This is a genomic window from Rhodoferax koreense (genome assembly GCF_001955695.1).
GTDB lineage: Bacteria > Pseudomonadota > Gammaproteobacteria > Burkholderiales > Burkholderiaceae_C > Rhodoferax_B > Rhodoferax_B koreensis.
The window spans coordinates 4516906-4747591 of the sequence record NZ_CP019236.1 but is presented as its reverse complement, the minus strand read 5'-3'; the positions used below and the strand labels follow the sequence as shown (position 1 = coordinate 4747591).

Annotated in this window: 200 protein-coding genes, 3 tRNA genes and 4 pseudogenes (2 of these 207 running past the window's edge); 119 read left to right on the top strand and 88 right to left on the bottom strand. The window is 63.6% G+C overall.

Annotated features, from left to right (window positions below; genetic code table 11):
• Positions 1-53, bottom strand: the start of a protein-coding gene (locus RD110_RS22015; RefSeq protein WP_239467094.1) for a Gfo/Idh/MocA family protein. The gene continues 982 nt to the left of window position 1, outside the view; the window shows 53 of its 1035 coding nt (coding positions 1-53); it begins with the start codon at positions 51-53; the stop codon falls past the left edge of the window.
• A gap of 357 nt (positions 54-410) precedes the next feature.
• Between RD110_RS22015 and RD110_RS22010 the strand changes: the two genes are divergently transcribed.
• On the top strand, positions 411-1631 hold the full coding sequence (locus tag RD110_RS22010) for an MFS transporter (RefSeq protein ID WP_076202017.1): 1221 nt from the start codon (positions 411-413) through the stop codon (positions 1629-1631).
• On the opposite strand, the gene RD110_RS22005 is transcribed toward RD110_RS22010, so the two are convergent.
• Positions 1589-2560, bottom strand: coding sequence for a LysR family transcriptional regulator (locus RD110_RS22005; RefSeq protein WP_076202015.1), 972 nt, complete (start codon positions 2558-2560; stop codon positions 1589-1591). The genes RD110_RS22010 and RD110_RS22005 overlap by 43 nt on opposite strands.
• 127 nt (positions 2561-2687) lie before the next feature.
• Positions 2688-3182 carry a hypothetical protein gene (locus RD110_RS22000; protein ID WP_157900290.1) on the bottom strand — a complete coding sequence of 165 codons (495 nt, stop codon included), beginning with the start codon at positions 3180-3182 and terminating at the stop codon, positions 2688-2690.
• Positions 3183-3830: 648 nt separating this feature from the next.
• Between RD110_RS22000 and RD110_RS21995 the strand changes: the two genes are divergently transcribed.
• From RD110_RS21995 to RD110_RS21980, 4 genes are all read left to right on the top strand, one after another.
• Entirely contained in the window at positions 3831-4940 is a 1110-nt protein-coding gene (locus RD110_RS21995) for an alkene reductase (protein WP_076202012.1), read from the top strand.
• 37 nt (positions 4941-4977) lie between these two features.
• On the top strand, positions 4978-5835 hold the full coding sequence (locus tag RD110_RS21990; RefSeq protein WP_076202011.1) for an aldo/keto reductase: 858 nt from the start codon (positions 4978-4980) through the stop codon (positions 5833-5835).
• A 63-nt stretch (positions 5836-5898) separates the two neighbouring features.
• Positions 5899-6393 carry a DUF3237 domain-containing protein gene (locus tag RD110_RS21985; RefSeq protein ID WP_076202009.1) on the top strand — a complete coding sequence of 165 codons (495 nt, stop codon included), beginning with the start codon at positions 5899-5901 and terminating at the stop codon, positions 6391-6393.
• The gene (locus tag RD110_RS21980; protein ID WP_239467093.1) at positions 6390-7637 is read left to right on the top strand and encodes an MFS transporter; all 1248 of its coding nucleotides are present in this window, start codon (positions 6390-6392) and stop codon (positions 7635-7637) included. Before RD110_RS21985 ends, RD110_RS21980 begins: the two co-directional genes overlap by 4 nt.
• A 64-nt stretch (positions 7638-7701) precedes the next feature.
• Here RD110_RS21980 and RD110_RS21975 read toward each other — a convergent pair.
• Both RD110_RS21975 and RD110_RS28155 read right to left on the bottom strand, forming a co-directional pair.
• Positions 7702-7962 (bottom strand): annotated as a pseudogene (locus tag RD110_RS21975) (transposase); the annotation flags it as partial.
• Between the two features lie 96 nt (positions 7963-8058).
• Entirely contained in the window at positions 8059-8199 is a 141-nt protein-coding gene (locus RD110_RS28155) for a hypothetical protein (protein ID WP_157900289.1), read from the bottom strand.
• 1142 nt (positions 8200-9341) lie between these two features.
• On the opposite strand from RD110_RS28155, the gene RD110_RS28150 reads away from it, so the two are divergent.
• Positions 9342-9539 (top strand): hypothetical protein, encoded by a 198-nt coding sequence (locus RD110_RS28150; protein WP_157900288.1) that lies wholly within the window; start codon positions 9342-9344, stop codon positions 9537-9539.
• Positions 9540-9568: 29 nt separating this feature from the next.
• On the opposite strand, the gene RD110_RS28145 is transcribed toward RD110_RS28150, so the two are convergent.
• On the bottom strand, positions 9569-10411 hold the full coding sequence (locus RD110_RS28145; RefSeq protein WP_157900287.1) for a hypothetical protein: 843 nt from the start codon (positions 10409-10411) through the stop codon (positions 9569-9571).
• 1674 nt (positions 10412-12085) lie between these two features.
• On the opposite strand from RD110_RS28145, the gene RD110_RS21960 reads away from it, so the two are divergent.
• The 3 genes from RD110_RS21960 (at position 12086) to RD110_RS21945 (ending at position 15061) form a co-directional block, all read left to right on the top strand.
• Positions 12086-12505, top strand: coding sequence for a hypothetical protein (locus tag RD110_RS21960; RefSeq protein WP_157900286.1), 420 nt, complete (start codon positions 12086-12088; stop codon positions 12503-12505).
• A complete protein-coding gene (locus RD110_RS28140; RefSeq protein WP_157900285.1) occupies positions 12502-13998 on the top strand; it encodes a relaxase/mobilization nuclease domain-containing protein in 1497 nt (498 codons plus the stop codon). The genes RD110_RS21960 and RD110_RS28140 overlap by 4 nt, the downstream gene beginning before the upstream one ends.
• A 130-nt stretch (positions 13999-14128) precedes the next feature.
• Positions 14129-15061 carry a hypothetical protein gene (locus RD110_RS21945; RefSeq protein ID WP_076201998.1) on the top strand — a complete coding sequence of 311 codons (933 nt, stop codon included), beginning with the start codon at positions 14129-14131 and terminating at the stop codon, positions 15059-15061.
• A 237-nt stretch (positions 15062-15298) separates the two neighbouring features.
• On the opposite strand, the gene RD110_RS21940 is transcribed toward RD110_RS21945, so the two are convergent.
• From RD110_RS21940 to RD110_RS21930, 3 genes and pseudogenes are all read right to left on the bottom strand, one after another.
• The gene (locus RD110_RS21940; RefSeq protein WP_076201996.1) at positions 15299-15679 is read right to left on the bottom strand and encodes an H-NS histone family protein; all 381 of its coding nucleotides are present in this window, start codon (positions 15677-15679) and stop codon (positions 15299-15301) included.
• 57 nt (positions 15680-15736) lie between these two features.
• A complete protein-coding gene (locus RD110_RS21935) occupies positions 15737-16069 on the bottom strand; it encodes a hypothetical protein (RefSeq protein ID WP_076201994.1) in 333 nt (110 codons plus the stop codon).
• Positions 16070-16111: 42 nt separating this feature from the next.
• A pseudogene (locus RD110_RS21930) lies at positions 16112-18291 on the bottom strand (ATP-dependent helicase).
• A 676-nt stretch (positions 18292-18967) separates the two neighbouring features.
• On the opposite strand from RD110_RS21930, the gene RD110_RS21925 reads away from it, so the two are divergent.
• Entirely contained in the window at positions 18968-23257 is a 4290-nt protein-coding gene (locus tag RD110_RS21925) for an NACHT domain-containing protein (protein WP_076201993.1), read from the top strand.
• A 27-nt stretch (positions 23258-23284) separates the two neighbouring features.
• On the opposite strand, the gene RD110_RS28130 is transcribed toward RD110_RS21925, so the two are convergent.
• The 5 genes from RD110_RS28130 to RD110_RS21905 form a co-directional block, all read right to left on the bottom strand.
• A complete protein-coding gene (locus tag RD110_RS28130) occupies positions 23285-23428 on the bottom strand; it encodes a hypothetical protein (RefSeq protein ID WP_157900283.1) in 144 nt (47 codons plus the stop codon).
• Positions 23429-23512: 84 nt separating this feature from the next.
• Complete coding sequence (locus RD110_RS21920; protein WP_076201991.1) at positions 23513-24904, bottom strand: SNIPE associated domain-containing protein; 1392 nt, start codon at positions 24902-24904, stop codon at positions 23513-23515.
• 587 nt (positions 24905-25491) lie between these two features.
• Positions 25492-27660: an ATP-binding protein gene (locus RD110_RS21915; protein ID WP_076201989.1), complete on the bottom strand. Its 2169-nt coding sequence runs from the start codon at positions 27658-27660 to the stop codon at positions 25492-25494.
• 21 nt (positions 27661-27681) lie between these two features.
• On the bottom strand, positions 27682-27891 hold the full coding sequence (locus RD110_RS21910) for a hypothetical protein (RefSeq protein WP_076201988.1): 210 nt from the start codon (positions 27889-27891) through the stop codon (positions 27682-27684).
• A gap of 132 nt (positions 27892-28023) precedes the next feature.
• Complete coding sequence (locus RD110_RS21905; RefSeq protein WP_083686439.1) at positions 28024-28287, bottom strand: helix-turn-helix domain-containing protein; 264 nt, start codon at positions 28285-28287, stop codon at positions 28024-28026.
• A 99-nt stretch (positions 28288-28386) separates the two neighbouring features.
• On the opposite strand from RD110_RS21905, the gene RD110_RS21900 reads away from it, so the two are divergent.
• From RD110_RS21900 to RD110_RS21890, 3 genes are read left to right on the top strand one after another with little or no spacing between them, the layout of a single operon-like run.
• Complete coding sequence (locus RD110_RS21900; protein WP_157900282.1) at positions 28387-28854, top strand: hypothetical protein; 468 nt, start codon at positions 28387-28389, stop codon at positions 28852-28854.
• Complete coding sequence (locus RD110_RS21895; RefSeq protein WP_076201985.1) at positions 28851-29984, top strand: AAA family ATPase; 1134 nt, start codon at positions 28851-28853, stop codon at positions 29982-29984. The genes RD110_RS21900 and RD110_RS21895 overlap by 4 nt, the downstream gene beginning before the upstream one ends.
• Positions 29965-30774, top strand: coding sequence for a hypothetical protein (locus RD110_RS21890; RefSeq protein WP_204249994.1), 810 nt, complete (start codon positions 29965-29967; stop codon positions 30772-30774). The genes RD110_RS21895 and RD110_RS21890 overlap by 20 nt, the downstream gene beginning before the upstream one ends.
• A gap of 133 nt (positions 30775-30907) precedes the next feature.
• Here RD110_RS21890 and RD110_RS21885 read toward each other — a convergent pair whose 3' ends face one another.
• The 4 genes from RD110_RS21885 to RD110_RS21870 form a co-directional block, all read right to left on the bottom strand.
• Entirely contained in the window at positions 30908-31114 is a 207-nt protein-coding gene (locus RD110_RS21885) for an antitoxin VbhA family protein (protein WP_076201981.1), read from the bottom strand.
• A gap of 114 nt (positions 31115-31228) precedes the next feature.
• The gene (locus RD110_RS21880; protein WP_076201978.1) at positions 31229-31597 is read right to left on the bottom strand and encodes a hypothetical protein; all 369 of its coding nucleotides are present in this window, start codon (positions 31595-31597) and stop codon (positions 31229-31231) included.
• A gap of 302 nt (positions 31598-31899) precedes the next feature.
• Entirely contained in the window at positions 31900-32676 is a 777-nt protein-coding gene (locus tag RD110_RS21875; protein WP_076201977.1) for a hypothetical protein, read from the bottom strand.
• A 101-nt stretch (positions 32677-32777) separates the two neighbouring features.
• A complete protein-coding gene (locus RD110_RS21870) occupies positions 32778-33695 on the bottom strand; it encodes a hypothetical protein (RefSeq protein WP_157900280.1) in 918 nt (305 codons plus the stop codon).
• Positions 33696-34140: 445 nt separating this feature from the next.
• On the opposite strand from RD110_RS21870, the gene RD110_RS28670 reads away from it, so the two are divergent.
• Both RD110_RS28670 and RD110_RS28125 read left to right on the top strand, forming a co-directional pair.
• Positions 34141-34620: a helix-turn-helix domain-containing protein gene (locus RD110_RS28670; protein WP_239467092.1), complete on the top strand. Its 480-nt coding sequence runs from the start codon at positions 34141-34143 to the stop codon at positions 34618-34620.
• A 144-nt stretch (positions 34621-34764) separates the two neighbouring features.
• A pseudogene (locus tag RD110_RS28125) lies at positions 34765-34881 on the top strand (transposase); the annotation flags it as partial.
• A 442-nt stretch (positions 34882-35323) separates the two neighbouring features.
• Here RD110_RS28125 and RD110_RS21855 read toward each other — a convergent pair.
• A complete protein-coding gene (locus RD110_RS21855; RefSeq protein ID WP_083686438.1) occupies positions 35324-36214 on the bottom strand; it encodes a LysR family transcriptional regulator in 891 nt (296 codons plus the stop codon).
• 60 nt (positions 36215-36274) lie between these two features.
• On the opposite strand from RD110_RS21855, the gene RD110_RS21850 reads away from it, so the two are divergent.
• From RD110_RS21850 to RD110_RS21830, 5 genes are read left to right on the top strand one after another with little or no spacing between them, the layout of a single operon-like run.
• Positions 36275-37384, top strand: a complete 1110-nt coding sequence (locus tag RD110_RS21850; protein ID WP_076201970.1) for a mandelate racemase/muconate lactonizing enzyme family protein — start codon at positions 36275-36277, stop codon at positions 37382-37384.
• 19 nt (positions 37385-37403) lie between these two features.
• A complete protein-coding gene (locus RD110_RS21845; protein WP_076201968.1) occupies positions 37404-38387 on the top strand; it encodes a Bug family tripartite tricarboxylate transporter substrate binding protein in 984 nt (327 codons plus the stop codon).
• Positions 38388-38405: 18 nt separating this feature from the next.
• Positions 38406-38942, top strand: a complete 537-nt coding sequence (locus RD110_RS21840; RefSeq protein ID WP_083686437.1) for a carboxymuconolactone decarboxylase family protein — start codon at positions 38406-38408, stop codon at positions 38940-38942.
• A gap of 32 nt (positions 38943-38974) precedes the next feature.
• The gene (locus RD110_RS21835; RefSeq protein ID WP_076201965.1) at positions 38975-39955 is read left to right on the top strand and encodes a Bug family tripartite tricarboxylate transporter substrate binding protein; all 981 of its coding nucleotides are present in this window, start codon (positions 38975-38977) and stop codon (positions 39953-39955) included.
• Between the two features lie 6 nt (positions 39956-39961).
• Positions 39962-40906: an amidohydrolase family protein gene (locus tag RD110_RS21830; RefSeq protein ID WP_083686435.1), complete on the top strand. Its 945-nt coding sequence runs from the start codon at positions 39962-39964 to the stop codon at positions 40904-40906.
• Between the two features lie 199 nt (positions 40907-41105).
• Here RD110_RS21830 and RD110_RS21825 read toward each other — a convergent pair whose 3' ends face one another.
• The 6 genes from RD110_RS21825 to RD110_RS21800 form a co-directional block, all read right to left on the bottom strand.
• Positions 41106-43055, bottom strand: coding sequence for a site-specific integrase (locus tag RD110_RS21825; RefSeq protein WP_083686433.1), 1950 nt, complete (start codon positions 43053-43055; stop codon positions 41106-41108).
• Positions 43056-43132: 77 nt separating this feature from the next.
• Positions 43133-43209 (bottom strand) — tRNA-Met (locus tag RD110_RS21820).
• Between the two features lie 59 nt (positions 43210-43268).
• Entirely contained in the window at positions 43269-44060 is a 792-nt protein-coding gene (locus tag RD110_RS21815; protein WP_076201961.1) for an enoyl-CoA hydratase, read from the bottom strand.
• 29 nt (positions 44061-44089) lie between these two features.
• Positions 44090-45943, bottom strand: a complete 1854-nt coding sequence (locus RD110_RS21810) for a M61 family metallopeptidase (RefSeq protein WP_076201960.1) — start codon at positions 45941-45943, stop codon at positions 44090-44092.
• 81 nt (positions 45944-46024) lie between these two features.
• On the bottom strand, positions 46025-46750 hold the full coding sequence (locus tag RD110_RS21805; RefSeq protein ID WP_083686432.1) for a DsbC family protein: 726 nt from the start codon (positions 46748-46750) through the stop codon (positions 46025-46027).
• 32 nt (positions 46751-46782) lie between these two features.
• Complete coding sequence (locus RD110_RS21800) at positions 46783-47907, bottom strand: FAD-dependent monooxygenase (protein ID WP_076201958.1); 1125 nt, start codon at positions 47905-47907, stop codon at positions 46783-46785.
• Between the two features lie 153 nt (positions 47908-48060).
• Here RD110_RS21800 and RD110_RS21795 point away from each other — a divergent pair, with 153 nt between their 5' ends.
• From RD110_RS21795 to RD110_RS28895, 7 genes are all read left to right on the top strand, one after another.
• The gene (locus tag RD110_RS21795) at positions 48061-48945 is read left to right on the top strand and encodes an MOSC domain-containing protein (RefSeq protein ID WP_076201957.1); all 885 of its coding nucleotides are present in this window, start codon (positions 48061-48063) and stop codon (positions 48943-48945) included.
• A gap of 169 nt (positions 48946-49114) precedes the next feature.
• A complete protein-coding gene (gene ychF, locus RD110_RS21790) occupies positions 49115-50200 on the top strand; it encodes a redox-regulated ATPase YchF (protein ID WP_076201955.1) in 1086 nt (361 codons plus the stop codon).
• Between the two features lie 362 nt (positions 50201-50562).
• Positions 50563-50826, top strand: coding sequence for a hypothetical protein (locus tag RD110_RS21785; protein WP_076201953.1), 264 nt, complete (start codon positions 50563-50565; stop codon positions 50824-50826).
• A 58-nt stretch (positions 50827-50884) separates the two neighbouring features.
• Positions 50885-51151, top strand: coding sequence for a translation initiation factor IF-1 (infA, locus tag RD110_RS21780; protein ID WP_076201952.1), 267 nt, complete (start codon positions 50885-50887; stop codon positions 51149-51151).
• Positions 51152-51262: 111 nt separating this feature from the next.
• A complete protein-coding gene (locus RD110_RS21775; protein WP_076201950.1) occupies positions 51263-51481 on the top strand; it encodes a hypothetical protein in 219 nt (72 codons plus the stop codon).
• 93 nt (positions 51482-51574) lie between these two features.
• A complete protein-coding gene (locus tag RD110_RS28900) occupies positions 51575-52051 on the top strand; it encodes a S4 domain-containing protein (RefSeq protein WP_338053060.1) in 477 nt (158 codons plus the stop codon).
• Positions 51964-52311: a pseudouridine synthase family protein gene (locus tag RD110_RS28895; RefSeq protein WP_338053059.1), complete on the top strand. Its 348-nt coding sequence runs from the start codon at positions 51964-51966 to the stop codon at positions 52309-52311. Before RD110_RS28900 ends, RD110_RS28895 begins: the two co-directional genes overlap by 88 nt.
• A gap of 9 nt (positions 52312-52320) precedes the next feature.
• On the opposite strand, the gene RD110_RS21765 is transcribed toward RD110_RS28895, so the two are convergent.
• Entirely contained in the window at positions 52321-52809 is a 489-nt protein-coding gene (locus tag RD110_RS21765) for a YqaA family protein (protein ID WP_076201949.1), read from the bottom strand.
• 148 nt (positions 52810-52957) lie between these two features.
• Here RD110_RS21765 and dusB point away from each other — a divergent pair, with 148 nt between their 5' ends.
• The 3 genes and pseudogenes from dusB (at position 52958) to purH (ending at position 55987) form a co-directional block, all read left to right on the top strand.
• Positions 52958-54022, top strand: a complete 1065-nt coding sequence (gene dusB / locus RD110_RS21760) for a tRNA dihydrouridine synthase DusB (protein WP_076205424.1) — start codon at positions 52958-52960, stop codon at positions 54020-54022.
• Complete coding sequence (locus tag RD110_RS21755; RefSeq protein ID WP_076201947.1) at positions 54019-54252, top strand: helix-turn-helix domain-containing protein; 234 nt, start codon at positions 54019-54021, stop codon at positions 54250-54252. The genes dusB and RD110_RS21755 overlap by 4 nt, the downstream gene beginning before the upstream one ends.
• Before the next feature lie 128 nt (positions 54253-54380).
• Positions 54381-55987 (top strand): annotated as a pseudogene (gene purH, locus RD110_RS21750) (bifunctional phosphoribosylaminoimidazolecarboxamide formyltransferase/IMP cyclohydrolase).
• Positions 55988-56098: 111 nt separating this feature from the next.
• Here the strand turns inward: purH and RD110_RS21745 are convergent.
• On the bottom strand, positions 56099-56650 hold the full coding sequence (locus tag RD110_RS21745) for a ComEA family DNA-binding protein (RefSeq protein WP_076201945.1): 552 nt from the start codon (positions 56648-56650) through the stop codon (positions 56099-56101).
• A gap of 139 nt (positions 56651-56789) precedes the next feature.
• Between RD110_RS21745 and RD110_RS21740 the strand changes: the two genes are divergently transcribed.
• From RD110_RS21740 to RD110_RS21715, 6 genes are all read left to right on the top strand, one after another.
• Positions 56790-58142: a S1C family serine protease gene (locus tag RD110_RS21740; RefSeq protein ID WP_239467091.1), complete on the top strand. Its 1353-nt coding sequence runs from the start codon at positions 56790-56792 to the stop codon at positions 58140-58142.
• Complete coding sequence (locus tag RD110_RS21735; protein ID WP_076201943.1) at positions 58139-58744, top strand: FHA domain-containing protein; 606 nt, start codon at positions 58139-58141, stop codon at positions 58742-58744. The genes RD110_RS21740 and RD110_RS21735 overlap by 4 nt, the downstream gene beginning before the upstream one ends.
• Positions 58696-59217, top strand: coding sequence for a hypothetical protein (locus RD110_RS21730; RefSeq protein ID WP_157900278.1), 522 nt, complete (start codon positions 58696-58698; stop codon positions 59215-59217). Before RD110_RS21735 ends, RD110_RS21730 begins: the two co-directional genes overlap by 49 nt.
• A 17-nt stretch (positions 59218-59234) precedes the next feature.
• Positions 59235-59780, top strand: coding sequence for a DinB family protein (locus RD110_RS21725; protein WP_076201940.1), 546 nt, complete (start codon positions 59235-59237; stop codon positions 59778-59780).
• A gap of 211 nt (positions 59781-59991) precedes the next feature.
• The gene (garD, locus tag RD110_RS21720) at positions 59992-61584 is read left to right on the top strand and encodes a galactarate dehydratase (RefSeq protein WP_076201938.1); all 1593 of its coding nucleotides are present in this window, start codon (positions 59992-59994) and stop codon (positions 61582-61584) included.
• Between the two features lie 61 nt (positions 61585-61645).
• Positions 61646-62878, top strand: coding sequence for an MFS transporter (locus tag RD110_RS21715; RefSeq protein WP_076201937.1), 1233 nt, complete (start codon positions 61646-61648; stop codon positions 62876-62878).
• 108 nt (positions 62879-62986) lie between these two features.
• Here the strand turns inward: RD110_RS21715 and RD110_RS21710 are convergent, their stop codons facing one another.
• Genes RD110_RS21710 through RD110_RS21685 form a run of 6 tightly spaced genes read right to left on the bottom strand, consistent with a single transcriptional unit; the run spans position 62987 to position 69080 of the window.
• Positions 62987-63334, bottom strand: a complete 348-nt coding sequence (locus RD110_RS21710; protein ID WP_076201935.1) for a Na+/H+ antiporter subunit G — start codon at positions 63332-63334, stop codon at positions 62987-62989.
• Positions 63331-63609, bottom strand: a complete 279-nt coding sequence (locus RD110_RS21705; protein WP_076201933.1) for a K+/H+ antiporter subunit F — start codon at positions 63607-63609, stop codon at positions 63331-63333. Before RD110_RS21705 ends, RD110_RS21710 begins: the two co-directional genes overlap by 4 nt.
• A complete protein-coding gene (locus tag RD110_RS21700) occupies positions 63606-64094 on the bottom strand; it encodes a Na+/H+ antiporter subunit E (RefSeq protein ID WP_076205419.1) in 489 nt (162 codons plus the stop codon). Before RD110_RS21700 ends, RD110_RS21705 begins: the two co-directional genes overlap by 4 nt.
• Complete coding sequence (locus RD110_RS21695; protein WP_076201932.1) at positions 64094-65815, bottom strand: monovalent cation/H+ antiporter subunit D; 1722 nt, start codon at positions 65813-65815, stop codon at positions 64094-64096. Before RD110_RS21695 ends, RD110_RS21700 begins: the two co-directional genes overlap by 1 nt.
• Entirely contained in the window at positions 65812-66156 is a 345-nt protein-coding gene (locus RD110_RS21690) for a Na+/H+ antiporter subunit C (RefSeq protein WP_076201930.1), read from the bottom strand. Before RD110_RS21690 ends, RD110_RS21695 begins: the two co-directional genes overlap by 4 nt.
• A complete protein-coding gene (locus RD110_RS21685; RefSeq protein ID WP_076201929.1) occupies positions 66156-69080 on the bottom strand; it encodes a monovalent cation/H+ antiporter subunit A in 2925 nt (974 codons plus the stop codon). The genes RD110_RS21690 and RD110_RS21685 overlap by 1 nt, the downstream gene beginning before the upstream one ends.
• A gap of 139 nt (positions 69081-69219) precedes the next feature.
• On the opposite strand from RD110_RS21685, the gene RD110_RS21680 reads away from it, so the two are divergent.
• On the top strand, positions 69220-70227 hold the full coding sequence (locus tag RD110_RS21680) for an NAD-dependent epimerase (RefSeq protein ID WP_076201927.1): 1008 nt from the start codon (positions 69220-69222) through the stop codon (positions 70225-70227).
• A gap of 40 nt (positions 70228-70267) precedes the next feature.
• Here the strand turns inward: RD110_RS21680 and RD110_RS21675 are convergent, their stop codons facing one another.
• From RD110_RS21675 to RD110_RS21665, 3 genes are all read right to left on the bottom strand, one after another.
• On the bottom strand, positions 70268-70915 hold the full coding sequence (locus RD110_RS21675) for a low molecular weight protein-tyrosine-phosphatase (RefSeq protein WP_239467090.1): 648 nt from the start codon (positions 70913-70915) through the stop codon (positions 70268-70270).
• 14 nt (positions 70916-70929) lie between these two features.
• Positions 70930-71772, bottom strand: coding sequence for a PEP-CTERM sorting domain-containing protein (locus RD110_RS21670; RefSeq protein WP_083686429.1), 843 nt, complete (start codon positions 71770-71772; stop codon positions 70930-70932).
• A gap of 292 nt (positions 71773-72064) precedes the next feature.
• Positions 72065-73663 (bottom strand): FAD-binding oxidoreductase, encoded by a 1599-nt coding sequence (locus tag RD110_RS21665; protein WP_076201923.1) that lies wholly within the window; start codon positions 73661-73663, stop codon positions 72065-72067.
• Between the two features lie 277 nt (positions 73664-73940).
• Here RD110_RS21665 and RD110_RS21660 point away from each other — a divergent pair, with 277 nt between their 5' ends.
• From RD110_RS21660 to RD110_RS21590, 15 genes are all read left to right on the top strand, one after another.
• On the top strand, positions 73941-74573 hold the full coding sequence (locus RD110_RS21660; protein WP_076201921.1) for an XrtA/PEP-CTERM system exopolysaccharide export protein: 633 nt from the start codon (positions 73941-73943) through the stop codon (positions 74571-74573).
• A gap of 63 nt (positions 74574-74636) precedes the next feature.
• Positions 74637-76220 carry an XrtA system polysaccharide chain length determinant gene (locus tag RD110_RS21655; RefSeq protein WP_076201919.1) on the top strand — a complete coding sequence of 528 codons (1584 nt, stop codon included), beginning with the start codon at positions 74637-74639 and terminating at the stop codon, positions 76218-76220.
• 1 nt (position 76221) lies between these two features.
• The gene (locus tag RD110_RS21650) at positions 76222-77157 is read left to right on the top strand and encodes an XrtA-associated tyrosine autokinase (protein ID WP_076201918.1); all 936 of its coding nucleotides are present in this window, start codon (positions 76222-76224) and stop codon (positions 77155-77157) included.
• Positions 77129-78751, top strand: coding sequence for a TIGR03016 family PEP-CTERM system-associated outer membrane protein (locus RD110_RS21645; RefSeq protein ID WP_076201916.1), 1623 nt, complete (start codon positions 77129-77131; stop codon positions 78749-78751). The genes RD110_RS21650 and RD110_RS21645 overlap by 29 nt, the downstream gene beginning before the upstream one ends.
• 3 nt (positions 78752-78754) lie before the next feature.
• The gene (locus RD110_RS21640; protein ID WP_076201915.1) at positions 78755-79858 is read left to right on the top strand and encodes an XrtA/PEP-CTERM system-associated ATPase; all 1104 of its coding nucleotides are present in this window, start codon (positions 78755-78757) and stop codon (positions 79856-79858) included.
• Positions 79855-81033, top strand: a complete 1179-nt coding sequence (gene wecB, locus RD110_RS21635; protein WP_076201913.1) for a non-hydrolyzing UDP-N-acetylglucosamine 2-epimerase — start codon at positions 79855-79857, stop codon at positions 81031-81033. Before RD110_RS21640 ends, wecB begins: the two co-directional genes overlap by 4 nt.
• 16 nt (positions 81034-81049) lie before the next feature.
• Positions 81050-81916 (top strand): XrtA system polysaccharide deacetylase, encoded by an 867-nt coding sequence (locus RD110_RS21630; RefSeq protein ID WP_076201912.1) that lies wholly within the window; start codon positions 81050-81052, stop codon positions 81914-81916.
• A gap of 7 nt (positions 81917-81923) precedes the next feature.
• Complete coding sequence (locus RD110_RS21625; RefSeq protein ID WP_076205416.1) at positions 81924-82961, top strand: FemAB family XrtA/PEP-CTERM system-associated protein; 1038 nt, start codon at positions 81924-81926, stop codon at positions 82959-82961.
• A gap of 4 nt (positions 82962-82965) precedes the next feature.
• A complete protein-coding gene (locus tag RD110_RS21620) occupies positions 82966-84183 on the top strand; it encodes a TIGR03087 family PEP-CTERM/XrtA system glycosyltransferase (RefSeq protein WP_076205413.1) in 1218 nt (405 codons plus the stop codon).
• Positions 84180-85742, top strand: coding sequence for an exosortase A (gene xrtA, locus RD110_RS21615; RefSeq protein ID WP_157900277.1), 1563 nt, complete (start codon positions 84180-84182; stop codon positions 85740-85742). Before RD110_RS21620 ends, xrtA begins: the two co-directional genes overlap by 4 nt.
• A 42-nt stretch (positions 85743-85784) precedes the next feature.
• On the top strand, positions 85785-87065 hold the full coding sequence (locus RD110_RS21610; RefSeq protein WP_076201910.1) for a nucleotide sugar dehydrogenase: 1281 nt from the start codon (positions 85785-85787) through the stop codon (positions 87063-87065).
• 6 nt (positions 87066-87071) lie between these two features.
• Positions 87072-88274 carry a TIGR03088 family PEP-CTERM/XrtA system glycosyltransferase gene (locus tag RD110_RS21605; RefSeq protein WP_076201908.1) on the top strand — a complete coding sequence of 401 codons (1203 nt, stop codon included), beginning with the start codon at positions 87072-87074 and terminating at the stop codon, positions 88272-88274.
• 5 nt (positions 88275-88279) lie between these two features.
• On the top strand, positions 88280-90214 hold the full coding sequence (locus RD110_RS21600) for an XrtA/PEP-CTERM system amidotransferase (RefSeq protein ID WP_076201907.1): 1935 nt from the start codon (positions 88280-88282) through the stop codon (positions 90212-90214).
• Complete coding sequence (locus RD110_RS21595) at positions 90211-91443, top strand: TIGR04063 family PEP-CTERM/XrtA system glycosyltransferase (protein ID WP_076201905.1); 1233 nt, start codon at positions 90211-90213, stop codon at positions 91441-91443. Before RD110_RS21600 ends, RD110_RS21595 begins: the two co-directional genes overlap by 4 nt.
• A gap of 89 nt (positions 91444-91532) precedes the next feature.
• On the top strand, positions 91533-92849 hold the full coding sequence (locus RD110_RS21590; RefSeq protein ID WP_076201903.1) for a putative O-glycosylation ligase, exosortase A system-associated: 1317 nt from the start codon (positions 91533-91535) through the stop codon (positions 92847-92849).
• Between the two features lie 38 nt (positions 92850-92887).
• On the opposite strand, the gene RD110_RS21585 is transcribed toward RD110_RS21590, so the two are convergent.
• Positions 92888-94051, bottom strand: coding sequence for a right-handed parallel beta-helix repeat-containing protein (locus RD110_RS21585; RefSeq protein WP_157900276.1), 1164 nt, complete (start codon positions 94049-94051; stop codon positions 92888-92890).
• Between the two features lie 14 nt (positions 94052-94065).
• Positions 94066-95733, bottom strand: coding sequence for an asparagine synthetase B family protein (locus tag RD110_RS21580; protein ID WP_239467089.1), 1668 nt, complete (start codon positions 95731-95733; stop codon positions 94066-94068).
• A gap of 340 nt (positions 95734-96073) precedes the next feature.
• On the opposite strand from RD110_RS21580, the gene RD110_RS21575 reads away from it, so the two are divergent.
• Positions 96074-97321, top strand: coding sequence for a glycosyltransferase (locus tag RD110_RS21575; protein WP_239467088.1), 1248 nt, complete (start codon positions 96074-96076; stop codon positions 97319-97321).
• Between the two features lie 33 nt (positions 97322-97354).
• Here RD110_RS21575 and RD110_RS21570 read toward each other — a convergent pair whose 3' ends face one another.
• Genes RD110_RS21570 through RD110_RS21535 form a run of 8 tightly spaced genes read right to left on the bottom strand, consistent with a single transcriptional unit; the run spans position 97355 to position 104955 of the window.
• On the bottom strand, positions 97355-98803 hold the full coding sequence (locus RD110_RS21570; protein WP_076201896.1) for a lipopolysaccharide biosynthesis protein: 1449 nt from the start codon (positions 98801-98803) through the stop codon (positions 97355-97357).
• Positions 98804-98843: 40 nt separating this feature from the next.
• Positions 98844-99806: a glycosyltransferase family 2 protein gene (locus RD110_RS21565; RefSeq protein ID WP_076201895.1), complete on the bottom strand. Its 963-nt coding sequence runs from the start codon at positions 99804-99806 to the stop codon at positions 98844-98846.
• 22 nt (positions 99807-99828) lie between these two features.
• Positions 99829-100899: a GNAT family N-acetyltransferase gene (locus tag RD110_RS21560; protein WP_076201893.1), complete on the bottom strand. Its 1071-nt coding sequence runs from the start codon at positions 100897-100899 to the stop codon at positions 99829-99831.
• 21 nt (positions 100900-100920) lie between these two features.
• Complete coding sequence (locus RD110_RS21555) at positions 100921-102132, bottom strand: DegT/DnrJ/EryC1/StrS family aminotransferase (protein WP_083686425.1); 1212 nt, start codon at positions 102130-102132, stop codon at positions 100921-100923.
• A gap of 42 nt (positions 102133-102174) precedes the next feature.
• Entirely contained in the window at positions 102175-102924 is a 750-nt protein-coding gene (locus RD110_RS21550) for a hypothetical protein (protein ID WP_157900275.1), read from the bottom strand.
• Between the two features lie 16 nt (positions 102925-102940).
• A complete protein-coding gene (locus RD110_RS21545) occupies positions 102941-103831 on the bottom strand; it encodes a hydrolase 1, exosortase A system-associated (protein WP_076201889.1) in 891 nt (296 codons plus the stop codon).
• Positions 103828-104685 (bottom strand): hydrolase 2, exosortase A system-associated, encoded by an 858-nt coding sequence (locus RD110_RS21540; protein ID WP_076201887.1) that lies wholly within the window; start codon positions 104683-104685, stop codon positions 103828-103830. The genes RD110_RS21545 and RD110_RS21540 overlap by 4 nt, the downstream gene beginning before the upstream one ends.
• Positions 104686-104703: 18 nt before the next feature.
• Positions 104704-104955, bottom strand: coding sequence for an acyl carrier protein (locus tag RD110_RS21535; protein ID WP_076201885.1), 252 nt, complete (start codon positions 104953-104955; stop codon positions 104704-104706).
• A 114-nt stretch (positions 104956-105069) separates the two neighbouring features.
• On the opposite strand from RD110_RS21535, the gene RD110_RS21530 reads away from it, so the two are divergent.
• The 6 genes from RD110_RS21530 to greB all read left to right on the top strand — a co-directional run bounded on the left by RD110_RS21530 (position 105070) and on the right by greB (position 111631).
• Complete coding sequence (locus RD110_RS21530; protein ID WP_076201883.1) at positions 105070-106671, top strand: acyl-CoA ligase (AMP-forming), exosortase A system-associated; 1602 nt, start codon at positions 105070-105072, stop codon at positions 106669-106671.
• Between the two features lie 22 nt (positions 106672-106693).
• Entirely contained in the window at positions 106694-107932 is a 1239-nt protein-coding gene (locus tag RD110_RS21525) for a pyridoxal-dependent decarboxylase, exosortase A system-associated (protein WP_076201882.1), read from the top strand.
• A gap of 7 nt (positions 107933-107939) precedes the next feature.
• Positions 107940-109949, top strand: coding sequence for a hypothetical protein (locus tag RD110_RS21520; protein WP_157900274.1), 2010 nt, complete (start codon positions 107940-107942; stop codon positions 109947-109949).
• Between the two features lie 121 nt (positions 109950-110070).
• The gene (locus tag RD110_RS21515; RefSeq protein WP_076201878.1) at positions 110071-110847 is read left to right on the top strand and encodes a ferredoxin--NADP reductase; all 777 of its coding nucleotides are present in this window, start codon (positions 110071-110073) and stop codon (positions 110845-110847) included.
• Positions 110848-110894: 47 nt separating this feature from the next.
• A tRNA-Arg gene (locus RD110_RS21510) sits at positions 110895-110971 on the top strand.
• A 93-nt stretch (positions 110972-111064) separates the two neighbouring features.
• Complete coding sequence (gene greB, locus RD110_RS21505) at positions 111065-111631, top strand: transcription elongation factor GreB (RefSeq protein WP_076201877.1); 567 nt, start codon at positions 111065-111067, stop codon at positions 111629-111631.
• 3 nt (positions 111632-111634) lie between these two features.
• On the opposite strand, the gene RD110_RS21500 is transcribed toward greB, so the two are convergent.
• From RD110_RS21500 to RD110_RS21485, 4 genes are all read right to left on the bottom strand, one after another.
• Positions 111635-113875 (bottom strand): RelA/SpoT family protein, encoded by a 2241-nt coding sequence (locus tag RD110_RS21500; RefSeq protein ID WP_076201876.1) that lies wholly within the window; start codon positions 113873-113875, stop codon positions 111635-111637.
• Positions 113876-114005: 130 nt separating this feature from the next.
• On the bottom strand, positions 114006-114209 hold the full coding sequence (rpoZ, locus tag RD110_RS21495; RefSeq protein ID WP_076201875.1) for a DNA-directed RNA polymerase subunit omega: 204 nt from the start codon (positions 114207-114209) through the stop codon (positions 114006-114008).
• 45 nt (positions 114210-114254) lie between these two features.
• Positions 114255-114875: a guanylate kinase gene (gene gmk / locus RD110_RS21490; protein ID WP_076201874.1), complete on the bottom strand. Its 621-nt coding sequence runs from the start codon at positions 114873-114875 to the stop codon at positions 114255-114257.
• A 36-nt stretch (positions 114876-114911) separates the two neighbouring features.
• A complete protein-coding gene (locus tag RD110_RS21485) occupies positions 114912-115829 on the bottom strand; it encodes a YicC/YloC family endoribonuclease (protein WP_076201873.1) in 918 nt (305 codons plus the stop codon).
• A gap of 104 nt (positions 115830-115933) precedes the next feature.
• On the opposite strand from RD110_RS21485, the gene RD110_RS21480 reads away from it, so the two are divergent.
• The 5 genes from RD110_RS21480 to hemW all read left to right on the top strand — a co-directional run bounded on the left by RD110_RS21480 (position 115934) and on the right by hemW (position 120551).
• Positions 115934-116947 (top strand): serine/threonine protein kinase, encoded by a 1014-nt coding sequence (locus RD110_RS21480; protein ID WP_076201872.1) that lies wholly within the window; start codon positions 115934-115936, stop codon positions 116945-116947.
• Positions 116944-117849 carry a PP2C family protein-serine/threonine phosphatase gene (locus RD110_RS21475; protein ID WP_076201870.1) on the top strand — a complete coding sequence of 302 codons (906 nt, stop codon included), beginning with the start codon at positions 116944-116946 and terminating at the stop codon, positions 117847-117849. Before RD110_RS21480 ends, RD110_RS21475 begins: the two co-directional genes overlap by 4 nt.
• A gap of 61 nt (positions 117850-117910) precedes the next feature.
• Entirely contained in the window at positions 117911-118639 is a 729-nt protein-coding gene (rph, locus tag RD110_RS21470) for a ribonuclease PH (RefSeq protein ID WP_076205405.1), read from the top strand.
• 45 nt (positions 118640-118684) lie between these two features.
• The gene (gene rdgB, locus RD110_RS21465) at positions 118685-119284 is read left to right on the top strand and encodes an RdgB/HAM1 family non-canonical purine NTP pyrophosphatase (protein WP_076201868.1); all 600 of its coding nucleotides are present in this window, start codon (positions 118685-118687) and stop codon (positions 119282-119284) included.
• 10 nt (positions 119285-119294) lie between these two features.
• A complete protein-coding gene (gene hemW / locus RD110_RS21460) occupies positions 119295-120551 on the top strand; it encodes a radical SAM family heme chaperone HemW (protein WP_076201867.1) in 1257 nt (418 codons plus the stop codon).
• Here hemW and RD110_RS21455 read toward each other — a convergent pair whose 3' ends face one another.
• Entirely contained in the window at positions 120552-121403 is an 852-nt protein-coding gene (locus tag RD110_RS21455) for a SirB1 family protein (protein WP_076201865.1), read from the bottom strand.
• A 58-nt stretch (positions 121404-121461) separates the two neighbouring features.
• A complete protein-coding gene (gene murJ / locus RD110_RS21450) occupies positions 121462-123027 on the bottom strand; it encodes a murein biosynthesis integral membrane protein MurJ (protein ID WP_076205402.1) in 1566 nt (521 codons plus the stop codon).
• 118 nt (positions 123028-123145) lie between these two features.
• Between murJ and rpsT the strand changes: the two genes are divergently transcribed.
• Positions 123146-123448, top strand: a complete 303-nt coding sequence (gene rpsT, locus RD110_RS21445; RefSeq protein ID WP_076201863.1) for a 30S ribosomal protein S20 — start codon at positions 123146-123148, stop codon at positions 123446-123448.
• 164 nt (positions 123449-123612) lie between these two features.
• Here rpsT and RD110_RS21440 read toward each other — a convergent pair whose 3' ends face one another.
• Complete coding sequence (locus RD110_RS21440; protein WP_076201862.1) at positions 123613-123948, bottom strand: DUF3579 domain-containing protein; 336 nt, start codon at positions 123946-123948, stop codon at positions 123613-123615.
• Positions 123949-124229: 281 nt separating this feature from the next.
• On the opposite strand from RD110_RS21440, the gene RD110_RS21435 reads away from it, so the two are divergent.
• The 3 genes from RD110_RS21435 to kynA all read left to right on the top strand — a co-directional run bounded on the left by RD110_RS21435 (position 124230) and on the right by kynA (position 127400).
• A complete protein-coding gene (locus RD110_RS21435; protein WP_076201860.1) occupies positions 124230-125468 on the top strand; it encodes an aspartate aminotransferase family protein in 1239 nt (412 codons plus the stop codon).
• On the top strand, positions 125465-126403 hold the full coding sequence (gene argF, locus RD110_RS21430) for an ornithine carbamoyltransferase (protein ID WP_076201859.1): 939 nt from the start codon (positions 125465-125467) through the stop codon (positions 126401-126403). The genes RD110_RS21435 and argF overlap by 4 nt, the downstream gene beginning before the upstream one ends.
• A gap of 118 nt (positions 126404-126521) precedes the next feature.
• Positions 126522-127400: a tryptophan 2,3-dioxygenase gene (kynA, locus tag RD110_RS21425; protein ID WP_076201857.1), complete on the top strand. Its 879-nt coding sequence runs from the start codon at positions 126522-126524 to the stop codon at positions 127398-127400.
• A 57-nt stretch (positions 127401-127457) separates the two neighbouring features.
• On the opposite strand, the gene RD110_RS21420 is transcribed toward kynA, so the two are convergent.
• Positions 127458-128690: an FAD-dependent monooxygenase gene (locus RD110_RS21420; RefSeq protein ID WP_076201856.1), complete on the bottom strand. Its 1233-nt coding sequence runs from the start codon at positions 128688-128690 to the stop codon at positions 127458-127460.
• 94 nt (positions 128691-128784) lie between these two features.
• Entirely contained in the window at positions 128785-131715 is a 2931-nt protein-coding gene (locus RD110_RS21415; RefSeq protein WP_076201854.1) for an aconitate hydratase, read from the bottom strand.
• A 485-nt stretch (positions 131716-132200) separates the two neighbouring features.
• On the opposite strand from RD110_RS21415, the gene RD110_RS21410 reads away from it, so the two are divergent.
• The 5 genes from RD110_RS21410 to RD110_RS21390 are packed head-to-tail and all read left to right on the top strand — an operon-like array spanning position 132201 to position 140710.
• A complete protein-coding gene (locus RD110_RS21410; protein WP_076201852.1) occupies positions 132201-133580 on the top strand; it encodes a TIGR03013 family XrtA/PEP-CTERM system glycosyltransferase in 1380 nt (459 codons plus the stop codon).
• A gap of 51 nt (positions 133581-133631) precedes the next feature.
• Positions 133632-135746: an XrtA/PEP-CTERM system histidine kinase PrsK gene (gene prsK, locus RD110_RS21405; protein ID WP_076201851.1), complete on the top strand. Its 2115-nt coding sequence runs from the start codon at positions 133632-133634 to the stop codon at positions 135744-135746.
• On the top strand, positions 135743-137104 hold the full coding sequence (gene prsR, locus RD110_RS21400; protein WP_076201849.1) for a PEP-CTERM-box response regulator transcription factor: 1362 nt from the start codon (positions 135743-135745) through the stop codon (positions 137102-137104). The genes prsK and prsR overlap by 4 nt, the downstream gene beginning before the upstream one ends.
• Positions 137105-137144: 40 nt before the next feature.
• Complete coding sequence (prsT, locus tag RD110_RS21395; RefSeq protein WP_076201848.1) at positions 137145-139907, top strand: XrtA/PEP-CTERM system TPR-repeat protein PrsT; 2763 nt, start codon at positions 137145-137147, stop codon at positions 139905-139907.
• 17 nt (positions 139908-139924) lie between these two features.
• Positions 139925-140710 (top strand): S1C family serine protease, encoded by a 786-nt coding sequence (locus tag RD110_RS21390; RefSeq protein WP_076201846.1) that lies wholly within the window; start codon positions 139925-139927, stop codon positions 140708-140710.
• On the opposite strand, the gene paeA is transcribed toward RD110_RS21390, so the two are convergent.
• From paeA to prmC, 4 genes are all read right to left on the bottom strand, one after another.
• Positions 140703-142034: a polyamine export protein PaeA gene (gene paeA / locus RD110_RS21385; RefSeq protein ID WP_076201844.1), complete on the bottom strand. Its 1332-nt coding sequence runs from the start codon at positions 142032-142034 to the stop codon at positions 140703-140705. The genes RD110_RS21390 and paeA overlap by 8 nt on opposite strands.
• Positions 142035-142100: 66 nt before the next feature.
• Entirely contained in the window at positions 142101-143096 is a 996-nt protein-coding gene (locus RD110_RS21380) for an AAA family ATPase (RefSeq protein ID WP_076201843.1), read from the bottom strand.
• Between the two features lie 203 nt (positions 143097-143299).
• Positions 143300-143626, bottom strand: coding sequence for a Grx4 family monothiol glutaredoxin (grxD, locus tag RD110_RS21375; RefSeq protein ID WP_076201841.1), 327 nt, complete (start codon positions 143624-143626; stop codon positions 143300-143302).
• Positions 143627-143756: 130 nt separating this feature from the next.
• Complete coding sequence (prmC, locus tag RD110_RS21370; protein WP_239467087.1) at positions 143757-144779, bottom strand: peptide chain release factor N(5)-glutamine methyltransferase; 1023 nt, start codon at positions 144777-144779, stop codon at positions 143757-143759.
• A 156-nt stretch (positions 144780-144935) separates the two neighbouring features.
• Here prmC and RD110_RS21365 point away from each other — a divergent pair, with 156 nt between their 5' ends.
• The gene (locus tag RD110_RS21365; RefSeq protein ID WP_239467086.1) at positions 144936-145163 is read left to right on the top strand and encodes a hypothetical protein; all 228 of its coding nucleotides are present in this window, start codon (positions 144936-144938) and stop codon (positions 145161-145163) included.
• A 9-nt stretch (positions 145164-145172) separates the two neighbouring features.
• On the opposite strand, the gene prfA is transcribed toward RD110_RS21365, so the two are convergent.
• Together prfA and hemA are read right to left on the bottom strand one after the other, a co-directional pair.
• Positions 145173-146267 carry a peptide chain release factor 1 gene (gene prfA / locus RD110_RS21360; RefSeq protein WP_076201838.1) on the bottom strand — a complete coding sequence of 365 codons (1095 nt, stop codon included), beginning with the start codon at positions 146265-146267 and terminating at the stop codon, positions 145173-145175.
• Between the two features lie 119 nt (positions 146268-146386).
• Positions 146387-147670 (bottom strand): glutamyl-tRNA reductase, encoded by a 1284-nt coding sequence (hemA, locus tag RD110_RS21355; RefSeq protein ID WP_076201836.1) that lies wholly within the window; start codon positions 147668-147670, stop codon positions 146387-146389.
• A 16-nt stretch (positions 147671-147686) separates the two neighbouring features.
• Between hemA and RD110_RS21350 the strand changes: the two genes are divergently transcribed.
• Entirely contained in the window at positions 147687-148025 is a 339-nt protein-coding gene (locus RD110_RS21350) for a hypothetical protein (protein WP_338053057.1), read from the top strand.
• Positions 148026-148032: 7 nt separating this feature from the next.
• On the opposite strand, the gene RD110_RS21345 is transcribed toward RD110_RS21350, so the two are convergent.
• The 6 genes from RD110_RS21345 to ugpB form a co-directional block, all read right to left on the bottom strand.
• Entirely contained in the window at positions 148033-148866 is an 834-nt protein-coding gene (locus RD110_RS21345; protein ID WP_076201833.1) for a GGDEF domain-containing protein, read from the bottom strand.
• 131 nt (positions 148867-148997) lie between these two features.
• Entirely contained in the window at positions 148998-149759 is a 762-nt protein-coding gene (gene ugpQ, locus RD110_RS21340; protein WP_076201831.1) for a glycerophosphodiester phosphodiesterase, read from the bottom strand.
• Between the two features lie 12 nt (positions 149760-149771).
• Positions 149772-150797 (bottom strand): sn-glycerol-3-phosphate import ATP-binding protein UgpC, encoded by a 1026-nt coding sequence (locus RD110_RS21335; protein WP_076201830.1) that lies wholly within the window; start codon positions 150795-150797, stop codon positions 149772-149774.
• 166 nt (positions 150798-150963) lie between these two features.
• Entirely contained in the window at positions 150964-151821 is an 858-nt protein-coding gene (gene ugpE, locus RD110_RS21330; protein ID WP_076201828.1) for a sn-glycerol-3-phosphate ABC transporter permease UgpE, read from the bottom strand.
• A 167-nt stretch (positions 151822-151988) separates the two neighbouring features.
• Positions 151989-152870 carry a sn-glycerol-3-phosphate ABC transporter permease UgpA gene (gene ugpA, locus RD110_RS21325; protein ID WP_076201827.1) on the bottom strand — a complete coding sequence of 294 codons (882 nt, stop codon included), beginning with the start codon at positions 152868-152870 and terminating at the stop codon, positions 151989-151991.
• Between the two features lie 112 nt (positions 152871-152982).
• Entirely contained in the window at positions 152983-154299 is a 1317-nt protein-coding gene (gene ugpB, locus RD110_RS21320; RefSeq protein WP_076201825.1) for a sn-glycerol-3-phosphate ABC transporter substrate-binding protein UgpB, read from the bottom strand.
• A gap of 311 nt (positions 154300-154610) precedes the next feature.
• Between ugpB and serA the strand changes: the two genes are divergently transcribed.
• The 11 genes from serA (at position 154611) to aspS (ending at position 167879) form a co-directional block, all read left to right on the top strand.
• Complete coding sequence (serA, locus tag RD110_RS21315) at positions 154611-155843, top strand: phosphoglycerate dehydrogenase (protein ID WP_076201824.1); 1233 nt, start codon at positions 154611-154613, stop codon at positions 155841-155843.
• 99 nt (positions 155844-155942) lie between these two features.
• Complete coding sequence (locus RD110_RS21310; RefSeq protein WP_204249993.1) at positions 155943-156242, top strand: hypothetical protein; 300 nt, start codon at positions 155943-155945, stop codon at positions 156240-156242.
• 119 nt (positions 156243-156361) lie between these two features.
• On the top strand, positions 156362-160264 hold the full coding sequence (locus RD110_RS21305) for a DUF3683 domain-containing protein (RefSeq protein ID WP_076201821.1): 3903 nt from the start codon (positions 156362-156364) through the stop codon (positions 160262-160264).
• A 13-nt stretch (positions 160265-160277) separates the two neighbouring features.
• Complete coding sequence (locus RD110_RS21300; protein WP_076205397.1) at positions 160278-160691, top strand: gamma-butyrobetaine hydroxylase family protein; 414 nt, start codon at positions 160278-160280, stop codon at positions 160689-160691.
• A 148-nt stretch (positions 160692-160839) separates the two neighbouring features.
• The gene (gene ubiE, locus RD110_RS21295; RefSeq protein ID WP_076201819.1) at positions 160840-161571 is read left to right on the top strand and encodes a bifunctional demethylmenaquinone methyltransferase/2-methoxy-6-polyprenyl-1,4-benzoquinol methylase UbiE; all 732 of its coding nucleotides are present in this window, start codon (positions 160840-160842) and stop codon (positions 161569-161571) included.
• 79 nt (positions 161572-161650) lie between these two features.
• Positions 161651-162634, top strand: a complete 984-nt coding sequence (locus tag RD110_RS21290) for a Tim44 domain-containing protein (RefSeq protein ID WP_076201818.1) — start codon at positions 161651-161653, stop codon at positions 162632-162634.
• 35 nt (positions 162635-162669) lie between these two features.
• The gene (locus tag RD110_RS21285; protein ID WP_076201816.1) at positions 162670-163233 is read left to right on the top strand and encodes a ubiquinone biosynthesis accessory factor UbiJ; all 564 of its coding nucleotides are present in this window, start codon (positions 162670-162672) and stop codon (positions 163231-163233) included.
• Positions 163230-164813 (top strand): ubiquinone biosynthesis regulatory protein kinase UbiB, encoded by a 1584-nt coding sequence (gene ubiB / locus RD110_RS21280; protein ID WP_076201814.1) that lies wholly within the window; start codon positions 163230-163232, stop codon positions 164811-164813. The genes RD110_RS21285 and ubiB overlap by 4 nt, the downstream gene beginning before the upstream one ends.
• Before the next feature lie 176 nt (positions 164814-164989).
• Positions 164990-165346 (top strand): FmdB family zinc ribbon protein, encoded by a 357-nt coding sequence (locus RD110_RS21275; protein WP_076201813.1) that lies wholly within the window; start codon positions 164990-164992, stop codon positions 165344-165346.
• Positions 165347-165355: 9 nt separating this feature from the next.
• Positions 165356-165985 carry a DUF502 domain-containing protein gene (locus RD110_RS21270; RefSeq protein ID WP_076201811.1) on the top strand — a complete coding sequence of 210 codons (630 nt, stop codon included), beginning with the start codon at positions 165356-165358 and terminating at the stop codon, positions 165983-165985.
• A gap of 85 nt (positions 165986-166070) precedes the next feature.
• Positions 166071-167879, top strand: a complete 1809-nt coding sequence (gene aspS / locus RD110_RS21265; protein WP_239467085.1) for an aspartate--tRNA ligase — start codon at positions 166071-166073, stop codon at positions 167877-167879.
• A 78-nt stretch (positions 167880-167957) separates the two neighbouring features.
• On the opposite strand, the gene bfr is transcribed toward aspS, so the two are convergent.
• The 3 genes from bfr to ahpC all read right to left on the bottom strand — a co-directional run bounded on the left by bfr (position 167958) and on the right by ahpC (position 170898).
• Positions 167958-168434 (bottom strand): bacterioferritin, encoded by a 477-nt coding sequence (gene bfr / locus RD110_RS21260; RefSeq protein ID WP_076201808.1) that lies wholly within the window; start codon positions 168432-168434, stop codon positions 167958-167960.
• Positions 168435-168652: 218 nt separating this feature from the next.
• The gene (ahpF, locus tag RD110_RS21255) at positions 168653-170254 is read right to left on the bottom strand and encodes an alkyl hydroperoxide reductase subunit F (RefSeq protein WP_076201807.1); all 1602 of its coding nucleotides are present in this window, start codon (positions 170252-170254) and stop codon (positions 168653-168655) included.
• 80 nt (positions 170255-170334) lie between these two features.
• Positions 170335-170898, bottom strand: coding sequence for an alkyl hydroperoxide reductase subunit C (gene ahpC, locus RD110_RS21250; RefSeq protein ID WP_076201805.1), 564 nt, complete (start codon positions 170896-170898; stop codon positions 170335-170337).
• 267 nt (positions 170899-171165) lie between these two features.
• Here ahpC and RD110_RS21245 point away from each other — a divergent pair, with 267 nt between their 5' ends.
• From RD110_RS21245 to RD110_RS21210, 8 genes are all read left to right on the top strand, one after another.
• Positions 171166-173418 carry a TonB-dependent hemoglobin/transferrin/lactoferrin family receptor gene (locus tag RD110_RS21245; protein ID WP_157900272.1) on the top strand — a complete coding sequence of 751 codons (2253 nt, stop codon included), beginning with the start codon at positions 171166-171168 and terminating at the stop codon, positions 173416-173418.
• A 19-nt stretch (positions 173419-173437) separates the two neighbouring features.
• A complete protein-coding gene (locus tag RD110_RS21240) occupies positions 173438-174526 on the top strand; it encodes a hemin-degrading factor (protein WP_076201804.1) in 1089 nt (362 codons plus the stop codon).
• A gap of 5 nt (positions 174527-174531) precedes the next feature.
• Complete coding sequence (locus RD110_RS21235) at positions 174532-175407, top strand: heme/hemin ABC transporter substrate-binding protein (RefSeq protein ID WP_076201802.1); 876 nt, start codon at positions 174532-174534, stop codon at positions 175405-175407.
• A complete protein-coding gene (locus RD110_RS21230) occupies positions 175407-176483 on the top strand; it encodes a FecCD family ABC transporter permease (RefSeq protein WP_076201801.1) in 1077 nt (358 codons plus the stop codon). Before RD110_RS21235 ends, RD110_RS21230 begins: the two co-directional genes overlap by 1 nt.
• Positions 176480-177271, top strand: coding sequence for a heme ABC transporter ATP-binding protein (locus RD110_RS21225; RefSeq protein WP_083686421.1), 792 nt, complete (start codon positions 176480-176482; stop codon positions 177269-177271). Before RD110_RS21230 ends, RD110_RS21225 begins: the two co-directional genes overlap by 4 nt.
• A gap of 355 nt (positions 177272-177626) precedes the next feature.
• A complete protein-coding gene (gene nirB, locus RD110_RS21220; protein ID WP_076201799.1) occupies positions 177627-180152 on the top strand; it encodes a nitrite reductase large subunit NirB in 2526 nt (841 codons plus the stop codon).
• Entirely contained in the window at positions 180149-180499 is a 351-nt protein-coding gene (nirD, locus tag RD110_RS21215; protein ID WP_076201798.1) for a nitrite reductase small subunit NirD, read from the top strand. Before nirB ends, nirD begins: the two co-directional genes overlap by 4 nt.
• Before the next feature lie 32 nt (positions 180500-180531).
• Positions 180532-181851, top strand: a complete 1320-nt coding sequence (locus tag RD110_RS21210; protein ID WP_076201796.1) for a nitrate- and nitrite sensing domain-containing protein — start codon at positions 180532-180534, stop codon at positions 181849-181851.
• 25 nt (positions 181852-181876) lie between these two features.
• Here the strand turns inward: RD110_RS21210 and RD110_RS21205 are convergent, their stop codons facing one another.
• Both RD110_RS21205 and RD110_RS21200 read right to left on the bottom strand, forming a co-directional pair.
• On the bottom strand, positions 181877-183481 hold the full coding sequence (locus RD110_RS21205; RefSeq protein ID WP_076201795.1) for a gamma-glutamyltransferase family protein: 1605 nt from the start codon (positions 183479-183481) through the stop codon (positions 181877-181879).
• A gap of 54 nt (positions 183482-183535) precedes the next feature.
• Positions 183536-185260 (bottom strand): diguanylate cyclase domain-containing protein, encoded by a 1725-nt coding sequence (locus RD110_RS21200; protein ID WP_076201793.1) that lies wholly within the window; start codon positions 185258-185260, stop codon positions 183536-183538.
• A 221-nt stretch (positions 185261-185481) separates the two neighbouring features.
• Here RD110_RS21200 and RD110_RS27610 point away from each other — a divergent pair, with 221 nt between their 5' ends.
• From RD110_RS27610 to RD110_RS21130, 12 genes are all read left to right on the top strand, one after another.
• Positions 185482-187071 carry an alpha/beta hydrolase fold domain-containing protein gene (locus tag RD110_RS27610; protein ID WP_162277371.1) on the top strand — a complete coding sequence of 530 codons (1590 nt, stop codon included), beginning with the start codon at positions 185482-185484 and terminating at the stop codon, positions 187069-187071.
• 35 nt (positions 187072-187106) lie between these two features.
• On the top strand, positions 187107-188342 hold the full coding sequence (locus RD110_RS21180) for an ABC transporter substrate-binding protein (protein WP_083686418.1): 1236 nt from the start codon (positions 187107-187109) through the stop codon (positions 188340-188342).
• A 19-nt stretch (positions 188343-188361) separates the two neighbouring features.
• A complete protein-coding gene (locus RD110_RS21175) occupies positions 188362-189240 on the top strand; it encodes a carbohydrate ABC transporter permease (protein WP_076201792.1) in 879 nt (292 codons plus the stop codon).
• Positions 189237-190076, top strand: a complete 840-nt coding sequence (locus RD110_RS21170) for a carbohydrate ABC transporter permease (protein ID WP_076201790.1) — start codon at positions 189237-189239, stop codon at positions 190074-190076. The genes RD110_RS21175 and RD110_RS21170 overlap by 4 nt, the downstream gene beginning before the upstream one ends.
• Positions 190077-190103: 27 nt before the next feature.
• Positions 190104-190985, top strand: coding sequence for a sugar phosphate isomerase/epimerase family protein (locus RD110_RS21165; protein WP_076201788.1), 882 nt, complete (start codon positions 190104-190106; stop codon positions 190983-190985).
• A complete protein-coding gene (locus tag RD110_RS21160) occupies positions 190982-192004 on the top strand; it encodes a Gfo/Idh/MocA family oxidoreductase (protein ID WP_076201787.1) in 1023 nt (340 codons plus the stop codon). Before RD110_RS21165 ends, RD110_RS21160 begins: the two co-directional genes overlap by 4 nt.
• 7 nt (positions 192005-192011) lie before the next feature.
• Complete coding sequence (locus tag RD110_RS21155; RefSeq protein ID WP_076201785.1) at positions 192012-193103, top strand: ABC transporter ATP-binding protein; 1092 nt, start codon at positions 192012-192014, stop codon at positions 193101-193103.
• Between the two features lie 2 nt (positions 193104-193105).
• A complete protein-coding gene (locus RD110_RS21150) occupies positions 193106-194602 on the top strand; it encodes a mannitol dehydrogenase family protein (RefSeq protein WP_076201784.1) in 1497 nt (498 codons plus the stop codon).
• Between the two features lie 139 nt (positions 194603-194741).
• Entirely contained in the window at positions 194742-195926 is a 1185-nt protein-coding gene (locus RD110_RS21145) for an ABC transporter substrate-binding protein (protein ID WP_076201782.1), read from the top strand.
• 14 nt (positions 195927-195940) lie between these two features.
• The gene (locus tag RD110_RS21140; RefSeq protein WP_076201781.1) at positions 195941-196831 is read left to right on the top strand and encodes a sugar phosphate isomerase/epimerase family protein; all 891 of its coding nucleotides are present in this window, start codon (positions 195941-195943) and stop codon (positions 196829-196831) included.
• Positions 196832-196935: 104 nt separating this feature from the next.
• Positions 196936-197844, top strand: coding sequence for a phosphatidate cytidylyltransferase (locus RD110_RS21135; protein ID WP_076201779.1), 909 nt, complete (start codon positions 196936-196938; stop codon positions 197842-197844).
• A gap of 12 nt (positions 197845-197856) precedes the next feature.
• A complete protein-coding gene (locus RD110_RS21130) occupies positions 197857-199704 on the top strand; it encodes a bifunctional alpha/beta hydrolase/class I SAM-dependent methyltransferase (protein ID WP_076201778.1) in 1848 nt (615 codons plus the stop codon).
• Here the strand turns inward: RD110_RS21130 and RD110_RS21125 are convergent.
• Together RD110_RS21125 and RD110_RS21120 are read right to left on the bottom strand one after the other, a co-directional pair.
• On the bottom strand, positions 199607-200224 hold the full coding sequence (locus RD110_RS21125; RefSeq protein WP_076201776.1) for a CDP-alcohol phosphatidyltransferase family protein: 618 nt from the start codon (positions 200222-200224) through the stop codon (positions 199607-199609). The two genes, RD110_RS21130 and RD110_RS21125, sit on opposite strands and share 98 nt — an antisense overlap.
• Positions 200221-201405, bottom strand: a complete 1185-nt coding sequence (locus RD110_RS21120) for a phosphatase PAP2 family protein (protein WP_076201774.1) — start codon at positions 201403-201405, stop codon at positions 200221-200223. Before RD110_RS21120 ends, RD110_RS21125 begins: the two co-directional genes overlap by 4 nt.
• Before the next feature lie 51 nt (positions 201406-201456).
• Here RD110_RS21120 and RD110_RS21115 point away from each other — a divergent pair, with 51 nt between their 5' ends.
• Positions 201457-202554 (top strand): patatin-like phospholipase family protein, encoded by a 1098-nt coding sequence (locus RD110_RS21115; RefSeq protein WP_157900270.1) that lies wholly within the window; start codon positions 201457-201459, stop codon positions 202552-202554.
• Entirely contained in the window at positions 202542-203258 is a 717-nt protein-coding gene (locus RD110_RS21110; protein WP_076201772.1) for an SDR family NAD(P)-dependent oxidoreductase, read from the top strand. Before RD110_RS21115 ends, RD110_RS21110 begins: the two co-directional genes overlap by 13 nt.
• Positions 203259-203264: 6 nt before the next feature.
• Here RD110_RS21110 and ppsR read toward each other — a convergent pair whose 3' ends face one another.
• On the bottom strand, positions 203265-204101 hold the full coding sequence (gene ppsR, locus RD110_RS21105) for a posphoenolpyruvate synthetase regulatory kinase/phosphorylase PpsR (protein ID WP_076201770.1): 837 nt from the start codon (positions 204099-204101) through the stop codon (positions 203265-203267).
• 271 nt (positions 204102-204372) lie between these two features.
• On the opposite strand from ppsR, the gene ppsA reads away from it, so the two are divergent.
• Positions 204373-206766: a phosphoenolpyruvate synthase gene (gene ppsA, locus RD110_RS21100; protein ID WP_076201768.1), complete on the top strand. Its 2394-nt coding sequence runs from the start codon at positions 204373-204375 to the stop codon at positions 206764-206766.
• Between the two features lie 17 nt (positions 206767-206783).
• Here ppsA and RD110_RS21095 read toward each other — a convergent pair whose 3' ends face one another.
• A complete protein-coding gene (locus tag RD110_RS21095) occupies positions 206784-207236 on the bottom strand; it encodes a hypothetical protein (protein WP_076201766.1) in 453 nt (150 codons plus the stop codon).
• 176 nt (positions 207237-207412) lie between these two features.
• Between RD110_RS21095 and RD110_RS21085 the strand changes: the two genes are divergently transcribed.
• From RD110_RS21085 to RD110_RS21045, 9 genes are all read left to right on the top strand, one after another.
• Entirely contained in the window at positions 207413-209704 is a 2292-nt protein-coding gene (locus tag RD110_RS21085) for a VC_2705 family sodium/solute symporter (RefSeq protein ID WP_083686416.1), read from the top strand.
• A gap of 126 nt (positions 209705-209830) precedes the next feature.
• The gene (gene rpsF, locus RD110_RS21080) at positions 209831-210199 is read left to right on the top strand and encodes a 30S ribosomal protein S6 (RefSeq protein WP_076201764.1); all 369 of its coding nucleotides are present in this window, start codon (positions 209831-209833) and stop codon (positions 210197-210199) included.
• A 53-nt stretch (positions 210200-210252) separates the two neighbouring features.
• Positions 210253-210540, top strand: a complete 288-nt coding sequence (priB, locus tag RD110_RS21075; protein WP_076201762.1) for a primosomal replication protein N — start codon at positions 210253-210255, stop codon at positions 210538-210540.
• Between the two features lie 13 nt (positions 210541-210553).
• A complete protein-coding gene (gene rpsR, locus RD110_RS21070) occupies positions 210554-210838 on the top strand; it encodes a 30S ribosomal protein S18 (RefSeq protein WP_076201760.1) in 285 nt (94 codons plus the stop codon).
• A 12-nt stretch (positions 210839-210850) separates the two neighbouring features.
• Positions 210851-211303 carry a 50S ribosomal protein L9 gene (gene rplI / locus RD110_RS21065; protein ID WP_076201758.1) on the top strand — a complete coding sequence of 151 codons (453 nt, stop codon included), beginning with the start codon at positions 210851-210853 and terminating at the stop codon, positions 211301-211303.
• Positions 211304-211486: 183 nt separating this feature from the next.
• On the top strand, positions 211487-212899 hold the full coding sequence (dnaB, locus tag RD110_RS21060) for a replicative DNA helicase (RefSeq protein WP_076201756.1): 1413 nt from the start codon (positions 211487-211489) through the stop codon (positions 212897-212899).
• 73 nt (positions 212900-212972) lie between these two features.
• Complete coding sequence (locus RD110_RS21055) at positions 212973-213911, top strand: threonine/serine dehydratase (RefSeq protein ID WP_076201754.1); 939 nt, start codon at positions 212973-212975, stop codon at positions 213909-213911.
• Positions 213912-213951: 40 nt separating this feature from the next.
• Positions 213952-215271 (top strand): serine--tRNA ligase, encoded by a 1320-nt coding sequence (gene serS / locus RD110_RS21050; protein ID WP_076201752.1) that lies wholly within the window; start codon positions 213952-213954, stop codon positions 215269-215271.
• Between the two features lie 108 nt (positions 215272-215379).
• Positions 215380-215470 (top strand) — tRNA-Ser (locus tag RD110_RS21045).
• A gap of 284 nt (positions 215471-215754) precedes the next feature.
• Here the strand turns inward: RD110_RS21045 and RD110_RS21040 are convergent.
• Positions 215755-218436: an endo-1,4-beta-xylanase gene (locus RD110_RS21040; protein WP_076201750.1), complete on the bottom strand. Its 2682-nt coding sequence runs from the start codon at positions 218434-218436 to the stop codon at positions 215755-215757.
• 201 nt (positions 218437-218637) lie between these two features.
• Positions 218638-219210 carry a PEP-CTERM sorting domain-containing protein gene (locus RD110_RS21035; protein ID WP_157900269.1) on the bottom strand — a complete coding sequence of 191 codons (573 nt, stop codon included), beginning with the start codon at positions 219208-219210 and terminating at the stop codon, positions 218638-218640.
• Between the two features lie 377 nt (positions 219211-219587).
• Here RD110_RS21035 and RD110_RS21030 point away from each other — a divergent pair, with 377 nt between their 5' ends.
• Positions 219588-220583, top strand: coding sequence for a LysR family transcriptional regulator (locus tag RD110_RS21030; RefSeq protein ID WP_394329423.1), 996 nt, complete (start codon positions 219588-219590; stop codon positions 220581-220583).
• Between the two features lie 77 nt (positions 220584-220660).
• On the opposite strand, the gene RD110_RS21025 is transcribed toward RD110_RS21030, so the two are convergent.
• From RD110_RS21025 to RD110_RS20980, 10 genes are all read right to left on the bottom strand, one after another.
• Complete coding sequence (locus tag RD110_RS21025) at positions 220661-221845, bottom strand: acyl-CoA dehydrogenase family protein (protein ID WP_083686413.1); 1185 nt, start codon at positions 221843-221845, stop codon at positions 220661-220663.
• The gene (locus tag RD110_RS21020) at positions 221845-223035 is read right to left on the bottom strand and encodes a CaiB/BaiF CoA transferase family protein (RefSeq protein WP_076201742.1); all 1191 of its coding nucleotides are present in this window, start codon (positions 223033-223035) and stop codon (positions 221845-221847) included. The genes RD110_RS21025 and RD110_RS21020 overlap by 1 nt, the downstream gene beginning before the upstream one ends.
• Positions 223032-224048: a tripartite tricarboxylate transporter substrate binding protein gene (locus RD110_RS21015; protein ID WP_157900268.1), complete on the bottom strand. Its 1017-nt coding sequence runs from the start codon at positions 224046-224048 to the stop codon at positions 223032-223034. The genes RD110_RS21020 and RD110_RS21015 overlap by 4 nt, the downstream gene beginning before the upstream one ends.
• 23 nt (positions 224049-224071) lie before the next feature.
• Positions 224072-225172, bottom strand: a complete 1101-nt coding sequence (locus tag RD110_RS21010) for a mandelate racemase/muconate lactonizing enzyme family protein (protein ID WP_162277370.1) — start codon at positions 225170-225172, stop codon at positions 224072-224074.
• Complete coding sequence (locus RD110_RS21005) at positions 225156-226148, bottom strand: Bug family tripartite tricarboxylate transporter substrate binding protein (RefSeq protein WP_076201736.1); 993 nt, start codon at positions 226146-226148, stop codon at positions 225156-225158. Before RD110_RS21005 ends, RD110_RS21010 begins: the two co-directional genes overlap by 17 nt.
• 10 nt (positions 226149-226158) lie before the next feature.
• Positions 226159-227166 carry a Bug family tripartite tricarboxylate transporter substrate binding protein gene (locus RD110_RS21000; protein ID WP_076201734.1) on the bottom strand — a complete coding sequence of 336 codons (1008 nt, stop codon included), beginning with the start codon at positions 227164-227166 and terminating at the stop codon, positions 226159-226161.
• A 79-nt stretch (positions 227167-227245) separates the two neighbouring features.
• On the bottom strand, positions 227246-228802 hold the full coding sequence (locus tag RD110_RS20995) for a long-chain-fatty-acid--CoA ligase (protein WP_076201733.1): 1557 nt from the start codon (positions 228800-228802) through the stop codon (positions 227246-227248).
• A complete protein-coding gene (locus RD110_RS20990; RefSeq protein ID WP_076201731.1) occupies positions 228799-229251 on the bottom strand; it encodes a MaoC/PaaZ C-terminal domain-containing protein in 453 nt (150 codons plus the stop codon). The genes RD110_RS20995 and RD110_RS20990 overlap by 4 nt, the downstream gene beginning before the upstream one ends.
• The gene (locus tag RD110_RS20985) at positions 229248-229949 is read right to left on the bottom strand and encodes a dienelactone hydrolase family protein (RefSeq protein ID WP_076201730.1); all 702 of its coding nucleotides are present in this window, start codon (positions 229947-229949) and stop codon (positions 229248-229250) included. The genes RD110_RS20990 and RD110_RS20985 overlap by 4 nt, the downstream gene beginning before the upstream one ends.
• Positions 229950-229975: 26 nt before the next feature.
• Positions 229976-230686, bottom strand: the 3' portion of a protein-coding gene (locus RD110_RS20980; protein ID WP_076201728.1) for an acyl-CoA dehydrogenase family protein. The gene runs 447 nt beyond the window's last position; 711 of the gene's 1158 nt are visible here — the last part of the coding sequence; its start codon lies off the right edge, out of view; its stop codon occupies positions 229976-229978.

Below are 230686 nucleotides of genomic sequence, written 5' to 3'. Positions count from 1 at the left end.
GCGCGACGGGCATGGATGGCGGTGATCTGATACTCAGGCAAGAGGCTGAGCACGCGGACATGGCCGTGCAGGCCCCAGTTGCCGATACCGACAAGACCGACGCGGATGGGTCTCGCTGTGTGTGACGTGGATGGGGGGGCGATTGAAGAGGTATTTGATGTATTCATGCCAGAAGTATGGGAGCGCGGCTTGCTTCTGAAAAGGATCTGGCGTTCGGGACAGTCCGGACTCGAATGGCTCGAATGCTGGCTGGCCGCCGATTCCGGACTTCGAGTTCTTCAGTGTTCGGAATGCAGAACTCTTTCGCAACTGCTCTCGTGGCCTGACCATCTGTGAAGGCCCAGAGCGGTCCTTCTAGTCCCGCTGCAAAGCTGTTTCCCCTTCTTCATCTCATCTTCATCGGATCAACCATGTCCCACGATACACAGGCCAGTACCCTGGCTCCGCCGCCTTCCGCGTCGACAGTGAGCAACGCCAACCCATGGTTGGCAGTGTTGTCTGTCGCGCTGAGCGCGATTGTTTTCTGCACCACCGAGTTCCTGCCCATCGGCTTGTTGCGCTACATCAGCGCGGGTATGCGCGTCAGCGAGGGCACCGCAGGCCTGATGGTTACCGCGCCCGGTTTGCTGGCCGCATTCGCGGCGCCGTTGGTCGCGATCGGTGTCGGCCGGATGGACCGCCGCTCGGTGCTGTTGGGACTGTCCGCGTTGCTGATCTTCTCCAATCTGCTGTCGATGCTTGCCAACAGCTTTCCGCTGTTGATTGCGGCACGGATCTTGTTCGGCATCGGGCTCGGAGGGTTCTGGGCCGTGGGGGCGGGCATTGGCTCGCGCCTGGTGGCCGCGGCATCCGCTGGCCGAGCGACTTCGATCATTTTTGCCGGCGTATCGATCGGAATGCTCGTCGGCGGCTCTGGAGGTGCGCTCATAGGTGAGCTTGCAGGTGCTGGCGCCGCCTTTGGGGGGGCGCTTGCACTCTCCATACTTTCCTTTGTTGCACAGGCGATTTGGTTGCCGAAGCTGCCAGTTGAACGTGCTATGCCGGCTCGGGAACTCCTTGGCATCGTCGCCACCTCGGCAGGGCGCAGCGGGCTTTTGGCGATGCTGCTCGTGCTGTGCGGTCAGTTCGCCGCCTACACCTATGTGACGCCCTTTCTGGCCCAACACACAGGATTCGACGCACGCGCCATCTCGGGCATCCTGTTCGGTTACACCTTGATCGGGCTCGTGGGCAATTTTCTCGTCGGCGGCTTGGGAGGGCGCAACGAGAAGACTGCATTGGCCGCGACGATTGCCCTGTTTGTTGTGTCCGTGTCGTTGTTGCCGGTACTGGGTGACACACCTGTCTGGACATTGGCGTTGATGGCTGCTTGGGGCTTGGCGTACGGAGCCATGCCGCTGGCGTTACAGATGTGGGTGACCCGGGCGGCGCCTCATGTGCCTGAGGGAGGCATGGCGCTGTACGTCGGCAATTTCCAAGCTTCCATTGCGCTTGGCTCTTTCGTGGGAGGGCTTGTGGTGGACGGATTCGGTGTCTCGCAGGCGGTGATTGCCGGCGGCTTGCTCGGGCTGATTGCCCTGGTGGTGCTTTATGCGTTTGCGGGCAAAGTCTTGGAACCAGGCACGAGGTGAGCACCTTTCGAGCGCCCGTTGGCGGCGACGTCGCCGGGTGGAAGCAGGTGCACCGACAGGAACTCAACAAATGCACGAAGTTTGGGAGACGCGTAAGGGCTGGCGGGCCAGACGGCGCGGAACGTTCCCGTGTGTGTTACGAACGTATCCAACACCTGGACCAACGTGCCCGAGGCGGCTTGCGGTCGCCACGCGAAGTCGGGAACGCACGCAATCCCCAGCCCGGCCTCTGCCAGCGCCACAAGCGGCTCGATAGAGCTGGCGGCGGCTGTGACCGGCACGGACACGTCATTGCCCGTTGTCGATGGCGTCAACGGCCAGCGCTCGAGCTTGCCGTTGGTGGGGAAACGATGGTGCAGGCACGCATGCTGCAGCAGGTCTTCCGGTGTGCGCGGTATCCCCGCGCGTCGGAAATAACTGGGCGCACCGACCAGCTGAAGGCGAAATTCGCCGAGGCTTCGGGCAATGAGCCGCGAGTCGGTTGCCTCGCCGGTGCGGACGACCACGTCGAATCCATCGTTGACCACGTCAACAAGATGATCGGAGAAGTGCAAATCTAGTGCGATCTCGGGGTATGCGGTCATGAAAGCTGCCAACGTCGGCATCATGAGCGTTCCAACCAAGGGCAGGCTAACGTGCAAGCGACCGCGTGGGGTGGTTCTCGTTGCCCCAAAGCCTGACTCCATGGCATCGAGTTCTGCGAAGATCCGCCGGCAGCTTTCGAGCAACTGCTTGCCTTCGTCGGTCAGTTGAATGCTACGTGTGCTTCGGTGGAAAACCCGAACGCCCAGACGTTTTTCCAATCTTGCCACGGCCTTGCCGACGGCAGAGGCTGACAGGCCGAGCTGGTTTCCTGTTTCCGTGAAGCTACGCGTTTCCGCGGCTCGAGCGAAAACTTTCAGTGCGCTTAGATTGTCTAGATTGTTCATCTGAGGCGGGACGTTATCGCCAAACCCGAAAAGTCATGTAAGAAGCCAGCGTTTGCCTCAGGGCAAACGCTGCACCAAACGATGCAGCATCGCGGGTCGGACCCTCGCGCCACTTCCGTTCGCGGCTTCAATGCTTCATTGGCGCTTCAGGTCTTGCTGAGGCCTTTACCAACGGCGCCTTTCCGCCTCTTTTTTCTGCACGCTTGGCATTTCGTGCTTCCAACTCGGCGTCTCTCGTCTCTGGTTTCTTCGCGTTGACACCTTCGCCGGTGGGAAAGGCGCCTTCACCGTGAGCAACCGGCGTGGCCGCGACCTTTTTGGTCGGATCACGGCGTGCGTCGCGCTGAGCCTTGCTCTTTGCTTCCTGCGCGTCGCTCATGTTCGGCGCGGGCATGGCCGACTCACCGTTCAAAGCGACAACCTGCTTGTAGTTTGCCATGGACGAGTGGTCACTCGAGGCGGCCTGGACGGACGCACCGACCAATGCCGTAGCCAAGGTGGCAGCCAGAATAATTGCTGATTTCATGTTGATCCTTTCGATCCTATCGGTGGTAGAGACATCTTGATGAATCAAGATAACCTGCTTGTTCATAAGCTTGGACATCATCCAGTTGATGTACAAGCTGTGCATCTTCCAATGGGCGGAGTCGAGCCTAGCACTTTCGATAGGGAGAGGGGGTTGGAATTTTTCTGGCTGGCCCAGAGGTTGACAGCTTTTCAATCCTGTCTTCGTAGAAATGTATCAATGACCTCCCGGTGGTCCGGGTATTTCGCCGTACCCCTTGTTGGCCTTGGATCATCAAAAATTGGCAACTGCCACCCGTGCTGCCACGCCACAGCAGATCGTTGGCCGCCCTGCAAACGACATCGTCGTGCAGGTGCGCTCAAACACAAAGTATCTCCGCGCACTCCGCCGTCAACCGTCCTATGACCGATTTGATGCTGTTCGCTGTTTCAGCATCGCTCAGGATCTGAACCCCCTGGTAGCAGCAGGTGACGGCATGGCCATTGGGGCGCCGCGCGGATAGAAGGTTCTGGTCATTTCTATCTCCGCATCGCGAAACGACTCCATCGAGTCATCCAAAGTGTTTCCCAGTGTACTGACCCAAACAAGGGCCGGACACTAAGCTTCCGCCATGCATTGGCCGCAGCCCTGGATGGTGGACACACAAGTCCGCACTGTGCGGCCACGGCCACCCATTTCAAAAGCGCAAGCTGTACAGATCTACTGAAGACCAGCCCTTAACCCTTACTCAGAATCGAGGAAACCATGTCAAAACTGCTTTCACCTGTCCAGCTCGGCCCCTTTCAGCTTTCACATCGCGTCGTGCTTGCGCCGTTGACCCGCATGCGCGCCGATCCTGGAGCGCTCCCGAGCGCGCTGATGGCGACGTATTACGGTCAACGCGCCTCCAAGGGAGGCTTCATGATTGGTGAAGCGACCTTCCCGGCTGAGAACGGCAATGGTTATCTCGGCGCTCCCGGCCTCTACGACGACAGCCAGATCGCGGGTTGGAAACGCGTGACCGACGCGGTGCATGCCAAAGGCGCCAAGATTTTTTTGCAGCTCTACCACGCAGGCCGTCAATCGAACAAGGACGTGCAGCCGGCGGGCAGTATTCCTGTCGGCCCGTCTGAAGTACTGCACGGTGGAGTTGCCTACACCACCGAGGGTTGGGTGCCCAATACCCCGAACCGCGCTCTGACCATTGCCGAGATCGAAGCGCTGGTCGAGAGCTTCCGTCTGGGAGCCGGCCGCGGTAAGGAAGCCGGCTTCGACGGAGTCGAGATCCACGCTGCAAATGGCTACTTGTTTGACCAGTTCCTGCAGGATGGCAGCAACAAGCGTACGGACATGTACGGGGGCTCATTCGAGAATCGTGCTCGCTTCCTCCTTGATACCACCAAAGCCGTTATCTCGGTGTGGGGCAGTGACAGAGTTGCTGTGCGTATCGGACCAAGCGGCAATTGGGGCGACATGGCGGACTCCGACCCTGAAGGCCTTTTCACCTACGTAGCACAGCAGCTGGCACCGCTCAACCTGGCCTACCTGCACCTGATCGAACCCCGTATTGCCGGCAACATCGAGGATGAAACCAAGAACCAGGATCCGCTGGCGGCACAGCTGATCCGCAAGCACTACAAGGGCAGCATCATTGCCGCCGGTGGCTTCAACAAGGCGTCGGCTGAGGCCATCTTGCAGGCTGGCGATGCCGACCTGGTTGCCTTCGGCCGACACTTCATCGCAAACCCGGATCTTCCGGAGCGATTCCGCAACGACTGGCCACTGAACGCTTACGACCGCCCGAGCTTTTTTGGCGGGACCGATGTTGGCTACACCGACTACCCATTTCACGCGGAGGCTGCGGTCGCAGCCTGACCAGAACACAGACCTGCGCAGACTCCAAGGATCAACAATGACACAGTCGAAAGATGCTTCTGCCGCAACCTTCAGGGTCGGCGGGGAAATCGATGTCCACCGTCTCGGCTTTGGCGCGATGCGCATCACGGGCCGCGGGATTTGGGGCGAGCCAAAGGATCGCGCAGAAGTGCTTCGAACGCTACGACGGCTGCCAGCCGTCGGCATCGATTTCATCGATACGGCGGATTCTTATGGGCCCGATGTTTCTGAGCAACTGATCCGTGATGCGCTTCATCCCTACGAAGGGCTGCTTGTTGCGACCAAGGCGGGCCTGACCCGCGCCGGACCCGATCAGTGGTCTCCCTGTGGAAGACCGGAGTACCTCATGGCCCAGGCGCACGCGAGCCTCAAGCGACTCGGCGTATCCCAGATCGCCTTGTGGCAACTACACCGGATAGACCCGGCCGTTCCACGAGATGAACAGTTTGGGGCGGTGCGTCAACTTCTGGACGACGGCGTGATCCGTTTCGCTGGACTGAGCGAGGTCACGGTCGACGAGATCAAGGCGGCGTCGAAAGTGTTGAAGGTGTCGACTGTTCAAAATCGCTTCAATCTTGTGGATCGCGGCAGCGAGGATGTGCTCGAATACTGCGAGGCGCACGGGATCGGGTTCATTCCGTGGTTCCCATTGGCTGCAGGCGATCTCGCGAAGCCTGGCTCTGTGCTGAGCAATATTGCACGGGACTTGAACGCCTCAGCCAGCCAGATTGCACTGGCTTGGCTTCTCAGGCGAAGCCCAGTCATCCTTCCCATTCCTGGAACCTCGACGGTGGCGCATCTCGAAGAGAACGCGGCGGCCGCGCGCATCGCACTCTCGGATGAAGCGTTCACGGCTCTGAGCAACTTGGCGTGACTTGGCTGATACACCCAACCCGGTCGGTCCCGTCACGGACCGCCTTCCATCCTGGACTTCTTCATGTCTGAACTCGATCTCTCCAAGTTGCCCGTAGCACTTCAAACTGTCAGCACGCGCCCGCTGTTCGTGATGCGACTTGATGTCCGCCCTATCATTCCCATCGGTATCACACCCGGCGTGAACCGACGCATTGGCACGGTGCCTGGCGGGGAATTCTTCGGTGACCGTCTATCGGGTACGGTGCTGGATGGGGGCGCCGATTGGCAGGCCGTGCGCTCCGACGGCAGTACCTCTTTGGATGTGCGTCTGGTGCTCCGCACCGATGACGAGGCGCTGATCACGATGAACTACCGTGGCTTGCGCCACGGCCCGGTAGATGTGATCAGGCGGATGGAGGCCGGGGAGGCTGTGGACGCAGCTGACTACTACTTTCGCATCGGCCCGATGTTTGAAACGGCTGATCCACGATACGACTATCTCAATCGCATCCTCGCTGTTGGCATAGGACACCGCAGGGCGGGAGGCCCCGTCTACAGCATCTTCGAGATGTTATGAAGAGCGGTGCGGACATGACGGGCGTCGCACGGTCGCCCGGCCTCGCGCGTAGCCGCTGGTCAACCCGTGTCCAATGGTTGCTCGGAACCGCCTGCGGACTCCTGATCGCCAATGTGTACTACGCGCAGCCGCTGACCGCTTTGATCACGAGCGCTCTGGGGATGCCAAAGGAGAGTGCCGGGCTGCTGGTGACCCTGCCACTTGCAGGCTACGGCCTTGGTTTGCTCATGGTGGTGCCCCTGGCGGATTTGGTCGAGAACAAGCGACTGGCGATGAGTCTTGTTGGCCTCGAGGCGCTTTGCCTGACCGCGCTGTCCATGCTCGATCATCCGGGACCGTACCTGTTCGGTGCCTTCTTCGTCGGCGTGAGCGCCACCGCCGTACAAGTGCTTGTTCCGTATGTGACGTTTCTCGCACCCGAAAAAGAGCGAGGAAGGGCTGTAGGGAAGGTCGTGAGCGGCGTGATGCTGGGCATCATGCTGGCCCGCCCGGTATCCAGCGCTGTCGCACAATGGTTCTCCTGGCGGGCCGTCTTCGCGGCGTCAGCGGTACTCATGGCCGCGCTACTGATGGCGTTGAGATCAATATTGCCAGAACGCGTGCCAGAGCCAGGTCTGACCTATGGCGCAATGCTGCGATCGATGGGTGAGATTTTCACCTCTACCCCCGTGCTCCGGCGACGCGCGTTCTACCATGCCTTTCTCTTCGGCACATTCAGCGTGTTCTGGACCGCAGTGCCGCTATGGCTGAGCGGGCCTCAGTTCCACCTGACCCAGAGCGACATTGCCTGGGTGGCGTTGGCCGGCGTGGCGGGTGCCGTGGCCCCGCCATTAGCGGGGCGATTGGCCGACCAAGGGTTCAGTAGGCTCGGCACTGGGTTGGCGCTGTTGCTAGCGGCGCTTGCCTTCTCTTCGACTGCTCTGATTCATGGCGGCAGTCTACGATCTGTCGGATTGCTCGTCGTCGCAGCCATCGCTCTCGATTTTGCCGTCTCTGCAAATCTCGTCTTCGGTCAGCGCGCGATCTATGCCTTGAAGGCGGAGATCCGTGGGCGATTGAACGGCCTGTTTATGGCCACCTTCTTCGCGGGCGGTGCGATAGGCTCTGCGCTCGGCGGGTGGACCTATTACGGGTTCGGCTGGAGAGGAGTCGCTCTGCTCGGTACAGCGTTGCCAGCCATGGGATTCGCCTATTTCTTGACCGAAGAAAAGCCGGATTCGGTGTTAATTTCCACGCAACCCTGAGCCGGCGAGGGTGCGGCAAAAACCAGTCCAAGTTTTTATCCGCACCCCCCCTAACACCTCAAAGCCTTTTTGCCACCACCGCCTGCAGCATGGCCTTGTCCAGGCTCAGATCGGCCACGATCTGCTTGAGCTTGCGGTTCTCCTCCTCAAGCTGGCGCAGCCGACGCAGTTCGGATGGCCCCACGCCCGCGTATTTCTTGCGCCAGACGTAGAAGGTCGCGTCGCTGATGCCCATCTTGCGACATACCTCTTCAACGCTGGTGCCCAGCTCCGCCTGCTTCAACGCAAAGGCGAGCTGATCTTCAGTGAACTTGCTCTCCTTCATGACATCCTCCTAGCCCGACTAGGGCCTTCATCATGCCGGTCGTTCTGTTACCAAACGGTACGGAAACCTGGGACAGGGTCAGTCTTCATATGCGTTTCAAAGGTCGATTGAACGTTTCGGCATTGATTTCCAGCAGGCAGACTGCGCAAAAGAATGGTGGAATTCCGAATCGTCCGAATTTGCCAGAACGGCCACTTCGCTGGCGATGATGTTTTCGATGTCGATCTTCTTTCCCATCGGTTCAAATTTTCGATCACGTAGAACGTTTTCGCATTCGGCGACAAGGCCGCAGCTTGCCCGCGTGCCATGCATCACCGCGATCGGAATTTCGTTCTCGTAAACATTCGGCCTTCGGCTTTTTCGTGGACGGAGAGAAATTTCCGCAGTCGAAGTGCCATGTTCAGCTTCGTTTGTTGTTCGAAGTCGTGGTTGTACCGAGTCCGGAATTCGTTTTCGACCACGTAAATCCCCGCAGGCCCAGCCCCAAAATTCGTTGGCGTAGCAAGTGCATGCGTCCGTATACGCTGAGTGCGTTCACGTCGGTTTTTCAGGAGCGCATTTTTCCAGCCTGCAGAACTGCAGTGGTCTTGTCCACCTCCGGCCTGCCGGTAACCCTGAGAAGTCGCCTGGTTCAGTGACGTGCGAACGGGGGACAAAAGGGCTCGGAAGTTGTGAGCGTAATCTTTTTGCGGTGTCTCGTGGCGATGCCATGGTGGCCGCCCACTTCGAGTCAGCTGTACGCAGGGTTCGGCCAGGATGCGAAACGTTCCTGACCTAGCGAACGATCTTGTCCCGCCTAGTCGCCCGGAAAATAGCGCGGACGGGCATGGGAACTATAGGTCGTGGGGCAAACGGTTTCAAGACGACGTCCTGTATGGATGCAGAATGAATTGCATCCCACGCAACAAGATTTGCAGACGATACAGAATTGATGGTGTCGGAAGCAAAGAGATTTGCATGGGATACGGAATGTCTGGCTTGTTTGGATCTGTCCTTGACCCGGGTAAGTAGCGATCCAACGCCTGCTCCAGCGACGTCTGCGCCCCGAACTCCGGGAAAGGAATATTCCGCCGCGAGTTCCAGCTCCAACGTGGCGATGTGCAACTTGGTGCGGAACAGCATCGCCCATGCGTTCAGCGGAAAGCCGGCCTAGCGGTGCTTCAGCATGCGGTCGGCTACCCAGCGGGCTTCGCAGGTCTCGTCCGACACCGTCACGATCTGCGGCAGTGTCGTCGAAGTGCGGTCGGTCGACAGCGTCTTGGCGTGGCGTTCCCGGGCGTGGGCGATGACTGCGTTCGACGCTTCCAGAATAAGCTGCGACGAGCAATAGTTGGGGCCTTGGCGAGGGCTATGCGCGGTGGAACAAAAAACACCAAACGATGGCACTGGTCCAGGGCTTTGCGCAAGAGGCATGGCAAAGGCGGATGCTTCGGCGGAACGACGACGACGACCTGCGCGCCATGGCAGGCCAAGCCGCTTCAGCCAAGGTTGGCTCAATCAACCGCAAACTGGCGGCAGCACCTTACGTCGACACCAACAAGTCCGGATGTCCAGAGCTTCCGCGGGTGAAGGACTGAACAACAACGTCGCCCGCCCTGAACCATGGTCAAGGCATGATGGAAACGTTGGGCCGAAACGTTGTATGCCGGTTCACTCCGACTTCGCTGGCCGCCGAACGCACGATGCTGAAATGCGCGCCAAAAGCACAGGTAACTCTAGTCCACGACCGAAGAAATTTATAGAACGAGGTCTTCGACTTTCTGGGGTAACCAGGCGATTCCAGCAATCGAACATTCTCTAGAAGGTACCGTACAAAGGATTTTCCACCGGCGTCTCCCAAAAGTCCGACCTCCTGTTGTTCAGTCATGAAACTGTCCAACGTCATGAACGGCAAAGGAAGCACGGACTCCAGAATCTCAAAAGTTTTACCGAGGGCAATGGCGGCATTCAACCGATAGAGAAGAGCAATGTCCGCAGATTCTGAGAGGACCATGCCGTCCATGTGCGCTTCAAAATGCGACTTAGTCGATTTGACGAATTTCTTGCCCTCTGCCCAGAAGAACGCATCGTTGCATTTTGCCCTCGAGTTCGCCGACCAGTAGCAATGAATGCCGTGCTTGTCACGATTGAGCCGAAAATCGACATCGATGGGAGAACCTCCGCCGCCCGTCACGCACCCGAATGCGCTTGCAATGTTGGCCATGGCCTGGACTTCTTTAAGCGATGCATCTGCTGGACATGTGGCATCGAGTTTGCCTTCGAGGTATCGGACAGGAACATGCAGAGCCGAGTCGTCCCAAAAATAGAGCGCTTCGGTAGGTTCTTCGTCGACCTGTTCCTTGGTTGTAAGTCCTCGGCTGCCATCTTCTCTACTGAAGAATCTGATGTCTTCGATTTTCTCGGCCCCAGCAGTGGGGTTTGACAGCAGTGTCAAGATCGCTTTGCTCATAGATTTGTTCCGAGTCAGTTGAAATTTTTCGACTCGTTGCGGGAAGAACCCATGGCAAAGTGCTCTGCTGGCGGAGTCGGAAAATCGCAGGTTAGTCCCTAAAGGACTTTTCCGCAGAACATCGGTTAGTCATTTGTCGTTGACTTACAACAGGCGAACTCGATGATCACCGCGGCAAGTCGAGAGAAGTAGGTGTAAAGCCTCGCTTTTGAATCGAAGCCTTCCTCGGCCCATGAAGATCAACAGACTGCCAAGAAGAAAGTCGGGAGTGTTTTGAATACACACTCCTGTGCGAGCTCGAGAATCTGGGCTACGGATCACGCGATTTCCTTTTGTTTTCGGGAACAGGGCATTCGGTTTGCCGAGGACGCGAATGCACGCGTTCGATAAGCCGTTTTCGGGAACAGCTCGTCCCTTGATCTCTGAGGTGGCGCAACGAGCTTCCCCGCGGCCGAATTGACTCGTGCGAATTCGATTCCCTCGCGAAGTGGCGCGTTACTCGGCCTGGAAATAGCTTCGACACCGCGACGCCCCGACTTGGTATCCCACCAATTCTGCGCGACTTGGTTGTGTCGGTGCCGCGTTCTTCTTTTTGGATGGACACCTCGAAACGGGCCCTGAAGAAGAGGAGGACGCGGGGTTGCCCGCAAGTGCCTGCAGGCTTTGATGGCTCGCCAGATTTGATCGATTGGTTTCTTTCGAGGCGCGCTAATACGCCCATTTATTTCGTCCCAGAAGCGCCCAAGCAGCCGAAATCGCGAGATTTACGAGTCTAGAATTGCAGGCATGACACTATCCAGCGCAGCCACACAAGCTCTCTGGTGTACAACGCGTCCGGGTTTCCCGAGACGTGCGCTGACCAGGAGCGCTAGCCTGGGGCTCTGTCTGTCCATCAACCGCCCGGTACGAGTCGCTGTGCACTTTTTCCCCTGCCAGGGGAGAGGCGCACATGAACGTCCATCAGCCGAATACCGTCCATAGGGTCCTGACCACAGGTCGGCAGAGCCCTCTTTGTTGTTGCGGGGCGCGTCACTGGCTTCAGGCTGAAACCTTTGTTCTACAGTCGGGTGGGAATAGGCCCGCACCCTCGGTCGACAACTGTACTTCTCACGCGCCGCTAGGTGCAAATGAACGGCTGAGCGTCGAGAGGGCGCCGATCAAGGTTCGTAGGGTGGCCGGCATCCGGGTGTTTTTGGTCAGCGGCTGCCGAAGATGGACTGCCCGTGAGAGAACGGGATTCGACCGACTGGTAGCGGAACATGCGGCCGGACAGGTCGCAAACCCAATCGCGGTCCTGCGAAAGTGGCTGGTTTTTCTCCGCCATTTCGCTCGAAAAAGTCGCTCGGCTACACCGTCAAAGTTTCACGAACACCTTGTCTCCGGTCAGGTTAGAACTTCGGTTGAGCGTCACGCTCTCTGCGAATTGCCGTATCGGCTTCGTGATTTCGAAGACTTTTTTGTCGTCGACATTCTCGTTCGCGTGAGGTTTTACGCCCCTCTCAAACCGCTTTTTTCGGCGTCGGTTTGGGCCCGATTTCGATGGTCTCCCTGGGCCGTGATTGCTTTTCGGCCACACACATTTGCGCCTGCCCAGTCTCGATTTCCGTATTCGCAGCAAGTGCATGCGTGCGTATACGCCGGCGGCATTCGCCTTGAGTCGTCGGGAGCGCAACCATGAAGCCTTCTAAAACACCCATGGTTCCGCTGAATTCAAGGGTTCCGAAGGTCGTGAAAATTCGCCTGGAAACGTTGGCTGGCCAAAGCGGCAAAACGCTCTCGGATTTCGCACGGGAAGTCCTCACGCGGGTAGCGGGCCCAAGGCGGCCGGCGACCATGGCGGACCTCACTACAAGCGCCACGCCCAAGTGGCCCCCGGGCGCAATCCACCGTGCGCATCTGAGCGTCCTTTTCCGCGTCGAGATGCAGCAAGAACAGATCATTGATTTGCTGACTCAAGGATTGCCGCAAGACGCGGCGTCTGAACTTTCCAGGCCTCTGCTGGAGGTCGTGGCGCAGTTGGACGCCATTGCCACCACGCTGACACAGCTCCGCGATGACATGCGGTGTGGCGGATCGAAGGGACGGGCATCTTGAAGGCTCTGACATCCCCTCGCCACGGCACGCCTCTGCAGGCGATGGCCTATCTCTTGGGCGACCAAGACGCCAAAGGCGAGCTGCGCTCTGAGGTCACTCTCGTTCGGGGTTCCCCTGAAAGCTTCATTGCCTTTGCCGGGCTTTTTCGTTTCAAGGAAATCTACGATTCCTTTGTCGTTAGTTTTAACCCGGGCGAGGAGTTGTCGGCAGAACAGTTTGCACGGTTTTTGCTGGAAGTCGAGTCGGCCATGCTGCCAGGGATGGAGGGCAGGGTGCCCGCTGTGGTGATTCGGCACGGCAACGGCGAAAGCCAGCACCTGCACATCCTGACGCTGCGAATTGATTTGTTGACGAACAAGCAGTGCAGTGCCGCCGCGTTCGGACTCCGACCTTTGAAGCAGGTCTGTCAACTGTGGAACTTTAGGCACCAATGGGCTGATGCGGAAGACCCCTTCCGCGCCCGATTGGCTTCTTGGGCACGCCCATTGCTGGTTCTGAAGTCAGCGCCAGGAGGCTTGCTGGCGCCAGGCATGGACGTGCACCAGTTCTGTCGCCAGCACGCCATCCAAGCCGTCTTGGCTAATCAGGTGCGCAGCCAAACGGACATGGTCCATACCCTCAACTCGGTAGGGCGTGTCGTATCGTGCACCCGCCGATGGATCGCGCTCGACATCCCGCAGATCGCGGCGCGCGGCAAGCGCAAGTCGACCGTCGTCCGTCTGGTTGGACTTCTGTACGGCCGTGACTTTGACCGGGCTCGCGTCCTCCAGATGCTTGCGCCTACCCCTTTGTTGCCGATGTTTTGGCGCCGCAACACCCCCGCCGAAGACGCGCGGAGGGCTGCAATTCTGGAAGAGGAGCTCGCGGTCGACACCCGCAGGCGTGCAGCCGAGCTCAAGAGGCGTTTCGCGCTCGACGGGAACCGCCGGGTGCCCAGCCTGATAGCTCAGCTGTTCCTGGAGGCCAGGCTCGGTGGGGATGCAATCTTGTCGATGGAACAAAAACCCGGCGCAGACGAGCGTCGTCTCAATCTCTCAAACCAACCACTCCCGTCACACCATGTCCACACCGAAAAAGAGTCCCAAGTCCATGCCGTCACCCCTGCAGCGATTGTCCGCGGAAGCGATCGATCGCTTCGTGCGCGAGCAGGTGCCCTTGCTGACCCAGAAGTACTTAGAAGAACACTTTCCCGCGCGGCCGGCGCAATTACCCGAATGGTTCGTGACATCGTTCAGCGAAGTGTTGGAGCAGCACTGCAGGCAGTACATGCGTCGGCACCTCCAGACTTTGGTCAAAACCGAGGTGGAAAAGGCGTTCGCGCCGTTCGAAGAGAACATTTACCAACAGTTGACGAAACAATTGCCGCCCCTGATTCGAGCGGCCATGACGCAGGGCAAGACGACGTCGAACCCGACAAGTTCGTAGGTTTCGACGAAGGCGAGGTGGGTGTCGAGGCTCCCGACCGACCTAGTGGACATCGTCCTCGTCCCTAGGCGTCCATGCCAGCCCTGCACATTCATACCGGTATGACCATTCCGTTGAAGGAACCAGCATTCCGGAACGAGCATTCCGAGTTCTGCACCTACTTTTTGTCAGTCTCTATCTGCGCCACCAGGAGATCCCATGTCCCGCACCACAAAAGTCACCCCTGAAGCCATTGCCGCGGCCGTTGTCGAAATCGAACGCGGAGGCAACAAGCCGACGGTGCAGGCCGTGCAGACCATTTGTCATGGGTCCACCGATGTCGTGACCAAGGGCCTCAAATCGTTTCTCGAGCTCCGCGAATCAGCGCGTGCTAGCCTGCGGGACTCGGGCGTTTTCGAGGCGTTCGACGTCCTCTGCAGCGAGTTTCATCGGCATGTGCAGACTGTGACGGTGGAGGGCGATCGGAGAATCGAAGACGGGCTGCAGAAAATCGGTCCCACGTTGGCCGAACGGGATCTGGCCGTAGCGGCGCAACGCGAGGCGGAGGCGGCGTCACTGACGCTGCGGACGGAGGTCATGCACCTGCGCAGCGAACTGCAACATCGCGACAGCTTGGTGGCTCAATCTCGGACCGCGCAGATTCTTTCGTCGGAGCAGGCCCGCTTGGCCGGCGTGGAGCTGACGAAATGCCAAGTCGTTCTGCAACAGACTCAACTGCAGCTGAAGGAGAAGAAGCGCGAGATCAAGGACACTCTTCGACGCACGGAGGAAGCAGTATTTCAGCAACGCTTGGCGTGCGAGGGACAGCTACTGCTCAAAAGGGAACTGGCCGCCAAAGAAGTTGAACTCAGAAATTCGCGGAACGGTTGGCTGGAAATGACCGGGGCTTTCGAATCAAAAGGCCTGCAGGCTGTGCAGAGTGGTGCGCCAGAGACGGCGGACAATGAAACGCCTTCCCTCAGCGTGCAATCGAGCGAGGTGACCTCATTGCGGGCGCAAGTTGACCGGCTCACTGAAAAGAACAAAGCATTGGCGGACGAACTGCAAATGGCGCTGGATCTGATGGGCGAGCAGACTCAGAAGATTCGAGGAAGGGACGGGCAGACCATCGACATTGATGTTTCTGCGTAGTCACAAGCTAGACCACCCCCAGATCACGATCAAGGACGCGCCGATTCCCAAGATGTGAAGTACACCCCAACGCCAGGAGGAGAGGCATCCAGTAACGGAAGCAAGACATCTGAATTCATTCAGCGACCAGGTCTCACATGGTCACCCAGCAACTTCATCGACCGCTTCGCCATCCGATGCCCCTGTCGGTGTCAGTCGATTCAGCGCCGCCACCTCGGTCCTCCGACAACGGGCTATTTAACTGGACTTGATGGCCAAGTCCTCGGTGGTTTTGCCTGATTCGACGGCATCCTTAAACCATTGCGGCCGCTTTCCGTGGCCAGTCCAAAAGTTCGTGCCATCCGTGAATTTGGCGGGTGATGGCGGCTTCTTCACGCTCGCGGCCTTCTTGCGTTCAGCCTTGGCAGTCACGGCCGCATCTAATGCGTTCTTGGGTTTTGGGCCGCGTTTCTTGGCGGGAGGCGCGGCGCCGAACAGGTCTTCTTTCGTCAAGCCATAAGCATCGATGGCCGCTTTGATCCGTTCGATCACACCAACGGCTTCTTTCCTTTTGAGAGCATCTGCCTGCTCTTGCAGTTTTCGAATTTGTTCCTGGATCGCGGCGAGAGTTTTTGCCATGGTGTTCCTATTGCACTGAAAGATGCAGAGTATGCCGAAGGGCACCGCGCAATGGAATCAAAGCGTCTTTTCGACCAACGCGTACCAGTCCGCGTAGAGGGTGGTTCGCACCATGTGCTTGTTGAGGTCGGGCTCCCCATCGGTCCACCAGACCGGCCCCCGCTCGCCGAGCCCACGTTTGGCCTCGTCCACGCGCTGGCGCGCTTCCTTCAAATCTCCTGCATGATTTGTCTTCAAGGCAGCAGCAACAGCCCGACGCGCTTTCATCAGTTGATCGACCAAGTGCTGGCGAATCTGCGGGTCTAGCGACGGATTCGTTGCGCGCCATAGACGTCCTCGGACGACGATGTAGCGACCATCCGGCGTGCGTAGAGCTTCCACAGGATTCATTTCAACTGCTCAAGAGCGGATGGCCAGTCACCATGATGATCTTCAACGCCAAGCATCCTTCGCCCGGTCACGCACCTGCATCACCGGGAAAGCCACCCCCGCAATTAACCTTGAGCCATCCGCTGCGATCGGCCAGGTCACGTTGTCGAATTTCTTCAACAGGCCATCGGGAATGAACCGCGTGCGCAGCGCATACATGTAACGGTCGCCGCCGGCGCGTTGCTGCGTCACGTAGAACCGGTGCGGCTGCATCACATGCAGGAAGTTCTTCGCGCGCGTCATCGCGACGTACAGCAGCCGCCGCTCTTCCTCGATGTCGGCGGCCGTGCCGGTGGCCATGTCTGAAGGGATGCAGCCATCGACGGCGCGCAGCACATAAACAGCTTGCCACTCTTGGCCCTTGGCCGAATGGATGGTCGACAGGATCGCGTAGTCCTCGTCGAGACCTGGGATGCCGGCCTGGTCGCTGGTCGCCTCGGGCGGGTCCAGCGTGAGTTCGGTCAGGAAGCGTTCCCGGCTGGCGTAGCCACTGGCCATGCGCTCGAGGTTGTCCACGTCGGCCTTGCGCGCCTCGGCGTCGTCGTGCAGGCGCTCCAGGTGTGGCAGGTACCAGCGCTTGGCCAGGCCGATGTCGGCCGGCCAGGTGGCGGTGCTGCCACGCAGCGCGCGATACAGTGCGGCGAAGGTCCTCCATTCGGCTGCCGCTGCCGCGGGCGGCTCGAAGTTCTCGACCACGTCCTGCGGCTCGGCGGCTTCGCTCATCGCATCGAGGAGTCGTGTGGCGGTAGCAGGCCCGATGCCGGGAATCAATTGGACCACCCGGAACCCCGCCAGCCGGCCCCGTGGGTTCTGTGCGAACCGCAGTATCGCCAGCAGGTCCTTGACGTGCGCGGCTTCCAAAAACTTCAGCCCACCGAACTTCACGAAGGGAATGTTGCGCCGCGTCAGTTCCAGCTCCAGCATGGCGCTGTGCGACGAGGCGCGGAACAGCACCGCTTGCGACGTTAGCGGCAGCCCGGCCTCGCGGTGCGCCAGCATGCGGTCGGCCACCCAGCGCGCCTCGTCGGCCTCGTCCGGCACCAGCACGATCTGCGGCAGTGTCGTCGAGGTGCGGTCGGTCCACAGCGTCTTGGCGTGTCGCTCTCTGGCCTGGGCGATGATGGCATTGGAAACGTCCAGGATCGGCTGCGTCGAGCGGTAGTTGCGCTCCAGCGCGATGGTGTGAGCGGGTTGCGTGAACTGCTGCGGAAAATCGAGGATGTTGCGCACCGTGGCGCCGCGGAACGCGTAGATCGACTGCGCGTCGTCGCCGACCACCGTCACCCCGCGGCCGTCCGGCTTCATCCCGAGCAGGATGGCCGCCTGCAGCCGGTTCGTGTCCTGGTACTCGTCGACCAGCACATGGTCGAAACGCGCACCCAGTTCGGCACCGAGCGCCGGCTCGCCGGCCATCTCCGACCAGAACAACAACAGGTCGTCGTAGTCGAGCACGTTCTGCGCCTGCTTGGCTTCGACGTAGCCGCGAAACAATTTTTTGAGCTCGGCTTCCCACTGGGCGCACCAGGGGAAGGTGGCCTTCAGCACCTCGGCCAGGCTGTCCTGGGTGTTCACCACCCGCGAGTAGATCGCCAGGCAGGTGCCCTTCTGCGGAAAGCGGTTCTTGGTGGCCGACAGGCCGAGGTCGTGGCGCACCAGGCCCAGTAAATCAGTAAATCCTCGGCGTCGCCGCGGTCATGGATCGTGAAGGCATCGTCCAGGCCGATACGCGGCGCGTAGTTGCGCAGCAGCCGGGCACCGATGGCGTGGAATGTGCCGGACCAGGGCAGGGCCGGGATCGCCGCGTTCGTGCCAGCTTTTTGTGACTGACCGGCGGCCAGCACCCGGCGCAGAACGCTGCCCACGCGCCGCTCCATCTCGGCCGCGGCACGGCGGGAGAAAGTCAGCAGCAGGATGCGCTGCGGGTCGGCGCCGTGCAGGATCAGATTGGCGACCCGGTGCGCCAGCGTGTTGGTCTTGCCCGAACCGGCACCGGCGATCACCAGCAGCGGCCGGGAATCGGCCGCCTCGGCACCGATGCCGTGCATCGCCGCTTCACGCTGGGCCTCGTTCAGTTCGGCGAACGGATCGCCCCGGCCCACCAGCGGCGCAACCGGCGCAACGGACGTGGTGGTATCCGCTGAAGGCGAGGAAGATGGCGGGTCGGAAAGGTCGGAAGCGTCCATACGCAGGAAGCAGAGATTCTCTATACTGTATATCAATCCAGTTAACCGCCGTTGAGGAGCCCACGCACCATGACCATCCTGGTCGGCACCGCCTCCTGGACCGACAAGATCTTGATCGCCTTGGTTGCTTCTAACGAACTGCTGACACGTTTGAGTACGTTTCGTGGTTGTTAACAAACTGCTGACACCAAGGGATGAGGCTGTCGCATGGATGCGCCATTTATAAAAATGGCTGCCTGGGGTAGCTCAAAGCTACCAGGTCACCAGCGACAGCACTCGCTTCAAGGTGGCCCACGTCGGCGGCGATGGTGTTGTGCTCGACCACGGGCGCTCGCTGACCATCTATCCGGTACCAGCTGGATCGGCGCTGCAGGTGGGTGACCAGGTCGTGATCGGCCGCAGCCTGGAGCTGCAGTTGGGGCACTTTGTTATGTGGCAGACTGAATTGGGGCCTGATTGACGCGGATGGCGTGTTTTACAAATTGCCAATTCCGGGCATTGAGCGGTTCACATTCAACAAAATGCGCAGACGTGCTTTGAATCGGATAAGCGGGGCCAGGCAGTTTTAAGAGAGTTTTGCGGCACCCATCGCGCTAGGGGCACCCGTTGAGGAGCAGCGGCGATGGCAACTCAATCACAGAATAGACTCAACCTTCTGGGCGCTTATGCTCAGCCTATGTACATTGACCTCAACCGAAGGTTTCGTGAATTGATCGAAGATCCTGCGGCAAGCGGATCTGACCAAGTGCCCCTGACGCCGTCACTCAACGGCTGCGACTGGGACCGTTTGTTGACGCACTACAGGGTAGTTGTGCTCTCTGAGGCTGGTGCTGGCAAGACAGCAGAAATCCGTCAAGTCACAAAAACACTCCGCGCCCGAGGCAAATTCGCATTTTTCCTACGGCTGGAAAATCTTCACCAGTCTTTCGACACGTCGTTTGAGGAAGGCTCTATTGAAGAGTTCGATCAATGGCTTAGAACATCCGATGAAGGCTGGCTGCTTTTAGATTCCATCGACGAGGCACGGCTGCGATCGTCTCGAGATTTCGAGCTCGCGCTTGGCACGCTCGGCGTACGATTGAAATCGGCCATGCAACGCACGCATGTGGTGCTCACGGGCCGTACGGCCGCCTGGCGGCCATTCAGCGACTTAGCACTTTGCTCCAGAAAACTACCATTCAAGGAGCAGCGAAATGTTGCGACCGGTACCAGTGGGGGCGGAGCATCAGAATCGAGTCGCCCTCTGCTCACTAAGGGACGGCCTGACGGCGCCGAGGGCTACAAGCTCTATGCACTGGAGGATTTGACCCCGCTTCAGGTCCGACTGTACGCGGAGGCACGGAAAGTCGAAGACATCAACCAGCTCATTGACGAGTTGGATCGGTCCGATGGCTGGGCGTTCACAACGAGACCGCTGGATCTGGATGAACTGTTGGACTTCTGGCAAACCCATCGAAGAATTGGCTCACGGCTCGAGTTCTTGCGTGCCAGCATTGATCGACGCTTGAAGGAGAGCACGGAGGACCGGGCGGAACTGACGCCGCTCACACCGCATCGTGCTCGTGAAGGGGTACGCAGGATCGCTGCGGCCTGCACGCTTATGCGCCAACAGTCCATAGCCGTACCAGACGGATCCCAAACCCATCGCGGCCTTCAAGTCGATGTTGTCCTCGCCGACTGGCCGGCAAAGGAACGCTCAGTCTTGCTACAGCGCGCCATCTTTGATGAAGAGATCTACGGAACAGTCAGATTTCATCATCGCGTCGTTCGCGAGTACCTTACAGCCGAATGGATGGCTGAACAGCTTAAGGACAACGTTGCGCGCCCATCGATCGAGGCGCTCCTCTTCAGAGTTCAATACAACTTGCTGGTCGTAAATCCTACAACCAAGCCAATTCTTTCATGGCTCGCGCATCTTGATCCCAGGATTCAAGAAGAAATACTGCGCATCGCACCGGCAATACTTCTCAATGACGGGGATCCCAGCCACTTGCCTCTTCATATCCGCACGGGCGTTCTTGCCACTATGTGTGCAGACTTGGCCGCCGGTGCTCCACGTGACTACGCGGACTATGCAGCCATTCAGCGTTTCGCGGCAGATGACTTGACCGGTGAGATTCTGGCACTGCTGGAGCGATACAACGAGGAGGAGGCGCAGAATTTTCTGCTGCGAATGGTCTGGCAGGGTAAGCTGACGGCCGCCTTAGGCGCGATACTGGCGATCGCGCTTTCCACCAAAACGCCACACCATCCGCGGATCTTCGCCATTCGAGCCTTGGACGCAATCGGTTCTCCTGCCGACCTGGCACAGGTGCGCAGCAGCATCGCGGAGGAAACAGGTGAACTCAACCGAGACCTAGTGGCGGAGCTTCTGAACAGGGCGCCCACGACCGCGGAAACGTTGGAGTGGTTGAGGAGCTGCTTCGAAAGAATGCTACCGCCGGGTCAATTCGCCCACGACAGCCTCAGCTCTGCCATGAGACTTTTCATGGCGGGCCTAAACCCCGAGTCAAGCGCGCTGGCCATTGCTCACTTCTGCGATCTGCTCAATCAGGAGCCATTTGTAAAGACGGAGCGATGTGACATCGCGGAGCGCTATGTATGGCTTTTGAGCCCATCGACATTAGCACTGGAGACGCTTATCCGTGCGCGACATCCTTCATCCATGGAGAAGCCAGCGATTAGCCTGCTGGCGAGATTGCCGGTCGCGCAAGCCTACAACGTTTACAACGTTGCTTCAAATGCTCCTGATTTACAGTTCCTAATTCAAAGCTGGCCTGAATTGCAATTCGCTCTTTTCTGGCATTTGGTAGAGCGCGCACGCGCCGCACGGCGGCGGAACGATCGCGCGATCACGGACTTCTGGCAGGCGATGATCTTTCACTCCTATGTGAAGTTCCAGCCAGAGCACTTCGACCGGGCAGTCGCCGACATCGTTTCGCACCCCCTTCCGGACGACAAGCTAGTGGCCCTGTCTGTAGCCCTGCAGACGTTCAATTTAGGCGGGCGCCTGCCCGCACAGGAAGCCGACCTACGCATTGCATGCCGAGGACAGCCGCCTCAGGTCGGACAGAGGCTCGAAGAAGCCTTCAATCCCCCCGCAATGACCGCCGCTACGCGCCGCATGCAAAGGACGAACGCCGTTGCAGAACAGCGCGCGAAAAAGAAAGCTGCGAAAGCAGCTGAAAACCTGGAAGCCGCGCGAAAGTGGTTGCGGGACAACTTGGAGCGTGTCCGCAGCGGCAATAGCGAAGATCGCGATCCCGTCCACGAACTGAGCTACCTGTATGAACAAATCCATTCGGCCGAATCGAATTCTTCCACCTGGGGAGCGTCGAACTGGCAGCCCCTAATTTCCACCTTCGGCATGGAAATCGCGGAGGCCTACCGAGAAGGCCTGCGCCGCTACTGGCGGCGGCACCGTCCGCAGTTGGTATCAGAGGGCGCCGCCATGAATTCAACACCACGCACTGACATTCTTGGACTCGGCGGTCTTTATATCGAATGCAGCGAGATGGAGGGCTGCGTGTCATCCTTCGATTCGGATGAAATCGATCTAGCGTTTAGATACGCAATACGCGAACTGAACGGCTTTCCAGCATGGTTCAAAACTTTAAATCAAGCCGCTCCGGAGCAAGTTAGAGATCTCTTGCTTAGAGAGATTGATTTCGAATTGACGCTTTCTACTGCCCAAAGCAGACCACACTATGTGATCGACGACATCGCGTGGTCCGCTCCCTGGAGTTGGGATTCACTCGGTCCAGCACTGCTCGATCGACTTCAAATGGATCGGGAGCTGCATGACACCACGCTCCAGCATCTACTGGACATCGTGCAAGGATCCTGCGCCAGCGACGAAGAGCTTTGTCGCGTCGCGAGTGCTAAGTGCGCCTCACCCTTGCCGTCGCCTACCTTGGCCCGATGGTTTGCTGTCTGGACGGGCGTCGATCCAGAGCGGGCCATTGCCGCCTTGCAAGTCCGCTGTGACGGCTGGAGCACGGACGGCGAGCGAACCAAGTTTTTCATGCAATTCCTGGTCGCTTTGATCGGCGGGCGCCATGGGCACTCGGCCAGCGGGCGCCGAGCGTACGCCAACGCCCCACACCTCAAAACTCTTTACCTGTTGGCTCACCTGCACGTCCGCATGGCAGAAGACATTGACCGCTCAGGTAAGGGCGTGTACTCCCCAGGCCTACGGGACGACGCACAGGATGCTCGGGAGAACCTGCTTTCCACGTTGCGTGCGCAGACTGGCAAGGAAACATTCATGGCGCTAACCGACATTGCGCTTAACCATCCGAATGTCACGCAGCGGCCATACTTTGAAAGCTTTGCCAGACAAGTGGCGGAGGCAGATTCTGTCGGAACGCCTTGGTCTGAGGCCCAAGTGCGGGATTTTCAACTTACGCTTGAATGCACGCCAAAGAATCATAGAGAGTTGTTCGATCTAAGCGTTCGAAGCCTGAATGCGCTACGGTCCGACCTAGAGCAAGGCGACAGCAGCAACGCGTTGATTCTGACAGGTGTGAAAAAGGAGACGTTAGTTCGGAACTATATTGGAGGCTGGTTGCGGAGCCAAGCACGCGGTCGATACGCTGTGCCCCAAGAGGAAGAGCTTGCTGATGCAAAACGCCCAGATATCCGCTTCCTTGGCCAAAATTTCGACGGGCCAGTACCGGTCGAATTGAAGCTTGCAGACAACTGGTCAGGTCCACCGCTTTTCGAGCGACTAGAAAATCAACTTTGCGGGGACTACCTGCGCGATGTTCGCTCGCGTTGCGGGATATTTCTACTCGTCTATCGAGGGGAAAAGTCGGGATGGAATTTGCCCGGAAATGGGACGACCGTCGATTTTGACGGACTTGTGGATGCGTTAAAAAATCAGGCAAAAAGCCTTTTACTCGGCCTCGCTAACATCGATGACATACGTGTGATAGGCATTGATCTTACCAAGCGTAATTCTTGAAACCCGAAGCGTTGCCGCTTTGGCAATTCAATCATCGGGCACTCTGGAGCCTTGCTCGTACAGGTGTTGCGTCAGCCGCCGAACACCGCCGAGTGCGCCGAAATCGTCCTGGTTCATGGTCAACCGGTCGCGCTCGCTACGAAAACGCCGGCCAAAAGAGGAATCTTCCATGAGGTGCTTGATCTATGCAATTGATGAAACGACCTGCTCGGGATGAATGCCCAGTATCACCGACTCTGCTGGTAACCCGAACGATCAACTGCGGGCGTCTGCGGCCACGGCCAGTTCCGCCGCTTGGATGGACTCCGCCGGCATGACCATCCGAACGCTCTCGCGGTACTGCTCTGCCGCCGCCGCATGCACCACTTCGACCACTGCATCGTAGTTCGCCCGGATCACCGCTTCGATCTCTTTGAGGTCGGCGCGGAAGAACTCTTTGCGCCCGTTGACTTTGTTCATGCGCCCTACTGCAAAGTGCGCGTGCAACTTGGCCTCGAGCGCCGGTGCGTTGTCGGAGAACACCAGGGCGTGCACGTCGAACCGAAATGGCACCGAGGCATCGCCTAGTTCGTCGACCCGATCCATCGGCTCCAGACGTCGTGTCATCCCAATCTTGTAGACCCCTTCGCCGAACGCGCCGATGTTCGAGATCACGTATACGTAGCCGGCTCGAGCGTTCTGCTCGCGGTAATCCAGGAGTCGCTCTTCTTCGTCAAGCGCCCCGTTTTGCTGCACCACTTCGGTGAGGCGTGCCTGTAGGTCTTCACGCTCTTGCTCGTTCTGGGCGCTTGCCAATCGAAGTTGTAACTTCTGAATTGCACTGGCAAAGTGCCGACGCTCCTTGTCGATCTTGGCACGCACCTCGCGGATTTCGCGCTCCAGCTTTTCCTGCTCACGCTGGTCCTCGCGAGCCTGGCGCGCCATCTCTTTCTCCTCGGCACGCTTCACTTGAAATTCGTGAGCCAGGTGCAACTCTGCCAACTTGCGCTGAAGGACCACGTCCTTCCACCAGCACGCCGTCCGCTTCAGCAGTTTGTTGCTGGCGTCGAAGGACCGGCGGATGCGGTCTTCCATGCGGTCGAAGTTGTTGAACTTGACGTTATCGATGCAGTTCTCGCACTCACTGTTGAAGGCGCGCAGCGAGAGCTTTAGTACGTCCTTGCGCAACTGTTTCCACTCCGTCTTCGTCAGCGTAACCCCCGCATGGTCCCAGCTTTCGACTTCCTTGCTCAATTGCCGGGCCGACTCTTTCTGCTCCTCACGGATTGCGTCCAGCCGGCCCTTGTAGTCGACGCTGTTGGTGAATTGATACTTAGGCACATACAGCGCGAACGATTCGAGCTCCACCGTGTCCTCTGCAACCAGGATAGCCTTCTGGATGTCCTTCAAATTTCGAAAGGCGGCGTCCACTTCGGCCTGAGCCGCTGCCACATGCACCTTGATCTGAGCGAGCCGGTCTTCCTCCATCTTGACTAGGTCTTTGATTTCGTCCAGGCCCAGGAGGCCACTTTGCTGCAGTTGGCCCTCCAGCACCTCACAGCGCTTTCGAAGTTCGTCGGCAGACGACTGCGAAGCCTTCAGCTCTTGCTCTAGTCGTTCGGCTCGCGCCCGGTGCTTCGTCCCGTTCCAGAAGTCACTGAGTGCCATCGGTCCTCCACTTTTTGTTCCGTTTGCGATGACTATATCCGGGGTGAAAGTTTCAGCCATTGCCACTTAATTGGCAGCGACCTAAAGCAATTGCCTTCGGTAAGAAGCCGAGGGTGTCGACTGCCCGCTTTAGGCATCCCTTCTGGTATCGAAGATCGGTTGTGCGATGACAGGATTAGTTGGATAGCTGCCGGTCGTTTGGTCTGAGTCGACAGGCGGCTCCCAGCCTGAAGCAATCGGCTTCGGGGACGGCTCTGCAGCGATTGCCGTCTTCCGCAGCTTGGAGCCAGTCTTACGCGTCAGCACCGGAAGCCGTCATTGGCTCACCGGTCGACTTGCCCTCACCGATGTCGGGGGCCACGTAGCAGGCTCAACAACGGCTGGGCGGCGAAGCTCGAGCAGCGTTTTCCGGATCTGGCGCCGAGGCTTCTGAAGGAAGCCGCTGTTGCGCAGGGGATCAAAGCGTACGGACGGACCACGACTGCGAAGGGAAGCGCGACATCCGGGGGGCGACTCGCGGTCGATCTGAGCGCGGGCGCTCTGGCCGAATCGCACTTGAGTGCATGACCGAAGCTCGCGTGCCGCCGCTAAACCAAGGCGACGACTTCCGCGTGAAGGCGGCGGAGGTGCTGGTCGGACATGTCCAAGATCGGCTCGTACATAAACGAGTTCAGATGAATGTTCTCCGGCGTCATGAGCAGGACGCGCTGGATGACGCCAACATTGGCGAGCTCCGTAGGGAAGTCGGTGCAGTAGCGCCTGAGGAGTACGGGCGTCTGATTGGCGGTGATGCTAGCCAACCAGACCGCGTCGTTGATCTTGGCGGCCATGAACCGCTCAGCCTGCAGACGGGTACCCATTGCCAACACAACCTTGTTCTCGAAGTTGATGCCGTCCGGTGCCTGCAGACAGGCGGCGACCTCTGCGACCAGAAGATCAACGACGCGGGCCGCGGCGTTGCCCGACTGTCCGGCAGCACCAAACAGCCTGGTGTAGATGCCATCAAGATCCGCCACAGTGATCTGGTCCGTGCCGGCTTTCCAATGGAGCAACGAAGTGAGAAGTAGGTAATCGGGGGCGTCCTCGCCTTTCGTGTACTCGATGAGGTTGCGCATGAAGGGCACGCAGCAAATCTTCTTGCGGTCGTCGGTAAAGAACGCCGGTTTCCAAACATTGATGAAGACATTGCGTACGCCTTGGGCCGCCTCTAGGGTTACGCCGGCGGTCGTCTTTGACACCATGAAGCAGTTCTTCCGCTGAACGAGACGGCGGCTCTCGATAGTCCGGTAGAAATCGAAGTTGTGGGTCAGGATGAGCAGCTTGAAGTGCTGATGCTCGGCCAGGTCGGAGAGGTACTGAACGATGGCGTACTTGTTCTTGTAGTCGAAGGAGTCGGCGATGTCGTCGACGACTAAAAGTGTCTGCTGGCCAGCCGCGCGACGTACCTCAATGTCGAACAGCATGTTCAGGACGTGGAACGCCTTCCTCTCGCCTGTGCTGAGCGTCTGCAGCAGGGCGTCCCGCTCGACTGGCGCATGGTCGTTGCCGTCCTTGAAAACGAAACCCAGGCGTGGTGCCGTTTCCTTGCCCAAGACCACCTGGATCTTGTTGGCCACTTCAAGATGGAAAGGGACGATGAAGCGATTGTTGAACATGTTAATGACGTCTTGCCATTGCGTGTGTTCCTGTCCGGCCTGCGCCTCGATCTCGGCTGATCGCACGGCAGCCTGCTCGACCTTGTTGATGAGGTCCACATACAGAGCGTGGTTCGCCTTGAGGTACGACATCCAGAGCTTCTTGTTGAAGGCGGCCGGGTCGGCCAACTCTGGCAGCAGCTCTTCGTGCGCTTGCAGGTAAGACTCGAATTCGCGGAGCTGCACGTTCTTCTGGATCTGCTTCTCTAGCTCTTCATACTTCTGGCGCAGCGCAGCGTCTTCAGAGATCTTGGCGCGCTCCGCATCAACAATGGCTTGGAGCTCGGCCTCGGAGTTGATCTCCTTCCTTTCTTCGCTGTTGAGGCTCACCGAATGCTTGGCCTTGAAAAAGCCGCTGACCTTCAGCTCCTTGGCCACGTTGGTGGCCGCGTAGTAGTTGAAGCCGCCTTTCTTGAAGTACTTCGATGCCGCAAGCAGTTCGTTGTACTTCTTCGTGTAGTCACTGATAGCCGTGCGGAAATCCCCTTGAGCCAAGAACGCGACGACCCGCTCGTCGTTCAAAACGTCGTACGACACGTCCTTGAAGGTGGGCTCCCAATCCTTGGACAGTTCCTCTTTCAAGCTGGCGAGCGTGGCATCGAAATCCCCGCCAGCAGGTGCGAACGCCGACAAGACCTCGCGCTCAACCGCTCGTTTGGTTTTTGCAGTGGCCTTGACTGCTGTGATCAGAGCTGCCCGCGCGGCAGTGACACCCGCGTGCAACGCTTCGTATTCCTGCCGGAGAGCGGCATTCACCAGGAGGGTGGCAGTGGCGTTTCCCTTGCTGGAAAAATCCTCATAGGGCCTGAGCACGAGCACATTGGCAGCGCCAATGTTGGTGCTGTTCTCATCCCGGACCACACGTACGGTAGCGCGGTTCGGGAAAATCCGGTCCCGAGATGCCTTGCCGTCGGCGATGTCTTGGAAGGTGCTGGCCAGCGAACTCTTCATCGATCCGTTGGGCGCGTAGATGGCGATAGCGGCATTACCAGCGAAGTCCAGCACAACGTCCAGTTTGCGGATTCCATAGCAGTACTCCAGCTGGAGCTTCAGCTTGTCCATGCTCTCTCCCTCGTCGTGGTTCTAGAGTACCACGCTCGCGAACTCCAACGCACTTCTCAACGCGCGGCGCACGTCCTCGAGCTGCTCATCTTCAGATTCCAGCAGAAAGCCAAGGAAGTTGGTGTGAAACAGCTCCTCGGCGCTAAGGGACATGGCGAAAGAGGGCGACCGGGCAAGGGTGGCCCGGGTCACATAGGTCATGCCAGCGCGCATGAATTCAATCCAGTCCATCGCTGGCTTTCACACGAGGTAGGGTGACTAGGCTTCGTGACGGTGCGTCGTCACTTGCGCCTCTTGGAAATGTCCTTTGGTATTGCCCTTTGGCGGGCGATGCGACAGTGCTGCCGCCAAGGTCTTTTCCGCTTACTTGGCGGCGTCATCCTTGGGCTCAGGGATGTACTCGACCAAATCTCCCATCCCGCAGCCGAAAAATTCGCACAGCTTCGCCAAGTTATTGGTGGTCGTGTTCATCGGCCTTGGCGCAAGCATGAGCGATAGCGTCGGCCGAACAATGCCCGTTGCAGCGCTGAGCTCCACCAGCGTGAGGTGACGCTTGTGCTTCAGCTCGAACTCTTCGATGCGACGACGTAAATGAAACCTGACCACAAACACCTCCGGGGTGGCCATTGTGCAACAGCGGTGTTTTCGTAGCTCATAACTACCGAAAGTTCTTGGCTACTGTGAAATAAAGTATATGATGACTACATCAGTACTTAAGGACTACCAATGTTGTTATCAAATACACTCACAGCTTCTCAGTTGGGCTGGGCCGCCGGGTTTCTTGATGGGGAGGGCTGCATTCGCGTTTGCAAACGCGATCCCGGCGGTGACGCGAACTTCATCTACAGCCTGGAAGTCACGATCACCCAAAATTGTCTGGAGACCTTGGAGCACTTCAAGAACTGTCTGGGTATTCAAAGCAGCATCTATGTGTACCCTTGCCGGGGAAATCTCCGCAGTACCGTGTACGGCCTGACCTACCGCTGCAGCAAAGCCTGCGCGGTTCTGGAATTGTTGGAGCCGCATCTGGTACGGAAGCGACGGGAAGCCAAGGTCGGAATTGAATTTGCGAAGCGCGCATCCTTCGCACGCATCGGCAAACGCCGCCATCCGCCGGAAGAGATTGCTCTCCGCGAGGATTACTACCAACTTCTTCGGGCTCTCAAGGTTCGCGGCCCAGGAGTCGTGATTTGAAAACCGGCCACTATTTCAAGGACGCTGGTCCGGACCGGCGAGCCCTGGCGCAATGCGTCGCCGACATCGCGCGAGACGCTGCGGAGCAGATGCGACTGCGGAATTTGGAAGCTGCACAGGCCGTGGTGATCCCCCAGGAAGCAAGCGCATCGGAACAGCTTGAGTTTCAGTGGGTTGACCATTTTGCGATGCGCCTGTGCGACTTCCGGGCGTTGGAGCAGGCAGTCAAGGCTTCCAGCGAGAAAGGCGCAGACAACCAGACGGTCGCGTCCTTTTTCAGCGATCTCATGGAGCACCCCGTTGAACGTGCCTTGTCGCGGCCCCCGACGAAGGACGCCTTGGCTGGGCTTGCCGTGCGTTTCCCGAACTTCAAGGTGGTGGTGGACTTTCTGTTGCAACGCGCGGCGCTGGCCTGGTTGACGCCGCAAAGCCCACTGCTGTTGCCGCCCATGGTGCTGAACGGCCCCCCTGGGATCGGTAAGACCGCCTTCGCGACGGCGCTTGCGGAGGTCCTGGCGGTGCCGCTGTTGACGCTCCAGCTGGCCCACGCCACGGCGTCCTTTGACATGTCCGGCCTCGACGCCAAGTATGCGGGAGGCGGCCCAGGCCTGCTCGTGCGCACCGTGGCGCTGGGGCCTGTGGTGGATCCGCTGGTTCTGCTGGACGAACTGGACAAAGTTACGCCGAACCGTTCCAGCGATCCATTGGGCCCCCTGTATTCACTGCTGGAGCCAAGCAGCGCCGCCGTCTTCCGGGACGATGGGATCAAGTTGCCGCTCAATCTTCAGCATGTGCGCTGGATTTGCACGACCAACGAAATCGAACTCTTGAACGCCGCCATTCGCAGTCGCTGTCAGGTGTTTGAAATTCGCCGCCCCTCGTTTGAGGAAAGCTGCGCCATTGCACGCCAGATGTACGCGCGCCTGGTCCAAGCCCACCCCTGGGGTCGCCACTTTCCTTCGGACCTTCCCGATTCGGTGACGACTTTGCTGGCGACCAACACCCCACGCGAGCTGTCTCGCGCGTTGCAAAACGCGCTTGGTACAGCCGTTCTGGCTGGGCGTCGGCATCTGGTGCCGGCCGACTTTCCAACCCCCGAAGCCCTACACCGTGGACCCGGATTCTTTTGAACGCGTAACCCAACCAAGGATCATGATGCAAGCAGGCCCGTCACACGTTGCCCATTCGGATTGCCAGTACGCCCAAAGCGTTGGCGGTTCCGTCGAAATGCTTCAGCTGGCGCAGGGCACAGCCCTGGACGAGCGCTTACATAAGCCGCCTTCCTGGGTGGATGCCGCCGACCCGATCCAGGCGTTCATGGGCCGTTATTCAGCAGTGATCGCGCCTGGGTGGAGACCGTTGGCCGAGCGCACCCTTCGAACGCTCGTTCTCGCATCCGCGAACTGCCCCGAGCGCCGCCGTGCGCTGAGCCAGCTGTGCGTGTTTGGGATGTCGGCATCCCTTAGTTTTGTGGTCTGCACCCATGCGGATCAAACGGTCGAAGGCATCTTGCGAAAGGCAAGGGTGAAGTCGCAGGGCATTTGTGAAGAGTGCGGCCGGCTTGCGCGGCTGCGCCAATTGGGCGAAGAGGAAACGGCCACGCTGTGCCCACGTTGCGCAGCACCGGCGCTGTTGCACCACGACATCTGGGTTCTGCTGCAATCGCTGCGTTTCCTGAGCGCAGTGAATGCGCCGGTCGTACTGAGCCAAATTCCTCCGCTGTTGCGGCCCAGTTTTGTCGAAGCGGCATTGCTGCAAGCCGATGGGTGGGACGACACTGAATCGGCCCGCATGACACCAACTCATTTTCTGGTGTGGGCCGAGGGATGGCGCCAAATGGCAGAGCACATCTCCGTTCCGATCAGGTATTTGCAGCGGTCGGCTGACAAGCGGAAGTCGGGCAATTCGGGCCTTATCTAGCCGCTGCAAAAGCCATTTTGACGGACGTTCACGCCTTGGGGAATTGAATTGCAGGCCGGACTACGAAAGACAGTCGTTCTAGCCAAGACCTCAAGGACCTCGTCCAAGGCGCCACCTTTCCTGATCTTGAAAATCACGGTTTGGGTGCGATCGATTTTCGAGTACGTGCCCCAACGAATTCTTGGAGATCCATATCTCCGTTGACGAATCTTTCAGCACGTGCTTCGTGCTCGGGCGTGATCTTGAACCCTTCAAGGCCAATCGACCCACGCGCAAAATCGATCCACTTTTGCCGCTTCGCGCGTTCTTCGGCGGCGATTGACGGTGTTGAAGTTCCCATAAAGTGCCGACGCTACGGTCGTCCATCAAGTTTGACGACAGTAAGTGGCGGCAGGCATCCAGCTGCGGCTGTCGATGAAAAATGCGTTTCCGACCTCTCCCGCTATCGGAACGGTCATGAGTCTGCCTTGCGCCTGGGGTACGAATCGCTGGAGGTCGGCTCGAGGTGAAGCGCTGCGAGCAGTCCAAACAACAATTGCGTGGCTTCGGCGGCGCGGGATGGCTGGTTGTCTCTCAGCGAACCGATCAATCGGTCCAATTCCACTCCAAACCGAGAAAGTAGCCCGAGTCTCGCCTGGCCATCGGTCATCGATGGCTCGGCACAGTTCATGCCCTCGGCTTCCAACTGCAGAGCGGTCGTCGTGTGGCACAGCCGAATGCTGAGTTCGTGCGCCGCCATGCGCGCCGATACATTACTCCCTTGAGTCAGTGCGCGTTCGATGTCTTCCAATTTGTTCCTCAAACTCCAGGAAGCACTTTCCATGTCAATGTTCTTCTGTGGTGCGGAGTAATCGACAACGGTCTTTTGTGGCGGATCGATGCCCGTCCCATGTGCGACGGTTGCCGTGCTTGCAGGTCACCGATGATGACAACCGCTCCAGGCCACAGGGGTTCGACGGCGGCGCACAGGACTCGAAGTCGCCATGCGGAGGTTCGAAGAAGAGAGTGCTCGGTCGCCTGTGCATGTTGGGCGTCAGAAAATAGGCAAGCCGTCGCACCAGTCCCCATGGCCAGAACAGCATAGGGCCGGGGAGTATCCCAGCGCCTATCGATGCGTGCGAGCCCTTACAACCCTGGCTTGTTCGCGCGGGCCGCATTTTGCATATTGCTTGCGGCCTCAGCCGCGACTGCCTTTTGCTTTGCCTGGAGAGCCATCGCGTCTCGCTCAGCCGCTTGGTGATCCATCAGCCAGGTCTGAAAAGTCGCGTAGGTGTCGGGGGCCATCTGGTCGGAGAACTGCGCCTCAATGGACATGCCGCAACCTCGGCTTTGGCCGCCCGGCGCGCTCTCCCATTCAAAGCCACGGTGACCACACTGAGCATTCGGCTGCCCTTTCGCGTCCAGCATGCGCCGGTACAGACGGTACATCCCCTTGAACGGATCCGGGGTCCCGTACTTGGCCGTCAACTGTGCTTCCATCTCGTTGGCCGAAATACCGACTTGCTTGTTGACCACCTGCCGGTAGACCGCATAAGCACGCCCTTCGGTCGCGGTGAAGTAAACCATCACGGCCTCCGGTCTCGAATAGCCGCGCGAGGTGTTAATCCGATCCGTAGGCCCCGAAGGCAGGGCCGCACCGAGTTTCCCCACGGCATTACTGGGCTTCCCGTCGGCGCCCCGCCAAAATACCTTGACGAACTTGTAGCTCGGGTTGCGCGCCTTCAAGACGGCTTCGACCTCATCCGGCGTCATGCCGAGGACAATACCGACGACATCCCGACCGCCCGGTTGCGCGGACGCAGGGGGCGAGAAGATAAACCCGCTGAGAGTGGCCACGAGCAGAAGGAAGAGGCACTGCCGCAGCAGTCTCCGTTGGAAAAACATGGATGAGCTACTGATCATGGTTTGTCTCTGGCTTGAAGTGAAGGATTAGAAGAAAGCATTGCTCGGAGTCGCTCGTCGATTGACGGACCCGGGCCGAGCAGGAAAAGGAACCTCGTTGACTACCAATTCATGAGCTGCCGGTAGCCCTCATAGCCTTGTCGTGGCTGGCCTGTTCTTAGTGGGCCTGGTGCAACGAACTTTGCCACCGCAACCGCATGTTTCGCATACACCCTGCCAGGGCTCTCTCCCGTGATCACCCACAGCGTCGGCAGTACCAGCACCACGTAGAGAATTGCCAGCACGACCCCCAGGGCTATGAGCTGAATGAACAGCGCCGGCATCCGCATGCCCGCCACGCACCAGCTGACGGCAGCGGTCAGTAGACACAGACGCTCGGACCACCCTACGTACCGAAGATTGATGAACGTTTCTGGTACGACCAATCCGCCGAGGACGAACCCAAGCGCTCCGAGCGCCAAGGCGAAAAGCGCCACAACCGCCGCCGGCGTCAGCGCATTCGCGCCGACGGCGATGCCGCCCGACAGACCATCGACGTGAGCATTGCCACAAGCGATGGGCGTTGCCAGCCATGGCGTGGCCTGTTCATGCATCGAAAGAGCATTCCAGGCTAAGCGAGGCAGCGTTCCATGCAACATGAAGGCCATGAGCATCGATGCAGCGGTGTAGCCCAGCAGCCGCGCGAACTGGTGCCCTTCAGACCGTTCCTTTGCCGCTGCGACATCGCGCTCGACTTCCCGATTCCAGACTTGCTGGCCCCATTGACCGCCCTCGGCAGGGAACAGCCGGTGCACCTTCGTCACGCGCAGCGGAGTTGAGGATGCGAGGTATTGCATCGTGTACGACAGCGTGCAGAGGTAACCCGCCGCTTCCTCGACCGGTATGCAGCCTTCCTTGTGGATGTCTCGGATCCCCGCGGTCAACCCAACTGGGAACTCGATGTTGCGCGTCTTGAATCCATTGAAAGCCTGCTCGACATTCGCCTGAGTGGGAGCTGGGTCGAGGTACTTCACCAACATGAGGGCCCCCGCTACCAGGAGTGCGATGAAGGGTGTCAGGCGTGACCAGAACAACAGCCTAGGGAGGACGCGAAAGCAAGTGTGGGACATGGCTAATCCATATAAATCAGGGCGTGCGAGATGACGTGCCTTCAACCGAGTCGAATAAGCCTGATGGCGGGCGGCAGCCTGCCTTGGGGCGCGCGTAACCACGCTTACCCCGAAGTAGCTTTGACAACAAAGATGACGGTCTGACCGTCGATCACGGTGAAGCGGGTGACTTAGGTCCCTCTGGCGCTGTGGACATGCCCGGTTTGGCCAAGCATGCTGTGCGGATTTGCGAGAGTGCGGCTTCGACTGACCCGCCGAAAGTGGACACCGCAGCAGCCAGTGCGGCGCCGTACTCCCGGTCGGCCCCATCAGCTACGCGATCTGGTCCGCCGATGTAGACCGAGCATTGGTTCGGATGTTGGATAAAAGTTTCCACAGCGTCCAACGTTGGCTGAGCAACCGCGTTGAATGCTACGAAGGGGATCGCGGGAAGAAGCAGGGCCCAGTGCCGTTTGAGTTTCATGGGGTATCTCTCGTTACTCAGGTACCGATTTCCACTAAGGAAATCCGCAAACTAGTTTGTACCATATATGGTGGTGCATTTGTGGTTCAAGGCATCGAAAGTTGCGGGGTGCGCACGTCTACCCAAAATCTTCCGCTGATGAGAGCCTTCGCGGCCGAACTCCGAGCGCGGCGCAATGCGTTGGGGGTATCGCAAGAAGAATTGGCGCATCGATGTGGCGTCAATAGGACGTTCGTGGCCAAGATGGAGGTCGGCCAAAACCAACCGTCGCTGACGGTGTTGTTGAAGATCTCGGAGGGCTTACAGGTGCCTCTTCCGGCTCTGCTGGGGGCGACTGTTGATCGGTATTCGATCGAGTCCGCCCAGCAATAATGAGTCGCTCAGTCGTTGCGCCAGCGCAGACTGAGGGCGAGCAGATCGCTGGCGCTGACCTGCCGCAGGGGGCACAGGTAAAGTGACTGCCCCCTCTCAGCCGTACCGACCTAAAGTTCGCAAAGGCCGTCAACCGCCCGGAGAATGACGGATAGGAAGAAGAGCAGATTCAGCGAGGAACAGATCATTGGGTTCCTGCGGCAAGCCGAGGCAGGCATGCCCATCAAGGAGCTTTGCCGCAACGGCGCCTTCAGTGACGCCATGGCCGTGACCGCGCGCTGCACGGTCGACGTCGACGAAGCCCGTCCCTGGGTAACCCGCGCCGGACTCGCCTGGATGCCGCCAGCGAAACCTTTTGAATGGCCGTTTCAGGTCGGTGATCTGCTCTGGCTGTTCCGTGAGCACCGGCAACAGCCTGCGCCAGACGGAGGACATCAGTGCGGTGGTCAACAGCAGTGGCCCGGTCTGGACCGAGAACCTTCCTGTATTGACCGCTTCGAAGCTGGACGCGTCCGATGGTGCGATGCATCGGCTATGACTTCGGCGAACTGAGCGACCAACGGGCCGATCGAAGAAGCGCTCACTTATTGGGCGCATGAAGGTGCCAGCACTTCAAACGTGTGCCGCGCTTGTTCGCAAACAGGTATGCCATACGTGGGTGTGCCGCTCCAAACACCGCCACCGAAGGTACCCACGTCCCCCTTCACCCGAACGCCGCCGTGAGTCCGTCGGCGAAATCACTGGCATGCGCGCCCAGGCTGCTGTCTGGCGACCAAAGCAGGGCAACGCCGAGACTGATCTCGCCTTCCACCGGCACCGTCGCCAGGCCGAAGTTCGCTGCATATTTCGCGCTCAGGCTGTCCAGAATGCCGACGCCCCATCCGGCGCTGACGAAAGCACAGGCGGTGGAGAACTGCATGACCTCGACCGCGGGCGCAAAGCCGTGGCCGGCGCTCTCGAAGAGGTTGGCGGTGGCCGCGCCGATCTTGAACTGCCGCGCCAGCGCAACGTACTTGTGCGTGGCGAGATCCTCCACCGTCACAGTCTTCAGAGCGCTGAAGGCATGCGTCGGCGCGACCAGGCAGCACAGATGCAACGGTGCGACCTGCAGACGGCCCGGGCCGTCCGGCCCCGCCTCGTCGACCACCACCCCGAAATCGACACGCTGCTCCGCCACCATGTTGGCAATTTCCATCGACATGGCTGTGCGCACCGAAACCGCGGCGCCAGGCAGCGAGCGACAAAGCCGCTCGACGCCCGAAGGGAGAATCGTCGCCGCGACCGATGCCACACTGCCGATCACCACCCTCGGCGTGGCATCGGTCCTCAGCGTGCTCGCCAGCCGGTTCAAGCTGTCCTGCGCGGCCAGGATGTTGGCGATTTCCGGCAGGAGGGCGCGGCCCTTCGCGGTGAACGTCAGACGCCTTTTCTCCCGAACGAAAAGGGGAAACCCCAGCCGCTCTTCGAGGGTCCGGATGAGCGCGCTCGCGGCTGGCTGGGACATCGCCACCCGGTCCGCCGCCTTGGTCACGGAGCCGGTGCGCCCCAGTTCCCACAGCAGTTGCATCTCCCGATTTTTCATATTGATTTTCATATGAAACCAGTATATCTATGCATTTGACCGCATGGATTTATGCGGTGAAGATGCCGGCCAATGACATCGTCCAACACCGCCATCGCAGCCATCCAATGCTTCAAGGTGCGCCTGCCCTTCAACCACGGCGCGCCGGCGCCCTTGTTCGCTGGCAAATCGCGGACCACGCTGGACAGCATCTGGATGCGCGTCGAACTTGGAAACGGTATGGTCGGCTGGGGCGAAGCCTACGCCGCCGACTTGGACGCCGTCTGCGCCCTGGTCCGTCACCGCGTCGAGCCGCTGGCGCTTGGCAAGGACGCGACCGACCGCCAGTTGACTTCCTCGCTCGAACGCATGCTGCACAACTTGGGCCGCTCAGGGCCCGTGCTGCACGCGCTCAGCGGTCTGGACATTGCCCTGTGGGACCTGCGCGGCAAGCTGGAGGGGGTGCCGCTGTACGAGCTTCTGGGAGGCGCGAAAAGGACCCGGATTGCGGCCTACGCATCGCTGCTGCAGTACTACGGCAACCGCGAGCACCTGGAAACCAACGTCGGCAAGGCCATCGACGCGGGCTTCACACAGGTCAAGCTGCATGAACGCACGGCCGAGGCCGTCGCCATCGCCCGTGCGGCCATGCCGCGCGGGATGCCCCTGATGGTGGACACGAACTGCGCCTGGACGACCGCCAACGCGCTCGCGGAAGTCCGCGCGATGGCGACCTCCGACCCATTCTGGATCGAGGAGCCGATCTGGCCCCCGGAGGACCTGGACGGCATGAAGCAGCTGCGCAAGGACAGCCAGATTCCGGTGGCGGCAGGCGAGAACGCCTCGAACCTGCTGGAGCTCACCCGGATGGTGACGGAGCAGGCGGTGGACTGGGTGCAGCCCAGCGCCATCAAGTGTGGTGGCGTGACAGCGCTCCAGAGGGTCGCGGAGGCCTGCGCAAACCACCCCGGCGTCCGCTTCTCTCCGCAGACCGCGTTCTTCGGCCCGGGCTTTCTCGCCACGCTGCACGTGCTGGCCGCGGCGGAGCAGGACACCATCATCGAGCGGCTGTTCTGCGACCTGGCCTTTACCCCGTACCGCGACACGATCCCACTGGTGAATGGCACATTCACCTTGGCTTCGGCCGCCGGTCTGGGGGCAGAGCCCGATGTCGAGATTCTGGCCGCAAGCGAGCAGGCCTAGAAAAGCCAAGGAGACAACCATGAAGAACCTCACGCGCCGCCTCTTCGTCGCCGGCACAAGCGCCGCCATGACTGGCATCTCCTGGAATGCATGCGCCCAGGCCTATCCGTCGGGTCCCGTGCGCATCGTGGTCCCGTATCCGCCAGGGGCGGCGACCGATGCCCTGGCCCGCATGCTTGGCCAGGCGCTCGAGCCGCAGTTCGGGAGCAACTTCATCGTCGAGAACAAGGGCGGCGCGGCGACCCAGATCGGGACCAAGGCGATCGCCTCGGCCAAGCCGGACGGCCAGACGCTGGGCTTCGTCGATACGGCGTTTGTCATCAATCCGGGACTTTTCGGCAAGGCCTTGCCCTACGACACGCTGCGCGACTTCACGCCGATTTCCCTCATGGCCACCGCGCCGCTGGTGCTGATTGCCCACACCGCCGTGCCGGCGAAAGACATCAAGGAATTTCTGGCGCTCGCGAAGGCCCAGCCGGGCAGCCTCACCTATGGGTCCGCCGGCATCGGCAGTGCGCCTCACCTGGCTGGCGAGCAGCTCCGGCAGGCCGCGTCCATCGACATCCGGCACATCCCGTACCGCGGCGGTTCGACCGTGCTGACGGACCTGATTGCAGGGCATGTGCAGTTCGGATTCACCACCGTGCCCACGATGCTCGAGCACATCCGGGCCGGGACTGTGCGGGCCCTGGTGGTTACCAGTCCGGAACGCGTGCCTCAGCTGCCCAACGTGCCGACCACCGCGGAAGCGGGCCTTCCGAAGGTGGACACCACCCCGTTGTTCGGCCTGATCGGCCAGGCAGGTCTTCCCGAAGCGACGGTCGCCCGGCTGGGCGCGGCGGCTTCGCAACTGGTCAAGACAGGACCGCTGCGTGCCCGGCTCATCGAAGCCGGCTTTGTGCCCGTGGGCAGTACGCCGCAGGAGTTCTCCGCACGCGTCCAAGGCGAGATCGCCAAATGGGCCGAAGTGGTGAAGGCTGGCGACATCAAGCCGAACGCCTGACGCCGATCGAGCACCGCCATGCAACGATATCCGGTTTCGTCGCCCGACGCCCTGCCCTTGGCGCAACGCGACGCCTATGAACGCATCGTGTCGGGAAGGGGCAAGCTTCCCCGTCCTTACGCGACGCTGCTGGCCAGCCCGGATGTCGCGGAGATGGTGGAGAAACTCTCGACAAAACTGTGGCATGGCGCATTACCGCGACAGGTGCTCGAGGCCGTGTTCCTGAGCGTGGCCAGCGAGCAGCAATGCCGGTACCAATGGGACAACCATGCCGCAAAGGCCCTGGAGACCGGCATTTCCCAGGAATGCCTGGATGGCATCAGGAAGGGGCTGGTTCCGGACCAACCGCCAGCGTTGTCGGCGGCGCTGGCCTTCGCGAGTGAAATGCAGAGAACGAAGCGCGTGCAGGACAGTACCTTTGCCTCGGTCGTTTCGCACTTTGGCGAGCAAGGAACGGCGGAACTCTGCGCTTTTCTGGCGCTGGCCACCACCATTTCCTTCCTGCTCAACGTCCAGCGAACCGATGGCGACGTGGCGTCCGCGGTCCGCCCGTGAGCGCCGCCAGAAATTAGAAGGAGACAAACACAATGACTGTTCATCGTCGTCGAAACATGGCGGCCCTGGCCGCTTTCTCCGTGCTTTCAGTGCTGGGTGGCACCGCGGGTGCCCAGCCCGATTTCCCATCGAAGCCCATTCGACTCATTGTGGGCTCACCGCCTGGCGGCGCTCCGGATACGGTCGCGCGCATCGTGGCGCAGAGCATGAACATCGGGCAGCCGGTCATCGTCGAAAACCGCAATGGCGCGGCGTCGATGATTGCGGCGGAAGCAGTTGCCCGCGCGGCACCCGACGGCTACACCCTGTTGATTGGCAGCCAGACCGTGATGGCGGTGGCGCCCATCATCAACAAGGTCAAGAGCTTTGACCCGCAGAAGGATTTCACCGGCGTTGCACTGATCGGCAGCGCGCCATTGGTGCTTGTTGCGGGTTCGGCCCTGAAGGCGAACACCGTCCCTGAAATCATCGAACTGGCGAAATCGAAGCCGGGCGTCCTGGACTATGGCAACGGCGGCGTCGGGACTTCGCCCTACATGGCGGGGGCGCTGTTCAGCGTGATGACCGGCACCAAAATCACCAGCATTCCCTACCCTGGCGAACAGGCGGCGATGACGGAAATCATCGGTGGCAGGCTGCCGATGATGTTCGCCAACGCTTCGGCCGCCATGCCGCACGTCAAGTCGGGACGCCTGCGCGGCATCGCCGTGACCAGTCCCGCACGCGTCGACGTTGCCGCTGGACTGCCGACCGTCGCGGAGTCGGGCATTCCTGGCTTCGAAATCGGAACCTGGCTGGGCATCATGGCGCCCACGGGCACGCCCACCGCGGTGGTGGACAAGATCAATGCGGAAATACGGCGCGTGATCGCGGACCCGGCAGTCAAGGAAAAGCTGACCACGCAGGGATTTGTGCTGGTCGACGAAACGCCCGATCAGTTCAACCGCTACCTCAAGACCGAGTATGCCAAGTGGAGCAAGCTCATCAAAGATGCGGACATCAAGGCCGAGTGACCAGCCATGAAACGTTATGTCTTCGAGCCGTATGCAGGCCTGCCGGGCGAGCGGCCCATTCTGGACGCCCACCACTCCAGGCCTGGCTTCCCGCTACCGCCACACGCATGCGACTGCCATGTGCACATCTTCGGGCCGCGAGAGCGTTACCCGCTCGCAGAGGACCGCACGTTCGCGCCAGCCATCGCGAGCCTCGGTGATGTGCTGGCCATGCACGACCGCATTGGCATCCAGCGGATGGTCATCGTGCAAGCCAGCCCGCAAGGCAACGACAACGCATGTGTCATCGATTCCCTTCGGGCGCTGCGGGCCATGGGCCGCGAAGCCAGGGCCGTTGCCGTCGTCCCCGAGGGCACAGAACCCGGGCTCCTTCATGAGCTGCACGCCGTGGGTGTCCGCGGGCTCCGGGTCAATTTGCAGTCATATGGGCAAACGGACCCGGTACTTGCGGCCGCTCGCATACGCGCTGCTGCCGCGATGGCCGCAGAGATGGACTGGCATCTTCAAACCTACACGACGCTGAATGTCATTGCGGGTCTGAGCGATGTCATGAAGGCATTGCCGGTGCCTCTGGTCGTCGACCACTTCGGCCTCGCCGACCCGACCGCCGGACTGCGACAGACGGGGCTTGGCGAACTGCTGGCGCTCGTCCGAAGCGGCAAGGTGTATATCAAGCTTTCGGCGCCTTACCGGGTCATCGAGCAGCCCGACGGACGAGATCTGGAACCCATTGCCCGCGCGCTCATCGATGCGAACCCGGAGCGCATGCTGTGGGGCACGGATTGGCCGCATACCGGTCCGTGGCCCGGCGTGCCGCGCGATCGCGACGGCGCAGAGCCTTTCCACCCGATTGACGACGGGGCCCAACTCAATATCTTCGGTTCCTGGACTTCCGCGCAAGAACGCGAACAAATTCTTGTCACCAATCCTGCGAGGCTGTACGGGTTCTAGCTGTGGATTGCTGCTTGCGACTGACCCGCTTTTCCCTTTACATTGATCCAAGTCCATCGGCCGTTAAGCCACTGCCCTTGAGTTTTGACAAGGATTTGCGGGGTGAGCGTTCGATGGAAAAGTGGATCGCTCTAATGTGGAACTGCATAACAATGTCCCCTGACGGGGTACCCGCCCACGTCGGCACAGTACCAGCACTTCAAATAGAGCGTCGGACTCCTTCAGTTAAAGCGGTGCCCATCTGTCGGGAGTACTGCTTATCCTGAGGCGCCCATCCAGACTCGAATCCTTCATGTGTCTTGCGAACGTGCTGCAAAACAATCGCGGCGGCCCTTTTCAGCAGCGGGTATTCAAGCGGAGGCCGTACTGCTTTTTCCAGCGCATCTTTAAGCACCTTGAACGGATCCTCCACCGTCATGCTGGGTATGTCGGTATGTGTGTAAGCCGAAAAGGTGACGCTGCGAGCTTGCTCCTGTGTCAGCTCGCCGGTCTTGATCGCATGGTCCTGGGCCATGTGACCCACGATTTGTTGGCTGACGTGAAGCGGCACACCTCCGTATTGCAATGCCGTCACGACGGTGTGCCGAAAACTATGAAACACCAGATCCTTGTCCGTCACGCCACAGACATCCAAAAATCTTGCAAATTTCTCGCTCGTGTTTTTGGACGGCTGGCGGATGGCCGAAGGTGTGCTCATGTCTCGATGCGGAAACAGACTGGATGCCCCTAGCTTTTTCAGTTTCTTCACGTAGTCGAGAAACCCTAGGTCGATCAACGGCTGGGTGATGGGAAGTCGACGGACCGAGTTGGCATTTTTTGCCGCCTCTGGACGGACGTCTGCATACCAGATGCCACTGATGGCATGCTGCTGGATGGCATCGAGCTGAAGCGTGACAATCTCACCCAATCTCACGCCGAGATGTACGCCAAGCAGGGGCGCCCAGAAATGATCGGCATCCCGGCATTCCAGCAGAAAGCGTGTGGGCTCGAACACTGTTTTGAGTTGGTCGGCCGTGAACGGCTTGTACGATTCCTGACTGTCGTTTTTCCTCTCGCGCAAGACCGCCTTCCGCCGCCCTAGTCCGGCAGCAGGATTTGCGTCAGTAGCTTGGACCTCTTCCATCGCCCATCGGAAGAAGAGCTCCAAACTCGAAATTCGTTTGAGCAAAGTGCCTGCCGCGATGGTTGGGATGGCGGAAGATGCGGCATTCCCACCGGAAGGCTTCTTTGAAGCGCTTCTCGCGGGGCGTGATGCAGACATGTCCATGAACGCAGCAACGTGGTGCTTTTTGATCTCGTGGACAAGAAAATTCTGGGTCAGCCCGTATTCCTCCACGGCAAAGTCATGCAGCTGAGAGAGCAAGGTTTGTCGCTCAGCGTTGGTTTTGTCGTTGACCGCTTCATCAGCCCGCAACGAACGGCCGTACCGCTCCAGCGCCACTTTCCAGGCGAGCGGGTTCTCGACAGGGACCGTCTGCGGCGTTTCAATGCCCGCTTCTGCCACGACTGCAGGCGGTCGAAATGGTTGAATTTGAGTCTGGCCGGATGTCGGGAACGGAAGTCCGTTAACGTCGTCGCCCAAATCCCTTGCTGCCACATCCTCCGTGCGCTGCACCGGAATCACTGGACGTCCACGCAGGCGACTTAAGAGGGCGTCTTTCAAGTCCGCGAGTTCTGGTCTGGCCAGCTCTTTCATCAGTTGGATGGCCGCTACCCGGTCGTCCTCGCCCCTCACGGTAAACGGAGGTGCAGCGCTGTAGACGCCCCTCTTGGCCACGCGTTCGATGAAAACACCCTTGAATTCCTCGAGCCCTTGCTGGTTCAAGTCTTCAAAGAAACCAATGAAGTTGCTCAGGTCGGCAGGATCTTCAATTCGCAGCGGCTCGGACTCGTGCCCGATGAAACGGTCGAGGATTTGACGGTGAACGTCGTCATAGAAAGCGGCGCGGTGTGACATTGGAACCTGTGCAAGGACAGCGTTGATCGTTCCAATGATTCTGCCCGCCAAAATCGGGCATTTCGTCCGAAGTGAGCGTCGAAGCTCGGTTTTTCCGGCCGATTTTCCGGTCGGAACCGGTCCAAGCAGGACCCTCGCGAAGTAAACGCCTGAACCAGGTTTACGGTAGAGACGAGGCGCAGAAATCGCCATAGGTGGCACCCCCAAGTGGCACCCCTGCAAATAAAAAAAGCCTTTTAAGTCGTTGACTTAAAAGGCTTTTGAGGTCTTGGTGGCGCTTCACGGATTCGAACCGCGGACCTGTGGATTATGATTCCATCGCTCTAACCGACTGAGCTAAAGCGCCTAAGCCCTAAATTATAGCCTGGATTTTTGCCGGTTTTGGATGCCGGCAATTTTCACGCGTCACTGGTGCTGGAACACGGCCTTGCGTTTGGTCAGGAACGCGTCCATGCCTTCCTTCTGGTCGGCGGTGGCGAACAGGCTGTGGAACAGGCGGCGCTCGAACATCACGCCGTCGCTCAAACCGCTCTCGAAGGCGCGGTTCACGGATTCCTTGGCGGCCATCACGGCGATGCGGGAGAAGTCGCTGATGATCAGCGCCGCACCGAGCGCTTCGTCCATCAGCTTGTCGAATGGCACCACGCGGCTCACCAGACCGGCACGTTCGGCCTCGGCGGCGTCCATCATGCGGCCGGTAAGGGCCATGTCCATGGCCTTGGATTTGCCCACGGCCCGTGGCAGTCGCTGCGTGCCGCCGGCGCCGGGGATCACGCCGAGCTTGATTTCGGGCTGGCCGAACCTGGCGTTGTCGGCGGCGATGATGAAGTCGCACATCATGGCCAGTTCGCAGCCTCCGCCCAGCGCAAAGCCGCTCACGGCGGCGATCACCGGCTTGCGGATGCCGCGGATGCTCTCCCAGTTCCGGGTGATGTAGTCGCCCTTGTAGACGTCGGCGAAGCTGTACTTGGCCATGGCGGCGATGTCGGCGCCGGCGGCGAAGGCCTTCTCGCTGCCGGTGAGCACGATGCAGCCGATGGCGGGGTCGGCGTCGAAGGCCTGCAGCGCCTGGCCGAGTTCGTCCATGAGCTGGTCGTTCAGCGCGTTGAGTTGCTTGGGGCGGTTCAGCGTGACGATGCCGACCTTGTCGGCTTCGGTGTGCACGGTGATCGTCTCGAAGTGGGTGCCATCGCTCATGGGAATCTCCTGGTTCTGGTTGGAAAGTATCAGCGTACCGTGGCGGCTTCTGGTTCGAGCCAGGCGCTCACGGCGCGCGGGTTTTCGATGGACAGGCGCCAGGTGATGCTGCTGGCCGGCGCTGGCAGTGTCAATGGCAGCTTGATGAGGCGTTTGTCGCGCGCCACCAGTGCCGTCAAGCTGCGGCTGGTGCCGGCGTAGAGCGGCAGGTCGTCGAGCTTGCCCAGGCGCCAGCCACCACTGGGGGTTTCGACGCCGATCCATTCGTCACCCGCGGCGAAGCCGGCCTGTTCGGCGGCGCCGCCGCGCAGCACCATCTTGACCGTCACACCCTGGCTCTCGTTCACGCGCAGGCCCAGGCGCTGCGCGAGTTGCGCGGCGTCCTCATGCACCGCAACGCCGTGGCCGGCCAGCAGATCCTTCAGCGGCAACTCGCCCTTGGCATGCACCCAGGCTTCGATTTCGGCATCGAAGCTGCGGCCGGACAATTCGGCAAGCACGGCCGCGAAGTCGGCTTCGGACATCGGCCCGGCCTGGCAGCGCACCCACAGGGCACGCATCACCTCGTCGAGCGTGGTGCGGCCCTCGCCGCGCAGCGTGAGGTCGAAGCACAGCGCGACGAGGGCGCCCTTGGTGTAGTAGCTCACGGTCGCATTGGGCGTGTTCTCGTCCTGCCGGTAGTACTTCACCCAGGCATCCATGCTCGACTGCGCCACCGACTGCACGAGCCGGCCAGGCGTCTGCATCACCTGGTTGATGGTCTTGTTCAAGAGCTTCAGGTAGGCCGCGTTGTCCAGCAGGCCGGCGCGGCGCAGCAGCAGGTCGTCGTAGTAGCTGGTGAAGCCTTCGAAGAACCACAGGAGTTGCGTGTACTGTTCGGCGTCGTAGTGGTAGCGCGTGAATTCGGCGGGCCGCAGCCGCTTGACGTTCCAGGTGTGGAAGTATTCATGGCTGATCAGGCCGAGCAAGGTGGTGTATCCCTCGCTCTGGCGCGCGGCCTGGCCATTCGCGGCGGTGGAGTCGGCCAGGCGTGGCAGGTCGCGGCGGTTGCAGATCAGCGCGGTCGAGTTGAGGTGTTCCAGGCCGCCGTAGCCGTCGTCCACGGCGTTGAGCATGAACACGTAGCGCGCGTGCGGCGGCTTGCGCGCGAGCTTGCCGGTGGCTGCCTGCTGCTGGTGCCAGAAACGCATCTCCGCTTCGCAGATGGCCTGGGTGTCGGCCAGCAGGCGCGCGCCGTCGAAGGAGGGCGGGGCGCCGGCCACGACGAAGCGGTGCGGCACACCGCCGGCCTTGAAGTCGCCGCTCCAGAACGTGCCCATCTCCACCGGGCAGTCGACCAGTTCGTCATAGCTCGCCGCCTCGTACTGGCCGAAGCCTTGTTCGTCGACCTGGGCGGCCTGCAAGCCGGTGGCGACCGACCAATGTTCGATGCCTTTGCCGGGCACGATCTCGAGCCCGTGCGTCACCGCCTCCTGGCCATGCACGCGCAGGCACAGGCTGGTGCCGTTGAAGAAGCCGCGGCCGGCGTCGAGCCAGGCCGTGCGCACCGAGTTGTCCAGCGCATACACCTCGTAGCTCAGCACCAGCGCCTTGCCGGTGTGGGCTTCCACGTCCCAGGTGTTCTTGTCGATCTGCTGCAGGTTGGCAACGCGGCGCCGGCTCTGCTGGGCCTGCAGGTTCTGCAGGTTCTTGGAGAATTCGCGCACCAGGTAGCTGCCCGGAATCCACACCGGCAAAGACACCCGCTGCAGCGCGGCCGGCTGGGCGATGGTCAGGCTGACGCGAAACAGGTGGGCATGGAGGTCGGCCACCTCGACCCGGTAGCTGATGGCCGGCGACAGGCCGGAGGCGAGGGCGGAGGAGGGCTGGGAAGAGTGCGGCATAGAGCGCTCAAGAATACAGGAGGCCGGCCTCGCCCGTGCGCCGGCGGCCCGTCAACCCGGCCCAAGCCGGATCGGCGTGCGTCAGTTCCTGGCGTCGGCCAGGTATTTCTCGACCTGCGGCGCGCTGATGGCGCCGGGCACGCGCGAGCCGTCGGCAAAGATCAGCGTGGGCGTGCCGGTGATGCGGTACTTCTTGCCGAATTCCACGTTGCGCGTGGTGGCCGCGTCGTCGCAGTCGGCCGTCGCGGGGACCAGTTCCCGGGCCATCCAGTCGGTCCAGGCCTTGGCCTTGTCCTTGGCACACCAGATGTTCTTCGACTTGACGTGCGAATCCGGCGTGAGGATGGGGTAGAGGAACAGGTGGATGGTGACGTTGGTCACCTTGGCCATCTCGGCTTCGAAACGCTTGCAATAGCCGCAGTTCGGGTCTTCGAACACCGCCATCTTGCGTTTGCCGTTGCCGCGAACGATCTTGAACGAATCCTTCAGCGGCAGCGCATCGAAGGCCACGGCGCTGAGTTTGTCGATGCGCTCCTCGGTGAGGTTCTTGCGCAGCTTGGTGTCGATCAGGTTGCCCTGGATCAGGTAATTGCCCTCGGCATCGGTGTACATGATGTCGGCGCCGTTCATGCGCAGCTCGTACAGGCCCGGAATCGGGCTCTTGCTGATCTCTTCGATCTCGGGCATCTGCGGGATGCGTTCCTTCAGGTTCTTGCGGATGGTGGCTTCCTGCGCAGTGGCGGCGAGGCAGGTCAGCGCCAGGGTGGTCAGCAAGCCGCGCTGGAAGAAGGTGTTGGTCGCTCTCATTTCGCTTGTCCTTTGATCTCGAATCGATGTCTTCAACGCCCGGCGCCCATGGCTTGCCGTGCGACCCAGGCCTTGACCCAGCCGCTGTGCTCGAAGCCCTTCATGCCCCAGTTGCGCAGGCCCTGGAGCGCGGGCTCCTGCCGCGCAAACAATTGCTGCAAGCCGTCGGTGGCGCCGCCGACCGCCAGCAGCGCGGCCTTGCGCGCCCGTTCGTAGCGGCGCAGCAGTTTCTCGTCGCCCACGCTGCGCCAGTACTCCCGCGCATGCAGCACCTGCGCCAGCTCGGCCGCGTCCCCCAGGCCCAGATTCAGCCCCTGGCCCGCCAGCGGATGCACGGTGTGCGCCGCGTCACCCGCCAGCGCCCAGCTCATCGGCGTGCGGCCCACCCAGCGCCTGGCCTGGGCGCGCTGCAGCGGCCAAGCCGCGCGTATGCCGGCCAATTTCAAGTCGCCCAGCGCACCGTGGCTTGCGGCCATCAACTGCTGCGCAAAATCTTCATCGGAAAGCGCCAGCAGGTCGGCCGCACGTGTTGCATGGACAGACCAGACCACGGCCACGGAGTTCCCCTCGGCGCCGCCCAGCGGCAAAAAAGCCAGGATTTCGCCGTTCGAAAACCACTGCCGAGCCACCTGGCCGTGCGGCAGGCGGCAGCTGAGCCGCGTGGCGATGGCCTGCTGGGCATAAGGGGTCGCTTCGAAGTCCACGCCGAATTCGGCCCGGGTGGCGCTGGCCCGGCCTTCGCAGACCACGGTGAGCGCAGCCTTCTGCGGCGGCGTGGTCACTTCCTCGATCATCGGCTGGTAGCGCACGGCGTCGCGCAGCCGGGCCTCCAGCGCGGGCACGTCGACGATCCAGGCCAGCGCGTCGGTCTTCTGGGCACGCGCCTGGAAGTTGACCTCGCCGCCGTCGTCGCCGAACACCTGCATCGCCGTCACCGCGGTGGCGTGCGCTGGGTCCGGCCAGCAGCGCAGGGCCTCGAGCAGGCCGCGCGACGCGGCGTTCAGCGCATAGGCACGCACGTCGGCGTGGCCGGCTTCTTCCGCCGGCCCGGCTTGGGCCACCAGGGCCACGCGCAGCCGGTCGCGCGCCAGCAGCAGGGCCAGCGTGCGGCCGACGATGCCGGCGCCGCGAATGCAAATGTCGAAGGATTGGGCCATGTCAGTGGCGCCCGGCCGCCCGAAGGCACTGACGCGCCTCGTCGAGGCGAAGCAATGAGCGTTGGGGTTTCATCCCATGGATTGTAGGAGGGAGGGCACAATCGGCCTCTCGATGAAGGAATCGCCTTGAACACTCCTGCCGCCTTGCCCGAGATGGACGTCTCGGCCCGGATCGCCCGCCTGTTCGTCTACCCCATCAAGTCCTGCGCAGGCGTCGAGGTCGACGCCGTGCTGCTCACCGAGACCGGGCTTGAATTCGACCGCGCCTGGATGGTGGTCGATGCGTCCGGGCGCTTCGTGAGCCAGCGCGAACTGCCGCGCATGGCGCTGATCCGGCCGCAACTGCGCCAGCACGACCTGGTGTTGCGCGCGCCGGGCATGCTGGCGCTGCACCTCGCGCTCGACGCCGTCGAAGGCGCGGTGACGGCAACGGTGTGGGATGACACCGTCAAGGCCTACGACATGGGCGACGTGGCCGCGCAGTGGTTCAGCGATTTCCTCAACACCGACGCGGATGGCCGCCGTGTGGCCGCGCCGCAGAAGCTGCGCCTCGTGCGTTTCGACCCCGAGCACCGGCGCCTGTCCAGTCTGAAATGGACCGGTGGCATCGAGGCGCCGAACCAGTTCAGCGACGGCTTCCCGGTGTTGGTGACGAGTGAGGCCTCGCTCGACGGGCTGAACGAGCGCCTGCGGGAAGCGGGCCATACTGCCGTCGGCGTCGAACGTTTCAGGCCCAACATCGTGCTCGCCGGACTGGACGCACACGACGAAGACCGGCTCGACGAACTGCTGATCGCCACCGCCCAGGGCCATGCCCGACTGAAGATGGTCAAGCCCTGCCCCCGCTGCCCCATCCCCAACATCGACCCCGCCACTGCCATCAGCGGCCCCGCAGTCGGCGACACCCTGCAGGCCTATCGCCAGGTGGCCGTGGTCGGCGGCGCCATCGCCTTCGGCATGAACGCCATCGTGGTCGACGGCGTGGATTTCGAGCTGCGCACCGGGCAGCAAGCCGCCGCCGACTACAGGTTCGACTGACCAGTTTCCACGGAACGGCTGCGCCAGCCGGCGCGGCCCGCGAGGGCGGTCATTACAATGGCGGCCTCGCACCGCCCCGCGTCCGCGCGGCGGTCATGTCTCCCTTTTTTCTCTGCTGCCCGGTGCGCCGACTCGGGCCGAGAAGTGTTTGGCTCCTGAAGGATTCCCCATGAAATGTGGCATTGTGGGCTTGCCCAATGTCGGTAAATCGACCCTGTTCAACGCGTTGACCAAAGCCGGCATCGCGGCGGAAAACTACCCCTTTTGCACCATCGAGCCCAACGTGGGCGTGGTCGAAGTGCCCGATCCGCGGCTGCAGCAACTCTCGGCCATCGTCGAGCCCGAGCGCATCGTGCCGGCCATCGTCGAGTTCGTCGACATCGCGGGGCTGGTTGCGGGCGCCAGCACGGGCGAAGGCCTGGGCAACAAGTTCCTGGCGCACATCCGCGAAACCGACGCCACCATCAACGTGGTGCGCTGCTTCGAAGACGACAACGTGATCCACGTGGCCGGCAAGGTCGACCCGATCGCCGACATCGAGGTCATTCAGACCGAGCTCTGCCTGGCCGATCTGGCCGCCGTCGAGAAGGCGCTGCACCGCGTGACCAAGACCGCGCGTTCGGGCGACAAGGAGTCGATCAAGCTGGTGGCCATCCTCGAGAAATGCCAGGCCGCACTCAACGAGGCCAAGCCGGTGCGTACGCTCGACTTCAGCAAGGAGGAACTGCCGCTGCTCAAGCAGTTCTTCCTGATCACCGCCAAGCCCGCGATGTTCGTGGCCAACGTGTCGGAAGACGGTTTCGAGAACAACCCGCTGCTCGACCGGCTGACGGCCTTCGCCACCGCGCAGAACGCGCCGGTGGTGGCCATTTGCGCCAAGATCGAGGCCGAACTGTCGGAGATGGACGATGCCGACCGCCTCGAATTCCTGCAGGCGCTGGGCCAGGACGAGCCCGGCCTGAACCGGCTGATCCGCGCGGCCTACAAGCTGCTCGGCCTGCAGACCTATTTCACGGCCGGCGTAAAGGAAGTGCGCGCCTGGACGATCCATGTCGGCGACACCGGCCCGCAGGCTGCCGGCGTGATCCACACCGACTTCGAAAAGGGCTACATCCGCGCGCAGACCATCGCCTTCGACGACTTCATCGCGAACAAGGGCGAGCAGGGCGCGAAGGACGCGGGCAAGATGCGCGCCGAAGGCAAGGATTACGTCGTCAAGGACGGCGACGTGATGAACTTTTTGTTCAGCAGCTGACCCTGGCGGCTGGTCGGGAAATCCGACAGGGAAAATCGACCGGCCAGCCGAGGGTGATAGAATCCGTCAATCGCGTTTGCGACTTTCCTGATCTTCACCCTCTCAACGTGAAGTCGGTTCTCGGCAGCAGAACCACTAGTCAAGCCCTGTAATCGCGTGGACCATTTTTTCGCCAGTCGCCCAGTTTTGCTGGGGGCGGGCGCCCAGCGGTCCCGACCTTCCCTCTGTCGCCTCGCCCTGCTGCTGTAGTGCCAGGCGACCGCCGCCCCGGCCTCTGGCCGCGCCGGCAATCTGGGAACCCTGGCATTGGGCATGCCTTGTTTTCTTCCCGAGCCGTGGCAAGTACCGCGGCTGTGCATCCATTGACATCGAACGCTAACAACCATTCCATCGCCATCGGCAAATATCTCGTCTCTCCGTTCTCCAGGCAACTTGCCGACGGCCAATACGCAGCCAGCGTCTCCATCCGCAGCGGACGGGGCAGCGCGTCCACCGACCGCGTCATGCGTTTCAAGGGCAGCTTCTTTTCCGAGAACGCCGCCCACCTGTACGCCCGTGAGCAAGGCCTGGTCTGGGTTTCCGAATCCCGCCAGCCCGCAGCCTCCCGCATGAGCCTGGCCTGTTGAGCCAGCGGCGCGGCGTGTTCCACCTTCCAGCAGACACAACAACTTCAGAAAGAAATTCATGGCCAAAGAAGACCTGATCGAGATGAGCGGCGTGGTCGCCGAAGTGTTGCCCGACGCGCGTTTTCGCGTGACGCTGGACAACGGCCATTCCCTGGTCGCCTATACCGCCGGGCGCATGCGCAAGCACAGGATCCGCATCCTGGCCGGCGACAAGGTGTCGCTCGAACTCTCCCCATACGACCTGAGCAAGGGCCGCATCAAGTTCCGCCATATCGAGAACCGCGGTGCACCACCGCCGTCGCAGCCGGCGTACCGGCCACGCTGAGTTTGCATGCGTTCGGCACCGTGGCATCGGCGTGCCGGGCGCCGGCGGTTCGGATCTGTCCGACCCTCCCCCGAATGACGCATACTCCTGCTTTCGGGGCGAGAAGGCAGCATGGACACCAGAACTTTCCAACATCAAGATTACGAACTGCTCTGCAGCGCCAAGGCGCTGAAGGACGGCGGGTTTACCCCGACGCTGGTCATCGTCAAACAGGTCTGGCCTACCCGGGCGCGTGAGATCGCCGTCGAACGCGGCACCTTCGCCACCGTGGAGGACGCTATCGGCGCGGCCCACGCGCAGGGGCTCGAATGGGTGTCCCATTACGGCTAGGGCCGGAGCAACCTGGGCCTTTGGCCATCGCACGAAACAATGGGCAGGGCGGCCGGTGACGGTTGCCCCCAGCTCCTTTTGCTTTTCCCCAACATGACAGAACCGGTCCGACTCGCCAAACGCCTGGCCCAGCAGCTCAACTGTTCGCGCCGCGAGGCCGAGCAATACATCGAAGGTGGCTGGGTGTCGGTCGATGGCCAGGTGGTCGAGGAACCCATGGCGCGGGTCACCGAAGCCCAGCGCATCGACGTCGATGCCGAGGCCAGCCTGCTGGCGTTGAACCCGGTCACGCTGCTTTTGCACAAGCCGGTCGGCATCAGCCTGGGCACGCCGCAGGCGCAGGCCTTGCTTATGGCCGCCAACCGGTCGCCGGCCGACCGCTCGGACATCCGGTGCCTGAAGAAGCATTTCACCCAGCTCACGCTGTGCACCCCATCGATCCCCGCGCCAGCGGCCTCGTGGTGTGGACGCAGGACTGGCGCGTGGCGCGAAAGCTCAAGGAAGACGCGGCCGTCATCGAGCACGAACTCATGGTCGAGGTCGAGGGCGAGGTCACGCCGCAGGTGCTGAACAAGCTCGGCCGGCCTGTGTCCGAGCGTGGGCAGTTGCTGCCGGCGGCCAAGGTCAGCGTCGGCAGCCAGGCCGAGGACGGCGTGCGCACATCGCTGCGGTTCGCGCTAAAGGGGGAGCGGCCGGGCCAGGTCGACCACCTCTGCGAGACCGCGGGGCTGGTGATCAAGGCCGTGAAGCGCATCCGCATCGGCCGGGTGCCGATGCAGCAACTCGCCCCCGGCCAGTGGCGCTACCTGGCCGAACACGAGCGTTTCTGAACGGCGGGTTCACCCGCCCAGGTGAACGAGCCCCGGGAACGCCCAGGCCAGTGAGCCGGTCAGCAGGAAATAACGCAGGAACTTGCCGATCGCCATGTAGGCGAGACAGGGCCAGAACGGCAGCTTGAGCCAGCCGGCCACGGCGCACAGCGGGTCGCCCACCAGCGGCATCCAGGCCAGCAGGCAGGCCTTGGGGCCGAGCCTTTCCAGCCAGGCCAGCACCCGGGTGTGGTGCGAGGAATGCTTGTATTTGTCGGCCACCTTGTGGGCGCCGTAGCCCATCCACCAATCGAGCGCGCCGCCGAGCGTGTTGCCGGCCGTGGCCACCAGGATGGCGGGCCAGAACATGTCCGGGTTGAGCTTGACCAGACCGAACACCGCAGGCTCCGAGCCGAGCGGCAGCAGCGTGGCCGAGATGAAGGAAATGATGAAGACGGTGCTCAGGCCGAACTTCGGCAGCGCCAGCAGGGGGAGTAGTTGATCGATCCAGGCTTCCATGGGTGACCCAGTATAGACAGCAGGCTCATTTCCCCGTTTTGCCGCCTGGTCCCGCAGATTTCAATTGCTGAAATTTTGGGCAGCTAGAATGCCGTCCTTCCCCCCGTTTCCTTTGTTCGGTTCCACCGTTCTCCCCAACCCGCTGCCCATGTCCACCGGCCCAGTCATCGGCCCTCATGCCCTGCCGAACCGCCTGTTCGTCGCCCCCATGGCGGGTGTGACCGACCGGCCGTTCCGTCGCCTGTGCAAGGCGCTGGGCGCCGGTTATGCGGTGAGCGAGATGGTGACCTCGCGGCGCGACCTGTGGAACACGCTCAAGACCTCCCGCCGCGCCAACCACGACGGCGAAGTGGCGCCCATCGCCGTTCAGATCGCTGGCACCGAGCCGCAGATGATGGCCGAGGCCGCGCGCTACAACATCGAACGCGGCGCGCAGATCATCGACATCAACATGGGTTGCCCGGCCAAGAAGGTGTGCAACAAATGGGCCGGCTCCGCGCTGATGCAGGACGAGCCGCTGGCGCTGTCCATCGTCGAAGCCGTGGTGGCCGCCGCCTTGCCGCACGGCGTGCCCGTGACGCTCAAGATGCGCACCGGCTGGTGCCAGGCCCGAAAGAATGCGGTGGCGCTGGCGCGCCTGTTCGAGCAGGCCGGCGTACAGATGCTGACCGTGCATGGCCGCACCCGCGAGCAGGGCTACAAGGGCCAGGCCGAATACGACACCATCGCTGCCGTGAAGGCCGCGGTGCGGGTGCCGGTGGTGGCCAATGGCGACCTGACGACGCCAGAGAAGGTGCGCGACGTGCTGGCCTACACCGGCGCCGATGCCGTGATGATCGGCCGCGCCGCCCAGGGGCGGCCGTGGATCTTCCGCGAAGTGGCGCATTTCCTGGCCACCGGCACCCACCTCGCGCCGCCCCTGGTGGCCGAGGTGCAGCGGCTGCTGCTCGACCACCTGGATGATCACTACAGCCTGTACGGCGACTTCACCGGTGTGCGCAGCGCACGCAAGCACATCGGCTGGTACGTGAAGACCTTGCCCGGCGGCGAGGACTTCCGTGCGCGCATGAACCTGCTGGAGACCCCGGCCGAGCAGCTCGCCGCCGTGGGCGAATTTTTTGAGATGCTGGCCGGCCGCATGGACCGCATGCCCGCGCCGCTGGACGGACCTTTCGCCACCAGCGATGAAGAACCCGTGGAGACCGCTCTGTGAGCAAAAAACACATCGAAGAATGCATCCGTGAAAATCTCGAGGAATATTTCAAGGACCTGCATGGCACCGAGCCGCATGGCATGTACGACATGATGACCCGGGTGATGGAGCGGCCATTGCTCGAGGTGGTGATGCGCCATGCCGACGGCAACCAGTCGCGCGCGGCCGAATGGCTGGGCATGAACCGCAATACGCTGCGAAAAAAACTGCTCGAAAACCGGCTTCTTTGAACACCCCCAGGTTGCGCACTTCGTGTCGCACCCACCCCCTTGCAGGGGCGACACCGGCGGCCTGGCGGAGCCAGTTCCACGGTGTCCCTGGAAGGAATACCGCCCCTTAACTTTTATAACGATCCACCATGGCACTGACTGCACTGATCTCCGTCTCCGATAAAACCGGTATTCTTGAATTCGCGCAGTCGCTGCATGGCCGGGGCGTCAAGCTGCTGTCGACGGGGGGGACGGCGAAGCTGCTCGCGGATGCGGGACTGCCGGTGACCGAGGTGGCCGACCACACCGGCTTTCCCGAGATGCTCGACGGCCGCGTGAAGACCCTGCATCCCAAGATCCACGGCGGGCTGCTCGCGCGGCGCGACTTGCCGGCGCACATGGCGGCGATCGCCGAACACGGCATCGACACCATCGACTTGCTGATCGTCAACCTCTATCCGTTCGAAGCCACCGTGGCCAAGGCCGGCTGCACGCTGGAGGACGCGATCGAGAACATCGACATCGGCGGGCCGGCCATGGTGCGCAGCGCGGCCAAGAACTGGAAGGATGTCGGTGTGTTGACCGACGCTTCGCAATACCCCATCGCGCTGGCCGAACTGCGCGACGGCGGCAAGCTCAGCGACAAGACCAAGTTCGCGTTTTCGGTGGCCGCATTCAACCGCATCAGCCAGTACGACGGTGCGATCAGCGACTACCTGTCGGCCATCGACTTCGACGCCAGCATCGGCCAGGCCGCACCGAAGCGTGCGCTGTTCCCGGCGCAGAGCAACGGCCGCTTCGTGAAGATCCAGGACCTGCGCTACGGCGAGAACCCGCACCAGCAGGCCGCGTTCTACCGCGACCTGTATCCGGCACCGGGCTCGCTGGTCTCGGCCAAGCAGTTGCAGGGCAAGGAACTCAGCTACAACAACATCGCCGACGCCGACGCCGCCTGGGAATGCGTGAAGAGCTTCGACGTGCCGGCCTGTGTGATCGTGAAACACGCCAATCCGTGTGGCGTGGCCATCGGCAAGGACGCGGCCGAGGCTTATGCCAAGGCGTTCAAGACCGACCCGACCTCGGCCTTCGGCGGCATCATCGCCTTCAACCGCCCGGTCGATGCCGACACCGCGCAAGCCATCGCCAAGCAGTTCGTCGAAGTGCTGATGGCGCCGGGCTATACGCCCGAGGCGCTGGAGGTGTTCCAGGCCACCAAGGCCAAGCTCAACGTGCGGGTGCTGGAAATCGCCTTGCCGAAGGGGGGACGACCGACTGGGACAACGGCCGCAACGCCATGGACGTGAAACGCATCGGTTCCGGCCTGTTGATCCAGACCGCCGACAACCACGAACTGGCGCTCGGTGATCTGAAGGTCGTCAGCAAGAAGCAGCCGACGCCCGAGCAGTTGCAGGACCTGCTGTTCGCCTGGAAGGTCGCCAAGTACGTGAAGAGCAACGCCATCGTGTTCTGCGCCGGTGGCATGACCATGGGGGTGGGCGCGGGCCAGATGAGCCGGCTCGACTCGGCCCGCATTGCCAGCATCAAGGCCGAACACGCCGGCCTGTCGCTCAAGGGCACGGCCGTGGCGAGCGACGCCTTCTTCCCCTTCCGAGACGGCCTGGATGTGGTGGTGGACGCGGGCGCGAGTTGTGTGATCCAGCCCGGCGGCTCGATGCGCGACCAGGAGGTGATCGACGCGGCCGACGAGCGCGGTGTGGTGATGGTGCTGTCGGGCGTGCGCCACTTCCGCCATTGAGACGTGCTTGGCCGGCGGTCCCTCAAGCCATGAGCGCCGCGCCGCCCGGGCCGACAGGGAAAAACGACAAAGCCCGCCGAAGCGGGCTTTGTTGCGCTGGGGCCGGGCGAACTACTTCGCGGCGCTGGCGGCAGCCACCGGCTTCGCCGCAGCGGCTTCTTTCTTTGCCTTGGCCTCTTCGGCCTTGGCTTTCTTGGCATCGGCCTTGGCCTGCTTTTCCGCAGCCTTCTTGGCCTTGGCTTCGTCGGCCGTCGGCTTGGCATCGGCCTTGGCCACGGGGGCCGGGGCTGCTGCGGCGGCCGGAGCCGCGGTGGTCGTCACGGCCGCTGGCTTGGCATCCGCTTTCGCCGCCTTGGCTTCTTTCTTGGTTTCGGCCTTGGCGGGCAATGCGTTGGCGCCCTTGTAGGCTTCGCCGTTCACCGTCATGCCTTCGGCGGAGAACTTCGCCGCATTGCCTTCACCCACGCCCTTGATGCGCTCGATGAAATCGGTCCAGTCCTTGAAGTTGCCCTTCTTGCGTTCGTCGAGGATGCGCGTGGAAATCGATGGGCCGATGCCCTTGAGCCCGTCCAGGTCGGCGGCCGTGGCCTTGTTCACGTCCACGGCGGCGAAGGTGGCGGCCGCATACAGCATGGCCGCGATGGCCAGGATCTTCTTCAACATGGGAACTCCTTGGGGCTTTGAAATCCGGCCTGACGAGATGTCGGCCGGTACAGCTTTAACGGGGTGCAGGTTGCGCCGGTTGACGGTGTTTGTCGATCCCCCCATCCGGGCGGTGCAGGCCGGCTCCTAGAATCGAAACATGATGCGTTCGAACATGAGATGGTGGTGGCTGGTGCTGTGTCTGGCCGCGCTGGCGCCGTTGTCGGCCGTGGCGCAAGCATCTGCAGCCGCACCTGCACAGGTCGGGGTGGAGCCCGTGTCGCGCGACGCACAGCGTGCCTATGCGAGCGCGCGCGAGAAGCTGGTGCAGATTCGCACGCTGGTGCGCAATACCGATGCCCAATCCAGCGTGGGCTCGGGGTTCTTCGTTTCATCGGATGGACTGATCCTCACCAACTTCCATGTGGCGAGCCAGCTCGCGCTCGAGCCCGAGCGCTACCGCGGCGTGTACGTGCCGGTGGACGGCAAGCAGGCCGAGCTCGAACTGCTGGCCTTCGACGTGTTGCACGACCTGGCCGTGCTGCGGGTGAAGCGCGCCGAGCCGTCGCCGCACGCGGCGCCCTGGCCGGCCCTGGTGTTCCGCAGCCCCGCGCGTGCGCTCGCGCGCGGCGAGCGCCTCTACTCGCTGGGCAATCCGCTGGACATCGGCTTCGCCGTGACCGAAGGCACCTACAACGGGCTGGTGCAGCGCAGCTTCTATCCGCGCATCTTCTTCGGCGGGGCGATCAACCCCGGCATGAGCGGCGGCCCGGTGCTCGACGACAACGGCGAGGTGATCGGCGTCAACGTGTCGAAGCGGCTCGACGGGGAGTTGCTGAGTTTCCTGGTGCCGGCCGAATTCGCCCAGGCGCTGCTGGCGCAGGCGAAGGGGCAGGCCCAACCCATCACCACCGGTGCCCAGGCCGAGGTCACGCGCCAGTTGCTGGCGCACCAGGAGGCCCTGACCCGGCGCTTCACGTCCACGCCTTTCAAGGTGCAGCGCTACCACGGCTACAGCCTGCCCGTGCCCGACGACGCCATGGCGCGCTGCTGGGGCCGTTCGCGTGATGCCGACCTCAAGTCGTATGAGATGGACAGCACCAATTGCCAGCTCGATGCACAGCTTTTCGCCGGGGAGCTCACCACCGGCTTCATCCGGTTGCGGCACACGGCCTACGACGCGCCGCGCCTGGGCGCCATGCGTTTCGCCAAGCTATACAGCCAGCATTTCCGCAGTGAACGCGTCAACGCGCGCGGCAATGCGCAGGGCACGGCGTCCGAATGCACCGAGCGCTACGTCGAGACCGGCGGCGTGCCGATGCGCGCCGTGGTCTGCCTGCTGGCCTACCGCAAGCTGCGCGGCCTGTACGACATGTCGGTGGTGGTGACCTCGCTGAACCGGCCCACGCAGGGCGTGCGCGGCCGGCTGGATGCCTACGGCGTCGGCTTCGACAACGGGCTGAAACTCGCGGCCTATTACGTCGATGCGTTCAAGTGGGACGGCGCGCAATGAACGCCCCGCACGACATGAACGGCGAGCAAGCCGCCGACGGCGCTGCAGCCGACCCGGCCACGCCCGCGGGTCCGGGCATGCTCGCCCTCATCGAGGTGCTGGACCGCAGCGGCGCCATCGTGCAGCAACTGCCGGTGTGGCGCTGGCCGGTCACCGTGGGCCGCGCGCTCACCAACGACCTGGTGCTGGCCGACCCGCATGTGGCGGCCGAGCATCTGCGCGTTGAAGCAACGTCCTCGCCCGCCGGTGCCAGACTGGCCGTCGAGGTGCTCGACACCGTCAACGGCGTACGCCATGGCCATCGGCGGCAGGCGCGTGGCAGCCGTTTCGACTGGACCGACGGCGACGACATCTCGCTGGGCCGGCTGCGGCTGCGTGTGCGGCTGGCCAGCGCCGCACTCGCGCCCGAACAGGTGCTGACGCGCTTGCGCTGGCGGCCGGTCGCGGCCACGCTGGGCCTGGTGCTGGCCTTCGCGGCGCTGACCACGTGGCAGTCCTGGCTGGGCCAGACGGAGCCCAACCAGTTCGCCGCGGGGCTGCGCGTGCGCTCGGCGTGTTGTTCGGGGCCGCGCTGCTGTGGACCGGGCTGGCCGCCTTGCTGACCAAGCTGTTCACCACGCATGCGCAGTTCTGGCGGCACCTGCGCATCGTGCTGGCCGTGGGTGTGGTCTCGGTGATGCTGGAGGGCCTGGTTTCGGCGACGGCGTTCGCCTTCGGCTGGGTGCCGCTGGCGCGTTTCGGTGCGCAGCTCGATTGGTGGGCCCTGGCAGCCGGTTTGCTGCTGCAGTGGTGGGTGATCGCCCCGCCACGGCGCATGCGACTGCAGGCGACGGTGGTTGGCGCCCTGGCGCTGCTGGCCCTGGGTGCGATGGCCTGGACCGCAAGCCGCGACAACCAGGCCGGCCCGCGACTGGCCAACCTGTATCCGCCGGGCTGGCGGCTCGCCGCGCCGGTGCCCGTGTCGCAGTGGATGCAGGAATCACAGGGCTTGCGCGAGCGGCTGGACAAACGCCTGCAGCAGGACGACGCGGACCAGGCGACCGATGCCGGCGATGACGACAGCGACGGCGATTGAATTCACCAGGAACCGACATGCACAGCCCCTTCACCGACAACTACCGCCTGCTGGCCCGCTACAACCAGTGGTTCAACACCCGGCTTTTCGACGCGTGCGAGACCCTCGACGAGGCCGCGCGCCAGCAGGACCGCGGCGCCTTCTTCGGCTCCATCCACCACACGCTGAACCACCTGGTGGTGGCCGACCAGATCTGGCTGCGGCGGCTGCGCCAATGCGCCGCCGAGCACGGCCAGGACGTCTCGATGCTGGGTGACGACGTGCTCGACCTGCCGGCCGGCGCCGTCCTGTCCACGGTGCTGTTCGACGACTGGGGCGCCCTGCGCGCCAAGCGCACGCAGCTCGATGCGGCCATCGTCGCCTGGCTCGCGCAGTTGCCCGAAGCCTTCGCGCACCAGACCATGCGCTACGCGAACAGCAAGGGCGTGCAGCGCGAGCACCCGGCCTGGCAGGCGTTGACGCACTTCTTCAACCACCAGACCCACCACCGCGGCCAGGTGACGGCATTGATGATGCAGGCTGGCGTGGATGTCGGCGTGACCGATATGGTGGCCTTGCTGTAGATTGCTACTCTTTGTGTAGCGTACTGCGCAGTATCCGTGGGCGCAGGGCCCTTTTTTCTTTCATAGGAGCGCTGTCTTGACGAGAGAGGACGTTTGAGGCATCATCCCTGGCTAGTCATCGGACAACTGATGACCAAGAGGCGGAGACACAGGATGGCTGCTTGAGCTCGCCGAATCATAAAAAATACCCACGGGTCAAAGGATCGCCACCATGTCCGCCGCAGCAATCGCCAGAACACCCCTGCACATCCGCATGCATCCCGACGACAACGTCGCCATCGTCGCCAACGATGGCGGCCTGCCCGCGGGCACGGTGTTTCCCTCCGGTTTGACTCTGCGCGACCATGTGCCGCAAGGGCACAAGGTGGCGCTGGTGGACCTGCCCGCCGACGGCGCCGTGCGTCGCTACAACGTGCCGATCGGCTACGCCATGAAAGACATCCCGGCCGGCAGCTGGGTGCACGAGCGCCTGCTGAAGATGCCCGATGCGCGCGAACTCGACAACCTGCCGATCGCCACCGTCCGGCCCGAGCCGCAGCCCGCGCTCGAGGGCTACACGTTCGAAGGTTTCCGCAACCCGGACGGCTCGGTCGGCACGCGCAACATCCTGGCGATCACCCAGACCGTGCAGTGCGTGGCCGGCGTGACCGACTTCGCCGTGCAGCGCATCAAGTCCGAGCTGCTGCCCCGGTTCCCCAACGTGGACGATGTGGTGGCGCTGGAGCACACCTACGGCTGCGGCGTGGCCATCGACGCGCCCGACGCCATCATCCCGATCCGCACGCTGCGCAACATCAGCCTGAACCCGAATTTCGGCGGCGAGGTGATGGTGGTCAGCCTGGGCTGCGAGAAGCTGCAGCCCGAGCGGCTGTTGCCGCCGGGCAGCATCCCGCTGATCGACGAACGCAACGTGGCGGACGTGGGCACGTCGGAAGAAGCCAAGCTCGACGTGGTCTGCCTGCAGGACGACGGCCATGTGGGTTTCATGTCCATGGTCGACTCCATCATGCGCCAGGCCGAGGAACACCTGGAGCGCCTGAACGCACGCACCCGCGAAACCGTGCCGGCCAGCGAACTGGTGGTGGGCGTGCAGTGCGGCGGCAGCGACGCGTTCAGCGGCGTCACCGCCAACCCAGCGGTGGGTTTCTGCACCGACCTGCTGGTGCGCGCCGGCGCCAGCGTGATGTTTTCCGAGACCACCGAGGTGCGCGACGGCATCGACCAGCTCACCTCGCGCGCCAGCACGCCGGAGGTGGCGGCGGCGATGATCAAGGAGATGGCCTGGTACGACGCGTACCTCAAGCGCGGCGCGGTGGACCGCAGCGCCAACACCACGCCGGGCAACAAGAAGGGCGGCCTGTCGAACATCGTCGAGAAGGCGATGGGCTCGATCGTCAAGTCGGGCTCCTCGCCGATCACGGGCGTGCTGTCGCCCGGCGAGAAGCTCAAGCAGAAAGGCCTGACCTATGCCGCCACGCCGGCCAGCGATTTCATCTGCGGCACGCTGCAGCTGGCCGCAGGCATGAACCTGCACGTGTTCACCACCGGCCGCGGCACGCCTTACGGCCTGGCCCAGGTGCCGGTGATCAAGGTGGCCACGCGCAGCGACCTCGCGCGCCGCTGGCACGACCTGATGGACGTCAACGCCGGCACCATCGCCACGGGCGAGAAAACCATCGAAGAGGTGGGCTGGGAACTCTTTCAACTGATGCTCGACGTGGCCAGCGGCCGCAAGAAGACCTGGGCCGAGCAGTGGAAGCTGCACAACGCATTGGTGCTGTTCAACCCGGCGCCGGTGACCTGAAGACGTGCCGATGATTGTCCGGCCCGGCGCAATGTGATCAGGCAGCACCGACAATCGGCCCATGACTTCACCTGACGAATCCGCGGCGCACGAAACGCCGCTGTTGCGCACAGCCGTGCTGGCCCTGTCCCTCGCGGCCTTTTTCAGTGCGATTTCGCTGCGCATCACCGACGCACTGCTGCCGAGCTTCTCGCAGCAGTTCGGCATCACGCTGGGGCATGCGGCCAGTGTGATCACGGTGTTCTCGGTGGCCTACGGGCTGTCGCAACTGCTGTTCGGGCCGCTCGGCGACCGGTTCGGCAAATACTACGTCGTGGCCTGGGCCTGCGTGGCCTGTGCGATCACCGCGGCCCTGTGCGGCCTGGCGCCCGACTTCCCGCTGCTGATCGTTGCGCGCCTGCTGGCCGGTGCCACGGCGGCGGCGGTGATCCCGCTCTCCATGGCCTTCATCGGCGATGTGGTGCCGTACGAAGGCCGCCAGCCCATCCTCGCGCGTTTCCTGATCGGGCAGATCCTGGGGCTTTCCACCGGCGTCTGGCTGGGCGGCTTCGCGGCCGACCATCTGAGCTGGCGTGTGCCCTTCCTGCTGATCGGCGGCGGCTTCGCGTTGATCAGCATGGCGCTGTTCACCCTGAACCGGCGGCTGCCGGCCATGGCCCGCGTGACGCGCAGGGCCGAGGGCAATGCCGCCGCGCGCATGGTTCAGGAGTTCGGCCAGGTGCTCGCCAAGCCCTGGGCGCGCGTGGTGCTGGCCACCGTGTTCCTGGAGGGCGCGTTCCTCTACGGCGTGTTCGCCTTCATCGCCACCCATCTGCATGCGGTGTTCGGCGTGTCGCTGTCCACGGCGGGCTCGATGGTCATGCTGTACGGTTTTGGCGGCCTGTTGTTCGCCATCTTTTCGGCCACGCTGGTGCGCCGGCTCGGCGAGGTCGGTCTTACCGGGGTCGGCGGCATCCTGATCGCGGGCTCGCTGCTGACCATCGGCATGGCGCCGGTGTGGTGGTGGGCGATGCCGGCCTGTTTCGTCGCCGGCCTGGGTTTCTACATGCTGCACAACACCTTGCAGATCAATGCCACGCAGATGGCGCCCGAGCGCCGGGGTGCGGCGGTGTCGGCTTTTGCCTCGTGTTTCTTCCTCGGCCAGGCCACGGGTGTGGGCGTCGCTGGCATGCTCGTCGGTTATTGGGGAACCAGCCCGGTGATCGCACTCGGCGCCTGCGGCGTGCTGCTGGTGGCGCTGAACTTCAGCCGACTGCGGCTGCGTTCACTCGCGCCGGTCGCCGCCGTCACCTGACCATCGAGAGCCCGTTCGCGCTGGGCTTGTCGAAGAGGCCGGTCGACATGCTCAGGACGTTCGAATGTGCTTCGACAGGCTCAGCACGAACGGATCTGGGCCCGAGATTCACGACCGCGTGATGTTCGGCGGCACGTCCGGGTTGCCGGCGCGCCGCTGGCGGAACAGGGCCGCGCGCAGCAGGAACACCGTGGTCACCGGCGCGGTGAGGGCGATGAAGATGCCGATGAGCACGGCGTGCACCGAGAGGCTGCCGTCCTTCACGGAGAAGTAGACGATGGTGGCCAGCACCAGGCACCAGCAGCCCAGCGTGGAGCCCAGCGTGGGGGCGTGCACACGCTGGAAGAAGGTCGGCAGGCGCAGTAGCCCGACCGCACCGATCAGCGCGAGCAGGCTGCCCGCAAGCACCAGCACGGAGGTCGCGATCTCGGCCCAGAGCGGGATGTCCGTCGTCATTCGATCACCTCGCCGCGCAGCAGGAACTTGGCCATCGCGGTCGAGCCGACGAAGCCGAACAGCGCGATCAGCAGCGCGGCCTCGAAGTACATGCTGCTGCCGTAGGTCAGCGCCAGCACCAGCATGGCCATCATGCCGCTCACGTAGATGCAGTCCAGGGCCAGCACGCGGTCCTGTGCGGAGGGGCCCTTGAGCAGGCGCACCAGTGCGACGGCGATGGCCAGCACCAGCAGGAACAGCGCGGCCTTCAGCGACCAGGCGAGGAACAGGCTCATTCGAAAATCTCCATCAGGGGCCGTTCGTAACGTTGCTTGAATTCGGTGATGAGCGCGGCTTCGTCATCGACCTGGAGCACGTGCAGCAGCAGCACCTTCCGATCGAGCGACAGTTCGGCCCAGGCCGTGCCCGAGGTCAGGCAGGTGATCACGGCCAGCACGGCCAGGCCGTTCGGGTCACTGAGTTCGAGCGGTACCCGCACGAAGGCCGAAGGCAGGCTGCGCGCGCGGCGCGTGAGCAGCGCCCAGCCGGTGGACAGGCCGGCCCGCAACACGTCGGCCGCCACGGTGGCGACCAGCCGCAGCACCACGGCCGGCCGCCGGATGCGTACCGGCGTCGGCCGCAGGCTGGCGGTAAGGGACGGAATGACCACGGCCAGGATAGCCCCAAGCAGCAGCGTGCCGGGGCTGGCCGACTGGTTGAGCAGCAGCCACAACAGGAACAGCGCGGCGGACAGGACCGGGGACGGCAGCAGGCGCTTGATCATGGCGTGGCTTTCGGGGCCGCCGCGGCGGCCGGTGATAGGCGGGGCTGCGCGCCCATCACGGCCTCGATGTAGCTCGCGGGCGTGTGCAGCGAGTCGGCGGTGGCCTGCACGTAGCGCATCACGCTGCCCGCCTGCACGGTGAGCAGCATGCAGGCCAAGAGCAGGCCGGCCACGGGCAGGCCTTCGGCCAGGCGCAACTGCGGCACGCCCCGGTCGTGCGCCGCCCAGAAATGGCGGATGCCGGCGCGGCTCATGGCGATCAGGCCGAGCAGCCCCGAGGTGATGAGCATGACCAGCAGCGTCCAGCCGGCGAGGCCTGGGGCGCTGCCGCCCGCCACGCCCAGGCCGAGCGGGTTCAGCAGCGCACTGAGGATGGCGAACTTGCCGACGAAGCCCGACAGCGGCGGCAGCCCCGTCAGCAGCAGCGTGCAGCACATGAAGCCCAGGCCGAGGAAAGCGGTGGCCGCGGGGATGGCCTTGCCGATCAGGATTTCCTCCTCGTCGTCCAGGTTCATGCCGGCCTCGTATTCGAGGGTGGCGCTGAGGAACGGGGCGTCGTCCGAGAGCTCGTGTGGCGCGATGCTGGCGCCGGCGTTGCGCCAGCGCTCCACCAGGTCGACCAGCATGAACAGCGCACTGGCGGCCAATGTCGAACTCAGCAGGTAGTACAGCGCGCCGGCGGTCAGGCCCGTCTGGCCGAAGCCGATGGCCGCCAGCAGCGTGCCGGATGACACGATCACCGCGAAGCCGGCCAGGTTGCCCAGCTTCTGCGAGCCGAGCATGCCGATCGCGCCGAAGGCCAGCGTCGCCAGGCCGCCGGCCACGAGCCAGTGGCCGCCGAAGGCCGCGGAGGCACCGGCTTCGGCCGAGAACAGCAGCGTCCACAGGCGCAGAATGGTGTAGATGCCGACCTTGCTCATGATGGCGAACAAGGCTCCCACGGGCGCCGTGGCTGTGCTGTAGGCGGGCACCAGCCAGAAGTTCAGCGGCCAGATGGCGGCCTTGGCGAGGAAGGCCACAGCGAGGATGGCGGCCGAGGCGTGCAGCAGGCCGCGGTCGGCATCGGCCACCAGCGGGATCTTCTGGGCCAGGTCCGCCATGTTGAGCGTGCCGGTCACGCCGTACAGCATCGACACGCCGATCAGGAACAGCGAGGACGCGCCGAGGTTGATGGCGATGTAGTGCAGCCCGGCCTTCACGCGCAGCCGGCCCGAGCCATGCAGCAGCAGGCCGTAGGAGGCGGCCAGCAGGATCTCGAAGAACACGAAGAGGTTGAACAGGTCGGCCGTGAGGAAGGCGCCGCACAGGCCCATGAGCTGGAACTGGAACAGCGGGTGGTAATGCACCCCGGCGCGGTGCCACCGCGCCGCCGCGAACACCACCGAGCCGAGCGCCACGGTGGAGGCCAGCACCAGCATCATGGCCGACAACCGGTCCACGGCCAGCACGATGCCGTAGGGGGCTTGCCAGTTGCCGGGCAGGTAGATGCCGATCGAGCCGACCGTGCCCTGGTCGTCGACCCACAGCAGCAATGCGACGGACAACAGCAGGCCCAGGAAGGTGGAGCCGATGTTGATGGCGGCCTTGATCCGGCGGCGCTCCTCGCGCATCAGCAGCATCATGGCGCCGGTGAACAGCGGCAGCAGGATCGGTGCGACGACCCAATGCGCGGACAGCGGGTGCAGCGGCCGCGAAAGCATGGACAGGAAATCGCTCATTCGCCGGACTCCGCGCCGTCGACATGGTCGGTGCCCGAGAGGCCGCGCGAGGCCATCATCACCACCAGGAACAGCGCCGTCATGGCGAAGCCGATGACGATGGCGGTGAGCACCAATGCCTGCGGGATCGGGTCGTCGTAATGCAGCAGGTTGAGCGGCACGCCGGCGACCAGCACCGGTTCGCGGTCGATGGACAGCCGGCCCATGCTGAACATGAACAGGTTCACCGCGTACGACAGCAGCGACAAACCCATGATGACCTGGAAGGTGCGCGGGCGCAGCAGCAGCCAGATGCCCGAGCCGGTGAGCACGCCGATGGCCAGCGATAACATCAATTCCATCAGCGGGCTCCTTCCGGGGCGGCGGTGTTCTGGGCTTCGGCCTCGGCCTTGCCGGGCAGGCGGTGGCTGCGTACGGACTGGTGGGCCAGCGCGGTGAGGATCAGGATGGTGGCGCCGACCACCAGGGTGAACACGCCGATGTCGAAGAACAGCGCGCTGGCGATGTGGATGTCGCCGAGCACCGGCAGGTGCAGGTGCGCCGTGTGCGTGGTCATGAAAGGGTAGCCCAGCAACAGCGAGCCGAGGCCGGTGGCCAGCGCGCACAGCATGCCCACCGCGATCCAGTAACGCGGCCGCAGGTAGAGATGGGCTTCCACCCATTGCGTACCCGAGACGATGTACTGCAACAACAGCGCCACCGACATCACCAGCCCGGCGACGAAGCCGCCGCCCGGCTCGTTGTGGCCGCGCATGAACAGGTAGACCGACACCATGGCCGCCAGCGGCAGCAACAGCCGCACCAGCACGGCGGGAACCATCAAGTAGCCCACGGCGGTGTCGCGCGCGTGGCGCGGGTTGAGCAGGTCGGAAGGGCGCTCGGGCGGCAGCGAACGCTGCTGCAGCGGGATCTGCATGGTTTCGGCCGCCGGGCGGAAGCGGCGCAGCAGCGCGTACACCGACAGGGCGACGATGCCGAGCACGACGATTTCACCGAAGGTGTCGAAGCCGCGGAAGTCGACCAGCATGACGTTGACCACGTTGGCGCCGCCGCCTTCCGGCAGCGCGCGCTCCAGGAAGAAAGTGGAAATGCCCTCGGGGAAGGGGCGGCTCATCATGGCGTAGGCCAGCACTGCCATGCTGCCGCCGGCCAGCACGGCCACGGTCATGTCGCGGGTGCGGCGCGCGGCGGTGCTGGACGAGGGCTTGGTGGCGCCCGCCGAGATCATGCGCATCGGCAGCCAGCGCAGGCCGAGCAGGATCAGCACCGTGGTCACCACTTCCACCGTGAGCTGCGTCAACGCCAGGTCGGGGGCCGAAAACCAGACGAAGGTGATGCAGGTGGCCAGGCCGGCCGTGCCCATCAGCGTGAGCGCGGCCAGGCGGTGGTACTTGGCTTGCCAGGCGGCGGTGACGGCGCAGGCCATGCCCACGGTCCACAGCAGCGCGAAGGCCGGCGACAGCGGCAGCAGCACCCGCGTGCCCGCCTGCAGCCCGCTGCCCCACAGCGCGGCCAGGCCGGCGACCAACGCGGCGCCCACCAGGCACATCAGCTGGTTCTGCAGCCGCTGCGTGCCGAAGAAGCGTCGGCCGCGCCGGCCCAGGCGGCTGAGCAGGGCCAGGGTCTGCTCGAAGATGCTCTTGCCGCTGATGGCGCGCATCAGCGGCGGGTGTTCGAATGCGTCCTGGACCGGCCGCAGCAGGAAGTACAGCAACGTGCCGCCGGCCATCGCCACCAGGCTCATGATGAACGGCAGGTTGAAGCCATGCCAGACGTGCAGGCTGAATGCGGGCAGTTCCCCGCCGACGACGGGCAGTGCCGCGGCGTCGAGGAAACGGCCGACGGACAGGTTCGGTGCCACGCCCACGACCAGGCAGGCCAGCACCAGCAACTCGACCGGCACGCGCATCCAGTGCGGCGGCTCGTGCGGCTGGTGTGGCAGGTCGGTTGCGGCCGGGCCGAAGAACACGTCGCAGGTGAAGCGCAGCGAATAGGCCACGCTGAAGATGCCGGCGAGCGTGGCGGCGATCGGCAGGCCCCATTCCACGACCGGCGTGGCGCTGATGTAGACGGTCTCGGCGAAGAACATCTCCTTCGACAGGAAGCCGTTGAGCAGCGGCACGCCGGCCATGGCCGCGCTGGCGATGATGGCCAGCAGGCCGGTGATCGGCATGAGCCGCATCAGGCCGCTCAGGCGGCGGATGTCGCGCGTGCCGCTTTCGTGGTCGATGATGCCGGCGGCCATGAACAGCGAGGCCTTGAAAGTCGCATGGTTCATGATGTGGAAGACGGCGGCCACGGCCGCCAGCGGGCTGTTCAGGCCGAGCAGCAGCGTGATCAGCCCCAGGTGCGAAATCGTGGAATAGGCGAGCAGGCCCTTCAGGTCGTTCTGGAACATCGCCGCGTAGGCGCCGATCAGCAGGGTGCAAACGCCAGCGCCGCCGACGATCCAAAACCATTCCTGGGTGCCCGACAGCACGGGCCAGAAGCGCGCCAGCAGGAACACCCCGGCCTTCACCATCGTGGCCGAATGCAGGTAGGCTGAAACGGGTGTGGGTGCGGCCATGGCGTGCGGCAGCCAGAAGTGGAAAGGGAATTGCGCGCTTTTCGTGAGTGCGCCGAGCAGCACCAGCACCAGCACGGTGAGGTACAGCGGGTGTGCGCGTACCTGATCGCCCGCTGCCAGCACCGTGGCGAGGTCATAGCTGCCGACGATGTGGCCGAGCACCAGCACACCTGCCAGCAGGCACAGGCCCCCGGTGCCGGTCACCGTCAATGCCATGCGGGCGCCGCGGCGCGCGTCCTTGCGGTGGTGCCAGTAGCCGATCAGCAGGAACGAGAACAGGCTGGTCAGTTCCCAGAAGAGCGCGAGCTGGATCAGGTTGCCCGACAGGACCACACCCGTCATCGCGCCCATGAAGGCCAGGAAGAACGAGAAAAAGCGCGGAACGGGGTCGGAGGCCGACATGTAGTACCGCGCATACAACACCACCAGGGTGCCGATGCCCAGCACCAGCATGCAGAACATCCAGGCGAAGCCGTCCATGCGGACCACAAGATTGAGGCCTAGTGACGGAATCCACGCCAATTCTTGCTGGACCACGCCGCCGTTGGCGATGTCGGGAAAATACAATGCAGCCTGGACCGCACAGAAAAGGCCGATGACACCGGCCAATGCGGATTCGCTGGTGCGAGCATTGGCCGGCAGCCAGGCGGCGATGAGGCTGCCGGCGAAGGGGAGAAGGATGAGGGTGAACAAGGGCATGCGCGGTTCATTCTATCGATCGGGCCTGTTTGGCTGATCCTGAATCCCCCTGGATTTGTCCGTTTGCTGGCGTGGTGCCGGGCGCTTGTCTGCGCTAGGGCGATCGGGTTGGATGTGAGAAAAAACTGAAGGGTTGGTCATGAAGATTTTGGTGACGGGTGCTGCCGGTTTTATCGGCATGACGGCAACGCTGAAGCTGCTCGCGCGCGGTGACGAAGTGGTGGGGCTGGACAACCTGAACGATTACTACGAGGTGGCGTTGAAGCAAAGCCGCCTGGATCGACTCACGCCCCATGCCGGGTTTCGCTTCGTGAAGCTGGACGTGGCCGACCGCGCCGGCATGGCCGATCTGTTCGCCGCCGAGAAATTCGACCGGGTGATCCACCTGGCCGCCCAGGCCGGCGTTCGTTATTCCTTGCAGAATCCGCATGCCTACGTGGAAAGCAACCTGGTCGGCTTCACCAACATCCTCGAAGGCTGCCGCCACAGCAAGGTGCAGCATCTGGTCTACGCGTCGAGTTCCAGCGTCTATGGCGGCAACACCAAGATGCCGTTTTCCGAGCACGACAGCGTCGATCATCCTGTGAGCCTGTACGCGGCCACCAAGAAGGCCAACGAGTTGATGGCCCATACCTACAGCCATCTCTACGACCTGCCGACCACGGGCCTGCGCTTTTTCACGGTGTATGGCCCCTGGGGCCGGCCCGACATGGCCTTGTTCCTGTTCACCAAGGCCATTCTCGAAGGGCGGCCGATCGACGTGTTCAACCACGGCAACATGAAGCGCGACTTCACCTACGTGGACGACATCGTCGAAGGCGTGATCCGCGTGCTCGACCGCACGGCGACCGCCGAACCCGCGTACGATGCCGCGCTGGCCGACCCCGCCACCAGCAACGCGCCTTACCGGGTTTTCAACATCGGCAACAACAACCCTGTGCCCTTGCTCGATTTCATCGGCTGCATCGAGAATGCGCTGGGCATGAAGGCCGAGAAAAGGCTGCTGCCGCTGCAGGACGGCGATGTGCCCGCCACTTATGCCAACACCGACGCCTTGCAGGACTGGGTCGGCTTCGTGCCGGGGACGAGTGTGCAGGCCGGCATCGCCAATTTCGTGGCCTGGTACCGGGGCTACTACAAGGTTTGAGTTCCCAGGTGTGCAGCCGCCCGAGTTGGCGCTGCAACCTTCAACCCAGGCGTGACAACAATGCGTCCACGCCAGCTTCGCACAGGTCCAGAACCCGTTCGAAGCCCTGCGCGCTGCCGTAGTAGGGGTCCGGCACCTCGTTGGCGTGCACGTCGGGCTGCGCCGATGCGAGGAACAACTCGAGTTTGTGGTGGTATTGCGCCGGGCAAAGCGCATGCAGGGTGCTCAGGTTCGTTTGATCCATGGCCAGAATGAGGTCGAAACGTTCGAAGTCTTTGGTTTCGACCTTGCGAGACCTCCCCTTTTTGACCTTGTAGCCACGTTTTTCCAGCGCTAGCTTCGCGCGGCTATCGGGCTGGGGTGCGCCCTTGGTGGCATGCGTGCCGGCGGAATCGATGCGTAGGCCGCGATCCAGACCTCTTCTTTGCGCTACCTGCGTTGCGACGATCTGTGCCATTGGCGATCTGCAGATGTTGGCCGTGCAGACCATCAGGATATTTCTCATGCATGCGGATTTCAGGTGAGAGCAAGTAGAAAGAACGGCATGCCATGGCGGACCCTTGGCGAGCAGGAACGATTTTCTACTTTGCAGCAGCCTTTGGACATGGCGCGAGGCCGAGAATGTGCGCGTATCAAGAACGACAAAAAAAAGCGCCATCATGATGGCGCTTTTTAGCAGGTACCGCATGCGCGGTGGCAGTTTTACTTCTTAGCGTTGCGACGGCGGCGGCTCAGTGCGCCCATGACGCCGAAACCCAGGCCAGCGAGAGCCAGGGAGCTTGGCTCAGGAACAGCCTGCAGCTTGCCGCGCAGGTTCGACGAACCTTGGTAGCACCAGGCGCCAACGGCAGCGGTACCATTTTCGCAACCAGTTGCGAGGCCATTGGCCACATCAAATTCGTTGAGTACGAAGTTGTTGAACGACGAAGTCAGTGCGACGTCTGCAAAGCCGCCTGCAGCGTCCGCGATGGTGTTGGTGTCGAACGAAGCGATCACACTCGCAAGGCCAGGGCTGCCAACGTCAAACAGGCCAGCACCGCCACCGTTGAGCGTTGCGCCGGAGAGCGAACCAGTGCCGGTCACGACCGCATTGGTGCTAGCGCCGCCGCCCAGATTGTTGTGACCCGTCAGCGTCAGCCATGTCGTCATGCCTTGGATCGACGCAAGGTTTGCAACGGAGTCCTGGTTGAACAGATTTACAGTGCTGTTGGAGTAGTACACGGTAATCGTCGCAGACGAGAACTCCACATAGCTGGAGCTGAAATTCTGCGAACCGCTGAACGTCGCGATGAAGTACAGGCTGCAGCTGCCGCCACCGGCGCAATAGGTGCTGTCTCCGTTCACCGTGGAGATGGAACCATAAGCCGTAGCCGACTGGCCGTTGCCATTGATGAAGGTCTGCGCGAGCGTCGTGGTTTCCAGGTGGTTCAGACTGAGGGAGTTACCAAAGTCGATGCCGCCGACGGTGTAAGCGTTCGCGGACATTGCGCCCACGAGGCCGACAACGGCACCTGCGGACTTTAAAGCTTGCTTGAAGGTCAACATGTATTTACTCCTGAATTGATTGACGGTGACTGGTGACGACTTAGTTAAGCAGACATCGTGCCAGGTAGACTGAATTTGTTTAACTCATTGAAAAATAAAGAAATTTTTCCCTTTGTGGCGATTCCTTCGGTGGGGACCGTAAAATATTTCGACACGATGTCGTCGGTACGAATCCGGTGAGATCAACAGCACCGTGAGTCCGTGTTTCTTCTCTCGCTCGTTCGTGAACGCCGTATCGACAGGAGTCGACTGGGCCATCGTCGAGGATCGCCTCTGGAGCACGGACGTCAGATCATGATTCATAGCGACCTGGTGCGACGAGCGACTCAGGATCCAAGCCGGCCTTGAGGCGTTTGTGAAAGGCCGATGACAAGGGTTGCATCTTGGCGAGGGAGTCCATCGTGCCAACACCGACACGGTAGGGGAACCAGCCTTGCTCCCGGCCAGAGTGCAACAGTTCCGAGTAACAGGCCTGGGCCGAGGCCACCGCGGTGGGCTGGTCGCGTTCGAAGATGATTGGGACCGTGCTGTCGAACAATCGGTCGTTGAGTGTGGTGAAGGTGATCAGCGGCTCGATGGCATGTTTGGGCGCAACCCTCTTCACCATGTCCACATAAGCACGTATTCCGGCGGGCCGCATTGGGACCAGCGGCGCGTACCAGATCAAGCCGCATCCGTCGGACGCCGGGTTCTTCAAGGCTTGTTTTTGTGGCGACTTGTTGCGCCAATACGCCAGAGGCAGAGCGGTTTCGTTAGGTTGGCCGGCGACCAACTCCAGCGATTTCTCCAGGGTGGCCGTCATGCCCGCCAGCCCCTTGCCCCGTTTTCCCGGGATCATCCTCGCCAGCTTGGACAAGGTGCGAGCGCGCCCAGGTGTCAGGAACATCATTCTGGTAGAAATACTGCCGAGCGTGGCCTTGATTTCCTTCTGCGCCGCAGCGACGACACTTTTCGTGCCGTACAAGGTACCGAACCCCGTCCAGGGAAAGATCTGGTACTGGCGACCCATCTCCGTGATGACCTCCTGCGGAATCAAGCCGTCCGGCCCGATGCGGTCCCGTGGAAATGGGGCTGCCATGCTCAGTACGCGATGCTGGTTCATCAAATTGATGGCGCCGACGATTCCCGGAAGCCTGCCCAGGATTGTCCGAATGCGTTCAACGGCGGGCTCCAAAAGCGCATCGTCCTTCAGGCTGAAAAGGCAGACCTTGATGCACTCTGGTTTGCGGGCCAGGATGATGGTCATGCGTGTGACGATTCCGAATCCACCCTGGGTGAAGAGTCCCGCGGAATAGGCCCCGATGCCCCATTTGAAGAGACGGGCCACATCATCCCCGCCAGCTTCACGGAGTGCGGTCTTGTAGAGCGTCCCGTCGGCGAGCACGGCTTCGAGGTCGGTGACAGCTGCGAAATGATCGACATGAGGTGTGACACCATAGCCACGCTCCAGTGCGTTGCCTACCAAGCTGCACGTTGGTCCGGCGCCGGTGACGGGGACGAGATACGGATGATTGCCCTGGCGCAAGAAGTCGGCCAGCATGGCCTGGGTGACGCCCGGCTCCAGAGTGATGGCGCCGAACTCTGCGTCGAAGTCCAGGATCTTTTGCAATGGTGACAGGTCCAGCAGCACGCAGCCGTCACGAACTGGCAGGGCGCTGCCGTAGCCCCAGTTTCGACCCGTGCTGATCGGATATACAGGAACTTTATGGAGGTGTGCGATCTTCATGACCTCAGGTAGCGACGCGCTGTCCGAAATGCGCAAGGCCACCGGCACCTTCCGCGCCTGCCCGGTTGTGTCGCTGCCGTAGCGTTGTGAAACGTCGTCACCAATCAACACTTGCGGATTGCCAAGAAGCTTTCTCCATGCAACGATGGCGTGTTCTATCGTCATCAGTGACTCCTCATGTGCGGTGGTCCGAGTCTAGTCCGGGAATGCAGCGCGTGACTTGTTGCGCCATTTGTAACATTTCGCTAAAAATCCAGGCATCGTCAATCTTTGGACGGGGTATTGCTTTGCATACAATGTTCTGCTGCAAAAGTCTGTGCAACTCATCCGCGCGGGATTGAACTGCATTCCGTGATTTTTTTGGAATGCGTTCACGGGATGTAAGGTATATTTCTAAGAGAACCTGGGTGGCTACCCGCAACATATAAAGGTGGATATTTCGATGTTTTCATTATTCAACTCGGCCTCAAAAATACGTTGGATTGCGGCTTGCGTTGTGGGCATTTGTCTGTCGGGTTGTTCTGCATTCTCCACCAGCTACCCTGCGGCTCCCGCTGCGGCGGATACCAGTGACTACAACTACATCATCGGGGCAGGGGACAATCTTAATATCATCGTTTGGCGCAATCCGGAACTGTCTATGTCTGTGCCGGTCAGGCCAGATGGCAAGCTATCGACCCCGTTGGTGGATGAATTGGTCGTGCAAGGCAAGACCTCCATCGAGGTTGCGCGTGAGATCGAAAAAACGCTTGGCAAGTTCGTACGGGATCCCGTCGTTACGGTGATCGTGACTGGTTTTGTCGGGCCGTACAGCGAACAGATACGGGTTGTAGGCGAGGCTGCAAAACCGCAACTTTTGCCGTACAAGCAGAAGATGACCGTCCTGGATGTGATGATCGCCGTTGGCGGGCTGACCGACTTTGCTGATGGAAACGCCGCTTCGATATTCCGGACTTCTGAAGGCGGTAAACGCTATTCGGTCCGCCTTCGTGATCTGATCAAGCGCGGAGATATTTCAGGCAATGTGGAAATGAAGCCAGGCGATATTCTTATTATCCCGCAAGGTTGGTTCTGAGGCGATGGTGAATTTATTTATTAATATCTGGTTTGATTTTAGATTAACCGTCGAGTGTGATTCATGGATGAGTTGATTAATCAAATCTTGACTTTCGCCAAGGGTGCGTGGAAGCACCGTTGGCTGGGATTGCTCGTTGCTTGGGTAGTTGGCGTGGTTGGTGCCGGGGTTGTGTTGCGTGTCCCTGATAAATATGAGGGCTCTGCACGAATCTATGTGGATACCCAATCCATCTTGAAACCGTTGATGTCTGGACTCGCGGTGCAACCGAACGTGGATCAACAAGTTGGCATGTTGAGTCGGACGCTGATAACGCGTCCGAACGTGGAAAAATTGATTCGCATGGCTGATTTGGATTTGGGGTCCCAGACCAAGGATTCTCAGGAGGTTCTGATTGAGAGGTTGATGGGTACCTTGCAAATTAAAACGACGGGTCGGGATAATTTGTATACGTTGTCGTTTCAGGATCCAAATCCTGAGAAGGCGAAAAAGGTTGTTCAATCTCTAGTGTCGATTTTTGTGGAATCCAGTTTGGGAGATAGCCGCAAAGATACGGACGCCGCTAAGAAGTTCATCAGTGAGCAAATTAAAACTTATGAAAGTAAGCTTGAAAGCGCCGAGGCTCGTCTTAAAGAGTTCAAATTGAAAAATATCGATGCGCAGACCTCCAATGGCACCGATATGGCGGGACGCCTTGGGGAAGTTAGTGCTCAATACAACCAAGCCAAGCTCGAACTACGCGAGGCCGAAAATGCGCGGGATGCTGCAAAGCTTCAGCTAGATAATGAGAAGTCCCAGGCTGCCAGTCTGACGACGAAAAGTCTCTTGCAAGAATCTGCACAGTCTCTTGCAACCCCGGAGATCGATGCAAGGTTGGAGACGCAAAAGCGTAATCTGGATGGTTTGTTGCAACGCTTTACAGAGCAACATCCTGACGTTGTGAATGCCCGTCGACTGATTAAAGAGCTGGAAGATCAAAAGCAGAAAGAAATTTCAGAGCTTAGGAAGACCGCGATGGCTAATCCGGTTGGAATGGGGCCATCTAGTTCGCTGGCGGCGCAAGAGTTGAGTCGGATGTTAGCTGCCTCAGAGGTTCAGGTTGCTGCTCTGCGTGCCCGAGTTGCTGAATATAGTGGCAGGTATGAACGTGCGTTGAGCGCTATGAAAACCGCTCCTCAGGTCGAGGCGGAATATGCCCAGTTGAATCGCGATTACGCTATTAACAAAAAAAATTATGAAGATCTGGTAAGCCGCCGCGAATCAGCATCACTTTCTGGTGATTTGGAATCGGCTGCCGGCGTTGCCGATTTTCGCTTGATCGATCCGCCACGGGTCTCTCCTAAACCAGTCGCGCCCAATCGGATGCTTTTATTGTTGCTCGCTTTGGCTGTTGCTATTGGTGCTGGAGTATTTACATCATTCGCCGCAAGTCAGCTACGCCCGGTATTTTACGATGCTCGTTCCCTTCGTAATGTCATTGACCTCCCATTGTTAGGCGTCGTTACGCTGGTAGTTAGTGACGCTGTCCGCCGCAAAGAGCGATCTGATCTTCGTCGATTCGTCATCGCGTCGGGAGGATTGGTTGGTGGATTTATTATTGGAATCATCGTGCTGGCCCTCTTCTCTGGCCAAGTGGGACTAGCGTAATATGACCAGTTTAATTGAGCAAGCAACCAAGCGTCTCGAACAATTGAGGCGGGCCGGTGTCTCGTTAGAGGAAAGAACGGAATCTCCCCAGAGGCAGGCTAAGACCCCCGAGGCGCGTGAAGTAGCTGGTTTGCAGAAAATGCCCGGCGCTGCAGCATCTCCGTCTAAGGCTGCACCAACTACGTTGTCGCGGCGGGTAGAGCTTGATCTGGATGCATTGGTCGCTTCGGGGATTGTCAGTCCCAATGCGCCCCGATCGCAAATCGCAGATCAGTACCGTGTAATCAAGCGCCCATTGATCAGCAATGCAATGGGGAAAGGTGCCGTTCCTGTCGAAAATGGTAACCTAATCATGGTGACCAGCGCGTTAGCAGGAGAAGGTAAAAGCTTTACCGCGATCAATTTGGCGATGAGTATTGCAACGGAACTTGACAATACGGTCATGCTGGTGGATGCGGACGTCGCGCGGCCATCCGTCCTGCGCATGCTTGGTCTGCCTGCAAGCCCAGGTTTGTTAGATATGCTCGTTGGTGATGTCGGAGATTTGTCGAGTGTTTTATTGAAAACAAATATCGATAAATTAACTTTATTGCCGAGCGGTACGCCGCATCTGCGTGCTACAGAGCTTTTGGCAAGTGATGCCATGACGCAGTTGATCGCAAACATCGCGCACCGATATTCGGATCGAATCATTATATTTGATTCACCCCCCTTGTTATTGACTACGGAATCACGGGTTCTTGCGTCTCATATGGGGCAAATTGTAATGGTTGTGCACGCCCAGAAAACATTGCAAACGGATGTGCAGCATGCCCTCGCTTCCATCGAATCGTGCCCAGTCAAGATGATGGTATTGAATCAAGCGCGAAGCGCTTCCCAGGGAGGTTATGGCGGTTACGGATACGGTTATGGCTATGAGCAACAGCAAGCAGCCTGATTGCGCCCTCAATCACTTGCCGATGCTCCACAAATCCATCTGTACTTTCTTCGAAATCTACTGCCTCCCGCAATATGCGTCGCGGTCGTTCGTTTCGCTTATATGCGTAGCAGCGGCGCTGTCCAGCGTTTGCGCGGATGCGCAGCAGATTGAGACGGGTGGAGGGGGGCGAGGTTTGACCGTCACGCCGCGCCTCACTCTATCGGAGACATATTCCAGCAACATCAACCTGAGTAGTACAAACAAGCAGTCCGAGTTTACAACGGAGATCAGCCCTGGGATACGGATATCAAGCGATGCGGGTCGATTGAGGGGTTATTTTGATTATTCTCTCTCGCAACTGCTTTATGCCCGAAATTCCGATCGAAATGAATTGCAAAATTCACTTAGTGCGGCGGGGACTTATGAGGCTATTGATCAGTGGGCATTCCTTGATTTTAGTGGAACGATATCTCAGCAATCAATATCTGCTTTTGGGACGCAATCCTTAGACAACACTAGTTTAAATTCAAATCGGACGGAAGTCGCAACCTATCGCATATCACCCTATGTTCGGGGGCATCTTTCAAACTTTGCGGATTACGAGGCTAGATACAAATATGAGACAACGCGTAGCAAGTCTAATTTGGCCTCGGATGTGGATACTCGGGAGAGCTCGATTAAGCTGAATGGCGATAGTTCATTCAGTCGCCTCAAATGGGCTGCTAATCTAAGTAGTCAAAATGTGGACTATAGCTTGGGACGCAATACGTCGTCGGATCAGTTAAATATAAATTTGATCTACTCGATAAATTCACAGGTCGAGGCAATCCTCATTGGAGGGAAAGAGTCAAATAACTACGTTTCTGTAGACAAGCAAAGTCATAGTTCGAACGGTTTTGGTCTTAATTGGCGTCCATCCGACACAACTCGATTTTCTGGTCAGGTGGAGCGAAGGTATTTTGGTAGCACCCACGCTATTAGTCTTGAGCATCGCACGCCGCGTACGGCATGGTCGTATGTCGATAATAAAAGTGTTTCGAATTCATCTTCTAACGGGCAAGTTGGGCTTGGTGGGCTCTACGATCTCCTATATAGCCAATTTGCATCGGTTGAACCTGATCCTGTTAAAAGAGCTCAGCTCGTAAGGTCTTTCTTGCAGGTGAATGGCCTCGATCCGAATACAACCGTCGTCGGTGCGTATTCAACTGCGGCGCTTTCCCTGCAGCGGAGTCAAACATTGACATTTGCATTGATTGGCATTCGGGACACGATCACTTTGTCAGCCAATCGAAGCATGAGCCAAAGTTTAAGCAATCTGGTGCCTGCAGCGGATGACTTTGCAAACACGAGTTTTATTCGTCAAAATGGAGTGACGTTAAGTTATTCGCATAGACTTACTCCGGATTCGTCTCTAAATGTGCTTGTTTCGCAGCAAAAATCAGCGGGAGATTCCAGTCTGCTAAAAACAAAGTTGCGCGCATTTGGGGTCAATCTATCTACTCGATTAAATGACAAGATGTATGGAAACATCGGTGCTCGCCATGTGATTTCGGATAGCAGCACTTCTTATAAAGAAACAACGTTGACTGGTAGCGTTAATATACAATTTTAATACATGTATGAAGCTTATTACGGGTTAAGTACCAAGCCATTTCAGCTTAACCCCGACCCCAGTTTTTATTTTGCGAGCAAGCAGCATCGTCGTGCAAAGGCGTATCTCGAGTACGGCGTGCTCCGCAATGAGGGGTTTATTGTCATCACCGGCGAGATCGGTGCCGGTAAAACAACCATTGTGCGCGGGTTGCTGGAGAGTCTGGACGCCGACAAGGTGGTCGCCGGCAACCTCGTAAGTACCCAACTTGATGCGGAAGACACGTTGCGAATGGTGGGGGCTGCTTTTGGTGTTCGTACCAAGGACGTCTCGAAAGCGGATTTGCTGATGTCGCTCGAAGCTTTTCTGGTCAGTCAAACCAGCCAGGGAAAGCGTTGTCTGTTGGTCGTAGATGAAGCTCAGAATCTGACGCCTCGTGCAGTAGAAGAGCTGCGCATGCTGTCGAACTTTCAGTTTGGGAAGCAGGCGCTGTTGCAGAGTTTTCTGGTTGGGCAACCGGAATTCAGGGAAATTCTCCAGAATCCGCAGATGCAGCAACTTCGGCAACGCGTCATCGCGGCGTGCCATATTGGGCCGATGGATGTGGAGGAAACCCAGGGCTACATCGAGCATCGCCTGAAGTGTGCCGGAGCCGTGGCGGACAAGCCACATTTCGAGGATGCCGCGTTCGAGGCAATCTTCGATGCAAGCGGTGGTATCCCACGGCGGATCAATTCGATCTGCGACCGTCTCTTGCTGCTTGGTTTTCTGGAAAACAAGGAAACTTTGGCAGCGGCCGATGTTCGCGAGGTTGCCCTTGAGATTCACCAGGAAGCCGGTCGGTCGTTGAATGTTGTTGTGGCTAAGGGAGAAGCGCCCAAGGAGTCCGCAGACGGTCCGTCGTTCGCTGATTTTGATCTCGATGAAGACAAACTCGGCTTAGATCCGCAACTGCTCGATTCCGCGTTGGAAAAGATTTCGACCCTGGAAGGTGAGCATCAGGGCGGTCGCCTGCAACGCATGGAGCAGGGGATGTTGCGCCTTGAACGGTCCAATCTGGAATTGTTATCCATGCTCAAGAAATTGGTGGCTGCTTTGCACCGATCTACCGAAGAAAAACAGACATGAGTACTACCAACTCGCACCAGAGCCCTTCGCCAATGAAACCGGTGATCTGTGTTGTCGGAGCCCGGCCGAATTTCATGAAGATGGCGCCTATCTTGCGAGCGCTGAAAGCCCACGAGCCGCCATGGCCTATGTTGTTGGTCCATACCGGCCAGCACTACGACAAGGACATGAGTGACCGCCTGTTCGAGGATCTTCAGTTGCCGCGACCCGATATCAATCTCGAGGTTGGATCCGCCTCCCACGCGGTCCAGACGGCCGAAGTGATGCGCCGCTTCGAACCGATTCTGGACGCACACGTACCCGCATGTGTGGTGGTGGTCGGTGACGTGAACTCCACGCTGGCCTGTTCTTTGGTTGCGGTGAAAAAAGGCATTCCGGTGGCTCACGTGGAGGCCGGACTGCGTAGCTACGACCGTGCCATGCCCGAGGAGATTAATCGTATTCTTACGGATCAGATGGCCGATCGGCTCTACACGACCGAGCGAACGGCACAAGAGAACCTGCGCCTTGAGGGCATCGCAGCCGATCGCGTTTGTTTCGTCGGCAATGTCATGATCGATTCGTTGCTGCACAGTCGTCAACATGCGCGTTCGCCAGCCGACACGGTCAGCGCGGGCGGCGGAGATGCGTCACTGGTGGCCGCGCCCGAGGGCTATGGCCTGGTGACGCTCCATCGACCATCCAATGTGGATGAACCCGAGACGCTGCGTTTCTTGCTGGAGGTTCTGGCGCAAGTTGCGCAGAAGTTGCCTTTGATTTTTGCCTTGCATCCCCGCACGCGCGCCAACATCGAGCGTTTTGGCCTCGGTCATCTGCTAGATGCAACTCGGGTTGCGCTGTTGCCCCCACAGGGCTATCTCGAGATGTTAGGTTTGATGGGCAATGCTCGCATGGTGTTGACCGACTCTGGTGGGATACAGGAGGAGACGACCGCCCTCGGGGTGCCGTGTCTGACTTTGCGTGAAAACACGGAGCGGCCAATAACCATCGAACAAGGCACTAATACCTTGGTTGGGCGTGACGCACAAGCGATCATGCGTGGCGTGGACGATATCCTAGGGGGGCATGGCAAACAGGGCCGGGTGCCGGAGTTCTGGGATGGTCGTTCGGCAGAACGCATCGTTGCCGATTTGTGGCAATGGGTTCAGCGGCGTCAAATTCCCGCCGACAACTAGGAATCAGAAAGCCACTGTGTTAGCTCCAACCACCATCACCAACGCATTGACCATCGACGTGGAAGACTACTTCCAGGTTTCGGCATTCGCCCCGTATATTTCGCGTCTGGAATGGAACACCCGCGAATGTCGCGTCGAGCACAATGTCAATCGCATTCTGGCGATGCTCGACAAGCACAGTACCAAGGCGACTTTTTTTACCTTGGGATGGATCGCCGAACGATATCCGCAACTGGTGCGGCTGATCGTGGCAGAAGGTCATGAACTGGCCAGCCACGGATACGGTCACGAGCGCGCCAGCGACCAGACCCAGGAGTCATTCTTTACCGATATTGATTTGGCCAAGATCCTGCTCGAGGATTTGTCAGGCGTTGAGATCAAAGGCTATCGAGCTCCGAGCTTCTCCATCGGGAAGAAAAATTTGTGGGCGTTCGACTGCCTGCAAAAGGCGGGTTATCGCTATAGCTCGAGCATCTATCCGATCCGCCATGATCACTATGGCATGCCCGACTCACCTCGCTTTGCTTATGAGGTACGGGACGGGCTGCTGGAGATCCCCGTCACCACGGTGAGGCTGTTCAACCGTAATCTGCCTTCCAGTGGGGGCGGCTATTTCCGGCTGCTGCCGTACGCCGTTTCGCGGTGGATGCTGGGTCAAGTCAATGCAAACGACAAGGAATCTGCGATTTTTTACTTCCATCCCTGGGAAATCGATGAAGACCAACCGCGGGTGGCGGGTATCAATGCCAAGACGCGGTTCAGGCACTACGTGAACATTGATCGCATGGAAGGGCGCCTCGAACAATTGTTGCGCGACTTCAAATGGGGCCGCATGGACCAAGTATTCCTCGGAGAGTCTAACGCGAAGGCTGTACGTGTCTGAGGTAGCGGTGCCGGTTGTCAAACGATTGCAACCCACGGACCGGCGGGCCGCAGCTGCCTGGGATGCGTTTGTGCAGGAGTGTCCTTCGGCCACGTTTTTCCACCGTGCGGGCTGGCAGAGATTGGTGCGTGAGGTGTTCGGACATGACACCTATTTTCTGTACGCCGAGGCGGATGGCCGCGTGCAGGGCGTGCTGCCGCTGGCGCACGTGAACAGCCGCCTGTTTGGCAACTCACTGGCGAGTTTGCCGTTTGTGGTCTATGGCGGTGTCGCTGCAGTGCATCCCGGAGCAGCCTCCGCTTTGGAAGCCGAAGCGCAGCAGTTGGCGGTTCGTCTTGGTGTGGCTCATCTGGAATTCAGAAACGTCGAACCTCGTCACCCGGAGTGGCCCACGCAGGATCTGTATGTGACGTTTCGCAAGGAAATCTTGCCCACGGAGGAAGCCAACATGTTGGCAATTCCGCGGAAGCAGCGTGCGATGGTACGCAAAGGCATGAAGAATGGTCTGGTCGGCAAAGTGGACATGGGGGTTGATCGCTTCTTTGCGCTCTACGCCGATAACGTGCACAGGCACGGTACCCCGGCGATGCCGAAACGTTATTTCCGAGAATTGATGAAAGAATTCGGCCGGGATTGTGAGGTCCTCACTGTGGAGGCACCCGACGGAACGCCCCTCAGCAGCGTGATGAGTTTTTACTTTCGCAATGAGGTCTTGCCTTACTACGCGGGCGACGCAGAGGCGGCGCGTGATTTGGCTGCCAATGACTTTAAATATTGGGAACTGCTCCGCTTGGCCTGTGCACGGGGACTCAAGGTATTTGATTACGGACGCAGTAAACAGGGTACGGGCTCGTTTGCCTTCAAAAAAAATTGGGGCTTTGAACCCACGCCGTTGCATTACGAATACTGCTTATACAAGGCTGATGGTATTCCGCAGAATAATCCATCCAACGCCAAATATAAATTCATGATTGCAGCCTGGCGGCGCCTACCCATCGGCATTGCGAATTGGCTTGGCCCATGGATTGTCCGTAGCCTCGGTTGAGCAGATGGGTAATGTGCTTTATTTGGCCCATCGGCTGCCATTCCCGCCGAACAAGGGGGACAAAGTACGCTCCTACCATTTGCTCAAACACCTCGCAGCGAAACATCGTGTCTTTCTCGGTACTTTCGTCGATGACCCAGAAGACGAGGTGCACGTCGAGACGGTACGTGGATTCTGCGCAGAAGTGTATGTCGCTCGTCTCAGCCCGCGCCTCGCCAAAATCCGCAGCTTGGCTGGCTTGCTGCGGCGCGAAGCGCTGAGTCTTGGGTACTATCGTGACGCTGGTCTTTCGGCGTGGTGCAGGCGATTGGCCACCGATGAGCAAATCGACGCAGCGGTGGTGTTCTCGTCGCCCATGGCCCAGTACGCGGACTTGGTTCCCGATGCCGCCCAACTCGTCGACTTCGTGGACGTGGATTCCGCGAAGTGGACTCAATATGCGTCGGCACATTCCTGGCCCATGTCCTGGTTGTATCGTAGAGAAGGTGAGCGTCTGCTTGCCTACGAAGCCGCAGTCGCAGCAAAGGCAGAGCGGTCGTTTTTTGTGACCGAGAACGAGGCTACGCTATTCCGCGGCTTGGCTTCTGCAGTCGCAGGGAAGGTCGAGGCTCTGAGCAACGGGGTCGATGCCGCCTTTTTTGCACCGGATTCCGCGAGAGTTTCACCTTTCCCATCTTCTGCCAAGCCAGTACTTGTTTTTACGGGGGCGATGGACTATTGGCCAAATATAGACGGTGTGACCTGGTTCGTGGCCGAAGTTCTGCCGGAGTTGCTTCGGCGTTGGCCGGAACTGCGCTTCTATATCGTGGGGCGCAGTCCAACGCCCGCGGTCGAAGGCCTTGCCTCATCCGATGTCGTAGTCACCGGCACGGTGCCGGACGTTCGCCCCTACCTGCAACATGCGACGGTGGTGGTCGCACCTCTGCGTGTTGCGCGTGGTATCCAGAACAAGATACTAGAAGCCATGGCGATGGCCCGGCCTGTCGTGGCATCGAGCGTGTGCGTCAAGCCTATCGGTGCGAGTGAAGGCGCGGAACTTCTCGCGGCGCGCGATGCCGAAGACTTCATCGCACAAATCGACTCCCTGCTGCATGCGCCGGGACGTGCAGATGCGATTGGGCGTGCAGGTCAAACAATGGTGCAGCTGCGTTACAGCTGGGACGCGCACCTCGCGGGCATCGATCGTCATCTCGACAGGTTCATGCCAGAAAACGAACAATGATGGATAAGCCAGTTTTTCCCGACTTGAAAAAGCAATGGCAGATTGCCTCTTCGGCCTTAGTTGTGCTGGTCGCTGCCATCTTGTTTCTGTATCGCGAGACAGGTATGGCGATGGTGACCATCTGGGCACGGTCCGAAACTTTTACCCATGCTTTTCTGGTGCCGCCGATCGCGCTCTGGCTGGTATGGCGGAAGCGAACTGAGTTGCTCGCACAAACGCCGAGCCCCTACCCGTTGGCGCTGGTGCCTCTGGCGTGTTGCGCATTGCTTTGGCTGTTGGGTGACCTAGCCGCTGTCAACGCAGTCACGCAACTGGCCATGACCGCCTTGTTGGTCCTCGCGGTGGTCGCAGTGATTGGCTGGCGCGCCGCCCGCGTGATCGCCTTCCCTTTGGGCTTTTTGTTCTTTGCGGTTCCGATTGGCGAGTTTTTGCTGCCTCAACTGATGGAGTGGACAGCAACCTTCACCATTCTCGCGCTGCGGCTGAGTGGCATTCCTGTCTATCGTGACGGGTTGCAGTTCGTCATCCCCTCAGGGCACTGGTCGGTGGTGGAGGCCTGCAGTGGCGTGCGCTACCTGATTGCTTCGTTGACTGTGGGGACGTTGTTTGCCTACCTGAATTTTCAGTCGAATCGGCGTCGGTGGATCTTCGTCGGCGTCTCGATCCTCGTTCCGATCTTGGCCAACTGGATGAGGGCCTATCTCATCGTTCTGTTGGGACATGTTTCCGGCAACACGGTGGCGGTCGGCGTCGATCATCTGATCTACGGGTGGTTGTTTTTCGGCGTGGTTGTCATGCTGATGTTCATGATCGGTGCTCGCTGGGCCGAGTCGCCTGCGCGCGAGGCGGCCCCCTTGGCTACCCGGTCGCCGCCGACCGTCCTGCGGACTAGTTTTTTGAGTATGACGGTTGCTGCTGCAGCGCTTGTGATTGCGCTACCGCCGGCCATCGAGTGGACGACTCAAGGTCGCGAGAGCGCCGACTTCACGGCGTTGGCGGGACCGACGGAACTCGGCCCCGGCTGGCGCAGGGTCCCCAATGGGGAAAACACGCTGCGGCCTGCGTTCCACAACGCCACCGGCGAGTTGTTGGCGACCTATCAGCGGCGAGATGACTCTGTGGTGATCTACCTTGGGTATTACCGCAACCAGAATTACGAACGGAAACTCGTGAGTTCGGACAACGTGCTGGTCACCAGCAAGAACCCGGATTGGGCACAGTCGGCGACTGGCGAGCGTGACACAAGTTTCGCTGACCGGCCAGTACAGGTGCGCACGGCCGAGCTGCGCAGTGTTGAGGGACTTGGTCAAACCGAAAGCGCCCGTCTTGCGGTCTGGCAGTTCTACTGGCTGAACGGCAAGCTCACCAGCAGCGATTATCTGGCCAAGGCCTACAGCGCCGTCCATCGCTTGCTTGGGCAGGGTGATGACGCGGCCGTGATCGTTCTCTCCACGCCTCTCGGGGGCGATGGAAAGGCGGACGCGAAGCTGGAATCTTTCATGCGGGAGAACTTTTCTGCGATTGATGCACTACTCCACAAAATGCGGAACGGGTCCTGATTGAGTCAACCTACAATTGCCGGACAGCAAGAAGGAATCTAAATGAGCGTCGTGGCAGTCATCGGTCTGGGTTATGTCGGCCTTCCTCTGGTGGTCGAGTTTTCCAAGCACATTCGTACCATCGGGTTCGACATTTCGCAGCATAAAGTCGATGCGTGCCAACGTGGCACGGACCCATCTCGCGAGTTGTCGGACGAGGACATGCGAGCGGCAACGCATGCGGTCTACACTTCCGATGCCTCGGCGCTGGCGGAAGCCGACATGATCGTGGTGGCGGTCCCGACGCCTGTGGACGAAGCGCATATTCCGGATTTCCGTCCCCTCATCGGTGCAAGCACGAGTGTTGGTCGTCACATGAAACCGGGCGTCACTGTGGTCTATGAGTCGACGGTATATCCGGGTGCGACGGAAGAGGTCTGTATCCCGGTTCTGGAGCGGGAATCGGGCCTGAAGTGGAAAAAGGATTTCTTCGTCGGTTATTCGCCTGAACGCATCAACCCAGGTGACAAAGAGCACACGCTCACCAAGATCCTCAAGGTGGTTTCGGGTGACACGCCGGAAACACTGGAAAAGGTCGCCGCGCTGTATGAACGTATCGTGATTCCGGGGGTGCACCGCGCCTCATCGATCAAGGCAGCGGAAGCTGCCAAGGTGATCGAGAACACGCAGCGCGATCTGAACATTGCGCTAATGAACGAACTGGCCATCATTTTCGATAAGCTCGGCATCGATACGACCGAGGTGCTCGAAGCTGCAGGCACCAAATGGAATTTCCTTCGCTTCAAGCCGGGCCTTGTCGGCGGCCATTGCATTGGTGTGGATCCGTATTACCTTACGCACAAGGCCGACATGCTCGGCTATCACCCGCAAGTCATTCTTGCGGGCCGGCGCATCAACGACAGCATGGGTAAGTTCATCGCCGAGCAGACCATCAAGCACATGATTGCTGCCGGTAGCTATATCAAGGGCGCCAAGGTGAATGTCCTGGGCCTGACCTTCAAGGAAAACTGCGGGGATTTGCGCAATTCGAAGGTCATCGACATCATCAATGAACTCAAGTCCTATGGCGTCGAGGTCTCAGTCACCGACCCTCAGGCGGAGGCCGATGAGGCGATGCACGAATATGGTGTGACTCTTGTGCCGTGGGATGAGCTTCCACGAGCCGATGCAATCGTGGCGGCCGTGGCCCACACTGAATATGCGTCATTATCGGTCGAGGATTTCAGTAAGAAGCTAGTGAAGGGTGGTGCTTTCATTGATGTGAAATGCGCGTTCGATCGCGAGAAAATACTGGCCGCAGGGTTCAAGCTCTGGCGCCTTTGAACGGGCATGGCTGAACTGCTGCCAGCCAAGCGCCGAGGCATCCCAGCGGACAAGCGCCCCCTTGCGGTGCATGTGCTGTACAGATTCGACACGGGCGGGCTGGAAAACGGCGTCGTGAACCTGATCAACCACATGCCGACCGATGGCTACCGTCATGCAATTGTGGCGCTGACTACCATCACGAGCTTTCGGGAGCGTGTGAAACGCAGCGATGTTGAGTATGTGGCGCTTGAGAAAGCTCCAGGCCATGGTTTCTGGCTTTACCCCCGCCTGTACCGTCTGTTTCGTCGGATGAAGCCAGCCATCGTACACAGCCGCAACCTGGGGGCGCTCGAGGTTCAGGTTGCCGCATGGATGGCTGGGGTGCCAGTGCGCATCCACGGTGAACACGGCCGTGACGTGGGTGATCTGGATGGCTCGAACCGTACTTACCAACGGGTACGCCGCCTCTATCGCCCATTCATCTCACATTACGTTGCCCTTTCGCGCGATCTTGCGGGATATCTGACCAGCAAGATCGGTGTCCCAGAATCCAACATCGCGCAGATCTACAACGGCGTGGATCTCACCCGGTTCATTCACCACGTCGGCGGCGTCGTGGCCATCGACGGCTGCCCTTTCTCTCCGGGCGATCATTGGATGGTTGGGACGGTCGGGCGCATGCAGACGGTGAAGGACCAAACGTCACTAGCCCGTGCATTCATTCGCGCACTTGAAATTAGGCCTTCGCTGCGAAACAATTTGCGCTTGGTGATGGTCGGGGAAGGACCGCTGCGTGCGCAAGCTCTGGCCCTGCTCGAAGCCGCCGGGGTTGCAGATCTGGCGTGGTTGCCGGGCGAGCGTTCGGACGTTCCGGCCGTCATGCGTGGACTGCACTGTTTCGTGCTTCCTTCCTTGGCGGAGGGGATCTCCAACACAATTCTGGAAGCGATGGCCAGTCGGTTGCCGGTCATCGCCACGGCGGTGGGTGGAAATCCTGAATTGGTGGTGCACGGGAGGACGGGGGAAATTGTGCCTGCGAATGACTCCGAGGCCCTGGCGCAAAGCATGGTAAGGCTTGCAAGCGACCCCGCCCGGGCGGCAAGAATGGGCCAGGAAGGACGCGCAGAATGCGAAGCGAGATTCAGCCTTCCGGCCATGGTCGCGGCGTACCAGGGCTTGTACGACAGGCAATTGGGATTGGCGAAATCTAACCAAGGATTAGGGTAACAACCATGTGTGGCATCACCGGTATTTTCGACACCCGCGGCAAGCGTGATTTTGACCCCGCAGTCCTGCAGCGCATGAATCTGGCCCAATTGCATCGGGGTCCAGACGAGGTGGGTGTGCACATCGAACCAGGTGTGGCCTTCGGGCACCGCAGGCTGTCCATCATCGACCTGTCCACCGGCCAACAGCCACTTTTCAATGCCGACGGCTCGGTCGTCATCGTGTTTAACGGCGAAATCTACAACTATCTGGAATTGATCCCTGAGTTGCAGGCGCTGGGCTACGTCTTCCGTACCCGCAGCGACACGGAAGTCATTGTCCATGCCTGGGAGGCCTGGGGCGAAAGCTGTGTGAAGCGGCTGCGCGGCATGTTCGCCTTTGCACTGTGGGACCGGAATACCGAAACTTTCTTCATGGCGCGGGACCGTTTAGCGGTCAAGCCCATGTATTACGCTCTACTCGACGACGGCACGTTGCTGTTCGGCTCCGAGCTGAAGGCCTTGTTGGCGCATGGTGGCCTGCGGCGGGAAATGGACCCTTTGGCCGTTGAAGAGTATTTCGCGTTGGGCTATGTCGCTGAACCACGCACGATCTTTCGCCAAGCCAAGAAGCTGGCGCCGGCGCACACGCTGACCCTGCGCAGAGGCCATCCGGTGGGTGAGCCCAAGGCTTATTGGGATGTGAGATTCACACTGGACAATCCGATCACGGCCGAAGAGGCCTGCCTCGAACTCGACGAGAAACTCAAGGAATCGGTGCGCTTGCGCATGATCGCTGAAGTTCCGCTGGGTGCGTTTCTTTCGGGTGGTGTGGACTCCAGCGCCGTGGTTGCAACGATGGCGGGCTTGTCCAAGGAGCCGGTGAACACCTGCTCGATCGCCTTCGACGATCCGCAGTTCAATGAAGCCGAATTTGCGCAAACCGTGGCCGATCGCTATGGGACGAACCACCGTGTAGAAACGGTGAAAAGCGACGACTTCGATCTCATCGACGAGTTGGCTCGGCTCTATGACGAGCCGTATGCCGACAGCTCAGCCATTCCGACCTACCGCGTCTGCCAACTTGCGCGCAAGCATGTCACCGTCGCGCTTTCCGGTGATGGCGGCGACGAGACTTTCGGCGGCTATCGGCGCTACCGCATGCATCTGATGGAAGAAAAGATGCGATCCTCAATTCCCGCTTCCGTGCGTGAGCCGCTGTTCAAGACACTTGGCAAGATCTATCCGAAAGCCGATTGGGCTCCGCGCATGTTCCGCGCCAAGACGACGTTTGAGGGCATGGCTCGCAATTCGGTCGAAGCCTATTTCCATTCGGTGTCGATTTTGCGTGATCCCATGCGGGATCAGCTCTTCAGTCAACGTTTCAAGACTGAGTTGGCGGGCTACAACGCCCAAGAGGTTTTCAACTACCACGCGGCCCAGGCCGACACCGACGATCCATTGGCGTTGATCCAATACATCGATTTGAAAACGTATCTGGTGGGCGACATCAACACCAAGGTCGATCGCGCCAGCATGGCACATTCGCTGGAAGTGCGCGAACCGCTGATGGACCATGAACTCGTCGAATGGGCGGCTACCTTGCCGTCTTCGCTGAAGATCAACGGGCAGGAATCCAAGTACCTGCTGAAGAAGGCGATGGAGCCCCACCTCTCCGATGACATCCTCTACCGGCCCAAGATGGGTTTCGCCGTGCCGCTGGCGCGCTGGTTCCGTGGGCCGCTGAAGCAACGCGTGCGTGATGCCGTGCTAGGGCCGCGTCTGGCCGAAACCGGCTGGTTCAACCGCGAATACCTCGAGCATCTGGTCAGCGCCCATGACTCCGGCGCGCGTGATTACAGCGCGCCGCTGTGGACACTGCTGATGTTCGAGGCCTTTCTGCGCAATGTCATGCAGTCGGAAAGCGCGGCTGTCCTTTCGAAGGAAGGCCTGCCGGCATGACGCGTATCCTGCACGTGCTCGATCACTCCATACCGTTGCACAGCGGTTATACGTTTCGCACGCTTTCCATTCTGCGCGAGCAACGCAAGCTGGGTTGGGAAACCTTCCATCTCACGACGCCAAAGCATACGGCGCCGAGCGAGGCGGAGGAAACCGTGGATGGTTGGCATTTCTACCGGACCCTGGTTTCGCCGGTGGAGCGCAAGTCCTTGCCCGGTCTGGGTGAACTGCGAATGATGAAACAGATCGAAGCGAGGCTGCAGGACGTCGCGGAGCGGGTGAAACCCGATCTGCTGCATGCCCATTCCCCGGTTCTCAACGCCATCCCGGCCTTGCGCGTCGGCAAGCGCCTCGGCATTCCGGTGGTCTACGAAGTGCGCGCCTTTTGGGAGGATGCCGCCGTGGACCATGGCTCGACAGCGGAAGGCAGCGCACGCTACCGGCTCACGCGTTGGCTCGAAACGCGTGCACTGCGGGGCGCTGACCACGTCTTCACCATCTGCGAGGGCCTGAGGACCGACATCGTGGCGCGAGGTATTCCGTCTGCGCGGGTGACCGTGATCCCCAATGCGGTCGACATCGAATCATTCGACACCGGTGGCGTCGCCGATCTGTCGCTGAAGGCGGAATTGGGCCTGACGAACAAAACCGTGATCGGATTCATCGGTTCGTTCTACGCCTACGAGGGACTGGATTTGCTGCTGGATGCCTTGCCCCGCATGCTTACCCTTCTGCCCGACGTTCGGGTGCTGCTCGTTGGCGGCGGCCCGCAGGACGATGCACTCAAAGCCCAGGCGCGGGCACTGGGCGTGAGCGATAAGGTTATTTTCACTGGTCGAGTGCCGCATGCGCAGGTGCAGCGGTATTACGACCTCATCGATGTGCTGGCCTATCCGCGTCATTCCATGCGCCTGACCGAGTTGGTGACGCCGTTGAAGCCGCTGGAGGCGATGGCCCAGGGGCGTTTGCTGGTGGCCTCCGATGTCGGCGGGCACAAGGAGTTGATTCGCCATCGCGAGACCGGCCTGTTGTTCAAGGCGGGCAGTGCGGAATCGCTGGCGCAGACCATCGTCGACTTGGTGCAGTCCAAAGACGAATGGCCGAGGCTGCGTGCCGCGGGTCGTCGTTTTGTGGAAGCTGAGCGCAACTGGACGGCCAGCATCGCCAACTACCGCCAGCCCTACCAGTCCGTGCTTGACGCGCAGACCGAAGCCACACGCGCCGCATGAGCGGCTCCAAAAAGGCGAACGATGTGCCCCAGTGAACTCATGCCGGCCATGTGCTGCGGCCTTCGAATCAACCCAGGACGCGCTCGGCCATGAGAGACCTTTTGTTGGGCGGCGTCATCTTCAGCCTGATCTGTTGTGCCTTCGCTCGTCCGTGGATCGGCGCATTGACGTGGACCTGGATCAGCATCATGAACCCGCACAGCTACAGCTGGGTCTTGAGCAGCATGCCTGTTGCGGCGGCCGTGGCGCTGTCGACTCTGGTGGGTATCCTGGTATCCAAGGATAGAAAAGTTTACTTCGTCTCCAGGGAGACGGCGATGCTGATGCTTTTCATGCTTTGGGTGACGATCACCTTGCCGATGGGCTTCATGGTGGAGTACAGCATCACGCCCTGGAAAACCGTTGTCAAGATCGACTTCATGATCTTGGTGGCCCTGGTCGTTTTGCACAGCCGCCAGCACATCATGGGGCTGGCCTGGGTGCTCGCCGGGTCCATTGGTTTTTATGGCTTCAAGGGGGGGCTCTTCACGATTGCGACAGGTGGCAGTTACCGGGTCTGGGGCCCGGACGGTACCTTCATCGAAGGCAACAACGAGATCGCCCTGGCTCTGGTGATCGTCATTCCGCTGATTCGGTTCCTGCAGATGCAAGTGGAGAGCCGCTGGGTCAAACATGCTTTGACGGCGGTGATGATCCTGTGTGCGGTGGCGTCGCTAGGATCGCAGTCCCGCGGTGCTCTTCTGGCCTTGGGAGCGATGGGGTTTGTGATGTGGTGGCGTAGCGAAAGCAAGGCGGCGGTGGGCGTCTTGATGGTTGTGATCGGCCTGGTGCTGATTGGCTTCATGCCTGACAGCTGGATGAACCGCATGGAGACCATCGGCGAATACCAAGAGGATGGTTCGGCCATGGGCCGGATCAACGCTTGGCAAATGGCATGGAACCTGGCAAGTCACAACTTCTTCGGTGGCAGCTTTGGCATCTATAACCTTGAAACTTTCGGCCGATACGCGCCCGATCCGACCGACGTGCATGCGGCGCACAGCATTTATTTCCAGGTTCTGGGTGAACATGGATTCCTCGGGCTGTTCATCTTTCTGGTGATGTGGAGTTTTGTCTGGGGAACGGCCGGTCGAATGCGCAAGCAAGGGCTGAAGCAACCAGAAACGCGTTGGGTATCGGACTTGGGTTCCATGTGCCAGGTGAGTATGGCGGGCTATGCGGTGGGCGGCGCGTTCCTCAGCCTCGCATATTTCGACCTGCCTTACAACATACTGATCCTGGTTGTGGCCGGTTCACGGTGGATGGACCAGAAAGCCTGGATCAGAGAGGCTGCAGAGCAAGCTGTGCAGGCTGCTGGCTCGAAGAAAAAACGGCGGTTCTGGATCTTCGGCAAGCCGGCCAGGTGAGGCCGCTTGGGCCAGGCAGGCAGGGAAGGTGATGCGCTTCAATTCTGGGGCGCGCCCGGGTTGATCGGGTTCTTCCGCAATGCGATGCTGCCTCTGGGCATGGCGTACTCGCGCTGCGGAGATAACTGAACGGTCGAATCCGCAGCCATCTGCACAGCCTTTCCAATGAGCCGTGAACCCTTTTTCAGGTGATAGTCGCCTCGCTGCCTATCGACCAGATCCTCGAAGGCGGCTCGAAAATTGCGCGCAGGTTCTCCAATGGTGTCCTTCGCGTTGCCGACCAGTAGGTTGTTTTCGGTCCTGACCAAGTCAGCGCCCGGACTCACCCGGAGGAAAACACCGCCCTCGGGACGATCGTCGAGCAAAGTGTTGTGTACGAGGTACAGCTCGTTGCGAGGCCACTTGTAGCCCTCGGCACCATAGGAAATCAGGTGGGGATTGCTGGTGCTCGCGCTTTGCTGAATGATGTTGCCAATGACGTAAGCCACCCCGCCGTTGGGGAATTCCAGTTCATAACTCGCCTCGCCACCGGTCTCGTCTGTGAGCCGGTTGTAGCGGATATCGTTCAGGGCGGCCCGGGTCTTCAGCAGGTGGCCCACCTTCGCATGGTGGAAGTGGCTGCCCGTGACCGAGAGGCGGGCAATCTCCCCTGCATAGAGGTTGTGGCTTTGCCCGTCACCAAAGCCGTTGTGTGCGAATTCGCTGTCCTCGATGTCAAGTTGGCTGTCGCGGTTGTTGCTCGTGAGAATTCCGTTCTCATTGCCGATGAAGCTGCAGTCGCGCACCACGAGCCAACCCTTTTCGAACCTGATCCCGGCTCCATTTCGGCTGGGAACCGCAGCACCGCTGAAATCGAAGCCCTCGACCTGCATCTTTTCGCTGCGAACCACCCAGATTGCCTTGCCCTCGGCCGAGGCTTCGTTGGCGATCAACCGAACGCGCCCTCCGGCGGCCCGTACCGTCAGATTGCGCTTGTCCCAAACCGCGACGTCGGCAAGGTAATCGCCAGCGTCGACCTCGACGATGCCGTCGTCGCGGACCAGCCGGGCCGCGGCCGCAATGGTTTTGATGTCGCGCGTGGCACCAACATGGATGATTTGCCCCGCCGTGCCGCCGGCTGTCGTTTGTGCCGCCGTACTTCGGTAAGCGAACACGGTGCAGAGCATCACCAGGCAGGCAGTTGAAGCGAATCGGCCAACCATGGTTGCGCCGTCACTCAGCCTAACCGGTAGTTCGGAGCATGACGACGCAGCCACTGCTCGAGCATCATCAGAATCCAGACCATCTCGCCGAAATAGCCTGGATGTTCGGCCAGGCGAACGGCGAGCAGGGACTGTATGAATTCGGGGCGGACAATGCCACGGCGCGACAGGCTATGCAGCGAGTCGGTTGCGAGAGCGTTCAAGGCGCTGTCGCGCAACGCCCATACGCCAAAGGGCAATCCGAACCCCTGTTTCTTCTTGGTGATGATGTCGTCGGGCAAAAAGCCGCGCAGCGCCTCCTTGAAAAACCAGCGTAGTTTCATGCCCTTGAGCTTGTAGTCGCTGGGCAGACCCATCGAGAAATCCAGCAACTTGCGGTCCAGAAAGGGGAAGCCCACGGCAACCTGTGCGGCGCTGGTAGCACCAAGCACCTTCGGCAGGTCGGTTTCGGCCAGCGTGTAGCGCCAGTCGAAGGCCAACTGCGCGTTGACGTCGCTACAAGGTGGTGTCGCTCTCCACACTTCTTGCTGGTGTTTCAGCGGCGCGCCGATATCGACTTGCGACAGAAAGCCCGGTGTCAAGATGTCTTGCACGCCCAGCCGCATGATCAGGTTGTACATCTGGAGCCGGTCGGGCATCGGCACGGAAGCCTGCTCCACATAGCTTGCCGCCTTGCTCAGAAGAGGCAACTTGCGCGCGGCCGAAGTTCCGAGCAGCGGTTCCATCACTCCGCGACGCAGGGGTCCGGGCAGGTGTTGGTACCAACCGAACACGCGTTGTTTGGCGTAGCGGGTGTTGCCGCCGAACAGCTCGTCGCCCCCATCGCCAGCCAGGAGTTTGCTCACGCCGTCTTCCTTGGCCATCTTGGCGCAGTAATAGGAGGGAAGGACCGAAGAGTTGCCAAACGGCTGATCGAAGTGCGCCGCCACGCTGGGTATGCTGCGCACCAGGTCGGCGGGGGTCACGTAATACTCATGGTGCCGGGTCTTGAACTGCTTGGCGGCGATCCTGGCGAATTCCATTTCGTCATAACCTTCGGCCTCGAAGCCGATGGAGTAACTGGACGCTGGTGCACCGCAGGCTTGGCCGATCATGCCGGCAATGGTCGAACTGTCAGTGCCCCCGCTCAGGAAGCATGCTGGCTTGCTGCCGTCCAGTTGCTTGCCCACGGACTCGACGAGCAGGTTTCTGAATTCGGCCTTCAGTGTTTCGAAAGAGGGGTCTCTCTTCTCGGCGAAAGTGGGTTGCCAATAGGGCGCGACGTCGAGCTTGCCCTTCGTCCAGACCGCGTAGTGCCCCGGCGGCAGGCGGAAGATGCCCTTGAAGATGGTCCGAGGGGAGGGAATAGCGTGGAAATACAGGTAATCGAAGATCGCCTGAGGGTCGATCTCCGTGCTGGCGTCGGCCAGCTCATCAGCCCGCGACGCAAATCGAAGTTCACCATCCACCTCGCGGTAACACAGCGTTCTGATGGCGAATCGATCCACGGCCAGCACCACACTTCCAGTCGCGGTGTGAAAGCCGGTGGCGAAGTCACCGTCCACTTCGGCGATGGCCTGGGCCGGATGGGGTGTATCAATCGCTTTTTGCCACGCAGCCAGTGCGCCTTGGCTGCGTGCCAGTTCGGTCAATTTGCTGTCGTTGAAGCGGGGTGTGCCGCTCGCCAACGGAGGACTTTGCATGGACATATACGGAAATGGGAAAGGCACGCAAAACCGTGCCCGATTGAAACGATGGTCTGAAGTCCGCGCTGCCCGTCAGTACCGAGCCATAGCGGCAGAACAAACACCTGCCCCGCATGATAGTGGCCTTGAGGCCTGCCGGCGCCCGAATCTTCGACGTGCTCATGCGATGGGTGATTTGTTCACGTCCTGCCGTGGAATCGACGCGTCGCGTCGCTGCACGATGCGCAGAGTCGAAGTTTCGGCCGCTGGGTGCCAATAGGGCATTTATCATGCGGGGTCCCGCTCCATACCGCATGTTCATGCGCCGGAGAACAACCGATCAAGTCCTGGTGCTCGCGTGAAAAAAATATTGATGATTGCATATCACTTCCCGCCGCTGGCCGGAAGCAGCGGCATTCAACGCACGCTTCGATTTGTGCAGCATCTTCCCGCGCTGGGTTGGCAGCCCGTGGTGCTGACCGCCGATCCTCGGGCCTATGAACAAACCAGTGAAGACTTGATGCGCGATGTGCCGGCTTCGACGCCGGTGTGCCGCGCTTTCGCCCTCGATACGGCGCGCCATCTCAACATCAAGGGGCGCTATCCCGGCTGGATGGCCAGGCCAGATCGCTGGATCAGCTGGCGCTTCGATGCGGTTCGCCAAGGCATGCGGCTGATTAGAGAACACCGGCCAGATGTGATCTGGTCGACCTATCCGATCGCCACGGCGCACGTCATCGCGCAGACGCTCCATCGGAACACCGGGATTCCCTGGGTGGCGGATTTCCGCGACCCGATGGCCCAGGAGGGCTACCCGTCCGACCCGCAGACCTGGCGGAGCTACCAGCGCATCGAGGAAACCGCGTTGCTGCAAGCCCGACACTCCGTCTTCACCACCCCAGGGGCTGCCGCCATCTATCGCGAACGGTATCCTGATGCTGCGGAACGGGTGGAGGTGCTGGAAAACGGCTATGACGAGGAGAGTTTTTCTGGTTCTGGCTTGTCACTCTTGCCGGAAAAGAACCCGAACGGGCAGCGTCCGCTGATTCTCTTGCACAGCGGCATCGTCTACCCGTCGGAGCGAGATCCGACGCAATTGTTCATGGCCCTGCAGCGGCTTTCGGCCAGCGGACGGCTCAAACCCACTGATGTGCGGATTCGCTTTCGTGCCTCCGTCCACGATAGCTTGCTGAGCTCATTGGCAACGAGGTTTGGTGTGGCCGAATTCATCGAGATGTGTCCTCCGGTGCCGTATCGCGAGGCGTTGGCCGAAATGCTGTCGGTCGATGCCTTGCTGGTCATGCAGGCGAGCAATTGCAATGCCCAGATACCGGCCAAGATCTACGAATACCTGCGCGCCGGCAAACCCATCATCGGGCTGACTGACCCGGCCGGCGACACAGCAGGGGTGTTGCGTGGCGCCGGATTGGATGCGATAGCCCGCCTCGACGTGACCGAGGAAATCGAAGCCTTGCTTCCGGCTTTCCTGGACGGTATTCGTGAACGGCGGGCCGTCTTGCCAGCGCGCGATGCTGTGCTGCGGGCGTCGAGGCGTGGCAGGTCAGAAGCGTTGGCTCAGTTGTTAGGCCGAATCGTTCCGTCCTGATTCGACAGCGCAGGTTGGTCGATGGCGTCTCGCTCAGGCGCCTTGCCCTACCGACGCGAGTTTGGGCCAGACCCGCTGCAATTCACGCAGCAACGGGTGTCTGCAGACGATGACCGCGGCCACGAAGATTGCAATGCTGCCTGGCACCGCAATGGCCAGCGGCAGGATGCGGTCATCAGGCGTAGCGCCCAGCCAAAAGAACACCAGCGCTGGTGCCATGGCCGCAGCGACCGCGGCCATGGCACTGTGAAGTAGCGTGCGGCCCAACTGACGCCTGTCGAAACCGATCTCCTTCTGTGTGACCGTCAGCCAGATGGATGCGCTGACGAGGTTCGCCAGGATGAACGCGTAGCCCACGAAATGCAGGCCCAGGACGGCTCCGACGGCGATGAAGCCGACGTATTGCACGGCAACCATGATGGTCGCCTTCAGGCTGGCCGTCACGCGGCCCGAGGCCAACAAGGCAGTGGGGCACAGGGCCGCGGGGATGCCGGCCGCCATGCCGAGGGCAATGAGGCGAGTGAGCTCCACCGCGCCGTCCCACTGCGAGCCGTACAGCAGCCGAATCGCGGGAGAGGCCAGGAAAAAAACACCCAGGAAAAAGGACCAGCCGATGGCGGTCACGTAGCTGGTGGCGAGAATGAAGGACTGTCGGGCGTTTCCGCTTTCACGTGTTTCCTTGGCAAACAGAGGCAGCGCGACCGAAAGTGTTGCGTCCATCACGAGCCGATGGAACATCGAGGCCAGCCCATTGGCTCGCGAATAAAGGCCGGTGGCGGCCATGCCTTGCAGCTTGCCGAGCAGGACCTCGGGAGCACTGTTGCTGAAGGTGTTGATCACGGTGTTTGCCGTCATGCGGCCGCCGAAGGACAAGACCCGGCGAATTTCCCGAAAACCCGGAATCCAGGGGAACGAAGGCGGGCGGAAAAACGCGGCCATGCCAGCATTGACCAGCGCGGTGACCAGATTGCCGTAGGCCAGGCTGATCGGTCCGAAGCCGTGCCAGGCCAGCAACACCGAGGTGATGGCACCTGACAGCACGGACGCAAATCTCATCATCGCCAGTGATTCAAAACGCATCTCGCGCATCAGCCACGCGTAGGTCAGGGAACCGAAAGGCCCGATCGCGAAATTGGCTGCCAGCACCATCATGATGTCGTGCATCCGCGGTTCGGCATAAAAATTGGCTGCAGGCGTCGCTGCCATCAGCACGACAACGGAAAACAGCAAGCCCAGACCCAGCTGCACAGTCCAGGTGGCCCGGATTCGGTCCTGAGTCAGCTCTTTTTCCTGTAGCAGGTACTGACCTGCGCCGAGATCGCGCAAGTTGCCGATGTATGAAAGCAGCACCATGGTGACCGAAAAGATGCCGATCTCAGCCGGGGTGAGCAGCCGGGCCAGGATCGCCGAGGAAGCAACCGCAATCACCAGGGCCGAGTAGCGGTCCAGAAACGAAAAGGCCAGCGCTTTACGTGTTGTCATTTGTTTTCATTCTTGCAAGCACCGACGCTCGTTGCAGCGATCAAGACTTGCCCAGCACCAGTTTCAGGACGATCAAAGGAAAGAGCAGAACCCCCTGCGGATCGAGGGCCGCATGGGAGGCGAGCAGTTTCATCGGCAGGTGCTTGCGGTGTGCCAGGCGGTGCAGCACATCGCGGGCGAAAGCGGCCCGGAGCAAGCCGATACTGTGTCGCACCAGTTTCTTCTGTTCCGTCGTCAGACTGAACAGCGTCAATGTGGTCTTGCGGTATTTCAGTTCGTTGTGCACGCGCAAAAGGTGTTCATCGCTGCCCCAACCGGCGCCCGCATAAACATTGACACCGCGTCCGTACCGCGCCTCGGACTCGCTCGAAAATGCGAACTTTGCACCGCTTTGCGCGAGTTCCATCCAGAAGAGATAGTCCTCGCCCGCATTGGTGAACTCCACCTTGAAGCGGTTGCTGCGGTAACGCATGGCGTTATAGACCACGGTTGAAGTGCCGATCACATTGCCGCGGATGATTTGGTCCAGCATGTCACCCTGGTACGCGTGCAGCCCCGCAGGGGTGCCGGGTATGGCGGGATGTTGCGTTGGTTGAATCCGCTTCGCGCGCACAAAGGCGCTGGTGGTCTGTCCGAGTTGGTAGTGGTCGGCAAAATAGAAGTCGTATCCGGCCTCCAATGCGCAAACCGCGCGCGCCAGATGGTCGGGGGTCCACTCGTCGTCGGAGTCCAGGAACGCGATGTATTTGGTCTCTTTCGGCGCGTGGTCCAAGCCTGTATTGCGGGCCGCGCCCGGGCCAGCGTTGGCCTGCGCAATGATCTGCACCGGGCACGGCATGTCGCCCGCACCGGCCAGCTCTCCGGCTGCAGGGACTGGAGAGGCATCGTCGACCACGATCACCTGGATCGGCATGCGACAGCCACGCTGCTGCGCAATGCTGACCAGGGCCTTGCGCAGAACCCCGGCGCTCCGTTGGAAATAGGGGATGACAACGGTGATCATGCCCGACCTGCTCCAGCCAACGTCATGCGGCCTCCGCGACCGGGACTTCCGCCTTGGGTCGGCGCGCGAGCGCCATCTGTTTGACCAGCGGCCAGCGGTACGAAGTCAGGTGATAGAGCGTGCGCTTGTTTTCCGTCCATTTTGTGTGCCACTCCATCAGACGACCGTAGTATTCCAGCCGCCTGGTGTCTCCGGCCGCGAACACCTTCTGCGCGATTTCCTCGTTCAGCATGAATGCTGGCGAGTACGCCTTGATCGACTCATCGTAGGTGGTTTTCAGGACCACCAGATTGCCGGCTCGACGCACGCACAGATTGACAGCCACCGTTCGCGCATCGAAAAGGTATTCGTACACCACGGCTTCGTTGCGCTGCGCGGCGGTCTCCAGCAAGTCCCGGTAGAAGCGACCCTGATCGTTGTCGAGGTGAATGGCCGTGCCTTTGGCCGCTTTCCAGCCCAGGCTTTCGAGTTGGCCGTAGCGCTCGAGCGCGGGCGCCATGTCTTCAACCGATGTCCACACGCGCATCATCGGATTGCCCCCCTCCGCTGCGAGCTTGTTGCGCTGCTTGCGCATGTTCTGCCGAAGGTTCTTGCCGCGCGCATTCCAGTAGTCTTCGAAGCTGCCGCTGATGTCGATCCAACCGGTGTCGATGTAATCGCTGCTGTGCGTCGTCGAGGTGTCGTCTTCTCGGGGTGTGATCCAGGGATCGATCTGCGTGATCGACAGAACCAAGCACATGCCTAACGGGCCGCGCTGAAGGCTGGTGACCAGTTGCTGCAGGGAAAGCCCAGCCTCCGCGACCCAGGTGCCCAATGGAAGTTGCGAAGGTTGGAAGGTGCTCCAGCGAAATTTGGCCTGCGGCTGCAGCACGAACATGGCCACAATCCGCCCGTTGCTTCGTCCCATCAGGAGTCTTTCCCCGCCAGAGCCGAAGGTCTTGAGTGCTGCGCTGACAGCGTCTGCCGTCAGGAAGGGGAGGTCGCCTCGGTCAGCGTTCAGCCGGTTCCACGCATCCGCAAGCTGCGCGTCCTTTGGCAACGTCGATGCAGGCAGGTTTTTCCAATCGAGACTGACGGGGCTGGGAATGGGCATAAATGAGGCGTCGGTAGAGCGTTACAGAGGCCGATGCAATGACGGCGGTGGCAATGCGGCCTGATCAGGCTCGATGAGCAGATCAAGCGTGGCGTTCGCGATGCGTACCGTGTCGGCCTCGCTCAGATCCTGATGGCAGAGAAGCTGAAGAACGTGGCGACTCCACAAAGGGCCGGCATCGGCGGGGTGCGATGGGGTGCCGGGCCAGATTCTGTCCCAGCGAAAAACGGGCAAGGACTGCGCTTTGAGGGCGTGGTACACGCGGTCGGCATCGTCCACCCAGAGGGGGAACACATAAGGTGCAACCGACGCGGATGGCATCGAAAAAAGCGGGCGTGCGCCTTTTGCATGGGCCAGGAGCCGCGCATAGACGCCATAGTTCTTCTGGCGTTGCAGGATGACTCGGCCTCGGGGCAAGATCGATTTGAGCGTCATCGCGGCCCAAAGGGGCCTTTGCTGGATGCGACCCATGTCGCAGTCCCGCATCATGTCATCTTCGTCCGGCCCCGAAGGCTTGTTCGACGCAGTCACGGATGGCATTGGAGTTCGGGCGTTTTTAAGGCCAAACAGCAAAGCCAATCCGCGATTGAGCCCGGCCAGCCGTTTGTAGGTCGTTGCGTATTCGAGCACGTCGATCCAGCCCTTCACCTGCGCTTTCAACGCGGGGCTGGTGAGTGCTGGCCTTTCGATCGATCGATGGGCGGACGCCACCAGGCCGGCTTCGGGAACGGGGAAAAACTTCGACAGGCTGGCTGTGGCGTAGTCGCCCCAAGCGCCAACGGGCCTTTCACCCGCGTCGCCGAAATAGCAGTGCGCGCAATCTTCGATCAGTGCGATCCCGTGCTGGTCGCACCATTGGCGCAGCTTGGCAAATGAACGAGGTAGACCGAAGTAATGGGCCGCGATGATGGCGCTGGATCTGGCGATGGTTGTCGCATCGATGCTATCGAGCAATGGCAGGCCGTCGGCGTCGATCGCGAAGTAGGCGGGCTTGAGATTGGCCAGGAGCACCGGCGCGACCATGGTGGGACAATGATAGGTCGGCACAAGCACGGTGCTGCCGGCCGGTCGGTTCAACAACAACAAGGCCTGGTAGATCGCGGCACGTCCACTCGTCGTAAACAGGGTGTTCGACAGGTTTTCGATGCTGTGAATGCCCGGCGCACTCGCACGCGCGAAGCTCGACCAGTCCAAAACCGGCCCACGCGGCAAGGGTGTGGAGGCTGAAGTCATTGTGGTGCGGCTGCGGGGCGCGTGCAATTCGAGTCTTTGTTGTTACTGGGGCAATGGGGCGCTGGCCGCTGGTGCGGCCGCACTCGCCGGCGCTTCTGCTCTGGCGGCGGAGCGAGGTGGTGCGTCTTTCCATTTTCCGGCTGCCTTCAACTGATCGCGCAATCCGGTTTGGGTGAAGCCCAGATCGTCGGCAATGTGGGCCTGCGCCAGAGCCTTGTCGTATTGCTTCAGGTCGAAATACACCAGGCCAATGTTGTAGTGCGTGAAAGGATTGTCCTTGGCCAGTGCGTTGGTGCGCTCCAGCTGTTGCAAAGCTTCGGCTTCCCGGGAATTCTTGCCCAGGTAGGAGGCGTAGAGCAACCGTGCGGTCGTGTCATCGGGCCTGAATTGCAAGGCACGGGTGAAATAGCATTCGACGGAGTACCGCAAGTCGTTGGGTTTGGGTGATTTCGTCTTTTCGCCGTACCGCATGACCGCCAACAAAGCCCTGTGGTGGTTCGGGAATGCGCGCAAGGTGTAGTCCAAATCTCCGCCAAGATAGCCTGCGTTTCCTTTGATCAAGGCCTCGACGACCGGCGTGAAATGCGCGCTCTCCACCAGATGCAGGCTGTTGCCCTTTTCGGTGCGGTAGTCGAATGGCCCATAAGCGTTTGCCAACGGACCGCAAGCCGAATCCTGCGCGAAGGCAAGTTGCGGAGACACAGTCAACAGCAGAACGGAAAGGAACAACGCCCAGCTTTGCGGACTCGAGCGTGGCTTTGTTTTCATGAACATCGAATTTGCAGAAACCATTTTTTCTCCGCGTGATTCACGACGATTGCACCAGGGGCGCCTGACGGGGCGCGTTATCGATGGGGGCTTGCGTCTGCAGCCAGTCGCTGGTCAGTTGTTCCACCATTCGCCTGGCTTGGCCATCCGAGAAGGTGTGGTCCGCCTCCGGCAGATCATGGCGCGACAGTTTGGGGTGGCGCCACGCGGCCTGCCAGGCCGGGTCGCTTTGAGCGTACCCGAGAAATTCCTTGGCGGTATAGTCCTTGCCGCTGAGCAGCAAAAGAATGCCACCGGGGAAGCAACTCCAGGCCCGCGCCATGCGTTGCTGGAAGGACGCGGCCACCTGCGACGGGCTCGAGCGACCCGCCGACATCTGAAGATTGCGCAACAACCCGCTTAGGGCCTTCATCGCCACCTTGCCGCTGAACAATTTGTACCAGAAGTCGCGCTGCAACAGACGTTGGGTGTAATAGTGCTTGACCTGGGTTCGTGCGAGGCTGGCGTCGGATCGCACCCAGGGATTCAGCAGGCAAAGACCGGCGACTCGTTCATCCGAAGTTTCATCACAGTACAGCAGGGCAGCGGAGGCGCCGTCGCACAGGCCCCATAGCACGACGTTCCTGACGTTCGGCATGTGTGTCTGCATGGCATCGATCGCTGCGGCGACGTCTGCGTTCGCACCAAGAAAGTCACGCGCATCCCCGCTGCTGTCGCCCATTCCGCGGTAGTCGAAACGCAGCACGGCGTAGCCTGCTGAGGCCAGCGCGCGGGAGAGGAGTACAAATTGCCGGTGACTGCCTGCCCGATACTGCGGTCCACCGACAATGACGACCACGCCGGTGTCCTCCGCCCGTTCGGGAACGCTGAGAATGCCGAGCAGGGTGTCTTCAGCGCAGTGAAACACCAGTGCTTTCTCTCGGTAGTTCATGTGACCATGTCCAGGGAGGTGGCTTGGTCTCGTACGGCATCTACAGGTGTTGACATGGACGCCACGGTGGCGGCGATCAATGCCGGCGCTTCTTCGATCTCCGTGGTTTGCCAGAAAGCCGGGCCGTTCACGATCTGCGGCTGCAAAGTCACCCCCGCCTCACGCCAACCGGCAATGGTGCTGACCGCTACCGGCGTCAAGCTGGCGTCGGGGCGGGTCGAAAGCTCGAGCCACACCACGCGCCGCACATGTGCCAAGGGAATGAGCGCAGCCTGTTCGAGGCCCTGCGCCATTCCTCGAGAGAGCGCGTAACCCGCGATTTCCACCGCATGGCCTGCGGCCAGCTGTTGCCGCAGTCCTTCCATGATGACTTTGGCTTGGCCACCGACCATGTCGCCGGCCGCCTTGAGCCTCAGGAATTGCTGCAGCAACGGCTTGCCGGAGGGAGTCGGCGCCCAGAACAGCAGGTCGCACGGCCCCAAGGACTTGGCGGCCTCTACCGCAAGAAGGCATCCCGCACGCAAACCCCAAAGCCAAAGCGGCGCCGAGCTCTTTGCCTTCAGCCATTGGCCGGCGAAGACCGTATCGTCGACCCAGCCTTGCCACGTGGCATCACCGAAATCCCCACTGCTGTCGCCGCAACCGTGCAGGTCGAACTGCAGCACCGTGTAGCCAGCGGCGCAAAGCGCCCGTGCCTGCAAGGCCGCCATGCGCCGCGACTTGTTCATTTCCTCGGTGAACGGATGAACATATAGAACCATCCCGCGCGGGATGCTGCCCTGCGCCGAGTAGAGCTGGCAGAACCGCGGGCCTCCCGGCGTGTCGAGGAAAAAAGCGTTCGGCTGCACGGACATCGGTTCAGCGGGCCGGAATCAGGCCGCCAGTTTGCTGCTGACAAAGTCGCTCAGAGAGCCGACCGATTCGAAGGTGCTGCCATCGATGTCGTCATCGTCCACAACCAAGCCAAACTGGTCTTCCAGGCCCGTGATCAAGGTGACCACGGCCATCGAATCGAGCTCCGGAATCGCGCCCAGCAAGTGGGTTTCGCGGGTAAACGAAGCGGAGCGTCCATTCAGGCTCAGAACCTCGTCCAAAAGCCGAATGACTTCTTTCTCTACATCCATGACCCGACTCCCGTTTTTAGGTATACAAAGCGGACATTTTACGGGTCTTGCCCGTGGGTGCTATGCGATACTTTTGGCAGATTAGTCGTTTTGTTAAGTCATCGTCCAACCGTCATGCCTGAATCCACCCTCTTGCCCGAATTGATCGCCGTGGCCGCCGAACGGATGCCGGAGGCATGCGCGCTCACCGACGGTGCCAAATCGATGTCTTACGCAGAACTGGCCTCGGCCGTGAATCGGTTGGCGTCCGGGTTGATCGGGCTCGGAATACAGCGTGGCGAACGCGTGGCGATCTATCTGGACAAACGGGTCGAAACGGTCGTTGCCAGCTTTGGCGCCCCCGCCGCGGGCGCTGTCTTCGTACCTCTGAATCCACTCCTCAAGGCAGAGCAGGTGGGCTTCATTCTGCGCGACTGCAATGTGCGCGTGTTGGTGACTTCGCCGGAGCGACTGGCTTTGCTTGCCGACACTCTGGCCGATTGTCCCGATCTACGTCATGTGGTGGTGACGGGCCACCCCGGTCAAATCGCAAACCTGCCTGCCAAGCTGGGCTTTACGGCCTGGGCCGACCTGCTCGACAGTCCCTCGCGAGCGGTGCAGCGTGTGATCGACGTTGACATGGCGGCCATCCTCTACACGTCCGGCAGCACCGGCAAACCGAAGGGCGTGGTGCTGTCGCACCGCAACATGGTCGCGGGCGCCAAGAGTGTGGCCTCCTACCTGCAGAACAACGCGGAAGACACCTTGCTTGCCGCGCTGCCGTTGTCTTTCGACGCCGGCTTCAGCCAGCTCACCACCGCCTTTCACACCGGTGCGCGCGTGGTACTGCTCAACTACCTGATGCCGCGGGATGTGCTCAAGGCGATGGAGCGGGAGAAGGTCACCGGTCTGACCGCCGTGCCGCCGCTCTACATCCAGCTCGCACAGCTCGAATGGCCGTCGGCCATCGGTGACAAGTTGCGTTATTTCGCCAATACCGGCGGGCGCATGCCCGGTGAGACCCTGGCCTTGCTGCGCCAGCGTGTGCCCAAGGCCAAACCTTTCCTGATGTATGGCCTGACGGAGGCGTTCCGCTCCACCTACCTGCCGCCCGAAGAGGTGGATCGCCGTCCCGATTCGATCGGCAAGGCCATTCCCAATGCGGAAATCCTGGTGCTGCGCGAAGACGGCTCGCCGTGCGCCCCGGATGAGCCCGGCGAACTCGTTCATCGTGGCGCACTCGTCGGGATGGGTTACTGGAACGACGCCGAGAAGACGGCCGAGCGCTATAAACTCCTCGCCACCGGCGCACCGGGTCGTCAACCCGGCCTGCAACTCCCCGAGTACGCCGTGTTCTCCGGCGACACCGTGCGACAGGATGCGGACGGTTTCCTGTATTTCATCGGCCGGCGCGACGAGATGATCAAGTCGTCGGGCTACCGCATCAGCCCAACCGAGGTCGAGGAGGTGCTCTACGCGACCCGGCTCGTCGGCGAATGTGTGGCCTTCGGTGTCGAACATGCCTCATGGGGCCAGGCGATCCAGGTGATCGCCACGGCGCCCGAAGGTGCAGATCTGGACACCGCGGCGCTGCTGGCGGCCTGCAAAGCGCGCATGCCGGCCTACATGGTGCCCGCCGGTGTGGAGGTCGCGTCCGGCCCCTTGCCGCGCAACCCGAACGGCAAGATCGACCGCAAGCTGCTCTCCACCGACTGGCTGGCGCGCCAGGCGCAGTAAGAATTCCGAAACTCTCCACAACATGACAGAACGCACTCCACCCGTCCATGCCTCGCTGCCCCAGTTCCCGATCAGCGGGGGCGAGTTGGTCGTTGGCGGCGAACGCCTGTCGTTGCTTGCGGCGCGCGTCGGGCAGACACCTTTCTACGCCTACGACCGCGGTCACCTGCGCCAACGCGTGGCCGAATTGCGTGCAGCCTTGCCTCGCAGCGTCAAGTTGCACTATGCGATGAAGGCCAACCCGATGCCGGCCGTTGTCGGCCTGATGGCCGGACTGGTGGACGGAATCGACGTGGCCTCGGCGGGCGAACTCAAGGTGGCGCTGGACGCCGGGGCCGACCCGCGCGAGGTCAGCTTCGCCGGCCCCGGTAAACGCGAGATCGAATTACAACAGGCTGTGGCTTCGCGGGTGCTGATCAACGTGGAGTCCATGCGCGAGGTGACGTTGCTCGACGGCATTTCGCAGCGGCTCGGGCTGCCCGCGCGGGTCGCGGTGCGCGTCAATCCCGATTTCGAGCTCAAGGGATCGGGCATGAAGATGGGTGGCGGCCCCAAGCAGTTTGGCGTGGACGTGGAGGCCATGCCCGAACTGCTCGCCGCTGTGGGCCGCGCCGGGCTCTCGTTCGAGGGGTTTCACCTGTTTGCCGGCTCGCAGAATCTGCGTGCCGAGTCGATTTGCGAGGCTCAGCAAAAGTCTTACGCGCTGGCGGTAAGGCTTGCGCAGGACGCGCCGGCGCCCGTGCGTTTCCTCAATCTCGGCGGTGGCTTCGGCATCCCCTATTTTCCGGGCGAGCAGCGGCTCGATCTGCAGCCCATCGGTGACAACCTGGCCGCACTCGCTGCCCAGGCCTCCGCCGAATTGCCCGAAGCCGCCTTTGTCATCGAACTCGGCCGTTACCTCGTCGGCGAGGCTGGGATCTACGTGGCACGCGTCATCGACCGCAAGGTGTCGCGAGGCCAGGTGTTCCTCGTGACGGACGGCGGCTTGCACCACCATCTCTCGGCCTCCGGCAATTTCGGCCAGGTGGTGCGCAAAAACTATCCGGTGACCATCGGCAACAAGGCCGACGCCGCGTTGCGCGAGCCGGCTTCGGTGGTCGGTCCGCTGTGCACGCCGCTCGATCTGCTGGCCGACCGCATGGACCTGCCGGCGGCCGTGGAAGGCGACCTGGTGGTCGTGTTCCAGTCGGGCGCCTACGGCGCGAGCGCCAGCCCGCACGGCTTCCTCGGCCATCCGCCGTGCGTCGAGGTGCTGGTTTAATTTCCGCGTGAAAGCACAAGCGGCAGGCGGCGGCATCAGCTCGGCCAGGGTCGCTTCCGCGCTGGTTTCGCTGCTTTGTTTTGCCGCTGGCGGATGGGTCGCGGCACAGCATCCCCTGTCCCCGATGCTGGCGCTCGCCGGCTTCTACACGCTCACGGTGGCCGCTGCCTGGTGGCCTGGCTTGTGGTTGTTTGCGGTGCCTGCGGGCCTGCCGTTCCTGAACTTTTCACCGTGGACCGGCTGGCTGATCGTCGATGAATGCGACCTGCTGCTGATGGGCTGCCTTGCCGGCGGCTACGCGCGCCTGGCGCTGGCGCCGCGGCACGGTGAGCGGCGCACGATGCACTGGCGCGATCCGGGCAACTGGCTGCCGGTGGCGCTGGGTCTGGCCGGCCTGCTGGCCTTGTGGCGCGGCTGGGTGGCCGCCGACGTGCAGGAGCCGAGCTTTTTTCAGGCCTACACCGAGCCGATGAACAGCCTGCGCCTGGCGAAGGCTCTGCTGTGGGCCGTTCTCGCCATCCCGTTGCTGCGCGATGCGCTGCGACACGCACCCCAGGCTACCGGGCGGCGCATCGCGGGCGGCATGGCTGCTGGCCTGGCCGGCGTCACCCTGGTCGTGGTGTGGGAACGGCTGGCCTTTCCCGGCTTGTTCGATTTCACCAGCCGGTACCGGATTACCGCGATGTTCTGGGAAATGCACGTCGGCGGTGCCGCCATCGATGCCTATCTTGCGCTGGCATCGCCTTTCGTGGTCTGGGCATTGCGTTCGGCACGCGGCCCCTGGGGCTGGACGGCTGCAGCGCTGCTGGCGGTGCTGGCCACCTATGCAAGCCTGACGACGTTTTCGCGGGGGGTGTACCTGGCAGTCGTCGCGCCGCTGTTGCTGCTCGGCGGCATGCTGTGGCTGCAGGCGCGTGGGCTCGACCCCCTGGCCGTGTCGCAGCGCTTCTGGCATTGGCTGCGGCCGTCCAACTGGCGTTCGCGCGCCGGCTGGCTGCTGGCGGCGGCCCTGGTCCTGGAGGTGTTCGGGGTGCTCAATGGCGGCAGCTACATGGCCGACCGCGTGGCCGCGACCGACCGTGATCTGGACAGCCGCATGCTGCATTGGCAGCGCGGCCTGAGCCTGTTGAAAACCCCCTCCGACTGGCTACTGGGCAAGGGTCTGGGCCGCCTGCCGGCCTTGTACGCCAGCGGCTTTTCCGAAGGAGGGCTGTCCGGCAGCCTGAAGTTGCAGACAGAAGCCGGTGCGGATGGCACCACGCACCACTTCGTCACCCTTTCAGGGCCGCAGACAGACGACGATCTGGGCGGGCTATTCGCGCTCACCCAGCGGGTCACCGTGGCCCCGAGCGAGCGTTTCCAGGCATACCTGCACCTGCGTGTGACGGCCCCGGCCAACGTACCCGTGAACATCGTCGCGCAGGTCTGCGAACGCCATCTGCTGTACAACGGCCGCTGCCAATACGCTTATGCGCGGTTGGCGCCGGCGGGCGGGGCCTGGCAGGACGTCAGGCTGTTCCTGCGCGGGCGCCTGCTTGGCGGCGATCCCTGGTATGCGCAGCGGCCGGTGCTGTTCGGGCTGTCGGTGCTCGACCTGGGCGCATCGGTCGATATCGACCGCATCGGCCTGTCGGCGCAGGACCAGCGGCAGCGCCTCCTCAATGCCGACTTCCAGCAGGGACTGGCGCGGTGGTTTCCGGCCGCGCAGACCTATTTCCTGCCCTGGCACATCGACAACCTCTATCTGGAACTGTGGATCGAGCGTGGCCTGCTCGGACTGTTGCTCGTACTGGCACTGGTGGCTTGTGCGCTGTGGCGCGTGCTGCTGGGCCGGGCGCGCCACCACGTGCTGGCGCCCTATCTGGCCGCGTCGCTGAGCGGCGTGATGCTGGTCGGCCTGGTCAGCAGCGTGATGGACGTGCCGCGGGTCGCCTTTCTGCTCTTCTGGCTCGGTTTCCTGGCGCTGCAGTTGCCTGCTCGCAAGGCTGGCGCCCGGGTGGTGTCACCGGGCGGCTGACGCGGTCGTTGCCATGCCGTGGACAGGGATGCCGCCCAGAAGCGGCGGGTGCGCGGAAGCGATGTGAAACAATATGCGGGATTTCACCCTGTCACCTTCCACCCATTCCGTCTAACTGATCATGAGCGCATTCAACGAAGAACGTGTACTGAGCGTGCACCACTGGACCGATCGGCTGTTCACCTTCACCACCACCCGCGATCCTTCGTTGCGCTTCAGCAATGGCCACTTCACCATGATCGGCCTGAAAGGGGAGAACGGCAAGCCGCTGCTGCGCGCCTACAGCATCGCCAGCGCCAACTACGAGGAACACCTGGAGTTCCTGAGCATCAAGGTGCCCGACGGCCCGCTCACCTCCCGGCTGCAGCACATCAAGGTCGGCGATCCGATCATCGTCGGCCGCAAGCCCACCGGCACGCTGGTCACCGACTACCTGCTGCCCGGCAAACACCTCTACCTGCTGTCCACCGGCACCGGCCTGGCCCCTTTCCTGAGCATCGTGCGCGATCCGGAGACCTACGAGCGGTTCGACCAGGTGATCGTGGTGCATGGCGTGCGCCAGGTCGACGAGCTGGCCTACCACGACATGCTGACCGAGCACCTGCCCGCGCACGAGTTCCTCGGCGAAATGGTCACCAGCAAGCTGCGTTATTACCCCACCGTGACGCGTGAGCCCTACCGCAACATGGGCCGCATCACGGAGTTGCTGCACAACGGCAAGCTGTTCCAGGACCTGCAACTGCCCGAGTTCGATCCGGCGCACGACCGCGTGATGCTGTGCGGCAGCCCCGGCATGCTGGTCGACCTGAAGCACATGCTCGAGGAACGTGGCTTCAAGGAGGGCAACACGTCAACTCCCGGTGACTTCGTGGTCGAGCGTGCCTTTGCCGAAAAATAACGGCTGACTGGACAAAACGTCAAAATTCGGTATAGAATGGTGGCTTCGCGGCTGTAGCTCAGTTGGATAGAGTACTTGGCTACGAACCAAGGGGTCGTGGGTTCAATTCCTGCCAGCCGCACCAAACAGTGAAAACCTGCAATCGCAAGATTGCAGGTTTTTTGCTTTCCGGCGCCCATCCGTCTTCTGCCTTCAGATGTCCTGTGAGCAAAGCCCCATGAACAAAGCCTTCACCCGCGAAACCGATTCGGACCACGACGACGAGGAAGGGCTGGCCCTGCCACCGTTGCCGCCCGGCGGCAAGAACTACATCACCCCGGCCGGCTACAAGCGGCTGCGCGACGAGTTGCTCGAGCTCATCGACAACGAGCGGCCGAAGATCGTGGAAATCGTGCATTGGGCCGCGAGCAACGGCGATCGTTCCGAAAACGGCGACTACCACTACGGCAAGAAGCGCCTGCGCGAGATCGACCGGCGCATCCGTTTCCTCACCAAGCGCCTTGAGATCGCCGAGGTGGTCGACCCGAGTCTGCACCATGGCAACGACCAGATCTTCTTCGGCGCCACCGTCACCTACGCCGAGGAATCGGGGGTGGAGCGCACCGTCACGATCTACGGCATCGACGAGGCCGACAACGGCCAGGGGCAGGTAAGCTGGATCTCGCCGATCGCCCGCACGCTCATCAAGGCGCGCACGGGCGATGTGTTGCGATTGGCTTCCCCCGCGGGTGCCGTGGAAATCGAGGTGTTGCGCGTGGAATATCCGGCGCCTGCCGAGAAATAAGCCTCAGGCGGCCGGCTTGGCGCGCACCGCTCGCAGGACGAGAGGCGTGCGCTTGAGTTGGCGCAATGCCAGTTCGAGCTGTGCCGTGTCGCGCACGGCGATCACGAAACGCAGGTCGCTCGCATTCTGTCCCTCGTCCTGGCCCATGTCGACATGGGTGATGTCGACTTCGGCCGAAGCGAGCGCCGCCGCCACGCGGGCGAGCACCCCTTTCCCATTGGTCACGGTGATGACCACGCCGGTCTCGAAGCTGCGTACCGGCTCGTCCGCCCAGTCCACCGAGATGAAGCGTTCGCTGTCCTTGTACTGCAGCCGCTTGGCCACGGCGCAGTCGTCGCAGTGCACCACCAGGCCCTCGCCACGGCCGAGGTAGCCGACGATGGCGTCGCCGGGAATCGGCCGGCAACAACGCGCGAACTGCACCGAGGTGTTCTCGCTGCCGTCCAGCACCACCGCGCCCTGCGACACGGTTTCGTGGGCCGTATAGCGTTCGCGGCTCAGCAGCAGCGCGTCGGGCTTCTCGCCGGTTTCGGTGAGCAGCACCATCAGCCGCTTGGCCACGATGCTGGCCACGCGCTTGCCCATGCTGATGTCGGTCAGCAGTTCCGCGCGGTTGCGGTTGCCGGTGAAGCGCAGCAGCTTGTCCCACATCGGCTGGTGCTCGCTGTCGACGTCGGGCAGTCGCTCCATGCCCTCGGCGCGCAAGGCCTGCGTCAGCAGTTTCTCGCCCAGGCTTTCCGAATCGGTGAGCGCCATGCTTTTCAGGTGATGGCGGATCTTGGAACGCGCGCGGCCGGTTCGCACGAAGCCGAGCCAGGCGGGGTTCGGCGCGGAAATGCTGGCGGTGATGACCTCGATCACATCGCCGTTCTTCAGCTCCGTGCGCAGCGGCACCTGTTCGCCGTTGATCTTGGCGGCCACGGTGCGGTCGCCCACGTTGCTGTGGATGGCATAGGCAAAATCGACCACGGTGGCGCCGCGCGGCATGGCCATGATCTGGCTCTTTGGCGTGAAGACGTAGACCGCGTCGGGGAACAGGTCGACCTTGACGTGGTCCCAGAATTCGGCCGCGTCGCGGGTTTCGTGCTGGATGTCGAGCAGCGACTGCAGCCACTTCGTGCCGAGCCGGTCGGCCATGGCCGATTCGCCCTCGTTGGCCTTGTACAGCCAGTGCGCGGCCACGCCGGATTCGGCCACCACGTGCATGGCTTCGGTGCGCATCTGGAATTCCACGTTCACCCCCGACGGCCCGACCAGCGTGGTGTGCAGCGACTGGTAGCCGTTGAGCTTGGCAATGGCGATGTGGTCCTTGAAGCGGCCTGGCACGGGCTTGTACATCTGGTGCAGCAGGCCGAGTGCGGTGTAGCAATCGACGACGCTGGGCACGATCACGCGAAAGCCGTAGATGTCGGTCACCTGGGCGAAGCTCAGGTGTTTGTCTTCCATCTTCTGGTAGATGGAATAAAGCGTCTTTTCGCGACCGGCAATGCGCACCTTCATGCCCGCATTCGCAAACACCGTCTCGACTTCCTGCTGCACTTTTTGCACCAGGTCGCGGCGGCGGCTGCGCGCCTTGGCCACGGCCTTGGCGAGGATGTTGTAGCGCCAGGGCCGCAGGTAGCGAAACGCCAGGTCCTGCAGTTCGCGGTAGGTCTGGTTCAGGCCGAGGCGGTGCGCGATCGGCGCGTAGATGTCCAGCGTCTCCGACGAGATGCGCGCCCACTTGTCGCGCGGCATGTCGCCCATGGTGCGCATGTTGTGCGTGCGGTCGGCGAGCTTGACGAGGATCACGCGCACGTCGCGCGCCATCGCCAGCAGCATCTTGCGGAAGGAATCCGCCTGGTTTTCCTCGCGCGTCGTGAAGTGCAGCTTGTCGAGCTTGGTCAGGCCGTCGACCATTTCCGCCACCGGCGCGCCGAAGCGCTCGATCAGCTCCGGCTTGGTCACGCCGCAGTCCTCGATCGTGTCGTGCAGCAGGGCCGCCATCAGCGCCTGGGCGTCGAGCTTCCAGGCGGCGCACTGCGCGGCCACCGCGATTGGGTGCGTGATGTAAGGCTGGCCGCTCTTGCGCAGCTGGCCGAGATGGGCCTCGTCGGCGAAGCGGTAGGCCTGGCGCACCTGCTCGATGCTGGCCGCATCGAGGTACTGCAGGCTTTCCACCAGCGCCGCGAAACTGGCCGCTGCCGCATTGGCCGCGGCGGGGCTGGGGAGTTGGCGTGTCTTCTTGCCACGCGCCGCAGGCATGGCGATATCGGAAGTTGTGGACGCGTCACTCATGGCTTGAATATAGCTTGGCTGCGCCGAAACCATTTTCGCCAACAAAAAAGCACCGACTCGCGGTGCTTCTTTTGAACGCTGGATGCGGGGACGGCGGTCAGCTCGGCACCTTCTTCAGCATTTCCAGGCCGACCTTGCCGGCGGCGATTTCGCGCAGCGCGGTGACCACGGGCTTGTTCTTGCTTTCGATCTTGGACGCATGGCCCTGGCTCAGCATGCGAGCGCGGTACGTGGCCGCCAGCACCAGCTGGAAGCGGTTGGGGATCTGTACGAGACAATCTTCGACGGTGATGCGGGCCATGAATTTCTCCGGAAAGCTAAAGGGTGCCAGGGCGGCCAGTGGAAACTAGCCGATGTTCAAGGATTTGAAGGTATCGCTTCGGGCGCGGCGCTGCGCCGAAAATTTGAGCCGTTGGGCGTGGACGATGGCTTTCAAGTCAAAAACCGCCCTGTCAAATAACTCGTTGATTATAACGAAGTCGAATTTCGAGGCCTGGGCCATCTCGACGGCGGCATTCTTCAGGCGCAGCTCGATGACTTCGGGTGAGTCCTCGCCGCGACGCTCCAGGCGCGAGCGCAATTCCTCCCAGCTCGGCGGCAGGATGAAGATCAGCACCGCGTTGGCAAAGATCTGCTTGATCTGGATGGCGCCCTGGAAGTCGATTTCCAGCACCACGTCGGCCCCCTGGGCGATGCGGTCCTCGATGGCTTTCTTCGAGGTACCGTAACGGTTGCCGTGCACTTCGGCCCACTCCAGAAAGGCACCGGCCTTCACCATGGCATCGAACTCTTCCTGCGAGGTGAAGAAGTATTCGCGGCCATGGTTTTCCTGTCCACGTGGCGCGCGGGTCGTGTGCGACACCGAGGGCTGCACTTTCGAGTCGAGCTCGAGCAAGGCCTTGACCAAGCTCGACTTGCCAGCGCCGCTCGGCGCGGCCACAACGATGAGATTTCCGGGGTAGTCCATGATGAAACAGCGCGTCACGCTATCAATAAAGTAGCGTCATTCTATATTTTGAACCTGCTCGCGCAGTTGCTCGATCAAGACTTTCATGTCCACCGAGATGCGTGTGAGCTCCAGCGCTGCCGATTTGGAGCCCATGGTGTTGGCCTCGCGGTGCAGTTCCTGGATCAGGAAGTCCAGCCGCTTGCCGATTTCACCACCCTTGGTGATGAGGCGCTGGATCTCGTCGAGGTGCGAGTTCAACCGGGTCAGTTCCTCAGCTACGTCGATGCGGATGGCGAACGCCGTGGCCTCGCTCAGGGCGCGCTCCTGCGCGGCCTCGGGCAGGGCCGTGCCCTCGGACAGCGCCATGGCTTCCTTCCAGCGCTCGACGAAACGCAGCCGCTGCTGTTCCACGAGTTGGGGCACCAGCGGCAGCGCCTGCTGCACGAGCGCGCGCAGCTGCGTCACATGGCCGCTGAGCATGGTGGCCAGGCGGCCGCCCTCACGTTGGCGCGCCTGCATCAATTCCTTGAGGGCCTTTTCGGCCAATGGCAGCACGGCGTCGGCCCAGTCCTGCGCGGGCGTCTGTTCACTGGCGGAGAGGCGGATCACGTCGGCCACGCTCAGCGGCACGGCGCTGGGCAGCCAGGCGCGCACGGAATCCTGGACCGAATTCAGACGCTGCAGCAGTTTGACCGAAGGCTCGGGCAGGGCGCCGGAGCCGGTTTGTTCGACCGCGGCACGGACCTCGACCTTGCCGCGCTTGAGCTTGGTCTGCAGCAGGTCGCGCAGGGCTGGCTCGAAACTGCGCATTTCGTCGGGCAGGCGGAAGGAAAGGTCCAGGAACCGGCTGTTGACCGACCGGATCTCCAGGCCCAGACGCCGCGCCGGGGCTTGCCTGGCGTCGGTTTCCGGGCTGTTGGGGGCTGTGCTGTGCTGCGCACTGGCATAGCCAGTCATGCTGTAAACTGGCATTCTTAAGACCTGATGGTTACGGTTGCCCGGAGAATAACCGGAATAATTGAAATAATTGGAATCATCGGGTGACGGCCGCGGCGCGATTCTCCCCATCCAAAATTATGTCAAAGATCAAACCGGCCACATTGCCGCCTGGCACAGTCATTGGCGGTTATCGCGTCGTCCGCAGGCTGTCCTCGGGTGGCTTCGGCGTGGTCTATCTGGCGCTCGATGTTGAGGGTGTGCAGGTCGCCGTCAAGGAATACCTGCCAACGTCGCTGGCCACACGCGCCGCCGGTGAGCTCCTGCCCCAGGTGCCGCCCGAAAAGCTCTCCCTGTACCGTCTCGGGCTCAAGAGTTTCTTCGAGGAAGGCCGTTCGCTCGCGCAGATTTCCCATCCCTCGGTGGTGAGCGTGCTCAACTTCTTCCGCGAGAACGAGACCGTCTACATGGTGATGAACTACCTGGAGGGCGCGACCCTGCAGGATTTCATCATCACCTCGCGCGACCTGCGCAAGCAGAAGGTGTTCCGCGAGTCCACCATCCGCTCGCTGTTCGACGAGATCCTGCGCGGGCTGCGCATCGTGCACCAGCACAAGATGCTGCACCTGGACATCAAGCCGGCCAACATCTTCATCACCGACGACAACAAGGCCGTGCTGATCGACTTCGGCGCCGCGCGCGAGGTGTTGAACAAGGAAGGCAACTTCATCCGCCCGATGTACACGCCCGGCTTCGCCGCGCCCGAGATGTACCGGCGCGACGCGACCATGGGCCCCTGGACCGACATCTACGCCATCGGCGCCTGCATCTACGCCTGCATGCAGGGTTATCCGCCAAACGAGGCGCCGCAGCGGCTCGAGAAGGACCGCCTGTCGCTGGCGTTGTCGCGGCTGCGCGGCGTGTATTCGGACAACCTCATCGAGGTCGTCGAATGGTGCATGTCGATCGACCCGCTGTCACGTCCGCAGTCGGTGTTCGCGCTGCAGAAGGAGCTCAGCCGCGAGGGCGAGCGCCGCTACACCAAGCTGTCGGTCGGCGAGAAGATCCGCCTGCAGTTCGACACCCTGGTGTCCGACGGCAAGAAGAACAGCAACGTGCGCGACGTCACCAGCCTCGGCTCGCAGTTCAAGTGAAGTTTTCGGTCTTCCAGGTCAGCCGCAAGGGTGGCCGCCAGAAAAACGAAGACCGCATGGGGTATTGCTACACCCGGCAGTCGGGGCTGTTCCTGCTGGCCGACGGCATGGGAGGCCATCCGCAGGGCGAAGTGGCGGCGCAGATCGCGCTGCAGGCCATGACGGGCCTCTACCAGAAGCGCGCGCGGCCGTTGCTCGGCGACGTGCCCGATTTCCTGAACGATGCCGTGCTGGCCGCGCACCATCAGATCCTGCGCCATGCGAGCGAGCGCGGCATGCTGGACACGCCGCGCACCACCATCGTCGGCGCGGTGATCCAGCGCGGTACGGCCACCTGGGCGCATTGCGGCGACTCGCGCCTGTACATCCTGCGCGACGGCAAGCTGCTCACGCGCACCCGTGACCATTCCTACCTCGAACAGGGCGAGGACCACAACCTCACCCGGCCCGACGGCGTGAGCCGCCATGTGCTGTTCACCTGCCTGGGGTCGCCGACGCGGCCATTGTTCGACGTGAGCGGCCCGGTCAAGCTACGCACCGGCGACAAGCTCCTGCTGTGCTCCGACGGCCTGTGGGGCAGCCTGCAGGAAGGGGACATCGTCGACCAGCTCGGCGCGGCGCCGGTGTCCCAGGCGATTCCCGAACTCGTGGAGATGGCGCTGCGCAACGGCGGCAGCCACGGCGACAACGTGACCGCGATGGCGATCGAATGGGAAACGCCGGATTTGCAGGAACTGATGCGCGGCATTTCCACTGATTCGATCACCGACGGCGAATTCGCCTCGACCATCCAGTCGTCCAACGCCGATGTGCAGGTTGACGACCTCGACGATGCGGCGATCGAACGCTCCATCGCCGAGATCAATGCAGCCATCCAACGTTCTGCACAGCGCAAGCCGTGACGCAGCGGCCGCGCTCGACGCGCGCCGCCTTTCCCCTTCAACTCTCTGAATGCCGACCTCCATGACTGAATTCACCCGAACCGCCGGCCGCGCCGCCCATGACATGCGCCCCGTGCGCATCACGCGCCGCTACACCATGCATGCCGAGGGCTCGGTGCTGATCGAGTTCGGCAACACCAAGGTGCTGTGCACGGCCTCGGTCGAAGAAAAGGTGCCGGGCCACAAGAAGGGCAGCGGCGAGGGCTGGGTCACGGCCGAATACGGCATGCTGCCGCGCGCCACCCACACGCGCAGCGACCGCGAAGCCGCGCGCGGCAAGCAGAGCGGACGCACCCAGGAGATCCAGCGCCTCATCGGCCGCTCGATGCGCGCCGTGTTCGACCTGAAGAAATTGGGCGAGCGCACCATCCACCTCGACTGCGACGTCCTGCAGGCCGATGGCGGCACCCGCACGGCCAGCATCACCGGTGCCTTCGTCGCCGCGCAGGATGCGGTGGACACCTTGCTGGCGGCCGGCAAGCTCAAGGCCAGCCCGATCACCGGCAGCGTGGCCGCGATTTCCGTGGGGCTTCTGCAGGGCACGCCGCTGCTCGACCTCGAATACACCGAAGATTCGGCCTGCGACACCGACATGAACGTGGTGATGACCGGCGCCGGCCATTTCGTCGAAGTGCAGGGCACGGCCGAAGGCGTGGCGTTCTCGCGCGCCGAGATGAACGCGCTGCTCGAATTGGCCGAAAAAGGCATCACCGAACTCATCGCACTGCAGCAGCAGGCGCTATCGAATTGATATCAACCTACGCTGAACTGGATTGGGCCTGAGGCCATTTTGACGATGAAACTGGTATTGGCATCCAACAACCGCGGCAAACTCGCCGAGCTGCAGGCCATGTTCGCGCCGCTCGGCGTGGAATTGATGCGCCAAGCCGATCTCGGCGTGGGCGAGGCCGAGGAGCCGCACCGCACCTTCGTGGAGAACGCCCTGGCCAAGGCCCGCTTCGCCGCCGCACACACCGGCCTGCCCGCGCTGGCCGACGACGCCGGCCTGTGTGTCGATGCCTTCGGCGGCCTGCCGGGCGTGGACACGGCCTATTACGCGACGCAGTTCGGCCTGGAAAAAGGTGACGACAACAACGTGCGCGCGCTGCTCGAGCAGATGCAGGCCGTGGACAACCGCCGCGCCGCGCTGGTCAGCACCCTCGTGGCCGTGCGCAGCCCGCAGGACCCGGAGCCGCTGATCGCGGTGGGCCGCGTCGTCGGCGAGATCGCGCGCGAACGCCGTGGCACGAACGGCTTCGGTTTCGACCCGGTGATGTTCATCCCCGAATTCGGCCAGACCTTCGCCGAGTTGCCGGTGGAGGTGAAGAACGCCAACAGCCATCGGGGCCGCGCGGCGCAGCAGATGTTGACGCTGATCCGCGATCGCTGGCTTTGAACGAGTTGCCATGACCGCCGACATCCAGCATTACCTGCGCCCCGGCTTGCTGCAGCTCGAATCGCTGCCGCCGTTGTCGCTTTACGTGCACCTGCCGTGGTGCCTGAAGAAATGCCCCTACTGCGACTTCAATTCGCACGAAATCCGGGGCGAGAACGTGGTGCGCTGGGCCACGGCTGGCGCGCCGGAACCCGAAGCCGTTCCATCTGCGTTGGCCGGCCCGCCGGAGCAGCGCTATATCGACGCGCTGATGGCCGACCTGGAGGCGGCGCTGCCGCTGGTCTGGGGCCGCACGGTGCACAGCATCTTCATCGGCGGCGGCACGCCGAGCCTGTTTTCGCCGGCCGCCATCGACCGGCTGATCAGCGACATCCGCGCGCGGCTGCGGCTCGAGGCCGAGTGCGAGATCACGCTCGAAGCCAACCCCGGCACTTTCGAGAAGGACCGCTTCCGCGCGTACCGCGGCGCGGGTGTGACGCGGCTGTCCGTCGGTGTGCAGAGCTTCAACGACCAGCACTTGAAGGCCATCGGCCGCGTGCACGACAGCGCCCAGGCGCTGGCCGCCGTGGAAGAGGCGGCTTCCGCCTTCGAGACCTTCAATCTGGACCTGATGTATGCGCTGCCGGGCCAGACCATGGCCGAGCTCGACCAAGACCTGACGACCGCGCTCGCGCTGAAGCCGCCCCACATCTCGATCTACCACCTGACGATCGAGCCGAACACCTATTTCGCCAAGTTCCCGCCGCGCCTGCCCGAGGACGACAAGGCCTATGCCATGCTCGACCGCATCACCGAACGCACCGGCGCGGCGGGCATGAATCGCTATGAGGTTTCGGCTTATGCGCAGCCGGGCCATGGTTGTTACCACAACACCAACTACTGGCAGTTCGGCGACTACCTCGGCATCGGCGCGGGTGCGCACAGCAAGCTCAGTTTCGCGCACCGGATCGTGCGCCAGGTGCGGTTCCGCGAGCCAAACTCGTACATGCAGAACGCGCTGGCCGGCAACGCCGTTGCACAGGACAACGAGGTGGCGCGCGCCGATCTGCCGTTCGAGTACATGCTCAATGCACTGCGCCTGCGCGACGGTTTCGAACTGCAGCAGTTCAGCCAGCGCACCGGCCTGGCGATCACCGCGATCCAGAAGGGGCTGGATGCGGCGGAGCGCAAGGGCCTGATCAGCCGAGACTTCGTGCGCGTGCGGCCGACCGAACGCGGCTTCGACTTCCTGAGCGACCTGCAGGAACTGTTTCTCGCCGACGGCTGATCAGTTCAGCGCGCGGCGCAACGCGGCCACGCGTTCGCTGATGGCCTCGGTGTCCAGGGCTTCCTCGCCGCAGTCGAGGTATTTCTCCAGGTCGGCCACGGCCTGCGGGGTGTTGCCGGCTTCGGCGTGCGCCAGCCCACGGTCGCGGAATTCGGACCAGGCCTCGGGCAGCAGCACCACCAGGCGGTTCTGCACCGCCACCAGCCGCAGCCAGTCCTGCTGGGTCTTGTAGATTTCCTTGAGGTTGCGCAGCATGCGCGCCACGATGTCGCGCGACGGGGCCGACTGCAGGTACAGGCCCATCGGCACTTCGAACTCGTCGATCAGGCCGCTGCGGCGCTTGAACGGGTCGAGCCGCTCCGACAATTCCTCGCGGCTGAGCGACTGGCCGTTCAGCGGGTCCATCACCACCTGGCCCTTGGGCAGGTTCACCTTGATCATGAAGTGGCCGGGGAAGCTCACGCCGCGCGCGTGCAGGCCCAGGCCCTGGGCCAGTTCGAGCCAGACCACGGCGAGCGAGATCGGGATGCCGCGGCGCGTGCGCAGCACGGCGTTGAGGTAGCTGTTGTCGGGGTCGTAGTAGTCGTTGGCGTTGCCGCCGAAGCCCAGGTCGCGGTAGTAGAACTGGTTCAGACCGCGCAGACGCTGCAGCGGCGCGGCGTCGGGCGGCAGGCGGCGCTTGAGGCGGGCCAGCAGCTGATCGACGTCGCCGAGCACCTGCTGCACGTCGAGGTCGGGGTATTCGTCCTGGGCCAGGCTGGCCACGGTTTCAAGCAGCGGGAAATGCTCGTCGTTCTCGACCAGCAAAGTGAAGTATTCGAGGGGAGAGGGGGCCTGAAAACTGAGCTGCATAAATTCTCTTCGATGAAACACTGTAGCAGCGTCGCCGCGTTTTCGGCGCCGTTTTGCATCAATGCCTGAGCAATTTCCGCAGCTTCACGCCGGCGGCCATGATTGCTATGAAATAGGTAGCTGCTGCCGCTGACAAAATCAGGGCTAGAAGCCCTGCGCGCTTCAGACTCTGGCCTTGCAGCTGGGTCCACGGCACCTGGTTGGCGGCCCACATCAGGAAGATCGCCATCAACGCGCTGCCCGCGATCACCTGCAGCAGGTAGACCCACCAGCCGGGCGCGGGCTTGTAGCTGCCACGCTTGAGCAATCCGATCAGCAGCCACGTGGCGTTCACCAGGGCGCCCAGGCCCACCGACAGCGTCAGCGCCGCATGCTGGAAGACCGGCACGAGCAACAGGTTGAGCAACTGGGTGATGACCAGCACCGCCACGGCGATCAGCGCCGGCGTGCGCATGTTGTGGCTGGCGTAGTAGCCCGGCGCGAGCACCTTGATGGCGACGATGCCGACCAGGCCCACGCCCCAGCCCATCAACGCATAGGCGGTCTGCGCCACGTCGTATTCGCCGAATTTGCCGTAGTGGAAGATCACCGCCACCATCGGCTGCGCGAAGGTGAGCAGCGCCACCGAACATGGGATGGCCAGCAGCACCACCAGGCGCAGGCCCCAGTCGAGCATGGCCGAATACTGCAGCGGGTCGTTGGCCGCCTTGGCGCCGGCGAGCTGCGGCATCAGCACCACGCCGAGCGCCACACCGAGCAGGGCGGTGGGGAATTCCATAAGCCGGTCGGCACCGCTGATCCAGCTCACGCTGCCCGGCGCCAGGCGCGAGGCGATCTGGGTGTTGATGAAGATCGAGATCTGCGCCACGCCCACGCCGAGCAGCGCCGGCAGCATGAGTTTGGCCACGTTCTGCGTGGCCGGATCGCGCCACGCGGTGCGCAATGCCGACCAGCTCGCGCCGATTTTCGGAAACAGGCCGAGCCGGCGCAGCGCCGGTACCTGCACCGCGAGCTGCAGCACGCCGCCGAGCATCACGCCGAGCGCCTGGGCATAGATCGGCTCGATGCCGTGCGCGCGGAACCACGGCGTGCCCCACAGGGTGGCGGCGATCATGGCGATGTTGAGCAGCACCGGCGTGGCCGCGGGCACGGCGAACACGCGCCAGGTGTTGAGGATGCCCGAGGCCATCGACACCAGCGAGATGAACAGGATGTAGGGGAACATCCAGCGCGTCATCGTCACCGCCACCTCGTACGCGGCCGGCTCCTGCTGCAGGCCACCGGCCATGCCCCAGACCAGCAGCGGCGCGCCGATGACACCGATCACGCTGGTGAGCAGCAGCACCCAGGTGAGCACGGTGGCCACGCTGTCGATGAGTTGCTTGGTGGGCTCGAGGCCGTGCTTGGTCTTGCTCGCGGCCAGCACGGGCACGAAGGCCTGGCTGAACGCCCCTTCGCCGAACAGGCGGCGGAACAGGTTGGGAATGCGGAACGCGACGTAGAAGGCGTCGGTCAAGGCATTGGCGCCGAAGGTGGCGGCGAACAGCTGGTCACGGATCAGGCCCGCTACGCGGGAGGCCAGGGTCAACAGGGAGATGGTGGAGGCGGATTTGAGAAGACTCACGCGGCCGAGTGTAGCCCGCCGCCTCGGCGCGCCAGGCGGCAGGCGCACGGGGCCGGGCCGGCTGCTATAATCGCGGGCTTTGCTGCGCATCATCCCCTAACCCCAAGGAATACTGAATATGGCAACCAAGCCCAAGAAAAAGAACCCGCGCCTGGCGTCGGGCCGTAAACGCGTCCGCCAGGACGTCAAGATCAACGCCGCGAACACCTCGCTGCGTTCCAAATACCGTACCGCCGTGAAGAACGTCGAAAAGGCCGTTCTCGCTGGCGACAAGACCAAGGCGACCGAACTGTTCGCCAAGATGCAAGCTGTGGTCGACACCGTCGCCGACAAGGGCATCTTCCACAAGAACAAGGCCGCTCGCGACAAGAGCCGCCTTTCCACCAAGGTGAAGGCTCTGGCCGTCACCGCAGCCGCTTAATCATTTAAGCCCGAACTGCACAAATAGCCCGGACTGTTCGCGGTCCGCCGTTGTGTGGGGTGCGCTGCCAGCAAAAGCTTAAAAACCGCCTTCGGGCGGTTTTTTCGTACCTGCCACCTTCGGGTGGTTTTTTTGTGTCAGCGTGATCTTGACGGGAGTGCCGTTCAGCCAGGCTTGCGCGGGGTGAGGGTGGCGGGATCCGGCACCAGGCAGGCCTCGGCGACCTGCAGGCCGTTGTCGCGCGCGAAGTTCATCGCGAAGTCCCAGGCCATGACGTCGTAGTCGCGCAGCTCGCTGTTCACGATCACAACCTTCACGCCGTTGATGGAGGTGGGCACGCACCACGGCGAGTAGCTGAGGTGGTCACCGGGTTGCGGCCCGCCCGGGCGGAACGAACTCAATACGCCGGCCAGGCGTTCGGCCCAGTCGCTGGGACGGAAGGTTCGGCCGTCCTTGGTGATGCCCTGGATGAAAACTTCTTTGGGTAAGTTGGAGGCCATCTGTTGGATTGATTGAGGCGCGTTGGCTCCGATGTTGGGCCGGAATCAGGGTCGCTGCAAGCGCGCCAGCGATTGGGAAGCGTCTCCGCCTGGGGTGTTGTTGCAACGCAGCACGATTTTATCTGAACCTCATGGGCATCAAATGAACCCGCACACATTGCAGTGATGCGGAATTGTCAAAAAAGCAAGCAATCTCTGCGCCTAGAATTGGCTTTCAGCGGCCCAACGCAAGACCAGACCGGCGCTGAATTTTTGTCATCTGCCACGTTTTGGAGAACTGCATGCCCGCTTCCGTCGAGACTTCCGTCCCGTCCGTTCCATCGTCCCCCCACACCATGAACACCTACGGCCGCCTGCCGATCGCGCTGTCGCACGGTCAGGGCGTGCGCGTCTGGGACACGAACGGCAAGTCCTACCTCGACGGGCTCGGTGGCATCGCGGTCAACACCGTGGGCCACAACCATCCCAAATTGGTGCCGGCGCTGCAGGACCAGATCGCCAAGATCATCCACAGTTCCAACTACTACCATGTGCCCAACCAGGAGAAGCTGGCCGCCAAGCTGGTCGATCTGGCCGGTTTCAGCGACAACGGCGGCAAGGTCTTCTTCTGCTGCACGGGGCTGGAGGCCAACGAGGCGGCGATCAAGCTCGCGCGCAAGTTCGGCCATGACAAGGGCATCGAGCGGCCCGAGATCGTGGTCTACGAAAAAGCCTTCCATGGCCGCAGCATCGCCACCCTCAGTGCCACCGGCAACGAGAAGGTGCAGAAGGGCTTCGGCCCGCTGGTCGAGGGTTTCATCCGCGTGCCGCTCAACGACATCGACGCACTCAAGAAGGCGACCGAGGGCAATCCGAACGTGGTGGCCGTGTTCTTCGAGACCATCCAGGGCGAGGGCGGCATCAACGCCATGCGCATCGACTACCTGCAGCAGCTGCGCAAGCTCTGCGACGAGCGCGACTGGCTGATGATGATCGACGAGGTGCAATGCGGCATGGGCCGCACCGGCAAGTGGTTCGCGCACCAGTGGGCCGGCATCCAGCCCGACGTGATGCCGCTGGCCAAGGGCCTGGGCTCGGGCGTGCCGATCGGCGCCGTGGTGGCCGGCCCCAAGGCCGCCGACATCTTCCAGCCCGGCAACCATGGCACGACCTTCGGCGGCAATCCGCTGGCCATGCGCGCCGGCGTCGAGACCATCCGCATCATCGAGGAAGAAGGCCTGCTGGAGAACGCGGCCAAGGTCGGGGCGCATCTGAAGGAGGCATTTGGCGAACAGCTCGCGGGTCTGAAGGGCGTGAAGGAGATCCGCGGCCAGGGCTTGATGCTCGGCATCGAGCTCGACCGCCCGTGTGGCGTGCTGGTCCAGCGTGCGGCCGAACAGGGTCTGTTGATGAGCGTGACGGCCGACAGCGTGATCCGCCTGGTGCCGCCGCTGATCCTCACCGAGGCCGAGGCCGACGAGATCGTGGCCATCGTCTGCCCGCTGATCCAGCAGTTTCTCGCCGAGCCGGTGGCGCCATGACCGCCATCGCCACCGTAAAGCCGATCCGGCACTACCTGCAGTTCAACGACTTCAGCGCCGAGGAGTACGCCTATGTGTTCGAGCGTGCGGCCTTCATCAAGAAGAAGTTCAAGACGTACGAGACCCACCATTCGCTGGTGGACCGCACGCTGGCGATGATCTTCGAGAAGGCCTCGACCCGCACGCGCGTGAGCTTCGAGGCCGGCATGTACCAGCTCGGCGGCTCGGTCGTGCACCTGACCACCGGCGACAGCCAGCTCGGCCGCGCCGAGCCGATCGAGGACAGCGCCAAGGTCATCAGCCGCATGGTCGACCTGGTGATGATCCGCACCTTCGGGCAGGACAAGATCGAACGCTTCGCCGAGCACTCGCGCGTGCCGGTCATCAACGGCCTGACGAATGAGTTCCACCCCTGCCAGATCCTGGCCGACATCTTCACCTACATCGAGCACCGCGGCTCGATCCAGGGCAAGGTCGTGGCCTGGGTCGGCGACGGCAACAATATGGCCAACACCTGGCTGCAGGCGTCCGAAATCCTCGGCTTCAAGGTGCACCTCAGCACGCCGAGCGGCTACGAGGTCGACCAGTCGATCGCCGGCATCCGTTCGGCCGACAGCTACCAGGTGTTCAAGGACCCGATGCAGGCCTGCGCCGGGGCCGACCTGGTGACCACCGACGTCTGGACCAGCATGGGTTACGAGGCGGAAAACGAGGCGCGCAAGAAGGCTTTCGCCGACTGGTGCGTGGATGCGGAGATGATGCGCGCGGCCAAGCCGGACGCGTTGTTCATGCACTGCCTGCCTGCGCACCGCGGCGAAGAGGTCGAGGCCGAGGTCATCGACGGGCCGCAGTCCGTCGTGTGGGACGAGGCCGAGAACCGCATGCACGTGCAGAAGGCGCTCATGGAGTATTTGCTGCTCGGCCGCGTCGCCTGACCCGCAAGATGCTTTAGGGTTGAAGTATTTATGGGGTGTTGGAATTAACCGACACCACGGGTTTTGAGCGAGGTGCAAACTTTGGCCGATCAGCCCATACCGCCCCGCGAGGAAACCCATGTGCCCCCACGCCCCATCGACCACGCCGTCAACCACTTCCACCAGCCCTGAAAACATCGTCATCGAAGAGAAGGCTCAGCTCGACTTCAGCCAGTCGATGAGTTATGGCGATTACCTGCAGCTCGACGCCATCCTCGGCGCGCAGAAGCCGCGTTCGCCGGCGCACGACGAGATGCTGTTCATCGTGCAGCACCAGACCAGCGAACTCTGGATGAAGCTCATGCTGCATGAACTGCACGGCGCCATTGCGCGCGTGGCTTCGGATGACCTGAACCCGGCGTTCAAGATGCTCGCCCGCGTGAGCAAGATCATGGAGCAACTGGTGCATTCCTGGGACGTGCTCGCCACCATGACGCCGCCCGAATACAGCGCGATGCGGCCCTACCTCGGCAGCTCCAGCGGCTTCCAGAGTTACCAGTACCGGAGCATCGAATTCGCGCTCGGCAACAAGAACGCCGCCATGCTCAAGCCGCACGAACACCGTGCCGATCTGCTCGCGCTGGTCGAGCGGGCTTTTGTGGCGCCTTCGCTCTACGACGAGTCGCTGCGCCTGCTTGCGCGGCGTGGCCTGCCGGTGCCGCAGAGCCACACGTCGCGTGATTTCTCGAAGCCTTACGAAGCCAGCGATGACGTCGAGCAGGCCTGGCTCATGGTGTACCGCGATCCACAGCGGTATTGGGACCTGTACCAGCTCGGCGAGGAACTGATCGACCTGGAGGACGCGTTCCGCCTCTGGCGTTTTCGCCACGTGACCACGGTGGAACGTGTGATCGGCTTCAAGCGCGGCACGGGTGGTACCGGCGGTGTGAGCTACCTGCGCAAGATGCTCGACGTGGTGCTGTTTCCCGAGATCTGGAAACTGCGCACCGATTTATGACAAATCATGCGCTGACGCAGATGCAGCATGCGTAGATAGCTTCCAAATCGATAGCATTCAGCGCGCGCCGTACAACCACGGCATGTCGAGCAGCCGCTCGCCCAGCACGCCCATGGCCGTGTTGCGCGCCCAGCGCAGCGGCCCGGTGGCATGGAAGATGCGGCCGTTGCGCTCGGCGCGGGCCTGGACCCGCGCGTTGCGCTGCCAGCGGTTCAGCGCATAGTGGCCGAGCGCGGCGGGCACGCCGATGGTCGGATCGGTGGCGAGCCTGAGGGCGCGTCCGAGTTCGGCCGCATCCTCGATGGCCATGCCGGCGCCCTGCGCGAGGTAGGGCCGCATCGGATGCGCGGCGTCGCCAAGCAGCGCGACACGGCCACGCGCGTGCTGGTGCGGGCCTCGCATGGGCGGGCGATCGCAAAGCAGCCACAGCCGCCATTGCGGAACGGCCCGCACCACGCCTTGCAGCGCCGCACAGGCATTGGACAGAAGCGCCTGCAGCTCGGCCGCGTTGCCGCTGTGGTCCCAATGGTCGAGCCGGTCGGGCGTGAGGTTCTGCACCGGACCCGGCAGACGCGTCTGCGCGATGGCCACGATGTTGAGCCAGTCGCCACCGCGCACCGGATATTGCACGACGTGCAGCCGCGGGCTCAGCCACACGGTGACCTGCTGGCTGCGCAGCGCGGCCGGCAGGCTGTCCTGCCGCACCAGTGCGCGGTAGGCCAGGTGCCCGGAGACGCGCGGCAGACCGTCGCCGAGCAACCATTGCCGCACCGGACTCCACAGGCCGTCGGCGCCGATCAGCACATCGCCCTCGATGTCCGGCGGCGCGGCGTCGAGTGCGGCTGGGCTGGGCGCGGCGCGGACGCATACCGTGTCCGCGGTCTGGGTGAAATGAGCCAGGCTCTGGTTGAGGTTCAGGGCCACGTCAGCCTCGCCCCGCACGGCGGCGTAAAGCACGCCGTGCAGGTCGGCCCGGTGCACGGTGGCATAGGGGGCGCCGTAGCGGTCGATCATGTGCTGCCCGAGCCGCAAGGCACCGAGTTCACGGCCCGTGCCGGCGTCGCAGACCTGGAGCCGTTTCGGGAAAGCCGCGGCCTGGGCGAGGGCGGCCTGCAGGCCCCAGTCGTGCAGCAGCCTGGTCACGTTGGGGCCAAGTTGTACGCCGGCGCCGACTTCGCTGAACACCGCCGCGCGTTCGAACAGGCGCACCTCCCAGCCCGCGCGGCGACAGGCCAGCGCCGCGGCCATGCCACCGATGCCTCCTCCTGCGATCAACGCCTGCTTGCTCATGGGCGCAATTCTGCCGCGCTTTACATTCGATGCGGCGGCGAGTCCCTGGAGCGCTCGCGCCGCGCGACAGCAGCCACGACGTGGCCGCTACGTGTCAGTCGTTGAGCAACTGGCGCAGCACGAAGGGCAGGATGCCGCCGTGCCGGTAGTAATCGACCTCGATCGGCGTGTCGATGCGCAGCACCACCTCGATTTCTTCGCGCTGGCCGTCCTCGCGCACGATGACCAGCTTGGCCATGCTCTGCGGCTTGAGGTCGGGCGCCGGGATCACGTCGATCGTTTCGCGGCCCGTGAGCTTGAGCGACTGCCAGCTGTCGCCGCCGACGAACTGCAGCGGCAGCACGCCCATGCCGACCAGGTTGCTGCGGTGGATGCGCTCGAAGCTCCTGGCCACCACGGCCTTGATGCCCAGCAGCTGCGTGCCCTTGGCTGCCCAGTCACGCGACGAGCCGGTGCCGTATTCCTCGCCCGCGAAGATGACGGTGGGCCGGCCTTCGGCGATGTATTTCATCGCGGCGTCGAAGATGAACATCTTTTCCGGCTTGGACTTGTCGCCTGCGGCCGGCTGGAACAGCGTCACGCCGCCTTCCTCGCGCGAGCCGTCGGCGCCCGCCGGGATCATCAGGTTCTTGATGCGCACGTTGGCGAAGGTGCCGCGCATCATCACGTCGTGGTTGCCGCGGCGCGCGCCGTAGCTGTTGAAGTCGGCCTTCATCACCCCGTTGGCCAGCAGCCACTGGCCCGCGGGCGAACTCTCCTTGATCGAGCCCGCCGGCGAGATGTGGTCGGTGGTGATCGAGTCGCCGAACAGCGCCATGATGCTGGCGCCGCGCACCGACACGGCCTGCTGCGCCGCATCCGCGGGCACGGCGGGCAGGTCGAGCGCGAAGTCCTTGAAGAACGGCGGCTCGGCGATGTAGGTGCTGTGCGGCCAGGTGTAGGCGTCGCCGGTCACGCCCTTGATCTTTTCCCACAGCTTGCCGGGCTCGGTCTTGACCTTGGCGTAGTTCTCGCGGAAGGCCTTGCCGTTCATCGCGAACTTCATGAGTTTGTAGATTTCGTCGCTGCTCGGCCAGATGTCGCCGAGGTAGACGTCCCTCAACTTCCCATCCTTGCCTTTGCCTTTGCCCACGGGCTCCGTCATCAGGTCGCGCGTCACCGTGCCGGCGATGGCGTAGGCCACGACCAGCGGCGGGCTGGCCAGGAAATTGGCCTTCAGGTTGGGGTGGATGCGCGCCTCGAAGTTGCGGTTGCCGCTGAGCACGGCGGCGCAGACCAGGTCGTTCTTGGTGATGACCTCGTTGAGTTCGGGCGTCAGGTCGCCGGCGTTGCCGATGCAGGTCGTGCAGCCGTAGCCTGCGAGCGAGAAGCCGAGTTTTTCGAGGTAAGGCAGGAGTCCTGTCTGCGTGAGGTATTCGGTGACGATGCGCGAGCCAGGGGCCAGCGAGGTCTTGATGTGCGGCTTGACCTTGAGCCCGGCCTCGACAGCCTTCTTGGCCAGCAGGCCGGCAGCCAGCAGCACGCTCGGGTTCGAGGTGTTGGTGCAGCTGGTGATGGCGGCGATCAACACATCGCCGTTGCCGATCGAGATGTCGTTCGTCTGTGTTTTCCTGGGCGGAGGCTGCACCTCCGACACGGCAGCGGCCAGTGTCGGCTTGTTGCCTTCCATCTCCATGACCGGACGCGGTGCGCCAGCCGGGGTGGGTGGCGTGGCCGGCACCTTCTCGGCGGACTCGACTTCATCGCCCTGATGGATGTGGTGGCGCGTGTGCAGCAGCGCGGCCGGGCGGTTGAAGCCGTTCTCCCCGATCGGCTGGCTGAACAGCGAGGTGAACTTGCTGGCCACATTGCCCAGTTCGATGCGGTCCTGCGGCCGCTTCGGGCCGGCCAGGCTGGGGGTCACGTCGCCCAGGTCGAGCTTCACCACCTGCGAATAGTCGATCTCGCCGGCCTTGGGCACGCCAAACAGCCCCTGCGCGCGGAAGTAGGCTTCGAAGGCCTCGATTTCGCCCTTGGTGCGACCGGTGCCCTTGAAATATTCGATGGTCTTTTCATCGACCGGAAAGAAGCCCATGGTCGCCCCGTATTCGGGTGCCATGTTGCCGATGGTGGCGCGGTCGGGCAGGGCCAGTGTGCGCGTGCCTTCGCCGAAGAACTCGACGAACTTGCCCACCACTTTCTCGCGGCGCAGGATTTCGGTGACGCTGAGCACCAGATCCGTGGCGGTCACCCCCTCGCGCAGGTGGCCGGTGAGTTCGAAGCCGACCACGTCGGGCGTCAGCATGTAGACCGGCTGGCCGAGCATCGCGGCTTCGGCCTCGATGCCGCCCACGCCCCAGCCGACGACACCGATGCCGTTGATCATGGTGGTGTGGCTGTCGGTGCCGACCAGGCTGTCGGGGTAATACATGCCATCCGCGGTCTTGTGCACGCCGCGCGCCAGGTATTCGAGGTTCACCTGGTGCACGATGCCGAAGCCCGGCGGCACCACGCCGAAGGTCTCGAACGCCTGCATGCCCCATTTCATGAATTCGTAACGCTCGCGGTTGCGCTGGAACTCGAGTTTCATGTTGAGGTCGAGCGCGTTCTTGGTGCCGTAGTAGTCGACCATGATCGAGTGGTCGACCACCAGGTCCACCGGCACCAGCGGCTCGATGCGGCCGACCTTCTTGCCGAGCTTGAGCGCCACGCTGCGCATGGCCGCCAGATCGGCCAGCAGCGGAACGCCAGTGAAATCCTGCAGCACAACGCGCGACACCACGAAGGGGATTTCATCGGTGCGCTCGGCGTTCGGCTGCCAGTTGGCCACCTGTTGTACATGTTCCGGCGTGACACGTTGGCCGTCGCAATTGCGCAGCACCGATTCGAGCACGATGCGCATCGACACCGGCAGGCGCTTCACCGAGGGAAACTGCTTCGCCAGCGCAGGCAGGGAATGGAACATGCCGGTCTTGCCCGAAGCGGTCTTGAAGGTCTTTCGGGTGGCGGCGAAGGCGTGGCGGGCGGTCTTGGCGGTGACAGGCATCGTGGGGGTCCTTGAGCGGGTGAAACTCAAAACATTGTGGCGCAAATGCGCAAGTTGTGGCGTTCCTCGCTCCGCCGCCTCGCCGGCCGTGCGGCTGCCGCAGTTTCCACGAGTGTCTGTATGCAATCTTTTGGCCTGCTTTCACCGCGGTTCCATGCGTGAGAAAAATACGAACGGTGAATGTGTAATACAGCCGAAAACGCCGGCAGCGCGCCGGTTCGCCGCCTTGTCGCAATATCAAAAAAGTCATAATGGCAAGCTTGGGACTTGGGCCGGTGGGCTGCGTGATGCCGCCCGGAGTCCAGTGCGCCACGCGGCGACGGCAGTCAGAAGAACACAAGCAATCAACGATATTCAATGATCTTTTTTTATGAATTCGAAGCCCTTGCTGATTTTGTCGAGGTCTCTGCCAGGAGAGCCGGCCGCGCCATGGCTGTGTTAGGGGCGGCGCGCGTGTCCGTGCATGGCTGGGGCGGATCTTCCGCATGATCAAAATCTTCAACCACTACCTGCACAAACGAACGCTGCAGCAGGTTTTCTTCGATTTGGGTCTGGTGATCGCCGCCGTCTTGGCCGCCATCGTCTGGCGCGGCGAAGATTGGGCATCGGCCGTCTCGCTGGTGGGGCATGCGTGCCTGTTGTCACTCGGCATGTTGGTGATCAACACCGCGCTGGGTTTCTACCAGCGTGTGCACAACCGCTCGATCAGCCAGTCGCGGGCCCGCGCGATCCTGTCGCTGGTGCTGGCGATCCCGTTGACCTTCCTGGTGTTCGCCGTGTTTCCCACCGCACTGGCCAGTCGTGAATCGATCGCCATGTCGGCCATGATCGGCTTCGTGTTGGTGATGATTCACCGCGTCTACGTCGCGCACTCCACGCCGCAGTCGATGATGCGCCACCGCGTGCTGGTGTTCGGCACCGGCCCGCGCGCCGCGCTGGTGGGCAAGACGCTGAAAAACGAAGATCCGCACGTGGACGTGGTCGGCTATTACGCCAGTCCCAACGAAGCCGAGTCGGAGGTTTCCGCGTGGGGCATCCTGTCCAAGCACAAGTCGCTGACCGACACCGCGCTGGAGCTCGAGGTCGATGAAATCGTGGTTGCGCTGATGGAGCGCCGTGGCGGCAGCATGCCGCTGCGCGAATTGCTCGATTGCAAGCTGCATGGCGTGCGGGTGGTGGACGTGGCCACGCATTTCGAGAAAACCAAGGGCCAGATCCGGCTCGACTCGGTGAACGCGGGCTGGCTGATCTTCGGAGATGGTTTCAGCCAGGACGGGCTTCGCACCGTGGTCAAGCGTCTGTTCGACATCTGCAGTGCCATCGTGTTGATCCTGCTGACCCTGCCGATCATGCTGGTGACGATGGCATTCATCGTGATGGAAAGCCGCGGGCCGATCTTCTACCGCCAGGAGCGCGTGGGCTTCAACGGACGGTTGTTCAACGTGGTCAAGTTCCGCAGCATGCGCACCGATGCCGAGCAGGACGGCAAGCCGCGCTGGGCTTCGGCGCAGGACGACCGCGTGACCCGTGTCGGACGCTTCATCCGCAAGGTGCGCATCGACGAGCTGCCGCAATTGTTCTGTGTGCTCAACGGTTCGATGAGCATGGTGGGACCGCGCCCGGAGCGACCTTACTTCGTGGATCAGCTCACGCGCCAGATTCCCTATTACGCAGTGCGCCAGAGCGTCAAGCCGGGTGTCACCGGCTGGGCGCAGGTCAAATACCATTACGGCGCGACGCTGGAAGACTCGGCCGAGAAGCTGCAGTACGACCTTTATTACGTCAAGAACCATTCGCTGTTTCTGGACGTCGTGATTCTTTTTGAAACCGTTGGCGTGGTGCTCATGGCCAAGGGTTCGCGTTGAATCATCACCGGCACGGCGTGATGGGTTGCTTCGTCTTCATGTGCTTGTGCGATGGATAGGGAAAACGTCGTCCTGGCGGCCTGGAGCTACGCGTTCGCAGGCAGCCTGTATCTTGTGCTGGCGCTGCGGCTTTTCTGGACGATGCGGCTGAGCAGGCCGCAAAGCGCATCTTCGGTCTACCTTCTGGTTGCGGTCTTTGCCAGTGCCGTCTGGGGCTGCGCCGACATGGCTTTCCTGTTGAGCGGACAACCGGGGCTGCTAATGCTCGGTCGCGTCGGCGATTTGCTGCGTTACGCGGGCTGGTTTGGTTTCATGTTGGTTCTGTGCCGACCGAACCTGGGTGAAAAACTGCCTGCCGGTATCGCCGCGCTGCCAGCGATTGCGGTGATCCTGCTGCTCTTCGGGCTCGTGGTGCAGGGTTTTGCGTGGTTCGACATCAAATGGCTCGGCGAGGCGTCGGGGCTCCTGCTCATGAGCGCGATGTCGCTGTCGGTCTTTGCCTTGGTGCTGCTCGAGCAGGTATATCGCAATGTCACAGACGATTCCCGCTGGAACGTGAAACCGGTGAGCCTTGGCTTGGCCGGCACATTCCTGTTCGACCTGTACTTGTATTCGCAGGCCGTGCTTTTCAACCAGCTTGACGCCGATGCACTGAGCATCCGGGGCGCGGTGCATGCATTGATGGTGCCGCTGATCTTCTTGTCGACGACGCGGCGGCGCGACTGGATCTCCAAGATACGCATTTCGCAAAAGGCGGCGTTCCATTCGGCCACGCTATTCGCCGCCGGTGTCTACCTGTTGTTCATTTCGGGCGTCGGCTACTACGTCCGCTACTTTGGTGGCGAGTGGGGGCGTGCGCTGCAGCTGGGCCTGGTGTTCTCGGCGATCGTCGGACTGATGATCCTGGCGTTGTCGGGCTCGGTGCGGGCGAAATTCAGGGTGCTGATCGGCAAGCACTTTTTTCGTTACCGCTACGACTACCGGGAAGAGTGGCTCAAATTCACGCAGACGCTGTCGACCAACAATTCACCCGAGGAGATGGGACAGCAGGTGGTGCGCGGCCTGGCCGACATGCTGGAAAGCCCCGGCGGCGGGCTGTGGATGAAGAGCAGCGGCGGCGGCACCGTGTTCCGCCAGACCGCGCGGCGCAACCTCGCGGAGACGACCGACACCGAGCCGGTCGATTCGCCGCTGTGCCGGTTCCTGGCCAGCAGCGGCTGGGTGGTCAATCTGGCCGAGTACCGGTCCTATCCCCAGCGCTACGGCGCCATGGCTTTGCCAGGCTGGCTGCAACAGATGCCGCAGGCATGGCTGATCGTGCCGCTGATCGTGGGCCACGACATGATCGGCTTCGTCGTGCTGGCCAGTGCGCGAGCCAACATCGACGTGAACTGGGAGGTGAACGATCTTCTCAAGACGGCCGGCCGACAGGCAGCGAGTTTTCTGTCGCAGATGCAGGCTACCGAGGCACTGCTCGAGGTTCGGAAATTCGATGCCTTCAACCGGATGTCGGCCTTCGTGGTGCACGATCTCAAGAACATCGTGACCCAGTTGTCCCTGATGCTGAAGAACGCCAAGCGCCTGCATGCCAACCCCGAATTCCAGCAGGACATGCTGATGACCGTGGAAAATTCGTTGGACAGGATGCGCCAGCTGATGCTTCAATTGCGTGAGGGAGCCACGCCGACCGGTACGGCCGTGGGTGTCGATCTGGCGGCCATCGTCCAACGCATCGCGGCCGTGGCCACGAGCAGGGGCCGGCATCTGGAGGTCAAGCTCGGCGAACGTGTCGTGACTCGTGGCCATGAGGAACGTCTGGAGCGTATCGTAGGCCACGTGGTGCAGAACGCTTTCGATGCCACCGAACTCAGCGGCCTCGTGCAGTTGACGCTGGACCGTGCGAGTGGCCAGGCCCGCATCGTCGTCGAGGATACCGGTCAGGGGATGTCCGAAGAATTCGTTCGCGAACGGCTGTTCAAGCCGTTTCAAACCACCAAACAAGCCGGGATGGGCATCGGTGCCTACGAAAGCTTCTTGTACGTGCAGGAATTAGGGGGGAAGATCTTGGTTCAGAGTGAACTCAACAAGGGGACCCAGGTCACCATTCTTCTCCCTCTTTTCGATCTGCAACCCCATTCCGACCTGCAACTTTTGGACGTGCCATGACCTCTGAATCGACGCGTTCCCTGCTGATCGTGGAAGACGATCCAGCACTGCAAAAACAAATCAAGTGGTCGGTCGACCGATTCGAATCGGTCACCGCGAACGACCGCGAAAGTGCGTTGGTGCAATTGCGCCGCCACGCACCTGCGGTGGTGACCATGGATCTCGGCCTGCCACCCGATGCCGACGGTGTCAGCGAGGGCTTTCGGTTGCTCGAGCAGATCATTTCGGTGCAGCCCGACACCAAGGTCATCGTGCTGACCGGCCAGAACGACCAGGCCAACGCCCTGCGTGCCGTGGCCCTGGGGGCGTACGATTTCTTCGCCAAGCCCTTTGAGCCGGAACTGCTGAATCTCACGATCGAGCGCGCGTTCCGCATGTTCGAACTGCAGAAGGAAAACCGCCGTCTGCAGGAGATGCATCAGCCCGATGCCCTGTCTGGGCTGATCACGCGTGATCCGGAGATGCTGCGCATCTGTCGCACCATCGAAAAGGTGGCCAACAGCACCGCCACCGTGATGCTTCTCGGCGAAAGTGGGACTGGCAAGGAAGTGCTGGCGCGCGGCCTGCACCAGGCTTCGCCGCGCAAGTCCGGCAAATTCGTTGCCATCAATTGCGCCGCCATCCCCGAGAACCTGCTGGAAAGCGAGTTGTTCGGCTACGAGAAGGGTGCTTTCACCGGCGCTGCCAAGATGACACTGGGCAAGATCGAAACCGCCAACGGCGGCACGTTGATGCTCGACGAAATCGGCGATCTGCCTTTCACCCTGCAAGCCAAACTGCTGCGGTTCCTCCAGGAGCGCACCATCGAGCGTGTCGGCGGACGCCAGGAAATTCCCGTGGACGTGAGAATCGTGTGTGCCACTCACCAGGACCTCAAGGCTCTGAGCAAGGAAGGCCGCTTCCGCGAAGACTTGTATTACCGATTGGCCGAGATCGTCGTCAACATTCCACCGCTTCGCGCGCGCAAGGGTGACGCCGCGCTGCTGGCCTATTCGTTCCTGCGGCGCTTCGTGCAGGAACAAAACCGTGGCACCTTGAATCTCAACGAGGGCGCGGTTCGCGCGATCGAATCCTATGGCTGGCCAGGCAACATCCGGGAGTTGGAAAACTGCATGCGGCGCGCGGTGATCATGGCCGACGGTAATCAGATTTCCGCGGAAGACATCGGTATCGACCAGCCAACCGAAGACCAGATGGACGACTCACTGGATTTGCGCGCGATCAGAGACAACGCGGAAAAAAACGCGATCATTGCGGCCCTCGGGCGTGTCAATGGCAACATCGCCAAGGCGGCCGAGTTGTTGGGCGTGAGTCGCCCGACGCTCTACGACTTGATGCATCGACTGGGGCTGAAGTGAATCAGTTCCGCCTCCACCCCCTTTCTCAGAGATCCTCGAAATGAATGCCTCCAGAATCGTCCCCGCGCTGCTGATCTCCCTTTTGCTCGTCGCCTGCGGGGGTGACGATCCCGACAAGCTCATGTCTTCGGCCAAGGAATATCTGGCCAAGAACGACAACAAGGCAGCCGCGATCCAGATCAAGAACCTCCTGCTCAAGAAGCCGGACTCCGCGGAGGCCCGTTTCCTGCTTGGCACGGCCTTGATCAACAGTGGAGAGGCCGCGGCTGCGGAAATCGAATTCGCCAAGGCACGCGACCTCAAGTACCCCGATGACCAGGTGGTGCCACCACTGGCCAAAGCGCTGGCCGCGCAGGGCAAGTTCCGCAAGATCACCGATGACCTGGGCAAGGTCCAACTGACCGCACCCGCTGCCAAGGCGGATTTCCTGATCGTGTTGAGCAATGCCTACGCAGCGCAGGGCATGACCGAACAGTCGCGAGCGGCATTGGACAGCGCGCTGGCGGCCGAGCCGTCGAACGTGAACGCCATGATCGCCCAGGCGCGAAGCCAGGTCGAGATCAAGGACTTTGCAGGCGCCTCCACACTCATCGACAACTTGACGGCAAAGGCGCCACAAAATCCCGATGTGTGGAAACTCAAGGGCGATTTTCTGGTCTTTGCGAAGAGCGATCTGGACGGGGCACTCGCTGCATACCGCAAGACCTTCGAAATCAAGCCGGACTATCTCACCGGCCGTGCGGGCGTATTGAATATCCTGCTGCAACAAAACAAGCTCGAGGATGCCAAGAAGGAACTCGAGGCACTGAAGAAGGTGGCGCCGGCACACCCGCAGACCAAGTATTTCGAGGCCCAGTATGCCTACCAGAACAAGGAGTTTCCGGCAGCCAGGGAACTCGTGTTGCAACTGCTGAAGATTGCGCCCGAGAATGTGAAGACGATGCAACTCGCGGGCGCCATCGAGTTCCAACTGAATTCCTTCCTGCAGGCTGAGGTGTACCTGAGCAAGGTTGTGCAGGCCAATCCGGAATCATTGAGCGCGCGACGGTTGCTGACGATGACCTATCTGCGTACCGGTCAGCCGGACAAGGCGCTGGCCACGTTGACCCCTGTCATGCCGAAGATCGATACCGACCCCAGCCTCCTGTCGCTGGCTGGTGAGGTCTACCTGCAGAATGGCGACGTCAAGAAGGCCGAGGACGCTTTCGCCAAGGCGACCAAGCTCAATCCGAAGGACGTCCGCAATCGCACCTCGCTGGCATTGACACACTTGATCGGGGGTGATGCCAACGCCGCGTTCGTGGAACTTGAAAATATCGCTTCTTCGGATGCCGGCGTGACGGCGGATCTGGCGCTGATCAGTGCCAACCTGCGCCGGAAAGACTACGACAAGGCCCTGAAGGCGATTGCCGGCCTAGAGAAGAAACAACCGGCGAGCCCGCTGGCGGCCAACCTTCGCGGCAGGACCCAGTTGGCGATGAAGGACACCGCGGCGGCACGCAACAGCTTCGAAGCGGCCTTGAAAATCAGCCCCACGTACTTTCCGGCGGTTGCCAGCCTGGCGGCGTTGGACATGGCGGACAAAAAGCCGGATCAGGCGAAGGCGCGCTTCGAGAACGTCCTGGCCAAGGAGCCAAAGAACGGACAGGCGCTGTTGGCTCTGGCAGAACTGCGCGCCCGCGCCGGTGGGACGAAGGATGAGGTGGCGGGACTCATTACCAATGCGGTCAATGCCAATCCCAGTGACGTCCAGCCAAGACTGTTGTTGATCGACTACCTGCTGCGCAATCGGGATTCCAAGCAAGCCGTGTCCGCCGCGCAAAGTGCCCTGTCCGTGATTCCCGACAAGCCTGAGTTGCTCGATGCCTTGGGTCGTGCACAGCTGGCGAGCGGCGAGGTCAACCAGGCCATCACGACATTCACCAAGACCGCCGCCCTGCAGCCGCAGGCTCCGCAGGTTCAGATGCGACTGGCCGAAGCCTACATGGCCGACAAGAACAAGGAAAGTGCAAGGCAGAGCCTGAACAAGGCCTTGTCGCTCAAGCCCGATTACCTTGATGCGCAACGCGCTCTTGTCATGATGGACGCCGGTGCTAACAACTACCAGGCGGCGGTTACCACGGCACGCACCATCCAGCGCCAGCGGCCGAAAGAAAGCATCGGCTACCTGCTCGAAGGTGACAGCTACGCTTTCGCAAAGAAGTGGGATGAAGCTATCGCCGCCTACCAAACCGGGTTGAAACAAACCGGTGCGGTCGAGCCCGCATTGAAGCTCCACGCCACCATGGTCGCCGCAGGACGCACGGCCGATGCGGAGAAATTCTCGGCCAATTGGATCAAGGAACATCCGAAGGATGTCGCCTTCCTCTTCTACCAGGGAGACACGGCCCTGTCTAAGAAGGACTATGCCACCGCCGAGAAACTGTATAGCGCAGTGGTTCAGATTCAGCCGGACAATGCCGCCGCGTTCAACAACCTGGCATGGGTCAGTGGTCAGCTCAAGAAGGACAAGGCCGTGAGCTATGCTGAAAAGGCCAATGCGCTGATGCCCAACCAGCCCGCCTTCATCGACACCCTGGCCATGTTGCTGCTCGACCAGAACGAGCCGGCCAAGGCGCTCGATTGGCAGAAGAAAGCCGTCGACCTGCAGCCGCAGAATCCCATATTCAAGCTGAATCTGGCCAAGATCTACCTGAAATCCGGTGACAAGGGGCAGGCCAAGCCCCTCCTGACGGAATTGGCCAAACTCGGCGACAAGTTTCCCGCTCAGGCCGAGGTCGGCGAAATGCTGAAGAGCCTTTGACCAGCGCACAGCCTGCCATGCGCCGCCAATCCTTCAACTGGTACCTGCTTGCCTGCGTCCTTTTGAGCGGCCTCTGGGCGTCGGGCACCGCATGGGCCGATATGCCAGGCGTCATCGGCATGGTCAAACCTTCGATTCTGCTGGTTGGATATTTCAAGAGCACCAACAGCCCAAGGTTCGCTTTGCGCGGCACCGGTTTCGTTGTCGGAGCCGGTAATCAGGCCGTCACGAATGCCCATGTGCTGATCGGCCCCGGTGAGGACAACGGCGGCGCCGACCTGGTGGTGCAGGTGCGCACGCCGAAGGGCGAATGGGAAACCCGCAAGGCGGCGGTGCTCGAGGTCGATCGCGTGCATGATCTGGCCCTGCTGCAAGTCGACGGTGCGCCTTTGCCGGGCCTGGCACTGCGCGACTCGGACACCGTCCGTGAAGGCCAGGCGGTCGCTTTCATGGGCTTTCCCATCGGCGGTGCGCTGGGGTTTTCACCCGTCACGCACCGTGGCATGGTGTCTTCGATCACCGCGATTTCCTTGCCCGCCGCCAATGGGCAGCAATTGACCGAACGCGTGATCCGCAGCCTGCGCGAAGGGACGTTCAATATCTTCCAGCTTGACGGAACGGCCTATCCCGGCAATAGCGGGGGACCAATGTTCGATGCCGACACCGGCGAGGTGCTGGGCGTGATCAACATGGTGTTCGTCAAGGGCACGAAGGAGTCCGCGCTGACCAACCCTTCCGGCATCACCTACGCCATTCCAGCCAATTTCATCCGGCAACTCATGCAGGGTCGGAAGGTCAACTGAAACCCGCCGGTGAAGAGGGCGTCGTCGATGGCAGCGGCGTGATGCGCGACACCATCACCTGGTCGATGCGGTAACTGTCGACGTCGAGCACCTCGAACTTGTAGTTGCCCCAGACCACGGCATCGGTCTTGCGCGGTACCCGCCGTAGCATCACCATCATGAACCCGGCCAGGGTTTCGTAATCTTCCTCATGCGGCAGTGTGTCCAGCGACAGGGCGTGCAACACGTCCTGGATCGAGGTCACGCCGTCGATCAGCCAGGAATTTTCGTCGCGGCGGACGATGCGGTCCTCGTCCTGCGGCGACGAGATCAGGTCGCCCATCACGGTACTCATCACGTCATTCAGCGTGACCACGCCGACCACCAGGCTGTATTCGTTGATGATGACCGCAAAGTCTTCATGTACCTGGCGGAACTGCTCCAGCACCTCGCCGAGCGTCAGCCGGTCGGGCACCATCAGCACCTTGCGCACCAACGCGTCGTCGGTCAAGGAGATCGGCTGGTTGTTCAGCACGCGCTGGAACAGGTCCTTGGCGTCGACATAACCCACCACATGGTCGATGTCACCTTCGCAGACCGGGTAGGTGGAGTAGGGCTCGGCCGCGATGCGCAGGCGGATCACGCTGTCCGGGTCATCGCGCAGGAAGAACGCAATGCGGTCGCGCTGGCTCATGGCGCTGGACACCGTGCGGGTGTCGAGTTCGAAGACGTTGGCGATCACCTGTTGCTCGCGTGCGGCCAGCACGCCGGCGCGCGTGCCGGCCTCGGTCATGGCGAGGATATCGGCCGAGGTGATGCGGTCGTCGCGCTGCGCCGGCAGGTCGAAAAGCCGGAACAGGCCATCGGCGCCCTTGCTGTAGATCCACACCAGCGGCTTCAGCGCGGTCATGCACGCCTGCATCGGCCCGATGACGCGCACCGCCGCGCTTTCCGGGGCAGTGAGACCCAGGCGCTTCGGGAACAGGTCGGCGAACAGGATGAACAGCGAGGTGATGATGAGGAACGACGTCAGGAACCCCGCCGTTTCAGCCGCGGCAGCACCGAGCCATAGTTCGAAGAACAGGGTGAACCAGGGACTGAGCGCGCCTTCGCCGACGATGCCGCCCAGGATCGCCACGCCGTTCTGGGCGATCTGCACCACGGTGAAGTAATGTCCGGGTTGATCCTGCACGCGGATCACCTGTTCGGCGCGCGCGTCGCCCTCGTCGGCCATCTGTCGCAGGCGCAGACGGCGAGAGGCGGCGAGTGAAATCTCGGCGATCGAGAAGAATCCGCTGGCGACGATCAGCGCAAAAATGAGCAGCAGGCTGGAGGTGAAATTCATGCGGGCATTGGCGGCGCGGCATGTACGCCGCCAATGCTTGAGTTTACCGGGCCGTATCGCTCGCTTCTATTGGATGAACCCCATGCGTGTCTTGCCCGCGCCGGCACGCGGCAAGTCTTCGGTCTTGACGGCATCGCGCCGGTCCAGCCTTGCGTTGCCGAAGCCCGTCATCAGCGCGCGCCGCATTTCCCTGGGCGCGAGTTCGGCGAGCTGGTCCAGCAGGTCGTTCGAAGGCTCGGGGTCGAAACGTTCGCCCCAGCCGTGTTCGCCAAGGATGGACTGGTACAGGTTGCGCGCGATCTGCCGTGCGGCGTCGAAGGTCGGCGGGGCGATCTCGAAGACGTTCATGCGGTTCAGGATCGGCTCGGGAATACTGCGTTCGTCGTTGGCCGTGGTGATCCAGATCACCTGGCTCGCGTCGATGGCGACTTCGGCGAATTCGTCGGTGAAGTTCTTCGCCGTATCGTGTTCGAGCAGGCTGTACAGCGCGCCGAGCGGGTCGTATTGCGCGTCGGCGCTGGCCTTGTCGATCTCGTCGACGACGATCACCGGGTTCGCATATTGCCCGTCGACCAGGGCCTCGAACACCTTGCCAGGCTTGGCCCCCTTCCATTGAGAACTCGAGCCCGACAGCAACCAGCCGGCCGTCATCGAACTCATGGGCACGAGGCTCATGCCGGTGCCGAGCAGGTCGGCCAGCTTCTTTGCGAAATGCGTCTTGCCGATGCCCGGCGGGCCCAGCAGCAGGATGGGCGTGACCTCCAGACCGTCGCGGCTGTCCTGGCTCAGGGCGACATGGCGGCGCACGTCGTCGATCACGTCGGTGAAGTTGGGCAGACCCTGGTAAAGCCCGGCCATTTCTGGCACGCCTGAAGGCTTCACCTGGAAACGTTCGGGTCCGCGTTCGAGCATGCGCTCGTAGGTGGTGCGCAGGTTCTCGTGCTCCTTTTCGGGAAGCTTGGCGAGCTTGCGTTCGACTTCCACCGTCTGATAGACGCTGCGCACGCTGGCCAACGGCAGGGTGAAGGATGATGTCTGCGGTACAAGGCTACGCGATTCCATTGAAATCTCCTTGGGTCGAACACCACTTCATTCCAGCATAAGCCGTGCCAACCCACAACGTGAAGTTTTCACGGACTGTCTTGCTTTTGCGACAGGTCAGCGCGGGAATTTGCTGCTCCAGACACACGAAAACCCACGGCGGCCGAAGGGGCCATCCGTGGGTTTTCAGGAGCAAGCGCAACGGCCCGCGCGGGGCCGTCGGCTCAAGAGGTCGTGGCGCCGAGCACTTGCTGCAATTCACCGGACTCGTACATCTCCATCATGATGTCCGAGCCGCCGATGAATTCGCCTTTCACATAGAGCTGCGGAATGGTCGGCCAGTTGCTGTATTCCTTGATGCCCTGGCGGATGCCGTCGTCTTCGAGCACGTTCACGGTCTTGACCGTCTTGGTGTCAACGCCGCAGGCCTTCAGCAACTGGATGGCGCGGCCGGAAAAGCCGCATTGCGGGAAGCTGGCCGTGCCCTTCATGAAAAGCAATACGTCGCTGGATTTGACCAGCGCATCGATGCGTTGTTGTGCGTCGCTCATCGAATAACTCCTTGGATTGGCGCGGACGCCATGCTGCAGATAATGCCGTGATTATTTCACTACCGGGGCCGGCCTGCCTGGCCGCGGCGGCGAGAGCCACCGCCCGGCGGGGCTTTCCTCGCTGGACGCTTCACTTTTGATAGCTGGCTGCGCTGATTTTTCCGCCGCTGCAGCGCTCTATGCCACTCAGGTCCAGGCGCGAACCGACGTCGCCGAAACCCGCCTGCCGCAGCAAGTCGCGCACAGCCGCCGCCTGGTCGTGGCCGTGCTCCAGCAGCAGCCAGCCACCCTCCCGCAAATGGGCCGGCGTGTCGGCGACAATGCGGCGGATGTCATCCAGCCCGTCCGTGCCAGAGGCCAGCGCGGCCAGCGGCTCGTGCTTCAACGCGGCCAGATGCGGGTCGGCTTCGGGGATGTAGGGGGGGTTCGACACGACCAGGTCGAACTGCTCGGCGCCGGCCTCGGTGCGCAACGGCGCCAGCCAGTCGCCGTGCCGGAAGTCGACGTCCAACCCCAGGCGCGCGGCATTGGCCCTGGCCACCGTCAGCGCGTCGGCGCTGGCGTCGACCGCGCAGACCTTCCAGTCCGGGCGGTTCGACTTGATGGCCAGCGCGATGGCGCCGCTGCCCGTGCCCAGGTCCAGCACGCGTTCCGCCGTGAGTTCCAGCGCCCAGTCGACCAGCGTCTCGGTGTCGTCGCGCGGGTCCAGCACACGCGCATCGGTGGCCAGGCGCAGGCCGTGGAATTCCTTGTGGCCGACGATGTAGGCCACCGGTTCGCCGGCCCGGCGGCGCGCGCAGGCATCGCCGTAATCGGTGGCCTGCTTGGCGGTCAGCGGGTCCTGTTCGTGGGCGATCAGCCAGGCCGCGTCGAGCGGATCCTTGCCCACGGCGTGCAGCAGCAACATGCGCGCGTCGACCTTGGCGATGCCGTGCTTCTGCGCGCGCACCAGCGCGGCCTGCAGGCTGCCCACGGCGTCGGCATAGACCGACTCGCGGCGCAGCGGTGCCTGCCCCCGCTTGCCCAGGCCGGCCGGCTCGGGCCGCGGTGCCATGCGCCGGGCGCTTTTTTCCTGCGCCTCCTTGAGGGATTTGGACGACACGCGAGCGTAGCCGCCGCTGGGCTTGGGGCCTTTGTTGATGGAACGAGCCATGAGATTCCTTGAATAGAGTGCACTTTGCGGTGCCGATCCCGGGCGCCAGCCATGGCCCGGTCTCATGGTCTGCACGCGGCCTGTTCGCGTGCAAATCGAATAAGCTGTCCGCTTCATCCGAAAGAAAAAAGGGCGCTCGCCATGGAAAGCAAACCCGTGAAATTCCTGGTCCTGATCGACGCCGGCGACGGCATGGTCGCCCGGTTTTTCGACGAGAACAAGGTCCACATGTCCGACATCGACGCCGCCTCCGAAGAAGTCGGCGTCATGACGAAGGGGCTCACGCCCGAACACATCGGCAACGACCCGGCCTGGCAGCGCGCCTTGTCCAGCCACAACCCAGAGGAGCGCGCCGCGGCACAGCTCTACACGCTGGAGCTCTGAGCCCGCCGGTCAATTCTGCGCCACGGCGCCGATCTCCAGCTCGGCGAGCTGTTCGGCCTCATGGGCGCTGCGCAGCCCGTCGATCACGTCGCCGAGGTCGCCTTCCATGATGTTGGCCAGCTTGTACAGCGTGAGGTTGATGCGGTGGTCGGTGAGCCGGCCCTGCGGGAAGTTGTAGGTGCGGATGCGGTCGCTGCGGTCGCCGCTGCCGATCAGGCCCTTGCGCAGCGCGGCGTCCTTGGCGGCACGCTCGCTGCGGTCCTTTTCATGGATGCGCGCGGTCAGCACCTTCAGCGCCTGCGCCTTGTTGCTGTGCTGGCTGCGGCCGTCCTGGCATTCGGCGACGATGCCGGTCGGGATGTGGGTGATGCGCACCGCCGAATCGGTCTTGTTGATGTGCTGCCCGCCCGCACCGCTGGCGCGGTAGGTGTCGATGCGCAGGTCGGCCGGGTTGATCTTGATGGCCTCCTGCTCGTCGGGTTCGGCCATCACGGCCACGGTGCAGGCGCTGGTGTGGATGCGGCCCTGGGTTTCGGTGGCGGGCACGCGCTGCACGCGGTGGCCGCCCGACTCGAACTTCAGCGCGCCGTAGACCTTGTCACCTTCGAGCCGCAATACCGCTTCCTTGTAGCCGCCGAGTTCGCTTTCCGATGCGCTCATGATCTCGGTGCGCCAGCCCTGGCGCTCGGCGAACCGCGTGTACATGCGCAGCAAGTCGGCCGCGAACAGCGCCGATTCGTCGCCGCCGGTGCCGGCGCGGATTTCCATGAAAGCATTGCGGCTGTCGTCCGGGTCCTTGGGCAGCAGCATGCGCTGCAGTTCGTCCTCGAGCTTGGCCAGTTCCGCCTCGGCGGAGGCGATTTCCTCTGCGGCCATCTCGGCCATCTCGGGGTCGGCCTGCATCTCGCGGGCCGCGGCCAGGTCGGCCTCGCGTTGCGTGTGGCGCGCATAACGGCTGGCGACCTGGGCCACGTCGTTGTGCTCGCGCGAGAGCAGCAGGAACTGCGGCATGTCGTTCATGATGTCTTCGCGCGACAGCAGGAAGTCGAGTTCGGCCAGCCGGAAGGCGTAGCGGTCGAGTTGTTGGCGGAGAAAGGGTTTCAAGGCAATCCTGGGGTGAACACGTGGGCCGGGCTGGGCGCCGCGGGCCGGAAGAAAGAAAGAGAGGAAGGAAGCGCCGAATGGGTGACGCTGGCGCCGGCACGGCGCGCGATGCAGCGTCGCTAACGTTCTTTGCGCAGGAACAGCTTCTGGATCGCCTGCACCGTGTGTTCACGCGCGGCGGCGTCTCCCGCGTGCAGTTCGGCCATGGCGCCGTGCAGCATCTTCTGCGTGAGCCCGCGCGCCATGGCTTCGAGCACCGCGTCCACGTCTTCGCCTTTGGCCAGGAGCTTGCGCGCGCGGGCCATTTCCCCCGCGCGCCAGGCATCGGCCTGCGCATTGAGCTGCTGGATCAGGGGCACCACGCCGCTCTGCGGATGGCGCTGGTCCATCCAGTGCATGAAGCTCTGCACACCGGCATCGATGATGGCCTCGGCCTGGGCCACGGCCGCCTGGCGGTTCGCCTGGCCGGTCTGCACCACGCTGGCCAGGTCGTCCACGGTGTAGAGGAAGACGTCTTCGAGCGCCTTGACCTCGGGCTCGATGTCGCGCGGCACGGCCAGGTCGACCATGAACATCGGCCGGTGCCTGCGCGCCTTCAGCGCCCGCTCCACCGCGCCCAGGCCGATGATCGGCAAGGTGCTGGCGGTGCAGCTCACCACGGCATCGAATTCGTGCAGCCGGCTCGGCAGGTCGGCCAGGCGCATCACCTCGCCGCCGAAACGGGTGGCCAGCTTTTCGCCGCGCTCGAGCGTGCGGTTGGCGATGGCGATGCCCTTGGGGTTCTTGGCCGCGAAATGGGTGGCGGCGAGTTCGATCATTTCGCCGGCGCCCACGAACAGCACCTTGACCTGGCCCAGGTCTTCGAACAACTGCCCGGCCAGGCGCACGGCGGCGGCGGCCATGCTGATCGAATGCGCGCCGATCTCGGTGGCGCTGCGCACTTCCTTGGCCACGGAGAACGAGCGCTGGAACAACTGGTTGAGCGTGGTGCCGAGCGCGCCGGCCTGGTCGGCCACACGGATCGCGTCCTTCATCTGGCCCAGGATCTGCGCCTCGCCGAGCACCATGGAATCGAGCCCGCTGGCCACCCGGAAGGCATGCCGCGCCACCAGGCCGTCCTGCAACGTGTACGCGTGCGAGCGCAACAGCAGCGGCGAGACGCCGCCGGCCTGGGCCAGCCAGTCCACCGTATGGTCCAGCGCATGCTGGTCGCCTGCACAATAGACCTCGGTGCGGTTGCAGGTGGAGATGATGGCGGCCTCGGGCCCGCCGGTGCGCGGGCCGGCCAGGGCCGAGCGCAAACCCTGCAGCGTGGGGGCGATCTGGTCGATGGCGAACGCGAACCGGCCGCGCAGATCCAGCGGCGCGGTCGTGTGATTGATGCCTAATGCCCAGACTGCCATTGTCGGATTATAAAATTTGCGGCGCGTCTCGGCGCTTGCGTCAGATCAAAGCCTGAAAATTCAAACTATGGGACCTTTAGATTCTTTGATGCATGTGTTGAATTTTCTCGCGCCAGCGGCGGGGGTCGCTTTGCTGACCACCTTGGGCGCGCGAATTTTCATGAAAAAAGGGCCTTTCACGCCTAGCGTTCCTGCTCAGGCAACTATCAACTTCATAGTAGGTACCGCGTTGCTGTGCGTTGGCCTCGCATCCTTCGGCCACGACGGCAAGATGGCGACCTATGCCGCGTTGGTCGTCGGCGTGGCGACGAGCCAGCTCTGGCTGCTGCGCGGCCAAGGGCGCGCAAGGCGCTGAACCCGTTTCAGGCCCGCGCACCCGAGCGTTTCGCGGCCCAGGCGGCCGAGAAGACCTGGTCGCGCCCGCTGTTCTTGGCGTGGTACAGGGCCTCGTCGGCCGTTTGCAGCAGCGCCTCCAGGGTGGCCGCCTCGCCGGGCGCGATGCCGGCGGCGCCGATGCTCACCGTGACCCAGACCGGCTGCTGCTGCACCAACAACTGATGCGATTTCGCCACGGCCAGCCGCAGCCGCTCGGCCAGCTGGTGCGCATGGTCGCTCGGGGTGTTGGGCAGCAGGATCACGAATTCCTCGCCGCCCCAGCGCGCCAGGATGTCCGTGGTGCGCAGCACGCGTCGGCAACGCCGGCTGACTTCGACGAGAACCTGGTCGCCGACGGCGTGGCCATAGGCGTCGTTGATGAGCTTGAAGCGGTCGATGTCCAGGCTCAACAGCGCCAACGGCAGGTGATGGCGGTGCGCGAGCTCGATTTCGCGCCGGGCGGTGAGCGTGAAGCGGCGCCGGTTCGGAATGCCGGTGAGCGCGTCGGTCATGGCGAGCTGATCGAGGTGGCTGCGCGAATTTTCGAGCGCGATGATCAGCACGAAGGTGATGCCGCCGAAAACCAGGGTCATCGGCAAGGGCACGAGCAGCGAGATCCAGAACGCGTCACCCATCTGGCTCGCGCCGTTGAGTTTCAGGAACAGGGCGGTCAGTCCCAGCGATCCCGCCGAGATGCAGGCGGCGAACAGCAGCGTGCAGACCGGCGCACCGAGCCGCGCGATGGCGCGCGACAGGCGGCGCCACCGGCGCAGCAGGTCGGACGAAGACTCGAACGGCGAGTACGGCAGGTCTGCGGGCATTCGGACAGGCAACTTGGGGTTCGGAGCGGGTTCGGGGCGGCCGGCGCGGCGCGCCCGCGGCCACAAGTCTACCCCTCGCGCGTGTTCCTCGCCACGCCGTTCGCGGGCCCGGGCGTGCGCCGTATGCGGGTTCAGCCGGCTGGCGCGAACCGATCCACGCGGTCGGTGATGATGGCGTCGGTGCCGAGGTCGATCAGGCGCTGCGCCGCCCATTCGTCGTTCACGGTGTAGCTCAGCGTGCGCAGGCCGGCCTGCCGGACGCGGGCCACGGTGGCCGCGTCCCACAGCGCGTGGTTGCAGACGACGGCCACGCATTCGAGTTCGAGCGCGGCTTCGAACCAGCCATCCCAGAGGTGTTCGAGCAGCAGGCCGCGCGGCAGGGCTGCGGCGCCATCGCCCTTGGCGGCGCGTGCGCCACGCAGCGACTCGACCTGGAACGATGTCAACAGCGGCGGCACGGCCTGGCCCCGCCAGAGCCGGGCAGCCTGCTCGGCCACGGCTTCGCCCGTGCGGTACTCGGCGCCCGGCGTGGGCTTGATCTCGATGTTCAGGAAAAACCCGTTGGCCAGGCAATACCGGGCGACGTTGGCCAGCGTGGCCAGCGGCTCGCCGGCATGGGCGCGCGAATGCCAGCCGCCCGCGTCGAGTTGGGAGAGCTCACGCCAATTCAGTTCGCCGCCGATGCCGTGGCCGTTGGTCGTGCGGTCCAGCGTGTCGTCGTGCATCAGGAAGGCCACGCCATCGGCGCTGAGCTTCACGTCGCATTCGAACATGCGGTAGCCGTGCGCCGCGCCGAGGCGGAACGCGGCCATGGTGTTTTCCGGCGCGAGCTTGCCAGCGCCACGGTGGCCGACCCAGCGTGGATAGGGCCAGTTTTTCTGGATGTCGTGCATGGTGCGCTGCCTTCAGATCCTTTTGCCGGTGGCGGTGTCGAACCAGTGCAGGCGGTCCAGCCGCGGCGTGACGTGGATGGTCGCGCCGACGGCCGGCGGCGTGTGGTTCTCGTCGGTGCGCACGATGATCTGCTCGCCGTTCATGCGGCAGTAGATCAGCCGTTCGGCGCCGAGCATTTCCAGCGTTTCGACTTCGAGCGCCCAGCCCGCGGACGCATCGGTCGTCACGTCCAGGTGCTCGGGCCGGATGCCGAGCGTGGCGCCAGCCTTGCCGCCCAGGCGCTCGTTCGGCCCCTTGGTCAGCAGGTTCATCGGCGGCGATCCCATGAAACTGGCGACGAAGGTGGTGGCCGGGCGGGAATACACCTCTTCGGGCGTGCCGAACTGTTCCATGTAGCCGGCGTTCATCACCATCATGCGCTGGGCCAGGGTCATGGCCTCGACCTGGTCGTGGGTCACGAACAGCGAGGTGATGCCGAGTTCACGGTGCAGCTTCTGGATTTCGAGCCGGGTCTGCACGCGCAGCTTGGCGTCGAGGTTGGACAGCGGCTCGTCGAACAGGAACACCTGGGGCTGGCGCACGATGGCGCGGCCCATGGCCACACGCTGGCGCTGGCCGCCGGAGAGCGCGCGGGGCTTGCGGTCCAGCAGGTGGCCGAGTTCCAGGATCTTGGCGGCCTTGTCGACACGGGTCTTGATCTCGTCGACCGGCACCTTGGCGATCTTCAGGCCGTAGGCCATGTTGTCGAACACGGTCATGTGCGGGTAGAGCGCGTAGTTCTGGAACACCATGGCGATGTCGCGTTCGCTGGGCTCGAGCCGGTTGACCACCTTGCCGCCGATGCAGATGTCGCCTTCGCTCACCTCTTCGAGCCCCGCCACCATGCGCAGCAGCGTGGATTTGCCGCAGCCCGACGGGCCGACGATGACGATGAACTCGTGGTCTTTGATTTCGGCGTTGACGCCGTGCAGCACCTTCACCTCGGTTTTGCCCGAGCCGTAGCGCTTGATGACGTTTTTCAGGGAAATGGAAGCCATGTCGGTTGGTGTTGTTTGCTATCGATTAAGGAGCTGGTGGCGCAGATTGGTTATGGTTTGAAGGCCAAAATGTACGGCTTTCAAATGGCCGTTCGGGCTGAGCTTGTCGCAGCCTTGGGTGCTGGCGACGGCACTTCGACCAGCTCAGTGCGAACGGGGGCTCGGTTCATTTTTCAGTGTCGACCAGGCCTTTGACGAACCATTTCTGCATGAGGATCACGACCAGCGCGGGCGGCAGCATGGCCAGCAGCGCGGTGGCCATGACCACGTTCCAGCCGGTCTGGCCGTCGCCGCCGGAGATCATGCGTTTGATGCCGATCACCACGGGGTACATGTCTTCGCTGGTGGTGGCCAGCAGCGGCCACAGGTACTGGTTCCAGCCGTAGATGAATTGAATGACGAACAGCGCGGCCATGGAGGTCTTGGAGAGCGGCAACAGGATGTCCTTGAAGAAGCGCATCGGGCCGGCGCCGTCCATGCGCGCGGCCTCGAGCAACTCGTCGGGCACGGTCAGGAAGAACTGGCGGAACAGGAAGGTGGCGGTGGCCGAGGCAATCAGCGGGATCGTCAGGCCGGCATAGCTGTTGAGCATGCCCAGGTCGGACACGACCTTGTAGGTCGGGCCGATGCGCACCTCCACCGGCAGCATCAGCGTGACGAAGATCGCCCAGAAGAAGAAACCCTTGAGCGGGAAGCGGAAGTACACGATGGCAAACGCCGACAGCAGCGAGATGGCGATCTTGCCGATGGTGATCACCATGGCCGTGACGAAGCTGACCCACATCATGCGGGCCACGGGTGCGTCCGAGCCGCCGCCTTCGCTGGCGCCGCCGCCGAACAGGGCGATCTTGTAGCTTTCCCACATGTGGCCGCCGGGCAGCATCGGCATCGGCGCCTGCACGATCTCCTGCGCGGTGTGGGTCGAGGCCACGAAGGCCAGATAGAGCGGGAAGGCGACGATGACGACGCCGACGATCATGATGACGTGGGCGAGGATGCCTAGAGTACCGCGGCGTTCAACCATGGTTGACCTTCATAGAAATCTTTGTGGAAGAAATGGCCGCCGAGGCAGCTCGTTGCCAACAGACGCGCGTTCCAGGAACACCGCGGGACCGGCTTTGCCGGACCGCTGGTGTTGCCCCCTGCAAGGGGGTTGGCGAGCGACACGTAGCGCGCGAAGACTGGGGGTGTTCAATAGTTCACTTTCTTCTCGACGAACTTGAACTGCACCACGGTGAGCGCCACGACGATCACCATCAGCACCACCGACTGCGCGGCCGAGCCGCCGAGGTCCATGGCCTTGAAGCCGTCGTAATACACCTTGTAGACCAGGATCGAGGTGTCCTGCCCCGGGCCGCCGTGCGTGGCCGCGTCGACGATGGCGAAGGTGTCGAAAAACGCGTAGACCACGTTGATCACCAGCAGGAAGAACGTGGTGGGCGACAGCAGCGGGAACTGGATCGTCCAGAAGCGGCGCCACGGCCGCGCGCCGTCGATGGCGGCGGCCTCGATCAGCGATTTCGGGATCGACTGCAGGCCAGCGAGGAAGAACAGGAAGTTGTAGGAGATCTGCTTCCAGACCGCAGCCACCACGATCAGCGTCATCGCATGCGTGCCGTTGAGCAGATGGTTCCAGTCGAAGCCGAGCTTGCCCAGCGCATAGGCCACCACGCCCAGCGACGGCGAGAACATGAACACGAACAACACGCCGGCCACTGCGGGCGCCACGGCGTAGGGCACGATCAGCAGCGTCTTGTAGAACAGCGCGCCCTTGATGACGCGGTCGGCGAACACGGCCAGCATCAGCGACAGCGCGATGCCGATGCCCGCCACCAGCACGGAGAACACCGCCGTTGTCTTGAACGAGGCGAGGTAGCCCGGGTCGCTGAACAGCGTCTGGAAGTTCTCGAAGCCGACCCATTCGGTGGAGGAGCCGAACGCGTCCTGCAGCTGGAAGGATTGCAGCAGCGCCTGGCCCGCGGGCCAGAAGAAGAAGACCGAGATGACGATCACCTGGGGTGCCAGCAGCAGCCAGGGCAGCCAGGCCGAGCGGAACAGAACGCGTTTTTCCATGGGGCTCCAACTAGCTTGCCCTCGGCGCCACCCGGAAGCCGGAGGCGGAGGGCCACAAAAGAAGAGGAGCGCAAAACCGTCGCCGGCCCTGGCTCCTTCGACGGACGATGCCTTACTTGTTGGCCTTCTGGAAGCGTTCGAGCAACTCGTTGCCGCGCTTCACGATGCTGTCCAGCGCTTCCTTGGGTGACTTCTTGCCGGCCCAGACCTGTTCCAGTTCCTCGTCTTCCACGGCGCGGATCTGCGGCAGGTTGCCCAGGCGCAGACCCTTGCTGTTGTCCGTCACCTTGCGGATCATCTGGTTCACGGCCACGTCGGTGCCGGGGTTCTGCTTGTAGTAGCCGGACTTCTCGGTCAGCTCGAAAGCCGCCGTGGTGGCCGGCAGGTAGCCGGTGCGCTTGTGACTGGCCGACTGCACCTCGGGGCGCGAGATGTAGCTGAAGAACTGGGCCACGCCCTTGTATTCGTCGGCCTTCTTGCCCGACATGACCCACAGGCTTGCACCGCCGATCACCGTGTTCTGCGGTGCGCCGGGCACGTCCTGGTAGTAGGGCAGGGGCGCCACGCCATAGGCGAACTTGGCGTTCTTGGCGACGTTGCCGTAGAAGCCGGAGGAGGTGTTGATCATGGCGCATTCACCCGAGACGAAGCTGGCCTCGGGGATGTTCTGGCGGCCCTTGTAGACGAACAGGCCCTGCTTGGCCATGTTGGACAGGTTCTCGATGTGGCGCAGGTGCAGCGGCGAATCGATCTTGAGCCGTGCGTCCAGGCCGGCCATGCCGTTGGACTTGCTCGCGTATTCGACGTTGTGCCAGGACGAGAAGCTCTCCAGTTGCGTCCAGGTCTGCCAGGCCGTGGTGAACGGGCACTTGTTGCCGGCGGCCTTGAGCTTGGCCGCGGCCAGCGTGACTTCGGGCCAGGTGGTCGGCGCCTTTTCGGGATCGAGGCCGGCGGCCTTGAAGGCGTCCTTGTTGTAGTAGAAGACGGTGGTGGAGCTGTTGAACGGGAAGCTCACCATCTGGCCGGCCGGGTTGGTGTAGTAGCTGGCGATGGCCGGGATGTAGGCCTTGGGGTCGAACTTCTGGCCGCCGTCCTGCATGATCTTGGTGACCGGGATCACCGCGCCCTTGCTGGCCATCATGGTGGCGGTGCCGACTTCGAACACCTGCAGGATCGCCGGTGCGTTGCCCGCGCGGAAGGCGGCGATGGCCGCAGCCATGGACTCGTCGTACTGGCCCTTGTAGGTGGGCACGATCTTGTAGGCGGTCTGGCTGGCGTTGAATTCCTTGGCCAGGTCGTTGACCCATTCGCCGTTCACGGAGGTCATCGAATGCCACCATTGGATCTCGGTCTGGGCCTGGGCATTGCCAATGAAGCATGCGGTGAGCGCGACGACGGCCGAAGCCGCAGCCGAAGGGGTGAATTTCATGAAGTCTCCTGGAGGAAGGTGCTGAATGGAACAGCGAATGTTATTTTCTAAGTGTGACAGATTTACGAAAATTTATTCCGATTCTGACAGTTCGTGTACCGGGAAAACCCGTTTGTGCACCGCATCGCCGTCCGATCCGCGACAGGCCGGATGGCCCCGTCGGATTTCCTTTCCGGATGGCCCTTTCGACAGCGCAGGCACCGCTCGCGCGTGCCCGTGTGGCGCATGGCCGCATGCTAGCATCGCCGTCCCTCCGGGCAGGCCCGTCTTCCCCTCGGCCGCCCGCTCCATTTCTCGACCCTAGGCACCGCATGACGAGCAAGACATCCCTGGACAAAAGCAAGATCAGATTCCTGTTGCTCGAAGGGGTCCATCCTTCTGCCATCGAATTGCTGCGGGCCCAGGGCTACAGCCAGATCGAGACCGTGCCCAAGGCGCTGCAGGGCGAGGAGCTCAAGGCCAAGATCGCCGACGTGCATTTCATCGGCATCCGGTCGCAGACCCAACTCACCGCCGACATCTTCGCGAACGCGCCCAAGCTCGTCGCCGTGGGCTGCTTCTGCATCGGCACCAACCAGGTCGACCTGAACGCCGCGCGCGAACGCGGCGTGGCGGTGTTCAACGCGCCGTATTCCAACACCCGCTCGGTGGCCGAACTCGTGCTGGCCGAAGCCATCCTGCTGCTGCGCGGCGTGCCCGAGAAAAGCGCACTCGCGCACCGCGGCGGCTGGCTCAAGTCGGCCACCAATTCGTACGAGATCCGCGGCAAGACGCTGGGCATCGTCGGCTACGGCTCGATCGGTACCCAACTCTCGGTGCTGGCCGAGGCGCTCGGCATGCACGTGGCGTTTTTCGACACGGTCAGCAAGCTGCCGCTGGGCAATGCGCGCCAGGTGGTCAAGCTGCACGACCTGCTGGCGCAGAGCGACATCGTCACGCTGCACGTGCCCGAGCTGCCGTCCACGCAATGGATGATCGGCGAGGCCGAGATCGCGGCGATGAAGCCCGGCAGCATCCTGATCAATGCCTCGCGCGGCAGCGTGGTCGTGATCGAGGCGCTGGCGGAAGCATTGAAGGCGAAGAAGCTGCTCGGTGCGGCGCTGGACGTGTTCCCGGTCGAGCCCGGCAGCAACAAGGACGAATTCGTCTCGCCCTTGCGCGGGATGGACAACGTCATCCTCACCCCGCACATCGGCGGCTCCACCATGGAGGCGCAGGCCAACATCGGCGTGGAAGTGGCCGAGAAACTGGTCAAGTACAGCGACAACGGCACCTCCACCTCGTCGGTCAACTTCCCCGAGGTGGCGCTGCCCACCCATGCGGGCAAGCACCGGCTGCTGCACGTGCACCGCAACCAGCCGGGTGTGCTGTCGGCGATCAACCAGGTGTTCTCGGACAACAAGATCAACATCGCCGGGCAGTTTCTGCAGACCAACGAGGCGATTGGTTACGTGGTGATCGATATCGATGCGGCGTCGAGCGACCTGGCGCTGGAGAAGCTGGGCCAGGTGCCCGGCACGCTGCGCACACGCGTGCTGTTTTGAATGGGGTGTGCCTGGCGAGGCAGCGGGCCGTCGCGGCGTTCGCTTGCAAGTCGGGCGTGGATGCCTAACATGTATGAACCAACACCAGGGGGCCATGCCATGCCGACGCAGGAAAACCAGGTCAGTGATGCAACGAAGCCTCGACCCGATCGGATGGCGCGGTCGGCGCATCGCCCCACGGTCGCTGCCGGAGCGGGCGCGGTTGGCGCGCAAGCGGTCGGTGCCCTGGCCCTTGGCGCCTTCGCGATCGGCGCCCTGGCCATCGGGGCACTCGCGATCGGCCGGCTGGCGATAGGGCGTGCCCGGGTGCGACGACTGGAGATCGATGAGCTGGTGGTTGGCCGCCTCCACCTCCTCGAGCACTTGCCGGCGCCGCGACGTCGCGACACTGAGCAATAGCCGCACAGGTCCCGCGCGCGGCTTCAGCGGGATCGGAGTCCCTGGCCTAAAATCATCCCCCCGAGGCCCGTGGGCGATGTCGCCCCATCCGGGTACCCAGGCCAGCCAAGTTATCCCACATGAATGCTCCCACCGCGTTGTCCACCCTGCTGTCGCAGGCCCCGGAGGCCGTGCGCCTGCGCGAAATCCCGTACAACTACACCTCGTTCTCCGACCGCGAGATCGTCATCCGCCTGCTCGGTGCCCGCGCCTGGGACTTGCTCAACGAACTGCGCGAGGAGCGCCGCACCGGCCGTTCGGCGCGCATGCTGTACGAGGTGCTGGGCGACATCTGGGTCGTGCAGCGCAATCCCTACCTGCAGGATGACCTGCTCGACAGTCCCAAGCGCCGCAAGCAGCTGGTCGATGCGCTTCAGCACCGGTTGACCGAGGTCGAGAAACGCCGCACGCCCGATGCGGACGCCGGCCGCGACGCACTCGTGGGCGAGTTGCTCGTGGCCGCGCGCCAGGCCGTGCGCCAGTTCGATGCCGCCTTCGTCGAGGTCACCGAACTGCGCCGCAGCGCCCGGAAGCTGCTGCAGCGCCTCACGGCGAAGGACAACATCAAGTTCGACGGCCTCTCGCGCGTGTCGCACGTCACCGACGCCACCGACTGGCGTGTCGAATACCCGTTCGTGGTGCTCACGCCCGATTCCGAGGCCGAAATGGCCGGCCTGGTCAAGGGCTGCATCGACCTCGGTCTGACCATCATTCCGCGCGGCGGCGGCACCGGCTACACCGGCGGCGCGATCCCGCTGACCTGGAAGAGCGCGGTCATCAACACCGAGAAGCTCGAAGCCATGAGCGAGGTCGAGATGGTGACGCTGCCCGGCGTGGCGCAGCCCGTGGCCACCATCTTCAGCGAGGCCGGCGTGGTCACGCAGCGCGTGGCCGATGCGGCCGAGCGCGGCGGCCATGTGTTCGCGGTCGACCCGACTTCGGCCGAGGCCTCGTGCATCGGCGGCAACATCGCCATGAACGCCGGCGGCAAGAAGGCCGTGCTCTGGGGTACGGCGCTCGACAACCTGGCCTCGTGGCGCATGGTCACGCCGCAGGCCGAGTGGCTGGAAGTGACGCGGCTCAACCACAACCTGGGCAAGATCCACGACGTGGAGGTGGCGAGTTTCGAGCTGCAGTATTTCCAGGCCGACGGCAAGACCAAGATTCGCACCGAGCGGCTCGACATCCCCGGCTCGACCTTCCGCAAGGAAGGCCTGGGCAAGGACGTGACCGACAAGTTCCTCGCCGGCCTGCCAGGCATCCAGAAGGAAGGCTGCGACGGCTTGATCACCAGCGGCCGCTGGATCGTGCACCGCATGCCGCAGCACACGCGTACGGTCTGCCTCGAATTCTTCGGCAACGCCAAGGACGCGGTGCCGAGCATCGTCGAGATCAAGGACTTCATGTTCGCCGAGCAGAAGCGCACCGGCGTGCTGCTCGCGGGGCTGGAGCATCTGGACGACCGGTACCTGAAGGCCGTGGGCTACGCCACCAAGAGCAAGAAACACGGCGGCCTGCCAAAGATGGTGCTGTTCGGCGACATCGCCGGCGACAACGCCGACGACGTGGCGCGCGCCACCTCCGAAGTGGTGCGCATCGCCAATTCGCGCAGCGGCGAAGGCTTCATCGCCATCAGCCCCGAGGCACGCAAGAAGTTCTGGCTCGACCGCAAGCGCACGGCCGCCATCAGCCGCCACACCAACGCCTTCAAGATCAACGAAGACGTGGTGATCCCGCTGCCGCGCATGGCGGAATACACCGACGGCATCGAACGCATCAATATCGAGCTCAGCTTGAAGAACAAGCTTGCACTGTGCGACGCGCTCGACGCCTTCTTCACCCAGGGCCAGCTGCCGCTGGGCAAGCAGGACGACGCGCACGAGATTCCGTCGGCCGAACTGCTCGAAGACCGCGTGGGCCAGGCCGTGGCGCTGATCGCAGAAGTGCGTGCACTGTGGCAGGGCTGGCTCGACCAGGTGGACAGCCTGTTCCCGCAGCTGCAGGACCACTCGCTGCGCGCCAGCTGGAAGACGCAGATCCGCGCCGGCTTGCAGAAGATCTTCACCGGCGCCTCGTTCCAGCCCATCCTGGAAGAGTGCAACAGCATCCACCAGACCGTGCTCAAGGGCCGCGTCTGGGTGGCGCTGCACATGCATGCCGGCGACGGCAACGTGCACACCAACCTGCCGGTGAACAGCGACAACTACGAGATGCTGCAGACGGCGCACGAGGCGGTCAAACGCATCATGGCGCTGGCGCGCAGCCTGGACGGCGTGATCTCGGGCGAACACGGCATCGGCATCACCAAGCTCGAATTCCTGAGCGACGCGGAATTGCAGCCGTTCACCGACTACAAGCAGCGCGTCGACCCGGAAGGGCGTTTCAACAAGGGCAAGCTGCTACGAAATGTAGAGCTGCCTGCGCAGATAGGTTCTGGGTCCGCGGCCGATTTGACGAAAATCTACGCCGACCTGACCAACGCCTATACCCCGAGCTTCGGCCTGATGGGGCACGAGTCGCTGATCATGCAGCAGAGCGACATCGGCGCGATTGCCGACAGCATGAAGGACTGCCTGCGCTGCGGCAAATGCAAGCCGGTGTGCGCCACCCACGTGCCGCGTGCCAACCTGCTGTACAGCCCGCGCAACAAGATCCTGGCCACCTCGCTGCTGGTCGAAGCCTTCCTGTACGAAGAGCAGACGCGGCGCGGCGTCTCCATCAAGCACTGGGAGCAGTTCGAGGACGTGGCCGACCACTGCACGGTGTGCCACAAATGCCTGTCGCCCTGCCCGGTGAAGATCGACTTCGGCGACGTGACCATGAACATGCGCAACCTGCTGCGCAAGATGGGCAAGAAGAGCTTTCGGCCCGGCAATGCGGCGGCCATGTTCTTCCTGAACGCGACGAACCCCGAGACCATCAAGTTCGCGCGTTCGGCCATGGTCGACGTCGGCTTCAAGGTGCAGCGTTTCGCCAACGACATGATGCGCGTGGCCGCCCGCAAGCAGACGGCCAAGCCGCCGGCCACGCTCGGCACCGCGCCGATCAAGGAGCAGGTGATCCACTTCATCAACAAGAAGATGCCGGGCAACCTGCCGAAGAAGACGGCGCGCGCCTTGCTGGACATCGAGGACAAGGACTACGTGCCGATCATCCGCAACCCCAAGGCCACCACGGCCGAGACGGAAGCGGTGTTCTACTTCCCGGGCTGTGGCTCGGAGCGCTTGTTCAGCCAGGTCGGCCTGGCCACGCAGGCCATGCTCTGGCACGCCGGCGTGCAGACCGTGCTGCCGCCGGGCTACCTGTGCTGCGGCTATCCGCAAAAGGGCAGCGGCCAGTTCGACAAGGCCGAGAAGGTCATCACCGACAACCGCGTACTGTTCCACCGCGTGGCCAACACGCTGAACTACCTCGACATCAAGACCGTGGTGGTGAGCTGCGGCACCTGCTACGACCAGCTGCAGGGCTATGAATTCGACAAGATCTTCCCCGGCTGCCGCATCATCGACATCCACGAGTATTTGCTCGAGAAGGGCATCACGCTGAACAATGGCGCGGGCTACCTGTACCACGACCCCTGCCACACGCCGATGAAGCTGCAGGAGCCGATGAAGACGGTAAAGGCGCTGCTCGGCGACAACGTGCTCAAGAGCGACCGCTGCTGCGGCGAATCCGGCACGCTGGGCGTGACCCGGCCCGACATCTCGACGCAGATCCGTTTCCGCAAGGAAGAAGAGCTGCGCAAGGACGAGGCCAAGCTGCGCGACTCGGGTAAGGTGGCCGCCGACGCCAACGTGAAGATCCTCACCAGCTGCCCCAGTTGCCTGCAGGGCCTGAGCCGCTACGGCAACGACCTGAACAATGGCTTGCTCGAGGCCGACTACATCGTGGTCGAGATGGCCAACCAGATCCTCGGCGACCAGTGGCTGCCGACGTATGTGGAAGCGGCCAACAACGGTGGGATCGAGCGGGTGCTGGTATGAACAAGGAATGCTCATGGCTGGTTTGAAGGCCGGCGCACCGACCCCCACCGCGATCACCGTGCACGGACAGTCGCGCGTGCTGGAGGTCGGCTTCTCCGACGGCGCGAATTTCCGCATCCCGTTCGAACTCATGCGCATCTATTCGCCATCGGCCGAAGTGCAGGGCCATGGCGCGGGCCAGGAAATCCTGCAGACCGGCATGCGGGACGTGACGCTCGCAGGGTTGGAGCCGGTGGGCAACTACGCGGTGCAGCCGGCTTTCTCCGACGGGCACAACTCCGGCATCTTCACCTGGGATTACCTGTATTTCCTGGGCTCGCAGCAGGCGCAGTTGTGGGCCGATTACGCCAAGCGACTGGAAGCGGCAGGTGTGGACCGCGATGCCCCGATGCCTGCCAAAGGCGGGCACGGCTGCGCCAGTCACTGATGTTTGGCGTTGCTACGGATTCGGTAGCGCGCTGCGCAGGCTGATGGCGCGCTACGGCGTTATTTTTATTTGAAACCAAGGCTGCAATGCCCTGCCGAATGCAGGGTTGAGGCGGGTCCCGCGGCCTTCTTGATCTAGTATACAAACCATGGCATCTACCCATTTCGGCTTCCAGACCGTTGAAGAGGACGACAAGGCACGTCGCGTGCGCGGCGTGTTCGATTCGGTCGCGCCCAAGTACGACCTGATGAACGACCTGATGTCGATGGGCCTGCACCGCGCCTGGAAGGCGTACACAGTGCTCGTGGCCGACGTGCGCGAAGGCGCGCAGGTGCTCGACATCGCTGGCGGCACCGGCGACCTGGCCATGGCTTTCGCCAAGAAGGCCGGCGCCACGGGCCGGGTGGTGCACACCGACATCAACGAAGCCATGCTGCGCACCGGCCGCGATCGCCTGCTGGATGCGGGCATCGTCCTGCCGACCGTGGTCTGCGATGCCGAAAAGCTGCCGTTCGCCACCGCTTCCTTCGACGTGGTCAGCGTGGCCTTCGGCCTGCGCAACATGACCCACAAGGACGTGGCGCTCGCCGAGATGAACCGCGTGCTCAAACCCGGCGGCAAGCTGCTGGTGCTGGAATTCTCTAAGGTGGCTAAGCCGCTGGAGAAGGCCTACGACTGGTACTCCTTCAAGGTGCTGCCGCGCCTGGGCAAGCTCGTGGCCGGCGACGACAGCAGCTACCGCTACTTGGCCGAGTCGATCCGCGTGCATCCGGGCCAGCAGGAATTGAAAGCGTTGATGAAAACGGCCGGTTTCGGCCACGTGGATTACCACAACCTGACCGGCGGCATGGTGGCCTTGCACGTCGGCATCAAATGTTGAATCGCTCCTACAACAAACATAACACTGTCAAAGCGACGAAACGTCCCCACATGGCTATCAATCGAATTCTGGAGGCACTATGAAAATCTGGGCAATCATCCTCACCGCCACCCTGGCGCTGACCACGGTGCTCGACGCCGACGCGGCACGCCGCCTGGGCGGCGGCAAGTCGTTCGGCAAGCAGTCGAACAACGTGACGCAACGCGAGGCCGCGCCCGCAGCGCCTGCCGCACCGGCGCAAAACAGCGCAGCCGCGGCGCGTCCCAACACGCCGGCCGCCGCACCGGCTGCCGCCGCACCGAAACGCCCATGGGGCGCGATGCTCGGCGGGCTGGCCGCGGGCCTGGGGCTGGCCTGGCTCGCGAATTCGCTGGGGCTGGGCGCGGCGTTCGGCCAGTTCATGCTGATTGCGCTGCTGGTGCTGGTGGCCATGGTGGCGATCGGCTGGTTCATGCGCCGCAAGCAGGCGGGTGCACCGGCCCAACGCAGCAGTCCGTTCGCATTCCAGGGCGCGGGTGACGGTTCGCCGGCCTACCGCCCCGAAAACGTGGGCAACGACGCTTCCGCGCGGCCGTTCGAGCGCCAGAACACGGCCTTCGAATCCGCCGGTGCGGGCCAGACGGCGGCCGGCGGCCTGGGCATCGGCTCGGCGCTGATCGGTTCGCAGGCCTGGGGCGTGCCGGCCGGTTTCGACGAAGCCGGTTTCCTGCGCGCCGCGAAGAACAACTTCGTAACCCTGCAGTCCGCATGGGACGGCGCAGACATCGCCTCGCTGCGCGCCATGATGACCGACGACATGGTGAAGGAAATCCAGGCGCAGCTCACCGAGCGCGAAGCCCACACCGGCGGCCCGAACAACAAGACCGACGTGGTCATGCTCGAAGCCAAGCTGCTCGGCATCGAGGACATCGGCGACGACTACATGGCCAGCGTCGAGTTCTCCGGCATGATCCGCGAGGAGCCTTCGGCCGGCCCGAGCCCGTTCCGCGAAGTGTGGAACATGACCAAGCCGAAGAGCGGCAGCAGCGGCTGGCTGGTGGCAGGGGTTCAAGCCCTGCAATAGGCGTCGCACGGCGGCTGGTACATACAATGGGGACTATGGCAACACAGTCCCCATTTCCTTTTTTGAACGACATGCTTGGCAAGCTCGGTTCCGGGCTTCAGCCGCCCGCCTGGGTGGTTGACGAAGTCCAGCACCGCATCGTGCTGCTGCTGAACCACGTGCTGATGCAGGAACCCGAGGCCACGTCCCGGCTGGCGCGGCAAAAGGGACGGGTCGTGCTGCTGCAATGGCGCAGCATCCAGCTGCCCTTGGTGGCCACACCGGCCGGCCTGCTCGACCTCGCCGCTGCCGGCGACCATCCCGACCTCACGCTGACCATCACCGACGAGTCGCCGCTGCAGCTCGCCCAGGCGGCACTGCGCGGCGACAAGCCCAACGTACGTATCGCCGGCGACGTGCAACTGGCGGCCGAGGTGAACTGGCTCTTCGACCATGTGCGCTGGGACCTGGAGGAGGACCTGTCGCGCATCGTCGGTGATCCGGTGGCCCACACCATCGGCCAGGCCGCGCGTTCGGTGGGGCAGGCCTTGCGACGCTTCGTCGGCGGCCGCAAGGATGCCGCAGCCGGCCATGACGAGGCCGGCAAGGCCGCTCCATGAGCCGGTTGTTCCGCGGCGTCTTCATTGTCTGGATCGTTCTGCGTTATGGCCTCGATGAACTGGTACTGACCAGCTTCCAGAAGCCATGGCTGCGCGTGCTCGCGCGCATCCTGTCTGTGGGCCGCCGGCTCGACGCGCCGCGCGGCCAGCGCCTGCGCGAGGCGCTCGAACGGCTCGGACCGATCTTCGTGAAGTTCGGCCAGGTGTTGTCCACGCGGCGCGACCTGCTGCCGGCCGACATCGCCGACGAACTCGCGCGCCTGCAGGACCGCGTGCCGCCGTTTCCTTCCGAAGTGGCGGTGGCCACCATCGAGCGCGCGTTCCGCCGCAAACTCGAAGACATCTTCGTGAGCTTCGAGCAGACGCCGGTGGCGAGCGCGTCGATCGCCCAGGTGCATTTCGCCGTGCTCAAGGACCGCGGCGGCACGCACCGCGACGTGGCGGTGAAGGTGCTGCGACCGGGCATGCTGCCGGCCATCGAGGGGGACCTGGGCCTGATGCGCACCATGGCCAGCTGGGTGCAGAGCCTGTCGGCCGACGGCAAGCGTCTCAAGCCGATGGAGGTGGTGGCCGAGTTCGACAAATACCTGCACGACGAGCTCGACCTCGTGCGCGAGGCCTCGAGCGCCGCGCAGCTGCGCCGCAACATGGAAGGCCTGGACCTGGTGCTGATCCCCGAGATGTTCTGGGACTACTGCGCCACCGAGGTCATCGTGATGGAACGCATGGTCGGCATCCCGATCAGCCAGACCGAACGCCTGCGCGCGGCCGGTGTCGATTTTTCCCAGCTCGCGCGCGACGGCGTGACGATCTTCTTCACCCAGGTGTTCCGCGATGGATTCTTCCATGCCGACATGCATCCGGGCAACATCCAGATCAGCGTCGAGCCGGCCACCTTCGGTCGGTACATCTCGCTCGACTTCGGCATCGTCGGCACGCTCACGGAGTTCGACAAGGAATACCTGGCGCAGAACTTCACGGCGTTTTTCCGGCGCGACTACAAACGTGTGGCCGAGCTGCACATCGAATCCGGCTGGGTGCCGGCGAACACGCGTGTGGATGAGCTGGAGGCCGCGATCCGCGCCGTGTGCGAGCCGTATTTCGACCGGCCACTGAAGGAGATTTCACTGGGCATGGTGCTGATGCGGCTGTTCCAGACTTCGCGTCGCTTCCATGTCGAGATCCAGCCGCAACTCGTGCTGCTGCAGAAAACCCTGCTCAACATCGAGGGCCTGGGCCGCGAACTCGACCCGGACCTCGACCTCTGGCACACGGCCAAGCCTTTCCTGGAGAAGTGGATGCTCGAGCAGATCGGTCCGCAGGCGCTGTTCAAGCAGCTGCGCGACGAGGCACCGCGCTACGCGAAGCTGTTGCCCGAACTGCCGCGGCTGCTGGTGGATTTCCTGCGCCACGGCGGCTCCGACGGCCGCGCGGCCCAGCAGCGGCGCCAGCTCGAGGATTTGTTGCAGGAGCAGAAACGCACGAACCGCATCCTGCAAGGTGTGCTGTACGGTGGCATCGGGTTCGCGCTCGGCCTGTTGGTCATGCGCCTGATGTTCCGGGCGCAGTTCGGGTTCTGAATCTGCCTCTCGGCCTGTGAGGCGGGCCTGCCTCTTTCCAGAGATACCGCGGAACCGGCTTCGCCGGGCCGCAGGTATCGCCCCCTGCAAGGGGGTGGGAGCTACACGCAGTGAGCGACATGGGGGTGCGCAATATAATCATGGGTTTTGCAACCCCACCAGAGCTTCTTCACGCCATGCCTATCTACGCTTACAAATGCGAATCCTGCGGGCAAAGCAAGGACGTCCTGCAGAAGATGTCCGACGCGCCGCTGACCGTCTGCCCATTCTGCGGCGCCGAAGCATTCAAGAAGCAGCTCACGGCCGCGGGTTTCCAGCTCAAGGGCTCCGGCTGGTATGTGACGGACTTCAGAAACGGCGGCACCTCGGCGCCGGCACCGGCCACCACCGCGGCCGACGCGGCCAAGCCGGCGGCTTCGAGCGATACGCCGGCAAAGTCCGCCGATGCACCCGCGCCCGCACCGGCGCCTGCCGCCAAGAACGACACCGCGGCCGCACCCGCAAAAGCCGCCGCGCCGCGAGCGGCCGACTGAGCGCCGACGATGGGTGCCGTGCGTAAATGGTTGTTGTCGGGCCTGCTGGTCATCGTGCCGGTGGCCATCACCATCTGGGTCCTGCAGTGGGTGATCGGCACGCTCGACCAGACCCTGCTGATCCTGCCCGCGCAGTGGCAGCCCGACCGCCTGCTCGGCTTTCACATGCCGGGCTTCGGCGTCCTGCTGGCGCTGGCGATCCTGCTGGTGGTCGGCGCCGCCGCGAGCAACTTCTTCGGCCGCAAACTCGTCGACTACTGGAACCGGCTGCTGCACCGCATCCCGATCGTGCGTTCGATCTATTCGGGTGTGAAGCAGGTCTCCGACACCTTGTTCTCCGAAAACGGCAATGCCTTCCGCAAGGCGGTGCTGGTGCAGTGGCCGCGCGAAGGCGCGTGGACCATCGCCTTCGTCACCGGCGTGCCGCGCGGCGACACGGCCAATTACCTGCAGGGCGATTTCCTGAGCGTCTACGTGCCGACCACGCCGAACCCGACGGGCGGCTACTTCATCATGCTCAAGGCCAGCGACTGCATCGAACTGAAGATGAGCGTGGACGATGCGCTGAAATACATCGTCTCCATGGGGGTGGTGGCGCCCGGCATGCCCGTCGACACCGTGCCCAAGCTGCCCTCCTAACGTTCAACGTTTACTGCGCGGCGCCCTTGGCGCGCCCGCTTCCGTCAACCCAATGCGTCCCGCGGGGCGCCAGAAACCGATAGCCATGTCCTCTCTCATGCGTTCCACCTATTGCGGTCTCGTCACCGAAGCCCTGCTGGGCCAAACCGTCACCCTGTGCGGCTGGGTCAACCGCCGCCGCGACCATGGCGGTGTGATTTTTGTCGACCTGCGCGACCGCGAAGGTTATGTGCAAGTGGTCTGCGATCCGGACCGCCCGGAGATGTTCGCCGCCTCCGAGACCCTGCGCAACGAATTCTGCGTGCAGATCAAGGGCCTGGTACGCGCACGCCCCGAGGGCACGGCCAACGAGACGCTGAAGAGCGGCAAGGTCGAAGTCCTGTGCCACGAACTGACGGTGCTGAACCCCTCCGTCACGCCGCCGTTCCAGCTGGACGACGACAACCTGTCGGAAACCACGCGCCTCACGCACCGCGTGCTGGACCTGCGCCGCCCGTACATGCAGAACAACCTGATGCTGCGCTACCGCGTGTCGATGGAAGTGCGCAAGTTCCTCGACGCGCACGGCTTCATCGACATCGAAACCCCGATGCTCGGCAAGTCCACGCCCGAAGGTGCGCGCGACTACCTGGTGCCCAGCCGCGTGCATGCCGGCACGTTCTTCGCGCTGCCGCAAAGCCCGCAGCTGTTCAAGCAGTTGCTGATGGTGGCCGGCTTCGACCGTTACTACCAGATCACCAAGTGCTTCCGCGACGAAGACCTGCGCGCCGACCGCCAGCCCGAGTTCACGCAGATCGATATCGAAACCTCGTTCCTCGGCGAGCAGGAAATCCGCGACCTGTTCCAGGAAATGATCAGCACGGTGTTCAAGAACACGCTGGGGGTGGACCTCGGCGAATTCCCGGTGATGACCTTCCAGGAAGCCGCGGCGCGCTACGGCTCCGACAAGCCCGACCTGCGCGTGAAGCTCGAATTCACCGAACTCACCGACGTGATGGCCGATGTGGACTTCAAGGTGTTCTCGGGCGCGGCCACGATGAAGAACGGCCGTGTGGTCGCCTTGCGCGTGCCAGGCGGTTCGGTCGAAGGCGGCGGTATCAGCCGTGGCGAAATCGACGCGTACACCGAGTTCGTGAAGATCTACGGCGCCAAGGGCCTGGCCTACATCCGCGTCAACGACCTCTCCAAGGGCCGCGACGGCTTGCAAAGCCCCATCGTCAAGAACATCCACGACAAGGCGCTGCAGGCGGTGCTCGAGCGTTCGGGTGCGCAGAACGGCGACCTGATCTTCTTCGGCGCCGACAAGGCCAAGATCGTGAACGACGCCATCGGCGCGCTGCGCATCAAGATCGGCCACAGCGAATTCGGCAAGAAGAACGGCCTGTTCGAAAAAGCCTGGCGTCCGCTGTGGGTCACCGATTTCCCGATGTTCGAATTCGACGAGGACGCGCAGCGCTACACCGCCACGCACCACCCGTTCACCGCGCCCAAGGACGGCCATGAGGACTGGATGGCCACCGCGCCCGAGAAGTGCATCTCCAAGGGTTACGACATGGTGCTCAACGGCTGGGAAATGGGTGGCGGCTCGGTGCGTATCCACCGCGCCGACGTGCAGCAGAAGGTGTTCGATGCCTTGAAGATTACGCCCGAGGAAGCGCAGGACAAGTTCGGCTTCCTGCTCGACGCGCTGCAATATGGCGCGCCACCGCACGGCGGCCTGGCTTTCGGCCTGGACCGCATCGTCACGCTGATGACCGGCGCCGAATCCATTCGTGACGTGATCGCGTTCCCCAAGACCCAGCGCGCGCAGGATCTGCTCACGCAGGCCCCTTCGACGGTGGACGAGAAGCAGTTGCGCGAACTCCACATCCGCCTGCGCGATCCTGCGGTCTGATCCGCGACTGAATCTCGCAGAAAAAAAGGGCCGTGACGCAAGTCACGGCCCTTTTCAATTGGAGGAGATCGCTCTCGTTCAGCTCAGTTCGCCCATCTGGCTTTGCAGGTAGTTCTGGATACCGACCTTGGCCACCAGGTCGATCTGGGTTTCCAGGAAATCGATGTGCTCTTCGGTGTCGTCCAGGATGCCTTGCAGCAGGTCGCGCGAGACGTAGTCGCGCACCGCTTCGCAATGGGCGATGCCGTCCTTGATCGTGGCCTGCGCGCCGTACTCGGCCTTGAGGTCGCAGTTCAGGCATTCGGGCACGTCTTCGCCGACGAGGATCTTGGCCAGGTCCTGCAGGTTCGGCAGGCCGTCGAGCATGAAAATGCGGTCCATGAGCTTGTCGGCGTGCTTCATCTCGCCGATCGATTCCTCGTATTCCTTCTTGGCCAGCTTGTCCAGGCCCCAGTGCTTGTACATGCGGTAGTGCAGGAAGTACTGGTTGATGGCCGTGAGTTCGTTCTTGAGCTGCGCCTGCAGATGCTCGATGACCTTGAGATCGCCCTTCATGATGGAATCCTCCGTATGGGTTTGTTTTGGTTGCAATGTGCCGGCCTATTGTCTTTGACCTTGCTCAACAAATCAAAAAACGGAGCCGCATGCCCCCGTGATATCGCTCTGAGAGCGAACGGGATTGATAGGCGTTCTTTTTCGCCCGAGAAAAAAGAGGGCCCGGTCGTGTCATACCGCGATGACGACGACCGGGCCATCGGCCGCGGCGGGGTGGCTCAGGCCGTGGCTTCGGCCAATGCCTTCACCAGTTCGATCGGCGCTTCGGCGGGTGCCGAGGTGCGGATCAGGTGGTCGAAAGCGCCGAGCGCGGCCTTGGCGCCATCACCGGCGGCGATGATGATCTGCTTGAACGGCACGGTGGTCGCATCGCCTGCGGCGAACACGCCGGGCACCGAGGTCTGGCCGCGTGCATCGACCACGATCTCGCCGTGTTTCGTCAGCTCGACCACACCCTTGAGCCAGTCGGTGTTGGGCACCAGGCCGATCTGGATGAACACGCCTTCGAGCGGCACGGTGTGGAGTTCAGCGGTGCCGCGGTCCTTGTAGACCAGGCCGTTGACCTTCTGGTCGCCGGTGATCTCGGTGGTCTGCGCATTCTTGATCACGGTCACGTTGGCCAGGCTGGTGAGCTTGCGCTGCAGCACGGCATCGGCGCGCAGCTGCGTGTCGAACTCGACCAGCGTCACATGGCCGACGATGCCGGCCAGGTCGATCGCCGCTTCCACGCCCGAGTTGCCGCCGCCGATCACCGCCACGCGCTTGCCCTTGAACAGCGGACCGTCGCAGTGCGGGCAATAGGCCACGCCCTTGTTCTTGAACTCCTGCTCGCCGGGCACGTTGATGTTGCGCCAGCGCGCGCCGGTGGAGATGATCACCGAACGGCTCTTCAGCGAGGCGCCGTTTTCCAGCTTGATCTCGATCAGGTCCTTGCCGGGCACGAGCGCGGCCGCACGCTGCAGGTTCATGATGTCGACGTCGTAGTTGCGCACGTGCTCTTCCAGCGCGTGGGCGAACTTCGGCCCTTCGGTTTCCTTCACCGAGATGAAGTTCTCGATGCCCATGGTGTCGAGCACCTGGCCGCCGAAACGCTCGGACGCCACGCCGGTACGGATGCCCTTGCGTGCGGCGTACACGGCGGCTGCGGCACCAGCGGGGCCACCGCCGACGATCAGCACGTCGAACGGGTCCTTGGCGGCGATCTTCTTGGCTTCGCGCTCGACACCGCTGGTGTCGATCTTGGCCAGGATTTCCTCCAGGCTCATGCGGCCCTGGCCGAATTCGGTGCCGTTGAGGAACACGGTCGGCACGGCCATGATCTGGCGTTCCTTGACTTCGTCCTGGAAGGTGCCGCCTTCGATCATCGTGGCGCGGATGCGCGGGTTCTGCACCGCCATCAGGTTCAGCGCCTGCACGACGTCGGGGCAGTTGTGGCAGGTCAGCGAGACATAGATCTCGAAGTCGAAATCACCGTCGAGCGCCTTGATCTGGTCGAGGATGGCCTGTTCGACCTTGGGTGGATAGCCGCCGATCTGCAGCAGCGCGAGGATCAGCGACGTGAATTCGTGGCCCATCGGCAGGCCGGCGAAACGCGGTCCGTGGTTTTCACCGGGGCGGTTGACGGAGAACGAGGGTTTGCGGTGCGGATCGTCGCGGCTCTCGGTCAGCTTGACCAGCGGGGACGACTCGGCCACGTCCTTCAGCAGCGACAGCACTTCGCCCGAGGCCTTGCTGTCGTCGACCGAGGCGACGATTTCGATCGGCTGCGTGGCACGTTCGAGGTAACTCTTCAGTTGGGCTTTGGTGGCGGTGTCGAGCATGATGGACTTTCTAGGCAAATTCTTGGAGGGATAAAAAAGCCCGGGAACCGAGGCGCCCGGGCTTGGGCGCAGCTTGGCGCTTAGATCTTGCCGACCAGGTCGAACGACGGGGCGATCGTCTTGTCGCCGTCATTCCACTTGGCAGGGCAGACTTCGTTCGGGTGAGCGGCGGTGTACTGAGCCGCCTTCAGCTTGCGCAGGGTTTCCTTCACGTCGCGGGCGATTTCGTTGGAGTGCACTTCGGCGGTCTTGATGATGCCGTCCGGGTTGATGATGAAGGTGCCTCGCAGCGCCAGGCCTTCTTCGGCGATGTGCACGTCGAAAGCCTTGGTCAGCGTGTGGGTCGGATCGCCGACCAGGGGGAACTTGGCCTTGCCGACGGCAGGGGAGGTGTCATGCCACACCTTGTGCGAGAAGTGCGTGTCGGTGGTCACGATGTAGACCTCGGTACCCAGCTTCTGGAATTCAGGATAGTTGTCGGCCGCGTCTTCGACTTCCGTGGGGCAGTTGAAGGTGAAAGCGGCCGGCATGAAGATCAGGACCGACCATTTGCCCTTGAGCGTTTCGTCGGAGACTTCGACAAACTTGCCGTTGAGGTAAGCCTGGGTCTTGAACGGTTGAACTTGGGTGTTGATCAGGGACATGTTGACTTCCTTTGGGTTGATGGTGAAACGAATTGATAGTATATATCCATCGATAGTTTAATTCGATAGTAATAGACTATGGTTTGAATTGGCACCGTCTATGTTGCGTGTCCATTTCGAACCTGGCGCCGCCTCTAGATGAGAATAATTCGCATATACTTGCGACCTCTCCAGAGCCAGCCCTTGTCAGCGTAGCAGAGGATCGCCGATCCTTTTGCGACGCGCCACGCCAGCCGACGTTGTCCAACCAACCGTTTCAGGCTGCCCGTGGTTCATATCTCGCGTTTTTCATCTGTATTTCAACCCGCCGCACGCTTCGACCTGCGCGAAATCGCCACGCTTGTGGCGCTGGCCTGTGGCGCCTGCCTCGGCGCCCAGGCGCAGACCGTGGCCCTCAAGGAGGTCGTCATCAGCGGCTCGCGCAGCGAGCAGGATCCAAACGAGCTGCCGATGACCATCGACGTCATCAACAGCCAGGAACTCGAGAGCCGGCAGGTCCAGGACATCCGCGACCTCGGCGCCGATCTGCCGAACGTCAGCGTGCCGCGTTCGCCCGCGCGTTTCGCCATCGGCGCGCAGACCGGACGCGACCAGAACGCCGGCTTCAACATCCGCGGCCTCGAGGGCAACCGCGTGCTGATGCTGGTCGACGGCATCCGCCAGCCGCGCAGCTACACCTTCCCGAGTGAAAGCGCCGTGGGCCGCGACTACATCGACACCAGCCTCGTACAGCGCGTGGAGATCGTCCGCGGCGCCACCTCGGCACTGTACGGCTCGGACGGCGTGGCCGGCCTGGTCAACTTCATTACCAAGGAGCCGGCTGACTATCTGCTGGGCGGCAAGACCTTCGGCGGCTCGGCCAACGTCGGCTACAGCAGCGACCGCGAAGGCTGGAAGACCGGCGTCACCGCCGCCGGCCGGGCCAACGACGCGTTTTCCTGGCTGCTGTCGGGCAGCCTGAGCGGCGGCAAGGCGCTGGACAACATGGGCACGAACAACGCGGCCAACGCCAACCGCACCACGCCCAACCCCGAGACCGACAAGAACCAGTCGCTGCTGGCCAAGCTGGTGTTCACGCCGGGCGGGGGCCAGAAGCACGTGCTCACCTTCGAACACGTGGACCACCAGGCCGACTACAACCTGCTGTCCAACATCAACGCGCCCACGCCGGTGCTCACCGGCACGGCCCTGGCCAATTCGACCATCGCCTCGAACGCCAACACCGAGATGCAGCGCGACCGCCTGACCTGGGACGGCAGCTGGCAGCTCGGTTCGGCCCTGGCCGACCAGTTGCGCGCGGTGCTGAGCTACCAGGATGCGAAGTCGAACGAGTATTTCTTCCAGGACCGCTTCAGCTCGGCCGACCGCGTGCGCATCACCGACTATTCGGAAAAAAGCTTCCAGGCCAACCTGCAGGCCAACAAGCAGATCCGCCTGGGCGCCGACGTGCTGCAGAAGATCACCTACGGCCTCGACTACACCCGCGGCAAGATCGAAAACCTGCAGACCGGCGTCACGCCCGCGGCCGGCGAGACCTATCCGCTCAAGCGTTTCCCCGACACCACGGAATCGACCACCGCGCTGTATGCGCAGGACGAGGTCATCCTCGGCGCCTGGAGCATCACGCCGGGGCTGCGCATCGACCACTTCAGCATCGACGCGAGCCAGGCGGGCTTTACGCCGTTGGCCAAGTCGCTGTCGGATTCGGCGCTGTCGCCCAAGCTCGGGGTGCTCTACCACGCCAGCGACGTGTGGAGCGTCTACGGCAACTACGCCTCGGGCTTCAAGGCGCCGAACGCGGGCCAGATCAATTCCTTCTTCGCGAATCCGCAGGCCAACTACCAGAGCATCGCCAACCCGAACCTGAAGCCCGAGAAGAGCCGCAACTTCGAGATCGGCACGCGCGGCCGCCTGGCCAACGTGCAGCTCGGCGCGGCCGCCTTCACCGGCCGCTACAAGGATTTCATCGAAGACTTTCAGCAGGTCGGCGGCAGCTTCTCCGCGGCCGATCCGGCGATCTACCAGTCGGTCAACCTGAGCCGCGTGCACATCAGCGGCTTCGAGGTGCGCGGCCGTGCCGAATGGGGCCGCATCGACGCGCTCGGCGGCGGCGAGCTCAGCACGCCGTTCTCGTATGGCCGCACCAAGGGCACGAACAAGGCGACCGGCGCGGGCATCAACTCGGTCAGCCCGGAACGCCTGAACATCGGCCTGCAATACGCCACGCCGGTGTGGAGCGCCGCGCTCAACGTCAACCACTATGCGGGCAAGAAGCGCGGCGACGTCGATCTTTCGGCGCAGGCCAACCCGTTCCTGAGCCCGGCCGCCACCATCGTCGACTTGAGCGGCCAGTGGCGCATCAGCAAAGACCTGCGCCTGACCGCCGGGGTCTACAACCTGACCGACAAGAAGTACTGGCAATGGTCCAGCGTCGTTGGTCAGGCCGCCACCAGCACGACCATCGACGCCTACAGCCAGCCGGGCCGCAACGTCCGCGTGTCGCTGGTCGCCGATTTCTGAAACCCCGAGGAGCCATCCGATGCAACAGATCACAGATTCCGCAGTGCGCCAGCAGTTCGCCGACGCCCGCGCGAGCGGCAAACGCGCCAAGGACGCGGCCGAAAGCCTGGGCCTGAGCGAAGGCGCGGCCGTGGCCGCCCACGTCGGCGCACACGCGCACCCGCTCAAGGCCATCCGTCTGCAGGGCCCGTGGATCGCGCTGCTGCAAGGCCTGCAGGCCTGCGGCCCGGTGATGGCGCTCACGCGCAACGCATCCACCGTGCATGAGAAGACGGGCGTCTACGAAAACATCAGCGGCGGCCCGGCCATGGGCCTGGCGCTGGGCGAAGACATCGACCTCCGGCTCTTCCTCGACCACTGGTTCGCCGGCTTCGCGGTGTTCGAGCCGGCGGCGTCGAGCGCCAACCCGCCTGCGCAGAGCCTGCAGTTCTTCGACGCCCACGGCGTGGCCGTGCACAAGATATTCGTGCGCGACGCGACCGACCGCGCCGCCTTCGATGCGCTGGTGGCACGCGTCGCGCAGCCGGCCGGCGGGCCCGTGGTGTTCACGCCGGCCACGCCCAAGGCCGCCGCGCAGCCCGACGACCGCATCGACGTGGCCGCGCTGTCCGCCGCCTGGGGCGCGATGACCGACACGCACCAGTTCTTCGGTCTGCTGCGCCAGCACAAGGCCGAACGGCAGCAGGCGCTGCGCCTGGTCGAAGGTGAGTTCACGCAGCGTGCCGACCCGTCCGCCGTGCGCCACCTGCTCGACGAGGCGGCGATGGACGGCACGCCGATCATGGTCTTCGTGGGCAGCCCCGGCTGCATCCAGATCCACAGCGGCCCGGTGCACCGCATCGAGCCCATGGTCACGCCCACGGCGCAATGGATCAACGTGCTCGACCCCGGCTTCAACCTGCACCTGCGCGAGGACATGATCGCCGACGTGTGGACCGTGCAGAAGCCCACCGCCGACGGCATCGTCACCTCGGTCGAGGCTTTCGATCACAGCGGCGAACTCATGGCCATGTTCTTCGGCAGCCGCAAGCCCGGCACACCCGAGCTGCAGGGCTGGCGCGACATCGTGGCGCGGCTGCCGTTGCGAGAAACGGCCGTGGCGTCATGAGTGGGATGAAGCATTCCACACGCCGCGACACGCTGCGTTTCATCGCTACGGCTGCTGCGGCCACCTGTGCCGCGGCGGTGTGGCCGTTGCGCGCGCAGACCACCACTGCCCCGCGGCTGGTCACCGTCGGCGGCGCCATCACCGAAGTCGTCTACGCACTCGGCGTCGAGGCGCAGCTTGTCGGCACCGACACCACCAGTCTGTATCCCGCCGCGGCGCTGAAGACGCCCAAGGTCGGCTACCTGCGCACGCTGTCGGCCGAAGGCCTGCTGTCGCTCAGGCCCGATGCGGTGATCGGCACCACCGAGGCCGGCCCGCCGGTCGTGCTCGACCAGTTGCGCAGCGCCGGTGTGAAGGTCGAACTCGTCGTCGCCGACCATTCCTGGGCCGAGGTGCAGCGCAAGATTGCCGCCGTGGGCCGTGGCGCGGCGCGCGAGACCCAGGCACGCGCGCTGCAGGCCCGGCTCGATGCCGACTGGGCCGTGGTGCAGAACGAAGTGGCACAGCGCACCGCCCGCAAGCCGCGCGTGTTGTTCATCCTGGCCCATGGCGCGAGCCCACAGGTGGCGGGTCAGAAGACCGCGGCCGACGCGATGATCCGCTTTGCCGGCGGCATCAACGTGATGAGCGGCTTCGACGGCTACCGGCCGATGACGGCCGAGGCCATGGCCGCGGCGGCGCCCGACGTGATCCTGACTTCCACACAGGGCATCGAGGCGCAGGGCGGCATCGACAAGTTCTGGGCGCGGCCCGAACTCGCACTTACGCCGGCCTTCAAGCGCCGGGCGCTGGTGCACATGGACGCGCTCGAGCTCATCGGTTTCGGCCCGCGCCTGCCGGGCACGGTGCGGGTGCTGGCGCAGAAGCTGGCCGCCGCGTGATGGCTGCCGCAGTCGGAGGCCCGGTGACTGACACGCCGGGTTCGCGCCGCCTCTCCTTCCCCTCCGTGATGTGGCTCGGCGCGGGCCTGGTGCTGGCCAGCCTGCTGGTCGCAAGCGCACGCGGCGCCTATGCCATCGACTTCGCCGACATCCTGAAGACGCTGTGGGCCCTGGCCTCGGGCGGGATCGAGGGCACGCCCGAGCAACTGGTGTTCCTCAACATCCGCCTGCCGCGGCTGCTGCTCGGCCTGGCCGCGGGCGCGGGGCTGGGCATGGCCGGCGCGCTGATGCAGGGCCTGTTCCGCAACCCGCTGGCCGATCCGGGGCTGATCGGCGTGAGCAGCGGCGCGGCGCTGGCCGCGGGCATCGCCATCGTGCTCGGCACCCTGTATTTCCCGGAAATGCCGCGCAGCCTGGGCAGCTGGACGCTGGTGGCCATGGCTTTCGGCGGCAGCCTGGCGGTCACGGTGCTGATCTACCTGCTGGCGCAATCCGAGGGCGGCACCCGCGTCGGCCTGATGCTGCTGGCCGGCGTGGCCATCAACGCGCTGGCCGGCGCCGGCCTCGGCTACCTGACCTTCCTGGCCAGCGACGAGCAGTTGCGCAGCATCCAGTTCTGGCTGCTCGGCAGCCTGGGCGGCGCGCGCTGGGCTTCGGTGTTGCTGGTGTTTTCTATTGTTTTGATAGCAGGCTGCGCAGCATCCACCTGCGCCAGGCCGCTGAATGTCATTGCATTGGGCGAGGCGCAGGCGGTGCTGATGGGCGTGGACGTGGAACGCACCAAGCGCCGCGCCATCGCCATCACCGCGCTGGCCGTGGGCGCGATCACGGCCACCACCGGCATGATCGGCTTCGTCGGCCTGTTGAGTCCGCATTGCATCCGGCTCGTCGCAGGGCCGGACCACCGCATCGTCATTCCCGGCTCGGCGATGCTCGGCGCGGCCCTGGTGCTGCTGGCCGACAGCGTGGCCCGCACCGCGGTGCAGCCCGCCGAACTGCCGCTCGGCGTGTTGACGGCCTTTGTCGGCGTGCCGTTTTTCCTGTTGCTGCTGCGGCAGTTCAGGGGGCGTGTGTGACGGTGCAAACCTTGTCGCTGAACCACGCGTCCTGCCAGGCCGGTGGCGCCACGCTGCTGCGCGACGTCTCGGTGGCGTTCGAGGCCGGCCGCTTCGCCGCCGTGCTGGGGCCCAACGGCGCGGGCAAGTCGAGCCTGCTCTCGCTGCTCAGCGGGCAGCGCGCGCCGAGCGCCGGTCAGGTGCTGCTGCAGGGCCAGCCGCTCGCACGGCATGCCGCCGCCGACCTCGCAACCCGCCGCGCCTTGCTGCCGCAGGACCTGTCGATCGCATTCGACTACACCGTGCAGGAAGTCGTCGAACTCGGCCGTTATCCGCATCGCCGCCGGCCCAGCCCGCACGAGCGCGACATCGTCCCCCGGGCCATGCAGGCCACCGGCGTGGGCACACTGGCGCATCGCGTGCTCAACACGCTCAGCGGCGGCGAACGCGCCCGCGCGCAGCTCGCGCGTGTACTGGCGCAGATCTGGGAACCTCCGCCGTCCGGCGAAAGCCGCTGGTTGCTGCTCGACGAACCGACCGCGGCGCTCGACGTGCACCACCAGCACGCCGTGCTGCGGCAGGCGCGCATCTGGGCACACCGCCATGGCATTGGCGTGGTGGCCGTGTTGCACGACCTGAACCTGGCGCTGCGCTACGCCGACCAGGCCGTGGTCGTGCAGGCCGGCCAGGTGCTGGCCGAAGGGCCGCCGGCCACGGTGCTCGACGTGGCGACGGTGCGCCGCGTCTGGCAGGTGGACGTGCATCCGGTGCGCGACGGCGAGGGCTGTCTGCAACTGCTGATGGCGTGACGGCCGCCCCAACTTGGTGACGCGCCGCACCGGGATGGGATCGGGGCCGGGGCCGTGAACCGTCACTGCACGGGGCTTTCCCTGGGGCAGGCGGTCTTTCTGCATACGGACTTGGCCCGGCATGAAGCTTGCTTGATGCATTGCGTCCGCCGGTGAAGCTGCTGCGGGCCGGTTTCTCCCGCTAATGATGGCGCCTCCACCGAAGCGCATCGGCCTGCCTGGCTGACGACGTTCGGTTGTTCCAACCCCCACCCGTGTGAAGCGGAGGGTGCGTTGTGGCAGGTGCCCGAGTCGGGCCCAGCCGCCATCTACCGCACTCAATGCCTCCGCTGCCACGGGTCCCACGAGGATCAGCATGAAGATCATTGTTGTCGGCCACGGCATGGTAGGCCATAAATTTCTCGAGAGTCTCGCCGAAACCGGACTGCCCGACGTCGAAGTCACGGTGTTGTGCGAGGAGCCGCGTGCGGCCTACGACCGCGTGCACCTGTCCGAATTCTTCAGCGGCAAGACCGCCGAGGACCTTTCCCTGGTCGAGTCCGGTTTCTTCGAGCGCACCGGCTTCACGCTGCGCCTGGCCGCCCGCGCCGCCTCTGTGGACCGCATCGCCAAGACCGTCACCACCCTGGACGGCGAGGTGCTGCCTTACGACAAGCTGGTGCTGGCCACCGGCTCCAACCCCTTCGTGCCGCCGGTGCCGGGGCGCGAGCGCGAACACATCCACGTCTACCGCACCATCGAAGACCTGGAGGCGATGAAGGCCTCGGGCCGGAAGTCGAAGACCGGCGTGGTGGTCGGCGGCGGCCTGCTGGGGCTGGAATGCGCGAAGGCCTTGCGTGACATGGGGCTGCAAGCCCACGTGGTCGAATTCGCCCCGCGCCTGATGACCGTGCAGGTGGACGAAGGCGGCGGCCGCGTGCTGCGCGCCAAGATCGAGGAACTGGGCCTCACCGTGCACACCGGGCGCAACACGCAGGAGATCACCGACGGTGCCACGGGCCGCCATCGCATGGTGTTCGCCGACGGCACGCACCTGGAAACCGACATGATCGTGTTCTCCGCCGGCATCCGCCCGCGCGACGAACTCGCGCGCCAGTGCGTGCTGGCCATCGGCCCGCGCGGCGGCGTGGCCATCGACAGCGCCTGCCGCACCAGCGACCACGACATCTATGCCATCGGCGAATGCGCTTCGTGGAACGAACAGGTGTTCGGCCTGGTGGCGCCGGGCTACGACATGGCCCGCGTGGCGGCGCGCCACATCGCCGGCGACAAGGACGCGGCCTTCGTTGGTGCCGACATGAGCACCAAGCTCAAGCTCATGGGGGTGGACGTGGCCAGCATTGGCGACGCGCACGGCCGCACGCCCAAGAGCCGTTCCTGCCAGTACGTGGACGAACTGCGCCAGATCTACAAGAAGATCGTCATCAGCGAAGACGGCAAGCAGTTGCTGGGCGCGGTGCTGATCGGCGACGCCACCGAGTACGGCACGCTGCTGCAGATGGCGCTGAACGGCATCACGCTGCCGGCCGACCCCGAATTTTTGATCTTCCCGTCGAGCGATGGCAAGGCCAAGCCCGGCCTCGGCGTGGAAGCGCTGCCCGATGCAGCGCAAATATGCTCTTGCAACAACGTGAGCAAGGCGGCGATCTGCGGCGCCGTGGGCGAGGGCGCCTGCACCGTGGCCGAGATCAAGGCCTGCACCAAGGCCGGCGCCACCTGCGGCGGCTGCGTGCCGCTGGTCACGCAGGTGATGAAGTTCGAGATGGCACGCCGCGGCATGGCGGTGAACAACCACGTCTGCGAACACTTCGCCTATTCGCGCCAGGAGATCTACCACCTGGTGCGCGTGGGCAACATCAAGAGCTTCGACGACCTGCTGGCCCGGCACGGCAAGGGCCTGGGCTGCGAGATCTGCAAGCCCGTGGCCGCCAGCGTGTTCGCCTCCTGCTGGAACGAATTCGTGCTCAAGAAGGATCTGGCTGGCCTGCAGGACAGCAACGACTACTACCTCGGCAACATCCAGAAGGACGGCTCGTATTCGGTCGTGCCGCGCATGCCCGGCGGCGAGGTCACGCCGGACGGCCTGATCGCCGTGGGCCAGGTGGCCAAGAAATACGGCCTGTACACCAAGGTCACCGGTGGCCAGCGCGTCGACCTGTTCGGCGCACGCGTCGAGCAACTGCCGCCGATCTGGGAGGAACTGATCGCCGCCGGCTTCGAGTCGGGCCATGCCTACGGCAAGTCGCTGCGCACGGTGAAGAGCTGCGTGGGTTCGACCTGGTGCCGCTACGGCGTGGGCGACAGCGTGGGGCTGGCCGTGGCACTGGAGAACCGCTACAAGGGCCTGCGCTCGCCGCACAAGATCAAGTTCGGCGTGTCGGGCTGCACCCGCGAGTGCGCCGAAGCCCAGGGCAAGGACATCGGCATCATCGCCACCGAGAAGGGCTGGAACCTCTACATCTGCGGCAACGGCGGCATGAAGCCGCGCCACGCCGAACTGTTCGCCTCCGACCTGGACAAGGACGAGTTGGTGCGCATGATCGACCGCGTGCTGATGTTCTACGTGCGCACAGCCGACCGCCTGCAGCGCACCAGCACCTGGCGCGAAAGCCTGGAGGGTGGCCTCGACTACCTGAAGGACGTGCTGATCAAGGACAGCCTGGGCCTGTGCGCCGAGCTCGAAGCGCAGATGCAGCACGTGGCCGACACCTACCAGTGCGAGTGGAAGACCGCGGTGAACGATCCGGAGACGCGCAAGCGCTTCCGCTCCTTCGTCAACAGCGACAAGGCCGACGAACACGTGGTCTTCGTCGAGGAGCGCGGGCAGATTCGCCCGGCCAGTGCCGAGGAACGCAACGCATCCCAGGGAGTGGCAGCATGAGCGCGGTTCTTCAGACATGGACCGACATCTGCGCGGTCGACGACATCCTGCCGGGCACCGGTGTATGCGCGTTGGTCGAGGACCGGCACGTCGCCGTGTTCCGCCTGCAGGTCGCCGATGGCGACCGGTTCTATGCCATCGACAACGTCGATCCAAAGTCGGGCGCGAGCGTGTTGTCGCGCGGCCTGCTCGGCAACCTCGGCGAGCGCGTCGTCGTGGCCTCGCCGCTGTACAAGAACCACTTCGACCTGGCGACCGGCGAATGCCTGGAGGCGCCCGAGCAGTCGGTGCGTGCACATGGCGTGCGCATCGACGCCGGGCGTGTGAACGTGACGCTGGCTGGGTAGACTTCGCCCCGCTCCACGTTCAAACTCGCCACATGCCCGACCCCGCCGCGCCGCTGTCCGTTGCCACCCTCGTGTTGCGTGCCAAGGAGCGCGAGATCGAGGCCGTGCGCGAGCTCGCGAACCGGGCCAACCTGGTGGACGTGGTCGGCCAGGTGATCCAGGCCCTGCAGCGCGAGCGCGGGGCATCCAGCATCTACCTGGCGTCCAGGGGCCAGCGGTTCGCCGATACGCGGCGCACGCTGGTCGACGAGGCGCGTGCGGTGGAGCAGCGGCTGCGCGAGGTGTTCGCGGCCGAATCGCAGCACGCGCAGGGCGCGACGGCCAGGACCTTGTCGCTGATGGCCTGGGCGCTGCTCGGCCTGGATGCGCTGGTCGCGTTGCGGGCCCAGATCGAGCGGCAGGCCATGCCCGCCCCCGACGCCGTGGCGGCCTACAGCCACCTGATCGCGGGACTGATCGAACTGGTGTTCCACGTGGCCGATGCGTCGGCCGTGCCCAGCGTCTCGCGCCTGCTGGTGGCGATGCTGCACCTGGTGCAGGCGCAGGAAGAGGCTGGACAGGAGCGGGCGGTGGGGGCCTTGCTGTACGCCTCCGGCGTGGGTGCCGAGGCGCACCAGCAGCGGGTGGTGCACCTGATCGAGGCGCAGGAGCGCAGCCTCCAGGTCTTCGCCGAGTTCGCCGAGCCGGCCTTGCGCGCCCGTTGGGACGCGCAGCAACTGCAGCCCGGCGTGGCCCGGCTCGAACGGTTGCGGCGCACGCTGTGCACGGCCCGGCCCGGTGCGGCGCTCGACAGCAACCTCAGCGATACCTGGTTCAACGTCTGCACCGAACGCATCGACGATCTGTGGCAGCTGCAGGTCAAACTCGTCAAACGCCTGCGCGAAGACTGCGCGGCACGGATTCTCGAAGCGCAGCAGGACCTGCAGGATTCCAAGGGCCTGCTGCGACGACTGCGCGACAACCCGCCACCGCGCACCCACGTGGTCGACCGTTTCTTCGACGACGCCATCGCGCCGCAAGCGGTGCCGGCCCGCGGCGCCGGCCCAGCCCCCGCCCCCGCCGAATCGAACACGCTGCTCGACCTCCTGCAGGCCCAGGCCGCCCGGCTGGCCGCGATGGAGGCCGAACTCGACACCGTGCGCCGCACCCTCAACGAACGCAAGGTGATCGAACGCGCCAAGGGCATGTTGATGGCCCGCCTGGGCATGACGGAACAGGCCGCGTTCCGCGCGCTGCAGAAGACCTCGATGGACCAGAACCGCCGGCTGCTCGACGTGGCCGAGGCCACGCTTTCGCTGCCGGACTTCGCGTTTGCGCAGCTGGCGGCGCAGGCCGGCCAGCACACGCGCTGAGACCGGGCCTGGCGGTTGAACCGGGCTACGCCAGCCCCATCGCCCGTCCATCGCTGCGCGGATCGTGCGCTCCGGTCATCACGCCGGTGGCCGGATCGATGCGGATCGCACCCGGATGCCCCATCAGCGGACTCTGCGCCGGCACACGGCTCAGCGCGTGGCCGCGGGCTGCGAGCTCGGTGAACACGGCTTCGGGCAGGTCGGCTTCCAGCTTCAATGAATCGCGCGCATCGGAGAAGGTCTTGCCGAGCAGAAAACGCGGCCGGGCCAGCGCGGCGGCCGGGTCGAGGCCGTAGTCGATCAGGCGCGTGAGGATGGCGGCCAGCGTCTGCGGCTGGCCGTCGGCGCCCTGCGTGCCGTAGAGGATGGCGGGTTTGCCGCCTTCCAGGTACATGCCGGGATTGAGCGTGTGGAACGGCCGCTTGCCCGGCGCGAGGCAGTTCGGGTGCTGTGGGTCCAGCGAAAAAGCCGCGCCGCGGTTGTGCCAGACGAGGCCGGTGTCGCCGACCACCACGCCGCTGCCCCAGTCGAAGTACACCGTGGCCAGCATCGACACCGCGTTGCCGAAGGCGTCGGCCGCGGCGATGTACACGGTGTCGCCTTTCTGGAACACATGCGGCCACGGCAGGGCGCGGCGTGGATCGATCGCGGCGGCGCGCGCATCGAGGTGGGCGGCGGACAGCAGCCGCGCGGTCGGCACTTCGCCATCGTCCGGATCGGCGACGAAGCGGTTGCGGTCGATGAAGGCCTGCTTCACGGCTTCGACCATGAGGTGGAAATGGTCGGCACTGCCCTCGGGCACGGCCCGCAGGTCGAAGCGATCGAGGATGCCCATGATCTCGAGCGTGGTCACGCCCTGGGTGGGCGGCTGGTGCGCGACGAGTTCGCCGCCGCGGTAGGGCACGCGCAAGGGGGCTTCGATGCGCGCCCGCGTTGCTGCCAGGTCGGCCGCGGTGAGCGGCGAGCCGGCCTGGGCCAGGCCTCGGGCGATGGCGGCCGCCAGCCGGCCCTCGTAGAAATCGCGTGGGCCGTCTTCGGCGAGTGAGGCCAGCGTGGCGGCCAGCCGGGGCTGGCGCCGCACGAAGCCGGCCGGAGGCACCTGACCGTCGGCGAGGAAGGCCTCGAAGACACCGGTTAACGGGCTGGCATCGGCCAGGCGAAAGTCGAGCCAGAAACGTTCGGAGGCCGAGATCTCGAAGCCGTCGCGTGCGAGGGCGATCGCCGGCGCCAGCAGGCCGGCCCAACTCCGGTGTCCGCCCCAGTCGCGCCGGCTGATCTCGAAGGCCTGGCCGTACACGTCCACCGCCGCGGCCGTGGTCAGCATCGCGCGCGGGCCGCGCACGGGGATCTGGCCGCTGTAGCCGTGGACGTTCTGCGCGGCCTGGCCGATGCCCGAGATCGTCTGCAGCCCGCCCGAGGCGTCGGCGATGACCATGAAGGCGTCGCCGCCCAGGCCGCAGAAATGCGGGTACGTGACGCCCAGGCAGGCGGCGATGGTGATGGCGGCCTCGATGGCGTTGCCGCCGGCGGCCAGCACGGCGAGGCCGGCCTGGGACGCGAGAGCATGCGGGCTGGTGACCATGCCGCGGCTGGAGGTGGCAGCGCCGGTGCCGTTGGGGGTATGGGGCATCACCGGATCTAGCAGCGAACGTGCCAGGCGGCATGCCGGTTGGCTCCCGTTTGCTCAGTCGCGCCCGCGGGTCTTGACCGCGTACATGTCCTGGTCGGCCAGGCGCACGAGTTCCTCGGCGTTGTGCGCCGGCCCGGGAAACACGGCCAGGCCGACCGATGCGCCGAACACTTCTTCGCGCAACGCCGTCTGCGCCAGGCTCTCGAAAGGCGGCAGCAGGCAGGTGTGCACGTGCTTGCGCATCTTCTCGGCGGCGGCGAGGTCACGCACCTGGCCGAGCAGGACCGCGAACTCGTCGCCCGCGTAACGGGCCACGACGTCGCCGTCGCGTGTGGCGCTGCGCAGCCGCGCGCCGACCTCGATCAACACGCGGTCGCCGCTTTCGTGGCCCAGGGTGTCATTGATCAGCTTGAAGCGGTTCATGTCGATGAACAGCACGGCGAACGGTTCACGGTCAGTCTCGCGCTGGCCGTTGCCGATGCGGCGGTCGATGCAGCGCATCAGCCAGTCGCGGTTGGCCAGGCCCGTCAGCGCGTCAGTGCGCAGGCGCAACTGCATTTCGCTGAAGGTGCTGGCCAGCTCGCCGATGGTGCCGCGTCCGCGCACCTCGAGGATTTCGTCGAGCTGGCCCTGGCCGACCAGGCGCGCAGCCCGGGTCAGGCGTTGGAGGTCGCTGCTGAGCCAGTTGAGGATCAACAGGCCGAGCCCGGCTGCGCCCAGCGCGGCCAGGCCGCCGATGGCCGCCGTGCGCAGCACGTTCGCCATGACGCCCTGCATGAAGTCGCTGCGCGGCGCCGCCACCGCGACGAACCAGTCCAGGCCCGCATCGTCGCGCAGGTGGCTGAAGGCCAGTTGCACCAGCTGGCCGCCCGGGCCGGTGAACCGCAGCGAATGGGCATTGTCGAAACTGCCGGCGTTGTCGCGGATGGCCTGGCGCATGTGCCGGTAGGCCGCCACTTGCAGCGGATCGCCGCTTTCGGCGGCGTTGATGCGTGTGTTCTCGCCGTCCGCGCCCCGGCGGATGTTCGGCGTTCGCGATGACGCGATGAGTTCTCCGCCGGCCTCGATGACGAAGGCGACGCTGTGGGGGCTGAGCGACAGCGAGCGCACGAAGCTGTTGAGGCTGTGCAGCGCCACATCGGTGGCCACCACGCCCTGGAAGTCGCCGGCCGCGTCGTTCACGCGCTTGGCGCGCGTCACCACGAGGTCGCGGGTGACGGCGTCGATGTAGACCGAAGTCCAGATCAGGGTGTTGCTGGTGCTGGCCCGCTGGTACCACGGCCGCTGGCGCGGGTCCAGCGGCGGCGTCAGCAGCGTGGGCTTGGGCAGCGGCGCATCGATGGACGGCAGCACGTAGGTTTCGCGCGGGCCGGTGGGCGAGGGGCGCAGCCGCCATTCCACGCGGTCAGGGCCCTCGCGGTACATCGAGACCATCTGCCCCGCACGGTTGCCGTAGAGCACGTTGGCATCGAAGTCGCCGTGCAGGGAGGTGGCCGCCCAGAACCGGCTGCGCAGGGCTTCGAGATCGGTCTCCAGCCGGGGCGCGGCGGTCATGCCGCGCGCGAACGCCGTCTCCAGCACGGCGGCCGAGCCGATCAACTGGCGGTCCACGGCCTGCGCGATGCGGGCCACCGTTTCCAGCATCAGATTGCGGGACAGGGTGTCCACGACTTCGCTGCCGGTGCGGTAGGACAGGGCACCGACCAACGCGGCAACGCCCAGGATCAACGCGACATAGGGGATGGTCAGCCACTGCCGCAGCGAGAAGCGGGGAGTCATGCGTCCTGGCGGTGCCTCTGAAAAGTGAGAAACAAAAAACGAAAGGAGCTGATTGCATGCGCAATCTGAAAGCCAAATTGATTTTGTGCGCAATCGGCAAGGAAATAATTCATATTAGGGTTATCGATATTAAATTTTTTGTTTATCGATAACACAATTGAGGCATGAAAACGAGCCATGCTGTCGCCCCCACCTCATCCGCGAACGGGGTATCCGCTCCGATGGCTGCCGTCACGGGCCGCAAGAGCAACGAGGTCTACCGCCATCTGCGCCGCCAGATCATCCTGGCCGAGCTGCCGGCGGGCCAGCAGCTCGTCGAGCTCGAAGTGGCGCGCCAGATGGATTGCAGCCAGAGCACCGTGCGCGAGGCCCTGATGCGGCTGCAGGAAGACGGGCTCATCATGCGCCAGGGCTACCGCGGCACCGTGGTGTCGTCGGTCTCGGCGATCGAAGGCCAGGAGTCCCTCGACATTCGCGCGCGCATCGAGTCCCGCGCCGCGCACCTGTCGATGGGCAACTTCACGCCCGCGCACATCGAACTGCTTAGCGGCCTCGTGCGGCAGATGGAGGCCATGGCCGAGCAGGGCGACGAGTACGGGCTGTTCGAACTCGACCAGGCCTTCCACCATGCGCTGTACGAAGCGGCGAACCTGCCGGCTTTGATCCCGATGCTCGACCGCTGCTCGCTGTGCAGCCACCGCTACAAAATCACGCAGTCCACCACCCGACGCACGCTGCGCGACACGGCGCTGCGCCACTGGAAGATCGTCGAGGCGGTGCAGTCGGGTCAGGCCGCGGAACTCGAGCGTGTGCTGTTCCACCATGTGTCCAGCGTGATCGGCGACGCCGATGGCGCCGCCCGTGGCGAGCCTGAACTGCGCATGTCGCCCCCGATGGCCGCGATCTTCCAGCGCCTGCAGAAGGAGGATGGCCACCTGCCCAACCCGATGCGCATCCCGCTGGCGGAGGCACGGCTCAACTTCAATGCCACGACCGCGCGCTGGAATCGCATCGACGAGGACGCGTTCGACATCGAGGACTTCCTGATCCCGAGCGCGGGCGGCTACCGGATGCCGGCGCTGCGCATCGCACCCAAGGTCGGCGCGCGTCCCGGCACGCTGCTGTACCTGCATGGCGGCGGCTGGGTGTTCGGCTCGGTGCAGACGCACCGCGGCGCCATGGCGCGGCTGGCCGAACTCAGTGGGTTGACCGTGGTCGGCATCGACTACCGCCTCGCCCCCGACGCCCCTTTCCCTGCGGGCCTGAACGATGCCGTCTGGGCCTGGCACTGGCTGCGGGCCGAGTCCGATGCGCGCGGGCTGACCGCGCCGTGGTTCGTCTCGGGCGATTCCTCGGGCGCCAACCTCGCGTTGTCGATGATGCTGGACCTGCGCCACGCGGGCGAGGCGCTGCCGGATGCCGCGCTGCTGTTCTACGGCGTGTTCGCGGCCAACCACCAGACCGAATCGCACCTGCGCTGCGGCCAGGGTCAGTTCGGCCTCTCGACGGAAAAGATGGCCTGGTACCGCGCGCATTACCTCAGCGGCGCGCGCTGCAACCCGGACGACCCGCGCGTGTCGCCGCTGCTGGCCGATCTGGCCGGACTGCCGCCGATCTTCATGAACGCGGCCGGTCTCGACCCGCTGCGTGACGACAGCCTCATGCTTGCCCGGCGCCTGGCCCAGGCCAACGTGCCGTGCCAGATGAAGGTGGTCGAAGGCGTGGTGCACGGTTTCATGCAGATGAGCAGTGAATTGCCCGAAGCCATGGCCGCTTTCAAGGATGCCGCCGCGTTCACCCGGTCCTGGTGAGCTTTCGTTTTCATAAAACCCATAGGAGACAGACCATGCAGATTCCACGCCGCCCGCTCTTGAGTGCCTTGGCCGCCGCCATCGGCGCCCTGGCCTTCGCCTTGCCTGCCTCGGCGCAGCAGCAGACCGTGAACTTCTGGTACCACGTGGACAACGCGGAAAACACCAAGATCATGGACGAACTGGTGAAGAACTTCGAGGCCAAGAACCCGAGCATCAGGATCAAGGCCGAGAACATCCCCTGGAACAACTACTTCGACAAGCTGTTCATCTCCATCGCCGGTGGCCAGGCGCCCGACGTGGCGGTGACGCGCCTGGCGCTGCAGCCGCAGTTGCTGGAGATGAACGCCATCGAGCCCATCACCAAGCAGATCAACAGCTGGCCGGCCAAGAGCGACCTCGCGCCGAACCTGCTCGACATCAACAAGGCCCCGGACGGCGAGTACTACTACATGCCGCTGCAGTACGTGGCCATCTACCTCTACTACCGCGCCGACCTGTTCGCCAAGTACAACCTCAAGCCACCGGCCACCTGCGAGGAGTTCCGCGACGCGGCCAAGAAGCTCACCCTGCCGGCCAGCGCCAACGGCGGCACCGAGCTCTATGGCTTCGGCATGCGCGGCGGCAAGGGCGGGCACGACAACTGGGGGCCGTTCGTGCTGTCCCAGGCCGAACTCAAGCCGGGCGCCATCAACACGCCCAAGGCCGTGGCGGCCAACCAGTGGTACATCGACCTGCTGCGCAAGGACAAGGTGGCGCCACCCTCGGCGCCGAACGACGGCTTCAACGAAATCATCAGCGCCTTCAAGTCGGGCCGCACCGCGATGATCTTCCACCACGTCGGCTCGGCCAAGGCCATGGCCGACGCGCTCGGCGACAAGGTCTCGGCCGTGCCCGTGCCCTCTTGCGGGGGCGGACGCTGGACGTATTTCGGCGACGAGTCGACCATGATGTTCAAGACCTCCAAGGTCAAGGAAGCCTCGTGGAAGTGGATGAGCTTCTTGAGCGAAGGCGACAACAACCTGCGCTTCAACGAGGCCACCGGCCAGCTCACCGTGACCAAGAGCGGATCGGCCAAGGTGCCCCAGCCCGCGCGCTTCGTGAAGGCGACGATGGATTCGCTGGCCTTCGCCAAGCCGCTGCCGCTGGTGCCGCAGACCGCCGACTTCGTCTCTACCGTCTGGCCGACGACGATGCAGCGCGCGCTCAACGGCGAGATCACGTCCGCGCAGATGATGGGCGAGATCGACAAGCACTTCAGCAGCAAGTGACCAACGGAGCAAGCTTGTAATGGCAAAAATGCGCACCAGCATCCTGCCGTATGTGCTGCTGTCACCGGCGGTGCTGGCCACGGTGATCGTGGTGTTCTATCCGATGGTACAGGCGGTGATCACCAGCCTGTACAACAACATCCTGTGGAAGCCGCGCGGGGTGAAGTTCATCGGGCTGGACAACTACATCGCCATCGCGCACGACCCGGTGTTCTGGGCGTCGCTCGGTCGCACCGCGATCTGGATCGGCCTGACCGTGCCGCTGCAGTTGCTGCTCGGCCTGGTGACGGCCCTGCTGCTGAACCAGACCTTCCGCTGGCGCGGCCTGGCGCGCAGCCTGATCCTGATCCCGTGGGCGCTGCCCAGCGTGGTGATCGGCCTGATGTGGTCGTGGATCTACAACCCGCAGGTCGGCCTGCTCAACGACCTGATGCTGCGCCTGGGCCTGCTGCAGACGGCCGTGCCCTGGCTGGCCAACCCCGACACCTCGCTCTACGCCATCATCGCCGCGCTGGTGTGGCAGGGCTTTCCCTTCTTCGCCATCATGATCCTTGCCGGCTTGCAAACCATTCCCCACAGCCTGTACGAAGCGGCCGACATCGACGGCGCCAGCGACTGGCAGCAGTTCTGGCACATCACCATGCCCGCGCTGAAGGCCGTGCTGGTGACGGCGGTGATGCTGCGCATCATCTGGGTGGCCAACTCCATCGACGTGATCTACGTGATGACGGGCGGCGGGCCGGGCTACGCCACGCATACGTTGCCGCTGTATGCGCTCAAGCGCACCTACGCCAGCATGGATTTCGGCTACGGCTCGGCGCTGGCGGTGAGTTTCTCGCTGCTGCTGCTCGGTGCCATCTTCGTCTACCTGCGCAGGGCAGGAAAGGGGATCGAATGAGCGTCCAAGCCCATCGCCCGCTGCGCCGCCTGTTCACGCTGCACCTGCCGATGCTGGCCATCGTGCTGTTCGCACTCGGGCCCTACCTGTGGATGCTGATCACCTCGCTCAAGCCCGAGTCCACGCTGTTCTCGCCCGACCGCACCATCCTGCCCAAGGTGCTGACGCTGGACAACTACATCCGGCTGTTCGAGAAGACCACCTTCGTCGAGAACCTGGGCCACAGCCTGCTCGTGGCCATCGGCACCATGCTGCTCGGCCTGTCGGTCAGCATCACGGCGGCCTATGCGTTCTCGCGCTTCCGCTTCCCGGGGCGGCGCGTGCTGATGCTGCAGTTCCTGCTGGTCAACATGTTCCCGATCGTGCTCTTGATCATCCCGCTGTTCATCATCATGAGGAGCCTGGGCCTGCTCGACACCCACGTGGGCCTGATCCTCGCGCATTCGACCTTCTCCATCCCGTTCGCCACCTGGATGATGATCAGCTACTTCGACGCGATTCCGAGGAGCCTGGACGAGGCCGCGATGGTCGACGGCTGCACGCCCATCGGCGCCATGGTGCGCGTGGTGCTGCCGCTCACCGTGCCCGGCATCATCGCCACCGGCATCTACATCTTCATCACCTCCTGGAACGAGTACCTGTACGCGTCCATCCTCGCGGGGCAGAAGGTGCGCACGCTCACCGTCGCCATCCAGACATTGGTGGGCGAATACGAGATCGCCTGGGGGCTGCTCACCTCCGGCGGCGTGATGGGCGCGCTGCCCGTGACGCTGCTGTTCATGCTCATCCAGAAACGCCTCGTTGCCGGCATGACCCAAGGCGCGGTCAAAGGCTGATTCCATTTTCAATAGGAGACACATTCCATGAATCCCATCGGCATCATCTCGATGCAATACAACCGCCCGTTCGTCGCGGCGGACTTCGCGCAATTCGACCGCTGGAAGGCGGCCGGTTATGACTTCGCCGAGCTGCTCGTGCCCGAACCGGGCGAGCTCGACCTGGCCGCCACGCGCCGGGCCCTCGCCGACGCCGGCCTGGGCGTGGTGCTGGCCGCACGCGTGAACCTGGACCGCAACCTCACCAGCGACGAGCCCGCCAAACGCCAGGCCGGGCAGGACTACCTGCGTTATTGCGCCGAGACCGCGCAGGCGCTGGGCGCCTCCGTCGTGGGTGGTCCGTTGTATGGCAACCCGCTGGTGTTCGCCGGCCGTGCGCCGCATGTCGTCTCCGAGTCGCTGCGGCAGTCGCGCGTCGACTGGACCGTGGAGGGCCTGAAGATCGGTGCCGAAGCTGCGGCCCGATGCGGCATCAAGTTCGGTGTCGAGCCGTTGAACCGTTTCGAGACCGACGTGCTCAACACCACGCGCCAGGGCGTCGCCTTGATGGAGATGGTGCAGCACCCGAGCGTGGGCCTGGTGCTCGACACCTTCCACATGAACATGGAAGACGACGACATCTGCACCGCGCTGCGCGAAGGCGCGGCGCACATGATCCACTTCCAGGCCAACGAGAACCACCGGGGCTACCTCGGCACCGGCCACATCGACTGGAACCCGGTGGTGCGCACGCTGGCCGAGATCGGCTACACCGGCACGATTTCGCTGGAGCCCTTCCGCCGCCGCGACGAACGCATCGGCATTCCATTCGCGCAGTGGAAGCCGCCGGCGAAGGACGAGCAGGAAGAGCTCGCCGCGGCCTGTGGTTTCCTGAAGAGCCTGATCACGCTGAACGGAGGCCGGAAATGACTTACAAAGTGGGTTGGATCGGCTGCGGCCGGCATGCGGAGCAGATGCTGTTGCCGCAACTTGCGCGGCATGACGTCGAACTGGTCGCGGTCTGCGACCTCAATGCCGAGACGGCGCAGAAGATCGGCCAGCGCTACGGCGTGAAGCACGTCGGCACCGACTACCAAGCATTGCTCGACGTGCCCGGCCTCGACGTGGTCGGCATGGCCGTGGGGCCGACGCAGCACCGCGACATGTCGATCGCGGCCCTCGATCGCGGCTGCCATGTCTTCATGGAGAAACCCTCGGGCGCGAATGTCGCCGATGCGCTGGCGATCCAGGCTGCGGCCACCAAGGCCGGAAAGACCGTCGGCATCGGTTTCATGAAGCGTTTCGCCACCGCCAACCGCATGGCGCACAACGTGGTCAAGGGCGGGGAGTTCGGGCCGGTGGCTGGCTTCTTCGGCGAATACATGACCGCGCCGACCTATTTCAGCGGCAACGTCGACTACACCGGCTTCTACCTGCACCACTGCGTGCACTACATGGACCTGGTGCGCTACTTCGTCGCCCCGGTGGTGAACGTCACCGTGTTCCGCAACGAGATCGCCCCGGGCAAGCAATTGCTGCATGTGCATTTCGGCTTCGAGAACGGCGCCATCGGCACCGTGGTGATGGGCACCATCCAGTCGCGCGGCACGCCGATGGAGCGCCTGCAGATCATGGGCGACCACCACCGCGTGGAGGTCAACGGCGTGATCGAAGTCAACTACTTCCGCAACCCGCCGTTCAAGGCCGACGACCTCGACGCCACGCTCGCCGACGGCGTGGACAACCTGAGCTGGAAGCCCAACTTCACGGCCGCCGCCAACGAGGACTTCAAGGGCTACAACGCCTTGTTCAAGGCCTTCTTCGCCGAGCTCGGCGGCGCCGCGACCGACCTGCCCACGATCGCCGATGGCGTGGAAGCCATGCGTGTCATGGCGGCCATGCTGGAAGGCATTTCACGCCCGGGCGCCTGCGTCCCGGTCGTGCGATAGGCCCGCCATGGCAGACGTGACCCTGCGCCAGATCCGCAAGGACTACGCCGGCGTGCAGATCATCCACGGCGTCGACCTGCACATCCAAAGCGGCGAATTCGTCGTCTTCGTCGGCCCGTCGGGCTGCGGCAAGAGCACGCTGCTGCGCATGGTGGCCGGGCTGGAGACGATCTCCGACGGAGACCTGCACATCGGCGACGTGCGGGTCAACGACCTCGCGCCGCGCGACCGCGACATCGCCATGGTGTTCCAGGACTATGCGCTGTACCCGCACAAGACGGTACGCGACAACATGGGCTTCGGCCTCAAGCTGCGCAAGTTCTCCGAGGCCGAGGTGAAGAGCCGCGTGGACAGCGCCGCCGAGACGCTGCAGATCACCCACCTGCTCGACCGCTTCCCCAAGGCCCTGTCGGGCGGGCAGCGCCAGCGCGTGGCCATGGGCCGGGCCATCGTGCGCCAGCCCAAGGTGTTCCTGTTCGACGAGCCGCTGTCCAACCTGGACGCGCTGCTGCGCAACCAGGTGCGCGCCGAGATCAAGAAGCTGCACCGCCGCGTGCGCGAGACCGTGATCTACGTGACCCACGACCAGGTCGAGGCCATGACGCTGGCCGACCGCATCGTGGTGCTGCAGGCCGGCCGCATCGTGCAGGTCGGCACGCCCGACGAGATCTACGGCCGGCCGCAGCACCGTTTCGTGGCCGGCTTCACCGGCTCGCCGCCGATGAACTTCCTGCCAGCCACGCTGGCGCGGCAAGGCGAGGCCATCACGCTGCAGATCGGCAACGCCGCGGCGCTGGTGCTGCCGCCTGCGCTGGCGCAACGTTGGCAGGCCCATGTGGGGCGGGGCGTGGAATTCGGCATCCGCCCCGAGAACCTGAGCCTGCAGCGCCAGCATGCGGACTGGCCGGTGATCGAGGCCGAGGTCGAACTCGTCGAGCTGCTGGGCGCGGAAAACCTGCTCACCCTGAAGCTGGGCGAACACGAACTCAAGGCCCGTCTCGCGCCCGACGTGCGGCCGGCCGCGGGCACGCGGCTGCCGATCGCGCTCGATCCGGCGCACTTCCACCTGTTCGACCAGCAGACCGGCAACGTGCTCTAGCCATGGCCTTGATCCGCTTGCATCCTGACAGCCTCGCGGCCCTGCCTGCAGAGGTGACCGTACCGCGTTACGACCGCACGGCCCTGCGCGGCGGCATCGTGCACCTGGGCGTGGGTGCATTCCAGCGCGCGCACCTGGCCGTCGTCAACGAGGCCGCCCTCCATGCGAGCGGTGATCTCGCCTGGGGCATCGTCGGTGTCTCGCTGCGCAGCCCCGATACACGCGACGCGCTCGCGCCGCAGGGCGGCCTCTACACCGTGGCCACGCGCGACGCCGATGAGACTGGCCAGCCCAGGGAGTCGCTGCAGGTGATCGGCAACCTCTTCGCGCTGCTGGTCGCACCCGAGGACCCTGCCGCCGTGCTGGCGCGCATCGCCCACGCCGACTGCCGCATCGTGAGCCTGACCGTTACCGAAAAGGGCTATTGCCACGACCCGGCCACACTCACGCTGCGGTGGGACGACGAGGACATCCGGCACGACCTGCTGCACGCCGAGGCGCCCCGCAGTGCCATCGGCATGCTGGTGCGCGGGCTGCAGTTGCGCCGGACGCGCGGCTTGCCGCCGATCACCCTGATGTCGCTCGACAACCTGCCGGCCAACGGCCACACGCTGCAAGGGCTGGTGCTCGAATTCGCGGGGCGGGTCGACGCCGGCCTGCGGCAGTGGATCGCCAAGACCTGCACCTTCCCCAATTCCATGGTCGACCGCATCGTGCCGCGCACCACGGATGACGACCGTGCGAGCATCGGCGCGCGGCTCGGCGTCACCGATGCCTGGCCCGTGCTCGGCGAGCCGTTCCTGGACTGGGCCGTGGAGGACCGCTTCGTGGCCGGCCGGCCCGACTGGACCGTGGGCGGCGCCCGCTGCGTGCCCCATGCCGAGCCGTTCGAGAAGCTCAAGCTGCGCATGGTCAACGGCACCCATTCGTCGCTGTCCTACCTGGGGGCGATGGCCGGCTGGGCGACCGTGGACCGTGCGGTGGCCGAGCCCGCGATGCAGGCCTACCTGCGCCGGCTGATGCGGGAGGAGATCGAGCCAACGCTGCCCGCCTTGCCCGGCCTGGACCTGGCCGACTACCGCGAACGGCTGCTCGCACGCTACGCCAACCCGGCGCTGAAGCACCAGACCCGCCAGATCGCCATGGATGGTTCGCAGAAACTGCCGCAGCGCCTGCTCGGCACGGTGCGCGACCGCCTGGCCGCGGGGCGATCCGTGGGACTGCTGGCACTCGGCGTGGCGGCCTGGATGCACTATCTGCGGGGTGTGGACGAAGCCGGTCAGGCCTACGGCATCCAGGACCCGATGGCGCCGCTGCTGGCCGAGGCCTTGGCGCTGGCCTTGAAGGTGGAAGAGCCGGCGGCGCGCGCCGCGGCATTCATGCAGAAGCTGCCGATGTTCGGCGACCTGGCGGCTCAGAGGCCTTTCGTCTTGGCCGTGGCGCAGCATTGGGATGCGCTGACGCGCGACGGGGTCAGGTCGGTGCTAGAGAATTTATAGCAATAGGCGCAGGGTTTACCTTGATGCATGGCGCGTCTCATTGATTTTTTGCATAGCAGTTAGATGTTGAGGGCACGCGATGTCTCACCTAGCATGCAGGTAAGGGCGTTGCCCTGAAAAAAACAACCGGAGACAGACCATGCATTCCAAGTCCCTCGGCGGCATCGCCCGCCATACCCTCGTCACCGTGGCTTGCGGCTGGCTGGCCACCACGGTGCTGCCGGCCGCGGCGCAGTCCACCGTGCGCATCGTGAAGATCGTCGAGCTCTCGGGCGCGGGCGCCACCTCGGGCACGATGTTCAGCAACGGTGCCGAACTCGCCGGCAAGGAGATCAATGCGGCCGGTGGCATCCTCGGGCGCAAGATCGAGTTCCGCACCTCGGACACGCAGTCCAATCCCGGCATCGCCAAGGGCCTGGCGGCCAAGGCAAGCGACGAGGACGCCTTCGTGGTGATGGGGCCGGTGTTCTCCGGCTCCACCGTGGTCAGCATGAACGAGACCCGCAAGGCCGAGATTCCGAACTTCACCGGCTCCGAGGCCGACTCCATCACGCGCCAGGGCAACCCCTACATCTTCCGCACCTCGTTCGCCCAGGCCAACAGCATGCCCAAGGTGGGCCGCTACATCGCCGAGGGCTTGAAGGCCAAGTCGGTGGCCATCGTCTACGCCAACACCGACTTCGGCAAGGGCGGGCGCGACGCCATCATGAAGGACCTGCAGGCGCGCAACATCCGGATTGCCGCCGACGTGTCCACCGACCAGGGCCAGGTGGATTTCTCCAGCCCGGTGCTGAAGGTCAAGCAGTCCGACGCCGACGTCATCGTGCCCTACATGACCGAGGAGGAGTCGGCGCGTTTCCTGCGCGAGGTGAGGAAGCAGAACGTGACCAAGCCGATCATGGGCGAGACCACCATCCTCGAGCAGAAGGTGCTCGAGCTGGCCGGCCCCGCCGCCAACGGCGTGCGCGGCCACGTCGGCCTGAGCACGGATGCCAGCAACCCGGCGATTCGTGCGCTGAGCTACAAGTTCGAGAAGGAATTCGGCGTGAAGCCGAACCACAATGCCATCAAGGGCTACATCGGCGTCTACACCATCAAGGCCGTGACCGAGAAGGTCGGCAAGTTCGACCGCAAGGCCTTCGCGGCGGCGATGAAAAACGTGCACCTTTCGGCCAAGGATTACCCCGGCCTGCTGATGGACGTGGTGTACGACGACAAGGGCGACCTGGACCGCGAAAGCTTCCTGGTGGAGGTGAAGGACGGCCAGCAGGTGGTGATCGAAACCCTGCCGCCGCTGAACGCGGCCAAGGCTGCGAAGAAATAGGCCGAGGCCACCGCATGCAGATCGCCATCGACTCCTATTGTTTCCACCGCTACTTCGGCGAGTGTTATGCCGGCATCGAACAAGATCCGGGGCGGCGGCTCACGGTCTGGGAATTCCTGGACAAGGCCCGGGCGATGGAGGTGCAGGGGGTGTCGCTCGAATCCTGCTTCGTGCCGTCCGACGAACCTGGCCTGATCGCGCGGCTGCGGCGCGAGCTCGATGCGCGCGGCCTGTCCCGGGTGTGGGCCTGGGGCCATCCGAACGGGCTGGGCTCGGGCACCGACGAAGCGGCCGCGCGCGACCTGGCGCGCCACCTCGGCATCGCCGCGCAGCTCGGCAGCCCGGTGATGCGCATCTGCGCTGGCGGGCGGCGCACACGCATCGCTTCCTGGGCCGAACACAAGCGCGGGCTGGTGCGCCTGCTCACGCCGTTGCTCCAGGCGGCCGAACGCCACGGCGTGGTGATCGCGATCGAAAACCACATCGACCTGCTCGGCGACGAGATGCTGGACCTGATGCGCACGTTCGACTCGCCCTGGCTCGGCGTGTGCTTCGATACCGCCAACAACCTGCGCATGTTCGAACATCCCCTGGCCGTGGCCGAGAAGCTCGCGCCCTATGTGCGCGCCACGCACATCAAGGACGTGCTGCCGCAGCGCGGCGATCCGGCGCTGTTCAAGACCTGGCCGAGCGTGCCGCTGGGCCAGGGCCTGGTCGAGATCCCGGAGATCCTGGCCGTGCTGCAGCGCCACGGCTATGCCGGGCTGCTGGCTGTCGAGATCGACTACCTGCATCCCGCTTTCCGCGAACTGCTGGGCGACGAGGAAGCGGCCCTGGCCGACAGCCTGGGCTACCTGCGGCAGGCGGTGCGCCGCGTACAGGCAAAGGCTGCGACGCCGGCCTAGCTTTGGTGCAGCTGCACCTCGCGCAGCGGTGCGACTCGGGCGCACAGGCTCCTAGAATCGGCGGCACATGCACCGTGCCTATTCCTTGACCTGCGCTGCCGCCCATGCCTGATCCTTCCTTCGCCGCCGGGGAGGGGCTGACGCGCATCCTGTGCGCGATGGCGGTGCTGTATGCCTTGCTCGCCCTGGCCAGCGCCGGCAGCATGCTGTCCACCGCCCCCGGCCACCCGCTGCGCGCGCAGGTCAACGCCTGGTGGCTGATCTTTCCCGTCGTCAGTGCCAGCCTGCTGCTCGCGCCGCACGGGCCGCCGCTGCTGCTGTTGCTCATCGCCTGGCTGGCCTGGCGCGAACTGGCCGGGCTGTGTCCACCCGCACAGCGGTCGCGCTTCACGCTGGCCTGCGCGGCGGCGGGTGCCTGGCAGGTCGGGCTGACCTGGCGCGCACCGGGCTGGGCCTGTGGCGCGATGGCGGCGCTGCTGCTGGCCGCAGCTTGGCGGTTCAGGCTGCGTCCCTCGGCCGAGCGGTTGTTGTTGCTGCTGTTCGTGCTGCTCGGGCTGGGGCTGAGCTTCGTGCCGCTGTTGCTGCAGCGGGCCGCTGCGGCAGGCGCCGCCGGCCTGGGCTGGTATTTCTACCTCTTCGGTCTGACCGCGCTCAACGACATCGGCCAGTTCATCGCCGGCAAGCGTTTCGGCCGGCACCACATCGCCGCGCGCATCAGCCCGCAAAAGACCTGGCAGGGCTTGGCCGGCGGCATGGTGATGAGCGTGGGGGTATCGCTGGCGCTCGGTACCTACCTCGCCCTGGCTGGCACGTCCACGCTGGTGCTGCTCGGGCTGCTGCTCTCGCTCGCAGGCTTCGCCGGCGACCTGCTGTTCTCCGCGGCCAAGCGCTGGCTGGGCGTCAAGGATTTCTCGCGGCTCATTCCGGGCCACGGCGGCATCCTGGACCGCGTCGACAGCCTCGTGCTCACCGCGCCCACGCTGTACCTGGCGCGTGCCGCACTCCTTTCCTGAGAACCTCCACGCATGACTTCCTCTTCAACCCCGGCTGCCTGGCAGATCCTCGAATCGGGCTTCGACAGCTTCGACCAAACCCGCCTGTTCTATCGCGCATGGACGCCGTTGCGGCCGGCCGCCGGCGCACCGCGGGCGCTGGTCTTCCTGCACCGGGGCCACGAACATTCGGGCCGCATTGCGCCGCTGGTCGAGCAGCTCGGCTTCACCGGTCACTGGGCCTTCGCCTGGGACGCACGGGGCCACGGGCATTCGCCGGGCGCGCGCGGCGACGCGCCGAGTTTCCAGGCCGTGGTGCAGGATTTCGAAGTGTTCGTGCGTCACCTGCAGGCGCAGTACGGCATCGCCGCCGAGGACATGGTGGTCGTGGCCAACAGCGTGGGCGCGGTGATCGCCGCCACCTGGCTGCACGACTACGCGCCGCGCGTGCGTGGCGTGGTGATGGCCGCGGCCGCGTTCGACATCAACCTCTACGTGCCGCTGGCCAAACCGGCGCTGCGCCTGGGCCTGCGGCTGAATCCGGGGCTCAACGTCACGAGCTACATCCGTTCCGACATGCTCACGCATTCGCGCGTGCAAGCCGAAGCCTACGACGCCGACCCGCTCATCACGCGCAACATCTCGGCCCGGGTGCTGATCGACCTGGCCGACACCGCCGCGCGCGTGGTGGCCGACGCGCAGGCCATCGACACGCCGGTGCTGATGCTGGTGGCCGACAAGGACTACGTGGTGAAGCAGACGCCGCAGCGCCTGTTCTTCGACCGGCTGGCCTCGACGCTGAAACGCTACCTGGTGATCGCCGACTGCCACCACGCCATCTTCTACGAGGACGCGGCGCAGCGGGAAGCCGCCCTGCAGGCCAGCCGGGCCTTCATCGAGGAATGCTTCGCGCAGGCGCTGCCGCCGCTGTCGGCCTACGAAAGCGCCGACGTCGACAGCGCGAGCGCACGTACCCTGGCCGCAATGCAGCAGGGCCGGGCCGGCGGCGCGCTGGAGAACGCATTCAACGGCCTGCAGAAGGCCATGCTCGGCCGGCTCGGCCACCTGAGCGACGGCATGCGCATCGGCATGGCCCAGGGGTTCGATTCGGGGGCCTCGCTCGACTACGTGTACCGCAACCAGGCCGGCGGCCGCCTGGGCATCGGCGCGGTCATCGATCGGGGTTACCTGGATGCGATTGGCTGGCGCGGCATCCGCCAGCGCAAGGCGCAGCTGCAGCAATTGCTGGGCGAACTGATCGCCGAACACCCGCAGGGCCAGCCGCTGCGCATCCTCGACATCGCCGCCGGTGGCGGGCGCTACGTGCTCGAGACGCTGAAGCGTTTCCAGGATCGCGACATCGCGGTCATGCTGCGCGACGTGGACGAGGCCAATCTGGCCCAGGCCCGGCAACTTGCCCAGGCGCTGCAGTTGCGCAATCCCATCGTGTACGAACGCCGCGACGCGTTCGATCCGGCCAGTTATCCGAAGGATGAGTTGCCGTACGACATCGTCGTCGTGTCCGGCCTGTACGAACTGTTCAGCGACAACGCGCGCGTGCTCGCTTCATTGCGCGGCATCGCGGGCCAGTTACGGCCCGGCGGCCATCTGGTCTACACCGGCCAGCCCTGGCATCCGCAACTGCTGCTGATCGCCCAGACCCTGACCAACCACCTGGGCCAGCCCTGGCGCATGCGGCCGCGCCCGCAGGCCGAGATGGACGCCCTCGTGGCCAGCGTCGGCCTGCGCAAGGTCGCGAGCGCCGTCGGCATCGCCGGCATCTTCACCGTGTCGGTGGCGCGCCGTGACGCAGCGCCGCGCGCAGGCGATTCACCAGCGTCCAGCCCGCCAGCACCAGCATCAGCCCCAACAGGCCATTGAGCCAGACCGGCGCCACGCCCGCGGCCAGCAGCAGCCCGAGCAGGCCGAAGCCGAAGGCGCGGTCGCTCTTGCCCAGCGGGCCGTCGAAGCGCCGTTCGGCTCCCACCTGCAGCGCCAGCACGCCGGCGAATTCGACGAGCAGGGCGGCGACCACCAGCACGACCAGCAGCGGCGCGTGGATGCCGGCGGCCAGCGCAAACGGAAGGCCGAGGGCCACGTCGGCCACCTGGTCGCAGATTTCGTTGAGCAAGGCGCCAAGCCGGCTTTTCTGCCCGGTGTGGTGGGCCAGCAGCCCATCGATCGCATTCAGCGCCATGCGGATCAGCATGAACGGCGCGAGGCCGGCCCACAGCCGCCAGTCGGCAGGGTGCAGCGCCAGCACCGTGCCGTAGGCCAGGCTCAGCAGCATCGCGGCCAGCGTGACCTGGTTCGGACTGATGCCGGCCCGGGCGAGGGCGGCAAGGGTGGGCCGCAGCAACTGCTGGAAACGCGGCTTGAGCTGGTAGATCGAGAAGGTCATGGCGCCGATCTTGCCAGGACCGCCTGGCCGATTTGCACGCTGCGCCGCAGGCCCATGGCGCAGTGCAGGTAGACGGCGCGTCCCGCATCGAGCTCGCCGCGCACGCTGGCCACGATCTCGCGCACCGCGTCTGCCGGCGGCGTGACGATGTCCAGCAACGGGAAGTGCAGGTAGCGGTGGCCGCGGAGTGCCGCGGTCTCCGGCAGTTCGGCCGCGAGGTCGACCACGGTGCAGGCCGCGGGCAGGGCGGTGGCCTCCGCGTCGCGCAGGCGTCGGCCGATCCACAGCCCCGGGGCGATCCGCACCACGGCCGGCCGCTGCCGCCCGCGCCAGGCCATGACCAGCCAGGCGAGCCGATAACCCAGCAGGTAGGGCGCATACAGGCACCAGATCCACCATGGGTGGCGGCCGGCGCGCTTGTGCAGGAAATGCCGGTCGCCGCGGCCGTAGGCCAGGGCCACGAGCCACAGGCTGGCCGAGGCGTAGACCGTGGGCGCTGGCGGCCAGGCCACGGTGCCGACCACCGCCGCCACACCGCCCGCCACTGCGTAGTACAGGCCGACGCGCGGCTCGGTGCGGCCCGGCGGCACGCAGATGCGGCACAGCAGGCCCAGGCCCAGGCCGGCCAACACATCGAGCAGGTGGTGCTGGTGCACGAACAGCGTGGCCACGGCGGTCAGCGCCAACCAGGCCCCGAGTGCGACGCGCGCCCAGGCCGCGCGGGGCAAGCGGCCCAGCGCCAGCCAGAGGATCAGGCAATAGGCCACATGCAGCGAGGGCAACTGGTTGTAAGGCGCGTCCACGGCCGCCAGCAGATCGAACAGCGGCGCGAGTGCGTTCGATGCCACGGTCGGCCGCGCCGTGCTGTAGCGCAGCGGAAACCAGACGAAGACCATGGCGGCCAGGACGGTGGCCAGCAGCAGCCGCTGGCTCAGCACGCGCAGGTCGTCGCGGCTGCGGATCAGGAAGAACGCCGCCACGAACAGGGGGCCGCTGCTGAGGTAGGGCAGGATGAACCCCGGGATGAACGGCATGCCCGCCTCGAAGGGCAGGGCCACGTGGCGCAACACGCCGCGCTGCCGGGCATGCGCGTTGGCCAGCAGGTAACACAGGCCGAAAACCGAAGCATTGACCGCCGCCAGTGCCAGGCGTGGGCCGATCGCCGTGCGGGATTGCGCCATGTCCTGTCTGTTCCTGGTGATGTGGAGTCGGGCCTGGGTTATCTTAGCCCCATGAACCAGCCCTCCAAATACCGGCGCTGCATGGTGTTCGCCGGCGGCGGCATGCGCTTCGGCATCTACCTCGGCATGTACGCGGCGGCCTGCGACGCGGGACGCAAGCCTGACGTGTTGCTGGCCAGTTGCGGCGGCGCCCTGGCTGCGGCCATCGTGCAGGGCCTGCCCGACGATGCGCGGCGCAAGGCCTGGCTGGCTTCGCCGGCGATGCATGCGTTCTGGCGCGACCTCCAGCCCGGCCCGCAGGCCGGCATCGCCCGGCTGGTGGTGCGCGCCACCCGCCGTCGTTTCGCGCGGCAACGCGCGCCGCGGGTGCCGGACCTGTTCGGCGACTACCTGTTCGAGGCGCCGATGCACCTGCCTTTGCCATCTGGGGCGGCGGCCGATGCGCCCGCCGTGGCGGTGATCGGTGGGCGACTGCTGTTCGGCGAGGCCGAGGTCGGCCGGCCGCGCGGCGGGCGTCCGTTGTTCGAGGAAACGGTGTTCGGCGACGCACGCACGGCGGCGCTGCTGCAGGGCATGGCCTCGCCGTTCGCGGCCCCGTGCTGGGGTGATCATGCGGTCGCCGGCACTGTGGCAGCCGATGTGGCCATGCCGCTGGACGTCGCCTGCCGGCTGTCGATCGCCGATTTCTTCTACTTCCGTTGCGTGGCACATGCGGGGCGGCACTACATCGGCGGTGTGGTCGACCTGTTTCCGATCGAGGTGGCACGCCGCCTGGCCGACGAGGTGGTGATGGAATTCAAGCAGCCGTTCGACCAGGGGCTGTCCATCCCGGCCTGGCGCGCCGTGCTGGGGTTGGACGGCAACCAGCGCCTGCGCCACGTCCATGCGCAGCAGGTGGCGGCCTGGATCGACAGTTCCGACATCCGCAGCGTGCTGGCGCGCCAGCAGGTGCATCGCAGGATCGACTGGCACCGCAACCGGGTCGGGCTGGCCGTGCCCCCTGACCCGGCGACCTACGCGCGCCACATCGAAGACCAGTGGCAGTACGGTTACGCGCGTGCCGCCGAGGCGCTGCGACGGCCGGCCGGCGACGCGCGGGCGATGCGCAAGGTCGATCGCTTCAACCAGGGGCAGCCATGCGCATATTGATCGTCGGCGGCACCAGCGGCATCGGCCTGGCGCTGGCGCGCCATTACCACGGCGCGGGGCATGCCGTCACGGTCTGCGGCCGCGACCTGGCGCGCCTGCCGGCCGATGCGGGCGTGCAGGCTGTCGCGCTGGACGTCACCGACCGCACGGCCGTGGCCGAAGCGATGGCCGGTTTCGGTGCGGCCGGGCTCGACCTGCTGATAGTGGCCGCGGGCTTCTATTTCAACCACCGCCGGCATCCGCTCGACGAGGCCACCACGCTGCGCATGCTGCAGACCAATGTCGGCGGGCTGGCGCAGCTCTTCGAGCTCGCGGCGGCCACCATGCTGCCGCGCAAGGCCGGGCATCTGGTGGCGATCTCGTCGGTGGCGGGTCTGCTGCAGGACCATCCGGGGGCGTCGCTCTATGCCGCCACCAAGCGCAGCGTGCTGAGCCTGTGCGACAGCTACCGCACGGCGCTGGCGCCGTTCGGCATCGCGGTCACCGCCATCGTGCCGGGTTATGTGGACACCGCAAAGCTGAGGGCACTGAACGGCGGCGATGCGCGCCACAGGCCGTTCATCGTGTCGGAGGCCGAAGCCGTGACGCAGATCGTGCGCGCCATCGCCGGGCGCCGGGCCCGTTGTGTGTTCCCGTGGCAGATGCGCTGGCTGGTGGCGGCGCTCAACCGGTTGCCGCCGACGCTGCTGCGCTGGCGGCGTTGAGCCGGCTCAGTACATCAGCCGTTCCGGCTTGATCTCCTGCAGGATGGTGGTGGCGATCTCCTCGATCGACTTGGTCGTGGTGCTGAGCCAGCGGATGCCGCTGCGGCGCATCATGGCCTCGGCCTCGCTCACCTCCATGCGGCAGTTCTCGATGGAGGCGTACTTGGAGTTGGGCCGGCGTTCGTTGCGGATTTCGCTGAGCCGATCCGGGTGGATGCTCAGGCCGAAGATCTTCTTCTGGTGCGGCGCCAGGGCCGGCGGCAGCTGGCGGCGGTCGAAGTCTTCGGGTATCAGCGGGTAGTTGGACGCCTTCAGGCCGTATTGCATCGCCAGGTAGAGCGAGGTCGGCGTCTTGCCGCTGCGGCTCACGCCGACCAGGATCACGTCGGATTGTTCCAGGTCGCGGTTGGACTGCCCGTCGTCGTGCTCGAGCGAGAAATTGATGGCCTCGATGCGGTCGTTGTAGGCCTTGCTCTTGCTCACGTCGCTGAAGCGGCCCACGCGGTGGTTGGACTTGATGCGCAGTTCTTTTTCGAGCGGATGCACGAAGGTGCCGAACATGTCGAGCAGCATGCCCTTGCAGCCGTCGGTGATGACCTTGAGGATTTCCATGTCCACCAGCGTCGTGAAGACGATGGGTTTCCTGCCCTCTCGCTCGGCCGTATGGTTGATCTGCCGCACGGCCTGGTGCGCCTTGTCGGCGGTGTCGATGAACGGCAGGCGCACGTGGCGGGACTTCATCTCGAACTGCGCCAGGATGGCATTGCCGAAGGTCTCGGCCGTGATGCCGGTGCCATCGGAGATGAAGAAGACGGTGCGGGTGGGAGGGCTGTTTTCGGACATGATGGGATGGCATTCTGCAGGAATCGACGGCCGTCCGGAACCGGGTCTGGCATAAACTGTGTACGAACATCGCCTACACCCGTTGGGTGGCGAGCCCCCTACAATGAGGCATCACGCACTCGATCGACCCGATTCAGTCAACCCGATTTCTCATGTCCTGCCCGATCCCATTCCAACAACAGCAAAGATGCGCGGCAGGCATCGGCGACGCCCCGGCCCCTTGGCCCACCGCGCGGCGCGCAGACCCGGTTTTTACTTTTGGAGCCTTCCCATGTCTGCACTCTTCAGCCCGACCGCCCTGGTCGTACCGTTTGAAAACCTGAGAATGACCGACGTCGAGTCGGTCGGCGGCAAGAACGCCAGTCTCGGCGAGATGATTTCCCAGCTGCCTTCCGGCGTGCGCGTGCCCACGGGCTTCGCGACCACGGCGCACGCGTTCCGGACCTTCCTGGCGCACGACGGCCTGGCCGACAAGATCAGCAAACGCTTGGCCGAACTCGACATCGAGGACGTGCGCGCTCTGGCCGTGGCCGGCGAGGAGATCCGCGGCATGGTCGAGGCGCAGCCGTTCCCGGCCGACCTCGAGGCGGCGATCACCAAGGCTTTCGCCGAACTGAGCGCGGGCAACCCGGAAGCCTCGTTCGCCGTGCGCTCCTCGGCCACGGCCGAAGACCTGCCCGATGCGTCCTTTGCGGGCCAGCAGGAAACCTTCCTGAACGTGGTCGGCATCCAGGACGTGCTGCACAAGATGAAAGAGGTGTTCGCCTCGCTCTACAACGACCGCGCCATTAGCTATCGCGTGCACAAGGGCTTCGCGCACGACATCGTGGCGCTGTCGGCCGGCGTGCAGCGCATGGTGCGCTCCGACCTCGGCGCGGCCGGCGTGATGTTCACCATGGACACCGAATCCGGCTTCGACCAGGTGGTGTTCATCACCTCCAGCTACGGCCTGGGCGAAACCGTGGTGCAGGGTGCAGTGAATCCCGACGAGTTCTACGTGCACAAGCCGATGCTGAAGGCTGGCAAGAAGGCTGTGATCCGGCGCAACCTCGGCTCGAAGATGATCCAGATGGAGTTCGCCAGCGCCGCCGAGAAGGCCGCCACCGGCAAGCTGGTGAAGACCACCGACGTGCCGACCGAGCAGCGCAACCGCTATTCGCTGACCGATGCCGACGTCGAGCAACTGGCGCACTACGCGCTGGTCATCGAGGAGCACTACGGCCGCGCGATGGACATCGAATGGGGCAAGGACGGCACCGACGGCCTGCTCTACATCCTGCAGGCGCGCCCGGAAACCGTGAAAAGCCAGCAGGCCGGCAAGGCCGAGCTGCGCTACAAGCTCAAGGGCAAGAGCAGCGTGCTGGCCGAAGGCCGCGCCATCGGCCAGAAGATCGGCACCGGCCCGGTGCGCCTGGTGCACAACATCAGCCAGATGGACGAAGTACAGGCCGGCGATGTGTTGGTCACCGACATGACCGACCCGAACTGGGAACCGGTGATGAAGCGCGCCAGCGCCATCGTCACCAACCGCGGCGGCCGGACCTGCCACGCGGCGATCATCGCGCGTGAACTCGGCATTCCGGCCGTGGTCGGCTGCGGCGACGCCACCGAAAAGCTCAGCACCGGTACGCTGGTCACCGTGAGCTGTTCCGAAGGCGACACCGGCTTCATCTACGACGGCCTGCTCGAGACCGAGGTCACCGAAGTGCAGCGCGGCGAGATGCCCGAGATCAAGACCAAGATCATGATGAACGTGGGCAATCCGCAGCTCGCCTTCGACTTCTGCCAGTTGCCCAATGCGGGCGTGGGCCTGGCCCGGCTCGAGTTCATCATCAACAACAACATCGGCGTGCATCCGAAGGCCATCCTCGACTACCCGAACATCGACGCCGACCTGAAGAAGGCCGTCGAATCGGTGGCGCGCGGCCATGCCTCGCCCAAGGCCTTCTACGTCGACAAGGTGGCCGAGGGCGTGGCCACCATCGCCGCAGCCTTCTGGCCCAAGCCGGTGATCGTGCGCATGTCCGACTTCAAGTCGAACGAATACCGCAAGCTAATCGGCGGCAGCCGCTACGAGCCGGAAGAAGAAAACCCGATGCTCGGCTTCCGCGGCGCGGCCCGCTACATCAGTGCCGATTTCGGCGAAGCCTTCGCCATGGAGTGTGCGGCACTCAAGCGTGTGCGCCAGGACATGGGCCTGACCAACGTGCAGGTGATGGTGCCTTTCGTGCGCACGCTGGGCCAGGCCGAGAAGGTCACGAACCTGCTGGCACAGCACGGCCTCAAGCGTGGCCAGGACGACCTGAAGATCATCATGATGTGCGAAGTGCCGAGCAACGCCATCCTGGCCGACGAGTTCCTGGAGTTCTTCGACGGTTTCTCGATCGGCTCGAACGACCTGACCCAGCTCACCCTGGGCCTGGACCGCGATTCCGGCCTGGAATTGCTGGCGGCCGACTTCGACGAACGCGACCCGGCCGTCAAGGCCATGCTGAGCCGTGCCATCAAGGCCTGCAAGGCGAAGGGCAAGTACGTGGGCATCTGTGGCCAGGGCCCGAGCGACCATCCCGATTTCGCGCAGTGGCTGGCCGACCAGGGCATCGAGTCGATCTCGCTGAACCCCGACAGCGTCGTCGCCACCTGGCAGCAGCTCGCGCGCGGCTGATCACCGGCGGCGTTGGGCTAGACCCCCAGCGCCTCCTCCAGCGCGCGGCATTTGGCGGGGCCGACGGCTTCCCGGATCCGCGGCAACAAGGCCACGAGTTGCGGGTAACCCGCGGCCTGTTCCACGGCCAGGTTCAGCCGGAAACCGCGCAGGCCCAGCCCTGCGGTGAGTTGCGTGGCGACCGGATAGGCCCGCAGGTAAAGCGCCTGCGGCGTGGTCGGGCCCGAGGGGGGCGCCGGTGTGGCCGGGCCTGGCTCGGGCGCCGCGATTTCCGCCTCGGCGATGAAGCCAAGCGTCAGCAACTGCGCGACGTCGGACTCGGCGATGCCCAGGCCCGCGGTGGCCTGGAGCACTTCCTGCAGGCTGCGTTTGCCGTCGATCAGGATGAACGCCGCGCGCAACCTGGTCGAAAGTGCCGGGTCGCGCTCCTTGAAGGCGCGCTGGCCCGACTCGGTTTTCATGTACTTCATCCAGAGGCCTCCGGCGTGCATGCTACTACGCGGGCCGCCGGCACCGCATGCGCCGGACGCGCGGGCGCTGGGTAAACACGGAATGGCCCAGGGCCCGGCCTGGGCTAGGATGCCGACGGCCATCCGCCCGGCTGGTCACCCTTGTTCCGCCACGCCCGTTCGATTCGCCTGCCTTCATGTCCGCCGTACCCGCCCTCGTGGCCCCCAGCTCCTCCCTGCGCAAGATCCTGCTGCTGGTCTGGGGCGTGCTGTCTTTCGGCGGCGTGTTCTTCGCGCGCGACATGACGCTGGTGGTGGCGGGCTGGCCGCTCAACTACTGGTTCTGTGCGCAGGGCGTGGTGCTGTGTTACATCGTTATCGTTGCGCTGTATGCGTGGCTCAGACGAGCCGACGGCGCACCAGTGGCAACCAGTGCGCCGGAGGCGGCGGCGAACCGCAGCCGGCTGCGGCGGCTGCACCGCAATTTCGGCGTTTACGTGGTCGGGCTGCTGGTGTTCCTGGCGGTGATGGCGGTGGCCGAGCGCCAAGGCCTGTCGCGTTACTGGATCGGCGGCATCTTCCTGTTCGTGACGCTGGCGCTGTACGCGAGCATCGGCGTGTATTGCCGTACGTCCGACGCAGCCGAGTACTACGTGGCCGGGCGCCGCATCCCGCCCATCTACAACGGCATGGCCACGGCGGCCGACTGGATGAGCGCCGCGTCCTTCATCAGCCTGGCCGGCGGGCTGTACCTGCAGGGCTTCTCGGGTTCGGAAACCCAGGCCGGCGGACTGGCCTACATCATGGGCTGGACGGGCGGCTTCTGCCTGGTGGCGCTGTTGATCGCGCCGCAGCTGCGCCGGCTCAATCTCTACACGGTGCCGGACTTCTTCGGGGTGCGCTACGGCGGGCGTTGGCCGCGCTGGATCGCCGCGGGCGCCGCCATCCTGTGTTCGTTCACCTACGTGGTGGCGCAGATCTACGGCGTCGGCCTGATCGCGTCGCGCCTGACGGGCGTGCAGTTCGAGATCGGCATCCTGATGGGCCTGGGCGGGGTGCTGGTGTGTTCGTTCCTCGGCGGCATGCGGGCCGTGACCTGGACCCAGGTCGCCCAATGCGTGATCCTGATCCTGGCCTTCGTGATCCCGGTGTCGTGGCTGGCCTACAAGCAACTCGGCAATCCGCTCGCGCCGCTGGTCTACGGCCAGCAGCTGGAGAAGATCGCACGGCTTGAAAAGCAACTGGCTTCCTCGCCCGCCGAGATGGCGGTGGTGGCCGAATACGGCCGCCGTGCCGACATCTACGAGCAGATGCTGAAGGACGTGGCCGGTACCCTGGCACGGGAGCGGGCCGCGGCCCAGGCGCGCATCCGCCAGCTGAAGGACGACCGTGCCGACGCGCTGGTCGTGCAGCGCGCCAGCCGGGAACTCGCTGCGCTGCCGCGCGACGTGGAATCGGCCCGCGAACTCTGGACCCGGGCCATGCAGGAGAACCGCGACCATTCCCGTCCCCTGGCCGGCATGTCGCCGCATGCGCAGGCCTTTGCCGGCGATCCGGAAGGCACGCCGCGCGAACGCGAGATGTTCCAGAATTCTCGGCTCAATTTCCTGGCGCTGATGTTCTGCCTGATGGTGGGCACGGCGAGCCTGCCGCACCTGCTCACCCGGTTCTACACCACCCCATCCGTCGCCGAGGCGCGCACGTCGGTGGCCTGGTCGCTGTTCTTCATCGCGCTGCTTTACCTGGCCGCGCCGGCGCTGGCCGTGCTGGTGAAATACGAGGTGCTGAGCAACCTGGTGGGGCAAAGCTTCGACACCTTGCCGAAATGGATCGCACAATGGGCGCAGGTCGATCCGGCGCTGTTGTCGGTGGCCGACGTGAACGGCGACCGCATCCTGCAGTTTTCCGAGCTCAAGCTCGAGGCCGACATCATCATGCTGGCCACACCCGAGCTCGGCGGCCTGCCGTACGTGGTGTCGGGCCTGGTGGCGGCCGGCGGCTTGGCCGCAGCCCTGTCCACCGCCGACGGCCTGCTGCTGACCATGGGCAACGCCCTGGCCTACGATTTCTACTTCCGCGGCACCAAGGACCGCCAGGGCGCCATGGTGCGCGTGATGCTCTCCAAGTTCGCGCTGCTGCTGGTGGCGCTGGCTGCGGCCTACGTGGCGGCGCAGAAGCCAGCCGACATCCTGATGCTGGTGTCCGCCTCGTTTTCGCTTGCGGCTTCCGCGTTCTTCCCGGCCATGGTGTTCGGCATCTTCTGGGCACGCACCACGCGCGCGGCGGCCGTGGCTGGCATGCTGGCGGGCCTGGGCATCGCCGTGGCCTACATGCTGCTCAACGCGGCCGGCGTGCGGGCTTTTTTCGGGCTGCAGGGCTCGGGGCTGTGGTTCGGCATCCAGCCGGTCTCGGCCGGGGTGTTCGGAGTGGCCGCCGGTGCGCTGGTGGTCTGGGGCGTGAGCCTGCTGGGGCGGCCGCAGCGCCTCTAACAGCCAAAATTTGGCGAAACGCCGATCTCCGGGCTATAATCATCGGCTTTGCCTTGCCACACCGCTACAGACGAGTACATTGACGCGTACTCGACAGGTGGGTGGCTTCAACCCTGAAGGAGTGTTATGCGTCATTACGAAATCATTTTGATGATCCATCCGGATCAAAGCGAACAGGTTCCAGCCATGCTGGAACGCTACAAGGGCATGATCACCGCCGGCGGCGGCAAGATCCACCGCGTGGAAGACTGGGGTCGCCGTCAACTGGTGTACCAGATCAACAAGCTGGCCAAGGCCCACTACCTGTGCGTCAACATCGAAGCCGACCAGGCCGTCATGGCTGAACTCGAACACGCGTTCAAGTTCAACGACGCCGTGCTGCGCCACCTGACCGTGGTGATGAAGAAGGCCGAAACCGGCCCTTCGTCGATGATGAAGACCGTCGAGCGCGAAGAAGCGCGCAAGACCCAGCAAGCCGAATACGCAGCCCATTAAGGCAGCCCACTAAAAGTAGCGATATCGAACATTGACGGTTTGACCCGCACGGAGTGAACCAAGTTGTTTTGACGGCCTGTATCGCCGAGGTGAAAACCCTGCGCTACACGCCAGCCGGCATTCCCGCCCTGGACCTGATTCTCGAACACGCGTCGAGTCTCGAACAGGCAGGGCAGACCCGGCAGATCAAGGCAACGGTGAAGGCCACGGCGCTCGGCGCGGTGGCCGAGAGGCTCCGGCAGCAGGCGCTAGGCAGCAACTGGTTGTTTACCGGTTTCCTGGCGACACCCAGGGTCGGCAAGAACGTCGTGTTCCATATTCAAGAGTTTCAACCAGATTAATCAGGAGTCCATCATGGCCGGACCAAAACGTTTCAATAACAAAGACAAGCGCCCGAAGCGCAATACCCAGTCCCTGCTGTTCAAGCGCAAGCGCTTCTGCCGCTTCACCGTGACCGGCGTCGAACAGATCGACTACAAGGACATCGACACGCTGCGCGATTTCATCGCCGAAAACGGCAAGATCATCCCCGCACGCCTGACCGGCACGCGCGCGATCTTCCAGCGCCAGCTCAACACCGCCATCAAGCGTGCGCGTTTCCTCGCCATGCTGCCGTACAGCGACCAGCACCGCGTCTAAGGAACCACGACCATGCAAATCATTCTGCTCGACAAGGTTGTGAACCTTGGCAACCTCGGCGAAATCGTCAAGGTCAAAGACGGCTACGCCCGTAACTTCCTGATCCCGACCGGCCGCGCACGCCGCGCCACCGAGAAGGCCAAGCAAGAGTTCGAAGCCAAGCGCGCCGAACTAGAAAAGGCTGCTGCCGCCAAGCTGGCCGAGTCGCAAGCCCTGGGCGAAAAGCTCGGTGGCTCGACCGTCAAGCTCACGCAAAAGGCCGGTGTCGATGGTCGCCTGTTCGGCTCCGTCACCAACGCCGACATCGCCGAAGAACTCGGCAAGCTGGGCTTCAAGGTTGTCAAGTCCCAGGTCCGCCTGCCCAACGGCCCGATCAAGGTCGTTGGCGACAGCACCGTCAGCGTGGCACTGCACACCGACGTGGTGGTCGACATCACCGTCTCGGTCTACGGCGAAACGGCTTAAATCAGCGTTGTCCCGTCAAGGCCGTCAGGGTGCAAGCCCTGGCGGCTTTTTACTTTGGGCCAGGCAATTTATACCTGCTTGTCCAGAGCTTATCCACCGTTTGTCCAGAGGCCTGCCCCCAGCTTGTCCTTGGACAAAGGCGTGCAAGACCCGTAGCATTCGTCCTCATTCCTGGAACACCTAATGTCCGCTGTTTTCCCCGATCTGGACGAGCCCTACACCCCGGATCGCCAGGTTGCGCAATTGCGCATCCCTCCGCATTCCATCGAAGCCGAGTCCAGCGTGCTCGGGGGCCTGCTGCTCGACAACAACGCCTGGGACCGCGTGGGTGACCTGCTCAAGGACCACGATTTCTACCGCCACGAGCACCGGCTGATCTTCTCCGCCATGCGCGAGCTGATCAACGCCAGCAAGCCGGCCGACGTGATCACCGTGTTCGAGCGGCTGCAGAGCATTGGCAAGTCCGAGGAGATCGGTGGCCTGGCGTACCTGAATTCGCTCGCGCAGTACGTGCCGAGTGCGAGCAACATCCGTCGCTACGCCGAGATCGTGCGCGAGCGCGGCATCCTGCGCAAACTCGTCACGGCCAGCGACGAGATCGCCACCAACGCCTTCAACACCCAGGGCCGGCCGGTCGACAAGATCCTCGACGAGGCCGAGCAGAAGATCTTCAACATCGGCGAGGAGGGCGCGCGCAACAAGCAGGGTTTCCAGTCGATGGACACCCTGGTGGTGGACCTGCTCGACCGCGTCCAGGAGATGGCCGACAACGCCAACGACGTGACCGGCGTGCCGACGGGTTTCATCGACCTGGACCGCATGACCTCGGGCCTGCAGGCCGGCGACATGATCGTGCTGGCGGCACGGCCTTCGATGGGCAAGACCGCGTTCGCGGTGAACATCGCCGAGCATGTGGCCCTGAACGAAGGCCTGCCGGTCGCGATCTTCTCGATGGAAATGGGCGCGGCCCAGCTCGCCGTGCGTATCGTCGGTTCGATCGGCCGCGTGGACCAGGGCCATCTGCGCACCGGCAAACTCACCGACGACGAATGGCCGCGCCTCACCGAGGCTATCGAGAAGCTGCGCACCATCTCGCTGCACATCGACGAAACGCCTGGTCTCACGCCGAGCGAACTGCGCGCCAACGCGCGGCGGCTGGCGCGCCAGTGCGGCAAGCTCGGCCTGATCGTGGTCGACTACCTGCAGCTCATGAGCGGCTCCTCGGAAAGCGGCGGCGACAACCGTGCGACTGAACTCGGCGAGATCTCCCGCGGCCTGAAGATGCTGGCGCGCGAACTGCAATGCCCGGTGATCGCGCTGTCGCAGCTCAACCGCAGCGTGGAGCAGCGCCCCGACAAACGCCCGATGATGAGCGACCTGCGCGAATCCGGCGCCATCGAGCAGGATGCCGACATCATCATGTTCATCTACCGCGACGAGTACTACACCAAGGACGCGTGCAAGGAGCCGGGCGTGGCCGAGGTCATCATCGCCAAGCAGCGGAACGGCCCGACCGGCACGGTCAAGCTTGCCTTCCTGCGCAACATCACGAAATTCGAGAGCCTGGCTTCCGACTACGGCTCCGGTAGCTACTAGGCTCTCCCCCAAGTCGCGCACTGCATGACCACCCGTTCGTGCGGAGCCCGTCGACGGATAAAACGCACATTCCATGGATCACTCCGAAATCGATAGCGCCTCACGTAGATTGCATGCGCATTACAGCTCGTTTTTATGTAAGACTCCGCTGTGGAAACTCCCGGGCGCCGCGCTCGGCATCGACTGCGCCGAAGTCTGGCTCAAGCTCGAGCATCTGCAGGTCGGCGGCAGCTTCAAGGCGCGCGGCATGCTCAATCGGCTGCTGGCCCATCCGATCCCCGCAGCTGGCGTGACCGTCGCTTCCGGGGGCAACGCCGGCATTGCCACGGCGGCGGCGGCGCGGGCCCTGGGCGTGCGCTGCGAGGTGTTCGTACCCGAGGTGTCGCCCGAGGCCAAGCGGCAACGGCTGCGCGACCTGGGTGCCGAGGTGGTGGTCGGCGGCGCCACCTATGCGGAAGCCTTCGAGGCCTGCATGGCGCGCCAGCAATCCACGGGCGCGTTGCTGACCCATGCCTACGACCAGCCCGAGGTGCTGGCCGGCGCGGGCACGCTGGCGAAGGAGATCGAAGACGAAGCCGGCCTGCCCGACAGCGTGCTGGTCAGCGTCGGCGGCGGCGGGCTGATCGGTGGCATCGCCGCCTGGTTCGAGCGGCGCGCGCGCATCGTGGCACTCGAACCGGAAAACTGCCCCACGCTCTACCAGGCGCGGGCCGCGGGTGAGCCGGTCGATGTGGCCGTGTCCGGCGTCGCCGCCGATTCGCTCGGCGCCAAGCGCATCGGCGCCCTGTCTTGGGAAGTCACGCAGCGCCACGTGCGCGACGCGCTGCTGCTCGACGACGAGGCCATCCGCAGCGCGCAGCGCTGGTTGTGGAAGGAGATGAAGCTTGCCGTCGAACCGGCTGCGGCGCTGGGCCTGGCGGCCTTGCAAAGCGGCGTGTACCGCCCGTCGAAGCAGGAGCGCGTCTGCCTCATCCTCTGCGGTGCCAACATCGATCCGGCCAGCCTGGGTTGAGTCGCGACCCGTGATGCATGCGGCCACTTAAAATGCCCGCATGCTAGACATCACCCACCTCCGAAAAGATCTCGCCTCGGTCATCGACCGGCTGGAATCGCGCAAGAAACCCCAGGCTTTCCTGAATGTGGACGCGTTCCGCGCGCTGGAAGCCGAGCGCAAGACCATCCAGACCCGCACCGAGGAACTGCAGTCGCGGCGCAACACGCTGTCCAAGCAGATCGGCCAGCTCAAGGCCAAGGGTGAGAGCGCCGATGCCGTGATGGCCGAGGTGGGCGGCCTCAAGGCCGAACTCGATGCGTCGGCCACGCGGCTCGACCAGATCCAGACCGAACTGCTCGGCCTGCTGCAGGCCGTGCCGAATCTGCCGCATGCGAGCGTGCCGGTCGGCGCCGACGAACACGGCAACGTCGAAGTGCGCCGCTGGAGCCCGACCGAACGCGCACCCGGCAGCCAGAGCTTTCCCGTCAAGGACCATGTCGACCTCGGCGCGCCGCTGGGCCTCGACTTCGAGATGGGCGTGAAGCTCACCGGCTCGCGTTTCACCGTGATGAAGGGCCCGATCGCGCGGCTGCACCGGGCGCTGGCCCAGTTCATGATCGACCTGCAAACGAACGAGCACGGCTACACCGAGTGCTACGTGCCCTACATCGTCAACGCGGATTCGCTCGCCGGCACCGGGCAATTGCCGAAATTCGAAGAGGACCTGTTCGCCGCGAAAAAGGGCGGCCAGGAAGGCGAGGCCGCGCCCGACAGCACGGCGCTGTACCTGATTCCCACGAGCGAAGTGCCGCTCACCAACTTCGTGCGCGACGAGATCGTTGCCGAGGCCGACCTGCCGATCCGCCTCACCGCGCACACGCCATGCTTCCGTTCGGAGGCCGGCAGCGCCGGGCGCGACACGCGCGGCCTGATTCGCCAGCACCAGTTCGACAAGGTGGAGATGGTGCAGATCGTGCACCCTGAAAAGAGCTACGAGGCATTGGAGCAGATGACCGGCCACGCCGAAGCCGTGCTGCAAAAGCTCGGCCTGCCGTACCGCGTGATGCTGCTGTGCACCGGCGACATGGGTTTCGGCGCGGCCAAGACCTACGACCTCGAAGTCTGGGTGCCGGCGCAGAACACCTACCGCGAGATCAGTTCCGTGTCCAACTGCGAGACCTTCCAGGCGCGCCGCATGCAGGCGCGCTACAAGACGGCGCAAGGCAAGAACGAACTGGTGCACACGCTGAACGGTTCCGGTCTGGCCGTCGGCCGCGCCCTGGTGGCCGTGCTCGAGAACTACCAGAACGCCGACGGCAGCATCACCGTGCCCGAGGTGCTGCGCCCCTACATCGGCGGCTTGAGCAAATTGGGCTGAGGCCCGCAAAACCGGCCCTGATGCCTGCTAGAATCGAGGGCGTTGCCTGAACCTCACGACCACCGGTTCGGGCTTGTCTCTCAACGAGGCAAAAAGACGAACACATCAGGAAAGATGGCAGAGTGGTCGAATGCGCCGGACTCGAAATCCGGTATACGGTTATGCCGTATCTAGGGTTCGAATCCCTATCTTTCCGCCAGCTAAGTCGTAAGCCAACCGCGTTTACGCTCAAATTCGCCCCTGTCATGGGGCGTTTTTGTTTTTGGCCGCTGCGGGGGCAACTCCTCTGTCGGTCGCCTGTCGGGTTGAACACCATCCATTTTCGCCGCGTTTTGATGCGGCGCGGCTGGAAGAGGGCGTGTCGATGCCGGCGCAGTCGGTGCAGACCAGATCGACTGCGGGCGCGGCCGCCGCTGAAAACACGAACGCCCGAAGCTGCGCACCGGGCGTTCATGGCCGACCGAAGCCGGCCGTCTCACGGTTTCAGCAGCGGGTACCGGCCGGGAGCAGGCGGGAGATGGCGGAAATATCGCGCACATCGACGATGCCGTTCTGATCGACATCGGCCGCGGGAAGGAAGCCCGGCTGACCGGTGCGCTTGCCGATGGCGGCCGTTGCAGCCGAAAGGTCCGAGCACATGACCGCGCTGTCGCCGTTCACGTCGCCGTAGACGTACGGCTTGATGTCGTAGACATACAGCTTGACATTGGTTCCCGCCTCCGGACCGTCCGCCTGCATGGCGACGAAACCGCCGGTAGCGCCCTGCCGTTGGCTGATCGCGTTGCCGGTGTCCCGGTTCGGCGTCGTGCCGCTTTCCACTTCCTTCAAGGCGTAATGCTGGCTGGCGCCGCCTCTGCCCGTGTACAGGAACATCTTCGTCACGCCGGTCTTCTGGTCGATCGGCGAGTTGAACCAAACCGCCTGGTCCAGCGCCCGGTCCGCGATTTGCGAGCCCTCGGCGCCGTTCTGTTGCCGGGTGATGAGCGAGTAGTTGCCGTTGGCAACGGTTCCGGCCGCGCCGTTCCCCCTGAACAACACATGCGGGTACACGTTGGTTCCGTGGATGAAGCTCTGCATCGTGTGCCCTTCCAGCGCGGCATATGGTCCTGCGGCAGGGCTCTTGGATTCCTCGAACATGAACTTGAGGTTGTCTTGCGACAGCGCCGGTTCGGATGCAGGCGCATTCGTATTCCTCAAGGGCCGCAGCACATCGTCGTCACCGAGCACGACCGGCGTGCGCGACAGCGATTCAGGCGCGTCGGATGTCGCGGGCTTGCTTCGGTTGGTCAGGGCATAGGCCTTGGTCACGCCATTTTCCTGCACGATCGAATCCGCGGACACCACCATGTAGGTCCGGCCGGGCTCGATCCGCTTGGCCAGCCGCCAGGCCTTCTCGGTCGTGGCGTCCTTGTTCAATCGCAGGCCGGCCGGGTTGGCGATCAGATCCTGCGTATTGAGGATCAGCGTGCTGCGTCCATGTTTCGGCACCGGCTTGAATTCGGTTCCGCTGGCTGGCGTCAACGCGCCGTCGTTGCCGTTCACGGCCTTGTACTGCTGCAACCGGGTCACGCCGTCGCTGAAGCGCACCTCGGCATACGAGAAGGGCGCCTTCAAGGCGGCGGTGTTTTCGAACCAGGACACGGCCATCTTGCCGAAGCTCAGCACGTAGGTGGCGGTGTTTTCCACGCCGGCGTTCTTGTAGGCCGCCGCGGGATCCCCGCCGCGCGCCTTCACCGTCACGTGGCATGGCTTGCCGGGAATCACCGCGCAGTCCGTCGGGTTGTACTTGATGCTTTCCACGGTGAACCCCGCGGGTAGCGAGACATTCGCTGCGGTGAAGTTGACTTTCGTCGTGCTCGCGGGCACGTTGATGTCGAGCGCGGCGTAGGTGTTTTTTCCACCCCATGTCCTGGCGGTGAAGGTCTCGCCGCCGTAGGTCATCGTCGCGGTCACACCGTTGACGGGCAAACCCGCATCGGCCAGATACTGGTTGGGATCCACCGTGGCCCAATAGGCCTCCTTGGGTTGGCCGACGCCCGACCACAGGTAGCCGTTGGTGTGGTAGCCGGGGTCCGTCATCGACCACCAGGTGACCCGGCTCACGCCGCCCTTGTACTCGCGGTGGCGACCGGCAGGTCCCGCGGCGTACTCCTTGAGCATGTTCATCATCTTCGCGTAGTACACCCCTTGGGCCAGGAAGAGGTCGTTCATCTCCGCCCCATTCTGGATGCGCTGGCCTTTGTCCAGGCCCAGCAGGGGCGCGACATCCAGTTCGGTCAACTCGACGTTGACGCCGACGTCGAGATAGGTCTTGACGGCTTTTTCGAAGCTGTCCAGGTTCAGCCGCATGTCCAGGTGACCCTGCGTCCCGATCACCTCGACCAGTGGCCTCGGTTGGCCTTTGGCATCCAGCAGAATCCGGCCTTTGCTGGCGGCGGATTCAGCCGCATACCTTTCGTTGAACTCCTTGACCATCGACGCGATCGCGTTGACTTTCGATGATCTTTCGTTGTCGTTGAAGTCGTTGTAGTTCAGGATCGCCGTGGTGTTCTGGCGCATGTTGAAGAAGGCGTCATACATGTAGTCCCAGCCATTGCCGCCCTTGGAGTAGGCCTGGGCCCACCGGGATGGCCGCTCCTCCGGGCTGTAGCCGCTGCGAAGCGAGTTGCGCCAGTCCGCAGGGTTGTCGGGGTTGTCCTTGAACGCTTCGTTGACCACGTCCCAGGCATAGGCCTTGTAGGGCTGCTCGTCGAAATGCCCGCCTACCGTCCTGACGTAGTACGCCAGGTTGGTCTTGGCCGTGACGAAGTCCCACGGGGTTTCCCACCGGCCTTCGGCCGTCAGCACATTGGCGGCGGGCCACAAGGCCGACTGGTTGTGCCAGATGATGGTGTGGGCGTTGAGCTTGAATCCACGCGCGTTGGCCGCGGCGATGTTGGCGTTGAGGCCCGAAGTCAGGTTGGTGAGAAAGGTCGGTGTCGGGTTGGTGCTGCCGCCATTCCAGAACTCGGGTTTCATCGAGTTGCCCGGGGTCAGCACCTCGAAGTGCTTGATGGTCATGGCCGCGCTGGAGTTTTCACCCGGCAGGATGTTCGCGGCGTAATTGGCCGCGTTGAGGTCGGTGCCAACACCGATCAGGAAATGGTCCTTGTACACGTCTTTCACCGCCGGCCATTGAGCGGCATCTGTCGGTCGCTCGGCGGCGTGGACGCCGTTGGTTACCGCAAACACTGTTGACAGAGCGATGCAAAGACCGCTGAGTCTGAATTTCTTGTCCATTGTTCTGATCCTTTAAAGTACTCCGACGATCGGGAAGCTCCCGTCGATCACGTTTACATCCCGACCTGATCACGTTTCTGTCCAGCGTCAGCACGCCTTCGGCTTGATCGCCCTTCTGCCGAACACGGCTATCAGTCCGATCCCGGCCAGCCAGAGGCTGCCAGGTTCCGGCACTTGGGCGACCTGGGTGACCAGGTCCGTGGTGGCGACGGAAATTTCTGCGGAGTTCGAATCGAGGATCAGCACGTCAGTGAGGCTGAAGTTGGCGAGTCCGCTTTGCATGACATCAAACGAAAACGTGGCCAGGTCGCCAGAACCGTTCACGCCGCCGACGGGCCCGATCAGGGCGCCGATCACGAAGCTGATGGAGCCGGCGACGTTGTCGATGTCTCCGGGATAGAAGAACGTCGAACCCCCGTTGGACAGGAAAGTGCCCTCGCTGCCGGTGAGGGCGCTCAGCAACGCCGGGTTGAAGTTCAGCGTGAATTGGTACGCCGACAGGTCCAGGACGTCCTGGGCACTCACTGTCAGGTCGACGCCGGTCGCCGTGGTCGTGGCCGACATCTGGAGCACAGGTGCGGCATGCACGGGAGACAGAAGCGCCAGCACCAGTGCGCACGCTCCGGCGGCACGAGATGCAATTTGGAATGGATTGAGCATGGTGGTTTCCTTGTTGAATAGGTTGGCCTGGTGGCACTTGTTTCCGGCGGGCATGAAGCGGCCGGTTCGCACGCGCTAACGTTTCGGCGGCGGGGTGGCACGCCTCAAGGCAGTCGGTGGGGCGGGAATACAGCGGGTCCAGCGTCGCACGGCGGCCGGCGAGGCGGCGCAGTGGAGCCGATGACACCCGAGTGCAGATCGACGTTCAAGGGTCGGATGCATGCTTGTCTCCAAGGGTTAGGAATGGCCAAGCCTGTCTGGATGCAGGCCTTGAATGCCGGTCCGACGGCCCTCTGCGTGGCCGTTCGTGATTGGGCTGAAGGCTAAGTGAACACCCCCTGACGGTCCACTGACTTTTTCGTTAGCATCCATTCCAAATGCTAATGAGTCCAGACCAGACTACTTGTAAACCCTTGGTGTTGACGCAGGTCTCGCGTCTCCGTTTCCGGCACTTGCAGTTTCTCGACATTCTGGGAAATACGCGCAACTTGCGGCTGACGGCTGAGCAAATGCACATGACGCAGCCCGCGGCGACCAAGATCCTGATGGACATCGAGGACATACTGGAATCGCGTTTGTTCGATCGTCTGCCGCGCGGCATGCGGCCGAACGAGCTAGGACTTTTCACATTGCGTTATGCCCACTCGGCGTTGGATGGTCACCGCAAGTTTGTCGACGAGTTCAGCACGCTGAAACAGGGCGGCCATGGCCATCTGTCGGTGGGCGCCATCTCGGGTTCGGCGGCGCACCTGCTGATTGCCGCAGTGGCCGAGCTCCAGCGCCTGCGGCCCCTGCTGGTGTTGAAGGTGCTGGAGCAGAGCAGCGACCAGCTGATCGTGTGGCTGACCGAACGCAAGATCGATGTGATGATCGGCCGCTTCACCGACGAATCGCAGCGCAACCAGTTCCAGTACGAAAGGCTGGCTGGCGAAGGGCTGCAGATCACCGCGGGCGTGCACCATCCGCTGCGCGGGCCCAATGTGGCTGGGCTGACGGAACTCTCCAATTGGCCCTGGATTCTTTATCCGACGTCCACGGCGCTGCGCAAGGTGTCGGATGACGTCTTCAGCCGCGCGGGCCTGTCGCTGACCTCGGGCATTGTCGAGACGCCGTCGTTTCTGTTCGCGGTGGAACTGATGCAGAGCACAAAGATGTTGTCGCTGCAACCGGCCGCGCTGGTGGACAAATATGTGCGACGCGGGCTTCTGACGCGCATCGCGGCAGACCTTCCCGACCACATGCCCGATTTCGGGCTGATCACGCTGCAAGGCGAGCCACCGAGTCCAGCCGCACTGGCCTTCATGGACGTGATCCGCACGATTGCGGACCACGATTCGGCGTTGGGTTTGGATCTTGCAAAGAATCGGTCATGACAAAGCCGTCAATGTTGGTTGAGAGATGCGCCAGTCGGCCGGATCGCGTTGCACGGGCTCGTTGCCGTGTCCTTCCGCTACCCTGAAACCCGATTCACCCCCGACTTCCCCGACAGCATTTCCCGCGCGATGATGGTCCGCTGCATCTCGGAGGAGCCTTCGGTGATGGTGCGGCTGCGCGCATCGCGGTACATCAGCTCCAGCGGCAGTTCGCGTGAGAGTCCCATGCCGCCGTGGATCTGGATCGCACGGTCGACCACGCGCAGGTACATGTCGTCGGCGTAGAGCTTCACCTGCGAGGCTTCGACGTGGAAGTTCATGCCCTGGTCCGCCTTCCAGGCGGCGTGGTAGGTCATGAGGCGCGCCGCGTTCAGTTCGACCGACGCATCGGCGATCATCCACTGGATCGCCTGGCGGTTGGCCAGCGGTTCGCCGAAGGTCTTGCGTTGCCTGGCGTAGTCGATGGCCATCTCCAGCGCGCGTTCGGCGCGTCCGATGGCCTTGGGTCCGTGGATCAGTCGGCCTACGTCGAGAAAGCTGCGGGCCAGTTCCCAGCCCTGGCCACGCCGCCCCACCATCTGCGAGGCGGGCACGCACACGTCTTCGAACATGAGTTCCCAGGGCCGATCGGGCGACATGAGCTCGAAGTTCTGCCCAAGCCGCATGCCGGGCGTGCCGCGGTCGATGAGGAAACACGAGACCTCGGCGGCACCCTTGTCTTCTCCGGTACGCGCGAAGAGCTGCACGAAATCGGCCTTGTCGGCCCCGGTGATGAAGATCTTGTTACCGTTGATGCGGTAGTGCTCGCCGTCGGCGCGCTGCTCCAGCACGGCCATGGTGCGCATCTGCGAGGGGTCGGAGCCGCCGTTGGCTTCGGTGAGCGCGAAGCAGGTGCGCTTGTCGCCCGCAATCACCGGGTGAAGATACTTTTGTTGCTGCTCGGGCGTGCAGCTGAACAGCACCGAGCCGAGGTAGGGCGTGAACACGGTCGGCGCACGGAACGAGGGCACGGTGCAGCGCGCGAGTTCCTCGAACACCAGGCACATGCCGAGGTAGCCGACGCCGCCACCGCCCACGGCTTCGGGCAGGTCGAAGGCCCAGAAGCCGAGCGCCTTGGCCCGGGCCTGCAGACGGGCCCGCACGTCGTCGGGGATGTCGGCCTCGTTGGCGTACAGCGGCTCCAGCGGCAGCAGTTCCTGTTGCACGAAGCGCCGGGCCGAGTCGCGCAGCATGCGCAGTTCTTCGGGAATGGCGAAGTCCATCAGATGGCACCTTCCTTCGACAGCCGTGCGAGTGTCTCTTCGCTGAGCCCGGCGCGGCGCAGCACTTCCAGCGTGTGTTCGCCCAGGTCGGGCGGCGGCAGGAAGTCGCTGCGCTGGTCGCCGTCGTAGCGCACCGGCCGGTGAGCGGCGCGCACCGGGCCGTAGCGGGGGTGCTCGAGTTCATAGAACACGCCGAGGTGCTGCACCTGCGGGTCGTCGGCCAGGTCCTGCAGGCGCCGCTCCGGCGCGAACGGGACGTCGCAGGCCTCCAGCAAGGGTAGCCAGTGGGACCGCGGCTGGGTGACGAAGGCTTGCGCCAGGTCGATGGCGAGCGCGTCGTAACCCGCCACCCGCGCCGCGCGGTCGGGGTATTTCTGCGCCAGGTCTTCGCGGCCGATGGCCCGGAGCAAACCTTTCCAGAACTTGTCGGGCGAGGACAGGTGCAGCGCAATGCGCTGGCCGTCGGCACAGGTCACGATGAAGGATTGCGAGGCCGCCGAGCGGGCATAGAACGGCACGGGCTGGCCGCTGGCGAACAGCTTGCCCAGCGGCTCCGTGGCGAAGGCCAGCGTGGCCTCCAGCATGCTCACCTCCACCTGGCGGCCGCGGCCCGTCTTCTCGCGCTCGAGCAGGGCCGACACGATGCCGAAGGCGGCGAACAGGCCGGTCAGGGCGTCGGACACGGCCGGCCCGGCCACACGCGCGTCCGGGCCTTCGTGGAACATCGACAGCCAGCCCGACAGCGCCTGGCCCACGTTGTCGTAGGCCGGGCGTTCGGCATAGGGGCCGCTGGCGCCGTAGCCGGTGATGGCGCAATGCACGAGCCGCGGGTTCAAGGCCTGCAGCCGTGCGGCGTCCACGCCCAGGCGTTCTTCCACGCCGGGCCGCACGTTGATCAGCAGCACGTCGGCAGTGGCCACCAGGGCATCGAGCGCGGCCCGGCCCGAAGGCTTGGTGAAGTCGAGCGCCACGCTGCGCTTGTTGCGGTTGTGCGCCTGGAAGTGCGAGCTGTACAGGCCGCTGCCGAAGGCGCGGAACGGGTCGCCCGTGCCGGGCTTCTCGATCTTGATCACGTCGGCGCCGAGCTCGCCGAGCAGCATCGCCGCATACGGCGCCGTGATGAAGCTGCCCAGGTCGAGCACCCGGCATCCGGCCAGCACCTGCGGGCCCTTGGCGGTGGCCGCGCTCATTCCGGTTTGACGCCGGTGGCGGCGACGATGCGGCCGAGCTTTTGCGACTCGCTCTGGATGAAGGCGCCGAAGTCGGCCGGCGACGACGGCGCACCGACCACGCCCAGCGCGGCCAGGCGTTCCCGCACATCGGGCTGGTTCAGTGCGGCGGCGATCTCCTGGCTCATGCGCTGCACGATGGCCGGCGGCGTGCCAGCCGGCAGGGCCGTGCCGTACCAGGTCATGAAATCGAATTCGGGCAGGCCCTGCTCGGCCACCGAGGGCGTGTCGGGAAAGGTCGGCTGGCGTTTGGCGCTGGACACGGCCAGCGCGTTCAGCTTGCCCGCCTTCACATACGGTCCGGCCGACGAAGTGCCTGTGAACATCACGTCGACCTGGCCGGCCACGAGGTCGGTCAGCGCGGGTGCCACGCCCTTGTACGGGATGTGCGTCATGCTGATGCCGGCCATCGACTTGAGCCACTCCATCGAGATCTGGTGCGGCGTGCCGTTGCCGATGGACGCGTAGTTGATGCGCCCCGGCTTGAGCCTCGCGGCAGCGATGAGTTCAGGCACGGTCTTCACGTTGAGCGACGGATGGGCCACCAGCACCAACGGCACGAACACCAGCTGGGAGACCGGCTCGAAGTCCTTCACCGAGTCGTAGGGCAGCTTGGGGAAGAACACGGGGTTGATCGCGTGCGAGTCGGTGATCATGCCCAGGGTGTAGCCATCGGGCGCGGCCCTGGCCAGCATCTCGGTGCCGATGATGGTGCTGGCGCCGGGCTTGTTGTCCACCAGCACCGGCTGGCCGAGTGCAGTGCTCATCTTGGCGGCCACGAGCCGGGCCACGATGTCCGTGCCGCCGCCGGGCGGGTAGGGCACGATGAAGCGGATCGGCTTGCTGGGGAAAGCGGGGGCAGGCTGCTGCGCGATCCCGTCCGTGGCCACGCCCATCGCCAGCAGGCCGAGCAGGGACAGGGCCAGGCGGCGCAGGCGGCGCGTGGGGTGGGCTTTCATTTTTATATGCTTCATCGTGTTGTCTCCTTGGGTTTTTCTTATGTCAATGGCTCGAGTCGGTTCCAGTCGATCAAGCCGGCGCTGCCGGCCGCATCGGGCAGCCGTATCGAGCCCTGCGTGATGACCAGCGGCGAAACCAGGATCTGCTGCGTCATCGCCAGGAACCAGCTGTTTTCGGCGGGCAGCGAACCGGGGGGCAGGGTGGTCGATAGCTGCAGCGCGGCCAACGTGCCAAGCGCGCTCTCGCCGAACATGCCCACCACCGTGCGGCAGCCTGAGGCGCGGGCCAGCGCCGCCATGGCGCGCGTGTCGCTCAGGCCCAGCCGGCCGGGCTTGAGGCTGAAGGCGCGCGCGCCGGCCGCTATGTAGAGCGCCATGTCGCGTGGCGAGGCGCAGTAGAAATCGACCAACACCGGCGCGGGAGACGCCGCCTGCAGCCGCGTGAATGTCGCATCCGGCGCAAACGCGCACGGGTCTTCCACCACCTCGGCGCCGGCATCGGCCATGGCCCGGGCGTAGGCACCCGCTTCTGTCGGGGCATAAGCGCCGTTGGCATCCACATAGAGCCGCGTCCCATTGCCCAGCGCGTGGCGCAGGCCGTGCATGGCTTCGACGTCCGTGGAAAGACCCTGCCCGCCCTTGATCTTGAGCGTCTTGAAGCCGTGGCGTTCGACCATGGCCACAGCCTCGGCCACCATCCGCGCGGGGGTCTGCCGCGTCACGGTGAAGGACAGCGGGACCTCCGGCGCGCCACCCCATGCGCGGTGCAGCGGCCCACCGCGCGCGGCGGCTTGCAGGTCCCACACCGCGTTGTCGACGAGGGCCTTGGCCGCGTGGTTCTCGGGAATGCCCTCCAGGCGGGCGCGCACGGCCGCCGGGTCGCACAGGTCCAGCTTCTTCAACAGCGGCAGGAACACGTCTTCGAGCGAAGCGACCAGGCTGCGCAGGGACGCGCCGGTCCAGGTCGGCTTGATGGTCATCTCGGCCACGCCCGCCAGTCCCTGCGCGCAGGTGATGCGCAGCAGCAGGAACTCGGCCGCCTCCTCGACGACGTCGCTCCAGCGCACCGGTCGCGCGTACGGCAGCCGGTAGCGGTACAACCCGTAGTTGGCCAGGCGCATTTCAGTTTGTGGTGACATTGGCATCGCGGATCACCTGGCCCCAACGCGCCGAATCCTGGCGAATGAAGTCGAGAAGGGCCGGTCCGGCCAGGAAGCTCGGTTCGGCGCCAAGGGCATTGAGCTTCTCCCGCATGGCGGGCTCCTTCATGGCCTTGTCCACCTCGCGCACCAGGTGCGACACGACCTCCGGCGGTGTGGTCCTGGGCGCTTCCATGCTGTACCAGGCCAGCGCCTCGAAGTTGGGGAAGCCGGACTGCGCCACCGTGGGGACTTCGGGGGCCAGCGCGCTACGCGTCTTGCTGCTGATCGCAATGGCGCGCAGCCGGCCCGCCTGCACCTGCTGCAAGGTGCCAGCCAGCGTGACGAACGCGAAGGCCACGTCGCCGCGGATCACGCCGGTGATGGCGTCCGCCTGGCCCTTGAAGGGCGCATGCTGCACCTCGATCTGCGCCTGCCGCTTGAACAGCTCGCCGGCCAGGTGCCCGCTGGTGCCGTTGCCGGCCGACGAGAAGCTCAGCGTGTCGGGCTTGGCCCTGGCCAGCGCCACCAGTTCGGCCACGCTGCGCACCGGAAGCGCCGGGTGGACCACCAGCAGATTGGGCGCGGTGGCGATCAGCGCCACATGGGCGAGATCGGTGATCGGGTCGTACGCCAGGCCTTTGTACAGATGGGGGTTGACGGCGATGCTCGGGCTGCCGCTGATGAGCAGCGTGTAGCCGTCACCCGGCGCGCGCACGACCAGCTCGGTGCCCAGGTTGCCGCCGGCGCCGGGTTTGTTCTCGACGATGAAGGGCTGGCCCAGCGACGCGCCGAGCCGTTCGGCCAGCAGGCGCGACACGATGTCCACCGTGCCGCCAGCCGCAAACGGCACGATGATCCTGACCGGACGGCCAGGCCAGGCGGCGGACTGCGCGATGGCGCCGCCAGCCAGGGCGGCGAGGGCGGGCAGGGCGGCGAGAATCGAGCGCCGGCGCGGATGCAGCGAAGCGGTCATGGCGGCCTCCTCAGTCCAGCTTCACGTTGATGTTCTTCACATGCAGGGCGTAGGCAGCGCGATCCTTGTGCAGGAAGGCGGCAAATGCATCCGGCCCCTGGTTCAGCAGGGCCAGGCCGACCCCTGTCACGTATTTCTTCTGGAACTCAGGCTTGGCGATGATGCGCGCCACGTCGGCGGCGACCTTGTCGACCACGGCCCGCGGCGTGGCCGAGGGTGCGACCAGGCCAAACCAGGCGCTGGCCTCGAAGCCCTGCAGGCCGGCCTCGGTGAAGGTGGGCACGTTCGGCAGCATCGGGCTGCGCTGCGGCGCGGCCAGGGCGAGGGCGCGGAGCTGGCCGCTGTTGATCAGTTGCAGCACCGGCTGCACGCCGGTCACGGCGATCTGGATCTGGCCGCCCAGCAGGGCCGGCACCACGTCGGCCACGCCCTTGTACGGCACGTGCAGCATCTTCACGCCCGCCTGGCGCGCGAAAGCCTCGGAGTCGATGTGTGCCTTGCTGCCGGCGCCGAAGGTGCCGTAACTCACTTCCCCGGGCTTGGCCTTCGCGGCGGCGATCAGGTCGGCCAGCGAACTGCCGGAAAACGCCGGGCCGGCCACCAGCAGTTGCTGGGTTTCGGCGACGTTGATGACCGGGACGAAGTCCTTGACCGGGTCGTACGGCAGCTTGCTGTAGAGGTACTGGTTGGACGACAGCGTCGGGTCGTTGGCCAGCAGCAGCGTGTAGCCATCGGCGGGCGCGCGGGCCGTGTATTCGGCGGCGATGATGGTGTTGGCGCCGGGCTTGTTTTCGACCAGCACCGGCTGGGGCCATTCGCGGGCGAGTTCCTGCGCAATGCCGCGCGCCAGGGTATCGGCCAGGCCACCCGTGGTGAAAGGCACGATGATCCGCACCGGATGCGTCGGCCAGGCGGCCGCGGCCGCTTGCGTCTGCGCATGCACCTGCGCGGCCGGCAACGCCGCCGCGCAGAGCGCCGCGAGCAGGATTCGTGTCTTGCGTGGGATCGATAGGCTCATGTCTTGTCTCCTGTTTTTTGAAATGCACGCTGTGGTTGCTGCGCGGGATGTGCGTGGCCGCGCCGCCACGCGGGGCCGGCTAGGAGACCTGCCGCTCCCGCCCGGCCCAGAACGGCGCGCGCAGGGCGCGTTTGTCGATCTTGTTGGTGCTCGGCACGCGCGGCATGGCGTCCACGAACTTCACGATCTTGGGCTTCTTGTAGCCCGCGATCAGGCTGCGGCAGTGCGTCACCAGCGCCTCGGCCGTCACCGCTGCGCCCGGCTTGAGCACCACGATGGCGGCCACCGACTCGCCCCATTGCGCGTCGGGCGCCCCGATCACCGCGACCTCGGCCACGGCCGCATGCATGAGCAGCGCCTCCTCGACCTCCCGCGAGTAGATGTTCTCCCCGCCGGAGATGATCATGTCCTTCTTGCGGTCGACGATGAAGAGGAAGGCATCCTCGTCCAGGTAACCCATGTCGCCGGTGTGCAGGTAGCCGCTGTGCATGGCGGCGGCCGTGGCCTCGGGCTTCTGCCAGTAGCCCTGCATCACGCTCTTGGAGCGCAGGCAGACTTCGCCCACCTCGCCCGGCGCGCATTCCCGGCCGGCGTCGTCGAGAATGCGCAGTGCCGTCCCCAGGTAGGCCTGGCCAGCCGAGGCCAGGCGCTTGCGGTCGGTCTCGCTGCCGTCCAGCACGTGCTGGTGCTTGAGCAGCGTGGTGCCCAGGCCGGCTTCGGTCATGCCGTAGATCTGCATGAACACCGGGCCGAACACGGCGCGCGCGCGCAGCGACAGCGCCACCGACATCGGTGCCGAGGCATAACACACCGTATGCAGCGACGACAGGTCGAACGGCGTCTTCTCCTGCACTTCCAGCATCATCGAGATCATGGTCGGCGCAAGATGCGCCGCGGTCACGCGCTGCGCCTGGATGCTGTGCAGGATCTCCTGCGCATCGAAGGTCCGGTGCAGCACGATGGTGGCTCCGGCGACCAGGTAGGTGAGCAGCTCGGTCGGCCCACCGATGTGATAGAACGGCATCACCACCAGCATGCGGTCGGTCTGCACAGCGGCGTGGGACTGGGCCTGCGTGCGGGCCTGTTCCAGCTGGCCCTCGTTGCCCAGCATCACGCCTTTGGGAACGCCGGTGGTGCCGCTGGTGTAGATCAGCAGGAAGGTGTCGTCTTCCACGGCACGCAAGGCGGGCTGCACGGGCGATGCCGCGGCCAGCAAGGTCTCGTAGCCGAGCGCGCCGTCCATAGGCCCCTCGAAGCAGATGCAATGCGTGCCGGGCGGCAGCCGATCGCGCAGCGCACGCGCCCGCCCGGCGTATTCCGCCTCGAAGATGAAGACCGCCGGTTGGGCGTCGGCCAGCACGGCGGCCTGTTCGGTCTCCGAGAGTCGGTAGTTCAGCCCCAGGCCCACGAAGCCGCCGAGCGCGGCGGCGCCATAGGCCTCCAGGTACTCGGGGCAGTTGCGCGACAGCACGGCAATGCGGTCCTGCTTCACGCAACCCAGGTCAGCCAGCGCGTTGATGAGCCGCACCACGCGTTCGTGGAACGTGCGGTGGTCGATGCGGCGGCCTTCGAACAGCAGTGCCGGATGGTGGCCGAAACAGCGCGCGTTGCGCTCGATCACGTCGCCGAGGATCATGCGGCCTCCTCGGCGCAACGCGCCATCATCTGGGCCGTGCCCTGCTGGGCGACGCTGCCGTCGGCCTTCTTGAGTGTGATGCGCCGCTCCACCACGCCGCGGCCGGGCCGGGAGGTGGTGCGCTTGGCCGCAATCTCCACCTCCACGTGCACGGTGTCGCCGATGCACAGCGGCGCGGCGTAGTGCCAGTCGCTCAGGCCCAGCGCGCCGATCACGTCGGCCCCCAGGTCGGGGAAGGGCGTGGCCATGGCCATCGCCACGTGCAGGCCGTAGGTGCCCTGGAAGATGCGCTGCCCAGCGAGCGAGCGGCCGGCGAACTCGGCGTCGGCGTGGATCGGATGCCAGTCGCCGCTGGTCATGCAGGCCAGCGTGAGGTCGGCCTCGGTGAGCGTGCGGCCGGGGCTGGTCCAACGCTGGCCAACTTCGATGTCTTCGAAGCGGCTGCTCATGGGCGGGCTCCCGCATGCGGCAGATGTTGCTCGAGAAAGGCCCTGGCTTGCGCGTGCGCCGACTGGATGACCTCGGGTGTGCCGCGCGTGTAGAAGCCGTGGTCGGCATCCTCGTACACGCGTACCGCCGCGAGCGGGTTGCCGGCCGTGGCCGCCTCGATCTGCGCGCGCACGGGGGGCGGGGCGTATCGGTCCTTGCCGCCGAAGAACATCAGCAACGGGTGCTTCAGCGCCTGGGCTTCGCCGAGGTGCTTCTCGATGCCCACGCCGTAGAAGGCCACACTGGCATCCACCGGCAGGCGCGCAGCGGCCAGGTAGGCCAGCTTGCCGCCCAGGCACATGCCCACCAGGCCCACGCCGGTGATGCCGGGCTGGGCGCGCACATGGGCGAGCGTGGCGCGCAGGTCCTGCACGCCGAGGTCTTCATCGAACTGCGCCAGCACAGCGAATGCACGCTGCATGTCTTCCTTGGAATGGCTCAGCGAGAGGCCGGGTTCGATGCGCCAGAACAGGTCGGGCGCGATGGCCAGGTAGCCATCGCGCGCATAGCGGTCAGCCACGTCGCGGATGTGCGGCGTCACACCGAAGATCTCCTGCACGACCACGACGGCATGGCCGTTGGGCCGCTCCGGCACGCTTACATAGGCATGGAAGGTCTGGCCGCCACCGGCCTGGATCTCGTCATTTCTGCTGGTCATTCCTGTCTCCTCTGTCTGGTGGTGGTTCAGACGCCGTAGCGGCCGGCGATGATTTCGCGCGCGATGGACGAGCGGTGGATCTCCACCGTGCCGTAGCCGATCGACATGCCCCGCGCATCGCGGAAGTAGCGCTCGAAGGGGTATTCCTCCGACAGGCCGTAGGCCCCGGCCAGCTGCATGGCCTCGTTGGTCACGCGCACCGCCATCTGGTTGGTATAGGCCTTGGTGATGGAGGTGTCGGCGATGCTCGGGCGGCCTTCGTCCACCCGCATCGCGGCGCGGTACAGCAGGGCGCGCGCCGCCTCGATGTCCATGGCCATGTCGGCCAGCTTCCACTGCAGGCCCTGGTTGTCGGCCAGCGGCTTGCCGAACTGCTGCCGGTCCTTCACGTGTGCGACCACGTTCTCGAACGCCGACTGGGCGATGCCCAGGCACACGGGCGGGTTGCCGCTGATGCGGTCCGCGTCCAGCACCCCCAGCAGCTCGCGCATGCGGCCCGCAGGCAGGAACAGGTTGTCGGCCGGGACGCGGCAGTTGTCAAACACCAGTTCGGCCATGCCGGTGCCGCGAAGTCCCAGCAGGTCCAGGTGTTTGCCGATGGTGAAGCCCGGCGTGCCGCGCTCCACCAGCATCGCGCCCACGCCCTTCATGCCGGGCGCCGGATCGAGCCGCACCAGCACCAGGAACAGGTCGGACACCTGGGCGGCGGTGCACCACAGCTTGCTGCCGTTGAGGAC

What these genes read in the sequence shown, in the direction of transcription:
- RD110_RS22010 (WP_076202017.1), top strand. Translation starts at nt 411, where the DNA reads ATGTCCCACGATACACAGGCCAGTACCCTGGCTCCGCCGCCTTCCGCG.
- RD110_RS22005 (WP_076202015.1), bottom strand. Translation starts at nt 2,560, where the DNA reads ATGAACAATCTAGACAATCTAAGCGCACTGAAAGTTTTCGCTCGAGCC.
- RD110_RS21995 (WP_076202012.1), top strand. Translation starts at nt 3,831, where the DNA reads ATGTCAAAACTGCTTTCACCTGTCCAGCTCGGCCCCTTTCAGCTTTCA.
- RD110_RS21990 (WP_076202011.1), top strand. Translation starts at nt 4,978, where the DNA reads ATGACACAGTCGAAAGATGCTTCTGCCGCAACCTTCAGGGTCGGCGGG.
- RD110_RS21985 (WP_076202009.1), top strand. Translation starts at nt 5,899, where the DNA reads ATGTCTGAACTCGATCTCTCCAAGTTGCCCGTAGCACTTCAAACTGTC.
- RD110_RS21980 (WP_239467093.1), top strand. Translation starts at nt 6,390, where the DNA reads ATGAAGAGCGGTGCGGACATGACGGGCGTCGCACGGTCGCCCGGCCTC.
- RD110_RS28155 (WP_157900289.1), bottom strand. Translation starts at nt 8,199, where the DNA reads ATGGGAAAGAAGATCGACATCGAAAACATCATCGCCAGCGAAGTGGCC.
- RD110_RS28150 (WP_157900288.1), top strand. Translation starts at nt 9,342, where the DNA reads ATGGCACTGGTCCAGGGCTTTGCGCAAGAGGCATGGCAAAGGCGGATG.
- RD110_RS28145 (WP_157900287.1), bottom strand. Translation starts at nt 10,411, where the DNA reads ATGAGCAAAGCGATCTTGACACTGCTGTCAAACCCCACTGCTGGGGCC.
- RD110_RS21960 (WP_157900286.1), top strand. Translation starts at nt 12,086, where the DNA reads ATGAAGCCTTCTAAAACACCCATGGTTCCGCTGAATTCAAGGGTTCCG.
- RD110_RS21945 (WP_076201998.1), top strand. Translation starts at nt 14,129, where the DNA reads ATGTCCCGCACCACAAAAGTCACCCCTGAAGCCATTGCCGCGGCCGTT.
- RD110_RS21940 (WP_076201996.1), bottom strand. Translation starts at nt 15,679, where the DNA reads ATGGCAAAAACTCTCGCCGCGATCCAGGAACAAATTCGAAAACTGCAA.
- RD110_RS21935 (WP_076201994.1), bottom strand. Translation starts at nt 16,069, where the DNA reads ATGAATCCTGTGGAAGCTCTACGCACGCCGGATGGTCGCTACATCGTC.
- RD110_RS21925 (WP_076201993.1), top strand. Translation starts at nt 18,968, where the DNA reads ATGTACATTGACCTCAACCGAAGGTTTCGTGAATTGATCGAAGATCCT.
- RD110_RS28130 (WP_157900283.1), bottom strand. Translation starts at nt 23,428, where the DNA reads ATGGAAGATTCCTCTTTTGGCCGGCGTTTTCGTAGCGAGCGCGACCGG.
- RD110_RS21920 (WP_076201991.1), bottom strand. Translation starts at nt 24,904, where the DNA reads ATGGCACTCAGTGACTTCTGGAACGGGACGAAGCACCGGGCGCGAGCC.
- RD110_RS21915 (WP_076201989.1), bottom strand. Translation starts at nt 27,660, where the DNA reads ATGGACAAGCTGAAGCTCCAGCTGGAGTACTGCTATGGAATCCGCAAA.
- RD110_RS21910 (WP_076201988.1), bottom strand. Translation starts at nt 27,891, where the DNA reads ATGGACTGGATTGAATTCATGCGCGCTGGCATGACCTATGTGACCCGG.
- RD110_RS21905 (WP_083686439.1), bottom strand. Translation starts at nt 28,287, where the DNA reads ATGGCCACCCCGGAGGTGTTTGTGGTCAGGTTTCATTTACGTCGTCGC.
- RD110_RS21900 (WP_157900282.1), top strand. Translation starts at nt 28,387, where the DNA reads ATGTTGTTATCAAATACACTCACAGCTTCTCAGTTGGGCTGGGCCGCC.
- RD110_RS21885 (WP_076201981.1), bottom strand. Translation starts at nt 31,114, where the DNA reads ATGGGAACTTCAACACCGTCAATCGCCGCCGAAGAACGCGCGAAGCGG.
- RD110_RS21880 (WP_076201978.1), bottom strand. Translation starts at nt 31,597, where the DNA reads ATGGAAAGTGCTTCCTGGAGTTTGAGGAACAAATTGGAAGACATCGAA.
- RD110_RS21875 (WP_076201977.1), bottom strand. Translation starts at nt 32,676, where the DNA reads ATGATCAGTAGCTCATCCATGTTTTTCCAACGGAGACTGCTGCGGCAG.
- RD110_RS21870 (WP_157900280.1), bottom strand. Translation starts at nt 33,695, where the DNA reads ATGTTGGTGAAGTACCTCGACCCAGCTCCCACTCAGGCGAATGTCGAG.
- RD110_RS28670 (WP_239467092.1), top strand. Translation starts at nt 34,141, where the DNA reads ATGTTGGATAAAAGTTTCCACAGCGTCCAACGTTGGCTGAGCAACCGC.
- RD110_RS21855 (WP_083686438.1), bottom strand. Translation starts at nt 36,214, where the DNA reads ATGAAAATCAATATGAAAAATCGGGAGATGCAACTGCTGTGGGAACTG.
- RD110_RS21850 (WP_076201970.1), top strand. Translation starts at nt 36,275, where the DNA reads ATGACATCGTCCAACACCGCCATCGCAGCCATCCAATGCTTCAAGGTG.
- RD110_RS21845 (WP_076201968.1), top strand. Translation starts at nt 37,404, where the DNA reads ATGAAGAACCTCACGCGCCGCCTCTTCGTCGCCGGCACAAGCGCCGCC.
- RD110_RS21840 (WP_083686437.1), top strand. Translation starts at nt 38,406, where the DNA reads ATGCAACGATATCCGGTTTCGTCGCCCGACGCCCTGCCCTTGGCGCAA.
- RD110_RS21835 (WP_076201965.1), top strand. Translation starts at nt 38,975, where the DNA reads ATGACTGTTCATCGTCGTCGAAACATGGCGGCCCTGGCCGCTTTCTCC.
- RD110_RS21830 (WP_083686435.1), top strand. Translation starts at nt 39,962, where the DNA reads ATGAAACGTTATGTCTTCGAGCCGTATGCAGGCCTGCCGGGCGAGCGG.
- RD110_RS21825 (WP_083686433.1), bottom strand. Translation starts at nt 43,055, where the DNA reads ATGGCGATTTCTGCGCCTCGTCTCTACCGTAAACCTGGTTCAGGCGTT.
- RD110_RS21815 (WP_076201961.1), bottom strand. Translation starts at nt 44,060, where the DNA reads ATGAGCGATGGCACCCACTTCGAGACGATCACCGTGCACACCGAAGCC.
- RD110_RS21810 (WP_076201960.1), bottom strand. Translation starts at nt 45,943, where the DNA reads ATGCCGCACTCTTCCCAGCCCTCCTCCGCCCTCGCCTCCGGCCTGTCG.
- RD110_RS21805 (WP_083686432.1), bottom strand. Translation starts at nt 46,750, where the DNA reads ATGAGAGCGACCAACACCTTCTTCCAGCGCGGCTTGCTGACCACCCTG.
- RD110_RS21800 (WP_076201958.1), bottom strand. Translation starts at nt 47,907, where the DNA reads ATGGCCCAATCCTTCGACATTTGCATTCGCGGCGCCGGCATCGTCGGC.
- RD110_RS21795 (WP_076201957.1), top strand. Translation starts at nt 48,061, where the DNA reads ATGGACGTCTCGGCCCGGATCGCCCGCCTGTTCGTCTACCCCATCAAG.
- ychF (WP_076201955.1), top strand. Translation starts at nt 49,115, where the DNA reads ATGAAATGTGGCATTGTGGGCTTGCCCAATGTCGGTAAATCGACCCTG.
- infA (WP_076201952.1), top strand. Translation starts at nt 50,885, where the DNA reads ATGGCCAAAGAAGACCTGATCGAGATGAGCGGCGTGGTCGCCGAAGTG.
- RD110_RS21775 (WP_076201950.1), top strand. Translation starts at nt 51,263, where the DNA reads ATGGACACCAGAACTTTCCAACATCAAGATTACGAACTGCTCTGCAGC.
- RD110_RS28900 (WP_338053060.1), top strand. Translation starts at nt 51,575, where the DNA reads ATGACAGAACCGGTCCGACTCGCCAAACGCCTGGCCCAGCAGCTCAAC.
- RD110_RS21765 (WP_076201949.1), bottom strand. Translation starts at nt 52,809, where the DNA reads ATGGAAGCCTGGATCGATCAACTACTCCCCCTGCTGGCGCTGCCGAAG.
- dusB (WP_076205424.1), top strand. Translation starts at nt 52,958, where the DNA reads ATGTCCACCGGCCCAGTCATCGGCCCTCATGCCCTGCCGAACCGCCTG.
- RD110_RS21745 (WP_076201945.1), bottom strand. Translation starts at nt 56,650, where the DNA reads ATGTTGAAGAAGATCCTGGCCATCGCGGCCATGCTGTATGCGGCCGCC.
- RD110_RS21740 (WP_239467091.1), top strand. Translation starts at nt 56,790, where the DNA reads ATGATGCGTTCGAACATGAGATGGTGGTGGCTGGTGCTGTGTCTGGCC.
- RD110_RS21735 (WP_076201943.1), top strand. Translation starts at nt 58,139, where the DNA reads ATGAACGCCCCGCACGACATGAACGGCGAGCAAGCCGCCGACGGCGCT.
- RD110_RS21725 (WP_076201940.1), top strand. Translation starts at nt 59,235, where the DNA reads ATGCACAGCCCCTTCACCGACAACTACCGCCTGCTGGCCCGCTACAAC.
- garD (WP_076201938.1), top strand. Translation starts at nt 59,992, where the DNA reads ATGTCCGCCGCAGCAATCGCCAGAACACCCCTGCACATCCGCATGCAT.
- RD110_RS21715 (WP_076201937.1), top strand. Translation starts at nt 61,646, where the DNA reads ATGACTTCACCTGACGAATCCGCGGCGCACGAAACGCCGCTGTTGCGC.
- RD110_RS21710 (WP_076201935.1), bottom strand. Translation starts at nt 63,334, where the DNA reads ATGACGACGGACATCCCGCTCTGGGCCGAGATCGCGACCTCCGTGCTG.
- RD110_RS21705 (WP_076201933.1), bottom strand. Translation starts at nt 63,609, where the DNA reads ATGAGCCTGTTCCTCGCCTGGTCGCTGAAGGCCGCGCTGTTCCTGCTG.
- RD110_RS21695 (WP_076201932.1), bottom strand. Translation starts at nt 65,815, where the DNA reads ATGAGCGATTTCCTGTCCATGCTTTCGCGGCCGCTGCACCCGCTGTCC.
- RD110_RS21690 (WP_076201930.1), bottom strand. Translation starts at nt 66,156, where the DNA reads ATGGAATTGATGTTATCGCTGGCCATCGGCGTGCTCACCGGCTCGGGC.
- RD110_RS21685 (WP_076201929.1), bottom strand. Translation starts at nt 69,080, where the DNA reads ATGCCCTTGTTCACCCTCATCCTTCTCCCCTTCGCCGGCAGCCTCATC.
- RD110_RS21680 (WP_076201927.1), top strand. Translation starts at nt 69,220, where the DNA reads ATGAAGATTTTGGTGACGGGTGCTGCCGGTTTTATCGGCATGACGGCA.
- RD110_RS21675 (WP_239467090.1), bottom strand. Translation starts at nt 70,915, where the DNA reads ATGCGGTACCTGCTAAAAAGCGCCATCATGATGGCGCTTTTTTTTGTC.
- RD110_RS21670 (WP_083686429.1), bottom strand. Translation starts at nt 71,772, where the DNA reads ATGTTGACCTTCAAGCAAGCTTTAAAGTCCGCAGGTGCCGTTGTCGGC.
- RD110_RS21665 (WP_076201923.1), bottom strand. Translation starts at nt 73,663, where the DNA reads ATGACGATAGAACACGCCATCGTTGCATGGAGAAAGCTTCTTGGCAAT.
- RD110_RS21660 (WP_076201921.1), top strand. Translation starts at nt 73,941, where the DNA reads ATGTTTTCATTATTCAACTCGGCCTCAAAAATACGTTGGATTGCGGCT.
- RD110_RS21655 (WP_076201919.1), top strand. Translation starts at nt 74,637, where the DNA reads ATGGATGAGTTGATTAATCAAATCTTGACTTTCGCCAAGGGTGCGTGG.
- RD110_RS21650 (WP_076201918.1), top strand. Translation starts at nt 76,222, where the DNA reads ATGACCAGTTTAATTGAGCAAGCAACCAAGCGTCTCGAACAATTGAGG.
- RD110_RS21645 (WP_076201916.1), top strand. Translation starts at nt 77,129, where the DNA reads ATGGCTATGAGCAACAGCAAGCAGCCTGATTGCGCCCTCAATCACTTG.
- RD110_RS21640 (WP_076201915.1), top strand. Translation starts at nt 78,755, where the DNA reads ATGTATGAAGCTTATTACGGGTTAAGTACCAAGCCATTTCAGCTTAAC.
- wecB (WP_076201913.1), top strand. Translation starts at nt 79,855, where the DNA reads ATGAGTACTACCAACTCGCACCAGAGCCCTTCGCCAATGAAACCGGTG.
- RD110_RS21620 (WP_076205413.1), top strand. Translation starts at nt 82,966, where the DNA reads ATGGGTAATGTGCTTTATTTGGCCCATCGGCTGCCATTCCCGCCGAAC.
- xrtA (WP_157900277.1), top strand. Translation starts at nt 84,180, where the DNA reads ATGATGGATAAGCCAGTTTTTCCCGACTTGAAAAAGCAATGGCAGATT.
- RD110_RS21610 (WP_076201910.1), top strand. Translation starts at nt 85,785, where the DNA reads ATGAGCGTCGTGGCAGTCATCGGTCTGGGTTATGTCGGCCTTCCTCTG.
- RD110_RS21605 (WP_076201908.1), top strand. Translation starts at nt 87,072, where the DNA reads ATGGCTGAACTGCTGCCAGCCAAGCGCCGAGGCATCCCAGCGGACAAG.
- RD110_RS21600 (WP_076201907.1), top strand. Translation starts at nt 88,280, where the DNA reads ATGTGTGGCATCACCGGTATTTTCGACACCCGCGGCAAGCGTGATTTT.
- RD110_RS21595 (WP_076201905.1), top strand. Translation starts at nt 90,211, where the DNA reads ATGACGCGTATCCTGCACGTGCTCGATCACTCCATACCGTTGCACAGC.
- RD110_RS21590 (WP_076201903.1), top strand. Translation starts at nt 91,533, where the DNA reads ATGAGAGACCTTTTGTTGGGCGGCGTCATCTTCAGCCTGATCTGTTGT.
- RD110_RS21585 (WP_157900276.1), bottom strand. Translation starts at nt 94,051, where the DNA reads ATGGTTGGCCGATTCGCTTCAACTGCCTGCCTGGTGATGCTCTGCACC.
- RD110_RS21580 (WP_239467089.1), bottom strand. Translation starts at nt 95,733, where the DNA reads ATGCAAAGTCCTCCGTTGGCGAGCGGCACACCCCGCTTCAACGACAGC.
- RD110_RS21570 (WP_076201896.1), bottom strand. Translation starts at nt 98,803, where the DNA reads ATGACAACACGTAAAGCGCTGGCCTTTTCGTTTCTGGACCGCTACTCG.
- RD110_RS21565 (WP_076201895.1), bottom strand. Translation starts at nt 99,806, where the DNA reads ATGATCACCGTTGTCATCCCCTATTTCCAACGGAGCGCCGGGGTTCTG.
- RD110_RS21560 (WP_076201893.1), bottom strand. Translation starts at nt 100,899, where the DNA reads ATGCCCATTCCCAGCCCCGTCAGTCTCGATTGGAAAAACCTGCCTGCA.
- RD110_RS21555 (WP_083686425.1), bottom strand. Translation starts at nt 102,132, where the DNA reads ATGACTTCAGCCTCCACACCCTTGCCGCGTGGGCCGGTTTTGGACTGG.
- RD110_RS21550 (WP_157900275.1), bottom strand. Translation starts at nt 102,924, where the DNA reads ATGGTTTCTGCAAATTCGATGTTCATGAAAACAAAGCCACGCTCGAGT.
- RD110_RS21545 (WP_076201889.1), bottom strand. Translation starts at nt 103,831, where the DNA reads ATGAACTACCGAGAGAAAGCACTGGTGTTTCACTGCGCTGAAGACACC.
- RD110_RS21540 (WP_076201887.1), bottom strand. Translation starts at nt 104,685, where the DNA reads ATGTCCGTGCAGCCGAACGCTTTTTTCCTCGACACGCCGGGAGGCCCG.
- RD110_RS21535 (WP_076201885.1), bottom strand. Translation starts at nt 104,955, where the DNA reads ATGGATGTAGAGAAAGAAGTCATTCGGCTTTTGGACGAGGTTCTGAGC.
- RD110_RS21530 (WP_076201883.1), top strand. Translation starts at nt 105,070, where the DNA reads ATGCCTGAATCCACCCTCTTGCCCGAATTGATCGCCGTGGCCGCCGAA.
- RD110_RS21525 (WP_076201882.1), top strand. Translation starts at nt 106,694, where the DNA reads ATGACAGAACGCACTCCACCCGTCCATGCCTCGCTGCCCCAGTTCCCG.
- RD110_RS21515 (WP_076201878.1), top strand. Translation starts at nt 110,071, where the DNA reads ATGAGCGCATTCAACGAAGAACGTGTACTGAGCGTGCACCACTGGACC.
- greB (WP_076201877.1), top strand. Translation starts at nt 111,065, where the DNA reads ATGAACAAAGCCTTCACCCGCGAAACCGATTCGGACCACGACGACGAG.
- RD110_RS21500 (WP_076201876.1), bottom strand. Translation starts at nt 113,875, where the DNA reads ATGCCTGCGGCGCGTGGCAAGAAGACACGCCAACTCCCCAGCCCCGCC.
- rpoZ (WP_076201875.1), bottom strand. Translation starts at nt 114,209, where the DNA reads ATGGCCCGCATCACCGTCGAAGATTGTCTCGTACAGATCCCCAACCGC.
- gmk (WP_076201874.1), bottom strand. Translation starts at nt 114,875, where the DNA reads ATGGACTACCCCGGAAATCTCATCGTTGTGGCCGCGCCGAGCGGCGCT.
- RD110_RS21485 (WP_076201873.1), bottom strand. Translation starts at nt 115,829, where the DNA reads ATGCCAGTTTACAGCATGACTGGCTATGCCAGTGCGCAGCACAGCACA.
- RD110_RS21480 (WP_076201872.1), top strand. Translation starts at nt 115,934, where the DNA reads ATGTCAAAGATCAAACCGGCCACATTGCCGCCTGGCACAGTCATTGGC.
- rph (WP_076205405.1), top strand. Translation starts at nt 117,911, where the DNA reads ATGACTGAATTCACCCGAACCGCCGGCCGCGCCGCCCATGACATGCGC.
- rdgB (WP_076201868.1), top strand. Translation starts at nt 118,685, where the DNA reads ATGAAACTGGTATTGGCATCCAACAACCGCGGCAAACTCGCCGAGCTG.
- hemW (WP_076201867.1), top strand. Translation starts at nt 119,295, where the DNA reads ATGACCGCCGACATCCAGCATTACCTGCGCCCCGGCTTGCTGCAGCTC.
- RD110_RS21455 (WP_076201865.1), bottom strand. Translation starts at nt 121,403, where the DNA reads ATGCAGCTCAGTTTTCAGGCCCCCTCTCCCCTCGAATACTTCACTTTG.
- rpsT (WP_076201863.1), top strand. Translation starts at nt 123,146, where the DNA reads ATGGCAACCAAGCCCAAGAAAAAGAACCCGCGCCTGGCGTCGGGCCGT.
- RD110_RS21440 (WP_076201862.1), bottom strand. Translation starts at nt 123,948, where the DNA reads ATGGCCTCCAACTTACCCAAAGAAGTTTTCATCCAGGGCATCACCAAG.
- RD110_RS21435 (WP_076201860.1), top strand. Translation starts at nt 124,230, where the DNA reads ATGCCCGCTTCCGTCGAGACTTCCGTCCCGTCCGTTCCATCGTCCCCC.
- argF (WP_076201859.1), top strand. Translation starts at nt 125,465, where the DNA reads ATGACCGCCATCGCCACCGTAAAGCCGATCCGGCACTACCTGCAGTTC.
- kynA (WP_076201857.1), top strand. Translation starts at nt 126,522, where the DNA reads ATGTGCCCCCACGCCCCATCGACCACGCCGTCAACCACTTCCACCAGC.
- RD110_RS21420 (WP_076201856.1), bottom strand. Translation starts at nt 128,690, where the DNA reads ATGAGCAAGCAGGCGTTGATCGCAGGAGGAGGCATCGGTGGCATGGCC.
- RD110_RS21415 (WP_076201854.1), bottom strand. Translation starts at nt 131,715, where the DNA reads ATGCCTGTCACCGCCAAGACCGCCCGCCACGCCTTCGCCGCCACCCGA.
- RD110_RS21410 (WP_076201852.1), top strand. Translation starts at nt 132,201, where the DNA reads ATGATCAAAATCTTCAACCACTACCTGCACAAACGAACGCTGCAGCAG.
- prsK (WP_076201851.1), top strand. Translation starts at nt 133,632, where the DNA reads ATGGATAGGGAAAACGTCGTCCTGGCGGCCTGGAGCTACGCGTTCGCA.
- prsR (WP_076201849.1), top strand. Translation starts at nt 135,743, where the DNA reads ATGACCTCTGAATCGACGCGTTCCCTGCTGATCGTGGAAGACGATCCA.
- prsT (WP_076201848.1), top strand. Translation starts at nt 137,145, where the DNA reads ATGAATGCCTCCAGAATCGTCCCCGCGCTGCTGATCTCCCTTTTGCTC.
- RD110_RS21390 (WP_076201846.1), top strand. Translation starts at nt 139,925, where the DNA reads ATGCGCCGCCAATCCTTCAACTGGTACCTGCTTGCCTGCGTCCTTTTG.
- paeA (WP_076201844.1), bottom strand. Translation starts at nt 142,034, where the DNA reads ATGAATTTCACCTCCAGCCTGCTGCTCATTTTTGCGCTGATCGTCGCC.
- RD110_RS21380 (WP_076201843.1), bottom strand. Translation starts at nt 143,096, where the DNA reads ATGGAATCGCGTAGCCTTGTACCGCAGACATCATCCTTCACCCTGCCG.
- grxD (WP_076201841.1), bottom strand. Translation starts at nt 143,626, where the DNA reads ATGAGCGACGCACAACAACGCATCGATGCGCTGGTCAAATCCAGCGAC.
- prmC (WP_239467087.1), bottom strand. Translation starts at nt 144,779, where the DNA reads ATGGCTCGTTCCATCAACAAAGGCCCCAAGCCCAGCGGCGGCTACGCT.
- hemA (WP_076201836.1), bottom strand. Translation starts at nt 147,670, where the DNA reads ATGGCAGTCTGGGCATTAGGCATCAATCACACGACCGCGCCGCTGGAT.
- RD110_RS21345 (WP_076201833.1), bottom strand. Translation starts at nt 148,866, where the DNA reads ATGCCCGCAGACCTGCCGTACTCGCCGTTCGAGTCTTCGTCCGACCTG.
- ugpQ (WP_076201831.1), bottom strand. Translation starts at nt 149,759, where the DNA reads ATGCACGACATCCAGAAAAACTGGCCCTATCCACGCTGGGTCGGCCAC.
- RD110_RS21335 (WP_076201830.1), bottom strand. Translation starts at nt 150,797, where the DNA reads ATGGCTTCCATTTCCCTGAAAAACGTCATCAAGCGCTACGGCTCGGGC.
- ugpE (WP_076201828.1), bottom strand. Translation starts at nt 151,821, where the DNA reads ATGGTTGAACGCCGCGGTACTCTAGGCATCCTCGCCCACGTCATCATG.
- ugpA (WP_076201827.1), bottom strand. Translation starts at nt 152,870, where the DNA reads ATGGAAAAACGCGTTCTGTTCCGCTCGGCCTGGCTGCCCTGGCTGCTG.
- ugpB (WP_076201825.1), bottom strand. Translation starts at nt 154,299, where the DNA reads ATGAAATTCACCCCTTCGGCTGCGGCTTCGGCCGTCGTCGCGCTCACC.
- serA (WP_076201824.1), top strand. Translation starts at nt 154,611, where the DNA reads ATGACGAGCAAGACATCCCTGGACAAAAGCAAGATCAGATTCCTGTTG.
- RD110_RS21310 (WP_204249993.1), top strand. Translation starts at nt 155,943, where the DNA reads ATGCCGACGCAGGAAAACCAGGTCAGTGATGCAACGAAGCCTCGACCC.
- RD110_RS21305 (WP_076201821.1), top strand. Translation starts at nt 156,362, where the DNA reads ATGAATGCTCCCACCGCGTTGTCCACCCTGCTGTCGCAGGCCCCGGAG.
- RD110_RS21300 (WP_076205397.1), top strand. Translation starts at nt 160,278, where the DNA reads ATGGCTGGTTTGAAGGCCGGCGCACCGACCCCCACCGCGATCACCGTG.
- ubiE (WP_076201819.1), top strand. Translation starts at nt 160,840, where the DNA reads ATGGCATCTACCCATTTCGGCTTCCAGACCGTTGAAGAGGACGACAAG.
- RD110_RS21290 (WP_076201818.1), top strand. Translation starts at nt 161,651, where the DNA reads ATGAAAATCTGGGCAATCATCCTCACCGCCACCCTGGCGCTGACCACG.
- RD110_RS21285 (WP_076201816.1), top strand. Translation starts at nt 162,670, where the DNA reads ATGGCAACACAGTCCCCATTTCCTTTTTTGAACGACATGCTTGGCAAG.
- ubiB (WP_076201814.1), top strand. Translation starts at nt 163,230, where the DNA reads ATGAGCCGGTTGTTCCGCGGCGTCTTCATTGTCTGGATCGTTCTGCGT.
- RD110_RS21275 (WP_076201813.1), top strand. Translation starts at nt 164,990, where the DNA reads ATGCCTATCTACGCTTACAAATGCGAATCCTGCGGGCAAAGCAAGGAC.
- RD110_RS21270 (WP_076201811.1), top strand. Translation starts at nt 165,356, where the DNA reads ATGGGTGCCGTGCGTAAATGGTTGTTGTCGGGCCTGCTGGTCATCGTG.
- aspS (WP_239467085.1), top strand. Translation starts at nt 166,071, where the DNA reads ATGTCCTCTCTCATGCGTTCCACCTATTGCGGTCTCGTCACCGAAGCC.
- bfr (WP_076201808.1), bottom strand. Translation starts at nt 168,434, where the DNA reads ATGAAGGGCGATCTCAAGGTCATCGAGCATCTGCAGGCGCAGCTCAAG.
- ahpF (WP_076201807.1), bottom strand. Translation starts at nt 170,254, where the DNA reads ATGCTCGACACCGCCACCAAAGCCCAACTGAAGAGTTACCTCGAACGT.
- ahpC (WP_076201805.1), bottom strand. Translation starts at nt 170,898, where the DNA reads ATGTCCCTGATCAACACCCAAGTTCAACCGTTCAAGACCCAGGCTTAC.
- RD110_RS21240 (WP_076201804.1), top strand. Translation starts at nt 173,438, where the DNA reads ATGCAACAGATCACAGATTCCGCAGTGCGCCAGCAGTTCGCCGACGCC.
- RD110_RS21235 (WP_076201802.1), top strand. Translation starts at nt 174,532, where the DNA reads ATGAAGCATTCCACACGCCGCGACACGCTGCGTTTCATCGCTACGGCT.
- RD110_RS21230 (WP_076201801.1), top strand. Translation starts at nt 175,407, where the DNA reads ATGGCTGCCGCAGTCGGAGGCCCGGTGACTGACACGCCGGGTTCGCGC.
- nirB (WP_076201799.1), top strand. Translation starts at nt 177,627, where the DNA reads ATGAAGATCATTGTTGTCGGCCACGGCATGGTAGGCCATAAATTTCTC.
- nirD (WP_076201798.1), top strand. Translation starts at nt 180,149, where the DNA reads ATGAGCGCGGTTCTTCAGACATGGACCGACATCTGCGCGGTCGACGAC.
- RD110_RS21210 (WP_076201796.1), top strand. Translation starts at nt 180,532, where the DNA reads ATGCCCGACCCCGCCGCGCCGCTGTCCGTTGCCACCCTCGTGTTGCGT.
- RD110_RS21205 (WP_076201795.1), bottom strand. Translation starts at nt 183,481, where the DNA reads ATGCCCCATACCCCCAACGGCACCGGCGCTGCCACCTCCAGCCGCGGC.
- RD110_RS21200 (WP_076201793.1), bottom strand. Translation starts at nt 185,260, where the DNA reads ATGACTCCCCGCTTCTCGCTGCGGCAGTGGCTGACCATCCCCTATGTC.
- RD110_RS27610 (WP_162277371.1), top strand. Translation starts at nt 185,482, where the DNA reads ATGGCTGCCGTCACGGGCCGCAAGAGCAACGAGGTCTACCGCCATCTG.
- RD110_RS21180 (WP_083686418.1), top strand. Translation starts at nt 187,107, where the DNA reads ATGCAGATTCCACGCCGCCCGCTCTTGAGTGCCTTGGCCGCCGCCATC.
- RD110_RS21175 (WP_076201792.1), top strand. Translation starts at nt 188,362, where the DNA reads ATGGCAAAAATGCGCACCAGCATCCTGCCGTATGTGCTGCTGTCACCG.
- RD110_RS21170 (WP_076201790.1), top strand. Translation starts at nt 189,237, where the DNA reads ATGAGCGTCCAAGCCCATCGCCCGCTGCGCCGCCTGTTCACGCTGCAC.
- RD110_RS21165 (WP_076201788.1), top strand. Translation starts at nt 190,104, where the DNA reads ATGAATCCCATCGGCATCATCTCGATGCAATACAACCGCCCGTTCGTC.
- RD110_RS21160 (WP_076201787.1), top strand. Translation starts at nt 190,982, where the DNA reads ATGACTTACAAAGTGGGTTGGATCGGCTGCGGCCGGCATGCGGAGCAG.
- RD110_RS21155 (WP_076201785.1), top strand. Translation starts at nt 192,012, where the DNA reads ATGGCAGACGTGACCCTGCGCCAGATCCGCAAGGACTACGCCGGCGTG.
- RD110_RS21150 (WP_076201784.1), top strand. Translation starts at nt 193,106, where the DNA reads ATGGCCTTGATCCGCTTGCATCCTGACAGCCTCGCGGCCCTGCCTGCA.
- RD110_RS21145 (WP_076201782.1), top strand. Translation starts at nt 194,742, where the DNA reads ATGCATTCCAAGTCCCTCGGCGGCATCGCCCGCCATACCCTCGTCACC.
- RD110_RS21140 (WP_076201781.1), top strand. Translation starts at nt 195,941, where the DNA reads ATGCAGATCGCCATCGACTCCTATTGTTTCCACCGCTACTTCGGCGAG.
- RD110_RS21135 (WP_076201779.1), top strand. Translation starts at nt 196,936, where the DNA reads ATGCCTGATCCTTCCTTCGCCGCCGGGGAGGGGCTGACGCGCATCCTG.
- RD110_RS21130 (WP_076201778.1), top strand. Translation starts at nt 197,857, where the DNA reads ATGACTTCCTCTTCAACCCCGGCTGCCTGGCAGATCCTCGAATCGGGC.
- RD110_RS21125 (WP_076201776.1), bottom strand. Translation starts at nt 200,224, where the DNA reads ATGACCTTCTCGATCTACCAGCTCAAGCCGCGTTTCCAGCAGTTGCTG.
- RD110_RS21120 (WP_076201774.1), bottom strand. Translation starts at nt 201,405, where the DNA reads ATGGCGCAATCCCGCACGGCGATCGGCCCACGCCTGGCACTGGCGGCG.
- RD110_RS21115 (WP_157900270.1), top strand. Translation starts at nt 201,457, where the DNA reads ATGAACCAGCCCTCCAAATACCGGCGCTGCATGGTGTTCGCCGGCGGC.
- RD110_RS21110 (WP_076201772.1), top strand. Translation starts at nt 202,542, where the DNA reads ATGCGCATATTGATCGTCGGCGGCACCAGCGGCATCGGCCTGGCGCTG.
- ppsR (WP_076201770.1), bottom strand. Translation starts at nt 204,101, where the DNA reads ATGTCCGAAAACAGCCCTCCCACCCGCACCGTCTTCTTCATCTCCGAT.
- ppsA (WP_076201768.1), top strand. Translation starts at nt 204,373, where the DNA reads ATGTCTGCACTCTTCAGCCCGACCGCCCTGGTCGTACCGTTTGAAAAC.
- RD110_RS21095 (WP_076201766.1), bottom strand. Translation starts at nt 207,236, where the DNA reads ATGAAGTACATGAAAACCGAGTCGGGCCAGCGCGCCTTCAAGGAGCGC.
- RD110_RS21085 (WP_083686416.1), top strand. Translation starts at nt 207,413, where the DNA reads ATGTCCGCCGTACCCGCCCTCGTGGCCCCCAGCTCCTCCCTGCGCAAG.
- rpsF (WP_076201764.1), top strand. Translation starts at nt 209,831, where the DNA reads ATGCGTCATTACGAAATCATTTTGATGATCCATCCGGATCAAAGCGAA.
- rpsR (WP_076201760.1), top strand. Translation starts at nt 210,554, where the DNA reads ATGGCCGGACCAAAACGTTTCAATAACAAAGACAAGCGCCCGAAGCGC.
- rplI (WP_076201758.1), top strand. Translation starts at nt 210,851, where the DNA reads ATGCAAATCATTCTGCTCGACAAGGTTGTGAACCTTGGCAACCTCGGC.
- dnaB (WP_076201756.1), top strand. Translation starts at nt 211,487, where the DNA reads ATGTCCGCTGTTTTCCCCGATCTGGACGAGCCCTACACCCCGGATCGC.
- RD110_RS21055 (WP_076201754.1), top strand. Translation starts at nt 212,973, where the DNA reads ATGGATCACTCCGAAATCGATAGCGCCTCACGTAGATTGCATGCGCAT.
- serS (WP_076201752.1), top strand. Translation starts at nt 213,952, where the DNA reads ATGCTAGACATCACCCACCTCCGAAAAGATCTCGCCTCGGTCATCGAC.
- RD110_RS21035 (WP_157900269.1), bottom strand. Translation starts at nt 219,210, where the DNA reads ATGCTCAATCCATTCCAAATTGCATCTCGTGCCGCCGGAGCGTGCGCA.
- RD110_RS21030 (WP_394329423.1), top strand. Translation starts at nt 219,588, where the DNA reads ATGCTAATGAGTCCAGACCAGACTACTTGTAAACCCTTGGTGTTGACG.
- RD110_RS21025 (WP_083686413.1), bottom strand. Translation starts at nt 221,845, where the DNA reads ATGGACTTCGCCATTCCCGAAGAACTGCGCATGCTGCGCGACTCGGCC.
- RD110_RS21020 (WP_076201742.1), bottom strand. Translation starts at nt 223,035, where the DNA reads ATGAGCGCGGCCACCGCCAAGGGCCCGCAGGTGCTGGCCGGATGCCGG.
- RD110_RS21015 (WP_157900268.1), bottom strand. Translation starts at nt 224,048, where the DNA reads ATGAAGCATATAAAAATGAAAGCCCACCCCACGCGCCGCCTGCGCCGC.
- RD110_RS21010 (WP_162277370.1), bottom strand. Translation starts at nt 225,172, where the DNA reads ATGTCACCACAAACTGAAATGCGCCTGGCCAACTACGGGTTGTACCGC.
- RD110_RS21005 (WP_076201736.1), bottom strand. Translation starts at nt 226,148, where the DNA reads ATGACCGCTTCGCTGCATCCGCGCCGGCGCTCGATTCTCGCCGCCCTG.
- RD110_RS21000 (WP_076201734.1), bottom strand. Translation starts at nt 227,166, where the DNA reads ATGAGCCTATCGATCCCACGCAAGACACGAATCCTGCTCGCGGCGCTC.
- RD110_RS20995 (WP_076201733.1), bottom strand. Translation starts at nt 228,802, where the DNA reads ATGATCCTCGGCGACGTGATCGAGCGCAACGCGCGCTGTTTCGGCCAC.
- RD110_RS20990 (WP_076201731.1), bottom strand. Translation starts at nt 229,251, where the DNA reads ATGAGCAGCCGCTTCGAAGACATCGAAGTTGGCCAGCGTTGGACCAGC.
- RD110_RS20985 (WP_076201730.1), bottom strand. Translation starts at nt 229,949, where the DNA reads ATGACCAGCAGAAATGACGAGATCCAGGCCGGTGGCGGCCAGACCTTC.